Here is a 224,315-nt window from a genome sequence, read left to right as displayed (position 1 = left end):
CTCTTGTATCGGCGCAGCGCGGAGATGACCTCCATCGCCGTCTCGCCGGCCTCGAGGTCGGCCTCGTAGCCGGCCACCGTGGGCCACTCGCGGGTGTGGATGCTGTCCAGCCCCTCGGCCTCGGTCGCGTAGACCGCCTGCCAGATCTCCTCGGTGACGTGGGGTAAGTACGGCGCCCACAGCTCGAGGAACGTCCGGTGAGCCGTCCGCAGCGCGTACTGGGTCGACGGACTCTCCTCGCGGGTCTTCGCGATCTCCAGGTAGTCGTCACAGAACGTGTTCCAGAAGAACGTCCGCAGTCGGTCCCGAGCCTTCGCGAACTCGTAGGCCTCGAAGTGTTCCGTGAGGTCGGAAATCGCGTCGTCGAGTTCCGCGAGCAGCCAGCGGTCGATCGCCTCGAGGTCGTCGGGCTCGTCGGGATCGGTCGGCGCGAGGTGATCGACCAGCTTCGAGGCGTTCCAGAGTTTGCGCAGCAGTTTCTCGCCGGCGACGATGTCCTTCTCGGAGAACGGGAAGTCGTCGCCGACGGCGGCGCTCGCGGCCCAGAAGCGCACGGCGTCGACGGGGTACTCGGCGAGCACCTCGCTCGGGTGGACGACGTTGCCCCGCGACTTGGACATCTTCTCTCGGTTCTCGTCGAGGACGTGGCCGTTGATCATCGTCGCGTCGAACGGCACCTCGCCGGTGTGCTCGTAGCACTTGATGACGGTGTGGAACAGCCAGAAGGAGATGATGTCGTGGCCCTGGGGACGCAGGTCGAACGGATAGAGTTCCGGATGGTCCATCGTGAACCCGTCGTCGGGATCCCAGTCCCAGCCGGCGTTGATGAGAGGGGTAAGCGAGGAGGTCGCCCAGGTGTCGAAGACGTCCTCTTCGGGGACGAACTCGTCGTTGCCACACTCGGGACAGGTGTCCACGGGCGGGTCGTCCGAGAGGGGGTCCACGGGGAGGTCTTCTTTCTCCGCGAGGATCTCGTGGTCACACTCACTACAGTACCAGACCGGGAACGGGATGCCCGAGTCGCGCTGACGCGAGATGAGCCAGTCCCACTCGAGTCCCTCGATCCAGTGTTGGTAGCGGGTGAACATCTTCTCGGGGTACCAGTCCATCTCGCGGCCGGCCTCGAGGTACTCGTCTTTGTGATCGAGGACCTCGACGTACCACTGTTTGGAGACGCGGAACTCGACGGGGGTGTCACAGCGTTCGTGGACCTGGACGACGTGGTTGATGTCTCGGCGGTCACGCAGGGAGCCTTCCTCGTCTAAGTCCTCGACGATGGCTTCGCGGGCCTCCTCGGTCGACAGTCCCTCGTAGTCGCCGGCGAGGTCGGTCATCGTCGCGGTCTCGTCGATCGCGACGCGGAGGGGCAGGTCGTGGGCCTGGTACCACTCGATGTCGTTCTGGTCACCGAAGGTACAGCACATCACGACGCCGGTTCCCTTCTCCATGTCGACGCGCTCGTCCTCGATGATCGGAACCTCGTGACCGAAGATCGGAATCCGGGCGGTCTCGCCGACGAGATCCTGGTTGTCCTCGTCGTCGGGGTGGACGAACACCGAGACACAGGCCGGCAGCAACTCCGGCCGGGTCGTCGAGATGACGAACTCCTCGCGCGGCGGCGTCTCCCCGACCACTTCGAACGCGATGTCGTTGAAGTGCGATCCCTTCTCTAAATCCTCCATCTCGACCTGCGAGATAGCCGTCTCACACTCCGGACACCAGATCGCCGGGGCTTTCTTGCGGTACTCGCGGCCCTTCTCGTAGAGGTCGATAAAGGACAGCTGGGAGATGCGCTGCACCCGGGGCTCGATCGTCTTGTACGTCGAGTTCCAGTCGATCGAGCAGCCAAGCGACTGCATCTTCTCCGTGAACTCCGCCTCGTACTCCTGACAGACTTCGCGGCAGCGTTGCTGGAACTCCCGGCGTTCGTAGTCCTGGTGACGAATGTCGAGTTCCTTCTCGGTCAGCCGTTCGCTGGCGATCCCGTTGTCGTCGTAGCCGAATGGAAAGAGGACGTCGCCGTTTGCCATCCGCTGGAAGCGCGCGGCGAAGTCCTGCAAGGTGTGACCGTAGAGGTGGCCCATGTGCAGACTGCCCGAGACCGTCGGCGGCGGCGTATCGATCGCGTAGGTCGTGTTCGGGTCCTGTCCCGGCTCGCCCTCGTAGGCGTAGACCGCCTCGTCGACCCACCGCCCTTGCCACTTGGGCTCGATTTCCTCGGGGTCGTAGCTGCCCTCGAGGCCGCTCTCTTCTTTTTGTTCTGCATCCGTGCTCATGCTTTCACCGCCTCCGGGAGGCGCGAGCGGTGCTCTCGTCTCGGTCGCGTCGGTGATCGATCGTCCATGATGATACCTGTCGTTGTTCGGTGAATACCGGTCGGACACAATACATCCGTCGAATCGGGGTGGGTAATGCGGGGCTAAGCGGCCCCTACGAAAACGGCGTCGCTCGGGCCGGCGAACTGACGGGCCGTCGTTGCCGAACTCATCACGTGACCCGTTGTGCGGCGCCGATGTTAGGTGTTTCGTCCGTCGGTTGAAATCCGCGTCGGACAGTGATCGCCGGCGTCGATGCGCGACCGGATCCAGTACCGGAACAAATATCCATCACCTAATAGCTAGACGAATTATGGATGGTCGACCAGCCGCACGAGGCGGAACAGCCGGGCTCCTCACCGCAAAACGAGGGCTACTGACCGACGTGAGCATCGCCGCGGTGTTCGTCCTGTGCGCTGTCGCGGTACTCGTCTCCGGTCATGCGTCGGTGGTGTTGCTGTCAGCGTTCACAGTCGCGTTCGTCGCCCACCTGGCGGGGCTGATTCCCTGGCTGGCGTACGAGGGACCCAGCACCGTGGTGCTCCTGTCGTTTTTCCTCGCGATCGGCTTCGTGATCGTCGCGCTGTGAGCGCACCGATTACCCCCGAATCCGTCAGCTGCCGTCTGGCCCGCCGAACGCGATCACGGCCCGCGATTCCGTCGGTCGCTCGAGTCTACCTCCGTGATACTCTGCGAGGCGCTCGAGGAACGTCTCGTCCGTCTCGTCGGTCGTCGCGAGCACGACCCGTTCGTACGCGGTCACGTCGTGACCGCGCTCGAGGGCGAGTGAGAACAGCTCTCTGGGGGTGACGGGATCGCCCGCGGCGAGCCGGGCGGCGATCCCTTCGTGGGTCGCCTCGACGCTCGTCTCGACGTCGAAGTCGACGTCGACGGCGACTTTCGCCTCGAGCTGGTCGGCGGCGTAGGCTCCCTCGGCGCTCCGGACGGCGGGGACGAGCACCTCCTCGAAGTCGACACCTTGCTCGCGCAGTCCGAGGTAGGCGAACGCGAGCATCGCCGTCAGCCCGCCGAGCAGTTCGTCGTCGCTCCCCGCCCGGTCGAACACCTGCCGGCGGTCTTTCTTCGCGAGCAGCTGCGTGAGCAGGTCGAAGTCGATGATCGCGTGTCTGGTTCGGTTGCGAATGCGCGCCTCCGCGTTTCGCTTCGACCCTTCGTGACTCATCTCCGTCTCGCCCAGCAGGTACGCCCGGTCGGCTTCGGTGAGAAAGCCCCGGTCGCGCTCGATGTCAGTGTTCATAATCCACTTTCGATTACGCATCACCAATATCCAACCGAAGGTATATGAATATACGGTCCTGAGCCGATCACAATGACGTCGCTGCGACTGGCCGTGCCGGTGTGTGACTCGTTTTCGCCGACCGAATCGCCGTCCGTCGCCTCTCCTGCTGGGAACGACCGGGGGTGGCGCTGATCCATGGCGCGAGGGCTCGCCGAACGGTACGCAGCGGCCATCACCGAGCACAGTCGCGTCGTGATCGCGCTCTTGCTCGTGCTCACGCTCGTCGTCGCCGCCGGGGCGGCCGTCGGCGAGTCAGAGGACGCAGGAATCGGGGAGTTCGAGACCGATTCCGAGGAGACCGCGGCGCTCGAGGAGATCGAGGCGACCTACGGCACCGACGACGCCGTCGTCGCCCAGCTCGTCGTCCGCGACGAGGGCGGGGACGTCCTCACCCGTGACTCGCTACTCGAGGGACTGTACCTCCAGCGAGACGTCCACGAAAACGAGACGCTGAACGCGACCCTCGACGAGGAGGGCTTCGTCGCCCTCGAGAACGTCGTCGCCACGGGCGCGGTGTTCGAGGACCGGGCCGCCGAACTCGAGGACCGCGGAGCCGAACTCGGCGAACGAGCTGAGGAACTGAACGAGACCGCCACCCGCCTCGAGACGGCCCTCGATGCGGTCGTCGAGCTCCAGACCGAGTACACGACGGCGAGCCTCGAGTACGAGGCCGGAGCGATCGACGAGTCGACTTACGACGAGCGGACGGCCGACCTCGACGCCCAGTACGACGACGTCCTCGAGGAGGCGAGTGACGAGCTCACCGACGAGCAGCGAACGGCGTTCGAGTCGACGGCGGAGACGCTCCGGGCAGTCCAGGACGAACTCGTGAGACTCGAGGCCGACGACGACGCCCCGGATCAACAGCGCCTCGAGGAGCTCAGCGAACAACGTGGAGAGCTCTACGAGCGAGGCACGGCGGGCGTCCTCGCCGCGGAGTTCGAACGCCTCGAGGACGACCGCGAGGAACTCGAGGCAGAGGGTGAGGCCCTCGAGGAGGCGGGGATGCCACCACTCGAAGCGCAGCTCGACGCCCTCGAGTCCCGCTCAGACGAGGAGGTCGAGTCGCTGCTCGCGGACGTTCTCGACCCCGGCGCCGACCAGGGCGGCGAGGACGCCTACGAGTTCCTCCCGACCGACTACGAACCGGGCTCGACGGAAGCCGAGTCGCGGATCGCCTTTCTCTTCCAGGTCGACGACAGTGGGCCCGAGGACGAGCCGCAGGCGGCCTACGACGCCCAGGTCGCGATCGACGCGCTCGTCGAGGAGCGATTCGACGACGCGTTCGTCTTCGGCCAGGGCGTCACCGACGCGGCCTCGGCGAGCGCCGTCGGCGACAGCTTCGCGATCATCACGCCCGTCGCGCTCGTGCTCGTGCTGTTCGTCCTCGGAGTCACCTACCGCGACCTCGTCGACGTACTGCTCGGCGTCGTCGGTATCTCCCTCGTGATGGCCTGGCTCGCGGGCATCCTGGGGTGGCTCGAGATCCCGAGCAGTCAGCTGCTGATCGCCGTCCCCTTCCTCCTGATCGGCCTGAGCATCGACTACTCCTTACACGTCGTGATGCGGTATCGGGAAGCGAGAGCGGGGACGCTCGAGGAGCGCCCCGACGCGACGGCGACCGAGGCAGATGCCGGCGACGGCGCGACCGACGGCGGCCTGCCCGGTCCGCGCGGCGGTATGGGCCTCGGGCTCGCGGGCGTCGTGCTCGCGCTCGCCGCCGCGACGTTCTCGACTGGGGTTGGCTTCCTCTCGAACGTCGTCAGTCCGTTGCCGGCGATCCAGGACTTCGCAATCTTGAGCGCCGGCGGCATCCTCGCGACGTTCGTCGTCTTCGGCGCGCTCGTGCCGGCGCTGAAAGTCGAGGTCGACGAGCTACTGGAAAGACGGTTCGACCGCGACCGGGCGAAAGAGCCCTTCGGGATGGGTGCCGGCGTCGTCAACCGCGCGCTGCTGGGCGTCGTCGGCCTCGTCCGGCGGGCGCCGCTCGCGGTCGTCGTCCTCGCGCTGTTGCTCGCCGTCGGCGGCGCCTACGGTGCGACCGGCATCGACACCGAGTTCAATCAGGCCGACTTCCTGCCCCAGGACGCCCCCGAGTGGGCCAAATCGCTGCCCGGCCCGTTCGCTCCCGACACCTACACGATCGCCGACGACGCCGCGTACCTCGGCGACAACTTCCTCGAGCGCGGCGAGGGGAGCCAGGCGCAGGTGCTGATCGGCGGGACGGATTCCGGGGACGTAACCGACCCCGCTACCCTCACGGCGATCGACGACGCGAGCGACGGCGTCGAGGGCGAAACGATCGCCGTCCGGCCCGGTGGCCAGCCCGCGATCGAGGGACCGCCGTCGGTGATTCGTGAGCTGACGAGCGAGCACGAAGCCGTCGCGGCGGCGCTCGAGGCCCGCGACACGACGGGTGACGGGCTCCCGAACGAGGACGTCGCTGGCTTCTACGACGTGCTGTTCGAGGCCGACGCCGATCGGGCGGGCGACGTGCTCTATCGGACGGACGGGGGCCAGTACGAGTCAGCCCGTCTGCTCGTGGACGTCCGCGGCGACGCCGCCGCCCAGGACGTCGCCGACGACACCCGCGACCTCGCCGCCGCGATCGAGGCCAGCGCCCCTACGACCGCGATCGCAGCCGGCGGCCCCGTCACGACCGCCGTCGTCCAGGACGCCTTACTCGAGACGCTCGTCCAGGCGTTCGCGGTGACGCTCGTGGTCATCCTCGCGTTCCTGACGATACTCTACTGGGTGCGCCACCGCTCGCTCACCCTCGGGGCGGTGACGCTCGTGCCTGTCGTGGCCGCGCTCGCCTGGCTGCTCGGGACGATGGCGGTCTTCGACGTGCCGTTCAACAGCGAGACGGCGGTGATCACGAGCCTGGCGATCGGACTGGGCGTCGACTACGCCATCCACGTGAGCGAGCGGTTCGTCGCCGAGCGGGAGAAGCGAGGGTCCTCGGGACCCCCGGAATCGCGAACGGGGAACGACGTGACCCGTGAGCGGAGCGAGACGCTCGACGAGGCGCTCGTCGCCACGGTGACGGGCACCGGCGGCGCGCTGCTCGGCAGCGCGGCGACGACGGCAGCCGGCTTCGGCGTCCTCGCGCTCGCGCTCGCCCCGCCGCTCCAGCGGTTCGGGCTGGTAACGGGGCTGAGCATCGTCTTCGCGTTCGTCGCCTGCGTCACCGTCCTCCCGTGCCTGCTCGTGGTGCGCGAACGGCTGCTCACCTCGTCGTGACTGGCTGAGCGGCGGCTCGATACCTCGATCGGATTCGAGTGTCAAGAGTCACCGGGCCGAAACGTCACGTTCCGCGACTTTCGTTTCGTCGTATACGGCTGCAAATCTTTTTGCGCCTCTCCAACGAGTGGACTGAGCAGACGCAGCCGTGTGGCGCGAGCACAACCGACACGGGGCGTCGACGACAACGGAGACGATCCAGATGGCAGCACACGACATCTCACTGACGGTGAACGGAACGGAGCATCGGCTGACGGTGGAGCCGCGAACGCTGTTGCTCACGGTACTTCGAGAGGAGCTCGGGTACACAGGGGCGAATTTCGGCTGTGACACGGGGCGGTGTGGCGCGTGCACCGTCCGGCTGGACGGGGAGGCGATCAAGTCCTGCCTGCGTTTTGCCGTCCAGGCCGACGGCGCTGAAGTGGAGACCGTGGAAGGACTCGCCCCCGAGGGCGAACTCACACCGCTCCAGGAGCAGTTTCGCGAGCACCACGGACTGCAGTGTGGCTACTGCACCCCGGGGATGGTGATGACCGCGGACACGTATCTCCGCGACGCCGAAGCGCCCACGCGGGAGGAGATCAGAGAAGCGATCGAGGGGAACCTCTGTCGGTGTACGGGCTATCACAACATCGTCGACGCGATCGAGGCCACGGCGGCCAAGCGTGGAGAAGAACGATGAGCGAGACCGATGCGAGTACGGAGGACCGACCGTCAGAGGGGATGGGCGCGGCCGTCTCCCGCGACGAGGACGTCCCGCTCCTGCGCGGCGAGGGGACCTACACCGCCGACGTCTCGCTGCCCGGGACGGCCTGGCTCGGGATCTGTCGCTCGGAGCACGCCCACGCCCGGCTCGTCGACGTCGATACGAGCGAGGCCGAGGCGATGGACGACGTACTCGCCGTCTTCACCGGCGCGGACGTCGAGGACAGCGGCGTCCCGAACACGATCCCGACCGCCTGGATGCTCCCCGGGCTCGTCACGCCCCAGTACAAGATCCTCGCCGTGGACAAGGTGCGCCACGAGGGCCGCGCCGTCGCCGCGGTCGTCGCCGAGAGCGTCCACGCCGCCCGCGACGCCGTCGACCGGATCGACGTCGAGTACGAACCGCTCGAGTTCGCCACCGACCCGGTCGAGGCAGTCGAGGCCGATCTCCCGCCGGTCCACGACGACGCGGCGGACAACGTCGCCTTCGACTTCGAACTGGGCGACGCCGACGCGGTCGACGAGGCGTTCGCCGACGCCGACCGGACGGCGAGCGTCGACCTGCGCCAGCCGCGGCTGATCCCGAACGCGATGGAGCCGCGGGCGGCGCTGGCCGACTGGAACGAGACGACCGGGGGGTTGCGCCTGTGGACGACGAGCCAGAACCCCCACCTCCACCGGATGCTCCTCTCGGCGGGAACGCTCGGGCTCCCCGAGAACCGGATCCAGGTGATCGCGCCGGAGGTCGGCGGCGGCTTCGGCAGCAAGATCTACCACTACCCCGACGAGGCGATCACGGCCTGGTGTTCGATGCAACTCGGCCGGCCGGTGAAGTGGCAGGCGAGCCGGGCGGAGGGCTACCTGACCGACTGCCACGGCCGGGACCACGTCACGAGCGCCGAAATCGCCCTCGACGACGACGGCACCATCAGGGGCGTTCGGGTCGAGACCCACGCGGGACTCGGCGCCCAGCTCTCGCAGTTCGCCACGGCGACCCCGTCGTACCTCTACGCCACGATCCTCTCGGGCGAGTACGCCATCCCGGCGATCCACTGCCGGGTGGTCGGCGCGTTCACCAACACGACGCCCGTCGACGCCTACCGGGGGGCCGGCCGCGCCGAGGGCATCTACGTGATCGAACGGCTCGTGGACGTCGCCGCCCGCGAACTCGAGCTCGACCCGGCCGAACTCCGTCGGCGCAACCAGATCCCGCCAGGCGAGTTCCCCTACGAGACAGCCGCCGCGGTCGTCTACGACAGTGGCGAGTACGAGCGCGCGATGGACGTCGCCCTCGAGCACGTCGGCTACGAGGAGTTGCGCGAGCGCCAGGCCGAACTCCGCGAGGAGGGTCGGTACCTGGGAATCGGTCTCGCGAACTTCGTCGAGTCGGCCGGGCTCTCGCCGTCGGGCGTCGCCGGAGAGTTAGGGGCGGCGGCGGGCGGCTGGGAGAGCTCGATCGTCCGCTTCGACTCGACGGGGACCGTGACGGTCCTCGTCGGGACGGCCGACCAGGGCCAGGGTCACCGGACGACCTACGCCCAGGTCGTCGCCGAGGAGCTCGGCGTTTCGCTCGAGGACGTCGAGGTGGTCGAGGGCGACACCGACCGCATCCCGCAGGGAATGGGAACGTACGGCAGCCGGAGCGCGTCGGTCGGCGGCGGCGCAATCGCCCGCGGTGCCCGCGAGGTGCGCGAGAAGGCGAGAGAGATCGCCGCCCACCAGCTCGAGGCGGAGGCCGACGACCTCGAGTTCGCCGACGGCGAGTTCCGGATCGCCGGCGCACCCGACCGCTCGATGCACGTCCAGGAGATCGCTGCGGAGGCGTACCTGGGCCATAATCTGCCCGAGGGGATGGATCCCGGACTCGAGGTGACGAACTTCTACGACCCCGAGAACTTCACGTTCCCCTTCGGCACCCACGTCGCGGTCGTCGAGGTCGACCCCGAGACGGGGGAGATCGAGATCGAGCGCTACGTCGCCGTCGACGACTGCGGGGAGATCATCAACCCGATGATCGTCGAGGGGCAGGTCCACGGCGGGATCGCCCAGGGCATCGGCGCGGCACTCTACGAGGGCGGTGCGTACGACGACGACGGCCACCTCCGGACCCGGCGGATGGACGAGTACGCCGTCCCCCACGCGACGATGCTGCCGGACTTCGAGACCGACACCACGGTGACGCCCAGCCCGCACAATCCGCTCGGCGTGAAGGGCGTCGGCGAGTCGGCCACCATCGCCGCGGCGCCGACGGTCGTCTCGGCCGTCGTGGACGCGCTCGAGCCGTTCGACGTCGACCACCTCGACATGCCGATCACGCCGGAGACGGTCTGGCGGGCCACGAGGGGTGGGGAGTGATGTACGCGAGCGACTTCGAGTACCACCGAGCCGAGAGTGTGAAGGAGGCGATCGAGCTGCTCACAGAACACGACGGCGCGCAGCTGGTCGCCGGCACGCACGGCCTGCTCCCGCGGATGAAGACCGGCGAGGAGCGACCGCGGGCGCTGGTCGACGTGGCCGGCCTCGATGGCCTCTCCGACGTCGACGAGCGGGACGACGCGCTCACGATCGGCGCGCTCGTCACCCACGCACGACTCGCCAAGTCGGAGCCGGTTCGCGAGCACGCGACGGCCCTCGCGGACGCAGCCGGCGAACTCGGCGACCCGCAGGTCAGAAACGGCGGGACGATCGGCGGCAACCTCGCCCACGGCGACGCCCGGTCGGATCCGCCGGCAGCCGTCCTCGCGCTCGGTGGCTCGCTCGAGCTCCGGGGACCCGACGGCGAGCGCCGGCTGGACGCGACGACGCTCTTCGAGGGCCACTTCGAGACGGCCGTCGGCGACGACGAGGTCGTCACCGCGCTCTCGATCCCGCCCCACGACGACGCGACGAGCGCGTACGTCAAGCGACGGAACCCGCTGTCGGGCTACGCGCTGGTGGGCGTCGCCGCGTGGGTGCGCCTCGAGGACGACGAAATCGCCGAGGCGCGGGTCGCCGCGACCGGCACGCCGCCACACCCCGTCCGGCTGACGGGTGTCGAGGACGAACTCGAGGACGCGACGGCCGACGAGGAGACGATCGCCGCGGCGGCCGCCCGTGCGACCGAGGGGCTCGTGGTCGACGAACTGCGTTCGGACGTCCAGGCGTCCGCCGAGTACCGCGCCCACCTGCTCTCGGTCGACACGGAACGGGCGCTCCGGCGGGTGTGCGGGCTCGAAGACGACGAGTGAGAAGTGCGGGCGTCAGTCGGTCTCGAGGACCAGCAGGTCGTCACCGGCCTGGATCTCCTGTTCGTTCTCGGCGATAATTTCGGTGATCGTTCCGTCTGACTCGGCCGTAACGTCGTGGAAGTTCTTCATCACGCCGACGAGGCCGACGACGTCGCCCTCGGAGACTCGGTCACCTTCTTCGACGTACGGCGGTTCCTCGGGATCGGGCCGACTGTAGAAGACGCCCGGCATCGGAGACTGAATGCGTTCCGTACTCATGGGATCAGGTACCATCCACGGCTACTCGTCCCACTTATTTAGATTTTGACTATCGGCCGTTCGTCGAGACCTCCGCAAATAGAGTCGTGGAAACCGTCCACTGAACGATTAGTCCATAATGAATGAAATTTTGATAGTTCGAAACGGAACCTATAGGGTTCCGACGGTCGGATGTGTGGGTAGTATGGGAGACGTCACCATCGAACACCAGGAGCTTCCGGAACCGCGGTACGAGTACGGCGGCGACGATTACGTCTTCGTCGAACTCGACGAGAAGATGAGCTTCGACGCCAACTTCAAGGCCCAGGCGATTTGCCAGGAGATTCAGGAGAACGACCTCGAGGGGCTGCTCGAGGTCGCTCCCGCGAACGCCTCCTACCTCATCCAGTTCGATCCCGCCGTGCTCCACCCGGACGAGTTGATCGAGGAACTGAAGCGACTCGAGTCAGCGATCGACGTCTCGGAGTATCGGTGGGAGGCGCGGGTGTTCGACTTCCCCGTCCTCTACGAGGACCCGTGGACCCACGAGACGCTCATGCAGTTCCGGGAGCGCCACCAGGACCCCGACGCGACGGACCTCGAGTACTCCGCCCGGATCAACGACTTCGACTCCGTCGAGGCGTTTATCGACCACCACGCCGGCGCGCCGCACATGGTGACGATGGTCGGCTTCGTTCCCGGGCTCCCCTTTTGTTTCCAGATGGTGCCCCGCGACGAACAGATCGAGGTGCCCAAATACGAACAGCCCCGGACCGACACTCCGAGCCGGGCGATCGGCTTCGGCGGCGCGTTCACCGCCATCTACCCCGTCCAGGGCGCGGGCGGCTACCAGCTCTACGGACGGACGCCGGTTGAGGTCCTCGACGTGGACCAGGAGCTGGCCGACTTCGAGGAGTCGATGGTGCTCCCGAACCCGGGAGACATCCTGAACTTCCGACAGATCGACCGCGAGGAGTACGACGCGATCCGGGAAGAGATCGAGGCGGGGACGTACCGCTACACCCGCGAGACGGTCGAGTTCGAGCCCGAGGAGTTCTTCGCCGACCCACACGGCTACAACGAGCGGCTCGTGGAGGTGGTCTCCTGATGTCCCTGCACGTTCGCGACGGCGGCCTCGTCACGACGGTCCAGGACACTGGCCGGCACGGCCACTACCACATCGGGATGCCGCCCTCGGGCGCGATGGACGACTTCGCCCACCGCGTGGCGAACGCTCTCGTCGGCAACGACGCCGAGGCGGCCACCCTCGAGATGACCTATCAGGGTGCAGCCCTCGAGTTCGAAGCGGACGCCGTCTTCGCCGTCACCGGCGCGGACATGGAGCCGACGCTCGAGGGCGAACCGGTGCCGACGTGGACGGCCGTCGAGGCCGAGGCGGGCGACGTCCTCGAGTTCGGCTTCGCGGGTGAAGGCGTGCGCGCGTACCTCGCGGTCGCCGGCGGGATCGACGTCGAGCCCGTGATGGGCAGCCGATCGACGTACACCCTCATCGGCATCGGCGGCTACGAGGGGCGCGCGCTCGAGGCGGGCGACGTCCTGACGATCGGCGAGGCCGAGGGCGACGCCGACGACCTGGTGGGGCAGTCGGTGGCCGACGACCACCTGCCCGACTACTCGCGCACGGACATCCGTGTCGTGATGGGCCTCTGTGACTACCGGCTCACCGACGAGGGCCGCGAGGCGTTCCTCACGGCCGACTGGAAGGTCTCCGACGAGGCCGACCGCGTCGGCTACCGGTTCGAAGGACCGGACATCACGGACATGTTCGAAGAGCGCGAGCAGCCGTTCGGGGCCGGGCCGGACGTCACCAACGTCGTCGACCTCGGCTACCCCGTCGGCTCCATCCAGATGGCCGGCCAGCCCATCGTCCTGATGCGCGACGCCGTCACCGGCGGCGGCTACGCGACCGTCGGGACGGTGATCAGCACCGACCGGGACGCCCTCGCCCAGTGTCGGACCTACGACACCGTCTCGCTCGTCCCCGTCGACGTCGAGGAGGCCCTCGAGGCCCGCCGCGAGCGCGACGAGCGACTCGCCGAGATCGACGCGTCGCTCTCGAGCTGAACCCCACGCTCGAGTCCGTGGCCCTCGCCACAGCTCGGTCCCCCCCGCTGGAGGCGGAGTGCCTTTGTGCTCGAGGCGCCGAAATCACCCATGTTCGATCGCGTCCTCGTGGCGAACCGCGGTGAGATCGCCGTCCGCGTCCTGCAGGCGGCGAGCGAGCTCGGGATGGAGACCGTCGCCGTCTACAGCGACGCAGACGAGACGGCCAAACACGTCCGGCGGGCGGACGAGGCGGTCCACGTCGGCCCCTCCGTCGCCGACAAGAGCTACCTGGATCGGGAGGCCTTACTCGAGGCTGCGGCGGAGGCGGACGTCGACGCGATCCACCCCGGCTACGGCTTCCTCGCCGAGAACGAGTCGTTTGCCCGGCGGGTCGAGGAGTCGCCGTTCGCCTGGGTCGGGCCGCCGTCGGAGCTGATGGCCGACTTCGGCGAGAAGACGAAGTCCCGGACGCTCATGGATCGGGCGGGCGTGCCGATCGTCCCCGGCACTCGCGACCCGATCGACGACCCGGCGCAAGTACGCGAGTTCGCCGCAGAACACGGCTATCCCGTCGCGATCAAGGCCGACGGCGGCGGCGGCGGTCGCGGGCTGCGCGTCGTCGAGGACGAGAACGAGATCGAGTCGGCGTTCGAGCAGGCCAGGCGGGAAGGTGAAGCGTACTTCGACAACCCGGCGGTGTACGTCGAGAAGTTCCTGGACGATCCCCGCCACATTGAGGTCCAGGTCATCGCCGACGAACACGGCAACGTCCGTCACCTCTACGAGCGCGACTGTTCCGTCCAGCGCCGCCAGCAGAAGCTCATCGAGGAGACACCCTCGCCCGTCCTCGACGACGAGACGCGCGAGGAGCTCTGCGAAGCGGCCACGCGAGGCGTCGCCGAGGCCGGCTACACCAACGCCGGCACCGTCGAATTCCTCTATGAGGGCGGCGACTTCTACTTCCTCGAGGTCAACGCCCGGATCCAGGTCGAGCACACGATCACCGAGGCCGTCACGGGAATCGATCTCGTGAAAGAGCAGTTCCGGGTGGCCGCAGGCGAGGAGATTTCCTTCGAGCAAGCGGAGGTAGAGCCCCGCGGGGCCGCCATCGAGTTTCGGATCAACGCCGAGGATCCCACCCGGGAGTTCGCCCCCACCCCGGGCGAACTCGAGACCTACCAGCCGCCGACGGGCAACGGCGTCCGCGTCGACGACGGCGTGAACGAGGGCGACCGGGTGAGCCCCTTCTACGACTCGCTCGTCGCGAAGTTCGTCGTCAGTGGCCGGGACCGCGAGGAAGCCCTCTCGCGGAGCCGCCGGGCGCTCGAAGAAACGGAGATCGAAGGGATCGCGACGACGATCCCGTTCCACCTCGCCGTCCTTGCAGACGAGACGTTCCGCCAGAACGAGCACACGACGAAGTACCTCGACCGGCAGTTCGACGGGCTCGAGGACGAGTGACGGGCTACACCAGCTCGTCGAGCCGAGCGAGCTCGACGCCTTCCTCCTCGAGTCGTTCGTGGGTTCGCTCGAGTAACTCGACGGCGTTCGGGCCGTCGCCGTGGATGCAAACAGACGAGGCGGGGACGTCGATCGTTGACCCGTCGACGGCCTCGACTTCTCCTCGGGTGGCGATCGAGACGACGCGGTCGGCGACGACGTCGGGGTCTTTCGGCGCCTTTTCTTTCTCGAGGACGAGCGTCCGGTCGGGATTGTACTCGAGGTCGACGTAGCCCTCGAAGACGGCATCGAGGTCGTCGTACTCCTGGGCGACCTCGTAGATGTTCATGTCGGTCGCGAGGTAGATCAGGTCGGAGTCGACCTCGAGGACGCCCTCCATCACCGCACGGCAGTGGTCCTCGCTCTCTGAGAGCATCGCGTACATCGCGCCGTGGGGTTTGACGTGTTGAACCGTCGCGCCGTGGCGGTTGGCGAACGCCGTGAGGGCGCCGAGCTGGTAGACGACGTAGTCACGAACCTCCTCGGGCGTGGCGTCCATCTTTCGCCGGCCGAATCCCATCTTGTCCGGGAGTCCGGGGTGGACGCCGATGCCGACGTCGTGTTCGACGGCGAGTTCGACGGTCTCGCGCATCACGTGCGGGTCACCCGCGTGGAAGCCGCCCGCGACGTTGGCGGAGGTGATGTACGGCATCACCTCGTCGTCCCGGCCCATCGTCCAGTTGCCGAAGCTCTCTCCCATGTCGCAGTTGATGTCGATCGCTACCATACGAGAACGTGGGACGGAGGTGCGCTTATAGCTTGTTTCGGCGGTCCGAAACGTCCCGAACTGGCTTTCGGCCGATCTCTCGAACCGTGTCTCAGATTGGCGCCGGCCGTCAGTTCTCGAGGTGCGTCGGTTCCGTATCGGAGTGTGCCCGTACCCAGAGTTCGCCGATCCGGGAGAGTCGCGTCCGGTAGGACTTCCCGTGTTCCTCGCGTTCGACGTAGCCCTTCCCGCCGGGGCCGAGCTGGTCGACGTTGTAGATGACCTTCGAGCGGAAGCTATCGGTGTACTCTTCGCCCAGTTCGCGGGCGAGCGACTCCGCGAGTTCGGAGACCGAGGCGAACTCGCCGTCCTCGCCGAGTTTGTACAGGATGAGCTCCTCGAAGGGTTTGACGTTCGAGAACGAGGCGACGGGGAACTCGACGAGGTGGCCGCCGTTTATTTCCTTCGCGCCGATCGTCGTCCCCCGTTCGTCGAACTCCGCGAGCAGGTCGCGGGCGCTCTCGAGTCGCTCCCGGACGCGATCACGACCGAGTTCCACCGTGTCACCACCCCCTTCGAGGGCGTCCTCGAGCAGCCGGACGCCCTCGCGGAGCTCCTCGGCGAGTTCGGTCTCGAGGTACTTTTCGGGGGCGGTGTAGTACGTGTGGATCTTCTCGCGGTCGTCCTGGCGTTCGACCATCAGCGAGTGGGCGGCGTTGGCGAAGGCGAAGCTGACCGTCCGGGGCATCGCCGCGATGTTCACCCACACGTCGTTTCCGCGGTCGAGTTCGGCGGTGATCAGGTCGTAGGCGCCCTCGAAGGCGGCGTCGTAGTCGTAGACGTCCTCGAGAACGAACCGCTCGGTCTCCGCGCCGAGTAAGTTCTGAAAGTCCGTCTCGAGCTTGCGAGAGAGGCGTCGGGAGTACTCGACGTTGGCCTCGCTGCCGACCGCACCCTCGAGAAGAATCACGCGGTCGACGTCGATCTGATCGCGCACCAGGGGCGCGATCAGCCGGTCGTAATCGAAGCCGACCGGAACGATGTGCGTCTGCATATGCGGTACAGGGCGTTCGGCGGGTATAAAACCCATCAGACTCGACACGACGCCGTACGGATCATTGTATCGTGTTACCGGTGATCGCTGCCTCGTTCGAGCGATCACTGGTAACAAATAACATAGGTAGTATGCTGCTCGCTCTCACTGCTGACGGGTTCCTGGCGACCGACCCTGCACACTGCCAACACATGTAGGATACAGAATTAATGCCAGTTGGCTGGTACGGACGAACCCGGAGCGGACCGAAACCACCACCTACCGCTCGCTCCGGACATACACACATTGTGTAGTAATCGTTATCCGTGTTTGTAGTCGTGGCCGCGTTACGATTCTCAGTCCTCGTCCTCCCCGCCCGGAACCACGGTTGCCACGAACTCGAGGACCGCCTCCCGGTCCCGTTCGGGGTCGACCTCGAGGGCGGCGCCGAACCTGGGTGGATCCTCGAGCGGGAGTGTGCCGCCGGCGACGCCGTAGCTTTCGGCGGTGGGCCAGACGGCGACGTGCGTCTCGGCGTCGATCGTTCGCGTTTCGTCCTCGCCGGCCGGCTCGAGTCGGACGGCGCTCTCGAGAACGGACCGTCGTCCGACCGTCCCGTCTGCGCGTTCGAACGGACTCGATTCGCGTTCGTCGCCGGCGATCACTCCCTCGGCTTCGACGCTGTCGACGACCTTGCGGCGCACCTGGGAGGCCGCCATCCCGAGCACCGCTTTCGGGGCGATGCCCATCGCGGGAAGCGGCGGCGTCAGCCGCAACTCGATCGCGAACAGCGACCGGACGGAGCGCTCACCGGCGGTGACCGACCCGCTGAGAGCGTCGGCGGTCGGACCGTGTTCGTACAGCGTCGTCTCGGCGACGCTCGAGACGAGCGCGAACCGGCTGCGTCGCCTGCGAGTACCGACGGGCCGCCACGTCTCGCGGAAGGCCGGCGGGAGGGGCGTCGGCATCGCGCTCGAGTACGTGGCGGGAGTCCTTCGAACTGGCGGTCGGGGTCGTCTCAGTCTGCGCGCAAGCCCTCGAAGTAGATCGCCTGCTCTTCGGTCGCAGCGGGGGAGGTCAGCGCGGAGACGGCGACGGTCAAGACGAGCCCGAGTCCCATGCCGACCATGCCGGCCGTCCAGCCGGCGTAGGTGCCGGGGACGAGCGGGACGAACAGACTCGAGAGGTAGAACAGCTGGCTGCCGACGATGCCGGCGGTGATGCCCGTACGCGTGGTCTTTCGCCAGTAGAGGGCGACCATCACGGGCAGGGCGAGCTGGGCGAAGCCGGAGAAGGCCGCCTCACCGATTTCGAACAGGGTGGCGGGGGTGTAGAGGCTCGCGACGAACGTCGAGAGGGCGAAGCCGACGACGACCACGCGGGCGATCAGGTCCTCGCGTCGCGCGGAGAGCCCGCGATCGATGAACGGCCGGTAGAGGTCGCGGGTGACGTACGACGAGCCCGACAGCAGCATCGAGTCCGAGGAGGACATCATCGCGGCCATCGCGCCGGCGATGACCAGCGCTGCGAACCAGACGGGCGTGTACTCGGCGAGGATCACCGGGAGGATGTTGCCGCTGTCGCCCATCTCGAGGCCGACCCCGCGCGCCCACGCGCCGAGGATGAACGCGGGGACGAACAGGAGGACACAGAGGATCGGCCAGAGGGCGAACGAGCGCTTGAAGACGGTCTTCGAGCCCGCGGCGAAAAAGCGCTGGTTGACCTGGGGAAACATCGCGACGCCGAAGCCGATTACGATCGCCGTCGAGAGCATCCACTGGGGCGTGTAGAAGTCGCTGCCGAGCCCGAGGAACTCTTCGCCGACGTCGGAGGCGGCGAGCGCACCCGTCGCCGCGCCCGGCCCGCCGAGCGCGATCACGACCCAGGCGAAGGCGACCCAGGTCGTCGCGAGCATGAACGCCCCCTGAAGGGTGTCGGTCCAGGCGATGCCACGCATTCCGGCGACGACGACGTAGCCGATCATGAAGAGCGTGATCAGCCCGGCACCCGCGGCGTAGGGAACGGCGCCGTCAGTCAGCGCCTCCAGGGCGGTCCCCGCACCGACCTGCTGGAGCATGACGTACGGGAAGAGCCAGAGCAGGCCGATGACGGCGACGAGGCCACGGAGCCGGTTGGAACCGAAGCGGTCGCCGAGCATCTCGCCGAGGGTGACGTAGCCGTGCTGGCGGCCGAGCAGCCACTGTTTGTAGCCGATGACGTACCAGAGGATGGCGAAGATGATGCCGTCCATCAGCCCCATCACGAGGATGTACTCGGGGCCGGCCTCGTAGGCGACGTTGGGGCCGGCGAAGAAGGTGAACGCCGACAGCAGGGTCGCGAACGTCGTAAAGAGGAGGACGACCGTCCCGAACGTCCGACTCGCGAGATAGAAGTCCTCGGCGGTGCGCTCGGTCAGCCGGTAGGCGACGAGTCCGATCGCCAGCGCGATCAGCAGGTAGCCAACGATGATCCCGAGCTGAATCCCGAGGCTCATCTCGACCCCTCCGTAACTTCGGGTTCGATGCCGATTCCCCACGCGCGGTTCGCGAAGAGCCAGAAGACGAGGGCTGTCAGTACCATCCAGCCGACGTGCCACCACAGCCACAGCGGGAAGCCAGTGACGACCGTCGCGTCACCCCAGAGGAACCACGGGATCGCGAGCGTACAGAGGACGACGGCGACGATCGTCCAGCCGGCCAGTTCGACATAACGCATACGAGTCACTGATCTGCCGTAGTGTATAACTTCTTCTATCCGGTTCTAACCATCGAAGAGTTTTCTTCATCAGAACTCGTTATCGTCAGCTACGGTTTGCCCGTATTATCGAACTGTCCGAAGGTAAAATGCGAATTTGACCTATGGAAAGGGGTTATAGTCGTTGACGAATACGTGTGAGCAGAGACCGATATGGCCCGCCTGTTTCCCCTCCGATCGGAGACGCCATCGCAGGAGGGACAGCCTCGGGTCGTCGACCTGGCTGACGAGGACGCCGACGCGGTGTTCGGTGCGCTCTCGTCGACGACGGCCCGGGAGATTTACACGACGCTACACGACGAGCCCGGGACGCCCAGTGACGTCGCCGAGGCGATCGACTCTTCCATCCAGAACGTCCGGTATCACCTCGAGAAACTCGAGGACGCGGGCCTCGTGGAGGTCGTCGACACCTGGTACTCTTCGCGGGGCAACGAGATGAGCGTCTACGCGACGGCGAACGGGCCGCTGATCGTCACGAGCGATCAGTCGAAAGCCGCGCAGTTGAAGGAGGCTATCTCGCGCTTTATCGGCGGAATCGTGGCGCTGGCGGGCGGGAGTCTGCTGGTCCAGCACGCCGCGGGGCAGTTCTTCGCACCCGAAGTGCAGGAAGCGGAGGTGCCGCCGGACGGCACCGTGCCGGCCGCCGCCGACGCGTCGGCGGACGACGAGGACGATCACCTCGCCGCTGACGACGACGCGTCGGATGACGAGGTTGCCGAGGCGCCGGAGGAAGCCGACGCCGACGCGCCGGAAGAAGACGCCGGCGACGCCGGCGACGCCGGCATCTTCGACGCCGACGAAGACGAGGTCGACGAGGACGAATCGGCGGACGACGCTGCTGAGGAGTCCCCCGCGGCTGAGGAAGCTCCCGACGAGCCCGACGTGGACCAGGAGGCCGGCGAACCGACGAGCTACGAGGTGGACGTCGACGATCTCCCCACCGGCGAGCGAGACGACGCGACGGTCACCGGTTCAGACCCCGGCGAGAACGTCACGATCGTCACCGACACCTCGGCCGACGCCCTCGAGGTCGCGTCGACGCTTCCGCCGGGACTGCTGTTTTTCCTCGGTGGACTGGTCGTCCTCACCGCTGTCACGCTCTACTGGTACTGGTCCACCCCTCGCCTCGCCTAGACCCGACGATTGGCCTCGAGCGCTCGGCCGTGTCAACAACTATTTGCCACCGACCGACCAATTTTAACGTAGACGGTCTATGAACGCGTTTCGCGCGTCGCCGCGTCCCACGCTGGGACGGATCTCCCATGGAAGACACGTCGAAATATCTCATCCACGCGAACGTCATCGCCGACGGGGTGGTCGAACGGAGTGACGTCGTCGGAGCCATCTTCGGGCAAACCGAAGGGCTGCTGGGCGACGAACTCGACCTCCGCGATCTGCGCCAGTCGCAGAAAGTCGGCCGCATCGACGTCAGTATCTCGAGCACGCACGGCCAGTCACACGGCCACCTGACGATCGCCACGAGCCTCGACAAGGTCGAGACCGCGACGCTCGCAGCCTCCCTCGAGACGATCACGCGGGTCGGCCCGTGTCGAGCCGAACTCGAGGTCGCCGAGATCGAGGACGTCCGCGCGGCCAAGCGAAAGGAAGTCGTCGAGCGGGCCAAAGAGCTGCTCGAGACGGCCTTCGACGACTCCGTGATGAGCTCCGAGGAGATCCTCGCGGAGGTTCGCGAGCACGTCCGCGTCGAGGACATCACCGAGTACGAGGGACTGCCCGCGGGCCCCCGGGTGACCGACAGCGACGCCATCATCGTCGTCGAGGGTCGCGCCGACGTCCTCACCCTGCTCAAATACGGCATCAAAAACGCCATCGCAGTCGAAGGGACGAACGTCCCCGACGCCGTCGCCGAGCTGACGAACCACCGCACCGTCACCGCCTTCCTCGACGGCGATCGGGGTGGCGACCTCATCCTCGAGGAACTCTCGCAGGTCGGCGACGTCGACTACGTCGCGTTCGCTCCCGCGGGCACCTCCGTCGAGGACCTCGACCATCACCAGCTGTTCGCCTCGCTCCGGAACAAGGTCCCCTACGACGCCGTCTCCGGGCTGAACGTTCCCCGGGAGGCGATCGCAGCTACGGACGGGAGTACGACCCCCGCCCCCGTGCCGCCAGCGAGCGACGACGACCCGGACGGCTCTGAGACGCCAGCGGCCGATACAGCGCAACCGGCCGACGCAGCGCAACCGGCCGACGAGTCATCCGCAGACGACGCCGAGCCGACGGCGCCAGTGGCGGACGCCGAGGAGGACGACGACTCGGCGGCCGAGCCCGCGACCATCTACGACCACGCGACGGCGATCGTCCGCGAAAACACCGACCGGGTTCGGTTCCTCGACGCCGACGGATCGGTCCTCGAGGAGACCGACGCCGGGGAGATCGAGTCCGCGCTCGAGGAACTCGAGCCGGCTCCCTCGACGGTCGTCCTCGACGCCATTTTGAGCCAGCAGCTGCTCGATCTGGCGGCCGATCGGGGCGTCGACCGGATCGTCGCCCGCTCGCTCGGCCAGTTCACCAAACAGCCGACGAGCGTGCAGGTCCACGCGATCGACGAGATTGCCGAGCGAGCGCCCGAGGGCGAGTAATCCGTCACCGCGGACTGGATCGGTTGGTTCGGGACCGGTCGCTGGACCCGTCGTCGTCACCGCCGCGCCCGTCGTCCCGTCCGCCGGTTCGATCGCCGGGATCGTCGAGCTCGTCGTAGACGTCGACGTGGTGGACTGCGCTCGGCGAGAGGAGTCGATCTCCCTCGAGCTCGAGCCAGCCGTTCAGGTGGACGATGAGCGGCCCTTCGTAGAGCACGTCGTCCGGATCGGGGCCGTCGTAGACGACGGCGTCGCGGTAGGCCCGGGCGAAGAGTGTCCAGTCGTCGGGGAGGATCGATCGGCCGGAGACGGGTGGCGGGAACATCGTACGAACGCGTTCCTCGCCCTCCGTTATAAGTTTCGTGTCACGTTCCTCGCTCGACAGCGGATTCGCAGTCGACGACCGCGAACGGCCGGCGCCGTCACCCGAGCACGGCGAACGAGAGCACGAGCAGCGCACAGACGAGCGCGCCCGACAGGGTCGCGAGGAAGTTGACGCCCTGGTTGCCGAGCACCGATCCCTCGAGCGTCGCCCCGAGGAGGCTGTCGACGGTCATGCCGACGAAGCCGGCGGCGACAATGATCAGGGCGCCGACAGCGTCGACCTCGGGGAAGAAGCCGAAGGCGATGGCGGCGACGACGATCGCGCCGGCGATGCCGGCAACCTCGCCCTGCCAGGTGACGCCGCCGTCGGTGCCCGGCTCGACGGGCTCGAAGGTGGTGATCAGCCGGGGCGTGTCGAAGACGCCACCGATCTCGCTCGAGAGCGTGTCGCTCATGGCGGTCGCGACGGAGCCGGCGAAGGCGAACAGGAAGAGCTCGGCGTCGACGGCCAACAGGTCGGCCGTGCTCGCGGCGTAGCCGAGGACGGCCGCGAGGGCGACGGCGGCGTTGCCGAGGACGTTCGCGCTGCCGCGTGCGCCGTCGTTGTCCTCGGCGACGCCGCGGGCCCGTTTCTCCTCGTAGCGGAACTTCGTCGAGAGGCTGCCGATGGCGAAAAACGAGAGGAGAACGGCGAACCAGTCGTAGCCGCCGAAGACGATGGTCAGGAGGACGAGCAGGACGCCCGTGAGCATCCCCGCGACCGAGGCGGCGCCGAGCGCGTAGGAGACGCCGCCGACGACGATCGTGATGGACAGGGCGACGGCCATTTCGAGCGAGCCGACGGCTGGCTCGAGTTCGGCGAGCAGCCACAGCAACAGTCCAACCGAGAGCATGACGATGGGGGCGTCGTAGAGGATCAGCACGGTCCGCAGGAGGGCGGCGAGCAGTGCACCGCTGATCGCGAGAAACGCGAGGATGGGGAGCGCTGTGTGGGCCAATTCGCCGGCCAGTGTGAGCGAGACGAGCTGGCCGGCGATCGCTGCGGCAGCGCCGGTGACGCAGAACGCAGCGACCAGGACCGTCGAGTCGTCGGTTCGCAACCGGACGAGCTGTTCGGCGAGGTTGCCGTAGCCGACGAGCAGGACGGTGCCGACGAAGATGGCCACCGACATCGAGGACATGACGGCGAGCGCGCCGAGGAGGGCTGCCGCGAGAACGAACGTGATCAGCCCGTAGAGTCGCTGATCCTCGTAGTCTCCGGGATACGCCAGCAGGTCGAACAGCGGTCCGTCGGTGACGGCGAACGCTGCCAGCAAGACGACGGCGGCGACGGGGGCCGCCACCTCGGGTCCGAGCAGCGGAACGACGAGCGAGAGCGTACAGAGCGCCGCAAACGCACCTGCTCGCCGGACTGCCGATGTCACGATACGGGTTCCTTTCTGCGGGGGTCACTTTAACCCTTCCAACGGCTGGTTCACGTTCATGCCGGTCGATCGGGTCGACTCACCAGCTTCGAACCCGAAACGATTAGGCCAGCCGCTGTGAAACGGTGGGTCAGTGGGCCTGTACGAACGGTACCTCGCGCTTCGGATTCGCCGCCACGAGGGCGACCCGCCCGACCACGTCGCACTCGTCATCACCGAGCGGGACCTCTTAGAGCAAGGCGCCTACGAGACGCTCATCGACTGCTTCGAGTGGGCGTTCGAGTACGCCACGCGCGTGACTGTCTACGTGAGCGTCCTCGACGCCGCCGCGGTGCCGACGCTCCGCCGGCAACTCGAGGAGCTCGACGCCCCCCGAGAGGTCGCCGTTCGCGGGCCGGAAGACCGCGATCCGGCGGACGCCCCGATCCAGATCGGGATCGGCCTCGGCGGCAAACACGAGTTTACGAGCGCCGTCCGGACCCTCGCGGAGGGCGTCGCAGCTGGCGACCTCGCGTCCGAGGAGATCGACGACGCGGAACTCGAGCGCCACCTGATCTTCCCCGACGAGCCCGACCTCGTGATCAAGACCGGAGCCGAACGCCTCTCCGATTTCATGATCTGGCAGTCGGTGTACTCCGAGCTGTACTTCACCGACGTCAACTGGCGGGACTTTCGGAAACGAGACTTCCTGCGAGCCGTCCTCGAGTTCTGTAACCGCTCGCGTCGGTTCGGGCAGTGACGCCACGGTGTCGCGGCGTGACCGGCGGGCGAATGTCTTTGTCGGCTGTGATCGAACGACGGATATGGGAACGATCGTCGCCGTCGAGACCGACGCCGGCGTCGTGATCGCCGGCGACCGGCGCGTCACCCACGGCGGGATCGTCACCGGCGACTCCGCGACGCGCGTCTTCGACCTCGACGGGATCGGGGCCGCCGCCGTCGGCGAGGCGGGCGCCGTCGACGCGTTCCGGCGCCGACTCGAGGCCGAACTCGAGGCGGCCGAGTTCGAGCGTCGCCGCGAACTCACCGTCGAGGTGCTCGGGCGGATCGCGGCGCGGGTCGCCGAAGCCGCGGACGTCGAGGCCGTGGTCGCGACTCGCGACGACGAGGGCATCGCACGGATCCGTCAGGTAGGTGCCGACGGGAGCGTGCTGTCGAACCCGGTCGCCGCCCTCGGAAGCGGCGCGGAACCGGCTCTCGGCGTGCTCGAGGAAGCCGACCGGAATCGCGACCTCGAGTCGACGGAAGCACTGGTTCGCGACGTCCTCGAAGCCGTCGCCGAGCGCGACCCGGACACCGGCGAGAAAATCGACTCGTGGTCGCTGGCGAGCGACGAACCGACAGACTGAGTCGTCGGGTCGGATGCGATGAAAAAGGGCGCTCGAGGGCCAGCTACCGCTCCTCGACGTGACGGATCTCGCAGGCGATCCCACGAGTGCTCTCGACCATCTCGCGGCCGAACATCTCCGCGCGGCCGACGCCGAACGCTTTCGGGCCCTCGACGACGACCTCGTCGCCGACGCGGATTTCCTCGTCGGCGTCGACGACCCCCGGCGCGAGGACGCTGCCGTGGGGGACGAAGCCGTCGATCTCGACGCGCTTGGTTGGGGCGTCGCTCTCGACCCATCGCTTGGCGCCCTCGAGCGTAAACGAGAGCGTGCCGTAGCGGGCGACCATCGTCGCGAGCTGGGTGTCCGCACGATCACGGACCTGGATCTTCGGATAGCGGCTGGTCGTCTGGATGTCCTCGAAGAGCGCGTCGCCCGCGCCGTCGCCGAGCAGGTAGTCAGCGATGGCGCGAACGGTGTTGTGTTCGCGCTCGCGCTTGGAGTACTTCAGCTCACCCGAGAGCTCGGTGGCGAGGTTCGAGAGCGAGGCGTCGTCGGTGGGGTGGCCGCCCTCGGGAACGGTGTAGGTGACCTCGAGCTCGAGTTCGTCCGCGACGCGGGAGACGATGTCGCGGTAGCCCTCGTCGGGGACGTGGGCGATGATCTTCGGGTAGGCGTTGCGCTCGAGGTACCGGCCCAGCACGTCGCTCACGAACCGCTTCTCGTCTTCGGACCATCGGCCCGTGACGACGGTGTCGTAGTGCTGGGCGGGGTAGGTGGTCTCGAGTTCCTGTGGGACGACGCCGATCGGACTCGTCATCGAGACGAGGTGGGCGCGCCACTGGATCGCGTCGTGGAACTGCTTGTGGCTCTGGGAGTCGCTGTAGGGTTTGCGTGCCGAACAGGGGACGAGCACGAGCGGGTTCGAAAAGCGGTTGCGGTAGCGCGTGGTCACCCGGTCGGCGTAACGCTGAATTTCGACCCGGCGGATGGTGTCTTCGGTCGCCGCCGAAATCTCGGCCTCGCGCAAGATTGGGGTGCGTTCCTCTAAGTAGCCCCACTGGTTGTCGAGCTCGCGCATCGCGGCGGTGAGCCACTGGTCGTGGCGGGCCTGCCCCTCGACGTAGTCCCGGAGACGGCCGTCGCGGATTCGCTGGCGGACGATCGAGAGCTCGGCCTCGAGGGCGGCGACGTTGTGCTCGACGCAGTCCTCGCGGGTGAACGCCTCGGGATCGGTCTCGTCGGCGAGACAGCCCGGCAGCTCCGCTAAGTCCTCGAGGAAGTACTCGCTTTCCGTGGTGAGGTACTTCCCCTGGGTGCCCTTGACGATCGCTCGCGAGGCGTCGAAGCAGTCGACGCCGGCGTAGGCCAGCAGCGCGACGTTGCGCGGGGTGGCGACGCCGGAGAAGTAGAGCGCGGTGTCTTCAGGGATCGCTTCTCGCACCCGGACGACGGCCTCGACCAGCGCCGCGCCGTGGCCGACGATCGACTGGCCGTCCGAGACGACGTAGGCGTCGGTGCCGTGATCGTCGGCGTGCTCGCTCGAGACGACGGCGACGCTCGGATACTCGACGTCGGGGTAGTCGACGGCGAACGCCGCCTGGACCTCGGAGGCGGTGCCGCCGGGAAAGCCCCGGTGGGGAAGCACCGTCAGCTGGGCGTCGTCGCCTGCGGGGAGCTCGCGGTCGGCCGCCCAGAGCGACCCGGCGTCCTCGACGATCTCGTCGACGAGCGCTGGCGTCTGCACCGGCTCCGCGAGGCGGAGCTCGCCCAGTCGCGCGGCCGAGTCGCGCGCGTGGACTTCGAAGTAGTCGGTCATACCCGACGTGAGGCCGGGGCGTGAAAGAGGCTGTCGATAGCGACCGAGGTGCCACCGGAAACGACCGACGAGCGTCAGCGAGCGCGCGCTTCGAACGTCGCCGTCGCGGAGGTGTGGCCGCGGTTGTACGAGAGGACGGTAAAGCGGATCACGTCCCCCACTGCGAGCTCGTCGGGGGCGTCCTCGACGAAGACGACGAAGCCCTCGACCTTGCAGACGGCGTGGCGTTCGCCGGTGTGATGGCGAGAGAAGTCGACGACGCCAGCCTCGCGGACCTCGCCCAGTTCGACCGGCGGCTCGCGTTGCTGGGCTTCGCGGTGGCGTTCCCAGGACTCGTACTTGCTCGTCGACTGCCCCCGCCGTCCCCGGATGCGGCGGACGACCCACGACGCGACGACGATCAGCATGACGAGCCCGATGACGAGCGAGCCGGTCGCGATCATTACGGGGGATGATCACGCGTCGACCTTCGCTGTTCCGATTCGAGCGGCTCGTCGGTCGAACTATCGGCCACCCGGGATCGACGCCAGTTCCGGCCTCGACGTCGAGACGGTCCGGTCGAACGTCCCGGCCCTGACGAGCAAGTAGCAGACGATGACGACGGCACCGACGGTCATCGGGACGAACTCGAGTCCCCACACCCAGACCTGAATCGCGCCGTCGACCGCCCACAGCCCGTAGAAGACGAGTCCACCGACCAGTCCGACGAACTGCCGGTGCCACAACGCGGCGGCGAGAACGAAACAGCACGCGCTCACGACGAGCGCGGGGAGCGCCGCGGCGTCGGCCGGCGTCGACAACGGCGTGGCGTAGGAGATCGCTCGCGAGACGTGTCGAACGCCGACGACGGCCGCGAGGACGGCGACCAGAGCGACGCCGGCCGGTGGTTTCTCGAAACGCATTCGTCCCCGTATTCCGTCTCGGCTATCATAACTGTTCGGCCGGATCACGAACTCGGTCGAGTACCTAAATATATATATATTGAGAACATTCTCCGCAGTATGACTGTCCGCTCTCGGCGGTCCGTTCTCTTGGCCGCCGCCGGTGTCGCACTCGGGTTCATCGCCTTCGGCAGACGGCTCCGCTGGCCGGGGTTCTACGGCGGGGAACTCGAGGCCGCACCAGTTTCGGACGAGCGGGTCCCGACGGAGCGGCCCGTTCCCGCCGACGACGAGCGGATCGACGACGTCGACCCGGTCCAGGAGGCGATACGGCGGGCGGGTGTCGGGAGCGGACTGGTGACCGTCTCCCGAAGCGAGTATCGAGCGGTCGCGTCCGTCCTCGAGACGCTACCGTACGCCGAACCCGACGACGAGCGCAGGCCGGCTGGCCGACCTGGCGTCTACGTCGCCGACGACGAGTACACGTACCGGCTCGTGCTCGCGCCGTACTGTGGGCGGCTAATCGACGCACGAAGCGGGGAGTTCTCGGGGAACCGGAGTCCCTGCATCGAGCGGTGATTCCGGTCACCGATCCGCGGTCAGGTCGATCGTCTCGAGGCCGTCGGGCAGGGCCGCGAGCACCCCCTCGGGCCAGCCGCGATGCCCCAGCGTGAACTCGCTGTCTGGATTCTCCTCGACGAGGCGGGCGATGCCCTCGACGGCAGCCTCGAGCGCCGCCCGGTCCGTTCGCTCGGGTACCTCCGCCGTGAGCGGGTAGCTCTTCGAGAGCGCCCGCGGGAACGGACCGAAGGGGGGCACGACGTTCCAGGATTCGTCGTACTCGCCGCTACTCGAGGGCTCACCTTCGGTCAGAAAGACCGAGTCGGGCACCGAGAGGCGCTCGAGGCGTGCGTGGTGACGCAGGACTTCGGGCCGGCGGGCGCTCTCGTGAGAGGTGTAGAAGAACGCCCCTTTCGAGACGGGGTCGCTGTGCTCGAGAAGGTCTGCGTGGTCGAGCAGCGCGCGGTAGCCGTCGAGCATCGTCGGGTGGGCGCGGGCGCGGTGTTCGACGAGCTCGAGTAAGTTCCCGGCGCGAATGGCCTGCTTGATCCGACGGATCTCCTCGAAGGTGACGTGGAGGTTGTGGGCGGCCAGTTCCTCCTCGCGCTTGTCGTCGGGCAGAGCGCGGAGTTCGTCGGGGGTGTACTTCGTACAGACGGGACAGGAGCAGGGAAGGTACTCGAGGTCGGCAAGGTGACGAGTCCCGCGGACGGTGAGGTAGCGGTCGTCGCGGGCGTAGAGCGCGTAGGCGGCGGAGTCAAAGAGGTCACAGCCCATCGCGACCGCGAGCGCGAACATCATGGGATGGCCGGCGCCGAAGAGGTGGACGGGTGCGTCGGCGCCGAGGCCACGTTTGGCGGCGGCGATGACGTCGACCATGTCCGCGTAGCGGTAATCGTTCATCAGCGGCACGACCGCGCCGACCGGGAAGACGTCGAGACTCGTCCCGTCGGCGTGGCGGGCGGCCTCCTCGCGCAGGTCGGGGTAGGTCGAGCCCTGGACCGGGGCGTTCACTAACATGTCGCCCGTGTCGACCGTCTCGGCGAGCTCGAGTCGGTCTTTCGTCGTCTCGAGTTCCTCTGTGGCCCGCTTGCGGGAGACGTCCGGCGGGGTGGGAATGTCGACGGGGGTGCCGATGTCGGAGCCGATGTCGCGCTGGAATTCGAGAATTTCCTCGGTGGTGACCGTGATCTCGCCGTACTCGGAGAGCTGGAACGAGCCCGAGTCGGTCATGATCGCGCCCGGGAAGTCGAGCAGCTCGTGGAGCCCCTCCTCGAGCGCTCGTTCGCGGAGACTGTCCGTGCTGTGGATAATGTAGGAGTTGGTAATGAGCAGTTCAGCCCCGAACTCGTCGGCGAGTCGACGGGGGGAGATGGTCACTAAATTCGGATTAATCACGGGAAGGAGCGCCGGCGTCTCGACGGTCAGGTCGGCTCGAGGAATCTGCAACTCCCCGATTCGCCCGCCGGCGTCGAGTTCCCGGAGTTCGAAACGATCGCGCATGGCTGGCACTTGGTGAGCCTGGCGGTAAACGTTCCCGTTCGCTTCGGTGAGAGATGAGTCGGTGGCGGGTGCAAGCCAAAGGAGAATCCCCGTCGAGAATCGCCAGCTACGGTCTCGTTCGACTACTGTCACCGAGAGAGACAGGTGAAACCCTCATTAGAGACCGTTGTAGCGAACAAAACAGTGGTTGTTCCCGAAATAACGCTGTAACAGTCTGGTCGTTTTAGCCGTCGATTTCACGTAGGCGTGATCGCATGGTTTCACGACCGCAGCAGATCAGTGCCGTGTTTGTCGCCCTGCTGATCGCGCTCTCGGGTCCCGCACTCGCTGGCGCGGCAGTAGCCGACGATGGTAGTAGTAGCGGAGACACGAGCGCAACACTCGAGAACGTCCAGGTGGGGATGCTCGAGCTCGATAGCATCACGATCGAAGATGCGACGATCGACGAGCTGAACGTCGAGAATCTCGACGTTGACGAAGAAGAGATAGAAGATCTCGACGATGATGAGGAGGAGAACGACGTCGCTGACGACGAGGAGATGAACGACGAGGAGAACGATGTCGCTGACGACGAGGCAATGGACGATGAGGAGAACGACGTCGCTGACGACGAGGAGATGAACGACGAGGAGATGAACGACGAGGAGAACGACGTCAATGACGAGGAAGAAGTAACGCTCTCGAACGTCGAAATCGAGACACTCGAACTTCCTAACGTAACGATCGAAGACCTCGAACTCGACGAAGACGAGGTTGACGAGGTCGACGACGAGGAGAACGACGTCGCTGACGACGAAGCGATGGACGATGAGGAGAACGACGTCGCTGACGACGAGGAGAACGACGTCAATGATGAGGTCGACATCATCGACGAGGATGCTGACGAACTCGAGATCCAGGAGCTGACGATCGAGGAGATGAACGTCGAGACGATGACGATCAACCAGCTGACCGTCGAAGATGACGATGGTGTCCTGGACACCATCACCGGCTTCTTCGAGGGCATCTTCGACGACGATGAAGAGAACGACGTCGATGAGGAAAACGACGTCGCTGACGACGAAGAGAACGACGTCGCTGACGACGAGGAGATGAACGACGAGGAGATGAACGACGAGGAGAACGACGTCGCTGACGACGAGGAGATGGACGATGAGGAGAACGACGTCGTTGACGACGAAGAGAACGACGTCGAAACCCAGGAAATCGACCAGCTGACCATCGAGCAGTTCGACGTCGACGAGGTCACCTTCGACTCGATGACCATCGAGTCACTCGAGGAGGCTGAGGACGACGAAGAGAACGACGTCGCTGACGACGAGGAAATGGACGATGAGGAGATGAACGACGAAGAGAACGACGTCGCTGACGACGAGGAAATGGACGATGAGGAGATGAACGACGAAGAGAACGACGTCGCTGACGACGAGGAAATGGACGATGAGGAGATGAACGACGAAGAGAACGACGTCGCTGACGAGGAAGTCATCTCGATGGCATCGGCATCCGTGATGACGGCTGGTGACGTGACGGCCGAGTCCATGACCGTCGACGATCCCGAAGCGATCGAGGAAGAAATTGACGACGACGAGGTCGATGACGAAGAGGCCGACGACGAAGCGGTTGATGAAGACGACGAACTGAACGACGAGACGAACGACGACACGGCCGCCTCGCTCGGGCTGCTGGCCTGATCGGCCGGCAACCCGTTCCACGCCGAGTGATCGACTCGCGAATCGTCCGATTTTTACGCCGCGCCGTCGTCGAACAGTCGGTAGTACGCGACGCCGAGGACGGTTCGACCGTCTCGAATCTCACCCCGACCGATCGCGGCCACGAGCTCCTCGAGCGTCGTCTCCGTTACGCGGATGCTCTCGTTGTGATCGAGTTGCTGGTCGCCCGCCGGACGGCAGCCTCGAGCGACGAAAATGTGCAAGACGGCGTCGGCGATCCCGTTGGCCGGTTCGACCGTCACCAGCGGCTCGAGGGAGTCGGCCTCGTGGCCGGTCTCCTCGCGCAGTTCGCGCCGGGCCGCGGCCTCGAGGCTCTCGTCGTCGGGTTCGACGCCACCGACGGGGAGTCCGCGGCTCACCCGGGAGACGGCCTGTCGCCACTCCTCGATGACGACGAGGTCGCCGTCGGCGGTGAACGGGACGATTGCGACACTCGGTTCGTCGGAGAGGTAATCGAAGTCGGTTACCGTTTCATCAGGAAGTCGAACGGTCTCGTTAATGACGTCGAATCCCGGACAGGAGTAGGCTACCTGCCGGTCGAGCGTCCCCCACGAGAGCGGATCGGTCGGCATAGTGATGGTTACGCGGATACAACGCAAAAGTTCCACGCTCTCCAGTCGAGTTGGGTAACCGGTGCGCGATCGGCCGGTGTGGGTGACGGAACCATACGCTGAACGTTCTCTCCTGGAGTCGTGACGTACCCGCTCTATAACAAAGCCACAGATCGGTGAACGTCGGTATTCAGAGGGTGATCCATGGACCAGCTAACCGGCTTTCAACGCGACCTGTTGTACGTCATCGCGGGAATGGACCGACCGTCCGGCCAGGAGATTCTCGACCACATCAACACCTACATCGACCAGCCGGTCACCCATGGCCGGCTGTATCCGAATCTCGACGCGCTCGTCGAGCAGGAACTCGTCGAGAAGGGACAGATCGACCGCCGGACGAACTACTACGCGCTGACGCCGAAAGGGCGGCGCGAACTCGAGAAACGTCAGGAGTGGGTACAACGACACGTCGACGTCTGACCGACGGTCCGGGTGGCCGCCGACTCGCGCCATCGCGTCCAGCTCGTGGTGTCGACGCGGGTTGTGACGGACCAGGGGTCGTCGACGCTCGACGCTCGAGCGCCCGGCGGACGCCACGGCAGCCGACCTGCCGCCAGCGGACGACGAGGCCGTCCGCACGCTCGACCGGGAAGCGCTCGAGCGGCGAAAGACCATCGGCAAGTGGTAACTCACCGGATCGGCAGCACGGATCGAGCGGCTCTGGCCGAACCTCGTCGAGGACGCGGCCGAGGGGCGTATCTGGGCGGCGAAGGCGATGACTGCGACGGGGTTCGAGGAAGTACCCTACGACGAGTACATGATCGTGGTCTACACGCCGAACTACTTCGAGACGCACGACGTCGACCGCGTTCGCGAGTTTCTCCGGGAGGAGTACGACGTGACCCACGAACTGTACTACAAACCCGATCTCTACACGGCGAACGGGATCGTGGCGGAGACCGCTGCCGAGGTCGGGCTCTCGGTCCCCGCCAGGTATGTTGGATAACCGATAGCAGTGCTCGTCGAGACGGTTTCCACCCGGGCACAGCCAGTCCGGCCAGCCACGACCCCGTTGCGGAGGCTAGCCGCCGACGTTCGTGAGCCAGTATGCACTGACTTCTAACGAGCATTCGTCTTGAGTACTATTCACAGTAATACTCAGCAGCATCGTTTTTCGTCCAGATTCGACTCTTTCAAGTCGGCTACGAGGAGAAAGCAAAGTTTGCGAGGAGCACTTATTGATCGATTTGGTAATACCAGAGACCGAGCCGTGACTCCTCTCGTCTCTAATAATGTTATGCATAATCTTGTCTCTAATATTACTACTAGGTTTAACTAAAGACCAATGAGTGCTCGTATTACTCGGTATTGATCGTTCTCACGGCGCAATCTGGAACTGGACGCACAAACTCTCGGAGGCCCAAAGCGACCTGCCGACGTCCACGAGAACAAAGTTCTCGTACGGCCCATCAGAACGCCTTGCGTTCTGAGGACGGCGGAGCCGTTGCGGGTCGCGGTTGACGAGAGACAGATCGAGGTCGACGGCGAGAAACTAGGAGACGAGGTTCGGGTGTTTCAGGAGTTCGACAAACTTCCCTCAGGACGTGTCCTCCGCTCTAACAGCGTGCTGAGCACGTACCCGATCGAAGGCCCCCACAAGAATCCGATTCCGAGGACGACCATCGACTCGTAACCGAACGTCGAGAGCACGGCCGCGAGCAGCGCGAGGATGACCATCCCAAGGCCGAACAGAACTACCTTCAGGGAGGGAATATCTGATCGGCGATAGAGGAAGACGAGCGTCGATAGCGTCCCGAGTAAGATCCCCCCTGCAGCGAGCGCGATATCTGTGGTGCTGACTGGTCGTACCGCTATCGTCAACCCCAACCCAACTGTGAACACGATCGCAATAGTTGTGCTTTGGATGATTTGTTGCAGGTTCGGATGCTCGGGTCCGTTCATAGTTTGCCTCGGTCAGCTTACATTCGTTGTATTGAGCTGTTGCTACTCTACTGTTGGGTTGTCGCTACTGTGGATCGATATACAACCCAGCAAGGATAACTCCGCCCGGTCCTGCTGCGAAAGAGGCTGGATAGAACGTAATCTTCACTCCACAGCCTTGGTTGTTTTCCGTGAGGAGGTACGCTCCGACCACCAACAGCGCAGCGAACAATGCGACCAACGCAGAGGCTTTCACACCAACGATGCTACCCGCGGCTATCCCGGCCAAAGTACCGGCAGTAATTCCAGTGGCGCCCATCCTGTTGCGAATTCTCCGCGTGAGCGTATCGTCCATCCAAAGTATTTCCCTCACGCCGCCCTTCCATGTGATTTCGGTCTCGAAGTCGTTCTGCCCACACATCGTGGAGGTGTCCGACTCGTCAACGGTGTCCGAATCTTCCTCAAGGGCGTCCATCGTTTCGTCAGTTGGCTCAATGTACGCTTCGCCATCTTCCTCGTATATTTCTACCTCACCGTTGTCTGCAGCCTGGTTGAACGCTTGGACGGCCTGTTGAATCGCTGCTTCGTTAACTTCGACGTATTCCCCGTTGCCGATCGACCGTCGGTCCGCATCGGGCGATTCAGAGAGCGTCGACACTGAATCCGTGCCGGTGTAATTGAGCTGTCCATCCTCGACGACGAGATCCACTTCGTCCGACTCCCCCTCGTCCTCACCTGCTGTGCCAGTCCCACTCAAGACTGCACCGCCGGCGATCGCGAGGGTCGAACCAATGATACTTCGTCGAGTGATTGATCGTCCCTTACTACATTGTTTGGGGTTGTTAGGTCCAAGTATAGTTTTAGCATATAGTGGTAGACATAAATAAATTTCTATCGGTAAGGGGATTTGACAACAACCAAAAGGGCTTTGCGAGAGTTATTAGTAGGGGACAGGCCTTCATAGGAATCTAGTTAACCGAATCGGCTGATTTCGGCTGTCTGAAAGACAGCAGTAGCGTCCAGAGAGAGCCCTATTCTGGAACGCGCACAAACAGATTCGGGATCATCTGGCTCCCAGACCACCAAGTAGAACGCCGAACTCCTGGTGTCGAGTTCGCAGTATCGCCCAACGATGTACGCAACAGCTTCGGCCTCGACTTCGCGTTTCGACCGCTTGGTATCGTCGTCGACATCGTCGGGTTCGTACTCGAAGAACTGATCGACGAACCGCTCCAGATCGGGGTTCCGGAATTCGTTGTCGAGCATCCCGACGGGGAGGCTGAGGTTCTGATATTGCTCCTCTTGATATCCACAGTCCTCGCGAAAGCCTGGAAGAAAGCCGAGACCCAACGTATCGGCCACGAACGGAGCTCGATGAAGGAACGTCACGTGATCTGCCTGTCTGGCGACAGCGATTTCGCTAGCCGTGCTGGTGTTTGCACTCAGACCATCCGTCTATCAGCGGTCAAGGCAGAGTACCACGGGTCACCTGACCCGTGGGTGAATGCCGACAAATCACTACACTTACAACGATTCACGTCAATTTATTGACGATGCAAGATGCAGGACTGACCCAGACGCTTTCTTTTGGATTAACCATCCAAACGGGTAGTCCTGACAACTTGTACGAAGGGTGTCTCGAAGCCCGACGAGTTCGCAACGAAGTCAACCGCCTCGACCGTGAGGGATGGGACTGGGACGACATCCACGACACCGTAGTGGATAACGCCAACCTCGTGAAAAACACGACTCAACTCCTCGTCCAGAAAGCACTGGGTGAGATAGAGACGTACCACGACCACAAAGACAACGAGTGGGGCCGACCGTTTCCCTACATTGACGAGACGTATCCAATGCGGATGAATCACAACGAAGGATACGCCCTCACTGTAGATGATTCGGGAGATGTTCGCTTCAGAGTCAGTTACAAACCGTACAACCACGTCAAAGGCGTACTTCGCGGTAGTCCCAACCACCTCGAACGAGTCAAGAACGCTCTTAACTCTGACTCGTGGAGAGTGGGCGTAGCTGAACTCGTGTATAAACACGACGAATGGCGATTACACGTCACAGTCACCCACAAGACACGCACCGTAGCGTCTCCAGACTACGCAGAGACAGTAGTTGGTGTGGACATTAACGAGGACTGCGTGGCACTCACCGCGCTGAATAGAGCTACTGGTGACGTACTCGATTCAGTCGTCATCGAGTACCCCGACATCAAACGAGTTCGCCACGAGTTTTTCACCAAACGGAAGCGGATGCAGAAAGTCGGACAATCCGCGTTCGAGAACGTGGTCCAAACCGAAGAACAAGACTTCGTTCACGACCAACTCCATAAAGTATCGCGCGACGTAACACGATGGGTTTCACAATTCAACGAACCGGTAATCGTCTTTGAAGACCTCAAAGACATGCGAGACTCAATCGATTACGGCACGCGAATGAACCGGCGCTTGCACTCCTTGCCGTTCGCCGCACTCCGAGATATGGTGACGTACAAAGCCGCTTGGGGTGGAATCCCCTCAGACGATGTTGACCCGGCGTACACGAGTCAACGCTGTCCGCGAACGGAATGCTTGCACACCGAGCGAGCGAATCGGCGTTGGAAGCGGTTCAAATGTATGGAGTGCGACTTCCAAGACCACGCTGACCGGAAAGCAGCGGTTTGTGTGGCGCAAGAATGGTTCCACGAGCAGAATGAGAATGTGCCGTCTCTCGAAACCCTTCCAAGTGTTCGGAAGGTGAGACGGACGGCATCGGGCCTGTGTGAAGAGGCCGACTCTCACGGAGCAGTTTTCGCTTCGGGTGTTTACCGACACGGAAAGTCGGCGCGAGACTCGCAGAGTCAAGCGCGAGAGGAATTAAAGACCGTTGCCCCGACTACAGGGTAGACACGGACGCCACGGGTCACCCGACCCGTGGTACTTCACAGCAAAGCGAAGAATCGCATGACAGCGGCGGCTTATCTGGACAGATTTTCGAAAGGAATGAGGAGGGTTCAGCTGTGCACACAGAACCCTCCTCACGTCATATTAAACGTCGTCTCACAAACCTCCTTCCCTCTGAAGCGCTAGAAGACCACGCCGATGCTGTCGGCGTGGTCAAGCGCGAGGGGAAGCTTCAGATACCACTGCTTGTCTGGTCGTTTGCGTTCGGCTTCGCCGTGAGTGATCAGCGAAACAGCTGACCCCCTCGATCGGTGGCGATTCGATACTCGAGCGAAACACGGCTGAACGAGCCCTGAAATGGGAGCAAAACATATGCAGCCCACTCTTTCGCCAGTACTGGCCGTTCCGCTGCGAGCAGTGTGTCCCTCGTTTCAGTTGTTGCTCTAGTTTCAACTGCCGGGTACGAGTCGCTGCGTTCGCGATCCACATCGATAATTCGGCCGCTGTAGCCCATCCCTACTCGCCACAGTGGCTGACCCGTCGTTGAGCATCGCTCGAAGGTATGACTACAGTCTGGTCTGTAGCCATATATATCAAAGTGCTAATATTTGTCCGGCGCTATCGACCGTTCGTATGACATCCGACGGGCCGGTGCGAATCCTACTCGCACGTCACGGACAGACCGAACACAACAGACTGGGGATCGCACAGGGGCAAACCGACGTTCCACTCGAGCAGCAGGGACTCACACAGGCACGGGCACTCCGGAATCGACTCACAGACGAGCGGATCGACGCGATCTACTCGAGCGATCTCGCGCGGGCGTACCGGACGGCGACGACCGTTGCTGACGGTCACGAGCTGGCGGTGACTCCCGTCTCGGCGTTCAGAGAACGAAGCTTCGGCGCGTTCGAAGGCGAGCCGAAGCACGCGCTTCGGGAGGCCGCTGTGGCCGCCGGAGAACGCTACAGCGAGTGGCGACCGCCGGAGGGAGAAACCGCGGCCGACGTCGCCGGTCGCGCGTTCCCTGCGCTCGAGGCGATCGTTCGCGACGCGTCGGGTGAGACGATTCTCGTCGTCGCCCACGGGGGCGTGAACCGGGCGCTCGTCTGCTCGATTCTCGCCGGCGACTGTACGAACGCCTCGGTGCTGAGCCAGGAGAACACCTGTCTGAACGAGCTTCGCTACGACGGCGGGTGGTCGATCCGGCGACTCAACGACGTCGCCCACCTCGAGCGCATCGAATCACTCGAGTGACCGGGGCACCCGGCGGTTACCGGGTGAGCCGGTTGACCGCGGCGCCGTCGGTGTCGGCCGACTCCGACTCCGGAGCCACCGACGGCTCGTCCGGTTGCGTCGGTGGTTCTTCGCCGCGGTAGATCCGTGCTTTCGCCGCCGCGTCGAGCGCCTCGGGCGGGCCGTCGAACACCAGCCGCCCGTCTGAGAGGCCGACGATCCGGTCGGCGTACTCGAGGGCGAGGTCGACCTCGTGGATGTTGATGAGCACCGGGACGTCGTACTGCCTCGAGATCTGTGAGAGCAATGCCATCACGGCGTGGGACGTCTCGGGGTCGAGGCTACTGGTCGGTTCGTCGACCAGCAGGATCTTCGGTCGCTGCAAGATTGCCCGTGCGATACCGACGCGCTGGCGCTGCCCGCCGCTCAGCGCGTCGGCGCGTTTGTTCTCGTAGCCGGCCAGCCCGACGTGCTCGAGCGTTTCGTAGGCGTGTTCGATGTCTTCGGACGGGAATCGGCGACGGAACGCCCGCCAGTCGCTGACGTAGCCGAGCCGGCCCGAGAGCACGTTCTCCATTACGGTGAGCCGTTCGACGAGCGCGTACTCCTGGAAGACCATGCCGACGTCGCGTCGGGCCTTCCGCAGCTCCGTCCCCGACAGTCCCGTCAGTTCGGTCCCGTCGAGCCACACCTCTCCGCCCGTCGGTTCGGTGAGGCGGTTGATACACCGGATGAACGTGCTCTTTCCCGCGCCGCTCGAGCCGATCATCGCGGTGACGTCGCGTCCCTGTAGTTCGAGCGACACGCCGTCGAGGGCTCTGTCGCCGGTCGGATACACCTTTTCGAGGTCGATTACGTTCAACATAGTTGTTCAGTGTGGTTACATCGCCCGCTTTCTGAGGACCGCCGAGAGCAGTTCGCTCGCGACGACGACGCCGAGGATGGCGAGCAGGACCGTGAGCGCCGCGCTCCAGCGAAACGAGTTGACGGCGCTCATCAGTTCGACGCCGATTCCGCCCCCGCCGACGAAGCCGATCACCGTCGAGGCGCGGACGTTGATGTCCCACCGGTAGGTGGTGATGCCGACGAAGCCGGGTTTCACCTGTGGCACGATGCCGTAGACGATCGCGGCAACGGTGCCCCCGCCGGTCGCGACGATCGCCTCGACCTGGCTCATGTCGATCTCCTCGATCTCTTCGGCGAGGAGCTTCCCGATGAAGCCGACCGATCGCACGCCGAGGGCGATCACCCCTGCGATCGCGCCCGGGCCCAGCAGTACGACCAGTACGAGCACCCAGACGATGACGTTGACCGAGCGCGTGGTCGCGATGATGAACTTCCCGAGGGCGAGAAACAGCCGATTCGGGGTCGTGTTCTCCGCTGCGATGTACGCTACCGGCAGCGAGAGGACGACGGCGAGCATCGTCCCGAGAATCGAGACGTGGATCGACTGGAGCAGCGGCCCGACGATCTCGACGGACGTCCCGGCGTCCGGGGGGTACATCCGCGTGAAGAGGTCCATCATCTCCGCCCCCGCCGTTCCGACGTAGGTGAAGTTCATCTCGAGGCCGCGCCAGGAGACAGCGACGATCGCGAGGACCAGCAGCGCCGTGGCGAGGCGAACGAGGCGCTCGCGCGCGTCGAACCGGCGCCACGTCGTCGGCTCCTCGAGCCGTTCGAGTTCGGTCGTGAGCCCCCGGTTCGACCCTTCCTGGACGCGCTTTCTGACGACGGCGCTCACCAGCTCCCCGAGCAGGACGAGCGCGACGATCACGAGGATGATCGCGAGGCTGAAGTCGTAGTCGTAGCGCTGGAACGAGTTGAGCAGCGTGAGTCCGATGCCGCCCGCGCCGACGATGCCGACGATGGTGCTCGAGCGGAGGTTGACGTCCCAGCGGTAGATCGTCAGGGCGATCATGCGCGGGATCACCTGCGGGAGCACCCCGTAGAGCAGGACGAGCGGCTTGCTGGCGCCCGTCGCCTGAACGGCCTGGACCTGCGTGTGATCGATGTCCTCGAGGTCCTCGGCGAGGAGTTTCGCGTAGAAGCCGATGGTGGCGAACGAGAGCGTGATGACGCCCGCGAGCGGGCCGAAGCCGACGGCCTTCACGACGACGATCGCGACGATGAGGCTGTGAAAGGCGCGCGAGACCGAGACGATCGCCCGGCCGACGTAGTAGACCGGCCGCGGCGCCAGGTTCTCGGCGGCCATCAGTGCGATCGGGATGCTGATCAGCACGCCGACCGCCGTCGCCACGACCGCCATCGCGAGCGTCTCGATCGTGTCGGTGACGATGATCTCGCGTTTGTCGGGGCCGAAGTCCGGGGGGTACATGCTCGAGACGAGATTCACGGTGTTCTCGAGACCGGCGAACATTCGCGCCGGACTGAACCGGATCTCCCAGAGACTCCAGAGGAGAAACAGCGCGACGATTCCGTAGACGAGCCACGTCCTGGTTCGGCTGCCGAACGCCGTCGGCGGCTCCCAGGTTCGTGGCGTCGTCCGCCGCTCGGTGCCGCCGTCTGTCCGTGCGGACGGCGGCTCTGTGGGTGGAACAGACATGAAGAGTGAAGTGAGCCGGTCGGCGAGCCTACAGGTCACCGACGTCGTACTCGATCCCGTTCGCCTCGTGAATCTGGAGGACGACGTCGTGGTGGGTCGCGTAATCGAACTCGAGGAAGCCGGTGCTTCCCATCTCTTCTTCGATGAGCGTTCCGCTGTAGTCGTAGTCGAAGTGTGCGCGTTTGATCCCCTCGACGAGGTCGGGGTGGAGGTTGTGGTGGTAGGAGGTCGGGTTGGACATGAACGGCTGGCTCGCCCAGACGACCTTGAGCTCGTCCGGATCGAACGCGCCGGCTCGCACCGATCGGCCGTAGGAACTGCTCGCGATCGGCGCCGCGTCGTAGTCGCCCATCTCGACGCCGCGGGCGCTGTTCTCGTGGCTTCCGGAGAACTCCATCTCGTAGTCCTCGCCGGGCACGATCCCCTCGTTCGAGAAGAGCGCCATCGGGGCGAGGTGGCCGGAGTTCGAGGTGTCGTGTGCGTGGGCGACCGTCTTCCCCTCGAGATCCGCCAGGCTGTCGATCTCGTCGTTGTCGGGTCGGGTCGCGACCCAGAGCCGGTAGCCGTAGAGGCCGTTCTCGTGGATCATCGCGAACGGCACGCCGCCGCCGATGTTGACCATGTACGGGGTCGTCCCGGCGGTGGTGCTCCCGACGTGGAGCCGGTCAGAGCGCATGGTCTCGACCTGGGCCGCGGCGCTGTCGAGCAGGACGAACTCGACGTCCCGGCCGGTCTCTTCTTCCATGTTCTCCATGAGCGGCTCCATCGCGTCGATGTAGATCGTCTCCGCGTCCTCGCCCTGCCCGTAGCCGAACTGGATCACGTCGGGGTCGAGCCAGTCGTCCTCGTCGTCGGAGCGCTCCAGGGGAGCGTTCCCGTACCGCGGCTCGTCACGGGGCTCCATCTGCTCGAGCGCGTCCGGGCTGCCGAAGTCGAACTCGTGGTCGAAGAGCGTCGACGCCAGCTGCGGAAGCGTCCGCTCGAAATCGTTCGGATCGAACGCGTCGAAGCCGGTCGAGCCGTTGCCCCCGTCACCCGAGCTACCGCTTCCCGATCCCCCGTTCCCGCTCGAGTCGTCTTCGGTGCCGCTGAGACAGCCTGCCAGCCCGAGGCTGACGAGTGCTGCGCCGGTCGTCTGCAGTACGGTGCGCCGAGAGTGATGCGTTACCATCATCTGAGAAAGAGGACTTCAAGGTGAAGAAGGGTACTATTTCTGATATGTTCGAGTCCGTGTCGGTTTGGTGGTTACCGCCCTCCTCCGTTGGGCTATCGTCCTCACGGAACGCTATGGAGCGATCCGTAGCCCTGCCCCGTTCTCCGTGTTATGGCCCGCCGGCCCGCTCGCCGGTGGGCAGTGACCCCCGATAATATATAGGGCCTCACACCTGAATTCGCGTATGCGAGTCGCCATCCTGGGCTGTGGCTACGTCGGTCTCGAACTGGGCCGACAGCTGCTCGAGGCGGGCCACGAACCGATCGGCGTTCGCCGCTCACGGGCGGGCCTCGAGGCGATCGAGGCCAGCGGGTTCGAGGGCGTTCGCGCGGACGTCACCGAACCGTCGAGCCTCGAGGCGGTTCCTGGCGCCGACGCGGTCGTCTTCGCCGCGAGCAGCGGCGGCCGCGAGGCCGAGCGAGCCCGTGAGGTGTACGTCGACGGCCTCGAGACGGCCATCGAGGCGTTCGGAACGCGCGAGGAGCCGCCCGAGCGGCTGGTGTACACCTCTTCGACGGGCGTCTACGGCGACCACGGCGGCGACTGGGTCGACGAGGAGACGCCGCTCGAGCCGGCCACGGAAAAAGCCGAGGTGCTGGCTGAAGCCGAGCGCGTCGCCCTCGAGGCGCCGCCCGAGTACGGCTTCGAAGGGACTGTCGCCCGGTTCGCGGGGCTGTACGGCCCCGACCGGTACCGCCTCGAGCGCTACCTCGAGGGACCGGTGACGGAGGGCTACCTGAACATGGTTCACCGCGACGACGCCGCCGGGTCGGTCAGCTACCTGCTCGAGGAGGACCTCGCGCGCGGCGCCGAGGTACTGGTGGTCGACGACGAGCCGGTCTCCCGGTGGACGTTCGCCGACTGGCTGGCTGATGAGTGCGGGGTCGAACGGCCGCCGAAGGTGACGCAGGAGGAACGGCTCGCAGCGGGAGGGCTGTCGGAGGCCGCTCGCCGCCGGCTGACGACGAGCAAGCGGTGTTCGAACGCGTTTCTTCGGGAACTCGGCTACGAGTTCGCGTATCCGACCTACCGTGACGGCTATCGCGAGGCGGTCGATGCGGCCCGCCGCGAACTGGACGAATCGGGTGCCGATGGGGTCGAATGAGGGAGAAAGTTCTTAGTTACTCACTTTGAGTGTGGACTATGAGCTATCGGGAGGTCCGTGTAGCCGCCAACGGGCCGGTGATCGACGACCCGCTGATCGTCGACGGGGCGATCGAGGCGGTTCAGGGGGCCGATCCGCTCGTCCTCTCGTTGCTGGTGCTCGGTGGGATCGCCGTCTTCCTCGGGCTGTGGTGGGCCGTTCGCTGGTTTCGCCGACCGCCAGGTGTGCGGTTGCAACGCGTCCTCGAGAAGTACGATGAGGTGACGATCCTGATGCATCCGAACCCCGACCCGGACGCGATGGCGACGGCGATGGGCGTCGCCCACATCGCGAGCGAGATCGGAACCGACGCGACGCTCCAGTACGCCGGCGAGATCCGCCACCAGGAAAACCGGGCGTTCCGGACGGTGCTCGAACTCGAGGCCGAGTCGATCGAGACGACGGAGGAGCTCGCCGCCGACACGGTCGTCCTCGTCGATCACAACACGCCGCGCGGATTCACGGGCGCGCAGTCGATCGAGCCGGTCGTCGTCGTCGACCACCATCCCGGAAACGGCCAGGGAACGGCGTTCACGGACGTGCGAACCGACTACGGCGCGGCGTCGACGATCGTCGTCGAGTACCTCGAGAAACTCGGGGTGACGATGGAGGAGGAGCCCTCGGGCGAGGGACTGACGATCCCGGACGAGCTGGCGACAGGGCTGCTCTACGGCATTCTCTCCGATACGAATCACTTGACCAAGGGCTGTTCGGCGGCAGACTTCGAGGCTGCAGCGTTCCTCTTTCCGGGAATCGACGAGGATCTGCTCGACCGGATCGCGAACCCGCAGGTCTCCGACGACGTCCTCCAGATCAAAGCCGACGCGATCCAGCACAAGCGCATCGAGGGCTCGTTCGCGATCTGTGACGTCGGGGAGATCAGCAACGTCGACGCGATTCCACAGGCCGCCGACGAACTGATGCACTTAGAGGGGGTGACTGCCGTGGTCGTCTACGGCGAGAACGACGGGACGCTTCACCTCTCCGGCCGATCACGAGACGACCGAGTCCACATGGGTGAAACGCTCAGCCACGCCGTCAGTGACATCCCGATGGCGAACGCGGGCGGCCACGCGCGGATGGGCGGCGGACAGCTCTCGATCGACCACATGCGCGGGATCGGTCCCTCGGAGGGAATTAGCAAAGAGCAGTTCGAGCAGCGGCTCTTCTCGGCGCTGGCCGGCGAGCGCTAGGCCGACTCTCTTTCGTGTGCGAACGCGAGGCGGTGGTGCGGGGACTTTCTCGACGGAAGCCGTGAACTGCGGTCCGTTCGACCGCTCGAGCCTGTTACGGTACACTCGAGCCTGCGGCGGTGCGTTCGGCACTGTCGCCGTCGCGTCGCTTTCCGGGATGAGTCGTCAGCGAGTGATCAACGGATCTCTTTCCACTCTTTCCCGGTGTCGGGACAGTACCGGATCGTCGTGATCGAGTCGGGATCGTTTTTCGTCTTCAGCGGCTTTCCACTTTCGACGCAGACGAGCCTGTCGTAGGTGTCTTTCTCGAGTTCGCCTTCGCGGAGCGCCTTTCGAACTGATTTCATGTGCTCGTCTACATCACTAGAGAGCAAAAAGGTCGGGGCTCCGTGAACGTCACTCGAGCCGATAGTAGTCGGCTCGATTCTCACGGTGGGACTGCCCGAGACAACCGGACGTCTCTCAGGTCGCGTCCACCTGCTACCGGAGCTCTTTCCACTCCATGCCGCAGTCCGGACAGATCCGAAGCGTCGTGATCTCGTCCGGATCGTTCTCCGTTTTCAGCGGCTTGTCACACTCCGCACAGCAGACTCGCTGGTAGGTGTCCTTGACGAGTTCGCCCTTCCGAAGTGCCTTCCGGACTGATTTCATGATCACGTCGTACGAAGCTAGAGGAGAAAAAGGTCTGGGTTCGTTGACTGTCAGCACAGCTGAACGACTGGTGATCGGTTCGATGCGTTAAAATCGATCCCTGCCAGAGCCAGTCCATGAACCAGACGGCGGCCAGGCGGACGACCGGTCGAACCGCCGTCTTCGGGTCGCTGTGTGTGATGGTCTTTCTCGTCAACCTTGGGCGGGTGATCTACGCGCCGTTGCTCGAGCCGTTCCGGACGACGTTCGACGCGAGCGCGGGTGCGGTCGGGTTGCTCGCCACCCTCGCCTGGATCGGCAGCGCGTCGCTGCGATTTCCGACTGGTTACCTCCTGACGAAGTTTCCGCGTCACTGGATCGTCCTCACGACGGGACTCGTCCTCGCGGGCTCGTCGGCGTTCGCCGCCACCGCACAGACGCTCGAGGCGCTCTACGTCGGCGCGTTTCTCATGGGCGTCGCCAGCGGAATGTACTACGTCTCGGCGAGTCCGCTCGTCAGCGAACTGTTCCCGATGCGAGTCGGGCGGGCGATCGGCATCCACGGCACCGCGAGCCAGGTCGCGGCGGTGGTCGCGCCGCTGATGGTGGGGGCGTACTTCCTCGTGGAGTGGCCGATTTCGGCCTGGCGCGTCGTCTTCCTCACGATCTCGGTCGCAGCGTTGCTCTCGTCGGCCGCGTTGTTCCTCTCCTCGCGGCGGGCGACGATGCCGACGGCGGGGCGGGGTGATCGACAGCTGCTCGAGGCATTGCGTCGCCAGTGGCCGCTGATCGCGACAGGGGTCCTCATCGTCGGCTTCACGGGCCTCGTCTGGAACGGCCTGTTCAACTTCTACGTCACCTACCTCGTCGAGACGAAGGGGTTCAGCGAGGGGCTCGCGCGGACGGTCCTGACGGTGCTGTTCGCCGCGGGCGTCCCGGCCTTTTTCGTCGCCGGCTGGCTCGCCGATCGCGTGGCGTTCGCACCCCTCCTGTTCTCGATCCTCGGCAGCTTCGTCGCCTGCCTGCTCGTCCTGACGTACGTCGAGTCACTCGCCGCCGTCGTCGTCGTCTCGCTGCTCATCGGCTACGTCATCCACAGCCTCTTTCCGACGGTCGACACCTACCTGCTCGCGTCGTTGCCCGACGAAAACCGCGCGAGCGCCTACACCTTCTTCAGCGGGACGATGATGCCGATCCAGGCGACCGGCAGCGCGATCGTCGGCGGTCTCGTCGACGTCGGCATCGGCTTCGACGCCGTCTTCCAGGCGTTCGCCGTCGGCCTCGTCGCCATCCTCCTCGTTCTCGTGGGGCTCTCGCGGCTCGGGCGGCTTCCGGCCGGCGTGAACGGCTGATCGCGTCGGCGTTCGACCGGCGGCTGCCGACGTCGCCCGCCGGCGGACCGGTTCGCCGGAGCCGTGGTCGTTTTACCCGTCCGGCCGAAGGACCGACTGATGGAGTACGTCCAGGAGCGGCTCACGACGCTCCACGACCTGTCCGACTCGACGCCGACCGCCGAGGATGCGTCGACGAGCGACGCCGCCGTCGTCGTCCCGATGACCGACCGCGAACACGGGAGCCTCGCGGCCGAGCGCGTCCTCACCGAACTCGAGCGGGCCGACCCCGCCGACGTCTTCGTCCCCGTCCGCGCCGCGCCCGGACGGATCGAGCCGTTTCGCGAGTGGCTCGAGTCCTTCTCGCTCTCCGCCAGCGTCCTCTGGTGTAACGCCCCCGGCGTCGAGGACCTCTTGGTCGAGGCGGGACTCGCGAACGGCTTCGGGAAGGGCCACGACGTCTGGCTCGCGTTCGGGCCGGCCGCTGACGCCTGCGATCAGATCGTCGTCCACGACGCCGACGCCCGCAGCTACGCGGCCGACCACGTTGCCCGCCTGCTCGCACCGCTCGAGCAGGGATTCGCGTTCTCGAAGGGGTACTACGCCCGCGTCGAGAACGGCCGCCTCTACGGCCGGCTCTTCCGGCTGTTCTACGCCCCCCTCCTCCGCACGCTGTCGGACGCCCACGACGAGGCGATCGTCGACTACCTCGCGTCGTTCCGGTACGCGCTGGCGGGGGAGTTCGCCGCCACGGCCGACCTCGTCCGAGAGCTTCGCCCGCCTCGCTCGTGGGGGCTCGAGGTCGCTACCCTGGGCGACGCCTTCGATCACGCCGGGTTTTCGGGAACCGCACAGGTCGATCTCGGCCGCCACGAACACGACCACCGCGCGGTCGCCGGAGAGACCGGCCTCGAGGGGATGAGCCGCGAGGTGGCTGGCGCCCTGCTACGGACGCTCGAGGAACGCGGCGTCGACCCCGACTACGGGACGCTTCCCGATCGCTACCGTGAGGCGGGGCGGCGGCTCGTCGACCAGTACCGGGCCGACGCGGCGTTCAACGGCCTCGCGTACGACGCCGCGGCCGAACGCGAGCAGGTCGACCGCTACGCCGCCTCGCTCGAGCCGCCGGGCCCCGACCGACGGCTCCCGCCGTGGACGGACGCGCCGTTTTCGCCCGAGGCGGTCGTGGCGGCGGCGACGCCCTGGGTCGACGGCTGACCGACCCGTTCGACGCTCGCCTTTCAGAACAGCCGGTTTCGCATCCGCCCGGGTGCGCCGTCGACGAAGGCGTCGTAATTCTCGCAGAAGACGTCGGCGGTCCGCCGGGCCAGCATCGGTGAGGAGCCGGCGTTGTGCGGCGTGACGATGACGTTCGAGAGCTCCCACAGCGTCGAGTCGGCCGGTAACGGCTCGGTCTCGAAGACGTCGAGAGCAGCGCCCCGGATGGCGCGCTGCTGGAGCGCCTCGACCAGCGCGTCCTCGTCGACGACCGGTCCGCGGGCCACGTTGATCAGAACGGCGTCGTCGTTCATCACGCCGAGTTCCTCGCGGCCGATCAGGCCCTCGGTCTCGTCGGTCAACGGGCAGGCGAGCAGGACGTACTTCGACTCGAGGAGTACGTCCGTGAGCCCGTCCGGTCCGTACACTCGATCGACCGCGTCGAGGTCGACGTCGGGGTCTCGCTTGGTGGCGACGACGTCCATCCCAACGGCGGCGGCGATCTCCGCGACCCGGGTGCCGATCGCCCCGAGGCCGACGATCCCGAGCGTTTTCCCGGCCAGCTCGCCGCCGGTGAACCGTTCCCAGACGCCCCGCTCCTTGCGCTCGAACGCCGTATCGAGGCGACGTTCGAACGCGAGCAGGTATCCCAGCACCTGCTCGGCGATCGGCTGAGCGTGGACGCCCGCCGCGTTCGTGAGCACGATCTCGCGCTCGCGGAGCTGCTCGAGCGGCAACTGGTCGACGCCGGCGCTCAGCGCCTGCACCCACCGCAGCGAGGTCGCCCGCTCGAGCGTCGACGGCTCGAGGTACGACGTCAGCGCGATATCGGCGTCCGGGAGGAGCTCGGCCGTCTCCGTCGCCGTCCGTGAAACGACGACATCGACGTCCGGGTTCGCCTCCACGATCGCTGCTCGAAGTTCGGCTGCGCTCATCCAGTGGGTTCCGTAGGCGGAGTGGTGGACCACGGCCCGTGGCGTCTCGTCCATGTACACGTTTCGCACGACGCTCGAGGGAGACTTAAACCAGGTTGGAGCACCTCGGCTCCAGCACCTGGCCACTCCTCGAGGAGCGCTTTCGCACGTCGGTAGATCGATGTCCCGAGCCAGTCCGAGTCTCCGCCATTCGCGCGAGACGAGTCCGTGCGTCCGGCCGCTCGAGCACGTCACGCTCGAGGCGCGCCCGGCGGTCAGTGGTCAGGGCGAATGCGGGATCGAGTTCGCGCTCCACCGCAACGCGGCTCGCTTCGCCGGAAGCGATCACCGACGATCGACACTGCTCGCCCGCCACCTCGAGATCGAAGCGCTCGGCGCACAAGACTAATCTGACCGCCCTGCGTTGTCAACCGCATGAACGCGACCGCCGACGAACTCGCCGGCGTGGTCGACCTCTTCGGCGGGTTGACCCGCGACGAACTCGAGCGCGCCCTCGAGGAGGTCGCCTTTCGGGCCGACGGTGGGTCGGTCGACGAGGACCTCGAGGAAACGATCGAGGGCGCGCTCGAGTCGTTCGCGCTCGTGTGTTACGAGTTGCCGACAGCCGAGGAGAGGGCGTTGCTGGTCGTCGGCCCGACGGCGTTCCCCACGGTGCCCGAGCACGCGACGGACCTCCCGCACATCCTCGACCTCGAGCCACGGCGACTCGACCGCGAGGCCCTCGGAGAACAGGCCCACGAGCGGTTCGTCCGGGCGGTCGACGACGCGCTCGCAGACGGCGACGACGACCGGCTGGCCGACCTCCTCGACGTCAGCTACGACCTCGAGGCGTGGGCCCCGATCGACTGTACGACCGATCGCGAGCGACTCGACGGAGGACTCGAGTGAGCCGATGACGCGGATGGACCTCGATCCGGTCGCCAGCCACGACCCCAACGAGATCGACGATCAGCGCTACGACGCGGCCGTCGTCGCGCCCGTCGTCGAGCGCGACGGCGAGCACCACCTGCTGTTCACCAAGCGAGCCGACCACCTCGGTGACCACCCGGGACAGATGAGCTTCCCCGGCGGCGGCACCGAGCCGACCGACGGGACGATCCTCGACACCGCCCTGCGGGAGGCCAACGAGGAGATCGGCCTCGAGCCAGCCGAGGCGGACGTGGTCGGCCAGCTCGACGACATCCGGACGGTGACCGAGTACGCTGTCACGCCCTTCGTCGCCCGGATTCCCGACCGGGCGTACGACCCCGACGAGCGCGAGGTGGCCGAGATCGCGCTGCTCCCGTTGTCGGGCCTCCTCGACCCGGAAAATTACGAGTACGAACGCCGAGACCACCCCTACTACGGAGACATCGTCGTCCACTACTTCCACGTCGACGGCTACACCGTCTGGGGGGCGACGGGCCGAATTCTGGTACAGTTGCTCGAGCTGACGACGGGTTTCGAGCCGCCGGTTCGCGTCGACGGCTCGCGGTACTGAGTGCTTTGTCAAGCCTGATCTGCAGGGTCGAATCCGTCGCCGAAGGGTGGTTCGACCCTGCAGTCGACGCTTGACGGAGTACTGAGTGGCTTCCCAAGCCTGAATTGATGAGCGAAACCAGCTGAACACAATCGGTTTCGCTCATCAGTCGACGGTTGGGAGGGTACTGAGCGACGTCGAATCGGTCTCGAGTGGAAAATCGGTCCGACCGCGGACGTGGCACGACGGAACGCTCGAGCGATCGGACCGCCCTTCTAGGGTCAGTTGGCACGGTTACCGGCTGGATGGTGAAGTGAAGCGCCACCTCACGAACTTCCAAATCGACAGCCGGGAACTCATTCACCTGGCATTGCTTCGACGTTCCACACACCACCGGAACGTGAGTCGGTGCGACGTCCCGGTCGACCCGGGACGCAAATGAAACGACGAGAACCGAGCACATGAATTTTTCTAACCTAATCTATATTTTAGGCCTGTCTAATTCGTGCCGTACTCGCGCCCACCGAACTGACCGGATCGAGGCGCGTCGTGGTGTGCGCGTCGACGTGAACTGCTCGAGTGACGACGAACGGGGGCTCCCGAAACCGACACGGTATTAAACACCATGAGGAGATTACTAGTCAAGACTGCTCGGTGACGCGTGCCGGGAATCAACCGTGAACCGTAGGGTCCGTTCGTCTCTCGTCCGACTCGTCGTCCGTCTCCGCGAGTATCTGCTGGGCTGTTTCCGCGTCGACACGCGGTCGCTCGCCGTGTTTCGAATCTTCCTTGGCGCGCTCGTCGTCGCCGACGTGTTCCTCCGGGCTCGGAACTTCTCGTTTTACTACACCGACGGCGGTCTCGTTCCCCAGGAACTCGCCCGGGAGTACACCGCCGAGTACGCCGTCTCGGTCTACTACCTCACGAGCGATTCGACGCTCATCGCCGCGCTCATGGGACTGCAGGTGCTGTTTGCGCTGGCGCTGATCGTCGGCTACCGGACTCGAGCGATGACGGTCGTCTCGTTTCTGTTCGTCGTCTCGCTCGATCACCACAACCCGTTCGTGCTCAGTTACGCCGATACCCTCTTTCGGCTGTTGTTCTTCTGGGCCATCTTCCTCCCGCTGGGCGAACGGTGGTCGGTCGACGCGGTTCACCGCGATCGGTCTCCACGTCGGTCCGTCGTCGGGGTTGCCACAGCCCTCGCGCTCGGCCAGATGGTGTTCATGTACGTCCTCAATGGGGTTCACAAGAGCGAATCCGCGCTGTGGAAAAGTGGGGAGGCCGCGCCGCTCGTGTTCGGTATCGACGAGATGACCTTCCTGCTCGGGGACGTCCTCCGGGAGTTCCCGACGCTTTTGACCTACGGCGGGATGCTCTGGTTCTACATGCTGTTGGGAGCGTGGCTGCTCATATTCCTCCGTGGTCGGCTCCGGGTTCCGCTCCTCGTGCTTTTCGTCGGCGGCCACCTCTCGTTTGCGCTGACGGTTCGGATCGGCGCGTTCGCCTACGTCGCGATTGCCGGCCTCGCGTTGTTCATTCCAACGGCGTTCTGGCGGGACGGCCGCCGTGTCTGTCAGCGCTTCGACGTCGATCCCGACGGGGTCGTTCCCCGGGATCGCCTGCGGGGGTTCGCCCGGCCGTTGCCGGCCGTCCAGTTCGTCCCCGACCGCTACGCAGCCGTGAAAGCCGGCGTCGCGAACGCGGCGCTCGCGCTCGTCGTCGCCGGACTCGCCGTGACCGTCGCGGTCTTCGTCCTGAACGCCGGAGCGGTCGTCGCCGACGGCGGCTACGACCAGCATCGACTCAACCACGAGGTGGCGGAGGCTCCCGGGGGCGAGTACGTCCACGTGGCCGCCGACAGCCTCGGTATCGTCCAGCCGGAGTGGAGCGTTTTCGCCCCGCACCCGCGTACGACCGACCGATACTACGTCTTCGGTGCGCGGACGACCGACGGGGAACGCCTCGACGTCTTCAACGACCGGGCGTTCACCTGGGAGCGACCCGGCAACGAGCTCCAGACCCAACACGACACCTACCGCGAGCGCTTTTTCATGAACAGCATCAGGCGGTCGGGGTCGAACGACGAGTTGCCCGCGAACCTCGGGGAACACATCTGTACCACCTACGAGGACGACGGCGTAGCGCTCTCACACATCAGTATGTTCGAGGTCACCGAGAGGATCACGATGGAGACGATCAACGAGCCGGACGAGCGTGAGCGCGAGACCGAACACTTCTACAGACACACCTGCGACACGTGAGCCCGTGGCCGGTTACGCGTCCTTGAAGCCGATCAACCGCAGCCCGATCAGCGAGACGAGGACGGTCGACCCCTCGTGGCCGATCACGGCGAGCGGGAGCGGGATGCCCGCCGTGAGGATCGCCGCGACCATGATCACGATCGCGCCGAACGCGATCGAGAAGTTCGTGTAGAGGGTCCGCTGGGTCTTGCGACCGAGCGCGAGCACGTACGGCAGCCGGCCGAGGTCGTCGGACATGAGCACGACGTCTGCGGTCTCGAGCGCCACGTCGGTGCCCGCCCCGCCCATCCCGACGCTGACGGTCGCCGTCGCGAGTGCGGGTGCGTCGTTGACGCCGTCGCCGACCATCGCCACCGCCTCGTGGCGCTCCTCGAGTCGCTTCACGTGGTCGACTTTCTGCTCGGGAAGCAACTCGGCGTACACCTCGTCGATGCCGAGCTCGTCGGCGATGGAACGGGCCACCCGCTCGTTGTCGCCCGTCAGCATGACGATCTGCTCGACGCCGAGTTCGCGCAGGCGGGAAATCGTCTCCGCGGCGTCCTCCCGAATCGTGTCGGTGAACGCGAGCCAGCCCAGTACCTCGAGTCCGTCCCTCGCCTCGCGGACGACGAGCACGCTCGTCTTCCCCGCCGTCTCGAGCGAGCGGACCGCCTCTCTCCCGTCCTCGAGCCCCTCGATCGACGCCTCGGCCAGTTCGGTGTCGACGTACCGGAGGTTGCCGATGTGGATCGTTCGTCCGTCGACCGTCGCGCGGACGCCTTTGCCGACGACGGCCTCGAAGCCACTCGAGTCGGGGAGCTCGAGCGACCGTTCGTCGGCCGCCTCGACGGTCGCCTCGGCCAGGTGGTGTTCCGACCGCGACTGGACCGCGGCCGCGAGCGCGAGCAGGCGATCCTCGGTGAGCGACTCGCCAGCCACGCTCGCGCCGGTTCGAACCACGGCGTCGGTCAGCCGGGTGTTGCCCTCGGTGAGCGTGCCGGTCTTGTCGAGGGCGACGGCGTCGACCGTCGCCGCGGTCTCGATGTGTTCGCCACCTTTGAAGAGGACGCCCTGACGGGCCCCGGCGGTGATCGCCGACAGCACCGCCGCCGGCGTCGAGATGATGACCGCACACGGCGACATCGCGACCATGAGCGTCATCGCGCGATAGAACGTGGGCTCGAACGGCTGCTCGAACACCAGCGGGAGCGTAATTGCGAGCCCCGTCACCGCGAACACCCCGAGCACGTACGGCTGCTCGAGGCGGTCGATCAGCCGCTGGGTCGGCGCCCGTTCGCGCTGGGCTTTCTCGACCAGCTCGACGAGTCGAGAGATTGCGGAGTCGTGAGCCTCGCGGGTCACCCGGACCTCGAGGCTGCCGGTTTCGTTGATCGTCCCGCCGTAGACCTCCTCGCCGGGTGCTTTCGGCACCGGGACGGACTCGCCGGTCAGCGAGGACTGATCGACCGTGCTCTCGCCGGACTGCACGACGCCGTCCAGTGGGAGCCGGTCACCGGGCCGGACGACGAACACGTCGCCGATCTCGACGTCCTCGACGGGAACGGTGACGGTCCCGTCGTCCCGGAGCAGTCGGGCGGACTCCGGGCGCATCTCGACGAGCGACTCGACCGCCCGCCGCGAGCGCCCGAGGGCGTACCCCTCGAGCACGTTCGAGAGCGAGAACAGAAACAGGAGCATCGCCCCCTCGAACGGCGCGCCGATCAGGAGCGCGCCAGTCGCCGCGAGGATCATCAGCAGGTCGATCTCCACCGCCGGCTCCCTGAGCGCCGCGATGGACTCCTTGAGGCCGTACCAGCCGCCGAAGGCGTACGCCACGGCGTAAAAGCCCCAGACGACCGTCGACGGCGCCTCGAGCCAGCCGGCGATCGGCCCGCCGACCATCCCGACGAACGTGAGCGCGACGAACGCCATCTGTCGACGCAGGAGCGACGAGTCTGCGCCGACGTCTGACCCCTCCCGGTCGGCGTCCCTGCGAGGCTCCGGCCGATCCGCTGGTGTCCCGAGCACTTCGTCGGCCTGCTCGGGACTCGAGGGCTGTTGCATGTGCGTACGTGTGTTCTCATCCGGAATAAGTATTGCCAATTAGAACAAATCTTTTAGGATGGCCTAAATAGTTCTTAGGCGTTCCGAAACGACGGCGCCGGTCGTTCTCAGACGCGTCGGACGAGTTGCCCGCGAACGGCGCGCTGGCCGTCGAGACAGCACCGATAGAGTGCAGTGGCCGTCGCCAACACCGGATAGGAGACCGAGAGGTCGCTGTACAGGAACCCGACGAGTTCGTGACCGGACAGTCGACCCGTCCGTCGGTGCAGTTCCTCTTGACGGTCCTGCCAGAGCCGGCGACACCGATCACGGTGCGTTTCCAACGTCTCGTGTCGCTCTGAGAGCTCGTCGAATCCCAGCTCCAGCAGCGAGGTCCGGTCCATCGACGAAATCATCTTCGCGACCCGCTCGAGTTCGGTCGCCGCCGCCTCGAGTGACTCGCGCTCCCGGGCCAGTGCACGGTCCACGGTCTCGAGTTCCCCGCGTCGCCGTCGCGTCGCCGAGTGTATCGCCCGCTTTACAGGAGCAGTGAATCGGCCGTCAGTCGACGGGGCGAGTACGGCAGCAATCTCGTCACCGAGCTCCGCGCGGATCGTCGCCAGCAGCGGCTCGGAGCCGTCGACGTCCTCGATGCTGTAGGGGCGAACCGTGTCGGCAAAGAGCGTCCGGACCTGGTGACAGCGGTCCTCGCGCTCGGACCGTCGATGAGGGATCGTCGACACGCCACCGTCGGTCGCGTGCGCTCTCGCGGTCGGCTCCCGGACGGGCTCGAGGTCCTCGATGCCGTCTTCGAACCGCGCTATCGCGGCCAGTTTGCCCTCGACGTGGTCCTGTTCGGCTTCGACGCACTCGATAGCCGCCGGGAGCCACGACTCCACGGTCACGGTCGACCCTCCCGGGGACGACACGTCTCGCGTCGTCGGTACGGTCCCGTTTCGCTGCGTTCGGACTGCCGTCGGCGCGTCGTCGTCGGCAATCGGTCGGAACGGTCGTGAGTGGTCATTGTGGTGTTCGTGCGTGTGTCGTAGGTGGTGAGACGGCTCGAGCGCTACCAGAGCGGCTTGCCGATCACGGACCAGAGGTAGACGACGATCGCGACGATGATGATCATCGCCCCGGTCGCGACGTTCCAGTAGTACGAGAGGAAGATGCCGCCGAAGATGGCGACCTGGCCGAGCAGTACCGACAGGACGAGTCCGCGGTTGAAACTCGTGGTGAGTTGCATGGCCGCGGCGACGGGGATGACGAGCATCCCGGCGACGAGGATCGCGCCGAGGATCTGCATCGCCGCGACGACGACCAGCGCCGTCAGCACGATCAACAGCGTATCGTAGAACCAGACGTTGACCCGGGCGAGCCGTGCGGCCTCGCGGTCGAAGGTGATGAGCAGGAGCTGTTTGTGCGTGAGCGCGACGGTCCCGAGGACGAGCATCGTCAGCGCGACCATGAGCTGGACGTTCTCGAAGGGGACGAACAAAATGTCCCCGAACAGGTAGCTCTCGACGGTCGCGCTGAACACCACGCCGTAGGAGATCACGGCGATCCCGACGGCGAACCCGCCGGTGAGCATGATCGCGATCGGGACGTCGGCGTAGCCGTCGGTCTTGACAGCGATGTACTGCATTCCCAGCGCGGCGACGGCCGCGGCGACGAGGGCGAACAGGAGCGGATAGTCGAACCGCGGCACGGCCGCGCCGACGAACAGCCCGATCGCGACGCCGCCGAAGGCCGTGTGTGCGAGCGCCTCGCCGATCAGCGCCATCTGCCGGTTGACGAGGTAGGTGCCGACGATCGGCGCGGTGATCCCGATGAGGACGCCAGCGGTGAACCCCCGCTGGAGGAACCCACTACAGATCAACCACGTGTCGGTCGCCGAACACGCCGTCCCCCAGAACCGCTCGAACAGGGGTGGGAACACCCAGACGATGAAGCCAGCGAACGCGAGCAAGCCGAGCGGGATGCCGAGGGCGAGCGCGGAGAGCTGTCGTCTCGAGGTGTTCGTTCCGACGGCCATCTCAGTCCCCACCGGCGCTCGCCGCGGTTCCGACCGCTCGAGTCGCGCTGAACACCCGATCCAAGGTGTCGCCCTCGAGGAACCGTTCGGTCGCGCTGTGTTCGTACAGCTCCCCGTCGAGACAGGCGATCGTGTCGGCGTGCTCGGTGATGCGGCCGAGGTCGTGCTCGATGAGGACGATCGTGATGCCGTCGTCGTTGAGCTCCTCGAGCAACTCGTAGAACGCCTCGACCGAGTGGGCGTCGACGCCGACGGTCGGCTCGTCCAGTGCCAGCAGGTCGGCCTCGGAGGCGAGCGCCCGGGCGATGTAGGCCCGCTGTCGCTGGCCACCCGATAAGCGGTTGATCCGCCGGTCGGCGAGGTCGGCGACCCCGACTTCCTCGAGTGCGTCGTCGACGATCTCGCGGTCCTCGTCGGTCAGTCGCCGAATCCCGGCGTGAGGGTACCGGCCCATCGTCACGACCTCCCGGACGGTGACCGGCATCATCGTCTCGGCCTCGGTCGACTGCTGTGAGACGTACCCGAGCCGGGTCCCCTCCGAGAACGCCGTCGACGGCGTCCCGAACAGTTCGACGCGGCCGGTATCGGGTGTCTGCAGGCCGAGCATGATCTTGAGCAGCGTCGTCTTGCCCGAGCCGTTCGGCCCGATCAGTCCCATGAACTCCCCTTCTTCGACCGCCAGCGAGACGTCTCTCAACACCGGCTGCTCGTCGTAGGCGAAGTGGACGTTTTCGACAGTGATTGCGTGAGTCATACGAGTATTGGTTTGGTTAGAATGGTGTATTTGCCCCACTATCCAAATGTTTCGATTAGGCTAATTCTATTCCGCTCTGAGCGCCGTCTCGAGCGTGGGCAGGTTAATCTCCCGGAAGTGGTCGACGTACCCCCAGTCCGCTTCCATCTCGACGGTCGGGTCGACCTCCGGACTGCCGTCGATCTGGGTTTCGATCGGCGAGAGTGGCAGGATCTCCGCGTCAACTTCGTCCGCGAGCGACTCCGCGAGCGGTGCGGGTTCGCCGACGTCGTAGAGGACGTGTTCGATGCCGATCTCCTCGATGAGCTCCTCGATCGCCTCGACGTCACCCGGCGACGCCGCGTCGTCGGGCGAGGTGCCGACCGGCGAGTGGACGTTGATGCCGTAGCGACGGTTCCACCACTGGAAGGAGTCGTGGGTGGCGACGACGACGTCCTCGAGTTCCGCCCGGTCGACGACCTCGTGGATGTCGTCGTTGAGTGCCTCGAGTTCCTCGTTGAACGCCGCGGCGTTTGCCTCGTAATCGTCGGCGTTGTCGGGGTCGATCTCGGCGAGGCCGTCGGCAATGTTTTCGACGCCGTGCTGGCACTCGACGGGGTCCATCCACCAGTGCTCGTCGTTGTCCTCCGCCGGACTGTCGAAGAAGTCGATCCCCTCTGAGGCCTCGATTACGACGACGTCGTCGCGTTCTTCGAGCTGGTCGGCGGCGTCGTCCTGCCAGGACGCGAAGTCCCGCAGGTAGACGAAGCCGTCGCCTTCGTCGATCTCCTGGACGATCCCGGGTCTGGGCGTCCAGTCGTGGCCGTGTTCGCCGACCGGAACCAGATCGATCGCCTCCATGTGTTCGCCTGCGGTCTGTCGGACGAAATCCCAGACGGCGGGCATCGATGCGAAGACGGTGAACTCCGCGTCTCCGTCGGTGGCGTCGCCGGTTCCGTCTCCCTCGTCGTCCTGTGGGTCGTCCCCGAAACAGCCAGCGAGCCCAACGGTGAGTGCGCCCGCAGTGACCGCAGTGAAGTTCCGCCGCGAGACGAGACGTGAGCCGTTTCCGTTAGATGGGTCGGATCTCATCAGTTCCTCGTTCACGAGCACCCTACTTGAGTTTGTTGGACCTAATTTATAGTTTAGCCTAATCTAAATCCTGTCCGTCTCCTGCTGTAGCGTCGCTCGAGCGCCGATCCGTCGTGCGAGCTGCGTGGGCAGGGAGACGGGACGATCGGAGTCGGTGGGGACGACGTCGACGATCCCGACCGGCGTCACCGCCTCGAGGGACAGTTCCACCCCTAGCTCGATTCCGTTCTCGAACAGGTGTTCACGGACGTCGCGGTCGCGGTGCGGAACCCGGTCGACGACGACGCTCTCGCCGACGTCGTACTCGGTCAGCGGGGTGTACGAGCGGTCGTCCGGAACGGTCAACGCCGCGTCGGGGATCGGATCGCCGTGGGGGTCCGTCGCTGGCCCGCCGAGAAACACCTCGAGTCGCCGGGCCAACTCGTCGCTGAGGTGGTGCTCGAGTCGGTCGGCTTCCCGGTGAACGTCGGTCCAGGGAACCTCGAGACACTCCACCAGGAACGTCTCCAGCAGGCGGTGTTTCCTGACGAGGTTCAGCACGACTGCCTCACCCGCTTCGGTCAACTCGACGCCCTTGTAGGGGGTGGACGCCACGAGTCCACGCTCGTCGAGCGTTTCGACCATACTCGTCACCGACGGCGAGGTCACCCCGACGGCGTCGGCGATCTCCACGGTTCGGACCGGTCGCGAATACTGCTCCTCGAGCCGATAAATCGCTTTCAGGTAGTCCTCCGCGACTGGACTGAGGGCCATCTGGTTACTAGCTGACCCAACGGACGTAATAAATTTGCCGAGATGAATCTCTACATTAGCCCACTCTAAATTAGGCATTGGGTGACGGCGGGGGCCACTGTTGACCGAAGCCAGGCGCCCACGCTGGCCCGGTCGTCGTCCGCTCGCACCACTCGCCCTGAACGTCACCTTTTTCCCTGCGCCTCGCTCAGGTGCGTAGTACATGGTCGCACAGACGATGGATCGAGTTCCGCGTCGATTCTAGATGCTTCTTCGTTGCGCGAGGTGATCGACGATGCTGACCAGCACCTGCGCCCTCTCCCGGGCCGGACTGGACGCCATCGCCGTCAAACCCGCTGAGTGTGACGTCTCGAGTGCCGCTACCGTCCCGGTCGATACGATCGCGATCGACTACGAGGGACGCGAACACCTCCCCGACGCCCGGACGTTACGACGGCTCGCCGCCGAGTCGACGGTCCTGGTGACGACGCCCGTCCGCGCCGACGGCTTCGACCCCCTGGGCGACGACTCGTTGCTCGAGGCCCTCCCCGAGGGCGTCGGCCGGGTCCTCGTGGCCGGCCACCCCGCCTACCTCACCGAGGAAGAGCGGCGGCGGTCGGTCGCCCCACGGCTCGGGGCCGCCCTCGAGACCGACCCCGACGCGTGGGTCGGCACCGAGAGCGTCGAGCGAATCGCGATGGCGACGGGCGCCACGCAGTACGATCTCCTCTCGCGGCGAACCGCCCGAGAGCTTCGGGCGCTCCGGGCGGCCGGCTTCGACGGCGACGTCGCCGTCTACGCACCGACCGTCCTCACCGACGAGGAGGACGCCGTCCTCGACGCCGTGGGCGCGTACGTCTCCCGTCGCCGACCCGTCGCGAAGGCGCTTCCCGACGACGCGTCGACGGACGCGAGCGCGACGGGCCGCGCCCGGGAGGTCCTCCTCGCCGCCGCGAGCGACTACGCACTCGTCGGCACCGAACGCGAGGTCCGCGAGCAGGTCGAGGCGCTCAGGGACGCCGGCGCGACGACCGTCGTCGGCTACCCCGCACGGGGACTCGAGGCCGTCCTCGAGTGATCGCGACCGGACCTCGAGCCCGTCAGCCGTCGACACCATCCTCGCGCCGTCCGGCGTTCCGAATCAGCCACAGGTAAGTGCCCCCCGCTCGCACGTGCCCCCATGACGTTGCTCGCAGAACACACCACGACGACGGCCGCGGCGACCCTCGAGTCGGCCGAGGTCGCCGTCCTGCCGGTCGGCAGCACCGAACAGCACGGACCCGCCCTCCCGCTGGGGATGGACCACATGGCCGCCGAGGCGTTCGCCCACACCGCGGCCGACCGCGACGACGTGGTCGTCCTCCCGACGATCCCTGTCGGAGTGAGCGTCCACCACCGGCAGTTCGACGGCACCCTCTACGTCGGTGCAGAGACGTTCGAGCGCTTCGTCGCGGAGACGATCTCGAGTCTGGCCGAACACGACCTTCGAAAAGTCGTGGTCGTCAACGGCCACGGCGGCAACTCGGGCGCCCTGGGTCGGGTCGCCCGATCGCTCCGGGACGAACGGATCGCCTTCGCCCCGTACTGGAACTGGTGGGAGACCGTCGGCGACCGTTCTGACGAGCTATTCGACGAGGAAGGCGGCCACGCCGACGCCGCCGAGACGAGCCTCCTCTGGCACGTGCGCGAGGACCTCGTTCGCCCCGACGAACTCGAGGCCGCCGAGGCGGGCGCGAGCGCGGGCTGGGGCGAGTCGGTCCACGGCGCGTCGGTCGGCTTCGACACGATCGACTTCACGGAGAGCGGCGCGGTCGGAAAACCCACCGACGCCGAACCCGAGAAGGGCGAGCAGCTGTTCGCGGCCGCCCGCGACGAACTCCACGCCCTGCTCGACTGGCTCGCCGCCCGTCCGCTCGCCGACTGCTGGCCACACGATCACACATGATGGACGAATCCGAGCCCGAACTCGCCGTCGGCGCCGACGCCTTCCACCAGCCCGGTGCCGGCCTCGAGGTCGCCGTCGTCGGCGCGGGGGCCGTCGGCGCGACGGCGGCCTACGACCTCGCCCGGCAGGGCGCCGACGTGACGCTCTACGATCGGGGCCCCGTCGCGAGCGCCTCGAGCGGTCGGGCCGCGGGCGTCTGTTACGACGCCTACGCCGACCGGCTCGACGCCGAGCTCGCCGGCGACGCGATCGAACGCTTCCGCGCGCTGTCGGGCGACGACACGTTCCCGTTCGTCGAGTGTCCCTACGTCTGGCTCGCCCGCGAGGGCGACGACGAGCGCGCCGACGCGGTCCGCGAGGCCGTCTCGCGGATGCAGGACAACGGCGTGGTCGCCCTCGAGATGGACGCCGACGACCTCGGCGAGCGGTTTCCAGCCCTTCGGACCGACGACGTCGCGGTCGCGGGCATTGCTGGTGCGGCCGGCTACACCGACCCCGCCCGGTACACGGCGTGTCTCGCCGCCGCGGCGACGGGCGCCGGGGCGACCCTCGAGACGCACACGCCGGTCGCGGTGCGGACCGATCCGCCGCGGGTCGTCGTCGAGGGTAGCACGGACGAACGCGAGGTCGACGCCGTGCTCGTCGCCGCGGGCGCACACTCGAAACAGCTGTGTGCGGCCGCAGGCGTCCCGATCTCGATGAAACCCTACCGGGTACAGGCGCTCGTCGCCGCAGCCGCGTATCCGGAGCCGATGTGCTGGGACGCGAGCGCCGACTTCTACGTCCGACCCCACCCCGAGGGACTGCTCGCGGGCAACGGGACCGAAGAACGCGAGGTCGACCCCGACGAGTACGAACGCGAGGCGAACCCCGACTTCGCCGACGGGCTCGCCGCCCGCGTCGAACACCGGCTTCCAGGGCTCGATCTCGAGGTCGCTTCGGCGTGGGCTGGCCTCTGTACGGCGACGCCGGACGGGAACCCGTTAGTCGGCGAACTCGCTGAGGGGCTCTACGTCGCGACCGGCTTCCAGGGCCACGGCTTCATGCGCGCGCCGGCGATCGGCGACCGGATCGCTGCGCAGGTGCTCGGCGGAGACGGAATCGACACCTTCGACCCGACGCGGTTTTCCGGCGACGAGGCGTTCGAAATTCGAGAAGGAATGCGCCTCGACGAGCGGCTGTGAATTATACTGCTGGTTGGAACTGGTTACCGGTGATCGCCGTCCCGGTGGGGCGATCACCGGGAAGAGACTCCAACCATCGGTATCAGTCTTCGATCTCGATCGCGTCCGCTTCGGCCCCGGGACCGGACTCTTCTTTCGGAATCTCGACGTGCAAGGTTCCGTGCTCGGTCAACCGTGCCGTCCCGGCGTCCGGATCGACGATCGCGTCGTCCGGTAACTCGGCTTCGCCGTCGAGGGCCATCCCACGGCCCGGAAACCGCATTTCGAATCCGTCGTGATACGTTCGGAACCGATCGATCCGAATCCGCACCGAGCCGTCGAGGTATCTCACCTGGACGTCTTCTTTCTCCGCCCCCGGCGCGTCGAAGACGACGAGATACGACTCGTCGTCCTCGAGGAGGTCGACCGAGAGAGATCGAATCTCCTGCACCTGGCTGCTCGCGCGGCCGATCCCCCGGTAGAGCGTGTTTCCGAGCGCCGAGCCGAGGTCGCTGAACGTCACTGGCGCTCACCTCCAGTGGCCGATTGGGAGGGCGTAACGTGTCGCGGGATACGTAGCGTCATACTCTCAGGGCACTCTATGTGGCTCCCATTCATATTGGTTTTGGTCACGATAAAATAAACGTCAGACGATTTCCGGGTGTGGTCGCCGACTCGCAAGCACCGCCGTGGACCCCAGTCTGCTACAGTTCGACCGGTTCGAGGCAGTCGGCTCCGCCACAGTACGGACACGTGAAGTCGGCGACGGTCGTCTCCTCGGGCATGTCGTACGTGTAGTGCAGCTCGAACATATCGAGCGTGCAGTCGTCGTCGGTGCAGACGATCTCGAGCGTCGCGGGCATAGCCATCTCTACTGACGGCACGCTCATGAACGCACGGGTCGGCGATGGTTCGGCTGGTTGCCCAGAACGAGTGTGGGAGATCACCTCGGTATCAGATAGTGGCCGACCGGCACCGGAGGCAACCAGCCCGTATCACTGCTCGCGTCGGCGGACGCTCACCGACCGGTCGCCCCGAACCCCTGACGGACGTTGGCGTTCCTGTGACCGCGACCACGGCCGTTGTCCCCCGCATTACCCCGGCCCGAACGACCGTCGTCTTCGGTCTCGGCTTCGAGGTCCGCGGCGTCGAACAGGTCGAATCCGTCGGTGAAGACGTCGGTCTCGAGGATCCCCGGATCGTCGTTCAGATTCGCCGCTGGGTCGACGATTCGATCGTGGTTGAACCGGAGATCGGAGTTCAGCCCCTGAGCGAGTTCGTTCAGGTTCGCTACGTCCTCGGTCGTCGCCTCGGCGCTACCCATGAGGATCACCGCACCGCCGTCGTTGCGGAACTGCCGGAGGGCAATGACCTCGCCGATGCCGAGTTCACGCTCGGGTGCCGTGATGATCACCGCCCGCGGCGGTTCGTCCTCGGCCGCGAGGGTGTCCTCGAGGTCGTTGACCTGCCGGAGGCGGGTGCCGAGTCCCTCGAGGTATCGCAGGAAGTACTGACAGCGCTCGAGGGAGATCGAGCCGGGTGCGTTGAACTGCCCCTGGCCGCCGGCGATGAACACGTCGCCTTCGGTCGTCGACAGAGAGTCGATGAGATTCGCGAGGAACGGGAAGTTGCCGTAGTCCGTCGTGTCGACGAACCCCGCTGCTTTCTCGTACCGTTCGTGGATCATGAGCCCGCCGACGAGCGCGAGGTTCTTCCGATCGTCCACGGCGACCAGGGGAGCGTCGTCGTACGCCACGGCCCCCTCTTCGCGTACCTGCTCGGCCGTCTCCCCCGCGTAGACGGGGACGCGGTCGGCCCCGAGACGTCCGCCGCGGCGACCTCGACGGCTGTGGATGCTTCGGGCCTCGGGAACGAACAGTTTCTCGACGGGCTCGTTGCGAATTTTCTCGAGGGCGTCGAAGTCGGCTGCACTCCAGACGCCGGTGCCCGCTTCGAGGGCGGCTTCCTCGAGTTCGGCCCACTCGTCGTGTTTGGAGAAACCCGAGGAGTAGATGCGAGCGTACCCCTTTTCGATGGTTTCACGGTTGTAGTTCACCGCAAAGTCCGCCCCAGGATCGGCGTCGAAGTCGTCGGGATCGTAGTGCATGTACATCAGCAGGCGGCCGTAGTTGCCGCGCTTGGGCTCGACGGGGTCGAACGTCATCTTGACCCGCCGCCCTTCGACGTTCGGCTCGCCGGCGTCGGCTCCGGGGGCCATGACGTCGAGTGAGAAGTCAGTCGCCTTCGATCCCCAGGTGTCGAGGTGATCGAGGTCCTCGATCCCGAACCACTCCTCGGGATCGTTCGTCGCTGGCGCTGTCTCGGCCGTGTCGATACCGATGTGGCGGATCACGTCCCGGTAGTCGTACTCGCTGTCGAACTCGACCTCGAAGGTGTCTCCGTCGAACACTCGAACGACCCGACCGTAATACGCACCGCCCTGTTCGAACGGGATGGCGATAGACTGCTCGCGTTCGTCGAAGTACGCGAAGTCGTCGTTGAAATTCCCCGTCGTGATGTTGAAGTTTTCCTCGTCGTTCACCTGATCTGCGTTGAACCGGAACGCCAGCTCGAGGGCGTCGGCGATTTCGTTCAGGTTCTCCGTTTCGTCGAAGCCGACGGCCTCGTTCCCCTGGCCGCCGAAGTCCGACTGGTCGAAGATGAACAGCGCGCCGCCGTCGTCGACGAACGCCGCGAGGGCGTTCAACTCCGCGTTCGAGAACGACTGCTCGGGTGTCATCACGACCAGTCCATCGCCGTCGCTGAGCGTCGGACCGTCGACCTCCCCAAAGTACTCGAAGCCCTCGTTGAAGTTTCCGGTCGTCGGCACGTACTCCACCCCCGCATTGTTCTCGGCGTCTTCGACCTGGTCGGCGTTGAACCGGAACGGGACGTCGAGGGCCTCGGCGATGGCGTTCAGGTTGTCGGTCTCCTCGTTGGCGAACTCGGACTCGTCGAAGAGGAAGACGGCGCCGCCGTCGGCGACGAACTCCTCGAGCGCGGTGCGTTCGGCGTCGCTGAACGCTTGTGCGGGCGAGGCGGTCACGAAGACGGCCGCGTTCTCGAGGGTGTCGCCATCCCCGAAGAAGTCGAAATCGGTGTTGAACGCGCTCGTACGGGGGACGAACGGGGCGAAACCGCTGTGTTCGTCGTCGACCACCTGATCGGCGTTGAACCGGAACGCCAGCTCGAGGGCGGCGGCGATCTCGTTCAGTTCCTCTGTCCCGTCACCCTCGAAGTTCGCCTCGTCGTGCAGGAAAAGGGCCCCGCCGTCGTCGACGAACGCCGCGAGGGCTGTCAGTTCGTCCCCCGAGAACGACTCGGCGGGCGTGGTGACCATCAGGAGGTCGGCGTCTGCGAGGTCGTCCTCGAGGTCCGTGGTCGCCTCGACGTCGAAGCCGCGGCTGGTCGCCAGGGACTCGAGCTGGCTGTAGTCCTCGAGGGCGAGTTCCTGGCCGTGGCCCTCGTCGTACAGGACACTCCCGGTTCCGCCGAGTCGGTCGGCCCAGGCGTTCACGAGGAACGCCCGATTGTCGTCGACGTCACTCGCGTCCGGTGCGAGTTCGGCCCCGATCCCCACGGCGCCGCCGTCGACGGCCACCAGCGGGATGTCGACGTCGTCCGGGTAGGGAACGAAGTCGCCGCTTCCGGCTCCACCCGCCCCGACCACGGCCTCGAGGGTAACCTCGTCGTCGCCGGTGAGCGTGATCGTCGCCGTGAAGTCCTCGCTGTCGGGGTTCGTGAGCCCCTCGATGGTGACGGTGGATTCGCCGACGATGTTCGTTGTCATGGCGCCGCTCAGATCGAGCGTCGCACTTGAGCCGTCGTACGCACCCTGGTTGACGCTGATTTCCTCCGTGTCCACCCCGTCGGCGAGTTCACGGGTCAACACGACGGTCACGTCGTCGTTCGTGAGGCCGTCGAACGCTGCGCTCTCTGGGTACTCGAGCACGAGTTCGTCGATCTCTCCCTCGAAGTCGACGTCCGCACCGGCGAGCGTCCAGACGTGTTCGGCAGTCGCCCCCGCCTCCACGGAATCGACCGCCAGCGTGACTTCGTCGTCACCTCCTGACTCGCCGGCCCCGCCGGAGTCGCCCGCGTCTTCGTTCGTCGCCGTCGACTCGGCGTGAACGGCCACCAGCGACTCGTCGGTCAGCGGGGTATACTCTGCGGTGAGCAGACTCGCCGTCGAGAAGAACTCGAGTTCCTCCAGCGAGTCGGACCCCTCCAGCTCGCTGACGGCCTGGAAGTCGTAGCCGTCGTCCTCGACGGCAGCCGCGAAGTCGCTGATGGCGTCGGCGTCCCAGAACGTGTCGTGGGCTTCGTCCCAGAGCAGGGTGCCCTCGCCGTCGGTGACGTCCGCGAGCACCTCGAGGACGAACGCCTCGTTGGCCTCGGTAAAGTTGTCGAAGTTGCTGTCGGCGATGAAGCCGACGCCACCGAACCCGACGACCTGGCCCGCCTTGGCGATCAGCGGGATGTCCTCGTCGTCCCCGTAGAGATAGGCGTCGTCGTCCTCCCGATCGACGTTGGTTGCGGTTGACTCGGCCCACACCACGACGTATTCGGGGTTCGTAAGCGCCGTGCCGTCGACGTCGACGAGGCTGGCCGTCGAATCGACGGTCAGCGTCGTGATCTCGGTCTCGAGCAGCGACTCCGTCGCCTCGAGGGTGTAGCCCGCATCGGCGCAGTACTGGCGGAAGGACTCGTAGTTCTCGAGGGCGAGCCCCCCGAACTGGCCGTGGCCCTCGTCCCAGAGAATCGTCCCCTCGCCGCCGAGTTTCTCATCGAAGAGGTTGACGAGGAACTGTTCGTTGCCGAAGCGAAAGCCACCGTGATTGTCACTGACGAAGTCGACGGAGCCGAAGCCGACCACCCGGCCGTCCTCGGAGACGAGTGGGATGTCCGCATCCTCGTAGACGACCGTTTCAGGTCCGTCGGCAGTCGTTTCGAAGTTCTCGGCGGTGGGCTCGGCCCACACCACCACGTGGTCGTCGGCCGTCAGCTCGCGTTCGCCGTCGGCGGCGATCTGACTCGCACTCGAGTAGAATCCCAGCTGAGCGAGCTGGCCGTCTACGACCGGAACGCCCGTCTCGCCGCTGTCGAAGTCGTCCGCGTGAGTGGCCGATGAGCCAACCGCGAGGCCGCCCATGGTTGCACCCAGGGCGGTCAAGAAGGATCGTCGCCTCAAGCCACTATTACCATTGGAGTCGAATATCCCCATGGAAGTCAACTATCATTTTCTGATAAAAGTGTTACTACTACCTACTACTGGTGGCTCTTCTGCAGAAGCTTTGCGAGGGAAGATCGCTACTGCAGGACCTTCCGCATTTTCGTTCGGCGCGGTGTGCGCCTCACTGCAATGCGAGGGGAGGGAATCGAACCCACGAACTCCTACGAGAGCGGATCTTGAGTCCGCCGCCGTTGGCCGCTTGGCTACCCTCGCACGCAGCCGAGGCTACGCAACTGTGACGGTTAAATCGTCCGATTTTTCGCCCGCCGACCGGCGTCGGCTCCGGGACGGCCGTCTCACCGTCGGAGCTGCGTCGGGGTGTCCTCTCGGCTTCGTGACGGGCTGTCGTCGAAGTACGAGTTCGGGTGCGTCGTCCCGCAGTTCAGGCAGCTGTATTCTCCCGACAGTTGCTGGTAGAGCCGTTCACCACATCCCTCGCATCGGCCGTACGGATGACGCATCCCGCGGAAGTGAGCGGTGGCTACGAATAACCCACTTCGTTCACCCGGATTCAAGCAGGAAGCCCACGGCTTTAGCCGTGGGAGGAATGCGACACTGGGGGCGGTTTCGCAACGTTTTTGCGGACTGTCACCGTACCACAGGCTGGTCGACAACACGTCCTTCCGCCGGGAAGCTCGCCCGACAAAGGCACTCGTCGTGGACGGCACAGAATCGGCGAGAAAACCGCTTCGTGGGGCGGGTGTCCGTCCTCTCCGGGGGCGGACGCGAGGTCCAGTGTGGACCCACTGTACCGGACGGCCAAAGAGCCTTAAGCGGTTCGTCGACCTCCGCACGGAAGTGCGAGACACGGCGTCCGTCCGGGTTGGGCACCGGTCAGCGTGCCCCCGAGAAATCGGAACAAGCGATCGGGACGTGGATGGCGAACGTAGCTCCACACTCGTACCGTCGCGCTTCGGCGCGACGGTCAGAGCCGGAGTCCACGACCAATCAAAGTGGTGTGCGGTGGTCCCGCGCAGTGCCGGACCACTATACAACCCGCCTCCGACGTTCATTGAAGCGTGGGCCGAAACCCCACCCCGCGGCGCGGTGCCGTTGCGGTGCGGGGGGAAGCCCACGACTTCAGTCGTGGGCAGCTGACGACGTGCACGCGTTATTTCCGTCCGGGGGTCGGTGAGCACCAGTGTTGCCGTTCGAGCGCCAAAGAGTGGTAGTCCTCGAGCACCTACCTGCGTGCATGGACGAGCACACCCACGACCCGACCGTCGAGCCGCCCGCCGGAAATCCCACGGGCTGGCTCGAGTCGGCCGGCCGGTGGGAACACGGGACGCTCCGGCGGGCGACGATCCACGGCGTCCGGCTCTACAACTCGGGGGCGTTCCACGAGTCACACGACTGTTTCGAGGCCGAGTGGTACAACTACGGCCGGGGAACCCTCGAGAGCACGTTCTGCCACGGGATGGTCCAGACGGCGGCGGGCGCGTACAAACACTTCGACTTCGAGAACGACGACGGGATGCGCTCGCTCTTTCGAACCGCGTTGCAGTACTTTCACGGCGTTCCTCGCGATTACTACGGCGTCGACGTCCTCGCCGTTCGGACGACGCTCACGAACGCCCGCAGGGACCCCTCGGTTCTCGAGGGGTGGCAGATTCCCCTCGACGGCGAGTGTCCGACGGCCCGCGACGTCGATTACGCGTACGCCGACTCGCGGTAGTTATAGTGCTCGTTTCAACGGTTGCTAGAGCCGTCAGGCGGCTCGACGACGACGTCGCCGTGACTCGAGACGGTCACGCAACACCGTACGTACGAGAACGTCACCTCGACGGACTGCTCGTGGGACGACGTGACGAGTCTGGTGAGTGCCTCGGCGTCGACGGCCCCGTACAGCGGCGGCATCTCGGTGAGTTCGCGGTCGGTGGCGCTTGCCACCGCGCTGACGATCGTGACGACGACGGCGTCGGCGTCGACGTCCTCGTCGAAGGTGGCGTGGTACGTTCCCGTGGCGGGATCGTAGCTCCCGCCGTCGCCGAACGGCTGGATGGGTGTGGAATCGGATCGAGTCGTCTCAGTACACATAGCATGCCTTACGGTACTCCCCCGCCTAAGGGGGAACGCTGACTAGTCAGCGCGCGTCCGCACCGGACTTCTCGAACAAGTGTGTGAAGACCGTTTGCTGAGCCTTCCGCAGGTGGTGGTTGAACGTCTGTCGCGTCACGCCGAAGCGGGCCGCCAGCTCGTCGCCGGTGCTGGTTCGCGGCGTGTCGAAGTAACCCCCGAAGTAGGCGGCGTCGAGGGCGGCCAGCTGCCGGTCGGTGAGCGCGTCGACGACGATGTCGTACAGCAGGTGTGGCGAGTAGACGAGCTCCTCGGAGACCAGTTCGACCTCGGGGTGAAACCGTCTGATGCCGTCGGCCGCCAGCCGGGGATCGACGTCGCCTGGCAGCTCCCCCAGGAACCGGACCTCGTCCTGGGTGATGATGACGGAGCGAGCCCGACCGCCGAGGGACGGAAAGACCTCGGAGACTGTCGCCAGCGGCGCGTGGGCCTCGACGCGGCAGTACTCGCCGGTCGTGCTCAACAGCCGCGCCTCCTGGTAGTGGGGAACCTCCTCGACGGCTGCGACGAAGTCGCTCGCCGGGAGATCCTCCGTTCCCATGTACTGGATGGTCCCGCCATCGGGCAGCGAGACGACGGAGTCGACCTCGATTCGCGTATCGCTGCCGTCGAGTCGAAGGGACGGCGGCACCGCGGACTGGTCGGTCCGGAACTCGAGGAGCCGCACCTGATCGCTCGTCAACCGTTCCTCGCGGCGTTTGAGCGCCGTCACGTCCTCGAAGGAGACGACGACGTACTCGGGCTCACCCGCCGCGTCGAACACGGGCGAGGAGTTGCTCGAGAGCCACCGCTCTGCGCCGTCCGGCCGCTCGATCCAGTGTTCGAACCCGAACACTGGATCGCCCGTCTCGAAGACGCGGGTGACGGGGTTCTCCTCGACGGGAATAGGCGTTCCGTCGTCGTAATAGATCTTCCACTCGGAGGGACCACACGCTCGACTCGTGAGCGCCTCGCTCGTGTAACCGAGCGTCTCCGCCGCGCGCTCGTTCCCGAAGGCGATGGCACCGGTCGAATCGACGACGACCGTACTGACCGGGCTCACGTCGAAGATGCGCTGGGCGAGCTCGCCGGGCGGGGTTGACGGGCCCGGGTCCTCGAGCGAGTCGGCGGCCGCCCGTTCTGACTCGGAATCTGACGGCGACGGATCCGTCATCGCCACACCCTGCCGACGAGGTGTCGACGGGCTCTCCGGTGGGGGTCGACCCGCTCGTCGCTACCGTTGTGTTCGAACCGCTCGAGCGCCGGCTGTGGCGTGACTGCCCGACGACCGCAGTAGCTGGTCGTTCTCACGGAGTGGTGGCTCATACGGTCCCCAGGCCTCGAGCAGATAAATGTGTTCTACTGGTCACAGTCCCGAACCCGATGCGTCGAGAACCGGCCGTTTCGGTCTCGACGCGCGTTCGACGGCTCAGGTCGGATCGGACGACGCCGGAAAGATGCGCTCCGGGAGATACGCCGAGACGACCCAGTTCGGGGCGTTGACCACCTCGGAGAGCTTCAGGTCGACGGCCACCGAACACAGGATGTACGCCTGCTCGCGCGTGAGCCCGCGTTCCTCGTGAAGATGGTCGATCATCCCCCGGACCGCCTGTTTCGCCGCCGCGTACAGGTCGTCGTCGATCCCCGTGATTCCGACCATCGGCTCGTCCCGCCCGGTCGGCGTGAACGGGCCGTCGGTCCGAAACTGTGGGGACTCGAGCGTCCGATCCGAACGCAGATCGAACCGGCACGTGACCGACATCGGCGCCTCGAGTCCCGTCACGCAGACCTCACCGTCGCCCTGGGCGGCGTGGCAATCCCCGATGCTGAACAGGGCGTCGTCGACGGCGACGGGGAGCGACACCGTCGAGCCCGCCGTCAGGTGCTTGACGTCGAGGTTGCCGCCGACAGCTCGAGGTGGGTTCGTGTCGTGGTCGCCGTCCGCGGCCGGCGCGACGCCGACGATGCCGGGGAACGGGTCGAGGGGGACCTCGATCCCGTCGACGAAATGGCCGACGTCGCCCTCGAGTTCCCAGACGTGCAGCGCCGGCTCCGGGAACGCCTCGGGCAACAACCCGAGTCCGAACTCCCCGGGGAGGACCAGCGTGTAGCCCCAGCCCTGGTGCTCGAGCTCGAGCAGTTCGACCTCGAGTACGTCGCCCGGACGGGCTCCCTCGACGGCGACCGGCCCGGTCAACGGGTGGACGGGCTCGATGTCGAGCCCGGCGACGTCCGCGGCCGTCGAGTCCGGGCCTATCTGGCCGTCCGTGGCGTCCCGGCACGAGAAGCGAACCACGTCGCCGGGCTCGATCGTGCAGGCTGGCTCGAGGGCGTTGTTCCAGACGCTGTGGACGGCGCCGTCGTCGGCGTCGATCCGGTGATCGTGACCGCTCGACATTCGACCAGCGTACACTGCCTCGAAGTATAAAGGGGGCGTCCCGCTCACGTCGAGTTCGAGGGCGAAAGCCCACGATGGTCGTCGTGGGTGCCGACCCGAAAGTATACGCGGGGCGTCCGTCAACGGGACCGTGATGACGGCTCGAGATCGAACTGCTGTCCGAGCAGTGCCTGTGCTCCTTGCGCTGGCGGGGGTTGCAGCGGGCGCGTATCTTCCCTGGGTCCGTCCCAACCCGGATCGTGTCGGTGAAACCGACGCGATACCGGACATTTTACTGCCGAAAATGAACGCGGGAATAGAGGAATACAGCATCCTGTTGCTGCTCCCTGCCGTGGCAGTCCTCGTCCTACTCGTTCGCGGACGCGACGACCGTCTGCAGTCGCTCGGGATCCTGTGCAGCGGAATCGTCGCTCTCTCACTTCCACTCTATTACCTGTCCACGACCTCGTTGGCCGGGTTCGGTTCGACGTTCGTCCCGACCTACGGCTGGTACCTGTCGGTCGCAGGGGGAGTGCTCCTCACGATACTGGGACTGATCCGTCTCTCGTAGAGCGCATACCCGCGCCTGGACCGGCTTCGTCACGACCGTTCGTCAGCGTCGCGCCGGGGCCGCGAACGCGTGCCCTCGAGTCTCCATCCGGAGACCGGTACGCCGATACCGCGGGCAGACGTCTCACCGATCATAGACATGCGTTACCGACTGACGAGCGTCGACACGGTTCTGGACGAGGAATCCTGGCTGTTCACCGCCCGCGACGGTCGTGGTGAAGACGTCGAAGTCGTGCTCGTCCCTTGCGATGGCGAGCGCGACGACGTCCTCGTCGAGGCCTGGCGCAACCGCTGTACGCACGAGGCCCAGCGGCTCTACCGCGAGGGCGTCGGCGCAGTCGTTCGCGACGGTGGGATCGTCTGTCCCAAACACGGGTCGATCTTCGACAGCTGTTCGGGCCACTGCGAGAACGGCCCGGCGGCAGGATCGACGCTCCCGTCGGTCGAGATCACTATCGAGGACAGACAGGTGTATCTGACCGACGACGAACTGACGTATCTCCACGAGGGTCCTAGCGACGACGAAGACGACGAGGACGGGCCGAGTTCGACGTCACATCTCCGGTTTTGAGCACTCCCACGGACGTCCGCCACGCGACTAGCCGACCAGTGTCGCCACACCCTTCGTCTGCCGGTAGTCCGAGGCGAGGATCCCCTCGAGCGTCGTGACGATCGCCTCGCGGTCGTCGGAGCCCCACCCGGTCGGCTCCCGGATGGGGACGACGAGGAAGCCCCGACCGCGGATCTCCCGGGCGTGGAGGGTCGCCATGTCGAGCTCGAGGCGGCCCCGCTGGGTCGTGTACTCGGTCAGGACGTGGTCGGTCGCCCGCTCGCCGACCGGCAGGAGGATGTGGGCGTTGATCGCCCGGAGCTCGGCGTCGAAGTAGCGCTCGAGCTCGTCGTACTCCTCGGCGGTCGGGTCGCGCCCGTCCGGGAGCGTGCACATGTGGAGGTAGCTGGCAAAGAGGTTCTCGTAGACGGGTCGAGCCCGGGGACCGGAGGCGAACTCGAGGTCGGCGGCGAGGTCCTGGATGGCCTCGCCCGACTCGGTCTCGGTGAACGGCACCCCCGTCGTCGCGCCGCCGTGGACGCCGGGATGGTCGCCGATCAGGTGAAAGTCGGCGTTGGCGTCGCCGTAGCCGAAGACCGCTGGACGGGTTCCGGGATCGTTGCACTCGAACGGCGGGCGCATCCCGAACGGGTTGCTCGTCCTGTCGGTGACGTTCTTCACGCGACCGGATAGGCGACTCGAGCCCATAACGACCACGATACCGGCCACTCCGCCGTCAGCGGCTCCGCTCGTCACTCCTCGCTCGAGGGAGCGGTCGGCGAGCCGGCCCGCAACAGCGTCACCGACACCCGGTGAACCGCGTCGAAGTCCTTGAGCCGGTAGACGAGCTTCCTGATCCGAGCGGCGTCGCCGTGACAGAAGACTGTCTCGAGACACCACTCGCCGTGGTGGACGTGGCTCGTCGTGTCGATCTCGGCCTGGAACTCGTGCTGGAGGTCGTGTAACGCCTCGATGATCTCGTCGTGCTCGTAGTCGAAGACGACCGCCGCCGCGACGGGACCGCTGGCCTGCTCGAGGCGGTGGTGGGACTCGACGTACTCCTGGATCGCTTCTCTGAGCGCCCGCGAGCGCGACTCGAGCCCTTCGGCCTGCCACGTCCGGTCGAACTCGGCGAGCGTCTCTTCTGGGACATTGAGACTCGTTCGCATGAACGGGCGTTAGGTCGGGACCGTCAAAGGCTCCGCGCTCCGGTCGCCGCCGTCGCGAGCTACGGTGTCGCCGACCGGTTCGAGCCGGGGTTTCTGAGGTGCCGTGACAACGGCCGGTTCGTTCGGACCGCCAACTCCTGCCGGAACTAAATACTCGGGTGGAATCCGTCGCGTATGGTCGCGCGTATTCTCGTTCCGTACGACGGAAGCGATCCAGCCGAGGCCGCGTTGCGATTCGCGCTCGAGACGTTTCCGGAGGCGTCGGTCGAGGTCTTCCACGTGGTCGAACCGTTCGCCGAGCACACCGACGCGGGGGTCGAAGATTACCGGGGCAGGTGGCGCGACAGAGCGCACGAAACGGCGACGCGGGCGTTCGAAACCGCACGGGACGTCGCGGACGAGTACGATCGATCCGTCGAAACGGAGTGGCGGTACGGACGGCCGGGTCACGAGATCGTCGCCTACCTCGAGGACGGCGAGTTCGACCACGTCGTCATGGGAAGCCACGGCCGGAGCGGCATCGAGCGGCTCGTGCTCGGGAGCGTCGCGGAGATCACAGTGCGGCGATCGCCAGTCCCAGTGACGGTTATCCCCGCCCGGTGACCGGTGCCGGGTTCGGCGATCGTCCGACGCGCCCGACGCTCGATGCGGGGTGGACCGACCGTCGATCGTCCGACCGGCAACGAACTGTCCCTACGCTGACTCCGAGAGGCTCGCGTACCGTTCCTCGAATCGCGAGCGACAGACCGGACAGCAGAAGTGGTACCGTCGGCCGTCGAGCTCGAGTGAGTGACCGCCGCCGGTGACGGTGCTGCCACACTCGTCGCACTCGAGGGCGAGGTCGGCGTCGCCGACGTGGGGCGACCAGACGCGGTCTTCGAGCAGGTGGACGCGAAGCGACTCCACCCTCGAGAGGTCGATCGCGTTCGCGAGCATCGAGCGGACCCGTTCGGGCCGGACGGTCGCGACGGCGAACAGGCGGGCGTCCGCGGTCGTGAGCACGTGTTCGACGGCGTCGACGGCGGCGAGCCCCTCGGCGATCCGGTCGCCAGCGGCCGGCTCGAGCTCGAGTTCGACGAGCACCTCGGCGCCCTCGGTGAACGTCGAGCGGTCGAGGTCGACGGTGAACCGCCGGACGACGCCGATCTCGCGAAGTCGATCGATCCGGTCGGAGACGGTCGGCGCGGAGCGGTCGACGCGTTCGGCGATGTCGCTGTAGGGCCGCCGGGCGTCCTCGACGAGCAGCCGGAGGATCTCGAGGTCGGTTTCGTCCAGCGTGGTCATGGCTCGACTCTCGTCCGGCGGCCGTTTACGGTTTTCGTCGCCAGGGACCGATGAGCCGGCCGACGAGGCCACGCGACCGGCCGTTTCGTAGCAGCTATCATGCCCGGCGCACGTACGCTCGAGTCATGAGCGGAGGCAACGCGTCGACACCGGGGCTAGCAGAGCGGCTCGCCGACCTCTCGACGCCGGTCGTCGCGGGGTTCCTGTTCGCCTTCTTCGTCGTCATCTTCGTGGTCGGTGAGGTCGTGATCGCGATGGCGTTCGGCGCCCGGCAGGCGTCACTCGAGACAGCCGTCCTTCACGGGGCGGCGTTCGGTCTCCTGTTCGCGATCGTCGCCGCGCTCGCCCGTGGCGGGTCGGGTGGCTCCTGAACCGTCGTCGAGACCGTGATCGACGGGGTGGTCGGTTCCGCTAGCGACCCATGTCGTGGAACTCGGGGTTCGGACGCATGTCCGCGAGGTGGGCCATCCGGTTCGAGAGGTTGAAAAAGGACGCGACGGCGCCAATATCCCAGATCGCTCGCCGGCTGAAGCCGTGTTCCTCGAGTCGCTCGAGGTCGGCTTCCTCGACGCGTTCGGGTTCCTCGGTGAGTTTCACGGCGAGGTCGAGCATCGCCCGCTCGCGCTCGTCGAGGTCGGCACAGCGGTAGTTCGAGATCAGCTGGTCGGCGAGGTACGGGTCGTCGCCGTAGATCCGGACGAGTGCGCCGTGGGCGACGTTGCAGTAGTAGCAGTCGTTCGCCGCGGAGACGGCGACGACGATCATCTCGACCTCCCGGCGGCTCAACTCGGTGTCCTCGACGAGTGCGTCGTAGTACTCGAAAAAGGCCCGGAACTGCGAGGGGCGGTAGCCGTAGGCGAGGAAGACGTTCGGCGTGAAGCCGGCGCGGTCGGTCTCGTCCTCGATTCGTTCCTGGAGATCCTCGGGGAGGTCGTCGACGTCCGGGACTGGAAATCGGGTCATTGCTTCGTCGTCGGGCATGGGTACGACGTCACAGCCAGGGCACATAACGTTCCCGTACCCGGTGACGCCGCCTCGTCCGAGTCGACGCTGCTCGAGCAGCCAGCATCGTGGATTTCTTCTCGAAAACGACGGTGGATTTATATTTCGCTGCCCCCTCTCGGCGACCGTATGTATCGGACCGGCCACGTCGGCGCGGCGTTGCTCCTCTATACGCCACTCGGTGTCGCCGTTTCGCTCGCGGGATACGAACCCGTCGCGGTGCTCGGCGCGGTCGTGGCCGTCTCGCTCTCGACGATCCCCGACCTCGACCACCAGCTCCCGATGATCGACCACCGGGGACCGACGCACACGGTCGCGTTCGCGTTCGTCGTCGGCATCGCCCTCGCGGGGGTAGCGGCGATGGTGGTCGGCACCTCCTCGCCGGCCGTCGACGTCGGCGTTGTGACGTTCGCGTTCGTCGTCGGCACGCTCTCGATCGGCTCACACCTGCTCGCGGACGCGATCACGCCGATGGGGATCCGTCCGTTCTGGCCGGTGTCGGCGCGCCACTACACGCTGAACCTCACGCGCGCAGCGAATCCGGCCGCGAACTACCTCCTGTTGGCGCTCGGGGCCGGTACAGCGCTGGCCGGCATCGGCGTCGTCTCCGTGCTGGGCTGACCGAACCGGCGTCAGCTCACGCTCGCGTTACCGGACCAGCTCGAGGACCGTCAGCGTCTCGAACGGGAACGACTCGTCGGCGAGGGCGACGGCGCTAAAGCCCTCCTCGCCGGCGGTCTCGACCACTTCTTCGACGCCGGTGAGGCTGCTGACCAGCAACAGGACGACGCCGTCGGGCGCGAGCACGCGACCGACCGTCTCGAGGAACGGATCGATCACCTCGCGGCCGGACTCGCCCCCCGAAAGGGCGCGCTCCATCCAGTCGTCCCACTCGGCGTCGGCGTCGGTCGGCAGGTACGGCGGGTTGAAGACGACCGCGTCGAAGGAGCCATCGACGAACGGCGACACCAGGTCCGCACGCACGACCTCGACGCCGGCGTCGGCCCCGCGTTCGCGTGCCTGCCCGCAGGCGTGGGGGTTCACGTCCGAGGCGACCACGCGAGCACCCGTCTCCGTGGCGAGTCGGTCGGCGACGTAGCCCGACCCGGTGCCGACCTCGAGGACGAGGGCGTCCTCCTCGAGTCGGTCGCAGGCGGCGTCGGCGAGCAGCGCCGAGTCTTCGGCGGGCTGATAGACGTCGGTCTCGAGTCCGCGTCGGTTCGCGAGGTCCATCTACGTCCGCTCCATCGGTTGCGACGACGGTTCCCCGTTTCGATCCTCGGCGTCGGCCGTCGACTCCGCCCCGTCGGGCCCCCAGCGGTCGTCGCCTCCCCTCGCGCCGTCGGCCGAAAGCTGGACGTCGGTTCCAGACCGTCCCGAGAGCTCGCGCTGTGGATACGGGATCTTGACCCCGTGTTCGTCGAAGGCGTCTTTGATCGCGCCGATCGCGGTCGTCCGCGCTCTCGTGCACGTGCTGGCGGTCGGCTCGTCGACCCAGAACCGAACCCCGAGTAGGATCGCCGAGTCGTCGAAGGACTTCGTGACGACGCCCGGTTCGGGCACCGCCTGGGCCTCCGGGACGTCGTCGATCGCCTCGAGTGCCAGCTCCCGCGCGCGCTCGACGTCAGCCTCGTAGTCGATGCCGACCTCGATCTCGATCCGCAGTCGGCCGTGTTTCGACCGGTTCGTCACCAGACTCGAGCCGACGACGTCGTTGGGGACCACGACGTACTCGCCGTCGAACGTCTGGATGCGGGTGTTGACGATCGAGATGTCGGTGACGATCCCCTCGCGGTCGTCGATCTCGACCCAGTGGCCGACCTCGAACGGGCGAGAGAACATCAGGACGAAGCCGGCGATCATCGAGCCGAGCGTCTGGCGGGCGGCCATCCCCAGGACGATCCCTAAAAATCCGGCCCCGACGAGCAGCCCGCCGAGGTCGTCCGTCCAGACGCTGAGGATGACGACGAGTGCGGTCGTCCAGAGGACGGCCTGGGAGAGGCGGTGGGCGACTTCGTGCTGGTGTCGGGTCACCGCCGAGGAGGACTCGAACAACTCCCGGAGGAGCCGCCGGACGAACCGGACGACGATGTACGTGCTCACGAGGATGACGAACGAGACGATCACCCTGGCGACGAACTCCTCCCCGAGATCCTGGCGTTCGTACAGCTCTCGGATTGCGCCGGTCTGTCCCCAGACGCCCAGGATGGTGGCCATCGAGAGCACGAACGCCGCGACGAGGACGACCGTCGTCACGACGTCCGCGTGAAGCGGCTTGAGCCGCTCGTTGAGGTGGCGGTGAAACGCCTGTGAGGAGAGGAGGACGGCGAGGGCGACCCCGGCCGTCACGACGGTCACGACCAGTCGCTGGTTCGTCGTGGTGAACTGCTCTGATAGCCAGTCGAGGGCGGTGAGGGGCTCGAGCATCGTCTGTGAGGTGTGTCTACTGGAGGTCGTTTCGCTGGAACGCCGTGTATTCGTCGATTCGTGCCGCCGTTTCAGTTCGGCCCGGTCGCGATCGCACCGAGCCGATCGGTGCGCACTCGAGTACGATCCGGGCCGACGCCGGGTCTAGTCGTCCCTTTACACGTCGCCGCTTCACGTTCTCGCCCTCCTCGCGAGCGTGTCCGTCACGGCTGAGACGGTTCGCGGCGGTACGGAACGAGCGGGGTCACGACGTCAGGTCACGAGCCGGCTCACGACGTCACGAGGGCACTCGCAGCGTCAGGTCGCGAGCCGGCTCACCGCGTCAGGTCGCGAGCCGGCTCACCGCGTCAGGTCGCGAGCCGGCTCACCGCGTCAGGTCACGACTCGTCGTCCAGCCCGACGGCGGCGGCAAGCGTAGCGAGTTCGGCGAACTCCCGCGGCGTCACCGCTCCGGCACGCTTCTTCAGGAGGTCCTCGTCGGCCGCCTCGACGACCGCATCCGGATCGTCGAGGCCGGAGATGTGTGCCGTGTTTCGGATCGCGTTCCGCATCGTCTTGCGACGCTGGGTGAACAGCGCCTTGACGAACCGGAGGAAGAACGCCTCGTCGTCGACCTCGTAGTCGGGTTCCCGCGGGATCGTCCGAATCACCGCGCTCTCGACCGCCGGCGGCGGCGAAAACGCCTCCTTCGGGACGGGCTCGACCAGCTCGACGTCGGCGTAGTGCTGGGTCGACACCGACAGCCGACCGTACTCCGGGGTGCCCGGCTCGGCGACCATCCGCTCGGCGAACTCCTTCTGGAACATCAACACGAGCGGGCGCTTTCGTGGGAGCAACCGGAAGGTAATCTCGCTCGAGACGCCGTAGGGGAGATTCGAGACCGACGCGGTGAACGCGGGGAGGTCGACCTCGAGGGCGTCGCCCGCGACGACCTCGAGTCGGCCCACGTCGATCTCGTCGGCGAACTCCGTTTCGAGAAAGGCCGCGAGATCGCGGTCGCGTTCGATCGCCGTCACCCGGTCGGCGACCGCGAGCAGCCGGTCGGTCAACGCCCCCGTTCCGGGACCGATCTCGAGGACGTGACTCGTGTCGGCGGCTCCCTCCTCGAGGTAGGTCGGGAGCCGATCGAGCACGCGGTCGTCGACGAGAAAGTGCTGGTCGCGGTCGGGGTTCCCCCGGACGCCCGCCCGGGCGAGCAGTCCGTCTGGATCTCTCATGTGGCGCGAGTAGGCGACCGGCTCGGGTAAACGCACCGTCTCGCACCCGACCAACGGTCGGGTTCGTCCCCGCGAGTGGGCAGCCCACGCCTCCTCCGGCTACGCCTCCTCGCGACGGCCGACGAAGAGTTTGTACTTGACGTCCTCGTCGCGCAGCTCCTCGAGAATTCGATCGACGACGATTTCGTTGGGGTCGTGGAGTCCGGAAACGCGCTCTTCGAGCTCCTCGAAGCTCTCGAAGGGGCCTCGTTTCCGCTGATCGAGGATGGAATTGCGCAACTTCTCGCCAATCCCCGGCAGCAGGTTGAGCTGGTGGAGCCGCAGCGTGATCGGCTGGGCCTCGTTGTAGAAGTCGACGAACCGCGCTTCTTCCTCCTCGACGAGATCTTCGACGACGTACTCGAGTTCGGACTGGGCACCAGAAGAGAGGTCACCGTACTCGACGGTCCGACACGCCGAGACGACGTCCCGGTCTTCGGGCGGATCGACGACGACGCGGGTGCCGATCGTGAGCCGGGTGTCCTCGTCGAAGGCGACCTCGTACAGCGTGAAGTCGTCGACGGCCATCGCGTAGCCGGCCGGCGACTTCTCGTACTGGGGCCGTCCATCGTCCGACAGTCCGTGGGCGAGGTAGTCTAACACGACTGCACGGCGAACGGTCGTCCCGTCGGTCTCGGATTCACTCATTGATTCTGGGTACGTCGACCCCGTACTTAAAGAGTCGGCCACCTTCTCAGTGGACCCTGCAGCTGCCACCGGCTGGTGTCGAGGCGGATCAGACGTACCGAACGATGACGTTGAGGATCTCGTCCAGTTCGTCACCGGACAGCGAGTACCGCTCTTGGGCGTAGAGCGCGCGCAACTCGCCCCGGTCCTGTGGGAGGAGGTTGACGATCTTGTAGGCGGTCGCCTCGTCCACCTTCTCGAGCTCCTGGAGTTCGTCGACGAGCTCCTGGGCCTCCTCGACGTCGAGGAGGGCAAAGCGGTTGACGTGCTCGATCGCTCGTGCGAGTTCGTAGCGCAACTCGCGCTCCTCGTCGAGCGCGCGCTCGGTCTCGATGTCGTCGAGCAGTTCCTTCGTCTCCGAGATCGTCAGGAACTCCTCGTCGACGATCTCTTTGAAGATCGTCATTCCTGAGCGCGCATGTGGGCCGCGGTCACGATCAGCGTCTTCTCCTTGCCGCCGTCGGTGATTCGGACCTTGTACGCGTTGCCCTGCGTGCCGACGACCTCACCCGTCTGACCGTCGAATCGCGGGTGGAACCGTCCCTTCGGGACGCTCGGGTCGATCTTCAGGTGGACCTTCTGGCCCTCGTCGTACTCCTGAATCGCCCGCTGTGGCGGCGACGTCCCGCGTTCTCGAGGCTTGTTCGCGAGTTTCTTCCGGGTTCCCTGGCGTGGCCCTTTAGAGTTCGGCATAGTCGTACGACGCCCTTGTTCGGTGACGGTTATAAAACGCACGTTCCGCGACGGCTGGTGAAGATGGATGCAGATCGATTCGTCCGTTTCGCAATACCCGTGTCCCGGCGACCGTACTCGTCCTCGATATAGTCGTGCGGTACTGGCTTCTGACAACGGCGAACGGTTACGGACGCTGATCGCCGGTGGGCGGCTGAGCGACCTCCGACGCAATTGACTCCTGATTGACTGCTCACCGCTCGAGAAGGCAAACCTCACCTCCCTCCACCACGTCGCCCCAGCCATGGACGACGACCAGTACCGGATCGAGACCCGGTCGATCCACGCCGGCCAGGAACCAGACCCGGAGACGGGCGCGCTGATGACGCCCATCTACGCGAACTCCACGTACGAACAGGATGCCCCCGGCGACCACCGTGGCTACGAGTATTCTCGCACTGGGAACCCCACCCGAACCGACTTAGAGGAGAACCTCGCGAGCCTCGAGGGGGCCGAGTACGGCCGCTGTTTCGCCAGCGGGATGGGGTCGATCAACACCGTGCTCAACCTGCTCGAGTCCGGCGACCACGTCGTCACCGGCAACGACGTCTACGGCGGCACCCACCGCATCTTCACGCAGGTGTACGAGGAGTACGACCTCGAGTTTACCTTCGTCGACATGACCGACCTCGAGGCGATCGAGGGGGCGTTCCAGGCAAACACCGAGTTGCTCTGGCTCGAGACGCCCACCAACCCGCTCATGTCGATCGTGGACATCGAGGGGGCCGCGGAGATCGCCCACGAACACGACGCGATCTGTGCCATCGACAACACGTTCGCGACGCCGTACCTCCAGCGACCGCTCGAGCTCGGCGCGGACGTCGTGAGCCACTCGCTGACGAAGTACCTCGGTGGCCACTCCGACGTCGTCGGCGGCGCGCTCCTGACGAACGATCCCGAACTCGACGAGCGCTTCGGGTTCTACCAGAACGCCGTCGGCGCGACGCCGGGCCCCTTCGACTGCTTCCTCGTCCTCCGGGGAACGAAGACCCTCCCCGTCCGGATGGATCGCCACTGCGAGAACGCCGGCGCCATCGCCGCGTGGCTCGAGGACCACCCGCGCGTCTCCAAGGTCTACTATCCCGGCCTCGAGAGTCACCCAGGCCACGAGATCGCTGCCCGACAGATGGACGACTTCGGCGGCATGCTGAGCTTCGAACTCGACGCGAGTCTCGAGGAGGCGAGCGAGGTCGTCTCCACTACTGATATCTTCACCCTCGCCGAGAGCTTAGGCGGCGTCGAGAGCCTGATCGAACAGCCCGCACCGATGACCCACGCCGCGATCCCCCGCGAGGAGCGACTCGAGGCTGGCCTCACCGACGGCCTGATCCGCGTCAGCGTCGGCATCGAGCACGTCGACGACCTGATCGGCGACCTCGAGGCCGCGATCGACGCCGCCCTCGCCTGATCGCGACCCGTCTCACACCGGCCGTCGATTCTCGAGGGCGTGGGCCATCCAGTAGGCGAGCGCGTAGCCGACGATCGCAAAGCAGACCGCCAGGACCGCGTTCCCGACGAGCAGTCGGAGGACGACCTCCGCACCCGCGTCCCAGCCCAGTTCGACGGGGACGTCGTCCGGGAGCGGGCCGAGCAGCTGGATCCCGACGAGGAGGCTCAGGACGTAGACGCCACCTTTCACGACCGGATTCAGGACCACGACGGCCGCGAACAGCGCGAGCCTGTTGGCCCAGTCGAACCGGTAGCCGATCCACGCGAGCACGGGAATGCCGATGCCGAAGCTCGGAAGCGTGGTCACTACTACCCCGATCGCGAAGCTCACTGCGATGAGCCGCGGCGGGTGGTCCTCGGTGAACGCCAGCCTGAGTGCGTACCGAGTCCGGGCGAGATAGTTCGTGAGTCGGCCGATACCCCTCGAGAGTAGCTACCTGTACGAGAGGTTACCGATTCACACCCTGCTCACCTGGCCGAGAGCGTACTGAACCACGAAGGCCGGCAAAATCACTCCTGATCCGCGACGGTGGGCGACCTCCGAAACTCGCTTTCTCGGCGAAGGAGCTTGCGGTCCTCGTACTGTCGACGGTGAGTTCGAAACTCGAGGCGCGTTTGCCCTCGCGCTGAACCCCCGGACGGGGGCTTCGGATCGGGTCCTGAAGGCAGTGCGGAGAGTCCAGCAATGTGTGGCAGGTCGGGTAGACCGGACAGCTCTCCGCACCCAATTATTATCGGCAACAGTATTCGATTCTACTGGTTCAACTCTCAAAAGCTGGCCGTCGTTCAGCCCCCAACGTCGACAGTTTCTGAGCGGTGACCCTCGGCCAGTCCGCGTCGCTCACGGAGTGAGTCGCACAAGAATTATGGACTCGCCGGGATTTGAACCCGGAGGAAGACGGTCGCTCGCTTCGCTCTCGCTGCGACTTCCAGGGGTTCAAATCCGGGCTTCGACGACAATTCGCGCGGCTCACGGAGTTGTGAGCCGCGCAATAATTATGGACTCGCCGGGATTTGAACCCGGGGCCTCTCCCATGCCAAGGGAGTGATCTACCGCTGATCTACGAGCCCTCCTTCGCATTCAACAGTTCCCGGTGGGAATAGATAAACCCCTCGAATCGGCCTCGAGAGCGTGTCGTCCGTTACCGCGGCTACCGCGACGCGTATCGTCCGGTCGGCGGAACGCGGCCATACAGACGGATTTCGATACCGGGGTACCGGCGCGATCACAGCCGGTTCGCGGTTGCACCGGTACCGACTCATAACCGTCGTTGTCAGGCCTCGCCGATCACCTCGGGTTTCCCATCGGGTTGCTGGCGGTCTTCTTCGACGTACTCGTCGCTCTCTGCTTTCTCGACAAGTTCGCTGAACCGGTTCGAGCGCTCCTCGATCCACGCCATGGTCTCGCTGTCGGGGGTGTACCCGCGCTGTTCGATGAGGAAGGTCGTGATCACGACCGTCTTCACCCACGGCTTGAGGAGTCCGGTGTGGACGACTGCGACGAGCCCGGCGATGAACAGCCACGAGAAAATCTCGAGCGACGTCGGCAGCACGTCGATGACGGCCGCCACTGGTGCGAGCAGCGTCAGGAGAACGAACGCCAGCGCGTACATCCCGAAGACGATGACGATCGTCGATCCGAGGACCGGTTTCCACGTCTTCCCGTAGAGGACGACGCCGTCGCGTGCGGACCGCCAGGGGTTCGGATGCCGGTCGACGAACAGGTACGCGAGGATCGCGTTGTCGAGGTATCCCACCGCCAGCACGATCGACTTCTGGAGGAGTTTGAGCAGCGTTTGCAGCTGACCGGGGAGTGGGACCGGCAGCAGGTTCTGAACTCGCGCGACGGCACTCGTGAGCTGCTTGAGCACGGCGTCGATCACCATGTCGAGCCCCCACAGCGCGCTGGCGGATTTGAAGTACGTTTTCACCTGCGACGTCCCGTAGCTGAGCTGGTTCTCCGGAACCTCACCTTCCTCGACGATGTGAGCGATGACGGCGATGTGACCGGCTTTGACCAGGTACAGGACGTACCGCTGGACCAGCCGCCACACGAAGGCGAAACTGGCCAGGCCGATGAGCATCACGGCGCCGGCGACGAGCAGGCTCCATCCCCCGTCGCCCCAGAAGAACCTGATCGCGAGCCACGCGACGAGGCCGAGGTAGACGACGCCGACGATCGCGAAGACGACTCCGATGGCGAACTGCAGGAGGACGAACGGCAGGGTCTTCCTGAAGACGCTGGTTGCTTCTCTGAAGTGGAACCTCATCGACCGGGACTCCCTCCCAATGTGATTTAAACTCGAGGACCGACCGGGCGATGACGCAACGCTTTTAGCCGTGACGACGAACTCACTCGTGGGAAGCGCACGGCCGCAAATCCGACTGTGCCACCGATTGTGTGGCTTGGGATTGCGGAAGTGCACCCGGCAAGTGCCGGACTCACGCGAAGCGGTCAGTGCGATTCCTATCCTCGAACAATGGCACGAATGCATACCCGCCGTCGCGGAACGTCCGGTTCGGACAAACCCGCGGCAGACGAACCCCCGGAGTGGAGCGATGTCGACCCGGAGAAGGTCGAAGAACGAGTCGTCGAGCTGGCCGAGCAGGGCTACGACCCCAGTCAGATCGGCATGAAGCTGCGTGACGAGGGCGTCACCGGCACCCCCGTCCCGGACGTCAAGCTGGCGACCGGGAAGAAGGTCACCGAGATCCTCGAGGAGAACGACGCCGAGCCCGAACTCCCCGAGGACCTTCGAAACCTGATGGAGCGCGCCGTGCGCCTGCGCGAGCACGTCCAGGAGAACGGCCAGGACTTCCAGAACAAGCGCGCGCTGCAGAACACCGAGTCGAAGGTGCGTCGGCTGGTCGAATACTACCGCGGGGACGAACTCGAGCCCGACTTCACCTACTCCTACGACGTCGCGAAGAAGATCCTCGAGGAGTAAGCGGAGATGTCCACGATGGGTCGAACCGACGCGTCGCTCGCCCCTGCCCTCGAGAGTGCCGGCTTCGTCCGGCTCGTCACGAGGGGAGACGGCGACGGACTCGCCGCGGCGGGCGTCCTCGCCAGAGCACTCTCTACGCGAGGGACGCCGTTCCAGGTGACCGTCGGTCGGACGGTCGCCGAGCGAACCGGGCGCGTTTCGGACGTCGACGAGCGTGACGACGCGACGGTCGCGGTCGCCGTCGGTGCCGTCGATGCCGACGCGGATCGGCTCGACTCGAGCGAGCGACCGGCGACGCTGGCCGCGTGCGACCTCGTCCGCGAACTCGGGGAGAGCCCCGACCCCGTCCTCGCGCTCGCGGGGGCGTTCGCCGCGGGCGTCCAGCCCGGCGCGGGCGAAACCGAGCTGTTGCTCGAGGCCGCCCGCGACCGCGGACTGCTCGAGCGACGACCCGGCGTCGCCGTCCCGACCGACGACCTCGCCGACGGGCTCGCTCACTCGACGCTGTGTCGGGGCCCGTGGTCCGGCGACCGCGACGCCGTCGAGGACGCACTCGAGGGTGTCGACCTGTCCGATGAGCCGGTCGAGGACGCTCACCGGCGCGTCGGCTCGCTCGTCGCGCTCGACGTCGTCGGTCACGAGAACGCGAGCGAGCGAGCGGCCGAGGCGATCGGTCGTTTCCTGCACCCGCACGCGGCCCCCGACGGACCGTTCGCCACGGTCGGCGGCTACGCCGACGTGCTCGAGGCGACTGCGCGTGCCGAACCCGGCACGGGCGTCGCGCTCGCGATCGGCCACGGCGTCGAAACGGCGGCGCTTTCGGCCTGGCGAGCACACGCCAGACGGGCACACACAGCGCTCGATACGGCGTCGACGGGCCGGTACGACGGGCTGTTCGTCGTCGGCGTCGACGGCGCAGTCGAGACGGCTGCTCGGCTGGCGGCGACGTATCGTTCGCCGGAGCCGTGCACTCTCGCGATTGGCGAGGGTGAGGCGGGGCTGTTCGCGCTCGAGGATCGGCCCCTCGGCGGGGCGCTCGAGGCGGTGGCCCGGGAGCTCGACGGCGAGTACGACGTCGGTCGCCGGCGCGGCCTGCTGCGGTACGACCCTGACGTGGACGACGCGACGATCATCGCGGCCGTGAGGGAGACCCTATGAGCAGGAGACGGGCGACGATCAGGACGGAACACGACGAGCCCGACCTCGTGGCGCGGGCGATCCAGCCCGACAACACCGACGAGATGGCCACCGAGGTCGAAGGCGACGCCGTCGTCACGCGGATCGAACGCGGGACGACCGGTGGCCTCCACGCGACGGTCGACGACTACGTGGTCAACCTCGACGTCGCGAACACAGTGGTACAGTGCGAACCGCGGATGGACGCCCGAGAAGACGCGTCCGAGAACACAGACACCAACCATGAGTGAACGATCAGTTTCACGTGCGAAACAGGAAAAGCGGTGGTACACCGTCCTCGCCCCGGAGCAGTTCGACCGGGCCGAACTCGGTGAGACTCCCGCTGACGAACCGGAACAGGTACTCGACCGAACGATCGAGACGACGCTCGGCGAGCTCACGAACAACGCGAGCGAGAACAACACGAAGCTCACCTTCAAGGTGACCGACGTCGGCAGCGACGCCGCCTACACGGAGTTCAAGGCACACTCGCTGACCCGCGACTACCTGCGCTCGCTGGTCCGACGCGGGGCCTCGAAGGTCGAGGCGTACGTTACCGTCGTCACGACCGACGACTACCGCGTGCAGGTCCAGCCCGTCGCGTTCACGACGAAAAAGGCCGACGCGAGCCAGGAGAAGGCCATCCGCGAGACGATGGTCGAGATGGTCGAGTCGGCCGCCGAAGACCGGACGCTCGAGGAACTCGTCGACAGCATCGTCGAGGGTCGACTCTCCTCGGCGATCTACGGCGAGGCGAAGACGATCTACCCGCTGCGCCGCGTCGAGATCCAGAAGACGACCCTCGAGGCGAGTCCCGAAGAGCTCGCCGAAGAGGAGGCGACCGCCGTCAGCGTCAGCGAGGAAGACGTCGCCGTCGAGGACTGAACGCGAACCCGACGACTTTTATGACGACCGTGGCACGCCCGAGGAGGCGGTGGCTCGGTCGCTGCAGCGCGCCGTACGACGGGGCTTGCAACTTCTTGTCCTGTAAGCACTCAGAATTGTCCCGCGATCACTCGGTGACGACGACGGTGCCGACCATCCCACCCGCCTCGTGGGGAATGCAGACGTAGCCGTAGGTTCCGGGGACCTCGAAGGTGTGTTCGTACGTCTCGCGGGTGTCAAAGCCGCCTCCGGTATCGTCCGCCCACCCCTGTCGGGCGGCTTCCTCGTTGTCGAAGCCACCGCTGGCGAAATACTCGGCGTCGTCGGGGATGGCCTTTTCGTAGGCGGTGACGGTGTGTATCGATCCACTGGTATTCTTCCAGACGACCGTCTCGCCGACGGTGGCCTCGTACTCTCGTGGGAGAAACTCGTTTCGGGTCATCCCGATGTCGTAGTCGTCGTCCTCCCCCGGGGCGATGCCGATTCGCCCCAGCGTGGTACACCCCGCGAGTCCGGCGAGCCCGCCGCTTCCGAGGGCGGCGAGGTAGGCGCGCCGTTTCATGCTCGACGCTTGGGAGAGACGCGATATAACGGCCCCGGTTCGGTCCTCGAACGGGCGATCGGAACGCACTCGAGCGCCCGATGACGAAACGAAAACACGTAAGACTCCCGCCCGCAGACTCCGCGAGTATGCTGCCTCGGTTCGTCGGACGACTCGGCGTCGCCGACGCGGTGACGATCGCCAACGCCGCACTCGGCTTCGTCGCGGTCGTCGCCACGTTCGTCGACGTTCGGCTCGCCGCCCGACTCGTCCTGCTCGCGGCGATCGCCGACGGGCTCGACGGCATCCTCGCGCGGCGGTACGGCGGCACCCCCGCCGGCCCCTACCTCGACTCGCTGGCCGACGTCTCTTCGTTCGCGATCGCCCCTGCCGTCCTCGCGTTCGTCGTCGTGACAGAAGGGTTCGGCGTCGGCTTCGAGACGTTGACCCTCGAGTTGCTCCTCACGGGCGTCGTCTGCGCGCTGTTCGTCGCGATGGCCGTCGCCAGGCTCGGGATGTACACGGCCTACGACACGGCCGCGAACTACACCGAGGGCGTCCAGACGACGCTCGCCGCCACGATCATCGGCGCGGCGATCCTCGCCGGCGTCGCGGATCCGTTGCTCGTGCTCGCGATCACGGCGGCGTTCAGCTACCTGATGGTCTCGCGCATCCGCTATCCCGACCTGCTCGCCCGCGACGCGCTCATCATGGGCGTCGTCCACGCTCTTGCGATCTTGATCCCCGACTTCGCGGGTCGGACGTTCCCGTACGCGCTCCTGACGCTCGGGCTCGCCTACATGCTCCTCGCCCCATGGCTGTACTGGGCGGGCAGTAGTGGTTCGACCGAGGCGGTCGCTGACTGATCGGGTATGGAAACGCTTAGGGGATTCCTGGGCACAGGTTCCGGTATGAACACGGTCACGAGTCCCACGGCGGCGACCCGCCGGGTGAGGCTATGAGCGACGAGGAGGCGGCCGACGAGGTCGACCCCGAGGCGGTCGCCGAGTCGGTCCGGGATCGGCTCGAGTCGATCCGCGCGGATCTCGAGCCCGTTCGTGACGACATAGCGCCCGTCAGAGAGGCGCTCGACCCCGTCCAGGACCTGCTCGAGGCAGCCGAGACCGAAGCCGACCTCGACGCAGTCGAGACCGAACTCGAGCCGGTCGAAGCCGACCTGGAGGCGGTTCGTGAGGACTTCGACCCGATCGAGGCCGACCTCGAGGCGGCCCGCGAAGACCTCGAGACCATCGCGCCCGAGGACGAGGACGAAGACGAAGACGAAGAGAGCGAGGCCCCCGAGCCGTACACCACACTCGAGGCCGAGGTCGACGACGTCGAAGCCGAGGTCGAAGCAGTCGAAGACGAAATCGACGAGCTCGAGGGTGACGTCGACGACGTCGAGTCCGGCGTCGAAGAGCAGCGCGGCCCTTACGCCGAAGACGTCGTCGACGAGGTCGACGGGGCGAAAGGCGACATCGAGACCACCCGCTGGACCGAAGAGGGTCGCGCCGAACTCCGTGACGTCGTCGAGGACGCCCTCGAGGAGATCAACGCGGCGCTCGGGACCTCGCTCACGCTGGCCGACGACGAGGACCTGCTCGACCGGTTGGTCGCGACGCTCGAGGACGTCGAGACCGAGATCGAAGCCGCCGACCTCGATCCCGACGAGGACGCCGAGACGATCGCGTCGCTGCTCGAGACGACCGACGAGCTCCAGGACGGCGTCGACGACGCGACCGCGTGGGACGACCTCACCGTGCGCGAACAGCTCAGGCGGGAGGGCTTCTACGACGTCCTCGACCACGTCAAGGACTTCCCGCCGGAGTGGCACGCGCTGAAGGTCCACGAGAAGCGCGGAAACGTCGAGATGATCTTGCTCGCGCTCGACTCGCTCGATTCGGGCTACATGGAAGAACACTGCCTCGAGGCGCTCGCGCGGATGGGGCCCGAGGAGGCGATCGACCCGATGCTCCAGCGGGCCCAACGGCGCGACGAGCAGGCGATCGCGATCCTCGGGAAGATCGGCGTCGAGGACGACCGGGTCGTGAACAAACTCCTCGACTACGTCGACTCGAGCCCGCCGCTCCAGAAGGCCAGCTTCCGGGCACTCGGCGAGATCGGTGCCGAGGACGCAGTCCAGCCCATCGCGAACCAGTTCGTGGCCGACGACCCTGACATCCGCAGCCGGGCCGCCCGCGCCCTCGGCCTGATCGGCGACACGCGGGCAATCGACCCCCTCGCAGAACGACTCGAGGACGAGGACGAGGACGTCGTCCGCGCCAGCGCCGCCTGGGCGCTCAACCAAGTCGGGACAGCGGAGGCGCTCGAAGCGCTCACCGAGTACGCAGACGACCGGTCGTACCTCGTCCAGGCCGAGGCCGAGAAGGCAGTCTAACGTTCTCCACGTCGCTCGGCCCGCGATCGGTTACAGCCGACCCGATTTCGATCACGTACCCGGGACGCCCGCGGCGTCGAACGTCGTAATCCCCGCGAGGGCGAGGAGTGACAACACCACGACCACGGCGATCCACGCGACGAGCGTGATGCCGACCGCGTCGATCCAGCCGCCGGGATACCGCCGCTTGATGATCGCCAGATACGCGAGCAGAACGATCGCTGGGCCGAGAAGCGGAATCCACCCGAAGAAGAGGCCGACGACGCTCCAGACGATCGCCCCGATCAACGCGGTGACCACCGCGTACGTGTAGTCGCTCACGCCGACGATGACGCTGGCACCGAGATGGATCCCCAGCGCGCCGATCAGCAGGCTGACGACGAACACCACGAGACTGTTGATCATCGCTTACAGTCACGGCTTCGAGAAGGAGTAGTTGTCGACGGGGTCGCTCGAGACCGACCCGTTACGCGCCGGTCGAAGTGTACTGATCGTTGCCAGGCAGGGTTCACGTACGGACCGGGTCGATGGCCTCGTCCAGCCGTTTATATACGATCGGGCGGCCAGAGCCCGCAATGCGTCTCGGGCTGGTCGCCGTGCTCCTCTGTGCGCTCCTCACGGGTGGAGCCGTCGCTGGATCGGCTCCTGGCGTTCCATCGGCCGATGGAGCGACCGTCACCGGCGAAACGGACGCGGTTCCTCCGGGAGCGACTGTTGTCGCCAACCGCTGTCCCGGCGGCCCGACCGACTCGAGTCGCACGACGCTGGCCGAACTCGAGCGGGGTGAGGATCCGGCGTTCGTCGAAGTGCACCCGAACCCGACGACCCACGGCAACGTCGGCGAGTTCTTCGTCCTCGTCTTCCCCGAGGAAACGCGCCTCGCAAACTGGACCGTGACCGACGGCCACACGACCGCCTCGCTCCCCAACGAGACCGTCTCTGGCCGGGTCGCGTTCAGCATGGACCCCGACGAGACGCGTTCGATGACAGCCGATCGCGTGCTCGAACTCGAGGGCTACCTCCGGCTGGCGGCCGACGGCGACGAGCTCGAGCTGCACGACGACGACCGCGTCGTCGATTCTATCTCGTACGGTCGGGCCTCGACCGGCGAGCGGTGGTACCGAACCGGGGACGGAGGCGTCTGGTGGCCGAAGGGGGCGACCTGTCTGCCGTCGACGACCGTCGAGGGCGAGGAGGTGACGGTATTCGTGCTGCCAGACTCGCCCGAGGTGCCGCTCCAGACGCTCGCTGAAGCCGAGGATCGAATTCTGCTCGCGGGCTACACCTACACCTCCGAGGCGGTGACCGAGGAACTTCGCGCGGCCGCCGAGCGCGGCGTCGAGGTCGCGGTCGTCCTCGAGTCCGGGCCCGTCGGTGGGATGCCCGAGGAGACCAGCGCCGTCCTCGACGAACTCGACGAAGCCGGCGCGACGGTCCGCGTCCTCGGTGGCGGCGACTCTCGCTACCGCTTTCACCATCCCAAGTACGCCGTCGTCGACGACCGGGCGATGGTGCTCACCGAGAACTGGAAGCCCTCGGGCGTCGGCGGCACCGCGAGTCGCGGCTGGGGCGTCGTCGTCGACGATCCCGAGGTGTCGAACGTGCTCGCGGACGTGTTCGAAGCGGACTTCGAGGGGTGGGACACGGTTTCGTGGGAGCGACACCGCGAGGAGGCGACGTTCATCGCAGACGACGACGGTAGACGGGACGGCAGCTTCGAGACGACGTTCGATCCCGAACCCGTCTCCGTCGACGCCGTCGAGGTGCTCCTCGCGCCCGACAACGCCGAAGAACGAACGCTCGAGCTACTCGGTTCGGCCGAGGAGTCGATCCGAATCAAGCAGGTCCGGATCGGCGACGCCGATTTCCCACTGCTCGAGGAGAGCCTCGAGGCCGCCAGACGCGGCGTCGAGGTCACGATCCTCCTCGACGCGACGTGGTACGTCGAGGACGAGAACCGCGAGCTCGCCAACCACCTCGAACGGACGGCCGAGGAGGAAGGGCTCCCACTCGAGGTCCGCCTCGTCGAACCCGACGGCCGATTCGAGAAGATCCACGCGAAGGGCGTGGTGATCGACGAGGCAGTCGTGATCGTCGGGAGTCCCAACTGGAACGACGTGGCGTTCCGCGAGAATCGCGAGGTCGCGCTCGTCCTTCACGGCGAGGAGGCGGGCTCGTATTACGCCGCCGTCTTCGACGCCGACTGGGAGGAACGCTCGTGGCCGTTGCCGGTCGACCTCGTCGGCGTCGTCGCGCTGGGGCTCGTCGCCGCGGGGCTCGTCGGTCGAAGGTACGTTCGACTCGAAGCACCAGCGGAGGAAATTCGGCCCGAGGAGCTGTCAGCTGGGTCACGGACGGGTGTGAACGGTGGATCGGGCCCTCGAGTGGGTGACTCTCGGCCGGCCGATGCTCGAGCAGCCGAATCTCGAGATGATGCCGGGGAAGGGGTGGATCGATCGGGGGTCTCTCGAGCGGACTCGACGTCGAACGACGGTGCACCGCCCGCAGACGGCGAACCGTGCACGGATAAAATCGACACAGGGACAGGTGAACGGCTACGTGACCGGTGACGCAACGACGACCTACCAGCACATGCAACTCGATCAACAGTCACCAGAGCGCGATCGGACGACCGTGACCGACTCGAGCCGTCTCGCCCCGACGGCGTTCGACGTGCGAGTCGTCGCGCTCGTCGTCGTCCTCGCTGCCATTGCCGCCTCGGTGAACGTTCCCTACGGTGGCCTCGAGTTCGCTGCGGTCGCGTTCGTCCTCCTCGGCGCCGGTGGCATCGGCGCACACGTTCTCGGCGAGCGTCGGCTCCGGCGGCTCACCGACGACCTCGTCGGTCGCTGGATCGACGCCGGCGGTCAGGTCGAAGACGTCACGCGTTCGACGAGCGGTCGCCGAACGGAGTGGACCGTCCACACACCGGAAGGGCCGATCACCGTCGGCGGGCTGGCGTTTGCCCCGATTTCGAACGTCTCACTCGAGCACCGCGGCGTCGGCGACACCGTCTCGGTGGCCGACGCGACGCGCGATCTGGACCGGCTCGCGGAGGAGTGGTACCTGGAAGTCTTCACACGGTAGGCGAATCCGTCCGTCGGACTCTTTCGAACCGATTTTCCCTGCTGGTCCTCGCTCGAGCAGCGCCTTTTGGCTCCCAAAATCGAAGTCGTGCGTCGAACGGAATCGGTTCAGACGGATTGCTGTGCCGAGTTACCGGCACAACCGCCGCACGGTTGCGCTTGCGACGAAACTGACGTACAGCGGCCCGTATCATACGGATCGTTATCCCGTGTTACCGGTGATCGCTGCCCCGTTCGAGCGATCACCGGTACCGAATTACAACAGACCGTATCAGTCGTCGATCGGCGGCGCGCTCGAGAGCGCCTCGTCGATGTCGGCGGCGGCCATCTTCTCGACGAGGGCGTCGATGACCGCCTCGCGCTTGCCCTTCACGAACTTGATCGAGCCGACGACGAGGTGGCCGCCGCCGGAGACGCCCGCGCCGGGGATCTCGGCCTCGAGTTCCGACACCATGTTCGGGATGTCGAGTCGGACGCCGTCGCTTCGCAGGACGGCGAAGTCGGGACCGTAGCCGACCGTGATGACGGGATCGCCGGCCTCCTCGATCTTGCGGTCGTGGATCTCGCCCGTCGTCTTTCCGGGGGCGGGATACGTGAAGCGGTGGGCATAGTTCTCGACGTCGATCCGGTAGAGATGGACGTCGTTTTCGAGGACTTCGTGTTCGACGTGGGTCATCGCGGCGTCGAGCTGGTCGTCGACTTCTTCACGGGCCCGCTCGGCGAAAAAGGAGACGAGTTCGCGGTGGCGCTCTTCGTCGGCGTCGACCTCGAGGAGGTCCTTGATGAGTCGGTCGCCGGAGTTGTAGCGCAGCCAGAAGGCGGCGTAGTCGAGCGCTTCGCTGACGTCTTTGAGTCGGGCCTCGTCGTAGCCCTCTGCAGCGGCGAGCTCGAGGTAGTCGCTCATGGCGTCGGCTTTCGAGCGGTCGGCGAGGCCGGCGACGGCGGGGATGTGGCGGAGTTCCTCGGTGAGGTCGGGGTAGATCATCCGGGCGAGTTCAACGCAGAGCATCCCCGTCGTGATGCGGTAGTCCTCGTCGTGGAGGTAGGGGTTGACGTGGGCGTTCAGCAAATCCTCGACCGCCTCGGGGTCGGGGTGGTGGTGATCGATCGCGACGATCGGGATGTCGTAGTGGGCCAGCGTTTCGTAGGCCGGGACGTCCTCGGCCGTCGAGCCGTTGTCGAGCATGAGCAAGAGCGGGAGCTGCTGGCCGTGTTTCTCCCGGTCCTCGAGTGCGTAGTTGAGGTCGCGCGTGGCGTCTTCCATCTCGTAGAACGGCGCCTTCGCGGGGAGTCGCTTGACCAGATGTCGGGAGGCCTCCTCGTCCTCGTGGACCTCGGCGATGAATCGCTCGAGGGCGAGCTGGACGGGGACGGCGGCGCACATGCCGTCGCCGTCGGCGTGGTGACGGACGCGGATCGGCCGCCCTTCGAGGACGGTTCGCCGGAGGAGACGGGCGACGGCCTCGAGGTCGGGGCGGAGCTTCTCGAACGCCGGCCAGTCGATCAACGGATCGACGTCGTGGGGCTCGGCGCGCGCCTCGAGTGCCGACTCGAGGCGTTCGCGTGCCTCCTCGGCGATCTCGCCGTCGAGCGTCGAGAGGCCGTCGACCTCGATCTGGACGGCTCCCTCGCGTCGCTCGGGGACGCCGGTGACGCGGACGAGGTCGCCGACCTCGACGGACGGATAGGCCCGGACGCCCGCCTCCTCAAATGCGGCACAGGGGACGACGCCGTGTTCGTCGGCGACGTGGAAGATCGTCGGGCCGCCGGTCTGTTTGACCTGGACGACCTCGCCCTCGAGGTGGATCTGCTCGCCGACGCTGGCCTCCAGCCGGTCGGTACCGGTCAGCGCGTAGTCGTGGGGAACCACTTCGACGTCGTACTCCTCGTCGACGTCGACGGGTTCGAACGCGACGTCGCCGTTCTCGCGGACGTTCTCGAGTGAAACGACGAGTTCCTGTCCGACGCGGAACGTCCCCTCGAGGACGGATTCGTGGACGAGACCCGAGATCGAATCAGAGAGGTCCACGAAGACGCCGTACTCGACGATTCCGTTGATCTCCGCGAGGTAGGGAGTGTTTTCTTCCAGGTCCGCTACCGTACAGTCGGCAGCGAGATCGTAGACGACGGACGGTCCGTCATCGACGGCCCGGCCAGCAGAATCACGTGTCATCGTTGGCTGACGTTTGTGACGGTCGCGTATAACCCTTGCCAAGACGTACGAACGAGCGCCCGTTGGGCCGCCTGTGGCTGCTGCAGTCGGGGCGAGAGCACCTGGATCGAGAGTCGCGTTCGGTCAGCCGTACAGACGCTGATGATCGACCAGCATACAGCGGTCCCGAACGACGGTCATCCCGTCTCGTTCGGCGCGCTCGAGCGCCTCGTCGTCGACGATGCCGAGTTGCGTCCAGATCACGCGCACGTCGGCTCGCTCGAGTGCCTCGTCGACGATTCCTGCGACCTCGTCGCTCGGTCGAAACACGCAGACGACGTCGATCTCCACGTCGACCGCGCTGAGTGTATCGTACGCCCGTCGCCCGAAGACCTCCGCCGCGTTCGGATTGACTGGGATCACCTCGTATCCACGCGATCGGAGGTAGTCTGGAACGTCGTGGGCTGCCTTCCCCGGCGTTCGCGAGCAGCCGACGACGGCGACGGTCTCGAACCCGAGAATCTCTCGGAGCGCTGCGTCGTTCTCGACTGGCATACTCGTGCTATCGAAGCCAGACGGTAAAACGTCTCGTGAGAGAAGCGGCATCGCTCGAGTGGCAACGGTGAACAGGTGTGAGGATTCACGAGACCGACCGATCAGGCCAGGCCAGCGGTCCGAATCTCCGGCCCCGACCCCTCTTCTTGTCTGACCTCTATGACGCCATCGAACAACTGTTTGAGCGTGTTCATCGTCTGGTCTTCGTGTGCCGTCGAGTCGATGACGTAGACGCCTAACGCGTTCGCGCTCTGGATCCGTCCGGTGAAGACGTGGAGAAACCGAAACACCGTCTGGAGGTTCGAGTACATGAGCAGCGTCGACACGGAGTGAAGCAGGATCCGGTTCTGGGAGAGTCCGCGTACCTCGTAGAACTCCTGGAGGAACTCAGAGAGCTTGATCCCGATGCCGGTCATATCGACCGGCGAGGAGGCGTATTTGATCCGCGGATCGTCCTCGGCCGTCCCGAGTCCACGCTGTTTCGTCACGCAGTCGACGACCCCGACGTTGGCGTCATCGAGACTGCTCGTCTCCCCGACACTGGATTCGAACCTCGAGAGAACCCGCTCGGCGCTGTCTTTCGTCGTGACGACGATCGACCCCTCTCCCTGTTCGACACCGCTTGCGAGGATGTCGGACGCGAGTTGCCGTTTGCCGGTCAGCGGTGGGCCTGTGATGAGGACGTTCGTCCCGGGGTCGATTTCGGTGTCCGAGTGGACAGTTGCGAGGTCGTACATGGGTGATGCTCACATCCATCGAAAGCCGCGAGACGACGGATCCGGTATCGCCTTCTCCCCCGGCGTATGCTCCGAAAATATCGAACACAGCTTATATTCCTTTTGATTACACGCCTACTGTTCAGAAACCATTACTCTCCTCCGTTGGTTATAGCACTCGTTGAAACGATTTACCCCCGGTCACAGCCGAGCGGGCAGCCTCGGCCTCGTTGGCGAGGCTGCCCGCCAACGGTCGTGCCCGGGGGTGCAATGACTTTCAACGGTTACTATAGTGCCGATACAGAGGCGGCTCGATGCGTGGTCTCTGCTGGGTCACGCGTGGTGCTGGTGGACGCCACGAGTGGGGGCGTCACGTTCAGAATCGCTGGTGAACGCGGACGTGGAGTCGATCGGTCACAGCACCACCGCCGGCGCGTCGACCGCTGCACGGCCGACGATGAACGCGAACGCCGCGAGGAACGTTCCGAACTTGAGGTGTTTCTGTCCTGCACTCGGGTCGTCGAAGCTCCGCCACATCGCGTACAGCATGAGGAGGACGGCCGGAACGACGGCGAGCAGGTAGACGACGTCGAACTGTCCGAGCAGGAACGGCAGTGGACTCGCGAGCACGCCGACGAGCAACACCCCGGCGCCGACGAACAGCGCCCGACGTTCACCGATGGCAATCGGAAGCGTGTTCAGCCCTTCCTCGCGGTCGCCCTCGAGGTCCTCGACGTCTTTCACCACCTCGCGGGCGAACGTCGCCAGCGCGGCGAGTGCGAACAGGACGACCGTGGCTTCGATCCCGCCGACTGCTGCCCCGCCGAACAGGAACGTACTGCCGCCGAGGTAGGCCACGAGGGCGTTCCCGACCCCCGGCAGCCCTTTGAAGTACTCGGTGTAGGTGATCAGCGCGAGCAGGTTCACCGCCGCGATACCGATCGCCAGCCACGGCAGCGTCAACGCCAGCCCAACGGCGGCCAGAAACAGGACCACGCTGAAGACGAGCGCCCCGCGCGGACTGACGGCGCCGCGAGGAATCGCCCGGTCGGGCCGGTTGATCCGGTCGATGTCGCGGTCGAAGTAGTCGTTGACCGCGTTTCCAGCACCGACGGCGAACACGGTCGCGCCCACAGCGGCGCCCGTCTCGAGCGGTGACGTCGTCACACCGCCCGCGACGTACGCCCCGATAAACGTCAGTACACCGGCCACGATCGCGTTTCCCGGCCGCGTCAACTCGAGCAACCCGCGTATCGTCTCCCCCGGTGCCATTGCACGGAGGTGTAAAGCGCCGGGCTATAAACGGTCCGATACGCGCCCGGTCACCGCCACTGCTCGAGATCGCAGAGCCCGTCACGCTCGATGGAGATCCACCGGGTCAACCGATCGTCCCCGCTCGCGTCGACCGGAACGAGCGTCCACCACCCGTCGTCGGTGAGCCACTCGAGCGATTCGTCTGGGGGCGACTCCACATCGTCCTGATCGACTGGCACGTCGTTCACGGTCATGGCTCGATCTACCGTTCACACCGATACCAAAAGACCCCCGATCACGATTTTCACGAAACGAGAACGGTCTCCTTCGATCGACGTCGGACACTCCCTCGTCGCAACCGGCCCGTCCTCGCCTACTTGTATAGTTACATTGTCATAACTATCTTGGTCACGTGCCGTCTGTGGAACGTCATGGTCACGATTCTCAGCGAGGCCGACGTCACACAGCTGCTGACCGTCGAGTCACTCCTCTCGCCGGTGGAGGACGCACTGATCAAACAGGGCGCCGGCGAGGTCGAGCGGCCCGACCGCCCACACTTCCCGATCGGCGCCGGACTCGAGTCAGCCGACCCGCTCGGGATGGGGCTCACGATGCCCGCCTACATTCACGGCGAACCGTACGCCGTGACGAAACTCGTTAGCGTCCACGAGGGAAACGAGGCGCGTGGGCTCCCGACCGTCCAGGCCCAGATCGCGTTGACGGACGCCCGAACCGGCCGTCCAGTGGCCTACATGGCCGGCACCACGATCACGAACGCCCGAACCGGCTGCATCGGCGGCCTGGCCGCAAACTACCTGGCGTCCGATCCGATCCGGCTGGCCGTCATCGGTGCGGGCGCACAGGCACGCTGGCAGACCCGCGCGATCGCCGCGACGAGCACGCTCGAGGCCGTCCGCATCTACTCGCCGAGCGACTCGAAACACGACTGTGCGAGCGACCTCCGCGAGGAAGGACTCCCGGTGACGGCCGCCGAGACGGCAGCCGACGCGGTCGAGGGTGCGACGGTCGTCGTGACGGCAACGACGAGCACCGAGCCGGTGTTCCCCGCCGCGGCGCTGACCGACGCCGAACTCGTCGTCGCCGTCGGTGCGTTCGACGAATCGATGCAAGAGCTCGAGCCCGCCGTCGTCGACGGCGCCACGGCGCTGTTCGCAGACGTCCCCGAGGAGGCGGCGGCCACGGGAGATATTTTGCCGACGGCGTACTCCGCCTCGGACCTGCACCCACTCTCTGACGTCTTCACCGGTTCCACCTCGCGCCCGGCAGCCGACGGCTTCGTCCTCGTCGAGAGCGTCGGAAGCGCCGTCCTGGACCTGGCCGCGGCGACGACGGTGTACCAGCTGGCCGAAGCCGAGGGAGTCGGGACCACCGTCTCGCTTTGACATCCTCCCCGCGCTTTAGCGCGGGGATTCCTCTCGTGGGAGTCTCAGTCGTTTGAGCCCCCGAGAGCGATATTCCCGCTCGTAGCGGTACTTTGGTTTGTGTATTCCTCGTTGGCTGTTGTCTCCGCGATGGAGGGCGGGTTGTGGTGTTCCCGCCAGTCGTGATTGTTCCACTTGAGGTACACGGGCCGTGCCATCGGCCCGACTTCTGTCTGCTGTCTCAGGAACGATTCCGACGCCACGAGATCGGCGTGTCCTTCGAACCCACACGGACACGCCAGCGAATCCTCGTGGCGAATCGTCTCTTCGCGCTCGCCACACTCCGGGCACTCCTGACTCGTCCACGCCTCGGACTCCTCCTCAACCGCGATGCCGTTCTCTTCACAGACGTTTTCGAGGCGGGTGATGAACCGGAGGTACGCCCAGAAGTTGTGCGTCTTCGCGTTCACGCGCGCCGACCAGTGCGTCGAGAGAACGCCTTTGATGTCACCAACGTACACCTTCGAGACGCCCTCGTCGTAGAGTCGTTCCACGAGGTCGCGGATGAGTGCATCTTGGGCGTGGTCGCGTCGGTTCGTGCGCTTGCGATACAGGCGGTCGATGCGCTTGCTGGATTTGCGCTGGTCTTTGAGGAGCGACTGGTAGTGCGCGATCTGCTCGGTGGTTTCGCGGAACCGCTCGAACAATTCGCGTCCGTCGTACAGGAGTTGTGAGCCGGTCGTCGTCGTGCAAGCGACGAGGTTGTTCGCACCAACGTCCAGAGCGGCTTCGTGGGAAGCCAGTGGTGAGTCCAGTCGAGAATCGTCGATGGTGACTGGTTGGAAAGCCCTGAACGTGTCTGCGAGTTCGTCGTACACGAGTTCGAGTCGGCCCTGCACGCCGTGCCACTTCGGGTCGCCCGCGACTTCGACGCGAAGGCGTTGGTTCCGACTCAACCCAAGCTCATCTTTGAGTTCGGACCCAATCGGGACTTCGAGTCGGGAACGTTCCCCGTACTCGATGGTGTACTGATCGTTGCGAACGTAGGTTCGGAGGGCTCGCCCGTCCTCTTCGTTGCCCCAGTACCCCGGTGGAGACGGTTTCTCGTCGAGTTCCCCGGCGTGATACTTCTCGTTGCTGGAGAAGAACGACCGCCACGCTTCGGAGTTCTTGCGGATGATTTGCTGGGCGACACTACTGCTGAGGACGCCTTTGTATTTGCCTTCGAGTGTACCCGTGTCGGCGTCCCAGACGCTTTCGTCGTTGTTGGAGAGGAAGTTTTGGCGGCGAGCGTAGTTGGTCTCATTCCAGAGACTCGCAGAAGCGTCCAACCAGCGCTTGAACACCTCGCGCTCTTTCGCAGAGCGAGGGCGAACGTCGAACTGGTTGGTTCGCTTCATCAATCCACCCTACAAAATGTTTATTTGTAAAGGTATGGATTAGCGTAGGAGACTCGGCCTTGCTATCGAATATGGATCGTTCCAGAGTTGTCGGATTCATCCCCGCCGTGAACGACGGGGCTTTCTCCTTGCTTCTCCGTAACACTCGAGCGACCGTCTCCGAACCCGAACCCGCCGACCAGCAAACCCGACTCGAGGCCGGCCGACGGAACCGTGGCGAGTGTACGCCGGTGTCACGATCTTCGACCAAAACCAACGAGTTTAAACGACCCCTCACCAGAGTAACTACCACAGGGCGCTTAGCTCAGTCTGGACAGAGTGCTTGGCTTCGGACCAAGTTGTCGCGGGTTCAAATCCTGCAGCGCCCATCCTTCTTTCGCATGATGTGGATCCAACACCCGGCAGCGACCCGTATTTAACAGATCGCCAGTGGTTGGGATAGAGTTCGTGCGTATTTCTCAGGGGGTCCGATCTGTCGTGCGAATCCCTCGAGAGTCAACTCCAACGCGTGAGTCCTTAGCTCTTCAGGAGGCCGGTTTCTAATCAGGTATCTCTAAGTATCAGATAGCTGTTGATCGTAGCTCATTGAGCCAAATCTTACAGTCAATGTCCGACGGTGGCTCGTGTAATGAGAGCTATACAACACTCACGGTAATTGTGGCAAACGAATTAGTGGATTGTCTGCGTGTGAACAAATGCCATGGACCGACGGCACTATCTCATGGCCGCAGGGGGAGTTGTATCAGCGACATTTAGTGGGGTGGTAACGGCTGAGGAACACGATGAGGACAACACTCCGTACGAGACCGAGTTGCAGTTCGGCGACCACCAACTGGTAGTCGATCACGGCGGCGTTTCGCCGACGGCCTACGCTGTCGTCGAAGTCGAAAACGTGGGTACGGTGGCGAGTGGCGAAGTATCCGTTACTGCAGGGTGGTTAGACGAAGCTGAGAGCCGCGTCGGCGATGACAGAGCCAGGCTTCCATCATTGAGACCGGACGAAACGTGGCTTGCCCACGTCCGGTCCCGGAGCGGTCCAGAGGAGATTGAAGATTTTGAGGTCACGGGCGAGTACGAGACTGGACATCCACGTTCACCACACGGGGTCGGTGTAGCCGAGAGTGACTACCGGGTAGAGGACGAGCAGCTCATCGGACGGATCAAGAACACTCGGGATGAGGATCTTGAACGACTGGAGGCACAGGGCAAGATCTACGATGCGGACGGCACCGTCCTCGGTGGAGGCACCGATTCGGAACGGGATCTTCCAGCAGGAAGAGACTGGACGTTCGAGATCTGGCTCCCGCGATTACCCGAAGTGGTCGAAGATACCCCAAACTACGAGGTTCCGGAGCCCACTGACCACGACGTGCTCTTGGATTCGCGTACGCACCGGATAGCAGACTCGAGTTGACAGTTTTGGGTCAGACAGTCAGTGTATTTCCGTTTATCCGCAACCATGAGCGTCGGTCATCATAGTCTGGGATCAGCGAACCGACGACATTCCAGAAGGAATCAGAACGCTCGTCGTGAATGGAGTGTCCCAGCTCGTGAACGAGGACATAGTCCTGAATCCGAACAGGAGCGAGGATAAGCCGCCAGTTCAGTCGAACGATCCCGTTCTCGTACTCTCCCCATCGGCGATCGATCTCCCCGACCTCAATCGGGACATCTTCGAGGCCTAGCTTCGACTCGTAACGTGGGCTCCGTTCCGGGGTTTCCTCCTCGGCACGAATCTACGGCGGCTTCCTCGCGGTCGCCGCAGTTGGGCTCGGGGTGATGTGGCTGTTCGAAATCGTCCCCGCGATGCTGGCTAACGAACTGCCGCCGGCAATCGTTCAGCTGGGTCCGGAAGCAGCCCACACGTACGTGATCGACCTGGGACTGCTCGTCCCAAGCCTCGCCATCGCTGCCGTCTGGATTCTGCAACGGCGACCGTGGGGGTACGTGTTCACGGGCGTCTTGCTCGTGTTCGCGGCACTCATCGCTCCCACACTAACGGCGATCACGGCGGTTGACCTCGCAGAAGGGATCGAGATTTCACTCCCAGTCTTGATCGGTACCATCGTCCCGCCACTGATCGGGCTCGTCTTCGCTGGGACCTACCTGCTACGTGTTCCTGCCAGGTCGGACTGATCGATTCGAACGATGCAATCCAACTTATGACGCACTCTTAAGATAGCCGACGCAAAGGTGGAGATATGGATTCTCGGACGACTCCTGACCGGAAAACGAGTGAGTCCGGCATACGAACTCGAAAAGTAGGGCTCTTTCTCGCGCTCGCGTTCGGTATCGCCTGGACCGGTGCCATCGTCCTCTACCTCGTTGGGATCGAACTCGGGACGCTCGCCGGACTCGTATTCGTAGTCGTGGTGGTCATGTGGGCACCGGCGTTCGCGGCGATCGGAACCCAACTCCGATACGGTGAGTCTATTCGGGAGGGATGTGGACTCGCTCTGGGTCGGCTTCGATGGGTTGGACTCGCGTGGGTAACGCCGGTTGCCCTCGTTGCTGGTACGATCGGTATCGGAACCGCCCTCCCGGGCGTGTCGTTTACGACCGATTACGCGGTGTTCCTACTCGAGTTGGGGCTGAGTCAGGATGAAGCCGCTGAAGCGATCGCGCAACTGGAAGGGATGCCAGTCCCACCTGCTGTTCTCTTCGTCGTTTCGGGTCTCGTCGCGGGACTAACGATCAACGCCCTCGCTGCGCTCGGCGAGGAACTCGGGTGGCGCGGGGTACTACTCACGGAACTCGCTCCGCTCGGATTCTGGAAACTCTCGATCTTCACTGGTGCAGTCTGGGGCATTTGGCACGCGCCGATTATCCTTCAGGGCCACAACTTTCCCGATGCGCCACTCGTGGGTGTGTTCGTAATGACCGCTGCAACGATTGCGATGGCACCGATCTACACGTACCTGACCGTCCGCGCTCGATCCGTACTCGCTGCAACCGTCCTTCACGGATCGTTCAACGGACTGGGAGCACTGTCGCTGGTCTACCTCACGGGAGCCAGAAATCTCGTGACCGCGCCCGTCGGCGTCGCCGGAATCGGTGCCGCAGTGCTTGTCACCGCGCTCTGTGTCGTCCACGACAGACTCATTGCAGACGAACAGATTACGACTGGAGGTGCGCTGTCCCCGTGGACGTGAGAGACGAAACGGTGTCTGGATCTCACTCACGAGATTCTGAGATCGATTGCTGGATGTGGCTCCGCAATGCGTCAGTTGCGAGTGTTTTCGAGCGGTCAGCTGGCTCGTTTCGATCCACTGAGTACTCAGGCGATTCGTCGGTCGTGCGCTCAAATCTAGGCGGGAGTTTCATATTCGGTGTATAACTCGTCATGGGCAACCGTAAGTAGATGAGTCAATTCTACGGCTCCAAATCAATTCGTTTCATTGCTTCGACATTGACGCTGGGTGAGCAACGATGAGACAAGCAAGACACGGGACGACCAGCACGCGCCACTTCAGAAAAACATCCAGTTTTTGACCGGGAAGATGGCTCGTCCAGGTGTTGATCAGTCAGTGATTCCAGAAACGAGGACAGGGTTTCGTTGAACGCCGTCGGATTATCGTGGTTCGCAATGTGTCCCGCATCTGGCACCGCCGCGTATACGCTGTTGGGGAGTCGGTCGTTCCACTCCTTTGCTTTCTTCCGGAGCGGGAAGTACTCGTGTTCTCCGACCACGACCAATTGCGGGAGCTCGGTCATCTCGGGGATTCCCTCGTCAAGGTCTTTGAGATACTCCCGTTCGAGAGAGACCATGTTCTCCTTCCCAGTACGTGCAGTTGCCCGTCTCGCGTACTCTTGGGCGTCGGGCGTGTGAGCAAACAATCGACCGCACGCGTCGTACAGCAGTTGTTCGGGTATGGCCTTCAGAATCGTCGGGTGCCACCGCATCAGTTTGATCATGCGCTCGGAGAACCCCTCGTGCAGTGGAAAGCCTCCGACGTGAACCAGGACTCGCACGCGGTCTGGGTGATGGTACGCAATGTATTGGCTCAACAGGCTTCCCATCGACTGGCCGACCAGGACGGCCTGGTCGATACCTTCTTCGTCCAGTACATCGAGCAATTTGCGAGCCGAGACGTCGAATCGGACAGGGACACTCGACCCGGCGGAGTCGCCACATCCAGGGACGTCCCACGTGAGAACCCGATACGACTCCGACAGCGTCGCGGTCTGCTCCCGCCACGTCTCGCGGTCGAGGGCGAAGCCGTGCGTGAACACCACCGCTGTCGCGTCTTCGGGGCCGCTCACCTCGTAATAGACGCCACCAGATTCACGTTCGGCCGCGGAATCGGCGCTCGCTCTCGAGCGCAAACGCCGAAGAACGAGCGCGAGTGCTCCAGCACCGATTGTGGGGGCAACGAGCCCGCCCCACTGCATGGATAGGTCTCGTTTGCCTTCGGGATACGGAGGTGTCTCTGAATCGTAATACGGAGCCAGCTGGTCGATGGCGTCCGTTTCCACGTCCGTCTCGTCCAGTATCGAACGCAACCCGTCGAACAGATATCGCATTTCGTCTCGGCCATCACGGGCGTGCCCTTCCACCGAGATCTTCGCGTACTCCTTTCGCATGAGCCACCCGATGGCCCAGACGCAGATCGGCTCTGGGACGTACTCGAAGGCCCTGACGACTGGCGGACTGGGTGCATACCCTGCGTTACGTAATCCCCGCAACGCCTCCTTCGTCGCACGGACCGACAGCACCAGCAGGTCTCTGGTTTCGCCCAGCCGTTTCATACTGGTATCTGCGGCATACAGCGCGGGGACGAGGCCAGACATGAGCAACGTGACGTGGTACGTCAACAACTCGTCCATGTCCGTCCGGATCTCGACGTCGTACCCTCGCATGTCCTCGAGCACGGCGGCTACCTGTCGAGTTCTGGGTTGAATCGTTCCATCAACCTCTCCGACCGGGATTGTGTATTTGTTGTCCTCGTCGATCGGGAGCACGCGCATGACGTGGCCGTCTCGTTTCCCGCCAGGGTACGGAAAGCCCAGCATCACACGCTCTTTGCCGAGCGCCTGAACCATCTCGTCAGACCCGTTGACGTTGTTCCCCATGAAGAGAAACGTCGGGACGTGCTCGTTTTCCGCCAACGTATCAAGGATCTGTACCGCTTGATGCTCTCCCATGACGACCAGAACGAGGTCGTAGTACTCGTCGGGCTCCAGGGAGTCCACTACATCGACGTGAGCGACTTCCTCCTCGTCAGTGTCGTCTTCCTGAATAACGATTCCGTGTTCTCTTAGATCCGCCAGCCGTTGCCCCCTAGCGAGCAGAAAGACGTCGTGTCCCGCCTCGTGGAGTCGTGCTGCTTTCAGACTCCCTAGCGGCCCTGCACCGAATACCAGAATCTTCATTTCGATCGACCCCAACCGTCGCAGTTCCGTCGATCGTCGTAGGCTATGTGGGATTTTCGTTGGCGAACTCGACGAGCTTGGAGTTCGGTTGTGGAGCCCATGGTACAAGTAGCGTATCCCGTTTGAAATATAGCAAGAATTAGAAATAATTACTCACTTCTGGTATAGAGAGCTGGCCAAGCGCTGTATCAATCGCCGTTGTGAGATCGTCGAGTGACTCAAAGAAGCGGTTGCTGAGAGCAGCTTGGAGTTGTCTCCAGCACTCCTCGACAGGATTGAGCTCTGGCGAGTACGCCGGTAACGTGACGAAGGCGAGGTCGTCACGGGCCGCCAGGTCCGTGACCGCCGACGCCTGAAAATACGACGCTCCATCCAACACGACGAGCAGTTTATCTTCGAACTCTTAGCATAATGCGAGAATGAAATGTTTTGCGTGTTCGGCCGTGACGTACTCTTCGAATCGAGCAAAAAAGCGATCACCGTTCTCGGTGATCGCGCCCAACAGACACGTCCAGTCGCGTTGGCCAGTCAATTCGACGGACGGCCGCGTGCCGCGGGGAAACCACGCGGCACGCGGCTCGACTTGCACGGATTTCTTGGTTTGATCGATACAAACTACTGTGGCGTCCATCTCCCGCCGCTTTTTTTAAACTCTTCGCGGAACGTTTCTTGCTCGTTAGCATCGGATTCGGCGGCTGTACGGCGTGGTTTTTGATAGCTCAATCCCGCTTCTTTGAGCAACCGCCGACAACTCGGGATTGAGTACTCGACATCGTAGGTTTCGTCAAGATACTGCTGGACGAGCGCCGGTGTCCACGCCGGCGCGTTGAGCCCAACTTCCTCGGGAGATCCGTGGACAGTTGCTTCGAACTGCTCTTGCTCTTTTTACGAGAGCTTTCGTTTTCTCCCAGACCGATGAGCATCAGTGACGGCCTGCTCAAGCGGCTCATCAGTATCGAGTCGCTTGAGCCAGCTATAGATCGTCCGTCGCTGCACGCCGTACCACTCGGCTAGTTCAGTTTGTGTGACGCCGTTTTTGTACGCGATTGCGGCTAAGAGCCGTTGTATCGGCTTCTTTCCGTCCACGTTGTCGAGAGCATCTTGCAACTCTTCGACTGAGATTTCGTCGAGGTGATCCACTGTCTGTTGCAACAGCCTACGAGCAAATAATTCTAACGGTTACTATAGGAGCAGGTCGGCTCTCCAGGCACGGGAGGCGAGTACCAAGTGAGGAGTTGGTCTCTCGATCAGACGTTCTGGCGGGGCAGTTCGGCCAGTGCTCGTCGCTGGTTGAGACGTTTCAGATGCACAATTGTAACCGTGATCGGTCGAATCAGCCGTTGGATAGACGGTATCTGCCGAGGGAATGCTGAACTAGGCGGTGTCTCTCGCCCGATGTTTTACGGTTGCAGACCTGGTTTAGCTATACAGCAGGCAGTTATAGCCGTGAAAACAGGTATTACAGTTCAAAAGTTGTGAATCCTGATGTGGAAATACCTCACATACGCCACAGCAATTGCACTTACAATCCACGGTGTCATTCACTTTCTCGGGATTGGAGTCTACTTCGAGCTAATCGAGATGGCTGACCTCCCGTACAAAACCACCTTGCTCGGCGGTGCCGTTGACGTAGGCGATGCCGGGATACGGGTCTTTGCCGTGTTGACCGCCATGGCCGGCGTTGGGTTCGTCGCTTCGGCTGTCGCGCTGGTAACTGGCTGGCGCTACTGGCGAGCAATGCTGCTCGCAGTTACCGTGTTTTCACTGATCCTCACCACGCTCGATTGGACTGTCGCCTCCGCGGGCGCTCTGGCGAATCTGGCGATTCTGGCTGGCCTTCTCGTGATGCCACGGTTGTGAACAACTGTTTCGAACGGGAGCGAGTGATAACCCAGGCACGTCAGTTGATCCTGTACTCTAGCGGTTTGTTGCAATCTACATCCCAAAGCTGGATGAGAATCGTAGTATTTCTTCCCACAACTGGGGGTTTATTGATTTACTCGTCGATTCTGTAACTGTGCCAACCATTGCGCTAACGATACTGGCGAGGACACGCGCCAAGATCGGTAGCTGCGGACGTGCATGCGCGTCTCCTTGCGCGGGAGTGGCCGGAGCTGCCACTGTAACAGGCCGCAGTCTCGGGGGGTGGCTTCTCACGGTGGCCACTCGAGTAAGAGAAGATGTCGTCGCACTGGCCACGGGCAACGTGAGAGTCGTTCCGGAGAAACATCCATGAAAGCGGATTTCCAAGCGTTTACTCGCTCACACCAGGTTGCGCTCTTTTTCGTCCTCACTATCGCGGTCTCGTGGACGATTTACGGTGTCGAATTCGTCGTTGGTCCCCCACCGATCGCGCTCGGTGTGTTCGGTCCGGTACTCGCTGCGGCATTCCTTACGTGGGTCACCGGCGGAAACCTTCGTCAGTGGGTCGGACAGCTATTCATCTGGCGGGTCAACGGCCGCTGGTACCTGTTCGTACTGGTTGGATTTCCTATTATCTTCATCGGCGGATCGACGGCCATATACGTCGCTCTGACCGGCGACACCATTGCTCCAGGAGTCCTCCCGGAGCGAGTTTGGATCGCTCTTTTCTTCCTTGCATTTCAGATCTTGACTGCGGGCCTCGGGGAAGAACTCGGCTGGCGTGGATTTGCCCTCCCCCGGCTTCAAGACCAGTACAACGCGTTGACAGCCAGCCTCGTCATCGGCTTTTTCTGGGCACTCTGGCACCTCCCGCTCTTCTTTCAGCCCGACTCGTATCAAGCGCAGATGGGACCGGTAATTTATCTGATAGAGGGGTTTACGCTCTCGGTACTGTTCACCTGGGTCTACAACAGTACCGGAGGGAGCGTGCTGATCGCGGCGCTGTTACACGGCGTCTTTAACACGACACTGGTGCTCTACCCGCACGAGGGGGAACTTGATATTGCCGAATTCCCGTACCTCATGGGTGTTTCGAGATCCGTCCTGATGCTGGTCATCGCAGTGCTCATCGTGGCCGTCTATGGCCGAAAGCTGACGACTCGAGAATCGATTCCCGACACGGAGCATGCAGGGGGTGTCCCGGCAAACCAGTCCAGTAGGTCCGAGGTGGAAACCGATGGACGTCAGTGACCGACTCGCTGCGATCGCACCGAATCCGACGAACCCCTACGTTTTCGTCATCATCTATCTCGGCTGGGCGTGGTTCTTCTGGGGACTCATCGTCCTGTCCGGGGAGAGCGTCTGGACGTTCCCGAACGTGCTGTTGTTCTACATCGGAGGAGTCAGCCCAACGCTGGGCGGCATCGCACTGACCCACCGGCTGGGAGGATGGTCGGGACTTCGAAATCTCTGGGACCGAACCGTCAACAGTCGTCGAATCAGTCCCAGATGGTACCTGATCTGCATTTTCCTCCAACCCGCGATCACGGTCGTTGCAGCCGGTCTCGTAGTACTCGCCGGTGCGTCGGAGCAGCCGTTGAATCCCTCGATAGCTCTGGAATCACTGGCGCTGTTCCTGACGTTCACGGTACTTGCAGGGGTGGTCGAAGAGATCGGATTGACCGGCTACTTCGTTCATCGATTGCTCGAGTTCCGGGGCGTCGTCGCGGTCGGCGTGATTACCGGAGCCGTGTGGGCGGCCTGGCACGTTCCCCTGTGGCTGATGGAGGGATACTTCGGCGCGGCCACGATCGATCCGGATCCGTTCTACTTCTTCGGTGGAACGGTGTTCGTGCAGATACTCTACGCGTGGATCTACGACAACACAGCCAAAAGCGTTCTCGCAGCGATCATCTTCCACACGATGGTGAACGCGACTGGAGAGATCCTTGGACCCGCAGACGTGGTACAACGATACATCTTCTACATCACGATCGTTCTCTGTTTGCTGATACTGATAGACGAGCGGTGGATCACTGTATCGGATATCCGGGATACGATCCGTCACAGGGGCTAGCCTCCCGTAACTCTCGAACGAGAGTGGGCACTGTATCGATGTCGTCAGCGGTCTGGTTCCAAATCGTATCTTAATGGACTATCCGGTTATTTCACAAGAAGGTGAAATATGAGGGGACCGAAAGAGGAGTATGGCCATCCTCGAGCGATCTCCCGCCGTACTTTCTCTATCGGACCCCCAGTCGACGAACTTGCAACTCACTGGAGGAGAGGGTGCGAATCTCACCAAACTCCTCTCGGCCGGGCTTCCCGTTCCGGACGGCTTCTGTGTGACGACGGCTGTCTACGACGAACTCGTCGACGACGAGGAGATCGTCGCGATGATCGACGACCTCGAGGCCACAGGTACAACCGATACTGAGACGTTGGGAGAGCGGGCGGCTGCTCTCCGGGACGCCGTTCGGGCCACAGAGCTCCCAACGGACGTCGAGTCGTCGATCGAGAGTCAGCTGGAACCGGACGTCTCGTACGTCGCCAGGTCGAGTGCGACGGCCGAGGACCTCCCGACGGCCTCCTTTGCGGGACAGCATAGCACGGTGCTCGAGGTGATTCCGCCCCGTCGGAGAGCATGAGGGCTCACAGAGGGGGGTACTCCGAAGCGCCGTCGTAGTCAGCTGCTGAACACTCCTCGATATCGCGCCCGTGCGGGCACTCTCTCGTCGGCACACGTGGTCGAGTGTACCGATAGCAGTCACCGCGAAGGGTGGTCGTGTGAGCTCGTCCTTCCAGTGTTGTCACGAGAGGCTCTCGGCCGTGCTCGTCGGTGACTGGCGGTCGTTGCTGCTCGATCCAATCGTCCAGTACCTTACAGACGTCTTCTGAGAGTGCGATGAATCGCTGGCCTGTCTCACCATTTTTACGCCACTGCAGATGGGAGGCTGTCTGGCCGAGAAATTCCGATTCGCCAATACGTATATGATCGTCCGCAAGAATGCAGAGACATGACTGATCTCTCAGATTTGCCGTCACTCACGGTCCTCTACGTGACGAGTGATACGGCACACGCACGGGAGATCACCCGGGAGCTACACGCGATTGCCGGATTCGACGTGCACACCGTCGCAACTGCTGCCGACGCACTCGAGTGCCTCGCTACGGGTGCCGACGTCGACTGTGTACTGAGCGACGCGGCGTTGCCAGACCGTGATGGAATCGCCCTCCTCGGGGCGGTTCGAGCGATCGACGGACACCTCCCGTTCGTTCTGTATCCCAGAGAGCGTTCTATCCCGCACCTGAGGCGGGTGCTGTCGGCGTCTGCGACGGCGTATCTGCAACGCGAGGCTGATCCGACACACGTCACCGAACTCGCGATACGGATCCAGAATCTCGTCAGGAGTCACCGGACTGAACGGCTGCTCAACGAACGGGTGAAAGAACTCGAGACGATTCATCGCCTGATGAAACTCCTGACTGGGGCCAACTGGCCCGACGAGGAGGTCCTGGCCGACGTAGTAGCCCTCATCTCGGATGCGTTCCAGTACCCCGAGCAGACGGCGGTCCGGCTCGTCGTCGGGGAGACGACCGTCTGCACCGATGGCTTCGAGGTGACCACCGACACGCTCAAAAGCGACGGTGAGACGGCTACCGGGATTGGGATCGAACTCGAGGTGGGCTACCTCGAGGAGCGACCTCCCGAAGACGAGGGCCCGTTTCTCACCGAAGAGCGCGAGTTGCTCGAGATGACGGTCCTGCTCTTGACCGGGTGTCTCGACCGGCGGTCGTACATCGACGGGTTGGCAGAGAGCGAGCGACAGTTCCATCGGCTGGCGGAAAACGTTCGCGAGATCGTCTGGATCTGCGGTCCCGAGAAGGAGGAACTGTACTACGTCAATCGCGCTTACGAGGCCGTCTGGGGGCGATCGATCGAGTCGCTGTATCAGCAGCCGTCGTCGTTTTTCACGGCGGTCCATCCGGAAGATCGAGCGCGAGTTGAACGTGCGATCGCCGATCAGGCTACTGGTGCCTACGACGAGGAGTATCGGATCGTCCGGCCGGACGGCGAGGTTCGGTGGGTGCACGACCGTGCCGTCCCAGTTCGAGACGACGATGGGAAGGTGTACCGGATCGTCGGTCTCACTGCGGACGTCACCGAGCGAAAGGAACGCGAACAGCAGCTTGCGATTTTCGACCGCGTGTTGCGTCACAATCTTCGCAACGAACTGAACGTGATTCTCGGCAACGCAGAACAGATCGTCGCCGAAGCTGATGGTCAGCTCGCCACCGCCGGCGATGCGATCGTCACAGCCAGTGAACGGCTGTTAGAGCTGGCCACCAAACAGCGGTTCGTCGCCAGGGTGATTGCGAAGCCTCGTGCTTCACAACCGCAAGACCTCGAGGAGGTGCTCGCCCGGGTCGTCACCGAGTTTCAAGAGCGCTATCCGGACTCGATGATCGAGCTGGACGTTGGGCCAACCGAGCCCGTGACGACGACGCCGCATCTGGAGGTCGCGGTCAGGGAGCTGGTCGACAATGCGCTCCGGCACAGCGACCGCGAGGAACCACTGGCCAGGGTCGAGGCGACTGCTGCTGCGGATGGGCTCGAGATCCGGGTGATAGACGACGGGCCTGGAATTCCGGTGGACGAACGCGAGTTCTTGACCACGGGTCAGGCGGAGAACGCGTTACTCCACGGGAGCGGGATGGGACTGTGGCTCGTCCACTGGATCGTGACCTACGCCGGTGGGCGGCTCTCGTTCGGCGAAAACGAGCCGCGCGGGAGCATCGTGACGATTTCACTGCCACAGAAGGAAGTCGAACGAACGCACGCAGCCTCTCGCGACGCCGGCTGATCGCTCACAGCCGAGCGACAGTAGTCGTGGCGCTCACCCGCACACGATTCCCGCGACGGGAGAATCAACGGGACCATTATAATCTATCGTGACATATATTTTTATGTGCAATGTTCGGTGGAATGATTCCTGCCTCGTTCATCGTACTCGGCGTGTTGATCGTGCTGGCGCTCCGGTACGAGTTCGAGCTACCACTGACGCTCACGGTCGTGCTGACCGTTCCTGCCCTGGCTCTCGGTGGGGTGGTGGCCTCTCTGCTCAGCGTGCTCTTTGCGGTTCCAGTGTGGTACGCCCTCGTCGTGATGGCCGTCGTCTGGCTGCTGTTGGCTGCCTGGTCGGAAGTGCGAACCCCCTCGCGCGCACCCTCGGTCTAACGAACCCGGGTGCCTCGACCCGGCCTGAAATCCCTCGCCGAGCAATTGTTGTGTTGACCGACCAACGTGCGACGGCGCCACAGCAGTCGCGGTCGATCGGCGGCAACTGACAAACGGCCCCTAGAACCGGAGGCTCCGAGGCGCCGGCCACGATCGTACCCAGCCGCCTCGACGATCCGGTCGTTGATCGCTCGTTCGAGAAGCTAACTGTGGGCTGGCGAGTTCACCGTCACCCCGGAAACTCGAAGTTGGCTGCCGGTGACGGAAGCGTTTTGTTGGCGACTCCTCGAAATAAAGTATGGAACTCGACGACACCGATCGGGAGATCCTCCGGATTCTCCAGGAGAACGCCCGGACGCCGTTCAGCGAGATCGCTCGACAGATCGAGATGTCGAGTGCGACCGCTCACGATCGCGTCCGTCGACTCGAGGAAGCCGGCGTGATCGAGGGCTACCACGCGTCGGTCGAGCCACGGGCGGTCGGCTACGGTATCTCGGCGTTCGTCGGCCTCCGCGTCGAGCAGGGTCGATCCGAGGACGCCCTCGAGCGACTCGGTGAACTCGACGGCGTCCAGGAGGTCCACATGACGACGGGCGAGTGGGACGTCATGATGCGCGTCTACGCCGAGGATGCCGACGCCCTGCGCGAACTCATGTTCGAGCACGTCGCTAACGTCGACGGCTTCTCTCGCTCACAGACGATGGTGATCCTGGGAACGAGCTACGAGAGTCGACAGCTCTCGATCTGAGAAGGGACGGCCGCAGAGAGTCGTCTGCTGGCGGTTACAGACGTCCGAAATCGGAAACGGTAAGCGGCCCCCCGCGCTGGGTATCGATTATGGACGAGTTCATCGACCGGGTCGGGCCGGTTCGGCTCTGGGTCGCGGTCGTCGTGCTCCTCGTGGCTGCGCTCTTCCTCGGCGTGTTGCTGGACCCACAGCGGGTGTACGTCGAGTTTATCTGGCAGTACTACTGGGGCCCCGTCGTCGCCGACGCCAACGGCTGGGGCTGCGTCGCCTGGGCCGACGGCGCGCAGGTCAACTGTGCGGACGCGCCGGCCGACGCCGGGCCGACCGCCTCGCCGGGCTACACGTTCGTCTCCTACGCCGGCTACATCCCCACGCTGTTGTTGCTCCTGGTGGGGATCTACTTCGTCATCCAGTGGCTCGACATCGACCGCTACCGCGCGGGCTTTTACGGACTGTTCCCGTTCATGCTGTTCGGCGGCGCGCTCCGAACCGTCGAGGACGCCAACGTCGCGGCGTTCCGGGAGACCGGCGAGATGGCGATCACCTTGCCGTGGTCTGCACTGCTGATCAGCCCATTCATCTACGTCACCGTCGCCCTGTTCACCCTGCTCGCGCTGGTCGTCGCCGTCTGGCTCGAGCGACGCGACTACGTCCCCGGCTACGAGTATCCGCTGGCTGGTATCGGGACGGTCGCGCTCCTGGCGACGATCGCGCTGCTTGCCTCGCTCTCGAGCGTCGGGAGCCTCGGCTTTTTCCCCCTGATCTCGGTCGCTACCCTCGGCGGGGCGACGGTCGTCACTGCGGTGACGTGGGTACTGCTCGAGCGCTTCTCTCCGAAGACCAACCGCGGCACCAGATATATGGGGATCGTGGTGATCTGGGCACACACCGTCGACGGGATCGCGAACCTCATCGGCCTCGACTACGCGACGGCCTTTGGCTGGCCGTACAACCTCTCGCCGAAACACCCGATCAACGCGGCGATCGTCGACACCTTCGGCACGGCGTGGCCGTTCGTCTTTCTCAAGATCGTCGCCGCCGTCGTCATCATCCGGCTCTTCGACGAGGAGTTCTTCGATGAGAGTCCGCGGTTCGCCATCCTGCTCATGATCACCGTCGTCGCCGTCGGCCTCGGCCCCGGCACCCGGGACATGCTCCGGGCGACGTTCGGCGTCTGATCGGTTCGCGACCACCGCCCGTTTTCACCGCGTTTCGAACGATCGGCCGGTAACGTCGATGTTAGCGGCCTCCTTTATCGCTGGCGCTCCTCGAGCGATACATGAACATGCTCGTCGACGGCGAGTGGCGAACCGACGCCTACGAGGCCACGACCGAGGAGGGGGCGTTCGAGCGCGGGGAGACGCCGTTCCGCGACTGGGTTCGAGACGCTCCGGACGCGCGATTTCGACCCGAGGCCGACCGGTACCACCTCTACGTCTCCGACGCCTGCCCGTGGGCGCACCGCACGCTGATCGTCCGGTCGCTGCTCGGCCTCGAGGACGCTATCTCGGTCTCGGTCGTCGACCCGTACCGCGGCGAGGGCGGCTGGCAGTTCACCCCGGAGAAGGACGGCTGTACGCGCGATCACGTTCACGACGCCGACTTCCTGCGCGAGCTGTACGTCCGCGCCGATCCCGATGCGACCTGCCGAGTGACTGTGCCCGTCCTCTGGGACAGGAACACGGACACGATCGTCAACAACGAGTCCCGCGAGATCATGCGGCTGTTCACCACGGCGTTCGAGGGGATCGCCACACGGGACGTCGACCTCTCCCCCGAGGACGACCGCGAGGAGATCGATCGGATCCTCGAGGAAATCTACGAACCGATCAACAACGGCGTCTACCGGGCTGGTTTCGCCACCGAACAGGAGCCCTACGACGAGGCGGTCGACGACCTCTTCGACGCCCTGGACCACTGGAACGAGGTGCTCGCCGATCGGCGCTACCTCGCGGGCGACCGCCTCACCGAGGCCGACGTAGCGATGTTCACCACCCTCGTCCGATTCGACACCGTCTACCACACCCACTTCATGTGTAACGTCCAGTACGTCAGGGAGTACGACCACCTCTGGCCGTACCTCCGCGACCTCTACCAGACGCCCGGCGTCGCCGAGACGATGCGCATGGACCACATCAAAGAACACTACTACACCACCCACCCGAGCGTCAACCCCCACCGGATCGTCGCCCGCGGCCCCGACCTCGCGTTCGACGCCCCCCACGACCGCGACGAACTTCCCGGAGAGCCGCCGCGTGCGCTGCTCGAGGCGGCGTGAGAGACGCTACGATTCGTCGCTCGAGTCGGTCAGCTTGAAGTAGAGCCAGAGCAGGACGATAAACGGCAACAGTGGCAACAGCACGATCGCGACGCCGATCGCGACGATGTAGCCGAGGATCGACATCTGGAGGTTCGGCCCGTACCCCGTCGGAGTGCTCACGGTTCTGGTCATACGTGACCCTCGGGTCCGTCCGATATTTTATCTTTCGACGCGGGCGAGGCGAAACCGGCCGATCACGGCGAGTCGAGTCCTGTTCGCCCGCCCCTCGCGTCGTCGAGCACCGCGCTCGAGTCGTCCTGTGGGCGGTAATCGAGAGCGAGGGTCGTTTCGGTCAGCGAGAGGAATCGGTCGGCGTTGCGCGAGATGCCGTGGGCGGTCACGATGGGACCGTCGAGCGTTGCCGTCGCTGCGGCGTGGATGACCCGCCGACAGTCCTCGGGGCTCAGCCACATCGCGCGGGCGAACCGTTCGCCGGCGCCGTCGCGTTCGTCACAGACCCATCGCAGGTCGTCGCGGGTGAGCAGCCAGCCGATGCGCAGGTTCACCACCTCGAGGCCGTGGCGCTTCGCGTAGTAGTAGCCCATCGCCTCGCCGAAGACCTTGGTGACGCCGTAGTAGGTGTCCGGCTTCGGCGGATCGTCGGGTCTGACGACGGCCGGCTGTCCCTCGGTCGTCTCCGGGCGGACCGGCGAGGTGACGTTGCCCATGTTGACCGCGTGGTTCGAACTCGCGAAGACGACCCGCTCGAGGTCGTTCCGGTGGGCGGCCTCGAACGCGTTGTAGACGCCCTCGATATTCGGTTCGGAGACGTCGTCCCACGCGGCGTCCGGCGAGGGGTTCGCCGCGAGGTGGATCAGGACGTCCTCGTCCGAGAGCGCGTCGACGAACTCCTCGCGGTTTCTGATGTCGAGGAGCGTCGTCTCGAGGTCGTCGTACTCGCTGCGCGAGAAGAGCGTCAGCTCGTGGTCGGGAAACGCCTCGATCGCCTCCCGTCCGACGTTTCCGGTCGCACCGGTGATCGCGATGTCGGGCATGGGAATCATCACACCGGGCGGGCGGAAATAGCTCCGGGGGGCGCCTGCCGGTGAACGCTTCCGACACTCCCTGCCGGCGACGGCCGCGGAAGGGGGCGGTTAACAAAGCCGCGAGTCGGCCCATCGATCACCGAATGGAGGTCCTCACGCTCACGGCGAACGCCGACGCGCCGTTTATGACTCAGCAGCTGGCCGCCCTCGAGCGACGCGGCGTCTCGTTCTCGACGCTTTCGGTCCCCGGAGAGATCGACGAGACGACCTCGCGCGACCCTGCCGACTACCTCCGCTTTTTCCCCCAGGTGCTCGGCGAGTCCCGCAACGGCTACGACCTGGTCCACGCCCACTACGGCACGACCGCCCCGATGGCGCTGGCCCAGCTTCGGCTCCCGGTGGTCCTCTCGCTGTGGGGCTCTGACCTCCACGGCCCCGTCTCACCCGTCAGCCGCGCCTGTGCCCGCGTTTGCGACGAGGTCGTCGTCATGTCGCCGGAGATGCGCGACGTCCTCGGCCGGGCGTGTACGGTGATTCCAGACGGGGTCGACCTCGAGCGGTTCGCGCCGACCTCGCAGTCGGCGGCGCGAGCGGCCGTCGGCTGGGCGGCCGACGAGTACCACGTTCTGTTTCCCTACTCGCCCGAACGCGAGCTGAAAAACTACCCGCGGGCGAGACGCGTGGTCGACGCCGTCGACGGGATGCTCGAGCGTCCCGTGCGCTTACAGACCGTCTACGGCGTCGACCACGACGCCGTCTCGGACTACATGAACGCCGCCGACGCGCTCTTGTTGACCTCACACAGCGAGGGATCGCCAAACTCCGTGAAGGAAGCGCTCGCGTGCAACCTCCCCGTCGTCGCCGTCGACGTCGGTGACGTGCGCGAACGCCTCGCCGGCGTCTCGCCCTCGCGGGTCGCCACGTCGAACCGGGAGCTGGTGACGGGGCTCGCCGAGGTGCTCGAGTCGGGCGAGCGATCGAACGGCCGGGAGGCTGTCCGGGAGGTGAGCCTCGACCGAACCACGGGTCGGCTGCTCGAGGTGTACGAACGGGTCGCCTGACCGCGGTATGGAGACCCTACGACGCTCTTTCGATCGACGGGAGTGCTCACTCGGCGAGGGACGGCCGACCTGGGGCGGCCACGTTAGGATCCGTCCTCGCGTTCGATCGCACTCGGCGGGCGACGTCGCCCATCGTCTCGACGGTCAGGTCGGTCTCGCGCCGCTGCCGGGCGACGTGTTCGAGGATCGCTCGCAGCCGCTCGTCGTCGCGCTCGTCGACGAGGTTGTTCGGGTGGAGCCAGACGTGGAAGACGCCCTCGTTCGCCGCGGCCTGGTCGATCCCACGGCGGGCCATCGCGACCATCGGGTCCTCCCAGACGGACTCGACGGCCGTCCGTAACGGTCCCTCGAAGCCGAACAGGAACGTCGAGGAGGGAACGTTCACCAGCCCGTGCTCGTCGACGGACGGTTCGACGAGCAGCGATCGGCCGCTGACGACCGTCTCGAGGACGCCACGGGGACCGTCCGGCGTCGGGGTGACCCCTCGATAGGCCGAAAAACCCGCCTCGGCGAGGACGTCGCGGTGACCGACGTCGTTCCGGGGGTAGACGAACGACTCGAGGTCGAGCTCCCACTCGGCGGCGAGTTCGTGACAGCGCTCGAGTTCGGCCCGGGCGAGCTCGTCTGTGGTATCGGGGTGGCCAAAGAGGACGTGTGAGAACGAGTGACTGCCGAGCTCGTGGTCGACGTCTGACTCGAGGATCGCCCGGACGAGATCGGGGCCAAAGCGGAGGTCTTCGCGGTCGCGCCACTCCGTCCGTTCGCGGTCGAACCAGCCGTCGGGAGCCGGGTGGTCGGCGTGTTCGCCGTCACACGACTCGAGCATGAGGTGGCCGACGACGGCCCACGTTGCGCGGACGTCGAACGCCTCGAGGAGCTCGAGACACGTCGTCCAGCCGCGGCGGCCGCTCTCGACGCGATCGGTCGGCGGCTCGGCGAAGTCGTGAAAGCCCCAGCCGAGTTCGGCGTCGAGCGAGATGACTACGCTACCCACGATACCCCCCACGCATCGCCGTTTGTCATGCCGCGACGTATTTCCAGTGCGGGTATTGTTATGGCCTCCTTTTGGCCCCTGGCGGACGGTCGAGCGGGCCGATCGCGTCAGCTCGAGCGGCCGGGTCGATCGGTCGGTCCGTGTCACTGTCTGCTGTCAGTGAGGATTGTTGGCGTGCACACGATCCATAACAAAGCGGGAATCGCTCCACTGCCTCGACAGCGGGCGTCGCCGACGCCTCGAACGTGACCTGTAATCATGAGCGGATCTATCCCCCAGTCCGGGCGAGCGTTCGTGCTCGGACTCGACGGCGTGCCGTGGAGTCGTATCGAGCGATGGAGCGACGCGGGCGAGTTGCCCAACTTCGCGCGGCTGCGCGAGGAGGGGGCGTCCGGACCGCTCGATAGCACCCGGCCGCCGACGACGCCGCTGGCCTGGCCCTCGATCGCCACCGGCGTCTGGCCCGACAAGCACGGGATCTACAGTTTCCAGAAGCTCTCCTCGTCGTACTCCCATCGAATGTACACCAGCCGGGACTGCAAACAGTCGCCCCTCTGGGAGCAGCTCTCGCCGTCGGTCGTCGGAAACGTACCGTTGACCTACCCACCGACGGAAATCGACGGCGAACTGGTCTCGGGAATGATGACTCCCTCGACGAGCGAGGACTTTACGCACCCGACGGAACTCGCCGACGAGATCGAGGCCGAGATTCCAGAGTACGAGATCAGCCTCGACTACCCGGAGTACGCCGGCCGGCTCGAGGAGTTCGAACTCGCCGTCGACGAGATGCTCGAGAACCGTCGCGCACTCATGCAGTTGCTGATGGAGCGAACCGACGACTGGCAGCTCTTTTTCTTCGTCTTCACCGAACCCGATCGCTTCCAGCACCTGCTCTGGGAGGACGGGCCGATGCTCACACACTACCGGAAACTCGACGAGATCGTGGGTGAAGTCATCGAGTACACGGAGGCACACGACGCGGATCTCTACGTCGTCTCCGACCACGGCTTCGGCCCGATCGATCGACTGGTCTACACCAATCACTTCCTCGAGCAGGAAGGCTACCTGGTCCGCCGGGATGACGAGGGGACCCGCGGGGCGCTGGCGAGCCTCGGCATCTCGCGGGACTCGATCGTGAACGCGTTGGACGCGGTGGGCGTCTCCGAGGAACTGCTCGTCTCGAAGCTCCCGCGGTCGGTGATCGACTCTGTCGCCTCCCAGATCCCGGGCGACCACGAGCTGTACGACGTCGACTACGAGCGCACGATCGCGTTCGTCCACGGTGCGGGCGGCCTCTACGTCAACGACAGCGACCGTTTCGAGAAGGGGGCCGTTCCGCCGGAGAAGGTCCCCGAAATCAAGGCCGAACTCGTCGACCTCCTCGAGTCCGTCACCGAACCCGGATCGAACGAACCGGCCCTCACGGTGTACGACGGCGACGACCTGTTTCCGACGGACGACGGCTCGCCCGACCTCGTGGTCAACGGCTGTGGCACCTACGAGACCCGAAGTGCCATCAGCGACGACCCGTTCGGCGACACCGGTACGTACCAGGCGAGCCACCGACCGGAAGGAGTCCTGCTCTGTCGTGGCCCCTCGATCAACCCCGGCGCCGAACTCCGGAGTGCCCGCGTCGTCGACGTCGCCCCCACGCTCTTACACGGCATCGGCGAGCCCGTTCCCGCGAACGCTGATGGACGCGTCCTCTTCGACGCCTTCCGAAGCGACTCGAGGCCGGCAACCTCGAAAGTCGAGCGCGTCGACGTCTCCCGCGCTGGCGAGGACGAAGCGGTCGACGACGATTTCTCCGACGTCGAGGATCGGCTGAAGGGGCTGGGCTACATGGAGTGATCGGTCACCGAATCCGTCGATAGCCCGTCTTCGCCGCGTTCCAGACGGGGTAGAACGTCGTGTAGACGCCGTTCGGGGCGTTTCGCGCCCCCGCCCGGAGGAGCCGGTGGTGGATCGGCGACTCGCCGGCCGCCACGAGTTCCTCGAGGTCGACGGCCTCGAGCCAGTCGAAGAACTCGGCCTCGAGTTCGGAACACGGCTCCGTCTCCCGGACGCGATCCCGGATGTCCGCCCACATGTACCGCTCGTCGTGGCCGAGGATCCACTCGCCGCGCTCGAACGAGCGGCGGACCTCGGGGTAGTCCTCGTCGCTGAACTGGTAGCCGTGGTCGTTCGGGTCGAGCCCGGAGAGGCGGAGGCCGATCGCCGTCCGGTAGCACTTCTCACAGCGGCTGCAGTTGCCGTCCATCCGGGCGTTACAGGTCTGGAGCGCCAGGTCGGGCGACTCGGTTTCGACGTAGTCGGCGATGAGGTCGAGCCGTTCCTGGCGCGTGAGGTCGTAGACGTCGTGGTGACAGCGCGTTCCCGTCCATCTGACGTAGTCGTCGATGTCGGGGCGCGAGCCCCACTCGAGGTCGACGCCCTTCCAGTGGGTGGCGGCGACGTACAGGTCGTCCATCCCGCGGGCGTGGGCCAGCGGCGCACAGAGACCGAGCAGTCCCAGCCCGTGGCCGACGGAGCTGTACCAGCCGCCGTCGACCAGGTGACCGAAGTGGGCGAGCACCATGGGGTGGTCGAGGGCGGAGAGCATGTTCGACTCCAGAAACGCCGTCTCGAGGCCGCGCTCGTCGGCAAATCCCGAGACGCGCGAGCGGAGATCGGCCCACTTCCCGTCGTCGCTCGCGTCGGGCGTGATCGTCCACCCGCGGACGCTGATCAGCGTCGGTTCTTCCTCGCGGCGGCGAACGTACGACGACGTCGAGTCGACCCCGCCGGTAAAGAGCAGGCCACTCTCGCCGCCACCCTCGGGCGCGACCTCGACGGTCCGGCAGGCCTTCAGCTGGCCGCCCTCGAGAAAGTGCGGGTACATCGAGAGCAGCGTCGCCTTCACGTCCTCGAGTGCGCGGGCGAACGTCGCGTCGACCTCCTCGACGTAGACGTCCGCCCCCTGCGTCCAGGCGAGGGGACAGATGTGGGCGAGGACGGGGATCGCGAGGACGCCCTCGGGGACGTCCTCGATCGGGACGTCGTAGCTCGTCCGGAACGGCTCACCGGTGAAGAACCGTCGCAGGTCGGGCGACGGGCGAATTTTACACTCGAGGGTGGTTCCGGTCGCGTCGATGCTGGTGACGTGGATCGATGGGGAAGCTGACATTCGTGATCGAAGGCGCGTCGGCTCGGCTGGCCGTCCGCGACCGACCACGGAATCGTATAAAAAAGGCGGTAATCGTTGACGAACTGACCGTCAGGGTAGGGACCACGAACGATCGTCGCCGAACCGAGTTCCGATCCGTAGCCCGTGACTACCGATCGATCCGTCCGGGCAGCTCCGGGAACGGCAGCCGCTGTCGGCGACCTCGCCCGTTGCTTTACACCCCGTTTCACTTCCTGCGGGCGACGTTCGCACCGACCGCGAGAGTAAAGTCGACTTGTGCTAGTCACACGAACGTGGCAGTCACGTTCGACCTCTTCGGAACGCTCGTGGACGTCGACCAGCCAGCTGATCCCGCCGTCGCCGTCGCGACCGAACTCGAGTCCCGCGGCGTCGCGGTCCCCGACGACTGGCCGGTCGCCTACCGCCAGGTACACGTCGACGCGCCCGCGGGAGCCGAGGTACCGCTTCCCGCCCACGTCGCCGCCGCGCTCTCGAGTCGCGACGTCGCGTTCGTCCACGGCGACGTCAGGCGGGCAGTGATCGCGGCGTTCGACCCCGAGGTTCGGACGAGGGCGGGCGCACTCGAGGCGCTCGAGGCCGCCCGCGAGCGCGGCCCCGTCGGCCTCTGCTCGAACTGTAGCGTCCCCGAACTCGTCGGCCGAACGCTCGTCCGGTCGGCCCTCGAGCGCGCCGACTTCGACGCGGTCGTGACGAGCGCGGGCTGTGGCTGGCGAAAGCCCGCCCCCGAGATTTTCGAAATTACGGCGGCCCACCTCGACGTCGAGCCGAACGACCTCGTCCACGTCGGCGACGACCCGCGAACCGACGGCGGCGTCGAAGGCGTGGGCGGAACGTTCGTCTCGCTCGAGGAGACGCCGCTGTCCGCGGTTCCGGACCGGCTGGTGGTGATCGATCGATGAGCCGACCGCGGGAGGCGATGCGGTGACGACCACGGCGCTCGCGGTCGTCGCCATCGCGTTCGGCCTCGACCGGCTGGTGGGCGAGCCGCCGAACCGGTTCCACCCGGTGGCGTGGTTCGGCTCGCTCGTCGGGGCCGCAGATCGGGAGTGGACCGAGAGCGAGCGCGGCCAGCGCCTGGTCGGCGTCGCCATCGCTGCCTCCCTTCCCCTGGTGGCCGCGGCGGTCGCCGGTCTCGTCGTCCTCGCCGCGGGCGCGGTCCACCCGTTCGCCGGCGCACTCGCCGCGGCGCTCGTCCTTTTCACCTCGATCAGTCTCCGAATGCTGCTCGAGACCACCCGAACGGTGGTCGAGGCGACCGAGGCCGCCCTCGAGACGGCACGCGAGGCGTTGCTCGCGCTCGCCGGTCGGGACGCGAGCGAGCTCTCGGCGGCCGAGGTTCGAAGCGCCGCCGTCGAGAGCGCGGGGGAGAACCTCGCCGACGGCCTGGTCGCGGCGCTACTCCCGTTCGCGATCCTCGCGCCGATCTCGCTGCCCGCCGCGGCGGCCGTCGCCGCGTGGGTGAAAGCCGTCAACACGCTCGACTCGATGCTCGGCTACCGCTCGAAGCCGATCGGGACCGCGAGCGCCCGGCTCGACGATATCGTCATGTGGCTCCCAGCCCGCATCGCCGCCCTCCTGATCGCCCTCGCCGCGGCCGACTCGCGGGCGCTCGAGCGCGCCCGGGAGTGGGCACGCGTCCCCGCCTCGCCGAACTCCGGCTGGCCGATGGCGACGCTCGCGTGCGCGCTCGGCGTTCGACTCGAGAAACGAGGGGCGTACGTCCTGAACGCGGGTGCCGAATTTCCGACGGTCGCCGACGGGGAGCGAGCGGTGGGCATCGTCGGGCGGGCGGGCTGGCTCGCCGTTGCGCTCGCGGCGGTCCTCGTCGCCGGCCAGGAGGTGGTTCCGTGAGCCCAACAGGGGATGGCCCCGTGAGCCGACCAGTGGCCGCGCTCCGGGGGGCGTTCGCCTTCCTCACGCGCCTGCCGACGCGGAGCCGGGATGGCGACTGGGAGGCGTTTCGGTCGTCGCCGTGGGCGTTCCCCGTCGTCGGTCTCGTCGCGGGGGCGCTCGCGGCGGTCTCTCTGCTCGCGATCGGGACGCTCCCTGCGCCGACGGTCGCGCTGGGCTACCTCCTCGCCGTCTACCTCGTGACGGGGATCCACCACCTCGACGGCGTGGCCGACCTCGGCGACGCGCTCGTCGTCCACGGCGACGCGGAGCGACGGCGGGAGGTACTGAAGGACACGACGACGGGCGTCGGCGCGCTGCTCGCCGTCTCGCTCGTCGTGGTCGGCCTGGCCCTCGGCGGCCTCGGGCTGGCGGGGCTGCCCGTCCTCGTCGCCGTCGGCGTCGCCGTCGCGGCCGAGGTCGGCGCGAAGCTCGGCATGGCCGTCCTGGCGTGTGTCGGCACCGCCGTCCACGAGGGCATGGGCTCGAGCGTCACGAGCGCGGTCGGCCCGTCGGCCGTCGTCCTCCCAGTTATCCTCACACTCCCTGCGGTCGCCCTCACCTGGCCGCACCCGGCCGCGGCGGCCGCCCTCGCCGGTGCGGTCCTCGGGGGAGCGCTCCCCTGGGCCTGGGCACGAGTCCATCTCGGCGGCGTCACCGGCGACGTCTTCGGGGCCGCGAACGAACTCGGGCGCCTCCTCGGCGTCCACATGGGGGTGATCGCGTGGACGTGCTGGTGATGTGTGGCGGTCAGGGTACCCGCCTCGAGGCCGATCGCGAAAAGCCCCTCGTCCGGATCGGCGGGACGCCGATGGTCGACCGGGTGCTCGAGGCGCTCCGTGCGAGCCGCGTCGGGACGATCTACGCGGCCGTCTCGCCGAACGCGCCGGAGACGCGCGAGCACCTCGTCGCCGGCCCACGGGTGACGACCGTCGAGACGCCCGGCGAGGGCTACGTGAACGACCTGCTGGTCGCGCTCGACGGTCCGCTCGAGCCGCCCGTCCTGACGGTGGCGGCCGACCTGCCGTTGCTCTCGGGAGCGGCCGTCGATCGCGTGCTCGAGCGCACGCGGGCGCAACGTGAAGCCGGATCTGAATCGGCGACGGTCTGCGTGCCCGTCGCGCTGAAACGACGCCTCGGGGCGAGCGTCGAAACCGCTTTCTCGCCTCACCTTACGCCGACGGGGGTCAACGTCGTCGGCGATTCTGTGACAGACATGACGTACGTGAGCTACGATCCACGACTGGCGATCAACGTGAACCGACGTGAAGACGCACGAATTGCGGAGGAACTATGCGAGTGATCCTCGCCGCCGGAACGACCGAAACGGCGCTGATCGATGGCCTCAGCGCTGCGGGGGCCGCCCCCGACCTGATGGCCCACACCCCCTCGGCTGACGCCGAGATCGTCGCCTACGGCGAGCCGACTGGCGCGCCCGTAACGCCCGTCAGCCCGACGGGCTGTCCGACGCCCGCGGCGATCACCTGTGCCGTCCGCGAGGTCGTCGGCTTCGACTTCGTGACCCTCGACGCCGGCCTCTCGAAGCCGACGGCCGCCCCCACGGTCGACCTCGGCGCCAGCGGCGGCGCGGACGTCCGCGAGGTGGAGGCGGTGGCCGACGCCGCGGCGATCTTCGACCGCGCCCACGGCTTCGGCGCGAGCCTCCCCGACGACGAGGTGCTGATCGGCGAGACCGTTCCCGGCGGGACGACCACCGCACTGGGCGTGCTCACTGCCCTCGGCGAGCCCCTCGGCGTCTCCTCGTCGCTCCCCGAGAATCCCCTCGAGCGAAAGCGCGCGGTCGTCGACGAGGCGCTCGCCGCGAGCGATCTCGAGCCGGGCGACTGCGCCGGCGAGCCGCTCGAGGCCGTCCGGCGAGTCGGGGACCCGGTCCAGGCTGTCGTGGCGGGCGTCGCCGCGGGCGCGCTCGAATCGGGGACGTCGGTGACGCTCGCCGGTGGGACCCAGCTGGTGACCGTCGGCGCGATGCTGCGCCACGCCGGGGTCGACGCCCCGCTCACGCTGGCGACCACCTCGTTCGTCGCGGACGATCCGTCGGCCGACCTCGAGACGGCGGCCGACCGGTTCGACCTCGAGGTCGTCGCCACCGACCCCGGCTTCGACGAGGGCGAGCACGTCGCGATGGAACGCTACTGCGCCGGCGAGGCGAAAGAGGGCGTCGCGATGGGTGGGGCGCTCTCGCTGGTTCCCGACGGGGCGATGAGGGCGGTTCGAGACCGACTCGAGGTCGTCTGCGACCGGCTTGGGATCGATCCCGACGGTGGGCTCGACGTCGGAACGGTGGAAGACGACCATGGAACCTGAGGCCATCCGCGCGGGTGGGCGGGTCCCTCACGGCGGCGAATCAGATCCGTCGGTGCTCGACTTCAGCGCCAATATCAATCCCCGGATACCGGACGGCGTCGAGGCGGTCTACGCCGACGCGCTCGAGGCTTCGCGACGCTACCCCGACGACGACTATCCGGACTACCGCGCGGCCGCCGCCGAGTACGTCGGCTGCGATGCGGCGGACGTGATCCCCACCCCCGGTGGACTCGCCGCGATCCGACTCGCGCTCGAGGCGACCCTCGAGCCCGGCGACGAGGTCCTGCTCCCGTATCCGAGCTTCGGCGAGTACGCCCGCGAGGTGCGGCTACAGGGAGCGACGCCGCGTTTTTTTAGACACGACGAGCTACTCGACACCGATCCAGCTCGCTACCGACTCGCGGTCGTCTGCACGCCCAACAACCCGACGGGCGAAGCGGCCGATCCAGATCGGCTCGTAGCGTTCGCCGACCGCTGTCTCGAGGCCGGGACGACGCTGCTCGTCGACGAGGCGTTCCTCGGGTTTACCGACCAGCCGTCGATGGCCGGCCGCGAGGGCGTCGTCGTCGCCCGCTCGCTCACGAAGCTGTTCGGCCTGCCCGGCCTGCGGGCGGGCTTCGCCGTCGCAACCGGCGACCTGGGGAGAGCGCTCGCGATCGCTCGTCCGGCCTGGAACCTCGGGACGCCCGCCGCACGCGTCGGCGCCTACTGCATGCGCCAGCCGGCGTTCGTCCGCGAGACGCGCGAGCGCGTCGCTCGAGAGCGCGCCCGACTGTCAGAGGCGCTCGAGGCCGACCCCTCGTTCGAGGTCTCCCCCTCGGACGCGCCGTACCTCCTGCTCGCGGTCGACGGCGACGTCGACGAGTTGCTCGAGCGCTCGCGGGCGGCGGGAATCGCCCTCCGGGACGCCCGGACCTTCCGCGGACTCGACTCACACGTTCGGATCGCTGTCAACGATCGCGAGGCGAACGACCGGCTGCTCGAGGTGCTGTGCGATGGGCGGTGACGGGTTCGCGGCGAGGCGCGTCGACGGCGTCCTCAGCGTTCGCCGGCCGGGAACCGAGTGGCTCTCGACGGGCTGGAACGGCGGCCGCTGGACGGCCGACTGCGCGTACAACGTCTCCGTCCCCGAGGGCTGGGAGTGTGCCGACCTCGACGCGTACGTTCCCGCCCGCCTCGAGCGCGCAGGCTTCGACGAGCCCGGGCCGACGCTCCTGACGGGGGTCGACCTCGAGCACGCTCGCGGGGCCCGCTGTGGCCCGGTGACGGTCTACGCGACGGCCGGCGTCTCGAACCCCGCGGCGCTCCCGATGGACCCGACAGGCGGCGAACTACCCGACGGGCGAACCGTAGAACAGAGCGACGCCGACGGACCTGTCGGGACCGTGAACCTCGTCGTCGGGACGAGTCGATCGCTCGAGGCTGGCGCGCTGGCGAACCTGATCGCCGTCACCGCGGAGGCGAAGGCGACGACCCTGCTCGAGACGACGGGCTTCCCCGGAACGACGACCGACGCGATCGTCGTCGGCCACGATCCCGACGGCCCTCGCGAGACGTACTCCGGCAGTGCGACGCCCGTCGGCGCGGCGACTCGAGCCTGCGTCCGGGAGGCCCTGCAGGCGGCACTGGATTCCCGGTACGATGAGACAGAGGCGACGATTCCCGACACCGTCGCGGACGCGGCCTACGGCGTCTCCACGGACGCCCGCGCCGAGGTGTTTCGGCCGCGACTCGACGGCGACGCTCGACGGTGACTGCCCGTTCCTCCGAAACGACTCCCCGACGCGTCCCGCACGCTGACCGACTCGCGACCGCGTTCGATTTCTCCCTGAATATCACCACACTTCGCCCATGCCGAACGATTCGAGTGTGGTAATCGCCACGAACGGAGGCCTTGGGTAACGACCACCGGCCACAATCATTTATACGTCCCTGGAAAAACGTTAGCCTGCTTCCGAATACGGAAGCGAGTATGTGGGCTGGTGGTAGGTGGTGATCCCCACATACTCTACACCTTTCGGTGCAGGCTGAGTTTGTTCTCGAGGCGTCTTCAACGTTGGCCTGACTGTCTCTCACACTGAAGCGACGGACGGACGGATTCGAGACCGTGGAAGCTGTCGAAGCACAACGTACTCGTCTCGAGCCCCCAAAGGCTCGACCGTGACCGACGACCAGTCCGGACGCCACGTCGTTGTCGGTGGCTTCCTCACGATCGTTGCCGTGGCCGGCCTCTCCGGGGCCGCGCTTGGCTACGCGCTTTCGGACCGAACGGGACTCGAGGAGGTGACGGTGCTGTCGATCACGTTCACCGTCACACCGACGTCACTCGCGCTGTACGGCGTCGTGGCCGTGGGGACGTTCCTCGCGACGCTTTTACTCGTCCTGACGGCCGTCTCGAGGTTCGACGACGGGACGATCTGAGTAGCGACCGGCTGAACGTCAGTTCCGGTGTGCCCGCGACGTCCCGTGGCCGAACTAGAAACGGGGTTCGATGGGTGTCGTCAGTCGTCCTGGACCTGCTGCTGGATGTCCTCGACGACGTCGGGGTTGCGAAGCGTCGAGGTGTTACCGAGTTCGTTCCCTGATGCAATGTCCTCGAGCAGGCGACGCATGATCTTGCCCGAGCGCGTCTTCGGTAGTTCGGGCGTGAAGATCACGTCCTCGGGTTTGGCGATCGGGCCGATGCCCTCGACCACGTTGTCGACGATGCGCTCGCGCATCGCGTCGGTCGGCTCCTGGCCGTCCTCGAGGATGACGTAGGCGTAGACGGCCTCGCCCTTGAGTTCGTGGTCGCCGCCGACGACGGCGGCCTCGGCGACGCCCGCGGTGGCGACGATGGCACTCTCGAGTTCCATCGTCCCCAGGCGGTGGCCGGAGACGTTGATCACGTCGTCGACCCGACCCAGCACGGTGATGTAGCCGTCCTCGTCGATCTTCGCGCCGTCCTCGGGGAAGTAGACCCACTCGTCGGCGTCGGGGTCGGAGTACTCCTGCCAGTACTCGGAGACGAACCGCTCGTCGTTCTGATAGAGGGTGCGAAGCATTCCGGGCCAGGGGTTGTTGACCGTGAGGTAGCCGGCGTGTCCGGCGTCGACTTCCTCGCCGGTGCCGTCGACGACGCGGACGTCGAGTCCGGGGAGTCCGGGACCGGCCGAGCCTGGTTTCATCTCGCCGATGCCGGGAAGGGTGGTGATCATGTGGCCGCCGGTTTCGGTCTGCCACCAGGTGTCGACGATCGGGCACTCCTCGCCACCGATGTGCTTGTAGTACCACTTCCAGGCGCGCGGATTGATCGGCTCGCCGACCGTTCCCAGCAGGCGCAGCGAGGAGAGGTCGTGGGCCTCGGGGTACTCTGCACCCCACTTCATGAACGCGCGGATCGCCGTCGGCGCCGTGTAGAAGGTGTCCACGCGGTACTTCTCGACGAGTTCCCAGAAACGGTCCTTCTCGGGATAGTCCGGGGTGCCCTCGTACATCAGCGTCGTTGTCCCGAGCGCGAGCGGCCCGTAGACGATGTAGGAGTGACCGGTGATCCAGCCGATGTCGGCCGAACACCAGTAAGTGTCCTCCGGCTTGATGTCGAGCACCGCCTGTCCCGTCCAGGCCGTGTAGGCGAGATAGCCCGCGGTGGTGTGTTTCACACCCTTGGGCTGGCCCGTGGTGCCGGAGGTGTACATCAGGAACAGCATGTCCTCGGCGTCCCGTGAGACGGGCTCGACCGACGCGCCCTCGTGTTCTGCGACCAGTTCGTCGTAGTCGTGGGCGTGTTTTCCGAGGAAGTGTTTCAACTCGTCGCCGAGCCGATCGACGACGACCGTCGTGACGTCGTGATCGACCTGTCTGAGTCCCTTGTCCGACTTCTCCTTGTGGTTCAGGGCGTCCCCGCGGCGGTAGTAGCCGTCACAGGTGATCAGGTACTCGCTGTCGGATGCGTTCATCCGGGTCGCGAGTGCTTCCGCGGAGAAGCCCGCGAACACCACCGAGTGAGGGGCACCGATGCGCGCACACGCGAGCATCGCGATCGGCAACTCGGGAATCATCGGCATGTACATCGTCACGACGTCGTCTTCCTCGACGCCGAGTTCCCGGAGTCCCGCGGCGAACGCCTCGACCTCGTTCAACAGTTCGCCGTAAGTGTACGTGCGCGTCTCGCCGAGTTCACCCTCCCACTGGATCGCCGCGCGGTTCTTCGCACCGTTCTCGACGTGGCGATCGAGACAGTTGTACGAGGCGTTCAGTTTGCCGCCCGTGAACCACCGGTAAAACGGGGCGTCCTCGTCCTCGAGCACGTTCTCGTAGGGTTCGTCCCACTCGAGGAGGTCGGCCGCCGCCTCCCAGCACTCCGGCCACGCTTCCTCGAACTCCTCGTAGATGCCCTCGTCGGTCACGTTCGCCTGCTCGACGAACGACTCGGGTGGCTCGAACGTCTCCTGTTCTGCGAGCCGTGCCTCGAGTTCGACCTCGGGCTCCTCGGATTGGTCTGTCATAGTCATCGGAGACAAGGCCCATGCGAAAGTTAAACGTTCCCATCACGGTCACTTCGTCTGTCGGTTTCGCTTCGAGTCCCAACTCGAGTCGGGACGACGAGCGTGACTTACCGGGCGCGGTACCGCGACGGTCGAGCAAAACGAGTCGGTGTCACATCGGGACAGTCTGTACTCGCCTAGGCGAGGCCGATCTGTTCGGTGTAGGCGCCGTAGACGTCCTCGAAGACGGCCATGATCTCGCCCATCGTCGCGTACGTCTTGACGGCGTCGACGATGTACGGCATCGTGTTCTCCCCGCGGTCGATCGCCTCGCGAAGCGCCTCGAGCGACTCCTCGACGGCGTCGTCGTCGCGTTCGGCTTTGACCGCCTCGAGCCGGTCGAGCTGTCGTTTCGTCGTCGCCTCCTCGTCGACGTGGAGGATCTCGGGGCTGGTGTCCTCCTCGATCGTGTACTCGTTGACGCCGACGACGACCTCCTCTCCGCGCTCGACGCGTTCCTGGTATTCGTAGGAAGCCTCCTGGATCTCACGGAGGAAGTAGCCCTCGTCGATGCCGGTGAGGACGCCATCTCGGACCGAGCCATCACCCATCTCACGGATCTGCTCGAGGTACCGCATCGTGCGCGTTTCGGTCTCGTCGGTGAGCGCCTCGACGGCGAAGCTGCCGCCGAGCGGGTCGACGATGTCGGCCGCGCCGGACTCCTCGGCGATGAGCTGCTGGGTGCGCAGGGCGACGCGGACGGCCTTCTCACTGGGTAACGCGAGCGCCTCGTCGAAGCTGTTCGTGTGCAGGCTCTGGGTGCCACCGAGGACGCCGGCGAGCGCCTGGATCGTCACCCGGGCGACGTTGTTGATCGGCTGCTGGGCCGTCAGCGACTGGCCCGCCGTCTGGGTGTGGAACTTCAGGCGCTTGGACTCGGCCAGCTCGGCGTCGTACCACTCGTCCATCACGTGGGCGTAGATGCGGCGGGCGGCCCGGAACTTCGCGATCTCCTCGAAAAAGGAGTTGTGGCAGTTGAAGAAAAAGGAGAGTCGGGGCGCGAACTCGTCGACGTCCAGCCCGCGCTCGATCGCGTCCTCGACGTAGCCGAAGCCGTCGGCGAGGGTAAAGGCGAGCTCCTGGATCGCCGTCGAGCCGGCCTCACGGATGTGATAGCCCGAGATCGAGATCGGGTGGAACTTCGGCGTCTCCTCGGTGCTGAACTCGACGACGTCGGTGACGAGATCGAGCGAGGGCTCCGGGGGAATCACCCACTCTTTCTGCGCGATAAACTCCTTGAACATATCGTTCTGGAGGGTGCCCCGGACCGCTTCACGGGGGACGCCCTGCTGGTCGGCCAGCGCGACGTACATCGCGTAGATGACCGGTGCGGAGGGGTTGATCGTAAAGGAGGTCGAGACCTCCCCGACGTCGATCCCGTCGAAGAGGATCTCCATGTCCCGCAGCGTGTCGACTGCGACGCCTTCCTTGCCGACCTCGCCGATGCTCATCGGGTCGTCGGAGTCGAGCCCCATCAACGTCGGCATGTCGAACGCCGTCGACAGCCCCGTCTGGCCCTGCTCGATCAGGTAGTGAAAGCGGTCGTTGGTCTCTTCTGCGGTGCCAAAACCCGCGAACTGGCGCATCGTCCACGTCCGGCCGCGGTACATCGTCGGATACGGGCCGCGCGTGTACGGCTCTTCCCCCGGGAAGCCGAGGTCCTCGAGGTAGTCGAGGTCTGCCACGTCCTCGGGCGTGTAGAGGCGGTCGACCTCGAGGTTCGAAATCGTCGCGAAGCGGTCCTGTCGTTCGCCGAAGCGGTCGAGCACGGGTTCGAGCGTCTCCGTCTCCCACTCGGCTGTCGCCTCGCGAATCTCCGCCAGGTCCTCGTCGTCGTACATGACCCGAAATTTGCCGGACTCCCCATTAAGAATTCCGGGGGTGACCGTCTCGACAGGTGGGATCCGATCGGTGCCGAGACACTCTCGACCGGATCGCACTCGCGTCAGTTGCAATCGTTGCACTCACGGCGGCAATCGTTGCAAGTGCAACGGCAGGGGACACGACGTTCGGGGACTCACGGGCCCTATGAGCGGCTCGAGTCGGGGCGTGCGACGGCGCGACGTGTTGCGATCCGTCGGGAGCGTCGGCGTCGCCGGCGGAATTGGCGGCTGCCTGTTCGACCAGGACGGTCGGTCGGCCGATCCGGAAGGGAAGGGGAGTCTGAGCGGTGCGGACGGAATCCCGTGCGAGTGGGGCCGGACTGACGACGATCGCCTCCCGTGGTCGACGGACGGCGAGTACGGCGGGTGGGGCGGACACGAGCACTGGGACACCGAGCCGGGATCGGCGCACGTCCCCGTCGTCTTCGTCCACGGCAACGGGCGGGACGCCTGCGACTGGACGGGGCACGTCGAAGATCTCACAGAACGCGGCTACCGGGGGGACGACTGCTGGGCGATCACCTTCGGCGCCGAGACGAGCACTCACGAGGCGATGCGCGAGGAACTCGAGTCGTTCGTCGCCGAGGTACTCGCGTACACGGACGCGGACGAGATCGATGTCGTGGCCCACTCGCTTGGTGTCACCGGCGCGCGCTACTGGATGGACGCCGAGAATCGGTTCGACCGGGTGCGAACCTTCGTCGGGCTGGCCGGGCCGTTCCACGGCAACTGCTGGTGTGCGTGCTGCTGTGACCAGGGCGGGGCCGGGACGCCGTGTCAGTTCGTCGCCGCGCAGTGCTATCGGCAAGGGGAGCCGCTCTACGAACTCCTCGATCCCGAGGAGGCACCCGACGGGACGAACTGGTACACCGGCTACGGCACCGCCGACGAGGTGTTCGTCGGCTGTGGACTCGTGCGAAGTCCGACCCTGTCGGGAGCCGAGGAGAACCGACGGTACCACGCCGACCACGACGGCGTGCGAACCGGATCACGGGGTGACGTGTACGACTGGCTGACCGCACACGAGTAGGGAAACTGGACGACTGACCGATCACGGCTCGAGTCGCCCGCGCTCGGTCTCGATTCCGAGCCGGTCGTAGTTCCAGTCGACCGCCACGACGTTCCGCGGTGGACCGCGGAGGCCGTCCCGGCTGACGACTTCGAGCGTTCGATTCCGCGCTTCGGGGGTGAACGGGGCCGCGGCCATCACCCGTGCGACGTCGGCCCGCGGGATCGAGCCCGAGAGCGTATCGCCGCCTTCACCCACGAGCACCTCGCCGCTCGGCGGATCGTTGGTCAGTTTTCCAGGGCGGACGATCGTGTATCCGAGTCCCGATCGACGCAGCGCCGTTTCGGCGTCCTGCTTCGCGTTGAGCGTGGCGCGAACGAGCAGCCGGCCGGGGAGCGCCATCCGTCCGCTCGAGTTCCCGACGCCGATGGCGCTCTCGAAGACGAAGTGATCGACGTCTGCACCCACCGCGGCCGTCACGAGATTGATCACACCCGTTCGATCGACGAGTTTGCCGCCGACGAGGTGGCGCGGTCCGGGCGGCGTACCGAGTGCACACAGGACGAACGCACACCCTTCGACGGCCCGAACTGCGTCCGCCGACTCGAAGAGGTTGACGACGACGATCTCGTCGGCGCCGAGCCGTTCCAGTTCGTCGACGTCGGCGTGTGACCGCGTCGTCGCGCGGACGGTCAGATCGCTCGATCGGAGAACCGCGAGTACCTCTCGCCCGGTATCGCCGCTCGCACCTGCAACCAGTACGCGTTCGTCGGTCGAAGCCATGGGGCCGTCGTACCCCACGGAGACGCATAACCCTCCCTAACGTCAGCGTTCGTGACACCTCGAAACGGGTCCGGCGGAAGGGACCAGCAGCACCGCCACCGGCCTGATACACCCTGCCTCCGATGGGAGTCGTCCGTGGGGTGGCGATCCGAGACGACTGTCGGATGGCGATCTGAGACACTCGTTCCTCTCGTGGCGATTTTCAAAAGTCTTCGTCAGACGGGCGGCTGACGCGCTCTCACGGCAGGACAACGGAAACGGGTGTGGACGAGGAGAGGGGGACGGGTGGTGAGCGTGCGGATCCGCGCTCGAGACGGGTGCGACGGGCCAGTGACGTGGTTCGCCGGTGTGCGACGTGAAAAGCGCCGTCTACCGGCAGATTTCCCTTCGGTCTCGATGGTTAAAAGGTCAGCGAGTCCGGAACGGATGGCCGCAACTCACTGCCGGCGGTCGCGGAGGGCCGGAAACTCCTCACGAACCGTCTCGACCGTCGCGGGGTCGAGGTCGGCCGTCACGAGCGCCGGCCCGTCGCCGCTCGAGGCCAGCGCGACGCCCCAGGGATCGTAGACGGTCGATCGGCCGAGCAGCGTCGCGTCCTCGAACGTCGCCGAACCGTTGATCGTCGCCACGTAACACTGGTTCTCGATCGCCCGCGCCCGCGAGAGCGTCTCCCAGTGCTCGATCCGCGGATACGGCCACGCGCTCGGGACGAGCACGAGGTCGACGCCCCGGTCGGCCAGCTCGCGGTAGAGTTCGGGAAACCGGAGGTCGTAACACGTCGTCACGCCAACGGTGAAGCCGCCGATCTCGGCCGTCTCGAGGCGCTCGCCGGGGACCAGGAGCTCGTTCTCGACCGAGTCGTAGCCGAACAGGTGGTGTTTGCGGTAGACGAGCTGGCGTTCGCCGCTCGAGTCGAACAGCGCGGCCGTGTTCGCGAACCCCTCGTCGGCCGGCGTCTCCGCCCGCGTCTCGGCGAGGTCTTCGACGAGGCTCCCCGCGAGGACGGCGACGTCGTGGTCGGCCGCCGCCTCGGACAGTCGGGTGAACGTCTCACCGTCGAGCGATTCGGCGTACCGGTCGTAGAGGTCGAACGCGAAGTACCCAACGTTGAACAGTTCCGGGAGGCAGACGAGGTCGGCCCCGCGCGCTGCGGCTCGGGAGACGGCCGCGAGCGCGCGATCGACGTTGCCCTCGACGTCGCCCGCTTCGATCTCGAGCTGTGCAAGTGCGATGGTGGTCTCTGTCGTCATGGTGGATTAGCGCCGCGCCGCGGCCTCGAGGTCGCGGCGCAGGTTCTCGAGTTCGCCGTCGAGGTTCCGCTTGAAGAACGTTTCGACCCCCGGGAGCTTCCCCTCGACGGTGAACCGGTTCTCGAGTGAACTCCCGTTTTCGGTCGGCGTGATCTCGTGTTCGCCGGTGACGTCCAGCACTTTCGATCGCCCGACGAACCTGACGTACGTCGGCGGCCGCCGGCTGACGTCCTCGGTCTCGACGGTGATCGTTCGCCGAACCATCGGAATCGGTAACTTCACCTGCCAGGTCACGTGGGTGGCGTCGGCGTCGTTGACGGTGTAGTCGGTGACGACGCTGATCGCTCCGGCTCGATTTCCGGGATCGGCGATGAACTCCCAGACGCGGTCGGGAGGAATCGCGAGATCGAACGTGCGCTCGGTCCGGACGGTCATGCCGGTACGTCCGGTCCTCTCGCGTAAAAAGACGGTGGAAGGGAATCCCTAGCTGAGCGTCACTTTCCACGTCGTCGAGCGGGCGCGGCCCCACTTCTCGATGTCTACGTCGTCCGATTTCTCGGCGAGGTGAGGGAGCCTTGCCCCGACTTGCTTCGAAGAGAGTCCGATCGCGTCCGCGATGTTCTTCGCCCGGAAGTACTGCTCGCCCCGGGCGGCACTCTCGCGGAGGTACGAGAGAATCCGCTGCTCGTCGTCGGAGTAATCGGTCATCGTGGTCGCACGGATCTAGGTCGTCCGTCGTCTTAACTGTTGGTAGGCCATCTCGACTGACTGTTCCGGTGCGCTGACTGTCGAATCGGGCGGCGACCTCGAGCAGTCGCGTCGTCGACTGCTCGAACGAGGTAATCAGCCGATATAGCGCAGGTCGTCGTCGCTCGGGACGTCCATCGACCCCTGGCGTTCCATCTCCTGGATCTTGCTGACGACGTCTTCCATCTCGTCGGCGCGCTCGTCGAGCGAGTCGTAGTCGACGTCGAACCCGAGTAACTCCTCGAGCACTTCGAGCACCGCCCGGGCGCTCTTCGGATCGACGAGATAGCCGCTCGTCTCACCCATCAGACACGCTGCCTCGACGCCACGTCGTTTTCCGAGCCCCAGAAGGAGGCCGCTGACGCCGACGATGCCGCCTGCGGGTTCGTCCCCGCGGAACTCGACGCCGGCGTCCTCGAGCGGTTCGATCAGGTGCTCGTCGCTTACGGCACCGAGGACGGCGTACTCCTCGATGAGTTCGCCCGTCGGCACGCCCCCGAGCGCGTACACCTCGCTGGCGCCGAACGTTTCGGCGACGTCGAGGAAGGCGTCGGTGAGCACGTAGTGGCCGGCGTTCGTCTGTGCCTGGTGGTCACCGGTCAGGACGAGCAGATCGCGTCCCTCGGGCACCTCGATGGCGTGGACCTGTGCGCACGTCAACTCTGCAACGCCGTCTTCGATCGAAACCTGTGGTGGGAACTCGTGGGAGTAGAGGCGTCGAACGAGCGTGCTCTCTGCGTCGAGTTCCTCAAGTAAGTGTTCTGCGGCGAGCGTTCCGACGTGACCGACCCCCGGCAACCCCTCGACGAGTACGGGGTCGTCGAGGTCGACGTCGGCGACCACGTCGATGTCGAGTTCGTCCATATCGGATCAGCGAGTGCGATCGTTAAGAGCACGTCGGTACTCGCCGTAGGGGTCGGCTGGATCGAACGGTGCGGGCGCACTGTTGACGGCGTCGGCTCCACAGTCGGGACAGGACGCCGCGAGCGTGTAGACCGGCCGGTCGTGGGCCGATCGCCACGCCGAACAGACCCGAATGTCCGACTTCATCGAGTCTTACTCGTCGTCGGTGCGTCGCTCGCGGTGGAATTCGCCGTCGCCGCCGTGCTCGCCGATGGCCGCGACCGCCCGCCGTGCGCTCTCTTCGAGGGCGGACTCGGCGGCCTTGTAGTTCGGCGCACGCACTTTGATCCGGTACTCGGGCGCGCCGACGTAAGTCACCTCGAGCTCGATCTCCTCGGGCACATCGCCGTTCCCTTCGGCGGCTTTCAGCGCCTCGCGGACGCCGTCGACGCCGCTGGGATCGGGGTTCTCGAGGTCGACGTAGCCGGTGACGTTGACGTACGGCACCGAGACGTTCTCGCGAGCCGTCTCGACGATCGCGTCGACTTCGTCGTCGGCGAGGTCGGTGTTCTCGAGGGCCTCGTGGCCGTGGATGGCGGCCTGTTTGAAGCCGTCGTAGAGGCTGCCGTGGGCGCCGAGGAGTTCGTTCGCGATCGAGATGTACTGTTCGCTCCCGATGTCCTCGCCGAAGGCCAGCTCCATCCAGTTGTCGGCCTTCTGCTCGTTTTTCCAGTCCTGGATCTTATCGGAGCGCTGGTGGTCGTTGACGTCCTTCAGCGAGAGGTCGATCTGTTCGTGGCTCTCGTCGACGTCGAGCACCTTGCAGACGACGATCTGGCCCTCGCGGACGTGATCGCGGACGTTCTTGATCCAGCCACTCGCGACTTCGGAGATGTGGATCAGGCCGCGTTTGTCCTCGTACTCCTCTAAGTCGACGAAGACGCCGAAGTCCTCGATCTCGTCGATCTTGCCGACGACGAGCTCGCCGGTGTCGGGCCAGCCGCTGTATTTCATCGTGACTCGACTGTTTCGACGATCTCGTGGTCGATCTCGGCGTTGCCACCCGTCGGAGTCGCGAGCGTCGTCCCGCAGACAGCGCAGGCGACCTCCGTGGAGGCCTTGCCGAAGACGATCTGTTCGTTCTCACAGTCGCTACAGCGGACGGTGTAGAAGTTTCCTGCCATGATAATCACTCCTGGAACTCGAGTCGGCCGGCGCGCCATCCCTCGCGGAGGTGGGCTTTGCCACACTCGCTGCAGCGGTATTTGAGGTCGGTCTTCTTCGTCGGCTTGTCACCGCTCGGTACCTTCGAGAACTTACCGCTGTTCCCGATCCCCTCAGAGCGCTTGCGCTGGCGGTCGATCCACTTCATCCCCGTCTGTCGGCCCGTTCGGACCTTCTCGACTTCGTGTTCGTGGTGTGCGTCACAGTGCGGACAGTAGGTGTTGAATCGGCGTGGCATCTGCATGGTTAGCTCACTTGGAGTGGGCTAGGACAGCCCCGTTTAAAACGGATTTGGTTCGCCGGCGATCCGTATGGGTGACTGGCACACGGTTGTGCGTCCCTCCTGTGGTGTGATTCCGATGCTCGAGATCGAGCGTGGACGACCCGAACCGGCCCGGAACCGAACGCTCCGTTCGCCCCCGGCTCTTCCGTCGTCCCCTTCGAAGCCCTTACTATCCCGTCGCGCGAACCGACGGCTATGAAGCGGCTCATCATCCACGGGGACCCCGGCATCCGGAAGGGGGCCGTCATCGAGTACGACGGGGAGGAACTGGTCTGTTTCGGGATCAGCAGAAACGGGGAGTGGCACGGTCCCGACCGCGTCCAGCTCTGGTGCACCGTCGGTGACGAGAGCGAAGTCGAAGAGTACGAGCTGCGAAACTACCTCCCGCACTTCCTCGAGGTCGAGCGCGCCGACGCGGAGGAGGTCACCGTCCTCGAGCCGAAGGGAGAACTCGTCGTCTGATCGGCACGTACGGACTCATTTCTCGCGAGTAACGTTCGATAACCGGGACGGGACGCACAGCGGGCCATCGCGCTCACGTCCCCCGATCGTGGCGTGACTGTCGGCTCGCGCTCTCAACAGGCGACCCATAACTAATCACGGCTCGTCCGACGGCTCGAGCGTATGTGGCCGTGGGAACACGCCGTCGTCGGCTACCTCGCGTACTCGCTGTGCTGTCACGCGTACTACCGGGACTCGCCGAACGGCCTCGAGACGATCGTCGTCGTCTTCGCGTCGGTCCTCCCTGACCTCATCGACAAGCCACTCGCGTGGGAGTTCGGCGTCTTCGAGAGCGGGTACGCGCTCGGTCACTCGATCTTCTTCGCGATCCCGCTGGCGATAACCGTCGGTGTACTCACCCGGCTGCTCGGACGACCACGGGTCGGGGTCGCGTTCGGACTCGGCTACTTGCTGCACCTCCCTGCGGACGTCCTCCCGCTGTACGTCCAGCGAGGCGAGTTCCCAATCGAGCGCATCCTCTGGCCGGTCGCGCCGACCGAGCCCGGCGGCCACCACCACGGCTTCTGGGAGACGTTCACCCGAATGGTCGGCGAGTACTGGGACGGCCTCCTCGCGGGTGAGCTCTCGACGTACATGTGGTTTCAGCTCGGACTCATGGCGTTCGTGTTCGTCCTCTGGCTCTCCGACGGCGCACCGGTCTTCCGGGAACTCGTCGCCGGCAGTAAACGGGTACTCCTCGAGTGGGCTGGGCGGGTAACCGACTGAAATCGTTTCGACGGCTACGAGAGATGACACGCAGCGTCGACGTCCAGAATGCGTGACTCGCTGTTCGAGGCGGTTCGACGCCGTCTCAGGGCCCTGTACTCTGCGAAGCGGTTCGGTCAGTTTGCCTCCGCCGGGCTCGTCGGTGCGCTCGTCGACAATGGTCTTCTCTTCGCACTGGTCGAGTTCGCCGCGGTCAGCTTCGTCCCCGCCAAGGTCGTCGCCTGGGTCGCTGCGATCGGGACGATCTTCGTCATCAACGAGCGCCTGACGTTCGCGTCGTACGGCTCGAGCAGGGCTCGAGCGGTCGGCTGGCGGCTGGTCCGATCGTATCAGGTGCGATTCGCGGGCTTTCTCGTGACGCTCACAGTGTTCATCGCGCTCGTGCACGTCGGCATCTGGTACATCGCGGCGAACGTGATCGGGATCGGCGTCGGCTGCTTCGTGAACTACACCCTCGAGAGCCTCCACACGTGGCAGGTCCACCGGAGCGAACGGTAGAAAGTCGCATACGGTGGCCGAATCACAACCCTTAACTACTGCTCCGAGTTAGAAGGAAGTAGCGGGATGGGATAGCCAGGAGATTCCGGCGGGCTCATAACCCGCAGATCGGTAGTTCAAATCTACCTCCCGCTACTTTTCGACGCGAACAACAGCGAGGAACGGAGTGACGAGCGCCGTGAGCGTCGAACGTACGACGAGTAGATTTGAAGTAGACCACGAGCGACCGCAGGGAGCGAAGTGGGCGTAGTTCAAATCTACCTCCCGCTATATTTTGGCGCGAACAACTCGCCGAGCGTAGCGAGGCGGACGTGAGTGCCAAAGATATAGTAACCGTTGAAAGTCATTGCACACCTGGTCACGACCGTTGGCGGTCAGCCTCGCCAACGAGGCCGAGGCTGCCCGCTCGGCTGTGACCGGGTGTAACTCGTTTCAACGAGTACTATAGCACGTCTCGGCGTCGTTCAAATCTCCCTCCCACTACTTTTCGACGTGAAAAGACGGTGAGTTTTGAACCATATAGTAGCCGCTGGGCGTTATTGCACACTTGCTCGCGACTCAGCAACCAGCACTGTCCCGGGCGAGCAGTGTGTAACCCGTATCAGTTGTTACTACAGCCTCGACAGAACATAGCTGTCTCTCGACAAACGTTGTCACGCGGTAATTCTGACGAATATTGTCGTTGGGCTGCGCAAGGGTGCTAATATGGTTCGAATCTATTGGAATCATGGCTCAATTTTGCTATTGTGCGAGGCGACAATAAGTCATAATCAATGTATGTCCGATAAGTTTATATAGTCTTGATTGACAGGTGTTATCATCCATGCCAGGTGATGGAAGGCGATTCATTACGTCTCGATCGCGACGAGAAATGCTCGGACTCATTGGCGCTGGTGCAACAGTGGGCCTCGCCGGCTGTACCGGTGGCGATCCCAGCGACGATGGAGGCGACGATGGCGGAGACGACGACGGCGGGTTCGGGGACAGCGACGGAGGCGTCGACCACGACGCCGAGGAACTGCCAGAGGTGGGCGGCAGGTTCACCAACATGCACCACGCGACGTTCACGACGCTGAACCCGCTGTACAACACGGAAGCTGGAGCCGGGTCAGCGATCGGATACGCGCTGGACCAGGGGTACACCTTCGACGCCGATCAAGAACTCTTCCCGCTGCTGTACGACCTGTGGACCGAGGATGGGGGGAACGTGTGGGTATTCGAGATCCGTGACGGCCTCGAGTTCAGCGACCCGTACGGACAGGTCGACGCCGAGTCGTTCGTCTACCAGATCGAAGAACTCCACCAGAGCGACTGGGCGAACACCGCCAGTTCGAGCGATTGGGCCGGGATCAACGTCGAGCAAACCGGGGACCTCGAGTTCCAGGCGGAACTGGAGGACGCGGAATTGTTGTGGCCCGAGACCTACACCCCGCTCGAGTATCCGATCCCGAAGGATCTCGTGGAACCGTACGTCGATGAGGAGGACGACGATGGGCTCCGTCAGAACGAAGAACTCATCGAACTCCAGTTCACTGGCAACCTGGGGCCGTACGTGCTCGAGGAGTGGGAGCGGGGTGCGGGAACCCGGTACGTCCGTAACGACGACTACTACCTGCAGGAGGCCGACGGCGTCCCCCACCTCTTCAGTAACGCGCCATACTTCGAGGAGCTGCGGGTAGACATCGTCGAAGAGGAAGCGACCCGTGTGGGCGCGCTCGAGGCCGGTGAGGCGGATACGGCTGACATCCCGCCGGACCGTTTCGCGGAGTTCCAGGAGAACCCCGACGTCGATACGTACACCATCCCACAGCCGTACAACAACATCCTCTCGGTCAACATGCGAGACAACGGCTGGAACGCGGGGCCGGGGAACCTCTTCCAGATCAAAGAGTTCCGACAGGCGCTGGCCTGTGCGATCAACAAAGAGGAGTTCATCGCAGGGGTTTACCGCGGGAACGCCGAACCTCACTTCACGTGGCAGCCACAGTTTTCGAACTTTTACCCCGGTGAAGACGACATCCCGATGTTCGGGGTCGGCGATCTCTACGGATCGGAGGTCGCACGGGATCTTGCGCAGGATGCCTTCGACCAGTCGGAGTACGATTACCACTTCGACGGGGACGACATGGTGACCCCCGACGGAGACCAGGTGGTGCTCGACATCCTGTACTTCCCGGGTTCGGCCACCGGCCAGCTCAGAGCGGAGTACACCGCGCAAGAACTGGGGGACAATCTCGGGATCGAGGTGGAGCCCGAAGCGATCGGGGGAGATCGGTTTAACAACGAGTACTGGACCGCAGATCCGGAAGGTGGCGAGGACCCCGATGCCGGTTTGACGTGGGATGAACCGTCTCCCTGGAACCCAGGTCCGCGTTCGGTGACGTCGAACGAATCCTGGGACATGTCGGTCGTGTTCGGGTTGAACACGTATCCGCGGAATCCACAGGCGAACGATGTCTTCTTCGACGGGGCCACCACGATGTACAACCCCGTCGGGTACTACCCCGAGTTCGACGCCGAGGGTCTCTTCGCCGACGCGCGCAGTGCGGAGAGCCAGGAAGAAATTCAAGCTATCTTCGAGGAGTTATTCGTGAACCTCGCAGAAGAGCAACCGTACATTATGCTGGCGTTCCCTGACGACCTGGTTGGCTACACTGCGGGGCTACGCGGTCCGATCGAGAACTTCTCAAACGGGTGGGACTTCCCTACCTGGCACTATTAAAAGCGCCACGGTTGCACCCCGTTTTGGGTGGCTGAATCGACGTTCCTCAAACGAGTATGAATACCAACATGAAAGAATTTGACATATGGGTCTAGCGAGGTACATCGCGTTACGAGTAGCGTGGGCTGTCGTGGTGTCGTTCATCATCGTGACGCTCACGTTCGTGTTGCTAGCGGCAGCACCGAATCCAAGCGTTCAGGAGGCCGCCACACAGGCGGCACTGCAGGGTGGCGACCCACAGGAGGCTGCAGAACGTGAGCGAGAACTACGCGGCCTCAACGAGCCGATTCACGTGAGATACGTCGACTACGTCGTCAGCGTTTACACGCTCGATTGGGGCTGGTCCGAGCATCGCAGCCAGCCGGTGACGGACGCGTTATGGCAGGGCCTCTATTACACCGCACAGTACTCGATTCCCTGGACGATACTGACGCTGCTACTCGGCCCGCTCGTGGGACTGTATTCGGCGGCGAACATGTACAGCTGGAAGGACCACGCAGCGACGGGATTCGCGTTCTTCGGATACGCGATCCCGAACTTCTTCTTCGCGATCGTCCTGCTGTTGATCTTCGGGGTCTGGATCAACTGGGTGCCGACGTACTACCAGACGGATGCCCCGGTGTTCAGCCTCGACAACGCGATACAGCTGGCACTTCCGGTATTCGTCCTCGTCACGGGATCGATCGGCGCCATCATGCGCGTCTCCCGGAACGAGTCCGCAGAGTTCATGAACGCGGACTTCATGAAGACGGCGAAAGCCAAGGGTGTCTCGACGTTCCGGGCGTACGCGTATCACGTCCTCAGACCGACGATGGTTCCGCTCTCGACGACGGTCGTCGGGCAGTTGCTCGCCATCTTCTGGGGTTCCTCGCTGCTGGTTGAGGTCGTCTTCGGAATCCCCGGACTCGGACGAGTAACGTACGATGCGCTCATCGCACAGGACACGAACCTCGTACTCGGGGCGACGCTGTTTTTCACGTTCATCGCCGTGGTCGGTAACCTGATCGAGGACCTGGTGTTCACCATAATGGACCCGCGGATCAGTTACGACGATAGATAAGTATGTCAACGAAAATACCAAATCGGTTCGACGACGTCGACTGGGACGAGATCACCGACTCGAGTGGATTCGTCCTCTCGATCAACACGAAACTGATGCTGGTGACGTCTATTCCGCTGCTCGCGCTGGCGCTCTACGACTGGCGTCTCGTGGGAGAGCGCGAAGCAACGTTCGAGCGGCTGGGTGAGGACCTGGGCGTGTCGGGACTCTTCGAGACGGTTGGGCTCAACCACGACCCGTCGGGACTCGACTACCTGTTCATCTTCACGATCCTGTTGTTCCTGTTTTACCTCCTGTTACCGCTCTACCAGAATCCACGGATGACGAAGTACTACTGGAAGGAGTTCAAGCGTAACCGTCCAGCCGTCGTCAGTCTGGGCTGGTTGGCCATCGTCTTCGTCGGTGGGCTCCTCGGGCCGCTCGTCATGAACCCACCGGAGACGGACATTCTGATCGGGTACCAGCCGCCCGTGTACATGTCGACCGAGATGGTGCACGTGCCGACGTGTGCCGGGGAGATACAGGACGGCAGGTGCTACGGAACGTGGGAGTATCCGTTAGGAACGAGCCACGACGGACAGAGCGTCTTTACGATCATCGTCTACGGGATGACGATCAGCATGCAGATCGCCTTCATCGTGACGACGATCGTCGCAGCGATCGGGATCACCTTCGGAACCGTGAGCGCCTACGCCGGCGGCTGGGTCGACGAGATCATGATGCGCTTCGTCGACATCGTGCTCTCGCTCCCGACGCTCCTGATCTACATCCTGATCCTCTACATCTACGGCGCGAGTCTGGCCATGTTCATCCTCGTGTTCGCGGTTATCGGCTGGGGTGGAACTGCACGATACGTTCGGAGCAAGGCACTGTCCGTTTCCGAAGAGGAGTTCGTCAAGGCCACCAGAATCAGCGGCGCGAGCACGTTCAGAACCGTTCGTCGACACGTCGTCCCGAACACGGCCAGCAGCATCATCACCCAACTCACGCTGCTCATCCCGATCTTCCTCCTGGCCGAGGCACAACTGGCTTTCCTCGGGCTCGGTGACTCGAGCATCCGATCGTGGGGACAGTTGATCTCGATGGGACGAAGTTCGCTCTCGTATGCACCGTGGATCGTCCTCGCACCAGGGATCGTCCTCTTCCTGACGATCCTCGCGTTCAACTTCCTCGGTGACGCACTGCTCGACGCACTTAACCCCGAAGCGGAGGCGGAGGCAGACAAATGACCAACGACACCATACTCGAAGTCGAAAACCTCACGACTACGTTCGAGACAGCTGCCGGAACCCTCGTTGCGGTCGACGACGTCGAGTTCAGCGTCCACGAGGGCGAGACGGTGTGTATCGTCGGCGAGTCCGGCTCCGGCAAAACGGTCGCGACCGAATCGGTCACCCGACTCGTGAAAGAGCCACCCGGAGCCGTCGAGGGGGCGGTTCGCTACCGGGGTGAGGACCTGATGGCGATGACCGAAGAAGAGCTCCGGTCGGTCCGGGGCAACAACATCGCGCACATCTTCCAGAACCCCCAGGAGGCGATGAACCACTGTTACACCGTCGGGTGGCAGATCGTCGAGTCGATCCGGGTCCACGAAGACGTGCCGAAAGAGGAAGCGAGAGCGCGAGCGATCGACCTGCTCGACAGAGTCGGCATCCCGAACGCGAGCGCCCGGTTCGACGACTACCCCCACGAGTTCTCCGGCGGCCAGAAACAGCGGGTGATGATCGCGATGGCGCTCGTCGGAAACCCGGACCTCCTCATCGCAGACGAGCCGACGACGGCGCTCGACGTGACCGTTCAGGCACAGATCCTGGATCTCCTCAACGAACTCCAGGAAGAGTACGGAATGGGGATCCTGTTCGTCACGCACGACCTCGGCGTCGTCGCCGAGATCGCTGATCGGGTCGTGGTAATGTACTCCGGGAAAGTGATGGAACGTGCGGACGTGCTTGACATCTTCGACCAGCCGTCACACCCGTACACGAAAGCGCTCTTGCGGTGTGTTCCGGGAAGTGGAGGTAACCTCGGCGGGATTCCCGGCACGCTGCCGGATCCCACCGACCCACCGGACGGCTGCCGATTCGCACCGCGGTGTCCATACGCCCTCGAGGACTGTCGCGTTGGCGACCAACCGGAGGAGATCGAAATCGGCCCGAACCACCGCGTCTCTTGTCTCTATCACGGACCAGGATACGACAGTTCCGTCGTTCTCGACGACGACCAGGAACGAGCGCGAGATCCGCACGTGGGATCGGAGACGTCCATCGACGGAGGTGAGCTCGCCGATGACTGACGAGGAACCGATTCTGTCGGTTCGGAACCTGAAGAAACACTACCCCATCAAGAAAGGGATCATCCCCCGACAGGTCGGCGCTGCCAGGGCCGTCGATGGGATCAGCTTCGACATCCGTCGGGGAGAGACGCTCGGTCTGGTCGGTGAGTCGGGCTGTGGGAAGTCCACAGCCGCGACGTCGATCGTCCACCTCGAGGAGCCGACGGCGGGGGAGGTAATCTTCAACGGCGGCGGCCGCGGCGGAAAGAGCCGCCGTTCCGACACTAGCCATCCAAACGACGTCACCCGGTTCGATGCCAACGAGCTGAAGGCGTTCCGCCGGGACGTCCAGATGATCTTCCAGGATCCGTCCTCGAGTTTCAATCCACGGATGACCGTCGGCAATTCGGTCGCCGAGTTGCTGATGGTTCACGGAATGACCGATCGGAAGCGCCGGCGTGCCATCGTCGAGGATCTGCTCGAGCGCGTCGGTCTCTCGCCGAGCGACTACGATCGGTACCCACACGAGTTCTCCGGTGGCCAGAAACAGCGCATCGCGCTGGCACGGGCACTCGTGCTCAATCCCGATCTCATCGTCGCCGACGAGCCGGTGTCGGCGCTCGACGTCTCGATACAGGCGGAGATTCTCTCGCTGATCGACGAACTGCAGACGGAGTTCGGGCTCTCGATGCTGTTCATCAGTCACAACATGTCAGTAGTTAGAGAGATATGTGATCGCGTCGCGGTCATGTATCTCGGCGAGATCGTCGAGATCGGCGAAACCGAGGAGCTCTTCTCGAACCCGAAACACCCCTACACCGAGGCGCTCCTGTCCTCGGTCCCGACGCCGGATCCGCGAGCCGAACGGGAAGAGATCACGCTCACGGGTACCGTTCCGAGTCCGACGGATCCCCCAAGTGGCTGCCGGTTCCACACCCGCTGTCCCAAGGTCGTCCAGCCCGACGAGTTCGACCTCGAGCAGATCCAGTGGCGACGGCTGTTGAACCTACGCGACCGGCTGCTCGCGGGCGAGATCGACGTCGAGAAGCTCCGGGAGAACGCCCTCGCGGACGAGGCGACAGCCGACATCGAGATCCCTTCCGACGCGATCAGAGCCCAGATCAGGGCCGAGTTCGACCTTCCGGAGCAACTTTCGGACGTGGACGCCGATCGTACGCTCGAGCAGGCGCTCGACGAGTTCGTCGCTGGCGACGCCGAGAGAGCCGCAGAACGGATGGCGACAGCGTTCGTGACGCCGTGTGAGGAGACGACACCAGTGTTCACCGATCATGGGAACGGTCACGAATCGGCGTGCATTCGACACCGTGAGGAGCCACACTCGGAAGCGCTGGCCGCAACCGACGACTGAGGCAGATCCCGCCTTGCCCGCCGAGTGCCGTTGCACTCGCCGATTCGACACCGGGTGAACTACTCCGGTCTCGGCGTCAGGTAGGTGGTATGGGGCTCGAGAACGGGTCTTTTCGCTGCGGACGACTTCGCGACGCTCGACCATCGGACCGGCCACAACCGCTCGTCGAAAATCAGGAGAGAACGGCCCCGCCATCCCGTCCCCGTGTCGACGCGGGGATCGAGCAGGCGACACGAGAAGGTCCGACAGGATGTTTCCGACGACGCGGAACCGTTTCGTCTCTCGTGACTGCGTGCCCGCGTACTCTCCCCGACGAAACGCTCCTGCGTCGATGAGCTTCACCCGACAGGAGGGATTCTCGAGCGACGTCTCGTTCTCGAGACCCGGCGCGTCGGACGCCTCTGCCGGGACGCCGCCTCGAGCCACACGAGTTTTTACCCCGCTACACCAACCCGTGGGCATGACGGATCAGGCTGTGACGTTCCTCGACCGCGTCCGGAAGCCGGAATACACGGGCGAGAACCGGTGTGTGCCGTGTACCCTCGTCAACGTCGTGATCGCTCTCGTCGGGAGCGCGTTCGTGGGGCTGGTTTCGCCCGTCCTCGGGGTCGTCGCGTTCGCCGGCTCGATCGCGCTCATCTATCTGCGGGGCTACCTCGTGCCCGGAACGCCCGAATTCACGAAACGGTACGTTCCCGATCGGGTGCTCGCCCGCTTCGACACCCACCCCGTGCCCGAGAGCACCGAGGACGACGAGGACGGAACGCAGTGGGAAACGCTCGAGCGCCTCGAGGAACAGCGACGGAACGCCGTCGATCCGGAGCAGTTCCTCCTCGAGGAGGGAATCGTCGAACCGTGTGGTGAGGACCTCTGTTTCACCGACGAGTTCGCGGCCCTCCTCGACGCCCACGTTGAGCGGTATCGGGACGAGCCAGTGGCTCGAGAGACGGTCGCCGACATGTTCGACCTCGAGCCGGAGGACGTGTCGTTCGAGGATCGCGAGTACCCCGCGATCAAGGTCTCGCGTCGAATTCGAAAGTGGCCCGGAGACGCGGCGCTCGTCGCGGATGCCGCCACGCACGAGGCGCTGTGTGAGCGGACCGAACGCTGGATGGACGTTCCGTTCGAGCAGCGAGTCGGCATGCTCGAGTCGCTCCGATCGTTCCACGTGCGCTGTCCACTCTGTTCGGGTGACGTGGCCCTCGGGTCGGACACCGTCGAGTCGTGCTGTCGATCGTACGAGGTTCGCGCGCTCGCCTGTGCCGACTGTGCGGAGCCGCTCCTGGAATTCGATCCGGAGGGAGTCGAAACGAGAGAGACCGACAAGGGATTCATTCCTTAGAAAATCGAACGCCGTTTTCGCGTTCAGGGAACTGTTGAGAAGGTGGATCGAGTGCTGATACTACTGGACAACAGTCAGTAACCACTCGATCGCGCTGTGACCGGCCGTTGGACTCGCTGACGGTCGGTCGCGTGCGATCGATGCGTGAACCGTTTTGTCCGGCAGTATGAGGACGTATCCTATCACCATCAGTATCCGATCGGCCCACCGATACGACGACGGGTGAAGTCGACGAAAATCGCGCCGAGATAGCCCAGTATCGCCAGGGAGAACGTGACTGTGAACCACGCTGCAGAGAGGACGAGGGTAAAGAACAGCACGTCGCCGGTGCTTTGAATGCCGAACATCCAGGTGACGCGGGTGTACGCCAGCCCCGGGATCAACACTGCGGTGCCGACAATCACCCCGAGCGCCCCGTTGTTCGCCGAGGGTTCGTAGTAGCCGCTCAGTGCTGCGGCGACGCCACCGCTGAGCAGCGCCAGGGGCAGCAACCACCCTGGCCGGTTCAGCCCGAAGTTCACGACGAGGCCACCCACAACCATCACCACGGCAGCCCAGAGAACCGGCCAGCGGTTGTATTCGAACGACGCGTTGACTGGTGTTCTCATTGTATACAAATGACTCTGCGTTGTCAAATAATTTTGGGGAGATCGAGGCTGCGAAAACAGGTGGCAAGCGAGCGCAACTCACCGACGACCGGTGTCCACCCGGGGATCCAGGTACGAGTACGACAGGTCCTGAACGATGCTGCCGACCACGCCGAGCACGATAACGACGATCGTCCCGCCGAGGACGATCGGGAAGTCGCGGTGCATCACCGCTTGCAGGAACAACAACCCGAATCCGTCGATCGCGAAGAGCATCTCGATGACGAACACCGCCAGGACGAGCAACGCGAGCACCTCGGTGAACAGCATCGAGAAGAGCGGAATCGCCGCGTTTCGGACGATGTGCCGGGTGACGAGCAGTGGACTTGCCCCCTTGGCTTTGACGAGTGCGACGAAGTCGGTCGAAGTGTACTCCAACGCGTGTGCCCGCGTATAGCTCACGTACCCGCCGAGGAGCGTCATCGTGATGAACAGGATCGGTAATCCGTGGTCGAACAGTAGGTCGGGTCGATCGATCACCCCGCCTCTGACGAGTGCGACGCAGAACCCACCGAGCCAGAAGCTCGGCAACGCGAACAGAAGGTACGCGGTTCCACGCCCGAGGTTCGCAACCCGGCTTTTCGGGGCGACCGCTGCGTAGAGTCCGACGAGTATGCCGATGCACACACCGAGTACGAGTGCAGGAACGACGTACATTCCCGTTCGGACGACGCCGTCGACGACGAGGGCCGTCACGGGTTCCCCGGAGACGAGCGAGTCGCCCCACTCGAGCGTGAGCATGTTCCCCATCCAGTCGACGTACTGTTCGTACAGCGGGCGATCGTACCCGCGATCGGCCATATACGCGTTGAGCGCCTGTTCGATCTCTTCTTCGCTCGCGTTCCCGAATCGGAGCATTCCTTCGATGCTTTGAGCGACCCAGTCGTCGGTCATCGTCATCGCCGCGAAGACGGTGGTCAACACTACCCATGCCGAGAAGAGGCCGACTGCGATCCGCTTTGCAAAGAGCCCGAGAACGCTCATCGGTTCACCCGTGACCGATGCCAGTCGCCCGACGGTGACGTGGGGTATGCGAACCGGCGTGAACGGTGTGAATCGCGCCGAAACTGGTGGCCGCGGGTGACCGCGTTGGTGCGTCGTTGGGACCAGTCAACGTGTCCTCCCCGGCGGGACCGATATGGTCCAACGTCGATACCGCTACGAGACGTGGCGGAGGGCATACTGTGCTGTACTCGCATACATTTATAAAAGCGCACTGGTTGATCCACTGATGTAAACACGATACGAAGGTAATGTTTATCATACTTACGCTCATCACGTCGGACGTCCTCCATGAGTAGAGGCGATGAAGACGCGCGATTTGAGCGCGTCAACTGGTCTGAGATCGACCGTTCGAGAGGGGTGGTAACGGCCGAACGGGTGGCGCTTCTCGTCGGAATCCTGGCAGTCACTGCGCTGTATCTGTACGATCGACACGTCGCCCACGTCTACCTCGTCGGTACGTGGCGAACCGAGCCTATCGACTGGATTTTTATGCTTTCGACCGTGGTGCTGGTCGCATACGGCGTCGTGCCGCTGTGCAAGCGGCGTGACTCGGTTCGACGCGTTCTCGGCCGATTGCGCTCGCGGCCGATCACCGTGGGGGCGCTCGGCTACCTCATCGTCTTCGTCGTCGTCGGGTTTGTCGGACCGATGCTGGTTTCAAACCCTGGATTGCGGTTTCACCACGCGTTCCATCCACCCGTCGGATTTACGAGCGAAATCGTCCGGATCGAGTGCGTCGGCGAAGTCACCGGACCGCCGTTCGAACGGCAGTGTCACGGCTCGTGGACGTATCCACTCGGGACGAACGAACGAGGGCATCCGATGGGATTCCTGCTGGTTCAGGGCACCCGGACGGCGCTCTACGTCACGTTCATCACTGCCGCGTTCGTGGTGCCGCTGGCGACCGCCGTCGGTGTCGTCGCCGGGCTTCGTGGCGGCGTCGTCGACAGCCTGCTGATGTCCTACGTCGACGTCCAGTTATCTATCCCTGCCATCCTGGTCTACTTCGTCGGATACACGTACTGGAATCCGTCACTGCTGCTTTTGATCGGTGCATTTGGCTTACTGAGCTGGGGTGGAATTGCCCGACTGGTTCGAAGCGAGGTGCTCCAGCGTCGCGAAAACGGACACGTTCGGGTCGCCCGAAGTCTCGGTGCATCCGACCGGTACGTCGCCAGCCGTCACATCGTTCCGAATATTACGAACACGCTGGTTCCAGCCGTCTTCCAGCTACTCGCGCTCCTCGTCCTGTTCGAAGCCGGCATCGCGTTCCTTGGTTTTCACCATATCGAACTGTACTCGTGGGGAAGTATTATCAGCGAGTCGGTGAACGCCGAAGTCGCCGGGCAGATGCAGAACAGAGCCGAGCACCCGGCCTACCAGCTCTGGTGGGTTTCGACCCTTCCTGCCATCGCGCTCACGGCGACGATGCTCTCGTTCAAACTCGTCGGAGACGGCCTCAGGGACGCCCTCGACCCGCGAGGTGGCCGATGACTCACCAGACAGAACGCGCGGAGACGCCGCTGCTCACCGTCGAGAACCTCCGGACGCACATTCACACCGACCGTGGAACGGTTCACGCCGTCGACGGGGTGAGCTTCAGCATCGACCGCGGTGAAATCGTCTGCCTCGTCGGTGAATCCGGCAGCGGAAAGAGCGTCACCTGTCAGTCGCTCACCGGTCTGATCCCCCAGCCACCAGCGGAGGTCGTCTCGGGCTCAGTCGTGTTCGACGGACACTCAGTGCTCGAGGCCGACGAGTCCGTCCGGCGGTCGATTCGGGGGAACCGCATCGCGCACCTCTTTCAGAACCCACAACAGGCGCTCGACCCGGTGTACACCGTCTGTGATCAGCTCGTCGAGGCGATAACCATCCACGAAGCTGTGGGCAAACGGGCCGCCAGAGAACGCGGCATCGAACTCCTCAGACGCGTCGGTATCCCGCGAGCCGAAACACGCATCGACGACTATCCCCACGAGTTTTCGGGAGGAATGGCCCAGCGAGTCGCACTCGCAATTGCACTGGCGGCAGGGCCCGACCTGCTGATCGCCGACGAACCGACGACGGCCGTCGACGTGACCGTCCAGGCCCGGCTCATCGAGCTGTTGCGCGAACTCACTCGAGACGGCATGTCGATGTTGCTCGTCACGCACGACCTCCGCGTCGTCGCCGCGCTCGCCGACCGCCTGCTCGTGATGTACGGGGGGACGATCCTCGAGCGCGGCCCGGTCGAGCAGGTGTTCGAACAGCCGTCTCATCCCTACACGCAGACGTTATTCGAGAGTTACGACGGGATCGACCGCCGTGACGACCGCACCGCACGTGGGGAGATCCCGACGACAGGCTGTCGATTCCGTGAGGAGTGCTCGTACGCCGTCGACGCGTGTTCGAGCGACCGGCAACCACCGTTCTATCCCGCTTCTAACGACGACGAGCACGCGGTCTCGTGTATCCACTACGACGGGGATCGTCGAGCGGAGCCGATTCTCGACGCCGTCGACGCTAGCCCTCGCACACACCGGGGTGAAACCGATGACTGATCATACGACTGATGCCAGAACGGTCGAAGATGCTGACGAAACGGACGACGCAGGAGGGGAAGAACCGTTACTCTCGGTCGAAAACCTCGAGACCCACTATCCGATCACGAAGGGGTGGCTCCGCCGGGAAATGGGGCGGATCCGCGCCGTCGATGGCGTGACTTTCTCCGTCGGGCGCGGCGAGGCCGTTGGACTCGTCGGGGAGTCCGGCAGCGGGAAATCCACAACTGCGGAGTCGATCCTCCGACTCGTAGAGCCCACCAGCGGCGAGATCTACTTCGACGGCGAGCGAGTGACAGCGCTCGAGGGTCGTGACCTTCGCGCGTTCCGTAGACGGGCACAGCTCGTCGTCCAGGACCCGAACGAGGCGTTCAGTCCGCGGATGACGGTCGGCGAGGCCGTCGCCGAACCGCTCCGGCTTCACGGGATGGGCGACGGGAGCCGTCGACGGCGAATCGTCGAGGACCTACTCAAGCGCGTCGGCCTCTCGGCTGGTGACGCCGACCGGTACCCCCACGAGTTCTCCGGCGGGGAGAAACAGCGCATCGCCATCGCTCGAGCCCTCGTCCTCAATCCCGATCTCATCGTGGCAGACGAGCCGACGAGCGCGCTCGACACCCGGGTCGAATCCGACGTCCTCGCGTTACTCGACGACGTCCGTCGGGAGTACGATATTTCGATCCTCTTCATTAGCCACGACATCGACGTGGTTCGCCGATTTTGCGACCGCGTCGTCGTGATGTACCTCGGGAAAACGGTCGAGCGAGGACCGGTCGAATCGGTCCTCGGATCTCCCGCCCATCCCTACACGCAGGTGCTTCTCGAGTCGGTCCCCAGTCTCGATCCGACCGACCGCACGCTCGCACGGCCGTTGACCGACGTGGTTCCTGACCCGGCGGACCCGCCAGCAGGGTGTCGATTCCACACCCGCTGCCCGGCGATTATTCCACCAGCTGAGGTCGACGTCGACGACGGGTGGAAGCGAGTCGCCGCGTTTCGATTCACGCTCGAGGCTGGCGAACTGCCTGGAACACTCACGTGTGAGGGAGCGACTGACGCGTCGTCGGTCCGCGATGCGTTCGATCTGCCCGAGACGTTCCCCGACGAAACCGTCGACGAGGCCGTCACGGAAGCGGTAGCCGCGCTGGCCGACGGCGACCGAAAACGGGCGACCGACGGCCTCTCCGACGCGTTCCGGACGATCTGTGAACGCCGAGAACCCGAAGAACGAACCGTCGACGGGCAGCAGGTTCGCTGTCACCGGTACAACCCGGATGCTCCTTGCGGCCCGGTTTCACCGTCGACCGATCGGTAGCCGGTCGACACCGAGTCACGCCATCTGAACTGCCCCCAGCGCCGACCGCGCGCCGCTCGGGGTCGATCCGAGAGACCGTTCTCCGACTTCCACGGCCGGCCGATTCAGAAGTAGATCAATTCGTCGAGGACGTCGGTAGTTCCCAGCCGTGGCCTGTTCTACGCCGGCGGGTCACTCGGGAACGAGTCTGACCGTCGTTTCGTCGTACAGCCCTTTCTTCACAGCGCCTTCGATATTGATTCCGGCACCGATCGTATACTCTCCCGGGGGAGCCGGCTCCCACTCGGACTCGGAGACGCGGAACATACCCTGCCACCGGCGGCGGTACTGCTTTCGTTCGCCGCGGGAGAACCGAAATCCGCGCGTTTCTTCCGGCGGATCACGGGGATCGACGTGTGCGGCCTGGGTCAGGCCGTCGACCTCCCAGTCCCAGGCGATGAGCGACCGGACGGGGATCGTAATCGGAAACGGCATCGCGTTCTTCATGGTGACGGCGAAGGGCACGGACTCTCCAACGGTGTACTCCGTTTTTGGAGTTGAAACGTCGACGGAAATAGACCAGTACCGAACTCGGTGCGGGACGAGTAGGCGACTGAGATACGTCGACGGTACCGAACGCATCGCCTGCGGTTCGCGCGAACTGTCTCGCTCGTTCGGACTGAACGGGTCGGTGTCGTCGCGCCTGAGGGCGTTCGACTCGTAAATCCGCTTCATTGGCACACGTACGCGGCTCGGACGCTAAAACGTTCGGTGCTCGGTGTGCACGAGGCGGCGAGCGTAGATGCGTGTCGTCCGCCTCACTATAGTAGCCACTGAAAGTCATTGCACACCTGCTCGCGATCCAGCGGCCAGTGCTGGCGATATTCCGCCAGTACTGGCCGTCTCGCTGCGAGCAGTGTGTAACCCGTTTCACTTGCTACTATCGGCTCGAGGCACGGTCGCTCGTGCGCTTTTCGACGGGCGAATACAACGAGTTGGAGACGACCCCTTCAGTCGTCGGCGACGGCGTCGCCCAGCTCCGAGACGGCGCTGCTCCCCGAGTCGTCGTAGAGCAGACAGGAAATTTCGTGCGATGGATTGACCGGTATCGATTTCGGGTCGATCTGCTCACACGGGGAGCTGAAGGCTTCCTCGAGTTTCGTCGCCGCAGCCTCGAGGCCGTCTCCGCCCGAGATGATCTCGATTAGCTCCCCGAACTGCCGCTCTGCGTGCGGGTCTCCTAACCGACTCGGCAGGTCGAACTCCGTGCGGATGAGTCGATCGAGTTCGTCAGCGTCGAGCGTTTCGGGGTCGACGTCCACGTTCTCTTCGGGATCCGATTGCAGCGCCAGGATCGCGCTGATCGAATCCGCACTGCGTGCTCGTTGTTTGAGCGTCAATAGCGCCCGCCAGACGTCTTGATCGAGTTCGTACTCGGTCGGTTGAATCACCCGCGGACAGCGGGTGTGGAACCGACAGCCCGACGGCGGGTTGATCGGCGACGGCACCGTGCCGGGGAGGAAGATCTGCTCTCCCTCCCAGAACGGGTCGGGTTCGGGAATCGCCGACAGGAGCGCCTCCGTGTAGGGGTGGTACGGCGGGGCGTACACCTCCTCGGTCGGTCCGACTTCCGCGAACTTCCCGAGGTACATCACCCCGACGCGATCGGAGATGTGTTCGACGACGCTCAGGTCGTGAGCGACGAAGATGTACGAGAGGTCGAATCGCTCCTGGAGGTCCTCCAGGAGATTGAGAATCTGTGCCTGGACCGAGACGTCGAGCGCGCTCACGGGCTCGTCACAGATGATGACATCCGGGTCGACGGCGAGCGCCCGGGCGATGCCGATGCGCTGTTTCTGTCCGCCGGAGAACTCGTGGGGGTAGCGGCTCGCGTGACTCGCGTTCAACCCGACTTCCTCGAGTAGTTCGGCGATCCGTGCGCCGTGATCGTCACCGGTTCCGATCCCGTGGATCTTCAGCGGCTCGCGGATGATGTCGCCGACGGTCATCCGCGGGTTCAGACTCGAGTACGGATCCTGGAAGATGTACTGGATGTCCTTTCGCATCTCCCGGAGTTCGGATCTGGAGTACGTCGTGATGTCCTCTCCCCGGAAGATGATCTCACCTTCGTCCGGTTCGATCAGTCGGACGAGCGACTTGCCGAGCGTCGACTTCCCACAGCCGCTCTCGCCGACGACGCCGAGGGTCTCACCCGGGTACAGCTCGAAGCTGACGTCGTCGACGGCTTTGACCTTCTGTGATCCCCCGAGGAGGCTATCGATGAACCCGCTACTCGTGTCGTAGTACTTTTTCAGGTTGTTCACCTCGAGCAGCGGCTCGCCAGCGTTACTCATGTTCTCCCTCCATCGGTTTGGCAACCTCTTCTGGTTCCGGATCGGAGACGACGACCTCGTAGCCGAGTTCGTTCTCCAGCTCGCCGGAGTGTGCGAGACACGCTGCACTCCGCTCGTTCGAATCGGTGACCGGCAGTCCAGTCTCCGGATTCAACGGTTGGGGCTCTTTCCGGGCACAGGCCTCCTCGGCGTACGGACACCGCGGGTGGAAGCTACAACCCGAGGGGAGTTCGACCAGGTCAGGCATCGTCCCGGGAATGGTTTGCAACCGTTCGCGTTGATCGCCGATTCGCGGGATCGAACTCATCAATCCGACCGTGTAGGGGTGTTTCGGATCGTAGTACAGCTCTTCGACGGTCGACTTCTCGACCGGCTTGCCAGCGTACATCACCATCACGCGGTCACACAGCTCGGCGACGACGCCGAGGTCGTGGGTGATGAACTGAACCGCCGTGTCGAACTCGTCGGCGAGCTCTCTGATCAGGTCGAGGATCTTCGTCTCGATCGTCACGTCGAGCGCGGTCGTCGGCTCGTCACAGATGAGCAAGTCAGGATCACACGACAGCGCCATCGCGATGACGGCTCGCTGTTGCATTCCGCCGGAGAACTCGTGGGGATAGTCGGAGTACCGCATTTCCGCTTCGGGAATGCCGACCTGATCGAGCAGCTGGATGGTCCGCTCTCGAGCTTCCTCCTTTCCGTAGCCGAGGTGGTGTCGGATGGTCTCTGCGATCTGCTCGCCGACGGTGTAGACGGGATTGAGGGCGGTCTGAGCGTCCTGGAAGATCATCGCGACCTCGTTCCCGCGGATGTTTCGAACCTCCTCTTCTGACATGTCGAGGACGTTCTCGCCTTTGAATCGAATCGTCCCGCTCTCGATCTGCCCCGGTTCGTCGATGAGTCTCATCAGCGCGAGCGCGGTGACGCTTTTGCCGGCACCGCTCTCGCCGACCACGCCGAACTTCTCCCCGCGGTCGATGCTGAACGAGAGGTTGTCGACCGCGGTAACGACGCCGTCACCGGTGTAGAACCGGACGGTCAGGTCCTCTACCTCGAGCAGCGCCATTACTGGGCACCTCCCTGGGAGACGCCGCTCTCCTGTGCGTCGAGGGCGTCGTTGATCCCGTCACCGATCATGTTCATCGACATCACGAACAGGAAGATGGCTCCGCCGGGGAAGATCGTCGCGTGCCAGGGGATCTGCCCGCCCGGCCCCTGGATCAGGGTCTCACGGGTCTGATCGAGCATCGTCCCCCACTCGGCCGAGCCCGGCGGCATACCCAGGCCCAGGAAGCCGAGCGCGGCGACGCCGATCACGACGGTCCCGATGTTGAGCGTCGCGACGACGATCACCGCGGACATCGCGTTTGGCGTCACGTGGCGGAGTACGATCGATCGGTCCCGTGCGCCGAGCGCTCTCGCCGCCTGGACGTACTCCATCTCCTTGATCTTCAACACCTCACCGCGCATGATACGCGCGTATCCGATCCAGCCCGCCAGCGAAAACGCAGCGACGAGTTGCCAGTAGCCACCGCCAAAGAGCGTGACGATGATCGCCGCCAGGACGAGTCCGGGGAACGCGTACAGCGTGTCGACGATGCGCATCATGACCTCGTCGACCAGGCCACCGTAGTACCCGGAGATGCTGCCGTAGATCATTCCGAACACCATCGTGAGCGCAACGACGACGAACCCGATCGAGATGCTGTACCGCCCGCCGTAGATCACGCGCGAGAACATGTCGCGACCGTTGCCGTCGACGCCGAACCAGTAGTCACTCGAGGGCGGATCGTAGGCGCGTACCGACGGATCCACGGAGAGGTACAGCGTGGTCCCAGCCTCGTACGGTGCGAGCGCGAACGGCTGGACGGGGATTCCGAAGAGGACGATCGGCCGGGCGAAGATCGCCAGCAGGCTGAGCAGCCCGACGATGGCGACGCCGACGAGTGCCGACCGGTTACGGGTGAACCGGTGGAATGCGCGCATCCATCGACTCTCGGTTTCCGCCCCCGTGTCGGGAGCCCAGTCGGAGAGTGGATCTCGTCGTTCGACTACGTCGGGGTCAAACCCGGTGATCTGAATTCGCCCTCGCTGCGTGTGAGTCTGTCTAGTCATATCGAATCCTTGGATCGAGAACCGCGTAGGCGATGTCGGCGATCAGGTTCGCGATGATGATCGCCGTACCGGTGATAAGCGTAATCGCCATGATCATGTCTATTTCGTGTGCAGTCAACGCCTCGATGAACTCACGGCCCAGACCCGGCCAGTTGAAGACGTACTCGACGACGACCGAGCCGCTGATGATGCTCGCAGTCAGGAGCGCGGCGATCGTGACGACCGAGATCAGCGAGTTCCGGAGGACGTGTTTGAGGACGATGGTCCGCTCGGGTAGTCCCTTGGCCCTGGCTGCCATCACGTACTCTTTGTTCATCTCTTCTGCCATCGACGTCCGCATGACTCGCATCAGCGCCGCCGCCGATGCCGTCCCGATCGTGATCCCGGGTAAGATGAGGTAGTACAACATTGCAGGGCTGTACAGCGGTTCCCGTGACGGCGCCGTCACGGAAAACCACTCCAGATAGAGCCCGAACACCAGGATCAGGATCAGCCCGAGCCAGAAGTTCGGAATCGAGATACCGGACAGGGCGAGGAATCGGCTGACGGAGTCGCCCAGCTCGTCCTTGTGCACTGCTGCGTAGATCCCGGACGGAATCGCGATGGCGAGGGCGAACGCCCAGCCGAAGATCCCGAGCGCGATCGTCTCGGGCAGCCGCCACCACACGATAGTGCCGACGTCACGTCCGGAGCTGTACATCTCTCCGAAGTCCCCCGTCAGGATGTTGCCCATCCAGGTCAGATACTGCTCGTACATTGGGTCGTTCAGACCGTACCGGTCGTAGAGCGCCTGCTCTTCGGCGGGTGTCATGTCCGGATTCAGCCCGACCATCTGCTGGACCGGGTCGCCGGGGGTCCAGTGAACGAGCGCGAACGTAATCACTGAGACACCGAACAGTATCGGGAAGACTAGCAGCAACCGCTTCAGGATAAATCGTCGAAGACTCATACGTTTGAAAGCGACCTGTGAATCAGGTTAGCGAGTGATTATTCGTCGATCCAGGCGATGCGCTCGTCCTGCGGGGAGTAGAGCGCGTACGAGAGGTATCCCTCGTGGAACGGCCACTGCGCCCAGTTTCTCACCCGCGTGCTGAGCACAGACTCCTGGGTGCCGAAGATCGCGATGGCGCTGCCGGCGTACTCCTCGAGCTCGCGGAAGACTTCGTCGTAGCGCTCACGACGCAGGTCGGGATCTTCGGCGACGTCTGCCCCGTACCGTGCGCTCTCGAGCAGCTCGTCGATCCAGTCCTCGCTGATGCCGGCCAGGTTACAACACTGGCCGACGTTGGTGCTGTGGTGGAGCGCGTCGGCGAAACTGTGAGGGTTGAACGTTCCCGAGAGACCGACGCAGCTGATGTGGCCGCGGTCGCCGTACTCGGGATCCATGATGCGGCCGACGTAGGTCGTCCACTCGTAGGTTTCGACGCTCGTCTCGAAGTAGCCCGTATCCTCCATGGCCTCGGCGACGAGTTCGACCATATTGACGCGGTCGTCGTTGTCGACGTTGACCTCGAGCTGGACCTCGAGCGGGGCCTCGATCCCGTAGTCGTCGAAGACTTCCTCGATCAGCTCACCGGCGCGCTCGGGGTCGAACTCGTTGAGGTGTCGGACGTCGTCCTCGAGGGCCTGGGCGTCGGTCGTACCCAGCCCCTGTGCGAGGCCGGGGATCATGATGTACGCTGGGGTGGACCAGCCGTCGAAGATCTGGTCGGCGATGAGTTCGCGTGGCACGAGGTTGTTGAACGCCTGCCGGAGGCGCTGGTCGTCCCACGGTTCGACGTTGACCGGGGGCTGGAAGTAGGTGTAGCCGCCGGTCTCGACGAACGTGACGGAGAAGTCCTCGGAGTCGTCGAAGTCGTTCAGGGTCGACGAGGACAGCCCGGTCGTAATGTCGATCTCGTCGGCCTGAAGCGCGGCCGAACGGGTCGCGTTGTCCGGGATGATCTCGAACGTCACCTCTTCGACCACGGGGCCGTCGGGGTACTCTGCTGGACCGTCGAACCAGTCGATGGAGTCGACGCCCATCTGCTCGACCCAGTAGTCGTCGTTCTTCTCGTAGTCGACCCACTGCTCGTCTTCCATCTCGACGAACACGTACGGGCCGGTGCCGATGGGGTCGTTGCCCTGGCGCGGGTCGAGATCGCCGGCGGGTAGCTGTGCCTGTTCGACGGTGAACACGCCGATTGGCGGCAGTTCGCGCTCGGCCTCGGCGTCCGGAATCTGCGCGAAGATGTCGACCGTGTACTCGTCGACTTCCTCGTAGTAGAGCGTCGAGTCGAAGTACTGGGCGCTGACGTCGGAGAGCTTGATGCGGTCGTAAGAGGCGATGACGTTCTCGGCGGTCAGCTCCTCGCCGTTGTGGAACGTGACGCCTTCACGGATGTGGTACCGAATCTGCACCCCGAAGACGCCGTCGGCGACGGCGTCGGCCGCGTCGTCGAACAGGAGCACGCGGACCTCGTCGCCCTCTTCGGGCACCATGTCCTCGGGATGCCGGATGATCTCCTGCTCGCCGTGGTCGAGGGCACCCTCTTCGCCGGCCGTGAACGTCGACATGTACGGTTCGTAGTCGGTCAGTTCGACGCTGTTCGTGTCGAGAACGTCCCAGCTCTCGGCGAGCCAGGGATAGAGGTTCCCTTCAGCGTCGCTCGTCGTGAGCGACTCGAAGATGAGTGACTGGGACAGCGACGAGGTCGTGTCCGAGCTGTTTGGCGGGTCGAACGAATCGACGTTCGAGCCGACGCCCACGCGGAGCGTCCCGCCCTCGACCAGCTCCTCGAGCGGCGCGTCGTCGGTCGGTGAATCAGCCGTCCCGTCGTCACCGTTCGAGCCGTCGTCATCGCCAGAAGGATCGTCGTCTCCACCGAAACAACCCGCGAGGCCAACTGCACCTGCAACCCCGACCCCCTGAAGAAGTCGTCGGCGGTTTACTATCGGACTTACCTGCTTATCGTCCTGAGGCATGACCAACAATTACAAACCCCAGTATAAAGAGATATTGCTTTACTTCTAAGCGATTGTTATCTTATTTTGGATCTGGGGAATCTCTTGAGGAATGTTATTAATACAGTCTTAATCCACCAGGTTCCAACAGCAGACAACAGAAATGGTGTTCATACCCAAGTTATGTGGCCCGGAAGCAGACGCCAAATGAGCGATAGAAACGGCTGAGTTGAGTCAGAGTAACCGATGCTTGCTCCGTCAGCTGGTCAATCGTCGCCCTCGTCGTCGACGACGACAACCTCTCCACCGACGACGTCGACGTTGATGAGTGTCTTCACGTGGTGGCCTGCGTCCTCGACTTTGTTCTCGCCGCCGACTTTCTTGATGACGGCGACGGCGTCGACGACCTCCGCACCGATCTCGTCGAGCGCCTCGAGCACGGACGCGAGCGTTCCGCCGGTCGAGAGGACGTCGTCGATGACGAGGACGCGTTCACCCTCGTAGACGTCGTTGATGTACATCTCGTTCTCCGAGTAGCCCGTCTGCTGGGCGATGGCGACCTCGCCTTCGAGGTCGTACTGACGCTTTCGGATCACCGTCATCGGGATATCCGTTATCAGCGAGACGGCCGTCGAGATGTGGATCCCCATCGCCGCCGGGGTGACGATCTTGTCGACGCGCTCGAGTTCTGCCTTTCGGATGATGCGGATGACGATCTCGCGCAACAGCCCGGGGTCGAGCTGGGGGACGCCGTCGCTGATCGGGTGGACGAAGTAGTGATAGCCGTTCTTCTCGATGATAGGGGCCTCGAGCAGAGACGCTTTCAGCTGGTCCATGTCGTGGCTGCGCCCGAAGACGAGTAAAAACTGACGATACCGTTCACGGTCCTTGGTCCCGACGCCGTCAGACGCATCGCCATCTGTCGGTCACCGCAGACAGTATCAGTCGTCCGCGCCGTAGCTCAACTCCGGCGGCTGCTCGCCCTGTCCCAGCCGCATGTGGCGTTCGTGGTAGATGTGTGCCGTCGCCGTGACGGTGAACGTCGCGGCGATGATCGCCATCCAGGTGAGCGTCGAGAGTGTCGTCAGCGGATAGACGTCGAGCCAGAGTGTGGCGACGAGCGCACAGCTAATCGCACCGAGTGAGAGGTACAACTCTCGCCAGGCGAACTCGCGTCCGGGAACGATCTCGAGGTAGATGGCGACATCGGCCGTCAGCCCCGTCACTTCGATGCGTCCCTCGTCCGAATCGAACGTGACGATCCCCGCCTCGTCCATCTTCGGCAGGTGCGTCTGCTGGAGCGTCGTGTACACGCGCTTTCGCTGCTCGGGCGTCACCTCCTCGAGCGTCGTCTCGTACTCCCAGGCGGCGACCTGCTGTGCGAGATCACCGAGTTCGACGGGCCGGTCGTCCTGTTTCAGATAGTGGAGGACGTACCGACGGCGCTGATTGCGGAGAACCTCGAAGATCTCTCCTTTCGAGAGCCGATCTTTCGTGATGTGACCGCTCATCACCGTTGCTCACCTCACCTCGTTCCAACGAGCCATCGCGGTCCGTTCGCTGCCCATTAACTCGAGGAAGGCAACGCATACTATATAATTCTCGTGACTATCTCTGACGAACGATAATCCGAACCGACAGAACGAATCCACACGTTGTGCGATCGGCTAGCCACTCCAGTCTCATCCGAGGACGACCGCGAGCGAACCGGCAACCTCACTCGCGAGTCCCGCTTTCGAACCCTGATACTCGACTGCGTCCCCGGCGTGGACGAGCAACGCGCGCGTCACGTCCTTTCCCATCACGCTCGCGTCGTTGGCCACGACGAACGCGAGGTCGACGCGCTCGAGCGTCTCGCGAGCGGCGTCGACCATCGCCTCGTCTTCCCCCGAGGTCTCCGTCTTGAAGCCCACGATCGGCAGCCCCGGGCGGCGGTCGCGAATCTCGTCGATGAGCTTCGGCGCCACCTCGAGCTCGAGCGTGAGCTCCTGGCCCGAACGGATCTTCTCCGGACTCGCCTCGACCGTGTAGTCGCTGATCGCGGCGACCGAGACCAGCGCGTCCGCGGTCTCGCAGGCGTCGATCGTCTCCTCGAGCATCTCCGCAGCCGTCTCGATCTGGCGAACGTCGGCGTAGGGGACGTCGTCGCCGTCGTGGATCAACGTCACGTCGGCCCCACGGACGTAACAGGCCCTCGCGACGGCCCGCCCCATCTTCCCCGACGCGCGGTTCGTTAGCACCCGCACGGGGTCGATCGGCTCGGTCGTCGCCCCCGAGGTGACGACCACGTGCTCGCCCTCGAGTGGGCGATTCCCGACCGCCCGCGCGAGCTCGCAAACGATCGCCTCCTCGGTCGCGAGCTTGGCCTTCCCCTCCTCGAGTCGCGGCTCGACGAACGAGACGCCCCAGGACTCGACGCGCTCGATGGCCTCGAGCACGCCCGGATGGTCGTACATCGGCTCGTGCATCGCCGGGGCGATGACGACCGGCGTCCCCGACCCGAGCGCCGTCGTCGCCGTCGTGGTGACGGGCGTGTCGTCGACTGCACCCGCGATCTTCCCCACCGTGTTCGCCGTCGCCGGCGCGATCAAGAAGACGTCCGCCCAGCCCTCGTAGCCACAGAGGTCGACGTGTTCGACCCCACCCGTGATCTCCGTGATGACCTCGCGATCGGTGGCGAACTCGAGCGACCAGGGATGAATAATTCCCCGCGCACTGTCGCTCATCACGGTCCGGACGGTCGCCCCGTGGCGGCGCAGTTCGTGGGCGAGTTCGACCGTCTTCACGGCCGCGATCGATCCCGTCACCCCGAGTGCGACGTTGACTCCCTCGAGCATTCGCCCCCACGTTGGGGCGGTGGGGGTAAAAAGGGGTCAGGTAGGCGAGCGAGCGCTACACCCGATCGACGCTCGGATGCATCGTCGGCTTCTGCTCGAGCGGCTCGGCGAGCTGTTCGAGCATCGTCTCGCGCGCCCGCTCGTCGCGACGTCGTCGCTCCTCGTCGTCGATCTCCTCGCAGGCGGGTGGCACCTCCCGGCCGCGACCGGTGAAGTAGCCTTCCGGGGCGACCCAGTCGTGGTAGAAGGGCGTCTCAGAATCCTGGATCGCAGCGAGCCCGACTTTGGCGCCGTGACCCGCTGCGACGATCGCCTGGTGGGGTTCGCCCGCGATTCGGCCGGCGGCGTAGACGCCGGAAACGGCCGTCCGGCCCGCCTCGTCCACGCTCACGACGTACTTGCTCCCGCGCTGTTCGCGCCCGACGTCCAGCGGCGTGAGGTACTCGCTGTCGGGCCAGGAGGCGGCGATCAGCCGGCGGGCCTCGAGCGGCTCACCACCCTCGGTCGAGACGACGAAGCCCGCCTCGACGTTCCCTTCCTCGACGGGTTCGACCCGCGTGACGCGGCCGAGTTCGAACGTGGCCCCGGCGGTGGTCGCCTGCTCGCGAGCCAGCAGCAGGTATCGCCGGGCGTCGATGCCGTCGGGAAAGCCGGGATAGTTCTCGAGGCTGGCGTTGCGCGCGAGGATCGACTCGCCCCCGTCGCCGGACTGCGTCCGGCTGCTCGGGGGACTCCGTCCCCCGCTGTCGACGACGAGGGTGTCGAGTCCGGCGCGGGCGGTGAAGATCGAGGCGGCGAGGCCGGCGACGCCGCCGCCGACGATGAGCACGTCTCTCATGGGCGGTCGTTGTGATGGGGAGGTATAGAAGTGTGACGGGTTCTATCCGACACTCGCCGCGGCAGGATTTTCCGGTCACATCGACGACCAGACAGCTCACCGATCACAACCACCATACGTTCGGCCCCCGAGGAGAAACGGTATGCGACGCGCGCTCCCGACGCTCCTCGTCGTCCTGTTGGTCGTCCTCGCCGGCTGTACCGGCGGGCTGACCGGCGACGACGGCGGCGACCCGACGGTCGAACTCGACGAGAACGACGACGCGGTCGAGGAAACCGACGACGCGGTCGAGGAAACCGACGACGGCGGCGATCCGACGGTCGAACTCGACGAGAACGACGACGCGGTCGAGGAAACCGACGACGCGGTCGAGGAAACCGACGAACCGGCCGAGGAAACCGACGACGCGGTCGACGGCGAACTCGAGGTTCACCACCTCGACGTCGGGCAGGCCGACGCGACGCTCCTGATCGCGCCGTCGGGCGAGACGATGCTGATCGACACGGGCGACTGGCGCCAGGACGGCCAGGCGGTCATCGAGTACCTCGAAGCTCACGGAATCGACCGGATCGACCACCTCGTGGCGACTCACGCCCACGCGGACCACATCGGCGGCCACGAGGCCGTAATCGACCACTTCGAAGAACACGGCGACGGGGTCGGCGCCGCCTACGACTCCGGGGTCGCCCACACCTCACAGACCTACGAGCGGTACCTCGACGCGATCGAACGCCACGACGTGACGCTGTTCGAGGTCCGTGAGGGCGACGAGATTCCCTTCGAGGGCGTCGACGCCCTCGTCCTGAACCCGCCCGAGGGCGATAGCGGCAGCGACCTCCACTACAACAGCGTGAGCCTCGCGATCGAGTTCGGCGACGTTCGGTACCTGACGACCGGCGACGCCGAGGCCGACGCCGAAGCGCGCATGGTCGAGGACTGGGCCGACGAACTCGAGGCCGACGTCTATCAGGCGGGCCACCACGGCTCCTCGACGAGTTCGACCGAGCCGTTCCTCGAGGGGGTCTCACCCGAGGTGGCCGTCATCTCGAGCGCACTCGAGAGCCAGTACGGCCACCCACACGACGAGGTGCTCGAGGCGTTCGCCGAGCGCGGAATCGAGACGTACTGGACCGGCGTCCACGGCGACATCGTGGTGACGACCGACGGCGAGACGGTCACGGTCGAGCCCGAACGCGAGGGGTCGACGGACGCGGCCGAACTGCTCGAGGCAAAGCCCGACGACGAGTCGGTCGGACTCGTCGATCCGTCGTCGGGGCTCGCTTCGCCGGGAGGTGCCGTGACCCCGATTGATGTGGCTGGCGCGCCTACGCTCGGCGCATGACCGACACGTACACGGCCGTCCTCGACCGCATCGTCGACGGCGAGACGGCAGTGTTCCTGCTCGAAGCGGAGGATCGCGTCGTCGACGAACTGACCGTCGACGTCGAACGCGTCCCCGAGGACGGCCGCCGCGACGGCGCGGTGTTCGACGTCGTCGTCGTGGACGGGGAGCTCCTCGAGGCGACCTACCAACCCGAAGAGACGGACGCCCGTCGCGAGGCGGCTCAGGAGCGATTCGACCGCCTCTCCAGGCGACTGGGCGACGACGAGGGGTGATCGGCCGTCCCCGCGCTCGCGCCTCGGCGGCGACCGGCGCGCCGACGACCGATCGATGAACAAGGCTCATTTACATCGGCGAACAACGCCCAGCATGGAGCAAAGCCAGTATCTGGGGGCGTTCTACCTCTTTGGCATCGCCCTCAACCTGGTCGCCCTGGTCTATGCGATCCAGACCGGGCAGACTGCATTCGCCGTTGCGTTCGTCCTGGTGGTGCTGTATCTCTCGTTTCGGTACCGGACCCGGGAGCAGTTCGTCGGCGGGCCTGACGACGAGTAGCACGGGGTCGCCGCGAGCGTCGAATCGGACAGCTATTAATCGCCGTCGTGCGAACGGCGGGGTATGACGCTCTCGAGCGCTCCCGGGAAAGTGTACCTGTTCGGGGAGCACGCCGTGGTCTACGGCGAGCCGGCGGTGCCGTGTGCCATCGAGCGACGGGCTCGCGTGGGGGTGACTCGACGCGACGACGGCAAGCTGCGCGTCCAGGCGGACGACCTCAGCCTCGACGGCTTCACCGTCGAGTACGGTGGGCAGACGGGAACCCGACCGGACGTCGACGTCTCTGAAAACCTGATCGCGGCCGCGATGGGTTACGTGGACGGGGCGATCGAGCAGGTTCGCGACGTCACAGGCGAGGCCGACGCCGGCTTCGACGTCACCATCGAAAGCGACATTCCGCTCGGCGCGGGGCTCGGCTCGTCGGCGGCAGTCGTCGTCGCCGCCATCGACGCCGCGACGCGTGAGCTCGGCGTCACACTCGAGCCCGACGAACTCGCCGAACGGGCCTTCCAGACCGAGTACGAGGTGCAAGACGGGCAGGCCTCCCGGGCGGACACGTTCTGCTCGGCCACCGGTGGGGCGGTCCGCGTCGAGGGCGACGACTGTCGATCGATCGAGGCGCCGGACCTCCCGATCGTCGTCGGGTTCGACGGCGGCGCGGGCGACACGGGCGAACTCGTCGCCGGCGTGCGGTCGCTACGCGAGGAGTACGGCTTCGCCGCGGACACGGTCGAAACCATCGGCGACCTGGTGCGCACCGGCGAGGACGTCCTCGCCGACGGCGACCTCGAGGAGCTCGGCCGGCTGATGGACGTCAACCACGGATTGCTGTCGGCGCTCGGCGTCTCCTCGAGATCGCTCGACGCGATGGTGTGGGCGGCCCGGAACGCGGGCGCCTACGGGGCGAAGCTGACGGGTGCCGGCGGCGGCGGCTGCATCGTCGCACTCGACCCCACCGACGAGACCGAGACAGCTCTCTCGTACACGCCCGGCTGCGAGGACGCCTTCCGCGCCGAGCTCGCAGAAGAGGGGGTGAAGCGGCTCGAATGATCGTCCTGAAACTCGGGGGAAGCGTCGTCACGGACAAGGAGTGCCCCGAGACGGTTGACGAGGCGGCGCTCGAGCGGGCGGCCGACGCCGTCGCGGGGTCGCTCGAGGCCGGCCACGTCGACGACCTCGTGCTCGTCCACGGCGGGGGGAGCTTCGGGCACGTCCACGCGAGCGAACACGGCGTGAGTACGACCGACGGGACCCACGACGCCGCGGCCGTCGACGCCATCCACGGCGCGATGAAGGCGCTCGACGAGGCCGTCCTCGAGGCGCTGCTCGCCCGCGGTGTGCCCGCCGTACCGGTTCACCCGTTCTCGACCGCACACCGCGACGCCGACGGCGCGCTTCACCTCCCGACGGGCCAGGTTCGAACGATGCTCGACGAAGGGTTCGTCCCCGTGCTCCACGGCGACCTCGTCGCTCATGCGGGTGAGGGGGCGACGGTCGTCAGCGGCGACGAACTCGTGGCCGACCTCGCGACGGCCCTCGAGGCCGACCGGATCGGCCTCTGCTCGACGGTCCCCGGCGTCCTCGACGACGAGGGCCGGGTGATCGCCCGGATCACCTCGTTCGCCGACGTCGAGTCGGTCCTCGGCGGCAGCGACGCCACGGACGTCACCGGCGGGATGGCCGCCAAGGTCCGGGCGCTGCTCGAGCTGGAAGCCGAGGCGTCGATCTTCGGCCCCGCTGACCTCGAGGCGTTCCTCGCGGGCAAGGAGTCGGGGACGACCCTCGATTGAGAACGGGCGACGGCCGAGTTCGGCGGTCGAGGGCGACGACGCTCGAGGTGTCACTTCACCCGACGTTCAGCGAGCGAGAGGGACACAAACCGTTAGGGGCGAGAACGTGGGAGGGGGCGTATGGCCCTCGAGGACGTGTTCGCCGACCTCCCGAATCCGGGCACCCACAGCTTCCCGGACTACTCGCTGCCGAAGGGGGAGCCGGTGCTGCCGATCGCGCTCACGCGTGAGGAGCTGTCGACGCTTCTCGAGTTGTACGAGACGTTCGCCGACGTCGACCCGACCGGGATCGACTCGAACCCGTTTCTGAAGGCCACGACCGAGTTCATGCAGCGGACGTTCGCCACACCGATCCAGCGGCCCGACGAGCGGTTGACCGACGACGTCGCCTCGCTGCTCACCGACTTCTCGGACGACCTCGGCGGGCGGGAGATCGGCGTCGTCGACGCGACGCCGAAACACCACCGGACGCTCTATTTCTTCCTGACAAGCTGTCGGAGCTACCACCTGGCACCCTACCTCCGATTTTCCCCCGACGAGGCGGCGGTCGAAACGCTGTACCGGGTGTACGAGCGGGTCGTCGAACAGGACGTCTACCTCAAGCGCCCGGAGACGATCTTCGACTGATCGCCACCACAAAATGTATGTGGGTTGAACGTACTCGGAGAGTATGGAGCGTCCGTCGATTGCCGTCTGGTTTATCGCCGTCGGTATCGCTGTCCTCGTCTACTCGCTCTCCCCTCCGCTCTTGCTCGTCGCTGGATTCCTCGCGGCCGTGGGATGGGGCGCTCACGTTCTCGTCTGGGATCTCCGATACTCCTCGAGGCCGTGACACCTCGGGTGGAGCGAGCAGAGCCGAGCCCGCCGCCCGTCGGAGGTCCGAGCCGTCAGTCGGGATCGCCGACCGTCCCTCGCTCGAGCACCGCGGACGTCTCGAGGTGGCGCGTCGAGAGTTCGACGTACCGATCGGCCGCCGAGTGCCAGTAGGATTCCTCGAGTTCCTTGACGACCTCGGCGGGGGTGCCGACGGCGAGACACGAGTCCGGGATGGTCGTGTTCTCCGTGACGAGGCTGTTCGCGCCGACTAAGCTCTCGTCGCCGATCTCTGAGCCGTCGAGGACGACCGCGCCCATGCCGACCATGCAGCGCCGGCCGACGGTCGCGTTGTGGACGATGGCGTTGTGGCCGACGGTGGTGTACGGGCCGATCTCGGCGCCCTCGTGGACCGTGGCGTTGTCCTGGACGTTCGCCCCTTCCTCGAGGACGATCGGGCCACGGTCGCCGCGGAGGACGGCGCCGGGCCAGACGCTCGCGTCGGGGCCGACGGTGACGTCCCCGATGACGACCGCGCGCTCGTCGACGTACGCCGAATCGGCGAGCGCCGGTTCGTGCCCGTCGAAGGATCGGATCATGGGCGAACCACTGGCGCGGAACGACTTAAGGGTAAGAGGATTGCGCGAGCGAGCGTGGCCGGCGCCTAATCGAACAGCACGCGCTCGAGGATCGGCCGGAGGAACGATCCCCGGCGGCTCTTCTTCGAGTGGACGAGCAGGACGGGGCCGTCGATCGCGGCCGCCAGTCGGTCCGAGCGCTGTTCGACGAGCAGGTCCGGAATCCGTCGGTGGGTCATCGTGCTCAGCATGACGACGTCGGCGTCCTCGAGTTCGCTCGAGAGGCCCGCGACGGCGTCGTTCGCCTGGACGATCGTCGACTCGACGGGGACGGTACAGAGGTCGTCGAGGTCGGCGTGGTACGCCTCGATGGTCTCGAGCAGTTCCTCGGCCCCGTTTTCGGGGACGGCGTAGACGAACCGCAGCCGGGCACCGAGCACGTCCGCCACCGCGTCGGCGAGTTCGACCTTGAGGGGGTCGTTGAACGGGCTGCGGTCGGTGACGATCACGATCTCGTCGACGGTGACGGGACGCTCTTGCTGGACGAAGACGACGTCACAGGGGGCGTGCTCTATGATCCAGTCCTCGTCGCGGCCGAACAGCGTCCCGAGTCGGCTGGTCGCCTCGTGGCGCGCGAGGATGAGGTCAGCGCCCGACCGTTCGGCGAAGTTGACGACGGCGTGGCGGCTGTCGTGGCTGACGATCTCGCCGACCTCGACGGGAATCTCGAAGTACTGGACGAGTTCGTCGGTTCGCGCTTCGAACTCGACGTCGTCCTCGGAGAGCGTCTCGGCGGCGGTGTCGAGGGGGACCTGGTCGGGCACCTCATCGAACCGGACGATCCGGATTCGACCACCCTGCCGGTGGACGATCGGCGCGGCGAGCTGGAGTAAGGCGTCTTCCTGCTCGCGGCTGACGTCCCGACGAAGCGGGATGAGCACCTCGTAGCGGTCCTCACGCTCGAGCTGGTCTTCGGTGTCGCGGACGAACTTCCGGCCGGCTTCCTGGCGGGCGAGTCCCTTCGCGGCGCCTTCGCGTTCGATCCGGTCTGCCGCGTACCATTTGAACCAGAGCAGCCCGAAGAGCACGATGCCGATCGAGCCGAGGATCTCCGCGGCGTCCATCTGGGTGATGATGAAGACGCCCGAGACGATGCCAAAGAGCTGCACCCAGGGGTAGCCCGGCGTGTAGAAGTCGGGATCGTACCACTCGAGGTCGCGCTCGCGGAACGCGATCAGTGCGCCACAGACGAGGATGTAGACGAGGATCTGGAACGCCCCGGCCATCTTCGCGATCCGGTCGACGTCCTGGGTGGCGACGATGAAGACGATGATCGCCCCGGTGGTGAGGATCGCGACGAACGGCGTCGAGAATCGCGGGTGGATGTACTCGAACCGTTTCAGGAAGAGCCCGTCACGGCTGAGCGCGAGCGGGTAGCGCGACGCCGTCAGGATGCCCGCGTTGGCGGTGCTGATCAGTGCGAGCAGGGCCGCGAGGACGATCGCACCGACCGTGAGCGGCCCGATTGCGAACTCGCCGATCATCGGGAGCGGAACGATCGTTCCCCCGAACAGGAGATCAGTCGCCAGCGCCATCGGCTCCTCGGAGTCGGCCAGCTGGTCGCCCTCGACGACACCGACGAGCACGAACACGAGCAGCGCGTAGAGAAACGCCGTCACGAGCAGCGAGACGAGCAGGCCGAGCGGGAGATTTCGACCGGGATTTTCGATCTCCTCGGCGACGGCGGCGACTTTCGTCACCCCGGCATACGAGACGAGCACGAGCGCCGTCGCGGTGAGGATCCCGTCGAGTCCTTCGGCGAAGAAGCCGTCGTAGTTGACCCCCTCGACCTGGACGATCGAGCCGGCGACGAACGCCGAGAGGATCACGAGCATGACGATCACCATCACGAGCTGGAGGCCACCGGTCTGTTTGACCCCGACCAGGTTGACCGCGATGAGGGCGAGCGCGAACGTGATCCCGAGCGCTCGGACGCCGGGGATCGGGAGCGTCGCGCCCAGCCCCGGAACCGCGAGCTCCCAGGTCGGGAGCGTGTAAATGAAGTTGATGTAGAACATGCCGCCGTAGAGCGCGAGCGATCCCTTGAGCATGAGCATGAGCCAGGTGCCGAGCCCGGCGATCGTCCCGAAGGAGGGGCCGAGCCCGCGCTCGATGAAGACGTAGTCACCGCCGGCTTCGGGCATCGCCGTTCCGAGTTCGGCGATGCTGAGCGCCGCGGGAACCACGAGGATCGCGGCGATCACGAACGCGAGGATGACTGCCGGCCCCGCCTCGGCCATCGCGATCCCCGGCAGGATGAAGATGCCGCTCCCGATCATCGCACCCATGCTGATCGCGATCACGGCGAACAACCCGAGGTCGCGCTCGAGATCTTTTGCCATCGCCAGGAGCTTTCGAACGGAAGGTTAGATATGTTTGCATAGCGGAGTCGATCGTGTCATATTCACACTGAATAATAATTTTGATGGACTAAAATGGGAGGGGAATTTGACAAAGACACAGTATTCGGTTCGGTCGGCGACGTTGCTCGCACACGATGCCGATGAGGTACTCGAGTGGGCACGTCTGCGCCGATCGAGCGGACTCGACGACGCTCTCGGATCAGCTCCAGGCAGGACTACCGCCAACCCACGGAGTTTTTAACGACGGGGGGAGTAGAGGATCGTAGCGAAACCCGCGGGCAAGTACACTCGAGGTCACGGGGTTCCCGTGAATCGACAGGAGGTGATCTCCTCCGGGTGTATAGCGGGATGGCCGACGCGTCGAGACGCAGGGGCCGAGCGAAACCGGGAGTCCGCGGACCGTTTCGATGAGAGTCCACACGCGGCTTTCAGTGCTACAAACCATGGAAATCGAAATTGCAACGGTAGGCGGTTACGAGGAAGTCGGGCGGCAGATGACTGCTGTCCGCGCCGGTGACGACGTCGTCATCTTCGACATGGGTCTGAACCTCTCACAGGTCCTGATCCACGACAACGTCGAGACCGAGCGGATGCACAGCTTAGACCTGATCGACATGGGCGCGATCCCCGACGACCGGGTCATGTCCGACTTAGAGGGCGACGTCCAGGCGATCGTCCCGACCCACGGTCACTTAGACCACATCGGCGCCATCTCGAAGCTGGCCCACCGGTACAACGCGCCGGTCGTCGCGACGCCGTTTACGATCGAGCTCGTCAAACAGCAGATCGAGGGCGAACAGAAGTTCGGCGTCGAGAACGACCTGATCAAGATGGACCCCGGCGAGTCGATGACGATCGGCAATCACGGGGTCGAACTCGAGTTCGTCAACGTGACCCACTCGATCATCGACGCGATCAACCCCGTCCTCCACACGCCCGAGGGCGCGATCGTCTACGGGCTGGACAAGCGCATGGACCACACGCCCGTCATCGGTGACCCGATCGACATGAAGCGCTTCCGTGAGATCGGCCGCGAGGGCCAGGGCGTGCTCTGTTACATCGAGGACTGTACCAACGCGAACAAGGGAGGACGCACCCCCTCCGAGCGCGTCGCCCGGGAGCACCTCCGGGACGTCCTCTACAGCATGGAAGACTACGACGGCGGCATCGTCGCGACGACGTTCTCGAGTCACATCGCCCGTGTGAAGTCGCTCGTGGAGTTCGCCGACGACATCGGCCGACAGCCCGTCCTGCTCGGTCGCTCGATGGAAAAGTACTCCGGAACGGCAGAGCGACTCGACTTCGTCGACTTCCCCTCCGACCTCGGGATGTTCGGTCACCGCAAGTCCGTCGACCGCACGTTCAAACGCATCATGAACGAGGGCAAGGAGAATTTCTTACCTGTCGTCACCGGCCACCAGGGCGAACCCCGCGCGATGTTGACCCGCATGGCTCGCGGCGAGACGCCGTACGAACTCGACGACGGCGACAAGGTCGTCTTCTCCGCCCGAGTCATCCCCGAACCGACCAACGAGGGTCAGCGCTATCAGTCCGAGAAACTGCTCGGCATGCAGGGTGCACGCGTCTACTCCGACATCCACGTCTCCGGCCACCTCAACCAGGAAGGCCACTACGCGATGCTCGACGCGCTCCAGCCCCAGCACATCATCCCCGCCCACCAGGACCTCAAGGGACTGTCGGGCTACGTGAATCTCTGCGAGAGCGAAGGCTACGCCATGGGTCGTGACGTCCACGTCTCGCGAAACGGCAACCTGATCCAGATCGTCGACTGATATGACGACCCCCGAGGCACGCGAAAAGGCGGTACTCGAGGCGGTGCACGAGCGCCGAGTGCTGGTCAACGAGGCGATCCCCGAGGAGCTCCCGGTAGAACGACCCGAACGGCTCTACGAGGCCTCACGGTACCTGCTCGACGCGGGCGGCAAACGGCTGCGGCCGTCCGTCCTGCTCACGGCCGCGGAGGCGCTCGCGGACGTCGAGCCGTTGAGCGAAGCGTACCGATCGTTTCCCACGCTCGATGGCGGCGCCCCGATCGACGTGATGGCCGCCGCCGTCAGCGTCGAGGTCATCCAGTCGTTCACGCTCATTCACGACGACATCATGGACGACGACGACCTCCGACGCGGGGTCCCGGCCGTTCACAGGGAGTACGACCTCGAGACGGCCATCCTGGCCGGCGACACCCTCTACTCGAAGGCGTTCGAGATCATGCTCGAGACCGGTGCACGGCCAGAGCGAACCGTGAGGGCGTTCGACATCCTCGCGAACACCTGTACCCAGATCTGTGAGGGCCAGCAACTCGACGTCGCCTTCGAACAGCGAACGGACGTCACCCCCGAGGAGTACCTCGAGATGGTCGAGCAGAAGACCGCAGTGCTGTACGCTGCGTCGGCTTGCTTACCGGCGGTGCTGATGGGGGCCGGCGAGGAGACGATCGACGCACTCTACGGCTACGGACTCGATGTCGGCCGGGCGTTCCAGATCCAGGACGACGTCCTCGATCTGACCGTCCCGAGTGAGAAACTCGGCAAGCAACGCGGCAGCGACCTGGTCGAGAACAAGCAGACGTTGATCACCGTCCACGCCCGCGAACAGGGCGTCGACGTCGATGCGCTGGTCGACACGAACAGCGTCGACGACGTCACGGAAGCCGAGATCGACGACGCGGTGGCCACCCTCGAGGACGCCGGCTCGATCGCCTACGCCAACGAGATGGCTCGCGACCTCGTCAGTCGCGGCAAAGACCGACTCACGGTGTTGCCGGATAACGAGGCCCACGACCTGCTACTCGAACTCGCCGACTACCTGATCGAACGCGGCTACTGACGGCCGCGTCGACGCCTCCACCGATCCTCGACTGCTCGAGCGAGTAGCAAGGCGTTCTCGAGTGTCGTCGCTCATCGCGTTCGAGCCGCGAAGAGACGTGCCCGCGGGAAGGTGGTCGGTGGTGGATTGAACGGGTTCTCCCCCGGGCACCCGAAGGGTGGGGACGCCTCCGTGATAAATCTGCGCACGATCTGGCGAGCACGTGACCGGACGTCGGCGGCGATCGATCACTCGCGCTGCCAGTCGGCACCGACCCAGTGACCGCCGCCGTACACCACCACGACCTCGCTGACGTCCTCGGCGTCGAATGCGACGACGTCTCCCTCCTCGAACGTGTCACCAACCTCCGGTTCGAGGTCGATCGTCTCTCGGCTCCGCCCGCTCCGAAGCTCCGCCTCGAGCTTCGGCGTCGGGAGTTCGTCGCCACCGACGTGTTCGAACTCGCCTTCGTCGGCTCGGAGTTCGAGGTCGATCTCGGGCGCGACTCGGCCGCCGCCGACGCGACCTCCGGTCTCGCTCCAGACGACGTTCACGTACGAGCCGAGTTCGACGTCCTCGAGCTCGAGCGTCGCGCCGTCGGTGACGGTGTCGTACTCGTCGGCCCACTGAGTGTCGGCGGGCTCACGGCCGAGCTCCAGTTCGTACTTCTCGGCTGCGCGTTCGACCTCGTTCTCGAGTTCGAGCGTCACGGTCGTCGTCTCGGTTTCGTAGTCGTACTCGACGGTCGCGGTTCCTGGCGGTCTGACGTGGTACCAGTCGATGTGGTCCTCGGTGTCGCTCCAGACGAGGGTCACGTACGAGCCGAGTTCGACGTCTGTGACCTCGAGGGTCGCGCCGTCGGTGACGGTGTCGTGGTCGTCGGCCCACCCAGCAACGGGCTCGTGGTTGACCCACAGCTCGTACTTTTCGGCCGCGCGTTCGACGTCGTCCTCGAGTTCGAGCGTCGCCGACAGCGTCTTCGAGTCGTAGTCGTACTCGAACGTGGCACCTCCGGGTGGGGCGATCCGGTATCCACCCACTCGGGCGTCGGTCTCGCTCCAGACGACTTCCAGTCGCGAGCCGACCTCGACGTCCTCGAGCTCGAGCGTCGCGCCGTCGGTGACGGTGTCTGCCTCGTCGGCCCACTGGGTGTCAGCTGGTTCGTCGTCCACGCGCAGTTCGTACTTCTCGGCTGGGCGTTCGTCCTCGAGTTCGAGCGTCGCCGTGACCGTCCGCGAGTCGTAGTCGTACTCGAACCTGGCGGTGCCGGGCGGGGAGACGCGATGTCGCGCGATGGAGTCACGGCGAGTGTCGCCATCCCAGCCGACGATGACCTCGTCGCCGGGGAGCACGCCGTCGAGCGTGGCGTCGTCGCCGGCCGACAGCTCGCCGTCCCACGGCTGACGGGTCGCCCGCGGTTCGGGTTCCTCCGCGTCGGGACCGCGAGGGCCGTACATCGAATCCCGGTCGTGAGCGGCGAGCCACAGTCGGTCGCCGTCGAGGGGGAACTCGTCGTCGTACTCGACCGCGACCGTCTCCGCATCGTAGTCGTACTCGAATCGGAAGCGGAAGTGATTGAGGATCGTCGTCCCGCTTCCGCTCGAGCCCAGTTCGTGCTCGTGGCGGAGCCTGACCTGCAGGTTCGGCTCGACGTCGTCCATGTCGAGTCGGATCGTGTCGCCTTCCTCGAGTTTCTTCGCGTCGCCGGCCCAGATCTCGCGGTCGTACGCCTCATCGCCGACCTCGAAGGTGAGGTCCTCGACGGGCGTCGGATCACCGCGGCCGAGTTCGATCTCGAGGTAGTCGTCCTCGAGGTCGATGTCGCGATCGTTTACGCGGAGAAAGCCGGGACTGTCGTGCTCTCTGACGGCGCGTTCGGCGGCGAGGTCGCGGACGATCGTGACGGTGACGAGCGTGCCGTCGACCTCGGCCTCCGGCTCGTCTCGCGTGGGCATGTAGGCGAACTCGGTCTCGATCGCCTCGAGTACCTCGTCGGTGATCGCGGCTTCGTCCTCGAAGTCGACGCCGAGGTCGACGCGTATCGTGTCGGGGTCGATGACGGTCGACGCGTATGCAGCGAAGTTGACGTCGCCGTCGTCGAGGTCGAACGGCAGGTGGAGCTCCTCTTCGACGCTGACGTGTCGACTGTCGGCGTACTCGTACGCCTCGATTCCTGCCGCGAGCCGTGGCGCTGCATCGAGGAGCCGGTCGGTGTCGTCGGCGCTCGCCGCGAACGCGTCGTCGATCGTCGCCTTCTCCGTCGTGACGATCGCGACGTCGTCCGTGACGGCGGCGTAGGTGGTCTCTCCTCGTCGAGCGCCGTGCTCGTACAGGTCGTACGTGACTCCGTCGTCGGTCTCGTTCGACTCCGGCTCGCCGTCGAACTCCACGTCGCCTTCGACGACCGTGATCGGTGTCGAGTAGCCCTCGTCCGTCGCCACGACCGAGGCGACCTTCGAGACGTCCTCGGGGTCGGTCCTGACCGGACCGATCGGGACGTGTGGGCCGTAAGGTTCGTCGGCCTCGAGCAGCCGTTCGACGTCGGCCACCGTGAGCTGCATGGAGTCCGTGGCGACCGACGCCGGGAGAAACTCGAGAAGCGACGAGAAGTCGGGACCGTCTGCGGGTACTTCTACGGCGTCCGGGCTCTGCTCACGGTCGCCGTCGGCGGCGACGGCGTGGCCAGCGAGGGCGGCGGTGATCGTGGCTCCGATTCCACCGAGGAGGGTGCGGCGGGGATACTCCTGCATACCGCGAACTTGTGTCCGACGTAATAAGTAGACTATCCGTACATTCTGGCTCAGAAAATACCCCTAGAGAGTGTCACACTTACTGATCGAGGGCGATCGTGACGCGAGAGCGAGTCTCGGGGGCGGTTCAATCGTCTCCGGGAGTCGTTCCGGGTCGGTACGTCCGGCTGATCGCCTTCCACCGCCCCGTCGAGAACCGATAGTAGTTGATCGTCGCCGGCACCGCGGTCTCGGCGAGGAACGCGAGGTAGAGCCCCCACAGGCCGAGGGCGGGAATCGTCCCCAGCCCCGGAACCGTCAGGCTGGTCGTCCCGAGATAGGCGAGCGGGATCGCCGCGCCGAACATCCCGAGCGCCTGGCTGTAAAAGGGCCATCGGGTGTCGCCGCTGGCGTTGAGCGGGCCGGCGGCGGAACTCGAGACGCCCTGCAGGATCACCGCGAGACACGCCGCGTGGACGAGCGTCACCGCGATCGGGACTGCTGGATCGGCGGGATCGTCGGTGAACGCGAGCGTGATCGGTTCGGCGAAGGCGAAGACGATCCCGGCCGAGACGAGGTAGACGGCGACTGCAAAGCGAACGATCTCCCGGCCGTACTCTTCGGCGGTCGTCTCGTCGCCGGTCCCGAGTTCCTGGCCAACGAGACTCGAGGAGGCGAGGCCAAAGCCCCAGCCGGGGGTGTTCATCAGCCCCCAGATCCGTCTGGCGATGACGTACGCGGCGACGGTGCCCTGGCCGAAGCCGCCGACGATCCAGAGCATGGGGAACTCGGCAAACGTCCAGACGAGGTTCGTCCCCATCACGGGGAGGCCGATGGTGACGAGATCCCGGATCGTGCCGCCGTCGAAGTAGGACCCGAAGGGATCGATCCGCACCGGGAGCGTTCCAACGCCGGGCAGCCAGCCCGTAACCAGGGCGAGGGCGAACGTCGCCGTCACCGCGACGTTGGCCAGCACCGTTCCGAGCGCCGCTCCGGTGACGCCCAGTTCGAAGCCGAAGATCAGGACGGCGTTGAGGCCGATGTTCGCGACCGCGCCACCCGCCCGGACGACCATCGGCGTCCAGGCGTCGTCCATCCCGACGAACGTCCGACTCCCGATCAGGTTGAGCCCGGCGAACGGGATGGCGAAGGCGACCACTCCCAGGTACGCCGCGCCGTGGACGATGGCCTCGGGATCGTCAGTGATCAGCGAGACGAATTCTTCGGGGTAGAGCCAGAACACCACCGTGAACGGTAGCGAGAGGACGACCACGAGGACGACACTCGAGCGTATCGCCTGTCCGAGTTCGTCGAACGCCTCCGCGCCGAATCGCTGGGAGACGAGCGCGATCGTGCCACCAGCGACGCCGCCGCCGATCACGAACGCGAGCCCCCAGAACGGCGTCGCGAAGCCGACGCCAGCGATCGCCGCCGTGCCGACGGCGACGCCGACCATCGCGACGTCGACGGCGCTCTTTGACATCCGGGCCAGGCCCGTGACGACCCGCGGCCAGGCGAGGTCCGTCGTCCGGCGCGCCCGCTCGCGCTCGATCAGCCCTAGGCGGGCGAGTGCGAGCCCGATCCAGAGGATCGGCAGGCGAACCGGATTAGGGAGACGGCGGACCACGAGAATCGACCGGAGCTAGCCAACCCCGACAAAAAGCCCTTCTCGAGCCGGCAGCGACGACCGGTTTCGATTCGATACCATGTATCAGGGAACTGTTGACACGCGAAAAGGTCGCGGGTTCGTGAAGGTTACAACTGAAAACTTGTTCCTCGTTCCATAGAGTTATGGCGCGTGCGACCATTTACCAGGCATGGAACTGCTCGACGACGCCATCGTTCCCGAACACGCTCACGACGTGAAAGCCGAGGCCCGCGAGTTCGCCCAGGAACAGATCGAACCGAACGCGGAGGCGTACTTCCGATCGGGGGAGTACCCGCGGGAGGTCCTCGAGGCGGGCCAGGACGCGGGACTCGTCGCCCAAGACATCCCCGAGGAGTGGGGTGGACGGGGACTCGACCTCGCCCAGTTGCTCGCGGCAACCGAGGAGTTCTATCGCGCGGACGCGGGGATCGCGCTGACGCTCCAGCTCGCGAGCTTCGGCTGTGAGATTACCTACGAGTACGGGACCGACGAGCAGTGCGAGCAGTACGTTCGGCCGGTCGCCGAGGGCGAGCAGCTCTCCGGGCTCGCGGTCTCGGAACCGGAGACGGGCAGCGACCTCGCGGGGATGGAGACGCGCGCCGAGAAAGCGGGAGACGCGTACGTCCTAAACGGCGAGAAGTACTGGATCGGCAACGGCGTCGAGGCCGACTGGGTGACGGTCTACGCGCGGACGGGCGACGGGGACGACCGGTACGGAAATCACTCGCTGTTCATCGTCCCGACCGGCACGGACGGCTACGAGGCCGAGCACATCCCCGAGAAGATGGCGATGCGGGCGTCGAAGCAGGCCCACATCACCCTCGAGGACTGCCGAATCTCCGAGGAGAACCTGATCGGTCACGAGGGCGCCGGCTTCATGTTGCTCGCGGACTTTTTCAACCACGGCCGCGTGATCGTCGCGGGACACGGCCTCGGCCTCGCCGCGGCCGCCATCGAGGAAGCCTGGGCGTTCGTCCACGAGCGCGAGGAGTTCGGCCGCACGGTCAACGAGTTCCAGTCGGTTCAGCACGACCTGGCCGATATGCTCGTCGCGTTCGAGAGCGCTCGCGCGCTCACCTGGCGCGCCTGCGAGCACGTCGACGAGCGAGAAAACGCCGGCTACTGGGCCGCGATGGCCAAGACGAAGGCGACCGAGACGGCCGTCGACGTCGCCGAACGAGGGATGCGCCTCCACGGCGGCCGATCGGTGCTCGAGGACCGGCGCATCGCCCGCGTCTACCGCGACGCACGCATCCCCGTGATCTACGAGGGCGTCAACGAAGTCCAGCGGAACCTGATCTACCGACAGGCCCCGTAGCACGACGGACGGCCTTCGACTCAGGCGACCGTCGTGTCGTCGAACTTCCGCGGCACTCGGGCCGTCGGTTCGTCCGTCGGTATAACTCAGGTAGTAGATACAAGATGAGAACTTACAGATAAACTCCACTATTGAGCACCTCCAAAGGCTGTCACCAAACCGACTATCGGACAGTCGTGCCACCAGCCGGCTGTTATCTCGCTTCCAGCGGATGAAGGCCGCCAGCTCTCGTCTGCAGACCACAAGAACGTCGATAGCGATCTCGATGTCTTCGTCGAGCATGGGTACACTCGCCATCGGCCACGGTTCGCTGTCCGATTCGTGTACTTTGCCGTACCTGGGTGGGCTATTACCCCCGAATACGGGGCTGTTCTGCTTACTTCGGCTCGCCGACAGCGAGTATCGACACTCTCGAGACTGCCCCACACCTCTGCCGAGATACTTATCTTTACATATGTATATTGGAATATGGTAGTTTGGGTTGCAAGGGCTCAGCTGTAGCTCTCTTCGGGACTCGCCGGGCCGCTGAACACCGAGTAGAGGACGGTGAAGTAGATCGCGATCACCGGGAGGAACGTGACGGCAAAGATCGATGCCAGGTTCAGCGGGAGCGGAGAAACGACCGCGTCGGCGATCGAGAGGCCGACCGCCGGATCGACCGACGGGTAGAGCAGGTACGCGACGTAGGCGACGAAGGCGGCGGCGATCCCTCCGGCGCCGCCGACGGCGAGGCGGTACCGCGCTCGAGCGCTCGCGTAGACGAAGGCGGTGGCGGATGCGGCCGTGACCGCGACGACGAGCAGCGTCGGCGTCGCGACGATCTTCGGGCGCAACTCGGGGTGGAAGCCGTACAGGACGGCGACCGTGGCCAGGAGGACGACGGTGTAGACGCCCGTGGCCATCCGTCCGCGGCGGGCGACGGTCTCGCGCAGCAAGCCCTCGGTTTTCAGGCCCAGGAAGGCGGCTCCGAGGACGACACAGAGGGCGACGACCGTCAGACCGACGGCGACGGGCCCGGGTGCGAACGCGGAGGGGGTACCGAGCACCCAGCTCGCGACGAACGCCCCGAGAAGGAACGGTGAGAACGTGCTCCCGACGACGAAACAGGCGTCCCAGAAGCGAACCCATCGTTCGTCGTCGCCCTCCCCGCGGAGCTTCGAGCCGAGGCCCCTGAGCGAGAGCGCCAGCAGGATGGCGAACACGAGCAGGTAGTGGCGGCTCAGCAGGTTGGCGTACACCACCGGGAAGGCCGCGAACAGCACCGTCCCGAACAGCACGAGCCACACCTCGTTGGCCTTCCAGACGGGGCCGAACGCGGCGAGCATCGTCTGTCGCTCTTTCTCGTTGGCGTCCGCGTAGAGGATCCCGAGGCCGAAATCGAAGCCGTCGAGCAGGAGGTAGCCGCCCAGCGCGACGACGACGAGTCCGAACCAGAGCTCGGGCAACGAGTCGACCAGGTACTCGGTGTGAGAGAGCAGCTCAGTCATCCGCGATCACCCCGGGCGATTCCGGCGTCTCGCGGTCTTCAGTTCCCGTCCCCTGTCGTTCGGCCTCTTCCACGAGGATGCGCCTGAAGACGTAGAGGAAGACGCCGAACAGGAGGACGTAGCCGACGACGAAGCCGACGAGCGTCAGCGTCGCCTCGGTCGAGCCGAGGTTGGTCGAGACGCCCTCGGCGGTCGTGAGTACGTCCTGGATGATCCAGGGCTGGCGGCCGATCTCGGCGACGTACCAGCCGGTGATCGTCGCGACGAAGCCAAGTGGTGCAGAGAGCATGAGCGCCTGTAGGTAGCGGTCGTCCTCGTAGAGGCCACCCCGCCAGAGCCTGTAGGCGCCCCACAGGCCGAGGAAGACGAACCAGAAGCCCAGGCCGACCATGACCCGGAACGACCAGAACACCCAGGCGACCGGCGGTGACTCGTACTCGAAGTCGTTGAGCCCCGTCACCTCGGCTGTGAAGTCACCCTCCGCGAGGAACGAGGCGAGATACGGGATGCTTATCGTGTAGAGGTTGTCCGCCCGCGGGTCGGTGATCGCCTCGAGTTCGGTCGGAATTGCGACGATGTGTAAGTCAGCCGCCCCGGTCTCGTAGTGGGCTTCCATCGCGGCGAACTTGTGTGGCTGCGTCTCGGCGACGTGGCGGCCGTACATGTCGCCGTGGATCACCTGGAAGATCGACGTCACGAGCAGGACGACGATGGCGACTTTGAGCGCCGTCTGCCAGACCTGGCTGTCGCGGTTCTTCCAGATGAAGTAGGCGGCGATCCCGGCGACCAGCAGCGTCACGGAGATCACCGCCGCGTTCTGCATGTGGACGTACATCCACGGGAAACGGGGGTTGAAAAACGCCGCCATCGGGTCGGTCAGCTGGGCGATCGGCACCCCTTCTTTCATCACGAGCTCGTAGCCCTGGGGCGTCTGCATCCAGGAGTTGACGACGAGGATCCAGAACGCGGACATCCACGCGCCGAGGGCGACGAGAAACGCCGAGAGCGCGTACATCCGGTCCGAGACGCGCTCACGACCGAACAACAGGATGCCAAGTGCGAACGCCTCGAGGAAAAAGGCCATCTTGGCCTCGAACGAGAGCGGGCCGCCGATCAGTTCGCCGGAGACCTCGGAGAACGTGGCGAAGTTGGTCCCGAACATGAATCCCATGGGGATCCCCGTGACGGTTCCCATGACGAAACCGACGGCGAAGATTTTCGTCCAGAACTTCCGGAGGCGGGCGTATCGCTCCTCGCCCGTCCTGACCTCCTGGACGACGAAGTAGACGAGAAACGGTGCCAGCCCGACCGACAGGGCGGCGAAGATGATGTGGATCGTGATCGCCCAGCCGAACTGTATCCGGCTCGCGAGTTCGGGCGTGAGAAACGCGAGCAGCAGTGCGACCGTCTGTGCCGACTCGGCGAACACCGAACCGGCGATCGTCGTTACGTACATCGGACTCACCATTCGTTCGAACGAACGGGTTGGAGAACGCTAAATTAGATCTTGGATCTCGCCAACTTTCGATTCCCGAACCCGAACACTATTTACGTTGACTAGTGAGATAGACTAGATAGCGAACCGACCCGTTTTCCATCGAGAACGCGAGAGACCGTGCCAGGTCCAGTAGAGCGGGGAGTTACTCGCCGTCGTCGCCGAACCGCTCGAGGTAGCGTTTGACGAGCGTCGCTTCGGCCATCCGGAGGCGGTAGGAGAGCGTCGACCGTGGGACGTCGAGCTCCTCGGCGAGGGCTTCGACCGTGATCTCTCGCGGTCGCTCGTAGTAGCCGCTCGCGGCAGCTTCCTGGATCGCCTGAAGCTGTGCGCCCGGCAGCTCGACGTCGACGATGCCGCCGCTGGGCCAGTCGACGGCCTCGCCTAAGTGGCCGACCTCGAACCGGAGGCCGTCCCGGAGGCCGGCCGCGAGCCGGTCGTACACGAGTCCGACGTTCTCGTCGGAGCGCATCAACAGCCGCCACGACTCGACGCCCTCCCGCTGGTGGACCTCACAGACTGTCCCCGTGCTCAGGTGCGAACAGACGACGCCCTGGACCGACTCACACGCCCGGATCTCCTCGACGTAGGAGTAGATCAATCGCCGACGCGTCGTACACTCGAGCGAGAACGACGTCCCGGTTCCGCGACACGGCCGGTCGCCGACCGCCCGCGGGAGGTGGTCGCGCTCGTCGAGTTCGGCCTCGAGTCGGTCGGTCGCCGCACGCGGCCCCTGAAACCGGTGGAGTCGAACGTACGACCGGTCGCCGGTACAGATGTCGATGGCCGACGCGGTCAGCTCCGGGTGGTCGTGAAAGACGTCCATGACCGGGTCTGTCCCGCGGTCGTAGTGGATACTGAAGGTAAACTCCCGAAGTCGGGCTGGTGTCTCGGTCGTCATCGGTTGAATCAGTGGTGCAGTGGTGACGCGACGGAGTCCGCAACGCTACAGCGTCGCTCGATACGGCTGTGACAGTCGACGACGGCAGCCATACGAGTGCGCCCCACGTCCGGTGGCCGGTGGTCGCCGTTACTCGTGCTAGCGGTCCAGCGCGGATAAGCGAGTCGAACGGGCAGATATTCGTCACAGCTCCGGCCCGGGAAAACGTTTCGGCAATTATCGCAACAACTGAAACGGGGTGTACACTGCTCACAGTGGAGCGGCCAGGACTGGAACATTGAGCCCGTTCTGGTCCTGGACGCCCCATCGGACGTCGAACCCCGCCTGACGCGCCAGCCGATCGCTGGCCGTCGTCACGCTCTAGGTGAATGAACCACCAGCGATATTACTCGCGCGTTCCGAACGACGGCTATGAAAGCCGTGTATGCGACAGATCTGTCTGCGGCCAGCGAGGCCGCCATCGAGACCGAAACCTGCCTCGAGTGCCTCTCCCGCATCGGGGTCGAACAACTCCACCTCGTCACGGTCGTTCCCGCGAACGTCCACGCCGGCACCCCCGGGATCGATCACCAGAAGCGTCGTCGACGGGCGCTCGCTCGGTACCGGGACGTCATCGAGGATGCCGGACTCGACGTCGAGACGCACGCCGTCCGCGGGACGCCCCACCGACGGATCAACGGCGTCGCCGAGGCGGTCGGCGCCGACCTGTCGATCGTCGGATCGCGCGGGAAGCAGCCACTCGAGAACCGCCTCATCGGCTCGACGACGCGAAACCTCGCGCGGACGACGGTCGTGCCGCTGCTCGTCAACCGCATCGAGCGCGAGGTCGACGAACCGGAACTCGTCGAGAAACAACTCTTCCGACGGCTGCTGTACGCGACCGACTTCTCGACGAACGCCGATCGTGCCTTCGAGGCGTTCTCCTACCTTCGCCACGCCACCCGGGAGGCCACGCTGGTCCACGTCGAGAGCCCGAACAGCCCCGGCCCCGACGGCGACGTCACGGCCGAGGACCGTCTCTCGGAGCTGGCCGACCGCCTCGAGGAATGGGACATCGACGCGACGATCGACGTCCGCGAGGGCGCTCCCGCCGACGAGCTCCTCGAGGCGGAGGCGACCCACGAGCCGACGACGACGCTGCTCGGCACGCGCGGGCACAGTCGCTTGCGGCGGCTGTTACTCGGAAGCGTCTCGGAGACAGTCGTCGCGAACGCACGCGGGAACGTGCTGCTCGTCCCGCCGAAGTGAGCTGCCCGACCGTCCGCTATAGTAACCGTTGAAAGTCATTGCACACCCGGTCACGACCGTTGGCGGCCAGCCTCGCCAACGAGGCCGAGGCTGGCCGCTCGGCTGTGACCGGGTGTAAATCGTTTCAACGAGCACTATAGTGCTCGGTACAGGACCGATCGATAATTCGCCCGACAGGCGACCGGGAGTCGCGACGTCGTTCAGTCGTGCGGATGGAACCGCTTGACGGCGCGGTCTACCGCGTCCGTCCGCCCGAGGAACGTGACGCGGTCCCCGTCCCGGAGCTCGTGGTCGCCGGTCGGCACCTCCGTGGTCCCATCGGCGTGCGTGAGCAAGCCGACGAGACAGCCGTGTGGAATCTCGGCGTTGAGTTCGGCGATCGTCTTGCCGACGAGGTCCGACGCCGTCACTTCGATCTCCTGAACGTCCCCGGTCCGGCCGAGTTCGTTCATCCATGCCGACAGCGACGGCCGCTCTAAGACGTTCTCGAGCGACCAGGCGGTCGCCATCGAGAGGTCGATCGCCCGCACGCCGAGCGCCTCGAAGGCGTCGACGTTCTCGGGCTGGTTGACCCGCGAGGCGACCGTCTCGACGCCGAAGCTCGTCTTCGCGAGCTGACAGACGAGCAGGTTGACGTCGTCGTCCGGCGTGGCAGCGGTGATCGTCTTCGCCTCGGTCACGCCAGCGCGCTCGAGCACGTCGGCGTCGGTGCCGTCTCCCTCGAGCGCACGGAGGCCGCGTTCACGGGCCTTCTCGACCGCATCGGGGTCCTGGTCGACGAGCAGTACGTTCTCTCCGTCGGCTTCGAGCCGTTCGGCGAGTGACAGGCCGACCCGTCCCCCGCCGACGATGATGGTGCGCATTGGTGAAACCTCGAGTACGTCCGCGATCTGTCGTGCCAGGCCGGCCTGGAGGATGACCGTCGCGAAGATGAGCAGGAAGACGGTCCCCGCCAGGAGTTGCGCTTCCTGTGGCCGGCCGAGCGCCTGCAGTTCGACGGCGAACAGCGTCGCGACGCTGGCGGGGATGATCCCGCGCGGGCCGACGGCGCTGAGGAACAGTCGTTCGTTGCGAGTGAACCGTTCGTTGGTCGTCGCCAGATAGATGACCGTCGGCCGGATGACCATCGTGATCGCGACGACGATGGCGAGCCCGGCCAGTTCGAGCGTGAGGATGTCCTCGAAGTCGATCAGCGCCGCCAGCGCGACGAAGATGAACGAGAGGACGACCACCGAAAGGTCGTCGAGGAAGTCGATCACCTCCTCGTGGTGGGGCAGGTCGACGTTCCCGAGTGCGAATCCCGCCATGGCTGCAGCGGCGATCCCGGTCTCGCCCGCGATCAGTTCGGCGCCGCCGTAGGCGACGACGACGCCGGCGAGGACGATCAGTCGAGCGTGGAGCGGGCCGGTGCCGGGCGCGAGGTTCCCGCGGCTGAGTACCAGCCAGACGATCGCCGCGACGAGCGCGCCGAACGCCAGCCCGACGAACAGCCGCCGGAGGAACTCCCCGACGAATAGCATCGTGCCGCCGGTGCCGACGATGAGCACCTCGAAGACGACGACGACCAAGATTGCGGCCGTCACGTCGTTGATCACGCCCTCGCCCTCGAGGACGGCAGCGACGTGCTCACGGACGGTGACGACCTGGAGGATCGGGCCGATCACCGTCGGACCCGTAGCGATCAACAGCGCGCCGACGAGCAGACCCACCTCGAGACTGGTGTCGAGGAAGACGACGACGGCGGCCGCCGTCCCGAGCCAGGTGATCAGTGCACCGACGGTGGTGATCCGGAACAGTGCCGTTTTACTCTCCCGGAGTTTGCGACGGTGCAGGTGGTAGCCGCCCTCGAAGAGGATGATGGCGACGCTGACGCCGACCATCGCGGAGAGCCCGCCGCCGAACGTCGCTTCGGAGACGAGCCCGACTCCTTCGGGACCGATCGCGATCCCAGCCAGGATCAGGAACAGGACGCTCGGGATCTGCAGTCGATCCGCGAGCACGCGGGAGGCGACGCCAAGGGCGAGGATAACGGCGACGACGGCGACGAGCATCACGATCGATTACGCTCGCGGGGCGGGTGAACGCCGGACGGTCTCCCACGGCACTGGCGTCTCGTCGACATGGTCAATCGTCGCTGTCGGGCGTTGGCTGGGCGTTCGCACTCGGTTCGGTGGCCGACGTGGCGACCTTGTAGAGGATGATCAGGGCGACGAAGAACGACGAGCCGACGAGCAGGACGACGCTGACGATGTCGAGCGCGCCGACGTCGAGCCAGCCGGCGAGCTGTTGCAGCGCGATGCCGACGCTGGCGAGCACCATCATGATGCCGAAGTAGACGATGACGTCGTCCTCCTCGACGACGGTCGTCGCCGCCGAGCCGATTCGCGCGCCCAGGGCACTACCCACCAGGAGTGTACCGACGACCGCGAGGTCGACGCTGCCGGCACGTCCGTACGTGAACGTCCCGAAGGCGCCGGAGAACAGCCCCGCGAAGAGGCTGGTCCCGACGGCGACCGTCAGCGGCGTCCCGATGAGGTAGTAGATCGCTGGCATCCGCATGAACCCGCCGCCGACGCCGATCAGTCCAGAGACGAGGCCGACGCCGCCGCCAGCGCCCGAGATCGTCCACAGCGACGCCCGCCCGCCGGAGACGAGCGAGATCATCGGTGGGATGGTGTACGACTGGATCTTCTGGCCAATTTCCGGAATCGCCTCGTCGTCTTCGTCCGCGTCGTCCTCCTCGTCCCGATCCTCGAGTGCGTACGCTCGGCGGAGGAAGATCGCGCCGATCCCCCCGAGCAGGACCACGTACGCGACGCCGGTGACGAGTTCGGCGATCCCTAGCACCTCGAGGGCGAAGACGAGTCGGCTGCCGAGTTCGATGCCGATCGAGAGCACGACGAACAGGATGGCGCCGAGTTTGTAGTCGACCTGGCCGATGTCGTAGTGTTTCATCACGGCGATGACCGACGTGCCGAAGTAAAACGCCAGGCCGCAGCCGATGGCGACCGAGGCGGGATAGCCCAGGATCAACAGGGTGGGCGTGATCAGGAACGACCCGCCCATCCCGAAGAAACCGAACAGCACGCCCACCATGAAGCCGAAGCTCACGAACAACACCAGCAACGACAGACTCAATCCGAGTAGCTCCATTCGATTAGTTCACCTGCTGATAGCGCGCGTACGCTCGCTCGACGATCGACTCGAGCCAGCCGTACCCGACGTAGAGGACGACCGCCTGGATCGTGATGAGCCCAACGAGCGCGAACCCACCGAGTACTCCGCCTTCTATTCCAATCATATTCGTAACGATAGCGACCCTCGAATCAGTCGTCCGCGACGGCGCTGTCTGCTGTCGCCGCGCATCGGTTCGGCCCGAGCTCGAGCTCGTTCATCTCGTCCTCGCCTTCGGGCTCGTACTCGCCGACGTTGGTGGCGATCACCGTCTCGTAGTTCGGCGGCTTCGACGGGAGGTTATCGAACATGTGCTCGACGAACTCGTCTTCCTCGAGCTGGAGGATCTCGTTGCGCTGGCGGATCGTTCCGACCGTCGAGAGCATCGGCAGGCCGGGCGTGACGTCGATGTACTCGCCGTCGTCGGTGACCGAGAAGTGCCCGGGGAGGATCTTCACGTGGTCGGGCATCGTCATGATCTTGTGGTGGAGCGTCTCGTACTGGACGCGAGCGCCACCTTTGGCGTCCTCGCCGGCGAACTGGAGTTCGGTGCGGCCGATCGACTCGACGAACAGCGTGTCGCCAGTCAGCAGCGCTTCACCGTCGACGAGGTAGCTCGTCATGCCCGTGGTGTGTCCCGGCGTGGGGACGGCCTTGACGGGGATCTCGCCGACCATCACGACCTCGTTGGCCTCCAGACCGTCGAAGTCGAACTGCGGGTCGCGCGTCTCGGCGGCCTGCCCGAGGTGGTACGGGACGCCGTGTTCGGCGGCGAGCTCGCGCCCGGCCGAAATGTGGTCGGCGTGGATGTGGGTGTCGAAGACGCGGGCGATCTCGTAGCCGTACTCGGCGGCCGCGCGCTCGAAGGCGTCGGTCGCGCGGGTGACGTCGACGAGCGCCGCCTCACCGGTGCGTTTCGAGCCGATCAGGTAGCCCAGACAGCCCTTCGATCGGCGCTGCAGCTGCAGGAGCTCGAGGTCGTCGCGATCGGTCGCGATCGGCACGACGTCGTACACCATACTCCAGGCTTCCATCCCGCCGTCGACCCAGGAGACGTCCTCGAAGCCCTCCTCCTCGAGGTACTCGGCGAACGCCTCCGCGGAGTTGCCGGTGGCGCAGGTGACGACGATCTCCTCGTCGTCGTCGTAGGCGTCGGGGTCGAACTCGCCGACCAGCTCGTCGTTCGCACAGGAGTACTCGACGTTCTCGGCGCCGGCGATGTGCCAGCCGTCGAAGTCCTCGGGGTTCCTGGTGTCGAACAGCACGAACTCATCGCGGTCGATCCTGTCCCGTAGCTCGGCCGCTGAAATGGACGTTACCATACGAATCGACGTTAGCAGCGCCGAGGCTTAAGGATTCGAGCAGCTACCAAAATGTCACGCTCGTTCGGGCGTCGTCGGCGGCCGGCGGCGAAACGAACAGTTGTTGCCGCAACCATCGCTCGCGTCCGCTCGAGCCGACGGGACGGCGCCGAGAGACTCATAACCGGTGGGGACCGTACGCGACATCGAGATGGGAATCGACGAAACGGAGACGCTCGTCTCCGCCGAGTGGGTCGCGCAACGACTGCCCGCGTTCGAACGGGACGATCCCGAACTCGTCCTGGTCGAGGTCGACGTCGTCCCCGACACGTACGCCGAGGCACACCTCCCCGGCGCGGTCGGGGTCGACTGGCGGACCGACCTGCAGGATACGACGGTCTTCGACGTCCCGTCGAAAGCGGCGTTCGAGAAGCTCCTCGGCGGACTCGGCATCACGGAGACGTCGACGATCGTCTGCTACGGCGACGTCGACAACTGGTTCGCGGCCTACGCCTACTGGATCCTGACGTACTACGGACACGACGACGTCCGGCTGCTCGACGGCGGCCGGGAGTACTGGCTCGAGCAGAACCTGCCGATGACCGACACCGTCCCCTCCGTCACGGAACGGGCCTACGATCTCGACGGGATCGACGAATCCATTCGGGTCGATCGTGAGGGGGTCCTCGAGGCAATGGAGGCCGGGACGCAACTCGTCGACGTCCGGGCACCGGCGGAGTACCGCGGCGAGATTCTCTCGCCACCGGGATGGAATGAGGGGGTGCAGCGAGGCGGGCACATCCCGGGCGCGATCAACGTGCCGTGGAGCCGCGTCGTCCGGGCCGACGGCCGGTTCAAACCCCCGTCGGAGATTCGGGCGGTCTACGAGGACGCCGGCATCGTCGACGACGACACGATCGTCTACTGCCGGATCGGTGAACGGTCGGCGCTCACCTGGGTCGCGCTCACCGAACTGCTCGGCTTTGACGCCGTCCGACACTACTACGGCTCGTGGGTCGAGTGGGGGAACACCGTCGGTGCGCCCGTCGAGCGTGGTCGACCCGCGGACCGCTCGAGGAACGACTGATACCGACGGCTGTGAGTCTGTGAGCCGTCGGTTCGACGGAGCCCGGGATGATCACGTCTCCTTGCGGACTTCCGACCACAGCCCTGCCAGCTGAACGTCGGCCGATTCGGCCGGCCGATCGATCTGCGCCCCGAGCGATCGCTCGTCGTCGAGCGACAGCGTCACCGCCTCGAAGTTGAGCTCGTACTTGCTCGTGTGTCGTCCGTCGCGTCGGACCTCGAGTGACTCCTCGAGGAGCGTCGCCTCCGTCAGGAGGTCGAGTTTGCGGTAGAGCGTCGACTTCGGAATGTCACAACGCTCCCGGAGTTCGGGGGTGGTCAGCGGCGCCTCGAGCGTCCGGATAATCTCCCGACAGTCGGGATCGACGAGGACGGCACAGATACAGTCGGCCGAGGGTGTCGACTCCGGGGTACGCTCTCGAACCATTCGTCAGTCCCTATCCACCGGTCAGATTTAGCTACATCGGTGATCGATGCTCCCGCCGATGCGTCACAGACGATCCTATATAAATCACTAAATATTGCACCATCATTCTCGGAGCATTACACGCATATGTCTGTAATAGCCAGTAACAATATCGCGTTCGAGAACGCAGGTGGCCCACGACGGGACGAGGATCGGTTCTCGAGCAGTGTGAACCAGAGTGGATTCCGCGGGAAACGGAACCCGACGGCCGATCAGCGGCCTTCGATGGCTCCGAGCAACGGCGGGGCGACGACGCGCTCGAGGACGCCGTAGCCGGCGTAGAGCACGACCGCCTCGAGCAGCACCACGCTGACGAGGACGAGCGCCTGGATGGGTGGTGAGAGTGTGGCGAACTCGATCATCGTTCCGTCAGTCGTCGGCGACGACGCTGTCGGTCGTGGCCGCACACCGGTTCGGTCCGAGCTCGAGCTCGCGTTCTTCTTCCTCGTTGTCGGGCTCGTACTCGCCGACGTTGGTGGCGATCACCGTCTCGTAGTTCGGCGGCTTCGACGGGAGGTTCTCGAACATGTGCTCGACGAACGCCTCCTCGCCGAGTTGTAAGATCTCGTTGTGCTGGCGGAGCTCGCCGACGGTCGAGTGCATCGGCAGGCCGGGCGTGACGTCGACGTACTGCCCGCAGTCGGTGACCGAGAAGTGTCCGGGGAGGATCTTCACGTCGTCGGGCATGGTCATGAGCTTGTGGTGGAGCGTCTCGTACTGGACGCGCGCGCCACCTTTGGCGTCCTCGCCGGCGAACTGGAGTTCGGTGCGGCCGATCGACTCGACGAACAGCGTGTCGCCGGTCAACAGCGCCTCGTTCTCGACGAGGTAGCTCGTCATGCCCGTGGTGTGTCCGGGCGTGTGGACGGCCTTGATCGTGATCCGGCCCACGGGAACCGTCTCGTTGGGTTCGAGGCCGTCGAACGAAAACTTCGGGTCGCGCGTCTCGGCGGGCTGGCCGAGGTGGTAGGGGACGTCGAGTTCGGCTGCGAGCTGGCGGCCGCGGGAGATGTGGTCGGCGTGGATGTGCGTATCGAGGACGCGGACGATCTCGAAGCCGTAGTCGCTCGCGGCCTGGCGGAAGACGTCCGTCGCACGGGTGACGTCGACCAGCGCCGCTTCGCCGGTGCGCTTCGAGCCGATGAGGTAGCCCAGACAGCCCTTCGCCCGCCGCTGCAGCTGTAAGATGACGAGGTCGTCGTTCCGGGTCGCGATCGGGACGACGTCGTAGGCCAGACTCCAGGCCTGCATCCCGCCGTCGACGTTCGTGACGTTCTCGAAGCCTTCTTCCTCGAGGTACTCGCCGAACAGCCCCGCAGAGCGGCCCGTCCGACAGATCGCCACGATCTCGTCGTCGGGGGCGAGTTCACCGCGGTAGGCGTCGAAGTCGCCGATCAGCTCGTCGTCCGAGCCGGAGTACTCGACGTTCACTGCCCTGTCGATTCGCCACTCCTCGAAGCTGTCCGGTGACCGCGTGTCGAAGAGCGTGAAGTCGTCGTTGCGATCGAGCTTCACTCGAAGCTCGTCGGTGGAGATCGTCTCGACCATTACGACCGACGGTACCGGAGGTTGACGCATAAGAATTCTCGCAGTGAATATTATTGCCCATACCCCTCGCTGAAGGGGTGTTCACCCACCGGATACGGCCGAAGTTGGCACAATTATGGTCTCTATATTCGCCTCGACGGGAACGAACGTCGCGCCGTCGACACAGTCTGAGGCGAGGGTCGTAAAAGATGTATAGGTAGAGTTGCAAGAGACACTCAAGAATGGACCGGGACGAACTCGAGGAGACACTCGGCGACTTGCCACCCAGCTCGAAGTTTATTTACAAGACGCTGGCTCACTCGGGCCCGATGACGCTCAAGGCCCTGACCGAGGAGACGATGCTGTCCTCACGGACGGCCCGGTACGGCCTCGACCAGCTCGAGGACGCTTCACTCGTCGATTCGTCTCCGGCGTTACACGACGGTCGCCAGACCTGTTATCGCCTCGCGAGCGACGCCAGCGGCTCGGGCGACGGCCGGGGCGGTCGGCAGTCGCTGGTGACGGTCGAGTGGGTCAGAGAGCGGCTCACAGAGGCCGAACGGGACGATCCTGGCCTTCGGATCGTCGAGGCCGACGACGAGTACGACCGCGGCCACGTCCCGGGAGCCGTTCAGATCGACATCATGAACGATCTCGTCGACGTCGAGGGCTGTGGCCTGGCCAGCCGGGAGACGTTCGAGGCGTACGTCGGCGAGCGAGGGATCACCGAGGAGTCCACCGTCGTGATCTACAGCACCGAGCAGAACCAGTTCGCGGCGTACCTCTACTGGCTGTTCAAGTACTATCGACACACGGACGTGCGCCTGCTCGACGGCGGAAAGAACGCGTGGGTCCAGGCGGGTTGCCCGCTGACGACCGAGGAGCCGACCGTCTCCCGCCAGGAGTACGTCGCCCAGCCGGCGGACGAACGGATCCGGGCCTACCGGCGAGACATCGAGGCGGCGCTGTCCCGGAACGTCACCATCGTCGACGTCCGTTCGCCGGAGGAGTACGAGGGCAAACGGGCGCGTCCATCCAACGACCTCCCGGAAGCACGGACGGCCGGGCACATCCCCGGGACGATTCACCTCCTCTGGTCCGAGGTCGTCGACGACGACGCTCGTTTCAAGGACGTGACCGAACTCGAGCAGCTGTTCGCAGCCCGCGACGTGACTCCCGACACGGAGACGATCGTCTACTGTCACGTCGGCGAACGATCCGCGCTCGTCTGGTTCGTCCTCTCGGAGCTGCTCGACCACCGTGACGTCGCGAACTACGACGGCTCGTGGATCGAGTGGGGGAACCTGATCGGCGCCCCGGTCGAAACCGACGCAGAAGACGAGTGAGCGTCTCGAGGTCCGATACGATAGTGGTCGTTGAAACGAGTTCCAGCCGACCGCAGCCGAGCGACCAGCCTCGACCTCGTCGCCGAGGCTGGTCGTCGACGTCCGTGACCGGGTGTGCGCTGACGTTCGACGGGTGCCGACGCGCGATGTCGAACACTACTCTGACGGTCGGCAGCCGATACTGCAGGGACGGCCGCCGCCCAATCGAGGCAATGATTGTGCAATAATTGCGCCACTCACTCGAGTAGGTGGTGGGTATCATACATTATTGTTCGAAGGAAGATATTGAGGTTCCCGGGGTGGCTATCAAGGGCTGTACAATGAAGCACGTAGTCGTACTCGGTGCCGGCTCCGGCGGTGCCATGACTGCCAACATCCTCCGGCGAAAACTCGACCGATCCGAGGCCACGGTAACGGTCGTCGACAAGAGTACCGATCACTTCTACCAGCCGTCGTTCTATCTCGTCCCGTTCGGCTACCTCGATCCCGACCAGTCGAGACACGTCGACGAGCTCCTGAAACCGGACGTCGAGTTCGTCCACGACGCCGTCACGGGCGTCGATCCCAACGCACAGACCGTCTCCCTCGAAGCCGGCGACGACCTCGAGTACGATTACCTCGTGGTCGCGACCGGCCACCGACTCGACCCGACGGCGACGCCCGGGCTGCTCGAGGCCTGGCAGGAGACCGACGACGTCTACCCGTTCTACCACTACGAGGCCGCCCTCGAGATGCGTGACGCACTCGAGAACTTCGACGGTGGGACGTTCCTCGTCACCCAGCCCGACACGCCGATCAAGTGTCCCGGCGCGCCGCTGAAGCTGACGATGCTCGCTGAGGACTACTTCCGCCGGCGCGGTATCCGCGACGACGTCGAGGTCATCATGACCCGCAACGCCGAGCACCACTTCGGCGTCCAGCCCTACCGTGACAAGCTGTACGAGATCTGGAACGATCGGGACATCGAGTTCAAGGAGAACTTCTCGGTTGCGGAGATCGACCCCGACGCGAACGTCGTTCGGTCCGCCGACGGCGAGGAGATCGAGTACGACCTCTACGCCCCGGTCACCCCCCAGTTCGGGCAGAAAGCGATCACCGAGGGCTCGCCGCTGGCCGACGACTCCGAGGACGGCGAATACGTCACCATCGACCAGCACAGCTGCCAGCACGACGAGTACGAGAACGTCTTCGCGCTGGGTGACTGTGAGAACGCCCCGCACTCGAAGACCGCCGCCGCCGCCCGCAAGCAGGCTCACGTCGTCGGGAAGAACCTGACCGCCCTGCTCCGGGACGAGCCCATGCGCGCCGAGTACGACGGCTACGCGGCCTGCCCGCTGCTCACGAAGAAGGGGAAGGCGCTGATCGCCGAGTTCGACTACGAGGGGCCGATCTCCGCCCCCGTCGAGAGCAAGCTGAACTGGATCATGGACGTCAACGTCCTCCCATCCGTCTACTGGGACGCCTGGATGCGAGGCTACGACCCACTCCCGTAACGATGGCACAGGACAATCGATCGACGGACGACGCCTTCGCCGGGACCGAGTTCGAGCCGCCGGCCGACAGCCAACTCGCCCGTGCGATCGACGAGAACGACGAGGAGCTCGCCGAGCTGCTCGAACTCCTGGTCGTCGTCCAGGAGCTCTCGGCGGACCTCGCTCCCGAACTGCGCGAGGCGGCCCACGACTCCCGGGAACCGATCGCAGAACTGCGCATGGCCTTAGAGCGCGAGGAGACGCTCGTACTCGTCCAGCGCGTCGGGGATAATGCCGACACGCTCGTCGAACTCCTCGACACGCTCGAGGTCGTCGACGACCTCGCACACGACCTGGCGCCGGAGTTCCAGACGATCGTTCGTGAGAACCGTGAGACGATCGAGCAGCTGCGGTTCGCCTTAGAGCGTGAGGAGACGCTCGTCTTGCTCGAGCGACTCGGCGAGAACGTCGACACCCTCGTCGAACTGTTCGACCTGCTCGAGGTCGTCACCGACCTCGCCGAGGACCTGATCCCGGAGGCCGTCGACGTCGCCCGCGAGAACAGAGCGCCGATCGCGGAGCTCCGGATGATGGTCGCCGGACTCAGTAGCGCGTACGTCGAGGCGGACATCGATCCCCACCAGCTCGGGCAGAACCTCGGCAACATGCTCGTCCTGGGCTATCGACTCGGCGACGAGGAGCTCATCGACGCCGTCGAGGCGGGTCTCGGCGCATTCACGGAAGAGGAACCACCGAAGAAAGTCGGTCTGTTCGGGATGCTCGGCGCGCTTCGTGACGACGACGTCCGCCAGGGGCTCGGCATCCTGATCGAGTTTCTCCGACGGATGGGTGCGACGAAGTCGAATTGATCGCGACCGTTCCGATTTTTGTTCCGATTTTTGCGATCGTCGCCGACCGCGACCGATGTGTGAGCTACTGCCGTGCTTCTCTCTCAAACTAGCCGAAAATATTTCCGGGGGCTCTCTCTGGACCGAGAAACGGGAAATGACTTCTTGCTCAAGAGGAACTATAGTTTCCGATGCCGTAGAATTAGTTGCGATGTCCCAAGACGTAGCTGATACTGACGAATCGCCCGGCATGCCGCTGCTGAACGACCCGTTCCCCGAACTCGAGGTGGAGACGACCCACGGGACGAAAGTCCTCCCCGACGACTACGAGGGGTCGTGGTTCGTGCTGTTTAGCCACCCCGGTGACTTCACGCCCGTCTGCACCACCGAGTTCGTCGCGTTCCAGCAGCGCTACGACGAGTTCAAGGAACTCGACACCGAACTGATCGGGCTCTCGGTCGACCGCGTCCACTCTCACATCAAGTGGACCGAGTGGATCGACGAGGAGCTCGACGAGCAGATCGAGTTCCCGATCATCGCCGACGAACAGGGCAAAGTCGCCACCGAACTCGGCATGCTCCATCCCGGAGCGGGCTCCGCGACGGTCCGGTCCGTCTTCGTCGTCGACCCCGAGGGTGAACTGCGCCTGATCCTCTACTACCCGATGGAGATCGGTCGCAACATCGACGAGATCCTGCGGTCGATCCGCGCGTTCCAGACCCACGAGGCGGAGGGTGTCGCCCTGCCCGCCGACTGGCCCGAGAACGAGAGCTTCGGCGATAAGGCGCTGCTCTCGCCGCCGAGCACGGACGCCGACGCCACGGCCCGACTCGAGGAAGCCGACGCGGACGACGACCTCGAGGCCTACGACTGGTGGTTCACGCTGAAAGATATCTAACGACCCCCACGACTCGTTCGCTCCCGGCGGGATCGTTCGCGTCGCCGCTATCGACGGTTCGGTAGTCGGGACGGTTCGATCGTCGTCGATTCTCGCACCTCGAGCCCGCTCGAGCGACGGCCCCACACCGCCGGCGACCGGATGGACCGGCCCAGCCGACGAACACGTACACGTTTTTACTTTCCCGACCGTTCGTGTCTACACACGAATGCACGAACACGACGGGTTCGACTACGACGTTGCGGTCGTCGGCGGCGGGCCGGCGGGGCTGACCAGCGCGCTCTACACCACGCGATTGGGCCACGAGACGCTGGTCGTCGACCGCGGTGGCGGCCGCGCGGCGATGATGCGCGACACGCACAACGTCATCGGCATCACCGAGGAGGTCTCGGGCAACGAGTTCTTACAGACCGGCAGGGAGCAGGTACGCAGCTACGGCGCCGAGTTCCGACGGGCGTTCGTCGAGGACCTCGAGGCGCTCGGCGAGTCGGCCGACGACGGCTTTCGCGTCTCCCTGGGCGACGAAGCGGTCAGGGTCCGTCGCGTCGTCCTCGCGACCGGCTTCGCCGACCAGCGCCCCGACCCACCGCTCCCGCCGACCGGCCGGGGACTGCACTACTGCGTCCACTGTGACGCGTACATGTTCGTCGACGAACCCGTCTTCGTGATGGGGACGAGCGACGCTGCCGCCTACGTCGCCATGATCATGCTGAACTACACCGACGACGTCGACCTGCTGACCCGCGGCAACGAGCCCGAGTGGAGCGAGGAGACCGCCGAACTACTCGAGGGCCATCCCGTCGACGTCGTGGAGGCGGAGATCACGGCGATGAACAAGGGCGAGGACGGCTGGCTCGAGTCCTTCGAGTTCGAGGACGGCACCGTGCGCGACTACCAGGGCGGCTTCCCGATGTACGGCTCGAACTACCACGCGGACCTCGCCGACGCGATAGAACTCGAGCGTAACGACGACGGCACCGTCGTCGTCGACGACCACGGCCGAACCTCGGTCGACGGCGTCTACGCCGTCGGCGACCTCACGCCGGGACACAACCAGATCCCCGTCGCGATGGGTCAGGGGGCGAACGCCGGAATCGCCATCCACAAGGAGTTGCGGGCGTTCCCGCGGTCGCTCGAGGACCTCGACGCACACGGTCCCGTCACGGACGAGGAGGTCCCTGCCATCTCGCCTGCGCTCCTCGAGACGGCCGTTGCTCACGAAGGACACGCGGGCGGCCCGCGCGACGATATAACTGGAGAAGGCGACGCTGCCGTCGACGACTGATTCTGTCTGTTGTGGCCGTTCTTCGATGCAACCGCGAACCGTCTTGCGGTTGCATCGGTAACGCCTCACGACAGCCGTTATGAGCGCCGGCTCGACGCCAGCGTGCGGTTCGAACGCAGTGGGGACGGACCACACCTCCAGTCGGCGAGCGTCCCGGGACCCGAACGATCCACAGAATCAACTCCGTGACCGGCGATAGCACGGTTTCAGATACATACCCCGCCGTGATTCTCACGAACTGGGAATCAGATACAGCCATTAGGATTCGCCGATTATTCTGGTCGAACACACGTACCACCGAGACGTATGACACCACGGGATCGAGATCGGACCCTGCCACACGTGAACGCGGATGGGGGTCTCCGATGACGACGGCACGAGCGATTGAAGAACAGATCCGTGAAACGCTGTCCGAGCACGGCGAACTGCACGTCCTCGAGCTGGCTGACCGACTCGAGGAACATCCCCTCACCGTCGAGAACGCGTGCACCCGCCTCCACCAGAACGAGGATATCGTTCCTACCGGTCGAGGCGTCTTCTCGCCGAACTATCGAACCGGCTGAACGGGAATACGGTTTTTGAAACGATTCGAACCGGCGATGGGCCACCGGCTCTGACGGTTGATCGGAGCAGCTGTGTACTGGCGGTCGGTAACGGCGAGACAGTAGTCGGTGAACGTCAGTGGCTACTGTAGAGGACTTGGCTTCCGTATTCTCACGCCGGTCCTCGAGCGATCGGTCCGCCTCACGCGGCGGTGACGTCCCGGCGTCGCTCGAGGGGGAACGTTTAAGTCATATCGTGGCAACTGGTGTCAATAGTCATCTGATCGGTCGGCGGGGCCCACGGATCCATACCATCAGATATGGTTCATTTCTGAGATCATCTTTGAATTTCGATACTACGTGGCGGACGCCCAGTTGGTCGGTCGAACACCGACCGCCGGCTGTGGCACACTCACCACCGACGATCGGCGCTCCGGGGACGGAGAGTGGTTCAAACCCGGGTTCATGTCGCAACTGACACGGACCGTGTCGCGACTATTGGACGAATTCGGTCGATAGTGTACGACGCCACCGGCGTGTTACCGATCGATTCTTCCGAGGTAGATCCGGCGTGACGCGCTGAACGAGCCGCCGTCGTCGACGCCGTTCGAAGGCCGCCGAGCGGTCGAACTGAAGCCGGACGAGGGGTGTCATAATATATCTTCTGATATATGTTATGGGAGATGGCTAATTGATGGCAACCCGTCGAATTGACCGATCGAATCGTCGAACCGAGCTGACCGATCGGGTGCAGGTTTCTTGACCGTCGTGATCTCGGGTGTCGGCATCGAAACGGGCGGTCGGCGATGCGTTCGGAGATCGAGGAGAGTCACACGAGTCGACCAATCGCGCCAGTTACGACTCGAGAAGCAGAGATGGCAGCAGTTATTGCCTCCTAAACGGGAACCAACGCCCAGACCCGGCCGAGCCGTGTCGAGTACTAACACACAACACATACGTTCAGTTCGGGCCACTGTGGCGGCCAGGAAAGCTTCACCAAAGAAGGAACGCTTAAGTTCCGTTGACAGCGAGAACCAACTAGCGGTAAGCGGAGGACATGGAGTCAGATGAACTTCACGCCCGCGCGTAACTCTGCGGCCAACCGTACCCACATCAGGTAACATAGAGGCAAAAGAAAACATGAGCACCGACGATTCGTTCCACCCGCTCGGCGAGGAGTGGGAAGCGGAACTAGAAGAAAAGCTCGACGAGACCGAGTACGACACCGATCTCGGACTCGAGATGGCAAAAGACGCCCAGCGTCTCGTCGCAGGCGAGATCAGCGAGGCGGAGTTCCACGGAAAGTACCACGACGCCGTCGTCGAGGAGTTCGGCGTGGACGACCGTCCGACTGTCGAAGCCTGGGAGGAAGCACAGGAAGCAGAAGGAGGCGGTCTCCTCGACAAGCTCGCCGAGCTGGAAGGCGACGGCGACATGGACCGCCGTGAAGTGATGAAGAAGATGGGCGCCGGCGCGGCGTTCCTCGGCCTGGCCGGCTGGGCGACACACGACAACGTCGCCGGTCCGGACGACCAGGCATCGATCGCCGCCGCCCAGGAGGACGACGACGGCGACGGCGTCCAGCTCGGGATGGTCATCGACCTCGAGAACTGTGACGGCTGTCTCACCTGCGTCGCCGCGTGCGCCGAGGAGAACGACCTCGACGCCGGGGCGAACTGGATGTACGTCTTCCACTACGAGGACGAGACCCAGGAAGACGCGAAGCTGCTCGTCCGAAACTGCCAGCACTGTTCTGACGCGCCGTGTGAGAAGGTCTGTCCGACGACGGCCCGCCACACCCGCTCGAAAGACGGGCTCGTGCTGACCGATTACGACGTCTGTATCGGCTGCCGCTACTGTCAGGTGGCCTGTCCGTACGGCGTCAACTACTTCCAGTGGGCCGAACCCGACGTCCCGCAGGAGGAGATCGACGAGAACCACGTCTACGACGAGCGCGGTCAGTGGGTCGACAGCCGCCCACCCCGCGGCGTCATGGGCAAGTGTACGATGTGTCCGACCCGCCAGGACGGCTATATGGGCGAGACCTTCGAGGGGACGACCGCCTGTCAGGTTCACTGTCCGCCAGGCATCATCAAGTTCGGCGACATGAACGACCCCGACAGCGATCCCCGCGAGTTCTTGCGCGAGGTCCAGCGCCGGGAGATCGACGACATCGACGACGACGAACTCCGCGAGCGTCTCGAGGAGGAACTCGAGGACGAGGACGGCAACCCCGGCCGGCTGATCGATCAGCTGACCGAATCTACCAACTCGACGTTCCGGCTGCTCGAGGACATCGGGACCAACCCGAACGTCGTCTTCGTCGGCAACGAGCCCGGCCCGAACGCCGAGCAGATCAGCGCCGAGGAGGCTCGCGAGCGGGGCATTCCGACGGCAGTCTCCTACGAGGAACTCGACGCGGCCCGCGACGACCTGAACATCGTCGACGAGCGCAAGGAAGTGCTCGACGAGGGTACCCTCGGGGGTGACCTGCTGTGAGTACGAAGACGCCCAGTGAGGAGGACATCCTCCGTCCGATGAAACACACCTCGAAGAAGTTCTTCGTGGCCTTCGCCCTCGCGGCGCTGGCGTTCGGGGTCTTCCTCATGATGTGGTCCTACCAGCTCTCCGAAGGACTGATCGTCACCGGCCTCGCGGACTGGGGCAGCGGTGGCGGTGTGACCTGGGGGCTGTACATCGGCGCGTTCATCTGGTGGGTCGGCATCGCTCACGGGGGGATCATCCTCTCGGCGGCGGTTCGACTACTCGGGATGGACCGGTACATGCCGGTCGCCCGACTCGCCGAGCTGTTGACGATCGCCGGCCTGTCGGCGGCGGGCTTTTACATCATCGTCCACATGGGCCGTCCGGACCGGATGGTCACCTCCATCCTCGGTTACTACCACGTGACGGTCAACAACTCGCCGCTGGTCTGGGACGTGACCGTCATCACGATGTACTTCGTGATGACCGCGACCTACCTGCTGCTGACGCTCCGATACGACGTCAGCCGGCTGCGTGACGACCTGCCGAGCCACTTCGAACCGATCTATAAGCTGCTGACGATCGGCTACTCCGAGAAGGAAGATCCGGTCGTCGAGCGGATGGTCTGGTGGCTCGCGCTGGCGATCATCATCATGGCGCCGCTGCTGCTCCACGGTGGGGTGATCCCGTGGCTGTTCGCGCTGATTCCGACGATGCCCGGCTGGTTCGGCGCCATCCAGGGACCACAGTTCCTCACCATCGCACTCACCTCGGCGATCGCCGGTGTGATCATCATCTCGTTCGCGTTCCGGAACGCTTACGACTGGGATCACATCATCACCGACGACGTCTTCCGCGGCCTGACGCTCTGGCTCGGCTTCTTCTCCCTGCTGTTCCTGTGGCTGCAGCTCCAGCAGATCACCAGCGGCGTCTTCGCCGCACCGACCGACCAGACGTACGCGACTGCCGCGAAACTCTCCCACCCGGCCTACGTCGGCTCGATCGCGCTGGTGTTCGGTGCGCTCGGCTACATCTTCGCCCAGACGATCCGGCCGTCGCTGTTCACCAAGCCACGCGCCGTCGCTACGGGTGTGGTCGTACTCATCGCGACGCTCGTCGAGAAGGCGTTCTTCGTCGCCGAAGGGCTGATGTACCCGACGTTCGGTCTCTACGACGCCGTCCCAGGAAGCTACTTCCCGAGTATCATCGAGATCTTCTCGGTCATCGGCACGATCGGCATGGTCGTGCTCTTCTTCCTCGTCGTGGCCAAGATCGTTCCCGTGGTCGAACTCCACGCCATCGAACACCTGCGTGGTGACCACGGTCACGGTCACGAACCGAAAAGCGAAAGTGCCCAGGAAGCGGAGGTTGAAGCATGATCCCTGGCGTCTACGCAGCGACGACGTGGCTCGCCACGAACCTGCTGTTCCTCTTCCAGGACTACCACGGCGACGGCTCTGTCGCCGGCTTCCCGGGCCCGGGGACGTGGCTCGTCTTCGGCGTCATCCTGGTGCCGGTGTACGTCATGTTGCTGGCGTGGTTCCTCGGCAACCCGCGTGACGTCCGGACGGCCCTGCTCGGAACGGGCATCTTCTTCGGACTGATCGTCCTGCTCTGGACCGCGATGCTTATCCAGACGCTGCTGATCGGCGTCATCTTCTACTGACCGGTCACCCCGGTTTTCGTCTCGGCCACGCCTCGCCCAGGTCCACCCCCCGTCAAAATACCTGATTCGTGAGCGTAGTGGCCATCCCGACGCGAAACACCCAAGGCGCCACGAGCCCGCATATCGAGCATGAGCGACACCGAGGAGACCGTTACCGAAGCGGAACTTTTGGCCCGACTCGAGACGGTCGAGGACCCCCTGAACGACGACGACATCGTCTCGCTCGGACTCGTAAACGACCTCTCGATCGAAGACGGGACGGCGTCTATCTCGCTGGCGTTTAACTCGCCGTACGCGCCGACCGAGATGGAGCTGGGCGATGCGATCCGCGAGATCGTCTCGGAAGCCGGCCTCGAGCCCGACCTGCGCGCCCACGTCGGCGCCGAGCACGGCTTCGACGACGACGTGTTACCGACCGTCCGGAACGTCGTCGCCGTCTCCTCCGGAAAAGGTGGCGTCGGCAAGACGACCGTCGCCACGAACCTCGCCGCCGGGCTCGACCAACTGGGCGCGCGCGTCGGCGTCCTCGACGCCGACATCCACGGCCCGAACGTCCCCCGAATCCTCCCGCTCGAGGGCGAGCCGGCCGTCACGGCCGAAGATCAGCTGGTTCCGCCGGTCTCCGACGGCGTCCGCGTGATGAGCATGGGCTTTCTCACCGAGGAGAGCGACGACCCGGCCATGCTTCGGGGGCCGATGGTCAACAAGTTCATGATGAAGTTCCTCGAGGGCGTCGAGTGGGGCTACCTCGATTACCTGATCGTCGACCTGCCGCCGGGGACGGGTGACGCACAGCTCAACCTGCTGCAGACGATGCCGCTCGCTGGCGCCGTCGTCGTGACGACGCCCCAGGAGATGTCCGTCGACGACACCCGAAAGGCCGTCCGGATGTTCCAGGAACACCACACGCCCGTCCTGGGCGTCGTCGAGAACATGAGCACGTTCCACTGTCCAAGCTGTGGCGACAGACACGACCTGTTCGGCCACGACGGCGCCACCGCGATCAGCGAGGACTACGACGTCCCGCTGCTCGAGAAGCTCCCGGTCCACACGGACTTCGGTGCCGACGGCATCGAGGGGACGGTCGCCAAGGACGACGACAGTCCGGTCGTCGAAGACGTTCGGACGCTCGTTTCCCAGATCGTCGACCGAATCGGTGAGGAAAACCGCAAGCGAGTTGCCAACAACCCCGACGCACCGGGCGTCGAACCGTTCCCGGCCGATTCCGAGTAGCCGGTCACTCGAACGGGCTGACGTCACACGATCGGTGGTACGGCCGCGCCGTCGTGCTGTTCGGCCCGAGTACCGATCGAGTGGAACCGACTACCGAACCGAAGGGGGCGCCTCCCGGCCCCCCGACCGAAAACGTTCTCGAGTACGTCGAGATTAGCGCGACGTGTACCGGCCGGTTACCGATCCGCCCGAGCCACGGCACGACGAGCGCTCGTTTTCGTGACCGCCGAACCGTACTTGCGCGGACTGTACCGAGCAGTTGCAGGCGAGAGACACGTTCGTACAGGTTTCGTCGGTCGCCTCCCTGAGACCGCTCGAAACCGCAGATAGCTGTAGTTCTGGGCTACGTTCGTACAGGCCGGGAATAACAATTACGCGAGGGACGGACAGGCCGAGGTAGATGAGCGAGAACGCGATACGGCCGTCGACGACGCAGTCGTGGGACGCTCGGACGCGCGCCGTTGCCGACGATACGTGGTGACCACCATGTACGAGGGACACACCGTCGCCGTGGTAATACCGGCGTATAACGAGGAGGGGTTCGTCGGCGAGGTGATCGACACCGTACCCGGGTACGTCGATCGGATCTACGCGATCGACGACTGCTCGACCGACGACACGTGGGACGAGATCCGCCGACACGCACGCCGCCGGAACGAGGCACGTGTGGCCGTCGACGACGACGCTCGACAGGCGTCCGCAGCTAAACCTGACCCGGTGGAAGACACCGTCTCAACTGCTGACGGGCGCGACGATCCCGAAGCGCTCGAGCCGGACGACGACGCCGTCGCCGAGGATCCGGACGAAGCCGTGGCCGACGGCGGGCTCGACGCACGAACCGTCATGCCGATCCAGAACGAGCGAAACCGCGGCGTCGGCGGGACGATCACGGTCGGCTACCAGCACGCCCTCGAGGACGGGATCGACGTCACCGCCGTCATGGCCGGCGACGGGCAGATGGACCCCGACTACCTCGATCGCCTGCTCGATCCCCTCGTCGAGGGTCGAGCCGAGTACGCGAAGGGAAACCGCCTCTACGGGCGTGACCGGTCGGCGATGTCCTCCTGGCGGCTGTTCGGCAACCTGCTGCTCTCGTACCTGACGAAGATCTCGAGTGGCTACTGGCGGATGATGGATCCCCAGAACGGCTACACGGCCATCTCGCTCGAGGCACTCGAGCGAATCGACCTCGAGGGCCTCTACACCGACTACGGCTTCTCGAACGACCTGCTGGTGGCGCTCAACACGCAGGGGTTCCGGGTCGCCGACGTTTCGATGCCGGCGGTCTACGGCGACGAGCGGAGTCACATCCAGTACCGCTCGTTCGTCCCCAATCTCTCGTGGCTATTGCTTCGTCGATTCGTCCACCGACTGTACGTGCGGTACCTCCTGCTCGACTTCCATCCGCTGGCGCTCATGTACGCCCTCGGCGTCGGCGGCGGCGCGCTGGCGCTGGCGGGACTCGGTGCCGCCCTCGACGAAGAGTCGAGCCAGCCCGTAACGGGCGTCCTGCTGGCACTCGTCTTGCTGGTGCTCTCGTCGATTACGCTGTTGCTCGCGATGACGTTCGACCGGCTGGCCAACGACGACCTGGTGGTGAGCGTCCAATGAGGGTTGTCGTCACCATCCAGCACCCGGCACACGTCCACTTCTACCGCCACGCGATCTCCCTGCTCGAGCAACGAGGCCACGAGGTGTTCGTCTTCGCGCGTGAGAACGACCTCGCGGTGCCGTTGCTCGAGGAGTACGACATCGACCACGAGGTGCTGGCGGGGCCCCAGGACTCGCTGTTCGGGCTGGCGCGAGTGCAGTTGACCTACGAACTCCGCCTGTTGCGCCGCGCGCGGGCGATCGACCCGGACGTGATGACGGCCATCGGTGGCGTCGCCGTCTCGCACGTCGCCCCGCTCGTCGGCGCGCGCAGCGTCGTCTTCATCGACAACGAGGGAATCCAATCCCACCGGATCACGACGCCGTTCTCGCATCTGATCTGTACGCCGAGTGGCTACGAGGAGACCTACGGCGAAAAGCACGTCCGCTACGACGGCTACCAGGAACTCGCCTACCTCCACCCCGACCGGTTCGACCCTTCGCCCAACCGGCTGCGCAACCACGGCGTCGAGCCGGACGAGCGCTACTCCGTGGTGCGATTTCGTAAATGGGACGCCCTTCACGACGTCGGCCAGGCTGGCCTCTCCCCCGAGGGCAAAGAACGACTCGTCTCCATCCTGGCCGACCACGGCGAGGTGTACATCACGAGCACGCAGGAGCTCCCCCCGGCACTCGAGCCCCACCGCCTGCCGGTGCCGGCCCACCTGATCCACGATCTGATGTACTACGCCGACTGTTTCGCCGGCGACTCGGGGACGATGTCGACCGAGGCCGCCGTCCTCGGCACGCCCGCGCTTCGAATCCAGTCGTTCGCCGGCGACGCTGACATGAGCAACTTCGTCGAACTCGAGGAGGCGTACGGTCTCCTCCGGTCGACGCCCGACGAGGAGGAAGGCCTCGAGATCGTCAGCGAATGGGTTTCCGACCCGGACCTGGCCGAGACCTGGCGCGACCGCCGGAATCGGATGCTCGCGGAGAAGATCGACGTGACGGCGTTCATCGCGGACGTGCTGACCACGCAGGGAGAGGGGAGCGCGCCGCCCCGTCCACAGCCGGCCCGGGTCTCACAGTGACCGTTCGGAGCGGCTCGGCGCGGACGATAGCTGTCCTGCGCTCGCCACGGACGACCACGCGGACCGAGCCGGCAACTCGAACGTGCGCCGTCGGGCTGCCGGACAGCCGATCGACGAGGCGACCTCGAGGATCGGCTCGTCGTCCATCGGGCTCGTGACTTCGTAGCTCAGTTCCCCGCAGGTCCAGAAGACGCTCTCGAGGCTGCCGTCGCGGACGTAGGCCTCGTGGCCGTCGAGGTCGACCTCTTCGAGGACGTCCTCGTTGAACCGCTGTTCTTCCTCCACGGCCACGTACAGCTCCCGTTCGGTGAACTCGGGGTCGACGTACCAGCTCGTTGCGATAGTGTGTTCACCCCGTTCGATCACGGTCACCCGGTCGAGTTCGTACGGCTCCGGGACGTCCGGCTCCGGGAGGTCGTACGGGACGACGGTGGCGGCCTCCTCGAGGGAATCGTAAATGCCCACCGGCTCGATACCGCGCTCGACGAGTTCGACGCCGTCGGGCGGCTGGTAGGTGAACGCGTCGTCGTCGACCCCCTCGTCGATGGCGAGTTCGTCAAGCGCGAACGTGATCCCGTGGAGCAGGTCGTCGTCGACGCTGACCACGTTTCGCTCCTTGACGGGGTAGCGGTGTTCGTCGTCGATCCAGAACGTTCGCGTCACGGTCGCCTCTTCGAAGTCCACGTCCTCGTCGGTCGCGAGGGGGAGGACGTACTGCGTGTCGCCGACGAGCACGCTGATCGACCGGCTCATCTCTTCGTCCGCGGTCGGCGTCGCGTGGAGGACGTGGGCCGTCCGGTCGCCGACGGTGTCGGTGTCTTCGTACTCGAGGTCGTACTCCTCGAGCAGGGACTCGAGGACGATTCGCGTCCGGTCGGCAATGAACCGGTTCGGGTGACTGACGTTCGTTACCCGGCCCCTGGCGGGCTCGAACTCCCACATCTCCGTTCGGCTCCTGACCGAGACGGTACCCATCGGGACTGCCGGGTCGGTCGACTGAATCACCTCGAGCCGTCGTTCCGCTGGCGGGCGCTGGAGGATCCGTTCGGTCCGTTCGACGGTCGCTGATGGCTCTTCGACCGTCACCGTTCGCAGCCCTTGCAGGTCGGTCAACCCGATACGCGTCTCGAGGGCGTCCCGTACCAGTTCCTCGCTCGAGGGCGGTGCCTCGCGGGGGAGCTGGACGCAGCCGGCGAACGCGGCCGTCACCCCCGCCGCGAGGAACGATCGACGACGCATGCTCTTGCCATTCGATCGTCGGATGATAAACGGTACGGGTTACGGACTGGTCGTCGTCCGTTCAGTCGTCCCGCGTGTCGCCGGTTTCGGAGTCGGCCGACCCGTCGTTTCGAGCCGGCGCGTCCTGGTCGGTCATGGCGATCGACCGCTCGAGGAAGTCCTCCCGCGGCGGGGCTCGCGGACTCGTCGCGGCCGTCCTCCTGTCCTGGTCGAGCGCTCGCCGTGCGCCGCGTGGTTTGAGGTAGTCCCCGTCGATGTCGACGCCGGCGTCTGCACAGAGCCGTCGCAGGATCGATCGCGCTCCCTCGGTCGTGATCGCCGGGGGCGCGATCGCTCGCTCGCGAGCGAGGTCGGTCGCCGTGTCTTCCTCGAGCAGCCGTTCGATCGCCGCCTCCTCGAGCCCGCGCGTTCGCAGGACCGATCGGACGCGACTCGCGATCGACGGCGCGTGGTGGGTGGGAAACAGTGGCCACTCCGGCGCGGGCGGATCGAGGGCGATCCAGTACCGGCGCAGCGGCGTTCGGGCGGCCGCCGGCAGCGGGACGTCCTCGAGTCGACCCGACGTCCCGAGGACGCGGATCGTCCCCCGGTAGAAGTCCACGTCGGCCCAGGTCGCCCCGTCGCGTCGCTCGTCCTCGGGGACGCGAAACAGCTCCGCGCCGCGCACGCCGGCGTGAGCGAGGGTCGCGACCAGCGCGTACTCGCGCAGCCGGCGGACCCGCTCGCGGCGGTCGGCGTCGGCGGCCGCGAGCGAGCGCTCGCGAACGTAGCCCTCGAGTGCTCGGCGCTCTTCGGCGGTCCAGAACTGGCTCCCGGCGTCGTCGTTTTCGGCCGGGAGTCCCGCCTCGGCGTCCCCGGTCGTAGCCGGGTTCGCCTCGAGGATGCCCCCACGAACGCACCAGGAGAGAAACGCCCGGACGACGGCGAAGTAGGTTCTCGCGGTCGACGGCGCGTACTCGCCACGGGCCGTTCGCTCCCCGAGCGCCTCCGCGTACGTCCGCATGTGCTCGCCCTCGAGGGCGTACAGCGAGCTGACGCCGTGTTCGGCCTCGAGCCAGGTCGCCCACCGGCGGAGGATCGACTCGGCGTTGGCGGCGTACGCTCCGGCGCCGGGGCCGTCGGGGTCGCCGACGGCCTTGCGCTCGAGGTAGACGTCGATCGCGTCTCCGACGCAGATCCCGGTCACGGGTCGACCACCTCGCCACCGTCGGCGGGTGTCGACCGGCGCCTCGTGGGGTTGGCAGACGCGCCGATCGCGATCCAGGAGCGGTTCCGTCCGGATCGGCCGTCGTCTCTCATCGACCGTGTGGGAGGAGTTCCAGCCTCGTAAAACTGCCTTTCGACCGATCGCCGGTCGACGTCGATGCCGTCCGAAACGACGTCGATCCGGCGATCAGACGAGCAGCCAGAGCACGACCGTCAGGACGAGCGTGATCAGGAGCACGGTGAGCCCGATGGTCGCGCGTAGGTGCAGCGTCGACGGCCGGCCGCCGTTGGCGGCGCGGCGGTTCTGGTTGGGACCGAATCCACCAGGGACCTTGCTGGCGACGCGGTCGACCGCGAGCGCCGGGTTGTTCCCGACCCAGTAGCAGGTCCGGACGAAGCCGACCGCGGCCGCGTCGACGGCGCGGTAGGTCTCGGTAACCGCGAGCATCGTCCCGCGTCCGAGAGAGAACGACGCCGGGTTGACGATCGTCGTCGGATCGCCGAGGTCGAGTTTCGACAGCGGCTTGCGGATGAGTTTGAAGCCGACGACGGAGACGACGATCAAGATCACGGCGTCGGTCAGGTGGCCGGCGCTGTAGGGGGTCAGCCCGCTCTCGTCGCCGGGCGCGTGAGTGACGGTGACGCCGTCGACGAACGGCAGCAGGTCGGTGAACACCGGCCAGCCGATCGCCGGCAGCCCGAGGAGGACACAGGCGCCGCCGATCGAGAACATGGCGACGTTCTGGCCCGTCTTCGCGTCCCTGACCTCGTACTCCGACGGCCCGTGTAAGAACACGTAGTAGCCGAGCTTGATGAACGAGAGGAAGGTGCCGATCGCGCCGATAAAGAGCAGCCAGTACAGCGCCTGGTACTCGGGGCCGCCGTAGTAGTCGGGGTTGGCCGCGTCGAGCACCATCCCCTTGCTGATGAAGCCGTTGAAGCCGGGGACGGCGGTAATCGACAGCGCCCCGAGGGCGAACGCGATCGCCGTCAGCGGCATCACCCGCCAGAGCCCGCCGAGCTTGTAGAGGTCGTTCTCGCCGGTTCGGTAGATGACGACCCCGACGGCCATGAACAGCAGGCTCTTGTACAGCACGTTGTTGAACAGGTGGCCCATCGCGCCGGCGATCCCGATCGCCGAGCCGATGCCGATGCCGGCGACCATGTAGCCAAGCTGGGCCTGGATGTGATAGGAGAGCAGCGCCCGCATGTCGTGCTGGAGCAGCGCGAAGCCAGCCCCCCAGATCGACATGAGTCCACCCATGTACGCCAGGTAGAGGTGTCCCTCGGGGAACGCCCGGAAGAGGATCAGGGCGCTGGTCTTGGTCGTCGTCGCCGCCAGGAACACCGAGGCGGCGATGTGGGGCGTCGGGTAGGTGTCGGGCAGCCAGGTGTGCAGCCCGATGAACGCGACGTTGACGCCGATGCCGAGCGCCGCGAGGACGGCGGGCAGGCCCGTCGCGATGCCGTCCGCGCCGACGCCGTAGAGGAACGAGTCGGTCTGGACGTAGTGGGTGACGACCGCCAACAGCATCAGGCTCCCGCCGATGCCGTGGGCCAGCGCGTAGCGGTAGCCCGCCCGGACGGCGTCGCCGCCGTGGTGCCAGACCAAAAGCGTCGAGGTGATCGCCATCACTTCCCAGGCGAACACCATCGTGAGCCAGTCGCCGGCGAAGATTACGGCGAGCGCACTGGCGACGTAGGAGAGCGCGAACGCCGTCATCACCCGGCTCCCGTCGCTCGAGTAGGCGTAGACTACGGCGAGCGCGCCGAGGAAGCCCAGTCCGAGCGCCACGAGGACGCTGAAGTCGTCGACGACGTACGCCTGGACCTCGAAACCGAGGAAGGTGCCGCCGCCGTACTCGCCCTGCGGGGTGAGCACGGCCAGCGCCATCACGGCGACCAGGCTCAGGGTTCCGAGGGTAAAGCCAACGAGTCGGGGCAGGACGACGACGAGCAGCGCCGCCGCGAGGACGATCAGCGGCGGGTACGCCATCGTGAGCGCCTCGAGTTCGCTCATGCGATCACCCCCGTGCCGGTGACGACTTCGACGATGTAGTCGGCGAGTTCGAGGAAGACGGCGTAGTCGGGGACGACCCCGAGCACGACCGCCCCGGTGGCGATCACCGAGATGGGCATGAGCATGAGCCACGTGCTCTCGGTCAGCGGTGAGCGACGGTCCCAGCCGCCCATCGGCGCGCCGCCGTGGTGGTGATCGTGACCGTCGTGGTGGTCGTCGTGCCCGTGGTCACTCTCGACGGGCGCGCCGAACGGGACGTCGGCGTCGCTCGGATGCTCGTCGACGGCCAGTCCATCCTCCGGCTCGTCGTCGGCCGCTCCCGATTCGTTCCCCCCGTCCGTTGCGACCTCGCCCTCGAGCACGCCGTAGGACTCTCGCTTTCCGCCCGGCGGGAACTCGAGTAGAGGTTTCGCGTCGTGGCGGTCCTCGCTCTCGAAGAAGGCGGTGTAGACGACCGGCCAGAGGTAGGCGATGTTGAGGACGCCGGAGACGACGAGCGCGAGCGCGAAGATCGTGTAGTCGGCGCTCATCGCGCCGATCATGATGTAGAACTTGCTGACGAAGCCGGCGGCCAGCGGGATGCCGGCCATCCCGGCCGAACCGATCGCAAAGGCGCTCATGACCAGTGGCATCCGCTTGCCGATGCCGGCCATCTCGCTGACGTAGTCGGTGTGGGTCTCGACGTGGACCGCTCCCGCACAGAAAAAGAGGGTGAGCTTGCCGAAGGCGTGGGCGGGGATGTGCAACAGGCCGCCGAGGATGGCGACCGGGTGCAGCATCGACAGCGCCAGCACGATGTAGCTCAGTTGCGCGGTCGTCGAGTACGCCAGCCGGCGCTTGAGGTGGTCCTTGCGGAGCGCGATGACGCTCGCGGCCACGAGGGTGAACGCCGCCAGCGCCGCCACGGGGACGTTCAGGCCGACCTCGCCGACCCCGGGCACCGACAGCGGGAGATCCTGGATGAGGTCGGGGCCGAAGACGTCGAGGATGACTCGAGCGACGCCGAACGCTCCGGACTTGACGACGGCCACCGCGTGGAGCAGTCCCGAAACCGGCGTCGGCGCCACCATCGCGTCCGCCAGCCAGGAGTGAAGCGGCATCACCGCGGCTTTCACCCCGAAGCCGGCGATGAGCAGGAAAAAGGCGGCCTGGGCGATGGCGGGATCGGCCCCCGCGGCCTCGGCCAGCGCGTCCATGCCGCCGGCCTGGAACTCGAGGGTCGCCTGGCCGACGCCGGCCGTGAGCCAGTAGGTCAGCACCGTACCCGCGAGCAGGAAGACCCCGCCGCCGAAGAAGGTGTAAAAGAGGTACTTCCGGCCGGCGATGCGGGCCTCGTCGTCCTCGTTGTGGGCGACCAGCGGGTAGGTCACGAGCGAGAGCAGCTCGTAGAAGATGAAGATCGTCAGCAGGTTCTCGGCGAACGCGATGCCGAGGGCGGTCGAGAGGCTGGCCGCGAACGACGCGAAGAATCGCGTCTGGGCGTGCTCGTCGAGCCCGCGCATGTAGCCCGCGGCGTAGAAGGACGTGAAGATCCACAGGAAGCTCGCGAGCAGCGCAAAGAGCATCCCGAGCGGGTCCGCCCGGAGCGCGAAGTCGACGCCGTCGACGAACTCGAGGCCGGTCGCCTGCTCGAGGCTCCAGACGTAGACGGTGCCGTCCATCACGCCGGGCAGCATGCTCGCGACGATTCCGAACTTCGCGAGCGCGGCGAGGACGGACCATCCCTCGCGGACGTTCGGGTGGCGATACGACGCGACGATCAGGAAGACCGCGACCGCAGACACCAGGACGGCGGCGAGCGGGCGCGGGTCGAATACGATTTCAGACATCGGTGAACACCTCCTCGACGAACGGCTCGAGCAACTCGAAGAACAGGTCGCCCGCGAAGCCGAGGGCGACGGCGATCAGTGCGGCGGCGACGACCAGGACGAGCATCCCGATCGTGACGCGAGACAGTCCGTTCCCGTCCGTCGCGACGCCGGCCGCATGCGGCGCCTCGGCGGGCGCCGCTGGCGTGAAGTACATCTTCTCGAGCAGCCGCGCGGAGTACGCGAGCGTCAGCATCGTCGAGAGGAAGATCACCGCGGCGACGGGCCAGACCTGGGCCTCGACGGCGCCGACGGCGATGTACCACTTGCCGACGAAGCCGACCGACGGCGGAATGCCGATCAGTGCGATGAGCAAGAGGGCCGTCGACGCGGCGACGACTGGCCGGTGCTGGGCGAGGCCGGCGTACTCGTCGACCGTCCGGGCGCCGTAGCCGAGGGCGACGATCCCGGCGGCGACGAACAGCCCCGCCTTCATCAGGCCGTGGCCGACGAGGTGGACGATCGCACCGATCAACGCGGTCTCGTTGACCAGCCCGTAGGCGGCGACGATCAGCCCGAACTGGGCGACAGAGGAGTAGGCGAACATCCGTTTGACGTCCTGCTGGATGACCGCCAGCGTGCTCCCGGCGAGCACGCTCACCGCGCCGACGGTGACGACCACCTCGGCCGCGTACGGCGTAACCTGGAGGAACTCGGGCGTGAAGACGGTGTACATGAGCCGCGCGAGGGCGTACGCCGACACCGTCGAGACGAGCGCCGCGATCAGCGGCGTCACACCGTCAGGGGCGTGCTGGTAGGCGTCGGGCTGCCACGTGTGCAGCGGCCACTGGGCCACCTTGATTGCGAAGCCGACGAAGATGAACGCGAACGCGGCGCGCACGAGCGTGTGGTCGTAGCCCGCCGTCTCGGGGATGGCCGTCGAGAGCTCGATCATGTTGAGCGTCCCCGTCGCCATGAACAGGAAGCCCACGCCGATCAGGTAGATCGACGCGCCGACGGTCCCGAGGATGAGATACTTCAGCGCCGCGACCGCGGACTCGGGGCCGTCACCGCTCGAGATCAGGGCGTACGTGCCAAGCCCGACGATCTCGAGGAAGACGAACATGTTGAACACGTCGCCGGTCATCGAGAGGCCGAGTAAGCCGCCGGTCAGCAACAGCCAGCCGCTGTAGAACGTGTTCCCGCGCGGGCCGCCCACGCGCGTGAACGCGAGGACGCCCGCCGACGTGGCGGCGACGAGCAGGACGATCATCGCCGACAGCTCGTCGGCGACGAGTTCGATCCCGTACTGGCGGTCGTAGCCGCCGAGCGAGTGGACGACGCGGCCGCCGTCGCCGAGGTAGCCGTAGACGACCGCGGCGAGGTAGGCCGCGCCCGCGAACAGTGCCGTGCAGGTGATCGCGGCCACCGACCAGCCGTTGCGGTCGACTTTGAGCCCGAGAGCGATCGGCACCGCTGCCGCGAGGATCGGAACGACGACCAACAGGGCAGGGAGGAGTTCGACGTTACTCATCGGAACGCACCTCCCTGAGAGTGTCCTCGCGAAGCGTGCCGTACTCGCTGTAGATGCGGACGACGAGCGCGAGGCCGACAGCCGTCAGCGCGACCCCGACGACGATGGCGGTCAGCACGATGACGTGCGGGAGCGGGCTGGCGACCAGCTGTGCACCCGCGTCGGGGTCCGCCTCGACGATCGGGGCGGAGCCCCCTTCGACGTACGCCACGGCGACGAAGAAGAGGAAGATCGCCGTCTGGAATAAGTTGACGCCGATCAGCTTCTTCACGAGGTTCTCGTTGGCGATCATCATGTACAGTCCGATTGCGAGCAGGGCGAACATCAGCGCGTACGCGTAGCGACTGGCGAGGATCTCGATCATTCGTCGTCACCTCCGCGTCCGGAGCCGTCGGTTCGCGTCGGCGTGAAGCCCGCCGCCGTCGCGAAAAAGAGCGTGATGACCACGCCCGAGACGATCAGCGCGATGCCGCCGACTTCGATCGCTTCCATACCCCACTTCTGTCTGAGACCGAAGAGTTCGTAGAACACGTCGTACTCGAGGAAGTTCCCGCCGAGCGCCATCGCGGCGAAGCCGACGCCGACGAAGATGGCGACGCCGCCGGTGACGAGCGTCACGAGGACCGTGTTGCTGAGCCACTGGCGGGTGGGCTCGATGCCGAAGGCAAAGGCGAGCATCAGGACCGTGACGCCGATGATCGCGCCGCCCTGGAAGCTCCCGCCAGGGGTGTCCGCGCCGTGGAAGGCCATGAACAGCCCGTAGGTGAGCGTAAAGGGGGCGATGATCTGTACGGCGGTCAGGATCACCTGACTCTCGGAGTAGGTGTCTCCCCGTCCGTCTGCCATCAGGCGAACACCTCCCGTTTGAGCACGAGCAAGACGGCGATCCCGGCCGCGAAGACGACGACCGCCTCGCCGAAGGTGTCGAAGCCACGGTAGGCCGCCAGCACGGCGCTGACGGCGTTCTGGACGCCGGTGTCCGCGTAGGTGTTCTCGATGTAGTACTGGGTGACCTCGGGGTTCGCCCACGCGATCGCCTCGGGGTCGCCGACGGCCTCCATCGCCGGCAGCACCTGGGTCAGCAGTACGACGAAGAACGCGCCGACGACGAGCACGGCGGGGACGTTGATCCGCTCGAAGATCCGGTCGGTCGACGGCCGGGACGTCCGGGCGAGCGTCAACAGCAACAGGATCGTCGTCACGCCCGCGCTGATCGCCGCCTCGGTCATCGCGACGTCGGGGGCGAGCAAGTAGGTGTACAGAATCGCCATCCCCAGGCTGTAGGCGCCGAAGACGACGATCGCCGACAGCACGTCGCGGAACAGTGCCGTCGCCACCGCCGTCAGTAAGATGAAGGTCACGAGCGTGTAGGCGACTGCACTCATCGTCGCTCACCCTCCTCTAAGTCGTCGCTCGTCAACGGTTCGATGCCCGACTCGGCGGCCGAACGCGCGATGGCGTGGGCCGCCGTCGGGTTCGTGATGAACACGAAGAACAACAATAACACAGTGTAGATCGTCGCGTGCTGCCAGCCGAGCGCCAGCGCGACGGCGCCGAGGGCGAGTCCCGCCCCGAGCGTGTCCGTCTGGGAGGCCGTGTGCGCCCGGGCATAGACGTCCGGCAGGCGGATGACGCCCACCGCCGAGACGAACGTAAAGAACAGTCCGAAGGCGACGAGCACGACGATCGCCCAGAACCGAACCTGCTCGATCACAGCACCCCACCTCGCTCGACCGTGAACTTCGAGACGGCCACGGCCACCAGGAAGTTGAGCAGGGCGTAGATCAACGCGATGTCAAGGAACCAGGGCTGATCGAGCCCCGCCGCCAGCAGCGCCAGGATGACGACGGTGTTCGTCCCGAGGACGTTCACCGCCAGTAGTCGATCCTGCGTGGTCGGACCCTTCACCGCGCGGTAGAACATCAAGATTGCGAGGACGACGAACAGCGCCGCCGCTCCGATGAAGATCTCGTTGATCAGGTCGGCGGTCACGACTCCTCACCCCCGATGATCTCGGTGTCACCGCGCTCGCGCGGCGTCGCCGTCGCCGCGGCCTCGCGGCCGTAGAAGACGAATCGGATCGCCCGCTCTAAGCTCCCCTCGAAGAGATCCTCTCGAGCGGACGCAATGAGCGTGTGGACGACCAGCCGCTGGTCGTTGGCCCGAACCGTCAGCGTCCCGGGCGTCAGCGTGATGCTGTTCGCGAGCGCGAGCAGCGGCAGCCCGCTCCGAACCCGGGCGTTCACCCGCGTCATCTTCGGGTCGATCGGCATCCGTGGATGGAGGATGACGAGCGAAATCGCGAGATTGGCCTTCACGATCTCGAAGACGAGGTAGGGGACGTACAGCGAGAACCTGATGACCCGAAGCGGCGACTGGAGCTTCTGTGGTGGAACCGTAAACGTCACCTGTGCGAGCGTCAGCGACACGATCGTCGCGACGATCACACCGGTGACGAGATCGAACCAGTAGGTCGGATCGCCGAGGATCAGATAGAAGACCAACGAGATACCGAACGTCGCGACGTACCGATCGACGCTTCCGGTCCCGACCAGCCGTTCATGTCTCGCCGGCCGTTCGACCCGCGCCTCCTCGTACTCGAGGGAGACGGCCTCGAGTTCGCGCTCGAGTGGCTGAAGCATCGGGGCCGTTACGCCGGGCTGGAACTCCGGGTCGAGGATCACGCGGTCGACGTCGTAGTCCTCGGCGTAGGCGGCGAACGCCTGGGCGTAGTCACGGGGGCCGAACAATAACTCGTCTCTCCCGAGCATCGCGGTCTCGATCGGAGGACAGGAGCCGTCTGCGTCCTCGTTCGCCCACGCGAGGGCTCGTTCGAGCAGTCGACGGCCGCCTTCGACGTCCCGTTGTCCTCCCGGGACGTCTCCGTCGTACGGCACGGCGACGACGAAGTGGAGTTCGGCCGACTCCGACATCGCCGTCCGGACCGCGTAGCCGACGGTCTGGCGAACCGTCACCGACTCCGACAGCGGCACGAGCAGTCGCTTATCCGCCACGGGTGTCACCTCCTGGTGACCGGTGTTTGATGGACATAACTCTGGCTCTGTTAGTCGAGTCAAGCGGTACCCACAGGAAAACTATTTCGTTATCCACCGGTCTGGACGCCGGTTCGAACGAAAATTTCGTGAACTTTCGCCACCTCTGGTCGTCGTCAACGTCCAGTTTTCGAACGACCGTCGAATCGATCGCCGTAGATTGTTGACAAACGTCCTGTTCTGGCTCAAGTGGTATCCGTCAGCGGGCCATCGACTTGCCACGGCGAGCATCGGCCGACATCCGAACGTTTACAACCCAGCTTTCAGTACCTCAATGAGGATTTATGACGGGCCACGCCCACACCGACGCCTCCGGCACCGCTACCGACCGGACCGAGCACCACCGCGAACGCCTCGACGCACACGTGTTCGTCTGTACGACCGACCGCGATTCGGCGCACGCCTGCTGTGGCGCTGCCGGCGGTGAAGAAACCGTCGACGCGGTGAAAGCGTGGCTGCGCGAGCGCGATGCGTTCTGGACGGCGGTCTCCGTGAGCACCACGTCGTGTCTCGGCCTCTGTAGCGAGGACGGGGCGGCCATGTCGATCCAGCCCCGGAATCGGTGGTACAACGGCGTCCGTCCCGAGGACGTCCCGGCACTGCTCGAGCGGGAGTTCGGACCCGACGCAGGTCGCGTGACCGACGACTGATCCGCCCTCCTCGTCCGACGACCCACTCCCGAGCCTTTTAGGTATCGCCGCCACCGACTGCCGGGCAATGACGCTCTACTCGAGGATTCGGCCCCTCGCCTTCAAGCTACCCGCGGAAACGGCCCACAACGTGGGCAAGCGGGCGCTTCGGACGGCGGGGTCGACACGGCCGACGCGGGCTGCACTCCGGTACGCCTACCGGTACGACCATCCCGCACTGGCGGTCGACCGCTTCGGCACCCGCTTTCCGAACCCGGTCGGAGTCGCCGCGGGCTTCGACAAGAACGCCGAGGTGACCCACGGGCTCGCCGCGCTCGGCTTCGGCTTCGTCGAGGTCGGTACCGTCACTCCCTATCCTCAGGCTGGTAACGAAAAGCCGCGGCTCTTCCGGCTCCGGGAAGACGAGGCGATGGTCAACCGGATGGGCTTCAATGGCCAGGGGATGGAACGCGTCAAAGCCCGACTCGAGGCAGAAGGCACGCCAGACGTTCCGATCGGCGTCAACGTCGGCAAGATGAACACCTCGAACGAGCAGGAGGCGCTCGAAGACTACCGTCGGGTGTTCGACCGACTTTCGCCGTTCGCCGACTACGTCGTCGTCAACGTCTCCTGTCCGAACACGCCCGACGAGTTCGAGGAGGACTCGCCCGAGCACCTCGCCGCGATCTTCGAGACGCTCGAGGCCGAGAACGACGCGGGCGTCCCGATGCTCGTGAAGGTCGGTCCGGACTCGCCCACCCAGTCGCTGCAGGACCTCGTCGACATCGTCGAAGCGTTCGACCTCGATGGCATCGTCGCGACCAACACGACGACGACCCGTGAAGGGCTTCGCTCGCCAAACCGGAAGGAGTGGGGCGGCCTGAGCGGCAAACCGCTCGAGGATCGCTCGACTGAGGTCGTCCGGGCGCTCGCTTCCTACACCGACCTGCCGATTATCGGCGTCGGCGGGGTCGACTCCGCCGAAAGTGCCTACGAGAAGATCCGCGCGGGAGCCTCGCTCGTCCAGCTTTACACCGGCTTCGTCTACAACGGTCCGTCGACGGCCCGGGAGCTCAACCGGGGACTCCTCACCCTGCTCCGGCGTGACGGCTTCGCCTCGATCGAGGAGGCCGTCGGCGCGGACCTCGAGTAGGATCCGTTCGCAGAACCCGGGCCGTCACTCGAGCCGCAGGAACTGCCGATCGTACTCGGGTTCGCCCTGGCGTGGGTGGATCATGATGAACGACTCGGGCGGGAGTTCGGCGAGCCGAGCGGGGAGCGTCGCGAGGTCGTCGTGCCAGCCGACGTCGCCTCGGCGGGGTGAGACGACGACGACGAGGTCGTCCGCTTCGGTTCGCGACTCGAGCGTCGGAACGAGGGCGTTCCACCTGTCGACCTCGTCGAACTCCTTCGAAACCTCTTCCTCGACGAGTCCGAAGAGCCGTTCGTACTGGTGGGCGCTCCCCTCGACGACGAGCACGGTGACGGGGACGCCGAGGCTCGCGGCGAGTCGCTTGACCGTGTGGACGGCCTCGTAAAACCCCTCGTGGTGGTCGGCGCCAAACGGCACGACCACGAAGAGGCGTCGGGTGGTGTTGATCGGGTGGCCGAGCCGGGAGATCAACACCGGCAGCGGGGTGCGTTTGAGCACCTGGTCGATGATGCTGCCGAAGATGCGGTGGCGAAACGAGCCGCTGGCGTCCCAGCCCATGAGGATCTGGTTGGCCTGCACCTCGAGCGCCCCCTGGACGATGCCGGAGGCGACGTTGTGGTTGACGCGGGCTTCGGTCTCGACCGGTACCTCGGCGGCACCGCCGAACGCGGCGATCTCCTCGAGTTCCTGGCGGACGGCTGCCACCTGCGTTTCGGTCTCCTCGTCGCGTTCGGGCTGGACGACGGTGAGGACGTGAACGGGCTCGTCGCCGCGGTCACCTTTGAGGACGAACGCGAGGTCGAGCAGTCGCTCCTGTAACTCGGCGTGGTGTGAGAGCGGGACCAGGATGTTCGGGTCTCTGGCCCCCTCGCCGGGTTCGACTTCGCGCTCGAGGGCGAGGCTGGTCGCCGCCCGTTCGGTCAGCCACGGGCTCACGACGGCCGTCACCAGCAACAGGAGGACGACGGCGTTGAGGACGTGCTCGCCGAAGACGCCGGCCTCGAAGCCGATGAGCGTGATCGCGAGGGCAGCGGCGGCCTGGCCGGTCGAGAGACCGAAGATGACGCCGAACTCCGTGCGGCTGTAGCCCTGGATGCGGGCGACGAGCCAGGCGGCGACTGCCTTCCCGGCGAGCATGACGAGGACGATGACGGCGGTCACCTGGAGCGTTCGGGGCCCGTCGAGGATGACGCCCGGATCGACGAGCATCCCGACGTGGAGCAAGAAGAAGGGGATGAAGAAGGCGTTGCCGACGAACTCGATTCGGTTCATCAGCGTCCCGCCCTGGGGGACGAGCCGGTTCAGGGCGAGTCCAGCGACGAAGGCTCCGAGGATGCCCGCGAGACCGAGAACCTCAGCCAGGCTCGCGGCCGCGAAGAAGGCGACCATTACGAAGAGAAACTCGAAGTAACTCTCCTCGCTGAGACTCTGGAAGAACCACCGGGAAACAGGCGGGACGAGGAACGCAGTGGCACCGAAGAGAACGACGAGCGCGAGGAACACCTCGACGAAGAGCCAGACGCCGAACTCGCCACCGATCGCGCCAGTGACGATCGCCAGCACGATCAACGCGAGCGTGTCGGTGAAGAGGATGCCGCCGAAGACGGCCGTCACCGCCCGATTCTTCGTGACCCCCAGGCGGTTGACGATCGGATACGCCAGCAGCGTGTGGGAGGCGAACACCGCGGCGAGCAGCATCGCCGCCCAGACGTCGAACCCGAGGGTGACCATCACGACCAGGGTGCCGCCGACGAACGGGATGAAGAAACTCGCGAGCCCGAACAGCGCGGCGTTCTCGGGTGCGTCCTTGAATCGCTGGAGGTCGACTTCCAGTCCGACCGTAAAGAGGAGGTAAATTAACCCGACCTCGCCCAGCAACACGATGGCGTCGGTGTGCTCGACGAGCTCGAGCGCGCCGGGGCCGATCGCCACGCCGAAGAGGACGATGCCAACGATTCCGGGCTGTCCGAACTTCTTGACGAGCAGTGGCCCGACGAGAAAGATCGTCAGCGCGACCGTGAAGATCAACACCGGCTCCTCGAGCGGGAGCGTCGGCACGGTGACGAGCGGTGA

At 65.2% G+C, this 224,315-nt stretch carries 217 protein-coding genes, 4 tRNA genes and 5 pseudogenes (2 of these 226 cut by a window edge); 110 read left to right on the top strand and 116 right to left on the bottom strand.

Annotated features, from left to right (window positions below):
- A protein-coding gene (locus NMQ09_RS17245) for a valine--tRNA ligase (protein WP_255191816.1) crosses the window boundary here: on the bottom strand, positions 1-2,276 show its 5' portion. 376 nt of this gene lie to the left of the window's left edge; only the first 2,276 of its 2,652 coding nucleotides appear in the window; it begins with the start codon at positions 2,274-2,276; the stop codon falls past the left edge of the window.
- Between the two features lie 352 nt (positions 2,277-2,628).
- Here NMQ09_RS17245 and NMQ09_RS17240 point away from each other — a divergent pair, with 352 nt between their 5' ends.
- Complete coding sequence (locus NMQ09_RS17240; RefSeq protein WP_255191815.1) at positions 2,629-2,904, top strand: hypothetical protein; 276 nt, start codon at positions 2,629-2,631, stop codon at positions 2,902-2,904.
- Positions 2,905-2,928: 24 nt separating this feature from the next.
- Here the strand turns inward: NMQ09_RS17240 and NMQ09_RS17235 are convergent, their stop codons facing one another.
- Entirely contained in the window at positions 2,929-3,573 is a 645-nt protein-coding gene (locus tag NMQ09_RS17235; RefSeq protein WP_255191814.1) for a DUF8102 family protein, read from the bottom strand.
- 177 nt (positions 3,574-3,750) lie between these two features.
- Here NMQ09_RS17235 and NMQ09_RS17230 point away from each other — a divergent pair, with 177 nt between their 5' ends.
- The 4 genes from NMQ09_RS17230 (at position 3,751) to NMQ09_RS17215 (ending at position 10,790) form a co-directional block, all read left to right on the top strand.
- Complete coding sequence (locus NMQ09_RS17230; RefSeq protein ID WP_255191813.1) at positions 3,751-6,858, top strand: efflux RND transporter permease subunit; 3,108 nt, start codon at positions 3,751-3,753, stop codon at positions 6,856-6,858.
- A gap of 202 nt (positions 6,859-7,060) precedes the next feature.
- On the top strand, positions 7,061-7,540 hold the full coding sequence (locus NMQ09_RS17225; RefSeq protein WP_255191812.1) for a (2Fe-2S)-binding protein: 480 nt from the start codon (positions 7,061-7,063) through the stop codon (positions 7,538-7,540).
- Positions 7,537-9,918, top strand: a complete 2,382-nt coding sequence (locus tag NMQ09_RS17220) for a xanthine dehydrogenase family protein molybdopterin-binding subunit (protein ID WP_255191811.1) — start codon at positions 7,537-7,539, stop codon at positions 9,916-9,918. Before NMQ09_RS17225 ends, NMQ09_RS17220 begins: the two co-directional genes overlap by 4 nt.
- Complete coding sequence (locus tag NMQ09_RS17215) at positions 9,918-10,790, top strand: FAD binding domain-containing protein (protein ID WP_255191810.1); 873 nt, start codon at positions 9,918-9,920, stop codon at positions 10,788-10,790. The genes NMQ09_RS17220 and NMQ09_RS17215 overlap by 1 nt, the downstream gene beginning before the upstream one ends.
- A gap of 12 nt (positions 10,791-10,802) precedes the next feature.
- Here NMQ09_RS17215 and NMQ09_RS17210 read toward each other — a convergent pair whose 3' ends face one another.
- A complete protein-coding gene (locus NMQ09_RS17210; protein ID WP_255191809.1) occupies positions 10,803-11,048 on the bottom strand; it encodes an acetyl-CoA carboxylase in 246 nt (81 codons plus the stop codon).
- Positions 11,049-11,232: 184 nt separating this feature from the next.
- Here NMQ09_RS17210 and NMQ09_RS17205 point away from each other — a divergent pair, with 184 nt between their 5' ends.
- The 3 genes from NMQ09_RS17205 (at position 11,233) to NMQ09_RS17195 (ending at position 14,555) form a co-directional block, all read left to right on the top strand.
- Positions 11,233-12,135, top strand: coding sequence for a 5-oxoprolinase subunit B family protein (locus tag NMQ09_RS17205; protein WP_255191808.1), 903 nt, complete (start codon positions 11,233-11,235; stop codon positions 12,133-12,135).
- Complete coding sequence (locus NMQ09_RS17200) at positions 12,135-13,112, top strand: 5-oxoprolinase subunit C family protein (protein WP_255191807.1); 978 nt, start codon at positions 12,135-12,137, stop codon at positions 13,110-13,112. Before NMQ09_RS17205 ends, NMQ09_RS17200 begins: the two co-directional genes overlap by 1 nt.
- Positions 13,113-13,202: 90 nt before the next feature.
- Positions 13,203-14,555 carry an acetyl-CoA carboxylase biotin carboxylase subunit gene (locus NMQ09_RS17195; RefSeq protein ID WP_255191806.1) on the top strand — a complete coding sequence of 451 codons (1,353 nt, stop codon included), beginning with the start codon at positions 13,203-13,205 and terminating at the stop codon, positions 14,553-14,555.
- 4 nt (positions 14,556-14,559) lie between these two features.
- Here the strand turns inward: NMQ09_RS17195 and NMQ09_RS17190 are convergent, their stop codons facing one another.
- The 5 genes from NMQ09_RS17190 to NMQ09_RS17170 all read right to left on the bottom strand — a co-directional run bounded on the left by NMQ09_RS17190 (position 14,560) and on the right by NMQ09_RS17170 (position 19,048).
- Entirely contained in the window at positions 14,560-15,321 is a 762-nt protein-coding gene (locus NMQ09_RS17190; RefSeq protein WP_255191805.1) for a LamB/YcsF family protein, read from the bottom strand.
- A 109-nt stretch (positions 15,322-15,430) separates the two neighbouring features.
- Positions 15,431-16,354 (bottom strand): HFX_2341 family transcriptional regulator, encoded by a 924-nt coding sequence (locus NMQ09_RS17185; protein WP_255191804.1) that lies wholly within the window; start codon positions 16,352-16,354, stop codon positions 15,431-15,433.
- 335 nt (positions 16,355-16,689) lie between these two features.
- Positions 16,690-17,301 carry a DUF6517 family protein gene (locus NMQ09_RS17180; protein ID WP_255191803.1) on the bottom strand — a complete coding sequence of 204 codons (612 nt, stop codon included), beginning with the start codon at positions 17,299-17,301 and terminating at the stop codon, positions 16,690-16,692.
- A gap of 50 nt (positions 17,302-17,351) precedes the next feature.
- On the bottom strand, positions 17,352-18,827 hold the full coding sequence (locus NMQ09_RS17175; protein ID WP_255191802.1) for a sodium:solute symporter family protein: 1,476 nt from the start codon (positions 18,825-18,827) through the stop codon (positions 17,352-17,354).
- Positions 18,824-19,048: a DUF3311 domain-containing protein gene (locus tag NMQ09_RS17170; protein ID WP_255191801.1), complete on the bottom strand. Its 225-nt coding sequence runs from the start codon at positions 19,046-19,048 to the stop codon at positions 18,824-18,826. Before NMQ09_RS17170 ends, NMQ09_RS17175 begins: the two co-directional genes overlap by 4 nt.
- Before the next feature lie 192 nt (positions 19,049-19,240).
- Between NMQ09_RS17170 and NMQ09_RS17165 the strand changes: the two genes are divergently transcribed.
- Together NMQ09_RS17165 and dnaG are read left to right on the top strand one after the other, a co-directional pair.
- The gene (locus NMQ09_RS17165; protein WP_255191800.1) at positions 19,241-20,221 is read left to right on the top strand and encodes an ArsR/SmtB family transcription factor; all 981 of its coding nucleotides are present in this window, start codon (positions 19,241-19,243) and stop codon (positions 20,219-20,221) included.
- Between the two features lie 128 nt (positions 20,222-20,349).
- A complete protein-coding gene (gene dnaG, locus NMQ09_RS17160) occupies positions 20,350-21,690 on the top strand; it encodes a DNA primase DnaG (protein WP_255191799.1) in 1,341 nt (446 codons plus the stop codon).
- A gap of 4 nt (positions 21,691-21,694) precedes the next feature.
- On the opposite strand, the gene NMQ09_RS17155 is transcribed toward dnaG, so the two are convergent.
- Positions 21,695-22,015 (bottom strand): hypothetical protein, encoded by a 321-nt coding sequence (locus NMQ09_RS17155; RefSeq protein ID WP_255191798.1) that lies wholly within the window; start codon positions 22,013-22,015, stop codon positions 21,695-21,697.
- Between the two features lie 97 nt (positions 22,016-22,112).
- Entirely contained in the window at positions 22,113-23,438 is a 1,326-nt protein-coding gene (locus tag NMQ09_RS17150; protein WP_255191797.1) for a DUF92 domain-containing protein, read from the bottom strand.
- A gap of 133 nt (positions 23,439-23,571) precedes the next feature.
- On the opposite strand from NMQ09_RS17150, the gene NMQ09_RS17145 reads away from it, so the two are divergent.
- Together NMQ09_RS17145 and NMQ09_RS17140 are read left to right on the top strand one after the other, a co-directional pair.
- Entirely contained in the window at positions 23,572-24,177 is a 606-nt protein-coding gene (locus tag NMQ09_RS17145; RefSeq protein ID WP_255191796.1) for an undecaprenyl diphosphate synthase family protein, read from the top strand.
- 64 nt (positions 24,178-24,241) lie between these two features.
- Complete coding sequence (locus NMQ09_RS17140) at positions 24,242-24,787, top strand: Ntn hydrolase family protein (RefSeq protein WP_255191795.1); 546 nt, start codon at positions 24,242-24,244, stop codon at positions 24,785-24,787.
- A gap of 43 nt (positions 24,788-24,830) precedes the next feature.
- Here the strand turns inward: NMQ09_RS17140 and arcS are convergent, their stop codons facing one another.
- From arcS to NMQ09_RS17125, 3 genes are all read right to left on the bottom strand, one after another.
- The gene (gene arcS, locus NMQ09_RS17135) at positions 24,831-26,585 is read right to left on the bottom strand and encodes an archaeosine synthase subunit alpha (RefSeq protein WP_255191794.1); all 1,755 of its coding nucleotides are present in this window, start codon (positions 26,583-26,585) and stop codon (positions 24,831-24,833) included.
- A gap of 74 nt (positions 26,586-26,659) precedes the next feature.
- Entirely contained in the window at positions 26,660-27,028 is a 369-nt protein-coding gene (locus NMQ09_RS17130) for a TRAM domain-containing protein (protein WP_255191793.1), read from the bottom strand.
- A gap of 60 nt (positions 27,029-27,088) precedes the next feature.
- Positions 27,089-27,487 (bottom strand): hypothetical protein, encoded by a 399-nt coding sequence (locus tag NMQ09_RS17125; RefSeq protein WP_255191792.1) that lies wholly within the window; start codon positions 27,485-27,487, stop codon positions 27,089-27,091.
- 99 nt (positions 27,488-27,586) lie between these two features.
- Between NMQ09_RS17125 and NMQ09_RS17120 the strand changes: the two genes are divergently transcribed.
- The gene (locus tag NMQ09_RS17120; RefSeq protein WP_255191791.1) at positions 27,587-28,045 is read left to right on the top strand and encodes a hypothetical protein; all 459 of its coding nucleotides are present in this window, start codon (positions 27,587-27,589) and stop codon (positions 28,043-28,045) included.
- Between the two features lie 6 nt (positions 28,046-28,051).
- On the opposite strand, the gene tgtA is transcribed toward NMQ09_RS17120, so the two are convergent.
- Positions 28,052-29,530 (bottom strand): tRNA guanosine(15) transglycosylase TgtA, encoded by a 1,479-nt coding sequence (gene tgtA, locus NMQ09_RS17115; protein WP_255191790.1) that lies wholly within the window; start codon positions 29,528-29,530, stop codon positions 28,052-28,054.
- A 254-nt stretch (positions 29,531-29,784) separates the two neighbouring features.
- On the opposite strand from tgtA, the gene NMQ09_RS17110 reads away from it, so the two are divergent.
- Positions 29,785-31,224, top strand: coding sequence for a DNA polymerase V family protein (locus NMQ09_RS17110; RefSeq protein ID WP_255191789.1), 1,440 nt, complete (start codon positions 29,785-29,787; stop codon positions 31,222-31,224).
- 53 nt (positions 31,225-31,277) lie between these two features.
- Here NMQ09_RS17110 and NMQ09_RS17105 read toward each other — a convergent pair whose 3' ends face one another.
- Complete coding sequence (locus NMQ09_RS17105; protein WP_255191788.1) at positions 31,278-31,835, bottom strand: NUDIX hydrolase; 558 nt, start codon at positions 31,833-31,835, stop codon at positions 31,278-31,280.
- 183 nt (positions 31,836-32,018) lie between these two features.
- On the opposite strand from NMQ09_RS17105, the gene NMQ09_RS17100 reads away from it, so the two are divergent.
- The 3 genes and pseudogenes from NMQ09_RS17100 to NMQ09_RS17090 form a co-directional block, all read left to right on the top strand.
- The gene (locus NMQ09_RS17100; RefSeq protein WP_255191787.1) at positions 32,019-32,294 is read left to right on the top strand and encodes a PadR family transcriptional regulator; all 276 of its coding nucleotides are present in this window, start codon (positions 32,019-32,021) and stop codon (positions 32,292-32,294) included.
- Positions 32,295-32,412: 118 nt separating this feature from the next.
- Positions 32,413-32,820 (top strand): annotated as a pseudogene (locus NMQ09_RS17095) (putative phosphothreonine lyase domain-containing protein); the annotation flags it as partial.
- 343 nt (positions 32,821-33,163) lie between these two features.
- Positions 33,164-33,366 (top strand): annotated as a pseudogene (locus tag NMQ09_RS17090) (hypothetical protein); the annotation flags it as partial.
- A gap of 23 nt (positions 33,367-33,389) precedes the next feature.
- On the opposite strand, the gene NMQ09_RS17085 reads toward NMQ09_RS17090, so the two are convergent.
- The 3 genes from NMQ09_RS17085 to NMQ09_RS21090 all read right to left on the bottom strand — a co-directional run bounded on the left by NMQ09_RS17085 (position 33,390) and on the right by NMQ09_RS21090 (position 35,201).
- Positions 33,390-33,776 carry a hypothetical protein gene (locus NMQ09_RS17085; RefSeq protein ID WP_255194627.1) on the bottom strand — a complete coding sequence of 129 codons (387 nt, stop codon included), beginning with the start codon at positions 33,774-33,776 and terminating at the stop codon, positions 33,390-33,392.
- A 64-nt stretch (positions 33,777-33,840) separates the two neighbouring features.
- Positions 33,841-34,512: a hypothetical protein gene (locus tag NMQ09_RS17080; RefSeq protein ID WP_255191786.1), complete on the bottom strand. Its 672-nt coding sequence runs from the start codon at positions 34,510-34,512 to the stop codon at positions 33,841-33,843.
- Positions 34,513-34,727: 215 nt separating this feature from the next.
- Positions 34,728-35,201 carry a DUF6610 family protein gene (locus tag NMQ09_RS21090; RefSeq protein ID WP_345781302.1) on the bottom strand — a complete coding sequence of 158 codons (474 nt, stop codon included), beginning with the start codon at positions 35,199-35,201 and terminating at the stop codon, positions 34,728-34,730.
- Between the two features lie 107 nt (positions 35,202-35,308).
- On the opposite strand from NMQ09_RS21090, the gene NMQ09_RS17065 reads away from it, so the two are divergent.
- From NMQ09_RS17065 to NMQ09_RS17055, 3 genes and pseudogenes are all read left to right on the top strand, one after another.
- Complete coding sequence (locus NMQ09_RS17065) at positions 35,309-36,649, top strand: RNA-guided endonuclease TnpB family protein (RefSeq protein ID WP_255191785.1); 1,341 nt, start codon at positions 35,309-35,311, stop codon at positions 36,647-36,649.
- Between the two features lie 113 nt (positions 36,650-36,762).
- Positions 36,763-36,936, top strand: a pseudogene (locus NMQ09_RS17060) (IS4 family transposase); the annotation flags it as partial.
- A gap of 343 nt (positions 36,937-37,279) precedes the next feature.
- The gene (locus NMQ09_RS17055; RefSeq protein WP_255191784.1) at positions 37,280-37,903 is read left to right on the top strand and encodes a histidine phosphatase family protein; all 624 of its coding nucleotides are present in this window, start codon (positions 37,280-37,282) and stop codon (positions 37,901-37,903) included.
- A gap of 16 nt (positions 37,904-37,919) precedes the next feature.
- On the opposite strand, the gene phnC is transcribed toward NMQ09_RS17055, so the two are convergent.
- From phnC to phnD, 4 genes and pseudogenes are all read right to left on the bottom strand, one after another.
- Entirely contained in the window at positions 37,920-38,747 is an 828-nt protein-coding gene (phnC, locus tag NMQ09_RS17050; protein WP_255191783.1) for a phosphonate ABC transporter ATP-binding protein, read from the bottom strand.
- A gap of 15 nt (positions 38,748-38,762) precedes the next feature.
- Positions 38,763-39,623 carry a phosphonate ABC transporter, permease protein PhnE gene (gene phnE / locus NMQ09_RS21085; protein WP_425607271.1) on the bottom strand — a complete coding sequence of 287 codons (861 nt, stop codon included), beginning with the start codon at positions 39,621-39,623 and terminating at the stop codon, positions 38,763-38,765.
- Positions 39,609-40,445: pseudogene (gene phnE, locus NMQ09_RS21080) on the bottom strand (phosphonate ABC transporter, permease protein PhnE); the annotation flags it as partial. The gene phnE (NMQ09_RS21085) and the pseudogene phnE (NMQ09_RS21080), both read right to left, overlap by 15 nt.
- A 28-nt stretch (positions 40,446-40,473) precedes the next feature.
- Positions 40,474-41,616, bottom strand: coding sequence for a phosphate/phosphite/phosphonate ABC transporter substrate-binding protein (gene phnD, locus NMQ09_RS17040; RefSeq protein WP_255191781.1), 1,143 nt, complete (start codon positions 41,614-41,616; stop codon positions 40,474-40,476).
- A gap of 226 nt (positions 41,617-41,842) precedes the next feature.
- On the opposite strand from phnD, the gene NMQ09_RS17035 reads away from it, so the two are divergent.
- The gene (locus tag NMQ09_RS17035) at positions 41,843-42,763 is read left to right on the top strand and encodes an SDR family oxidoreductase (RefSeq protein WP_255191780.1); all 921 of its coding nucleotides are present in this window, start codon (positions 41,843-41,845) and stop codon (positions 42,761-42,763) included.
- Positions 42,764-42,801: 38 nt separating this feature from the next.
- Complete coding sequence (locus NMQ09_RS17030; protein ID WP_255191779.1) at positions 42,802-43,995, top strand: DHH family phosphoesterase; 1,194 nt, start codon at positions 42,802-42,804, stop codon at positions 43,993-43,995.
- Between the two features lie 176 nt (positions 43,996-44,171).
- Here the strand turns inward: NMQ09_RS17030 and NMQ09_RS17025 are convergent, their stop codons facing one another.
- Entirely contained in the window at positions 44,172-44,342 is a 171-nt protein-coding gene (locus tag NMQ09_RS17025; RefSeq protein ID WP_255191778.1) for an HVO_0758 family zinc finger protein, read from the bottom strand.
- 133 nt (positions 44,343-44,475) lie between these two features.
- Positions 44,476-44,646: an HVO_0758 family zinc finger protein gene (locus tag NMQ09_RS17020; RefSeq protein ID WP_255191777.1), complete on the bottom strand. Its 171-nt coding sequence runs from the start codon at positions 44,644-44,646 to the stop codon at positions 44,476-44,478.
- A 116-nt stretch (positions 44,647-44,762) separates the two neighbouring features.
- On the opposite strand from NMQ09_RS17020, the gene NMQ09_RS17015 reads away from it, so the two are divergent.
- On the top strand, positions 44,763-45,977 hold the full coding sequence (locus NMQ09_RS17015; RefSeq protein ID WP_255191776.1) for an MFS transporter: 1,215 nt from the start codon (positions 44,763-44,765) through the stop codon (positions 45,975-45,977).
- Between the two features lie 99 nt (positions 45,978-46,076).
- Complete coding sequence (locus NMQ09_RS17010; protein ID WP_255191775.1) at positions 46,077-47,174, top strand: glycosyltransferase family protein; 1,098 nt, start codon at positions 46,077-46,079, stop codon at positions 47,172-47,174.
- A 23-nt stretch (positions 47,175-47,197) separates the two neighbouring features.
- Here NMQ09_RS17010 and NMQ09_RS17005 read toward each other — a convergent pair whose 3' ends face one another.
- Positions 47,198-48,163, bottom strand: a complete 966-nt coding sequence (locus NMQ09_RS17005) for a D-2-hydroxyacid dehydrogenase (RefSeq protein WP_255191774.1) — start codon at positions 48,161-48,163, stop codon at positions 47,198-47,200.
- A gap of 106 nt (positions 48,164-48,269) precedes the next feature.
- Here NMQ09_RS17005 and NMQ09_RS17000 point away from each other — a divergent pair, with 106 nt between their 5' ends.
- From NMQ09_RS17000 to NMQ09_RS16985, 4 genes are all read left to right on the top strand, one after another.
- On the top strand, positions 48,270-48,497 hold the full coding sequence (locus NMQ09_RS17000) for a hypothetical protein (protein WP_255191773.1): 228 nt from the start codon (positions 48,270-48,272) through the stop codon (positions 48,495-48,497).
- Between the two features lie 26 nt (positions 48,498-48,523).
- Positions 48,524-48,997, top strand: a complete 474-nt coding sequence (locus NMQ09_RS16995) for a DUF7109 family protein (RefSeq protein ID WP_255191772.1) — start codon at positions 48,524-48,526, stop codon at positions 48,995-48,997.
- 4 nt (positions 48,998-49,001) lie between these two features.
- The gene (locus NMQ09_RS16990) at positions 49,002-49,589 is read left to right on the top strand and encodes an NUDIX hydrolase (RefSeq protein WP_255191771.1); all 588 of its coding nucleotides are present in this window, start codon (positions 49,002-49,004) and stop codon (positions 49,587-49,589) included.
- A gap of 656 nt (positions 49,590-50,245) precedes the next feature.
- Positions 50,246-51,832, top strand: a complete 1,587-nt coding sequence (locus tag NMQ09_RS16985) for an HTTM domain-containing protein (protein ID WP_255191770.1) — start codon at positions 50,246-50,248, stop codon at positions 51,830-51,832.
- Between the two features lie 12 nt (positions 51,833-51,844).
- Here the strand turns inward: NMQ09_RS16985 and NMQ09_RS16980 are convergent, their stop codons facing one another.
- From NMQ09_RS16980 to NMQ09_RS16955, 6 genes are all read right to left on the bottom strand, one after another.
- Positions 51,845-53,875 (bottom strand): heavy metal translocating P-type ATPase, encoded by a 2,031-nt coding sequence (locus NMQ09_RS16980; protein WP_255191769.1) that lies wholly within the window; start codon positions 53,873-53,875, stop codon positions 51,845-51,847.
- A 107-nt stretch (positions 53,876-53,982) separates the two neighbouring features.
- Complete coding sequence (locus tag NMQ09_RS16975) at positions 53,983-54,759, bottom strand: DUF7260 family protein (protein ID WP_255191768.1); 777 nt, start codon at positions 54,757-54,759, stop codon at positions 53,983-53,985.
- A gap of 164 nt (positions 54,760-54,923) precedes the next feature.
- Positions 54,924-55,889, bottom strand: coding sequence for a metal ABC transporter permease (locus tag NMQ09_RS16970; protein ID WP_255191767.1), 966 nt, complete (start codon positions 55,887-55,889; stop codon positions 54,924-54,926).
- 1 nt (position 55,890) lies between these two features.
- Positions 55,891-56,643 carry a metal ABC transporter ATP-binding protein gene (locus tag NMQ09_RS16965; protein WP_255191766.1) on the bottom strand — a complete coding sequence of 251 codons (753 nt, stop codon included), beginning with the start codon at positions 56,641-56,643 and terminating at the stop codon, positions 55,891-55,893.
- Positions 56,644-56,709: 66 nt separating this feature from the next.
- Positions 56,710-57,714, bottom strand: coding sequence for a metal ABC transporter substrate-binding protein (locus NMQ09_RS16960; RefSeq protein ID WP_255191765.1), 1,005 nt, complete (start codon positions 57,712-57,714; stop codon positions 56,710-56,712).
- A gap of 63 nt (positions 57,715-57,777) precedes the next feature.
- Positions 57,778-58,467 (bottom strand): metal-dependent transcriptional regulator, encoded by a 690-nt coding sequence (locus tag NMQ09_RS16955; RefSeq protein WP_255191764.1) that lies wholly within the window; start codon positions 58,465-58,467, stop codon positions 57,778-57,780.
- A 274-nt stretch (positions 58,468-58,741) separates the two neighbouring features.
- Here NMQ09_RS16955 and NMQ09_RS16950 point away from each other — a divergent pair, with 274 nt between their 5' ends.
- From NMQ09_RS16950 to NMQ09_RS16940, 3 genes are all read left to right on the top strand, one after another.
- A complete protein-coding gene (locus tag NMQ09_RS16950) occupies positions 58,742-59,524 on the top strand; it encodes a DUF7388 family protein (protein WP_255191763.1) in 783 nt (260 codons plus the stop codon).
- Positions 59,525-59,626: 102 nt separating this feature from the next.
- Positions 59,627-60,391, top strand: coding sequence for a creatininase family protein (locus NMQ09_RS16945; RefSeq protein ID WP_255191762.1), 765 nt, complete (start codon positions 59,627-59,629; stop codon positions 60,389-60,391).
- Entirely contained in the window at positions 60,391-61,575 is a 1,185-nt protein-coding gene (locus NMQ09_RS16940; RefSeq protein ID WP_425607270.1) for an NAD(P)/FAD-dependent oxidoreductase, read from the top strand. Before NMQ09_RS16945 ends, NMQ09_RS16940 begins: the two co-directional genes overlap by 1 nt.
- Positions 61,576-61,657: 82 nt before the next feature.
- Here NMQ09_RS16940 and NMQ09_RS16935 read toward each other — a convergent pair whose 3' ends face one another.
- From NMQ09_RS16935 to NMQ09_RS16920, 4 genes are all read right to left on the bottom strand, one after another.
- Complete coding sequence (locus tag NMQ09_RS16935; RefSeq protein WP_255191760.1) at positions 61,658-62,077, bottom strand: Hsp20/alpha crystallin family protein; 420 nt, start codon at positions 62,075-62,077, stop codon at positions 61,658-61,660.
- Between the two features lie 181 nt (positions 62,078-62,258).
- Complete coding sequence (locus NMQ09_RS16930; protein ID WP_255191759.1) at positions 62,259-62,417, bottom strand: DUF7559 family protein; 159 nt, start codon at positions 62,415-62,417, stop codon at positions 62,259-62,261.
- Positions 62,418-62,572: 155 nt separating this feature from the next.
- Entirely contained in the window at positions 62,573-66,706 is a 4,134-nt protein-coding gene (locus tag NMQ09_RS16925; RefSeq protein ID WP_255191758.1) for a thermonuclease family protein, read from the bottom strand.
- A 211-nt stretch (positions 66,707-66,917) separates the two neighbouring features.
- Positions 66,918-67,000, bottom strand: a tRNA-Leu gene (locus NMQ09_RS16920).
- Between the two features lie 982 nt (positions 67,001-67,982).
- Here NMQ09_RS16920 and NMQ09_RS16915 point away from each other — a divergent pair.
- Positions 67,983-68,462: a DUF309 domain-containing protein gene (locus NMQ09_RS16915; protein WP_255191757.1), complete on the top strand. Its 480-nt coding sequence runs from the start codon at positions 67,983-67,985 to the stop codon at positions 68,460-68,462.
- A gap of 14 nt (positions 68,463-68,476) precedes the next feature.
- On the opposite strand, the gene NMQ09_RS16910 is transcribed toward NMQ09_RS16915, so the two are convergent.
- The 4 genes from NMQ09_RS16910 to NMQ09_RS16895 form a co-directional block, all read right to left on the bottom strand.
- On the bottom strand, positions 68,477-68,824 hold the full coding sequence (locus NMQ09_RS16910; RefSeq protein WP_255191756.1) for a HalOD1 output domain-containing protein: 348 nt from the start codon (positions 68,822-68,824) through the stop codon (positions 68,477-68,479).
- A 46-nt stretch (positions 68,825-68,870) separates the two neighbouring features.
- Complete coding sequence (locus tag NMQ09_RS16905) at positions 68,871-70,016, bottom strand: bacterio-opsin activator domain-containing protein (RefSeq protein ID WP_255191755.1); 1,146 nt, start codon at positions 70,014-70,016, stop codon at positions 68,871-68,873.
- Positions 70,013-70,168 (bottom strand): hypothetical protein, encoded by a 156-nt coding sequence (locus NMQ09_RS16900; RefSeq protein ID WP_255191754.1) that lies wholly within the window; start codon positions 70,166-70,168, stop codon positions 70,013-70,015. The genes NMQ09_RS16905 and NMQ09_RS16900 overlap by 4 nt, the downstream gene beginning before the upstream one ends.
- A gap of 103 nt (positions 70,169-70,271) precedes the next feature.
- Positions 70,272-71,240 (bottom strand): acetamidase/formamidase family protein, encoded by a 969-nt coding sequence (locus NMQ09_RS16895; RefSeq protein WP_255191753.1) that lies wholly within the window; start codon positions 71,238-71,240, stop codon positions 70,272-70,274.
- A 172-nt stretch (positions 71,241-71,412) separates the two neighbouring features.
- Between NMQ09_RS16895 and NMQ09_RS16890 the strand changes: the two genes are divergently transcribed.
- Both NMQ09_RS16890 and NMQ09_RS16885 read left to right on the top strand, forming a co-directional pair.
- Complete coding sequence (locus NMQ09_RS16890) at positions 71,413-71,790, top strand: hypothetical protein (RefSeq protein WP_255191752.1); 378 nt, start codon at positions 71,413-71,415, stop codon at positions 71,788-71,790.
- Between the two features lie 132 nt (positions 71,791-71,922).
- Positions 71,923-72,360 carry a Rieske (2Fe-2S) protein gene (locus tag NMQ09_RS16885; protein ID WP_255194610.1) on the top strand — a complete coding sequence of 146 codons (438 nt, stop codon included), beginning with the start codon at positions 71,923-71,925 and terminating at the stop codon, positions 72,358-72,360.
- Between the two features lie 27 nt (positions 72,361-72,387).
- Here NMQ09_RS16885 and NMQ09_RS16880 read toward each other — a convergent pair whose 3' ends face one another.
- Positions 72,388-73,020 (bottom strand): uracil-DNA glycosylase family protein, encoded by a 633-nt coding sequence (locus NMQ09_RS16880; RefSeq protein ID WP_255191751.1) that lies wholly within the window; start codon positions 73,018-73,020, stop codon positions 72,388-72,390.
- A gap of 71 nt (positions 73,021-73,091) precedes the next feature.
- Positions 73,092-73,508, bottom strand: coding sequence for a CopG family ribbon-helix-helix protein (locus NMQ09_RS16875; protein WP_255191750.1), 417 nt, complete (start codon positions 73,506-73,508; stop codon positions 73,092-73,094).
- A 174-nt stretch (positions 73,509-73,682) separates the two neighbouring features.
- On the opposite strand from NMQ09_RS16875, the gene NMQ09_RS16870 reads away from it, so the two are divergent.
- Positions 73,683-74,111, top strand: a complete 429-nt coding sequence (locus tag NMQ09_RS16870; protein WP_255191749.1) for a universal stress protein — start codon at positions 73,683-73,685, stop codon at positions 74,109-74,111.
- Positions 74,112-74,201: 90 nt separating this feature from the next.
- On the opposite strand, the gene NMQ09_RS16865 is transcribed toward NMQ09_RS16870, so the two are convergent.
- Positions 74,202-74,792, bottom strand: a complete 591-nt coding sequence (locus NMQ09_RS16865; protein ID WP_255191748.1) for a winged helix-turn-helix transcriptional regulator — start codon at positions 74,790-74,792, stop codon at positions 74,202-74,204.
- 125 nt (positions 74,793-74,917) lie between these two features.
- Here NMQ09_RS16865 and NMQ09_RS16860 point away from each other — a divergent pair, with 125 nt between their 5' ends.
- Positions 74,918-75,163, top strand: a complete 246-nt coding sequence (locus tag NMQ09_RS16860; RefSeq protein WP_255191747.1) for a hypothetical protein — start codon at positions 74,918-74,920, stop codon at positions 75,161-75,163.
- Positions 75,164-75,203: 40 nt separating this feature from the next.
- Here NMQ09_RS16860 and NMQ09_RS16855 read toward each other — a convergent pair whose 3' ends face one another.
- Complete coding sequence (locus NMQ09_RS16855) at positions 75,204-75,773, bottom strand: peroxidase-related enzyme (protein ID WP_255191746.1); 570 nt, start codon at positions 75,771-75,773, stop codon at positions 75,204-75,206.
- Between the two features lie 150 nt (positions 75,774-75,923).
- On the opposite strand from NMQ09_RS16855, the gene NMQ09_RS16850 reads away from it, so the two are divergent.
- Positions 75,924-76,415, top strand: a complete 492-nt coding sequence (locus NMQ09_RS16850; protein ID WP_255191745.1) for a metal-dependent hydrolase — start codon at positions 75,924-75,926, stop codon at positions 76,413-76,415.
- Positions 76,416-76,442: 27 nt separating this feature from the next.
- Here NMQ09_RS16850 and NMQ09_RS16845 read toward each other — a convergent pair whose 3' ends face one another.
- The 6 genes from NMQ09_RS16845 to NMQ09_RS16820 form a co-directional block, all read right to left on the bottom strand.
- Positions 76,443-77,027 (bottom strand): HemK2/MTQ2 family protein methyltransferase, encoded by a 585-nt coding sequence (locus tag NMQ09_RS16845; protein WP_255191744.1) that lies wholly within the window; start codon positions 77,025-77,027, stop codon positions 76,443-76,445.
- Positions 77,028-78,221 (bottom strand): mechanosensitive ion channel family protein, encoded by a 1,194-nt coding sequence (locus NMQ09_RS16840; RefSeq protein WP_255191743.1) that lies wholly within the window; start codon positions 78,219-78,221, stop codon positions 77,028-77,030.
- 377 nt (positions 78,222-78,598) lie between these two features.
- A complete protein-coding gene (locus NMQ09_RS16835; RefSeq protein WP_255191742.1) occupies positions 78,599-79,438 on the bottom strand; it encodes a 16S ribosomal RNA methyltransferase A in 840 nt (279 codons plus the stop codon).
- Between the two features lie 99 nt (positions 79,439-79,537).
- Positions 79,538-80,125: a DUF655 domain-containing protein gene (locus NMQ09_RS16830; RefSeq protein ID WP_255191741.1), complete on the bottom strand. Its 588-nt coding sequence runs from the start codon at positions 80,123-80,125 to the stop codon at positions 79,538-79,540.
- 88 nt (positions 80,126-80,213) lie between these two features.
- Positions 80,214-80,570, bottom strand: coding sequence for an RNA polymerase Rpb4 family protein (locus tag NMQ09_RS16825; RefSeq protein WP_255191740.1), 357 nt, complete (start codon positions 80,568-80,570; stop codon positions 80,214-80,216).
- Positions 80,567-80,857 carry a 50S ribosomal protein L21e gene (locus NMQ09_RS16820; RefSeq protein WP_255191739.1) on the bottom strand — a complete coding sequence of 97 codons (291 nt, stop codon included), beginning with the start codon at positions 80,855-80,857 and terminating at the stop codon, positions 80,567-80,569. Before NMQ09_RS16820 ends, NMQ09_RS16825 begins: the two co-directional genes overlap by 4 nt.
- Before the next feature lie 283 nt (positions 80,858-81,140).
- On the opposite strand from NMQ09_RS16820, the gene NMQ09_RS16815 reads away from it, so the two are divergent.
- A complete protein-coding gene (locus NMQ09_RS16815; RefSeq protein ID WP_255191738.1) occupies positions 81,141-82,304 on the top strand; it encodes a cystathionine gamma-synthase in 1,164 nt (387 codons plus the stop codon).
- 12 nt (positions 82,305-82,316) lie between these two features.
- On the opposite strand, the gene NMQ09_RS16810 is transcribed toward NMQ09_RS16815, so the two are convergent.
- The 3 genes from NMQ09_RS16810 to NMQ09_RS16800 form a co-directional block, all read right to left on the bottom strand.
- A complete protein-coding gene (locus NMQ09_RS16810) occupies positions 82,317-82,715 on the bottom strand; it encodes a DUF2062 domain-containing protein (RefSeq protein ID WP_255194609.1) in 399 nt (132 codons plus the stop codon).
- Positions 82,716-83,344: 629 nt separating this feature from the next.
- A tRNA-Ala gene (locus NMQ09_RS16805) sits at positions 83,345-83,416 on the bottom strand.
- Between the two features lie 203 nt (positions 83,417-83,619).
- Positions 83,620-84,615 (bottom strand): hypothetical protein, encoded by a 996-nt coding sequence (locus NMQ09_RS16800; protein WP_255191737.1) that lies wholly within the window; start codon positions 84,613-84,615, stop codon positions 83,620-83,622.
- A gap of 210 nt (positions 84,616-84,825) precedes the next feature.
- Here NMQ09_RS16800 and NMQ09_RS16795 point away from each other — a divergent pair, with 210 nt between their 5' ends.
- Genes NMQ09_RS16795 through NMQ09_RS16780 form a run of 4 tightly spaced genes read left to right on the top strand, consistent with a single transcriptional unit; the run spans position 84,826 to position 87,354 of the window.
- Entirely contained in the window at positions 84,826-85,293 is a 468-nt protein-coding gene (locus NMQ09_RS16795) for a 30S ribosomal protein S15 (protein ID WP_255191736.1), read from the top strand.
- 6 nt (positions 85,294-85,299) lie between these two features.
- Entirely contained in the window at positions 85,300-86,451 is a 1,152-nt protein-coding gene (locus tag NMQ09_RS16790) for an exonuclease (protein WP_255191735.1), read from the top strand.
- Positions 86,448-86,720: a KEOPS complex subunit Pcc1 gene (locus NMQ09_RS16785; protein ID WP_255191734.1), complete on the top strand. Its 273-nt coding sequence runs from the start codon at positions 86,448-86,450 to the stop codon at positions 86,718-86,720. The genes NMQ09_RS16790 and NMQ09_RS16785 overlap by 4 nt, the downstream gene beginning before the upstream one ends.
- Positions 86,713-87,354, top strand: a complete 642-nt coding sequence (locus tag NMQ09_RS16780; protein ID WP_255191733.1) for a 30S ribosomal protein S3ae — start codon at positions 86,713-86,715, stop codon at positions 87,352-87,354. The genes NMQ09_RS16785 and NMQ09_RS16780 overlap by 8 nt, the downstream gene beginning before the upstream one ends.
- 127 nt (positions 87,355-87,481) lie before the next feature.
- Here the strand turns inward: NMQ09_RS16780 and NMQ09_RS16775 are convergent, their stop codons facing one another.
- Positions 87,482-87,916 carry a plastocyanin/azurin family copper-binding protein gene (locus NMQ09_RS16775; RefSeq protein WP_255191732.1) on the bottom strand — a complete coding sequence of 145 codons (435 nt, stop codon included), beginning with the start codon at positions 87,914-87,916 and terminating at the stop codon, positions 87,482-87,484.
- Between the two features lie 128 nt (positions 87,917-88,044).
- Between NMQ09_RS16775 and NMQ09_RS16770 the strand changes: the two genes are divergently transcribed.
- A complete protein-coding gene (locus NMQ09_RS16770; protein WP_255191731.1) occupies positions 88,045-88,761 on the top strand; it encodes a protein sorting system archaetidylserine synthase in 717 nt (238 codons plus the stop codon).
- Between the two features lie 92 nt (positions 88,762-88,853).
- Positions 88,854-90,293, top strand: coding sequence for a HEAT repeat domain-containing protein (locus NMQ09_RS16765; protein WP_255191730.1), 1,440 nt, complete (start codon positions 88,854-88,856; stop codon positions 90,291-90,293).
- Between the two features lie 51 nt (positions 90,294-90,344).
- Here NMQ09_RS16765 and NMQ09_RS16760 read toward each other — a convergent pair whose 3' ends face one another.
- Positions 90,345-90,698 (bottom strand): hypothetical protein, encoded by a 354-nt coding sequence (locus NMQ09_RS16760; protein WP_255191729.1) that lies wholly within the window; start codon positions 90,696-90,698, stop codon positions 90,345-90,347.
- 170 nt (positions 90,699-90,868) lie between these two features.
- Between NMQ09_RS16760 and NMQ09_RS16755 the strand changes: the two genes are divergently transcribed.
- Both NMQ09_RS16755 and NMQ09_RS16750 read left to right on the top strand, forming a co-directional pair.
- Positions 90,869-92,863, top strand: a complete 1,995-nt coding sequence (locus tag NMQ09_RS16755; RefSeq protein WP_255191728.1) for a phospholipase D-like domain-containing protein — start codon at positions 90,869-90,871, stop codon at positions 92,861-92,863.
- A 22-nt stretch (positions 92,864-92,885) separates the two neighbouring features.
- Complete coding sequence (locus NMQ09_RS16750; protein ID WP_255194608.1) at positions 92,886-93,380, top strand: hypothetical protein; 495 nt, start codon at positions 92,886-92,888, stop codon at positions 93,378-93,380.
- Between the two features lie 270 nt (positions 93,381-93,650).
- Here the strand turns inward: NMQ09_RS16750 and han are convergent, their stop codons facing one another.
- The 5 genes from han to NMQ09_RS16725 all read right to left on the bottom strand — a co-directional run bounded on the left by han (position 93,651) and on the right by NMQ09_RS16725 (position 98,310).
- A complete protein-coding gene (gene han / locus NMQ09_RS16745) occupies positions 93,651-95,552 on the bottom strand; it encodes a Hef-associated nuclease (RefSeq protein ID WP_255191727.1) in 1,902 nt (633 codons plus the stop codon).
- Positions 95,553-95,675: 123 nt separating this feature from the next.
- Positions 95,676-96,086 carry a CoA-binding protein gene (locus tag NMQ09_RS16740; RefSeq protein WP_255191726.1) on the bottom strand — a complete coding sequence of 137 codons (411 nt, stop codon included), beginning with the start codon at positions 96,084-96,086 and terminating at the stop codon, positions 95,676-95,678.
- 101 nt (positions 96,087-96,187) lie between these two features.
- Entirely contained in the window at positions 96,188-96,823 is a 636-nt protein-coding gene (locus NMQ09_RS16735) for an RAD55 family ATPase (RefSeq protein ID WP_255191725.1), read from the bottom strand.
- A 393-nt stretch (positions 96,824-97,216) separates the two neighbouring features.
- On the bottom strand, positions 97,217-98,074 hold the full coding sequence (locus NMQ09_RS16730; protein ID WP_255191724.1) for a geranylgeranylglycerol-phosphate geranylgeranyltransferase: 858 nt from the start codon (positions 98,072-98,074) through the stop codon (positions 97,217-97,219).
- A gap of 50 nt (positions 98,075-98,124) precedes the next feature.
- Positions 98,125-98,310 carry a DUF7511 domain-containing protein gene (locus NMQ09_RS16725; RefSeq protein WP_255191723.1) on the bottom strand — a complete coding sequence of 62 codons (186 nt, stop codon included), beginning with the start codon at positions 98,308-98,310 and terminating at the stop codon, positions 98,125-98,127.
- 177 nt (positions 98,311-98,487) lie between these two features.
- On the opposite strand from NMQ09_RS16725, the gene NMQ09_RS16720 reads away from it, so the two are divergent.
- Entirely contained in the window at positions 98,488-99,459 is a 972-nt protein-coding gene (locus NMQ09_RS16720; protein ID WP_255191722.1) for an ornithine cyclodeaminase family protein, read from the top strand.
- A 44-nt stretch (positions 99,460-99,503) separates the two neighbouring features.
- Here the strand turns inward: NMQ09_RS16720 and NMQ09_RS16715 are convergent, their stop codons facing one another.
- Entirely contained in the window at positions 99,504-100,838 is a 1,335-nt protein-coding gene (locus tag NMQ09_RS16715; protein WP_255191721.1) for an RNA-guided endonuclease InsQ/TnpB family protein, read from the bottom strand.
- Between the two features lie 293 nt (positions 100,839-101,131).
- On the opposite strand from NMQ09_RS16715, the gene NMQ09_RS16710 reads away from it, so the two are divergent.
- Together NMQ09_RS16710 and NMQ09_RS16705 are read left to right on the top strand one after the other, a co-directional pair.
- Positions 101,132-101,206: transfer RNA gene (locus NMQ09_RS16710), tRNA-Arg, on the top strand.
- Between the two features lie 332 nt (positions 101,207-101,538).
- Positions 101,539-102,252 carry an FxLYD domain-containing protein gene (locus NMQ09_RS16705; RefSeq protein ID WP_255191720.1) on the top strand — a complete coding sequence of 238 codons (714 nt, stop codon included), beginning with the start codon at positions 101,539-101,541 and terminating at the stop codon, positions 102,250-102,252.
- Positions 102,253-102,262: 10 nt separating this feature from the next.
- Here the strand turns inward: NMQ09_RS16705 and NMQ09_RS16700 are convergent, their stop codons facing one another.
- On the bottom strand, positions 102,263-102,574 hold the full coding sequence (locus tag NMQ09_RS16700; protein ID WP_255194607.1) for a M48 metallopeptidase family protein: 312 nt from the start codon (positions 102,572-102,574) through the stop codon (positions 102,263-102,265).
- A 43-nt stretch (positions 102,575-102,617) separates the two neighbouring features.
- Here NMQ09_RS16700 and NMQ09_RS16695 point away from each other — a divergent pair, with 43 nt between their 5' ends.
- Complete coding sequence (locus NMQ09_RS16695) at positions 102,618-102,974, top strand: hypothetical protein (RefSeq protein WP_255191719.1); 357 nt, start codon at positions 102,618-102,620, stop codon at positions 102,972-102,974.
- A gap of 65 nt (positions 102,975-103,039) precedes the next feature.
- The gene (locus tag NMQ09_RS16690) at positions 103,040-103,990 is read left to right on the top strand and encodes a CPBP family intramembrane glutamic endopeptidase (protein WP_255191718.1); all 951 of its coding nucleotides are present in this window, start codon (positions 103,040-103,042) and stop codon (positions 103,988-103,990) included.
- A gap of 220 nt (positions 103,991-104,210) precedes the next feature.
- Here NMQ09_RS16690 and NMQ09_RS16685 read toward each other — a convergent pair whose 3' ends face one another.
- The gene (locus NMQ09_RS16685; RefSeq protein WP_255191717.1) at positions 104,211-106,211 is read right to left on the bottom strand and encodes an alpha/beta fold hydrolase; all 2,001 of its coding nucleotides are present in this window, start codon (positions 106,209-106,211) and stop codon (positions 104,211-104,213) included.
- A gap of 139 nt (positions 106,212-106,350) precedes the next feature.
- A pseudogene (locus tag NMQ09_RS16680) lies at positions 106,351-107,351 on the bottom strand (IS630 family transposase).
- Positions 107,352-107,696: 345 nt separating this feature from the next.
- On the opposite strand from NMQ09_RS16680, the gene NMQ09_RS16675 reads away from it, so the two are divergent.
- The 9 genes from NMQ09_RS16675 (at position 107,697) to NMQ09_RS16635 (ending at position 116,339) form a co-directional block, all read left to right on the top strand.
- Positions 107,697-108,071: an ABC transporter permease gene (locus NMQ09_RS16675; protein WP_255191716.1), complete on the top strand. Its 375-nt coding sequence runs from the start codon at positions 107,697-107,699 to the stop codon at positions 108,069-108,071.
- A gap of 372 nt (positions 108,072-108,443) precedes the next feature.
- Positions 108,444-109,325: a type II CAAX endopeptidase family protein gene (locus NMQ09_RS16670; RefSeq protein WP_255191715.1), complete on the top strand. Its 882-nt coding sequence runs from the start codon at positions 108,444-108,446 to the stop codon at positions 109,323-109,325.
- Positions 109,312-110,151, top strand: a complete 840-nt coding sequence (locus NMQ09_RS16665; protein ID WP_255191714.1) for a CPBP family intramembrane glutamic endopeptidase — start codon at positions 109,312-109,314, stop codon at positions 110,149-110,151. The genes NMQ09_RS16670 and NMQ09_RS16665 overlap by 14 nt, the downstream gene beginning before the upstream one ends.
- 190 nt (positions 110,152-110,341) lie before the next feature.
- Positions 110,342-110,722, top strand: a complete 381-nt coding sequence (locus NMQ09_RS16660; RefSeq protein ID WP_255191713.1) for a PEP/pyruvate-binding domain-containing protein — start codon at positions 110,342-110,344, stop codon at positions 110,720-110,722.
- A 369-nt stretch (positions 110,723-111,091) separates the two neighbouring features.
- Positions 111,092-112,939: a PAS domain-containing protein gene (locus NMQ09_RS16655; RefSeq protein WP_255191712.1), complete on the top strand. Its 1,848-nt coding sequence runs from the start codon at positions 111,092-111,094 to the stop codon at positions 112,937-112,939.
- A 110-nt stretch (positions 112,940-113,049) separates the two neighbouring features.
- A complete protein-coding gene (locus NMQ09_RS16650) occupies positions 113,050-113,313 on the top strand; it encodes a hypothetical protein (RefSeq protein WP_255191711.1) in 264 nt (87 codons plus the stop codon).
- A 298-nt stretch (positions 113,314-113,611) separates the two neighbouring features.
- Positions 113,612-114,061 carry an Lrp/AsnC family transcriptional regulator gene (locus tag NMQ09_RS16645; protein WP_255191710.1) on the top strand — a complete coding sequence of 150 codons (450 nt, stop codon included), beginning with the start codon at positions 113,612-113,614 and terminating at the stop codon, positions 114,059-114,061.
- Positions 114,062-114,150: 89 nt separating this feature from the next.
- Complete coding sequence (locus NMQ09_RS16640; RefSeq protein ID WP_255191709.1) at positions 114,151-115,239, top strand: DUF63 family protein; 1,089 nt, start codon at positions 114,151-114,153, stop codon at positions 115,237-115,239.
- 101 nt (positions 115,240-115,340) lie between these two features.
- Positions 115,341-116,339 (top strand): glutathione S-transferase family protein, encoded by a 999-nt coding sequence (locus tag NMQ09_RS16635; protein WP_255191708.1) that lies wholly within the window; start codon positions 115,341-115,343, stop codon positions 116,337-116,339.
- A gap of 6 nt (positions 116,340-116,345) precedes the next feature.
- Here NMQ09_RS16635 and NMQ09_RS16630 read toward each other — a convergent pair whose 3' ends face one another.
- Both NMQ09_RS16630 and NMQ09_RS16625 read right to left on the bottom strand, forming a co-directional pair.
- Positions 116,346-116,513, bottom strand: a complete 168-nt coding sequence (locus NMQ09_RS16630) for a DUF7535 family protein (protein ID WP_255191707.1) — start codon at positions 116,511-116,513, stop codon at positions 116,346-116,348.
- 62 nt (positions 116,514-116,575) lie between these two features.
- On the bottom strand, positions 116,576-117,376 hold the full coding sequence (locus NMQ09_RS16625; protein ID WP_255191706.1) for an NAD-dependent epimerase/dehydratase family protein: 801 nt from the start codon (positions 117,374-117,376) through the stop codon (positions 116,576-116,578).
- Positions 117,377-117,510: 134 nt separating this feature from the next.
- Between NMQ09_RS16625 and NMQ09_RS16620 the strand changes: the two genes are divergently transcribed.
- Positions 117,511-118,428 (top strand): glycosyltransferase, encoded by a 918-nt coding sequence (locus NMQ09_RS16620; RefSeq protein WP_255191705.1) that lies wholly within the window; start codon positions 117,511-117,513, stop codon positions 118,426-118,428.
- A gap of 46 nt (positions 118,429-118,474) precedes the next feature.
- Here the strand turns inward: NMQ09_RS16620 and NMQ09_RS16615 are convergent, their stop codons facing one another.
- Complete coding sequence (locus NMQ09_RS16615; RefSeq protein ID WP_255191704.1) at positions 118,475-119,422, bottom strand: polysaccharide deacetylase family protein; 948 nt, start codon at positions 119,420-119,422, stop codon at positions 118,475-118,477.
- Between the two features lie 258 nt (positions 119,423-119,680).
- Here NMQ09_RS16615 and NMQ09_RS16610 point away from each other — a divergent pair, with 258 nt between their 5' ends.
- Positions 119,681-121,273 carry an alkaline phosphatase family protein gene (locus NMQ09_RS16610; RefSeq protein WP_255191703.1) on the top strand — a complete coding sequence of 531 codons (1,593 nt, stop codon included), beginning with the start codon at positions 119,681-119,683 and terminating at the stop codon, positions 121,271-121,273.
- 4 nt (positions 121,274-121,277) lie between these two features.
- Here NMQ09_RS16610 and NMQ09_RS16605 read toward each other — a convergent pair whose 3' ends face one another.
- Positions 121,278-122,588, bottom strand: a complete 1,311-nt coding sequence (locus tag NMQ09_RS16605; protein WP_255191702.1) for a hypothetical protein — start codon at positions 122,586-122,588, stop codon at positions 121,278-121,280.
- Between the two features lie 293 nt (positions 122,589-122,881).
- On the opposite strand from NMQ09_RS16605, the gene NMQ09_RS16600 reads away from it, so the two are divergent.
- The 8 genes from NMQ09_RS16600 (at position 122,882) to NMQ09_RS16565 (ending at position 129,245) form a co-directional block, all read left to right on the top strand.
- Positions 122,882-123,508 carry an HAD family hydrolase gene (locus NMQ09_RS16600; RefSeq protein ID WP_255191701.1) on the top strand — a complete coding sequence of 209 codons (627 nt, stop codon included), beginning with the start codon at positions 122,882-122,884 and terminating at the stop codon, positions 123,506-123,508.
- Positions 123,509-123,530: 22 nt separating this feature from the next.
- Positions 123,531-124,460, top strand: a complete 930-nt coding sequence (gene cbiB, locus NMQ09_RS16595) for an adenosylcobinamide-phosphate synthase CbiB (protein WP_255191700.1) — start codon at positions 123,531-123,533, stop codon at positions 124,458-124,460.
- A complete protein-coding gene (gene cobS / locus NMQ09_RS16590) occupies positions 124,457-125,239 on the top strand; it encodes an adenosylcobinamide-GDP ribazoletransferase (protein ID WP_255191699.1) in 783 nt (260 codons plus the stop codon). Before cbiB ends, cobS begins: the two co-directional genes overlap by 4 nt.
- Positions 125,239-125,802 carry an NTP transferase domain-containing protein gene (locus NMQ09_RS16585; protein WP_255194606.1) on the top strand — a complete coding sequence of 188 codons (564 nt, stop codon included), beginning with the start codon at positions 125,239-125,241 and terminating at the stop codon, positions 125,800-125,802. The genes cobS and NMQ09_RS16585 overlap by 1 nt, the downstream gene beginning before the upstream one ends.
- Positions 125,793-126,824, top strand: a complete 1,032-nt coding sequence (gene cobT, locus NMQ09_RS16580) for a nicotinate mononucleotide-dependent phosphoribosyltransferase CobT (protein ID WP_255191698.1) — start codon at positions 125,793-125,795, stop codon at positions 126,822-126,824. The genes NMQ09_RS16585 and cobT overlap by 10 nt, the downstream gene beginning before the upstream one ends.
- Positions 126,814-127,830, top strand: coding sequence for a threonine-phosphate decarboxylase CobD (cobD, locus tag NMQ09_RS16575; protein WP_255191697.1), 1,017 nt, complete (start codon positions 126,814-126,816; stop codon positions 127,828-127,830). The genes cobT and cobD overlap by 11 nt, the downstream gene beginning before the upstream one ends.
- Positions 127,820-128,578 carry an adenosylcobinamide amidohydrolase gene (locus tag NMQ09_RS16570; RefSeq protein ID WP_255191696.1) on the top strand — a complete coding sequence of 253 codons (759 nt, stop codon included), beginning with the start codon at positions 127,820-127,822 and terminating at the stop codon, positions 128,576-128,578. The genes cobD and NMQ09_RS16570 overlap by 11 nt, the downstream gene beginning before the upstream one ends.
- A gap of 406 nt (positions 128,579-128,984) precedes the next feature.
- Positions 128,985-129,245: a DUF7520 family protein gene (locus NMQ09_RS16565; RefSeq protein WP_255191695.1), complete on the top strand. Its 261-nt coding sequence runs from the start codon at positions 128,985-128,987 to the stop codon at positions 129,243-129,245.
- Positions 129,246-129,325: 80 nt separating this feature from the next.
- Here the strand turns inward: NMQ09_RS16565 and acs are convergent, their stop codons facing one another.
- Both acs and NMQ09_RS16555 read right to left on the bottom strand, forming a co-directional pair.
- Entirely contained in the window at positions 129,326-131,311 is a 1,986-nt protein-coding gene (gene acs, locus NMQ09_RS16560; protein WP_255191694.1) for an acetate--CoA ligase, read from the bottom strand.
- A 176-nt stretch (positions 131,312-131,487) separates the two neighbouring features.
- Complete coding sequence (locus tag NMQ09_RS16555) at positions 131,488-133,191, bottom strand: methylmalonyl-CoA mutase family protein (RefSeq protein WP_255191693.1); 1,704 nt, start codon at positions 133,189-133,191, stop codon at positions 131,488-131,490.
- A gap of 187 nt (positions 133,192-133,378) precedes the next feature.
- Between NMQ09_RS16555 and NMQ09_RS16550 the strand changes: the two genes are divergently transcribed.
- Complete coding sequence (locus tag NMQ09_RS16550) at positions 133,379-134,263, top strand: esterase/lipase family protein (protein ID WP_255191692.1); 885 nt, start codon at positions 133,379-133,381, stop codon at positions 134,261-134,263.
- A 21-nt stretch (positions 134,264-134,284) separates the two neighbouring features.
- On the opposite strand, the gene NMQ09_RS16545 is transcribed toward NMQ09_RS16550, so the two are convergent.
- The 9 genes from NMQ09_RS16545 to NMQ09_RS16505 form a co-directional block, all read right to left on the bottom strand.
- Positions 134,285-135,025, bottom strand: a complete 741-nt coding sequence (locus NMQ09_RS16545; protein ID WP_255191691.1) for an SDR family oxidoreductase — start codon at positions 135,023-135,025, stop codon at positions 134,285-134,287.
- A 437-nt stretch (positions 135,026-135,462) separates the two neighbouring features.
- Positions 135,463-136,275, bottom strand: coding sequence for a carbon-nitrogen family hydrolase (locus NMQ09_RS16540; protein WP_255191690.1), 813 nt, complete (start codon positions 136,273-136,275; stop codon positions 135,463-135,465).
- Between the two features lie 6 nt (positions 136,276-136,281).
- Positions 136,282-136,710, bottom strand: a complete 429-nt coding sequence (locus NMQ09_RS16535; protein ID WP_255191689.1) for an SRPBCC family protein — start codon at positions 136,708-136,710, stop codon at positions 136,282-136,284.
- A 48-nt stretch (positions 136,711-136,758) separates the two neighbouring features.
- The gene (locus NMQ09_RS16530; RefSeq protein ID WP_255191688.1) at positions 136,759-136,983 is read right to left on the bottom strand and encodes a DUF7123 family protein; all 225 of its coding nucleotides are present in this window, start codon (positions 136,981-136,983) and stop codon (positions 136,759-136,761) included.
- A 135-nt stretch (positions 136,984-137,118) separates the two neighbouring features.
- Positions 137,119-137,886, bottom strand: coding sequence for a proteasome assembly chaperone family protein (locus NMQ09_RS16525; RefSeq protein ID WP_255191687.1), 768 nt, complete (start codon positions 137,884-137,886; stop codon positions 137,119-137,121).
- 6 nt (positions 137,887-137,892) lie between these two features.
- Positions 137,893-138,072 (bottom strand): RNA-protein complex protein Nop10, encoded by a 180-nt coding sequence (locus NMQ09_RS16520; RefSeq protein ID WP_255191686.1) that lies wholly within the window; start codon positions 138,070-138,072, stop codon positions 137,893-137,895.
- Positions 138,073-138,078: 6 nt separating this feature from the next.
- Complete coding sequence (locus NMQ09_RS16515; RefSeq protein WP_255191685.1) at positions 138,079-138,879, bottom strand: translation initiation factor IF-2 subunit alpha; 801 nt, start codon at positions 138,877-138,879, stop codon at positions 138,079-138,081.
- Entirely contained in the window at positions 138,876-139,049 is a 174-nt protein-coding gene (locus tag NMQ09_RS16510; protein ID WP_255191684.1) for a 30S ribosomal protein S27e, read from the bottom strand. The genes NMQ09_RS16515 and NMQ09_RS16510 overlap by 4 nt, the downstream gene beginning before the upstream one ends.
- Positions 139,050-139,054: 5 nt before the next feature.
- A complete protein-coding gene (locus tag NMQ09_RS16505; protein WP_255191683.1) occupies positions 139,055-139,333 on the bottom strand; it encodes a 50S ribosomal protein L44e in 279 nt (92 codons plus the stop codon).
- Between the two features lie 234 nt (positions 139,334-139,567).
- Between NMQ09_RS16505 and NMQ09_RS16500 the strand changes: the two genes are divergently transcribed.
- The 10 genes from NMQ09_RS16500 to NMQ09_RS16455 all read left to right on the top strand — a co-directional run bounded on the left by NMQ09_RS16500 (position 139,568) and on the right by NMQ09_RS16455 (position 149,862).
- On the top strand, positions 139,568-139,834 hold the full coding sequence (locus NMQ09_RS16500; protein WP_255191682.1) for an HAH_0734 family protein: 267 nt from the start codon (positions 139,568-139,570) through the stop codon (positions 139,832-139,834).
- Positions 139,835-139,996: 162 nt separating this feature from the next.
- Entirely contained in the window at positions 139,997-140,599 is a 603-nt protein-coding gene (locus tag NMQ09_RS16495; protein WP_255191681.1) for a metal-dependent hydrolase, read from the top strand.
- 48 nt (positions 140,600-140,647) lie between these two features.
- A complete protein-coding gene (locus tag NMQ09_RS16490; RefSeq protein ID WP_255191680.1) occupies positions 140,648-141,097 on the top strand; it encodes a GtrA family protein in 450 nt (149 codons plus the stop codon).
- A 60-nt stretch (positions 141,098-141,157) separates the two neighbouring features.
- Positions 141,158-141,232 (top strand) — tRNA-Met (locus NMQ09_RS16485).
- Between the two features lie 736 nt (positions 141,233-141,968).
- Complete coding sequence (locus tag NMQ09_RS16480; RefSeq protein WP_255191679.1) at positions 141,969-143,819, top strand: ABC transporter substrate-binding protein; 1,851 nt, start codon at positions 141,969-141,971, stop codon at positions 143,817-143,819.
- Positions 143,820-143,904: 85 nt separating this feature from the next.
- Entirely contained in the window at positions 143,905-144,879 is a 975-nt protein-coding gene (locus tag NMQ09_RS16475) for an ABC transporter permease (protein WP_255191678.1), read from the top strand.
- A gap of 2 nt (positions 144,880-144,881) precedes the next feature.
- Positions 144,882-146,108, top strand: a complete 1,227-nt coding sequence (locus tag NMQ09_RS16470; RefSeq protein WP_255191677.1) for an ABC transporter permease — start codon at positions 144,882-144,884, stop codon at positions 146,106-146,108.
- Positions 146,105-147,172 (top strand): ABC transporter ATP-binding protein, encoded by a 1,068-nt coding sequence (locus NMQ09_RS16465; protein ID WP_255191676.1) that lies wholly within the window; start codon positions 146,105-146,107, stop codon positions 147,170-147,172. Before NMQ09_RS16470 ends, NMQ09_RS16465 begins: the two co-directional genes overlap by 4 nt.
- On the top strand, positions 147,165-148,520 hold the full coding sequence (locus tag NMQ09_RS16460; protein WP_255191675.1) for an ABC transporter ATP-binding protein: 1,356 nt from the start codon (positions 147,165-147,167) through the stop codon (positions 148,518-148,520). The genes NMQ09_RS16465 and NMQ09_RS16460 overlap by 8 nt, the downstream gene beginning before the upstream one ends.
- Before the next feature lie 460 nt (positions 148,521-148,980).
- Complete coding sequence (locus tag NMQ09_RS16455) at positions 148,981-149,862, top strand: DUF8054 domain-containing protein (protein ID WP_255191674.1); 882 nt, start codon at positions 148,981-148,983, stop codon at positions 149,860-149,862.
- A gap of 188 nt (positions 149,863-150,050) precedes the next feature.
- Here the strand turns inward: NMQ09_RS16455 and NMQ09_RS16450 are convergent, their stop codons facing one another.
- A complete protein-coding gene (locus tag NMQ09_RS16450; protein WP_255191673.1) occupies positions 150,051-150,470 on the bottom strand; it encodes a hypothetical protein in 420 nt (139 codons plus the stop codon).
- Positions 150,471-150,548: 78 nt separating this feature from the next.
- Entirely contained in the window at positions 150,549-151,493 is a 945-nt protein-coding gene (locus NMQ09_RS16445) for an ABC transporter permease (RefSeq protein ID WP_255191672.1), read from the bottom strand.
- Between the two features lie 309 nt (positions 151,494-151,802).
- Between NMQ09_RS16445 and NMQ09_RS16440 the strand changes: the two genes are divergently transcribed.
- Genes NMQ09_RS16440 through NMQ09_RS16430 form a run of 3 tightly spaced genes read left to right on the top strand, consistent with a single transcriptional unit; the run spans position 151,803 to position 155,369 of the window.
- On the top strand, positions 151,803-153,008 hold the full coding sequence (locus tag NMQ09_RS16440) for an ABC transporter permease (protein ID WP_255191671.1): 1,206 nt from the start codon (positions 151,803-151,805) through the stop codon (positions 153,006-153,008).
- Positions 153,005-154,054, top strand: a complete 1,050-nt coding sequence (locus tag NMQ09_RS16435; RefSeq protein WP_255191670.1) for an ABC transporter ATP-binding protein — start codon at positions 153,005-153,007, stop codon at positions 154,052-154,054. Before NMQ09_RS16440 ends, NMQ09_RS16435 begins: the two co-directional genes overlap by 4 nt.
- Positions 154,047-155,369, top strand: coding sequence for an ABC transporter ATP-binding protein (locus NMQ09_RS16430; protein WP_255191669.1), 1,323 nt, complete (start codon positions 154,047-154,049; stop codon positions 155,367-155,369). Before NMQ09_RS16435 ends, NMQ09_RS16430 begins: the two co-directional genes overlap by 8 nt.
- Before the next feature lie 171 nt (positions 155,370-155,540).
- Here the strand turns inward: NMQ09_RS16430 and NMQ09_RS16425 are convergent, their stop codons facing one another.
- The 10 genes from NMQ09_RS16425 to NMQ09_RS16380 form a co-directional block, all read right to left on the bottom strand.
- Positions 155,541-156,083: a DUF7974 family protein gene (locus NMQ09_RS16425; RefSeq protein WP_255191668.1), complete on the bottom strand. Its 543-nt coding sequence runs from the start codon at positions 156,081-156,083 to the stop codon at positions 155,541-155,543.
- 275 nt (positions 156,084-156,358) lie between these two features.
- On the bottom strand, positions 156,359-157,702 hold the full coding sequence (locus NMQ09_RS16420; RefSeq protein WP_255191667.1) for an ABC transporter ATP-binding protein: 1,344 nt from the start codon (positions 157,700-157,702) through the stop codon (positions 156,359-156,361).
- Positions 157,695-158,768: an ABC transporter ATP-binding protein gene (locus NMQ09_RS16415; RefSeq protein WP_255191666.1), complete on the bottom strand. Its 1,074-nt coding sequence runs from the start codon at positions 158,766-158,768 to the stop codon at positions 157,695-157,697. The genes NMQ09_RS16420 and NMQ09_RS16415 overlap by 8 nt, the downstream gene beginning before the upstream one ends.
- Positions 158,768-159,817 (bottom strand): ABC transporter permease, encoded by a 1,050-nt coding sequence (locus NMQ09_RS16410; protein WP_255191665.1) that lies wholly within the window; start codon positions 159,815-159,817, stop codon positions 158,768-158,770. Before NMQ09_RS16410 ends, NMQ09_RS16415 begins: the two co-directional genes overlap by 1 nt.
- Positions 159,810-160,766, bottom strand: a complete 957-nt coding sequence (locus NMQ09_RS16405; protein WP_255191664.1) for an ABC transporter permease — start codon at positions 160,764-160,766, stop codon at positions 159,810-159,812. Before NMQ09_RS16405 ends, NMQ09_RS16410 begins: the two co-directional genes overlap by 8 nt.
- 38 nt (positions 160,767-160,804) lie before the next feature.
- Positions 160,805-162,781 (bottom strand): ABC transporter substrate-binding protein, encoded by a 1,977-nt coding sequence (locus tag NMQ09_RS16400; protein ID WP_255191663.1) that lies wholly within the window; start codon positions 162,779-162,781, stop codon positions 160,805-160,807.
- A 245-nt stretch (positions 162,782-163,026) separates the two neighbouring features.
- Positions 163,027-163,596, bottom strand: coding sequence for a hypoxanthine/guanine phosphoribosyltransferase (gene hpt / locus NMQ09_RS16395; RefSeq protein ID WP_255191662.1), 570 nt, complete (start codon positions 163,594-163,596; stop codon positions 163,027-163,029).
- A gap of 105 nt (positions 163,597-163,701) precedes the next feature.
- Positions 163,702-164,271: a DUF7344 domain-containing protein gene (locus tag NMQ09_RS16390; protein ID WP_255191661.1), complete on the bottom strand. Its 570-nt coding sequence runs from the start codon at positions 164,269-164,271 to the stop codon at positions 163,702-163,704.
- A gap of 171 nt (positions 164,272-164,442) precedes the next feature.
- Complete coding sequence (coaBC, locus tag NMQ09_RS16385; RefSeq protein ID WP_255191660.1) at positions 164,443-165,597, bottom strand: bifunctional phosphopantothenoylcysteine decarboxylase/phosphopantothenate--cysteine ligase CoaBC; 1,155 nt, start codon at positions 165,595-165,597, stop codon at positions 164,443-164,445.
- Positions 165,598-165,652: 55 nt separating this feature from the next.
- The gene (locus NMQ09_RS16380) at positions 165,653-166,435 is read right to left on the bottom strand and encodes an NAD(P)/FAD-dependent oxidoreductase (RefSeq protein WP_255191659.1); all 783 of its coding nucleotides are present in this window, start codon (positions 166,433-166,435) and stop codon (positions 165,653-165,655) included.
- Positions 166,436-166,577: 142 nt separating this feature from the next.
- Between NMQ09_RS16380 and NMQ09_RS16375 the strand changes: the two genes are divergently transcribed.
- From NMQ09_RS16375 to NMQ09_RS16345, 7 genes are all read left to right on the top strand, one after another.
- The gene (locus NMQ09_RS16375; RefSeq protein WP_255191658.1) at positions 166,578-167,777 is read left to right on the top strand and encodes a ComEC/Rec2 family competence protein; all 1,200 of its coding nucleotides are present in this window, start codon (positions 166,578-166,580) and stop codon (positions 167,775-167,777) included.
- Positions 167,774-168,052, top strand: a complete 279-nt coding sequence (locus NMQ09_RS16370; protein ID WP_255191657.1) for a DUF3006 domain-containing protein — start codon at positions 167,774-167,776, stop codon at positions 168,050-168,052. Before NMQ09_RS16375 ends, NMQ09_RS16370 begins: the two co-directional genes overlap by 4 nt.
- Positions 168,053-168,146: 94 nt before the next feature.
- A complete protein-coding gene (locus NMQ09_RS16365; protein WP_255191656.1) occupies positions 168,147-168,332 on the top strand; it encodes a hypothetical protein in 186 nt (61 codons plus the stop codon).
- A gap of 63 nt (positions 168,333-168,395) precedes the next feature.
- Positions 168,396-169,382, top strand: coding sequence for a mevalonate kinase (mvk, locus tag NMQ09_RS16360; RefSeq protein ID WP_255191655.1), 987 nt, complete (start codon positions 168,396-168,398; stop codon positions 169,380-169,382).
- A complete protein-coding gene (locus NMQ09_RS16355; RefSeq protein ID WP_255191654.1) occupies positions 169,379-170,122 on the top strand; it encodes an isopentenyl phosphate kinase in 744 nt (247 codons plus the stop codon). The genes mvk and NMQ09_RS16355 overlap by 4 nt, the downstream gene beginning before the upstream one ends.
- A gap of 120 nt (positions 170,123-170,242) precedes the next feature.
- On the top strand, positions 170,243-170,749 hold the full coding sequence (locus tag NMQ09_RS16350) for a hypothetical protein (RefSeq protein WP_255191653.1): 507 nt from the start codon (positions 170,243-170,245) through the stop codon (positions 170,747-170,749).
- 43 nt (positions 170,750-170,792) lie between these two features.
- Positions 170,793-170,954 carry a hypothetical protein gene (locus NMQ09_RS16345; RefSeq protein WP_255191652.1) on the top strand — a complete coding sequence of 54 codons (162 nt, stop codon included), beginning with the start codon at positions 170,793-170,795 and terminating at the stop codon, positions 170,952-170,954.
- A gap of 55 nt (positions 170,955-171,009) precedes the next feature.
- On the opposite strand, the gene NMQ09_RS16340 is transcribed toward NMQ09_RS16345, so the two are convergent.
- Positions 171,010-171,534 carry a gamma carbonic anhydrase family protein gene (locus tag NMQ09_RS16340; RefSeq protein ID WP_255191651.1) on the bottom strand — a complete coding sequence of 175 codons (525 nt, stop codon included), beginning with the start codon at positions 171,532-171,534 and terminating at the stop codon, positions 171,010-171,012.
- Between the two features lie 65 nt (positions 171,535-171,599).
- Complete coding sequence (locus NMQ09_RS16335) at positions 171,600-173,915, bottom strand: amino acid permease (protein ID WP_255191650.1); 2,316 nt, start codon at positions 173,913-173,915, stop codon at positions 171,600-171,602.
- Positions 173,916-174,379: 464 nt separating this feature from the next.
- Here NMQ09_RS16335 and NMQ09_RS16330 point away from each other — a divergent pair, with 464 nt between their 5' ends.
- Positions 174,380-175,729, top strand: coding sequence for a ribonuclease J (locus tag NMQ09_RS16330; protein ID WP_255191649.1), 1,350 nt, complete (start codon positions 174,380-174,382; stop codon positions 175,727-175,729).
- Position 175,730: 1 nt separating this feature from the next.
- Complete coding sequence (gene idsA3, locus NMQ09_RS16325; protein WP_255191648.1) at positions 175,731-176,783, top strand: geranylfarnesyl diphosphate synthase; 1,053 nt, start codon at positions 175,731-175,733, stop codon at positions 176,781-176,783.
- A gap of 227 nt (positions 176,784-177,010) precedes the next feature.
- Here the strand turns inward: idsA3 and NMQ09_RS16320 are convergent, their stop codons facing one another.
- Entirely contained in the window at positions 177,011-179,512 is a 2,502-nt protein-coding gene (locus tag NMQ09_RS16320; protein ID WP_255191647.1) for a hypothetical protein, read from the bottom strand.
- Between the two features lie 127 nt (positions 179,513-179,639).
- Complete coding sequence (locus NMQ09_RS16315) at positions 179,640-181,118, bottom strand: MATE family efflux transporter (RefSeq protein WP_255191646.1); 1,479 nt, start codon at positions 181,116-181,118, stop codon at positions 179,640-179,642.
- A 190-nt stretch (positions 181,119-181,308) separates the two neighbouring features.
- Between NMQ09_RS16315 and NMQ09_RS16310 the strand changes: the two genes are divergently transcribed.
- Positions 181,309-182,457, top strand: a complete 1,149-nt coding sequence (locus NMQ09_RS16310) for an acyl-CoA dehydrogenase family protein (protein WP_255191645.1) — start codon at positions 181,309-181,311, stop codon at positions 182,455-182,457.
- A 491-nt stretch (positions 182,458-182,948) separates the two neighbouring features.
- Here NMQ09_RS16310 and NMQ09_RS16305 read toward each other — a convergent pair whose 3' ends face one another.
- The 3 genes from NMQ09_RS16305 to NMQ09_RS16295 form a co-directional block, all read right to left on the bottom strand.
- The gene (locus NMQ09_RS16305) at positions 182,949-183,944 is read right to left on the bottom strand and encodes a cytochrome d ubiquinol oxidase subunit II (protein ID WP_255191644.1); all 996 of its coding nucleotides are present in this window, start codon (positions 183,942-183,944) and stop codon (positions 182,949-182,951) included.
- On the bottom strand, positions 183,937-185,400 hold the full coding sequence (locus NMQ09_RS16300; protein WP_255191643.1) for a cytochrome ubiquinol oxidase subunit I: 1,464 nt from the start codon (positions 185,398-185,400) through the stop codon (positions 183,937-183,939). Before NMQ09_RS16300 ends, NMQ09_RS16305 begins: the two co-directional genes overlap by 8 nt.
- A 184-nt stretch (positions 185,401-185,584) precedes the next feature.
- Positions 185,585-186,340 (bottom strand): helix-turn-helix domain-containing protein, encoded by a 756-nt coding sequence (locus NMQ09_RS16295; RefSeq protein ID WP_255191642.1) that lies wholly within the window; start codon positions 186,338-186,340, stop codon positions 185,585-185,587.
- 411 nt (positions 186,341-186,751) lie between these two features.
- On the opposite strand from NMQ09_RS16295, the gene NMQ09_RS16290 reads away from it, so the two are divergent.
- Positions 186,752-187,588, top strand: coding sequence for a universal stress protein (locus NMQ09_RS16290; RefSeq protein WP_255191641.1), 837 nt, complete (start codon positions 186,752-186,754; stop codon positions 187,586-187,588).
- Positions 187,589-187,788: 200 nt separating this feature from the next.
- On the opposite strand, the gene NMQ09_RS16285 is transcribed toward NMQ09_RS16290, so the two are convergent.
- The 4 genes from NMQ09_RS16285 to NMQ09_RS16270 form a co-directional block, all read right to left on the bottom strand.
- Positions 187,789-189,639 carry a cation:proton antiporter domain-containing protein gene (locus NMQ09_RS16285; protein ID WP_255191640.1) on the bottom strand — a complete coding sequence of 617 codons (1,851 nt, stop codon included), beginning with the start codon at positions 189,637-189,639 and terminating at the stop codon, positions 187,789-187,791.
- A 73-nt stretch (positions 189,640-189,712) separates the two neighbouring features.
- Positions 189,713-190,741: a sulfite exporter TauE/SafE family protein gene (locus tag NMQ09_RS16280; protein WP_255191639.1), complete on the bottom strand. Its 1,029-nt coding sequence runs from the start codon at positions 190,739-190,741 to the stop codon at positions 189,713-189,715.
- A 4-nt stretch (positions 190,742-190,745) separates the two neighbouring features.
- Positions 190,746-190,889, bottom strand: a complete 144-nt coding sequence (locus NMQ09_RS16275) for a DUF7512 family protein (protein WP_255191638.1) — start codon at positions 190,887-190,889, stop codon at positions 190,746-190,748.
- Positions 190,890-190,914: 25 nt separating this feature from the next.
- Positions 190,915-192,084 carry an MBL fold metallo-hydrolase gene (locus NMQ09_RS16270; protein WP_255191637.1) on the bottom strand — a complete coding sequence of 390 codons (1,170 nt, stop codon included), beginning with the start codon at positions 192,082-192,084 and terminating at the stop codon, positions 190,915-190,917.
- A gap of 190 nt (positions 192,085-192,274) precedes the next feature.
- Here NMQ09_RS16270 and NMQ09_RS16265 point away from each other — a divergent pair, with 190 nt between their 5' ends.
- Positions 192,275-193,150 (top strand): sulfurtransferase, encoded by an 876-nt coding sequence (locus NMQ09_RS16265; protein WP_255191636.1) that lies wholly within the window; start codon positions 192,275-192,277, stop codon positions 193,148-193,150.
- A gap of 51 nt (positions 193,151-193,201) precedes the next feature.
- On the opposite strand, the gene NMQ09_RS16260 is transcribed toward NMQ09_RS16265, so the two are convergent.
- From NMQ09_RS16260 to NMQ09_RS16250, 3 genes are all read right to left on the bottom strand, one after another.
- On the bottom strand, positions 193,202-193,576 hold the full coding sequence (locus NMQ09_RS16260) for a winged helix-turn-helix domain-containing protein (RefSeq protein ID WP_255191635.1): 375 nt from the start codon (positions 193,574-193,576) through the stop codon (positions 193,202-193,204).
- Between the two features lie 251 nt (positions 193,577-193,827).
- Complete coding sequence (locus tag NMQ09_RS16255) at positions 193,828-193,977, bottom strand: DUF7512 family protein (protein WP_255191634.1); 150 nt, start codon at positions 193,975-193,977, stop codon at positions 193,828-193,830.
- Positions 193,978-193,984: 7 nt separating this feature from the next.
- Positions 193,985-195,163 carry an MBL fold metallo-hydrolase gene (locus NMQ09_RS16250; RefSeq protein ID WP_255191633.1) on the bottom strand — a complete coding sequence of 393 codons (1,179 nt, stop codon included), beginning with the start codon at positions 195,161-195,163 and terminating at the stop codon, positions 193,985-193,987.
- 221 nt (positions 195,164-195,384) lie between these two features.
- Between NMQ09_RS16250 and NMQ09_RS16245 the strand changes: the two genes are divergently transcribed.
- From NMQ09_RS16245 to NMQ09_RS16190, 12 genes are all read left to right on the top strand, one after another.
- Positions 195,385-196,488, top strand: coding sequence for a rhodanese-like domain-containing protein (locus NMQ09_RS16245; RefSeq protein ID WP_255191632.1), 1,104 nt, complete (start codon positions 195,385-195,387; stop codon positions 196,486-196,488).
- A 320-nt stretch (positions 196,489-196,808) separates the two neighbouring features.
- A complete protein-coding gene (locus NMQ09_RS16240) occupies positions 196,809-197,981 on the top strand; it encodes an NAD(P)/FAD-dependent oxidoreductase (protein ID WP_255191631.1) in 1,173 nt (390 codons plus the stop codon).
- 2 nt (positions 197,982-197,983) lie between these two features.
- Complete coding sequence (locus tag NMQ09_RS16235) at positions 197,984-198,829, top strand: helical membrane plugin domain-containing protein (protein WP_255191630.1); 846 nt, start codon at positions 197,984-197,986, stop codon at positions 198,827-198,829.
- A 190-nt stretch (positions 198,830-199,019) separates the two neighbouring features.
- Positions 199,020-199,706 (top strand): peroxiredoxin, encoded by a 687-nt coding sequence (locus tag NMQ09_RS16230; RefSeq protein ID WP_255191629.1) that lies wholly within the window; start codon positions 199,020-199,022, stop codon positions 199,704-199,706.
- Between the two features lie 208 nt (positions 199,707-199,914).
- Entirely contained in the window at positions 199,915-200,991 is a 1,077-nt protein-coding gene (locus tag NMQ09_RS16225; RefSeq protein WP_255191628.1) for an NAD(P)/FAD-dependent oxidoreductase, read from the top strand.
- Positions 200,992-201,356: 365 nt separating this feature from the next.
- Positions 201,357-201,554 carry a hypothetical protein gene (locus NMQ09_RS16220; RefSeq protein ID WP_255191627.1) on the top strand — a complete coding sequence of 66 codons (198 nt, stop codon included), beginning with the start codon at positions 201,357-201,359 and terminating at the stop codon, positions 201,552-201,554.
- A 1,119-nt stretch (positions 201,555-202,673) separates the two neighbouring features.
- On the top strand, positions 202,674-204,032 hold the full coding sequence (locus NMQ09_RS16215; RefSeq protein ID WP_255191626.1) for a 4Fe-4S ferredoxin N-terminal domain-containing protein: 1,359 nt from the start codon (positions 202,674-202,676) through the stop codon (positions 204,030-204,032).
- Positions 204,029-205,396: an NrfD/PsrC family molybdoenzyme membrane anchor subunit gene (gene nrfD / locus NMQ09_RS16210; RefSeq protein ID WP_255191625.1), complete on the top strand. Its 1,368-nt coding sequence runs from the start codon at positions 204,029-204,031 to the stop codon at positions 205,394-205,396. Before NMQ09_RS16215 ends, nrfD begins: the two co-directional genes overlap by 4 nt.
- Positions 205,393-205,683 carry a hypothetical protein gene (locus NMQ09_RS16205; protein WP_255191624.1) on the top strand — a complete coding sequence of 97 codons (291 nt, stop codon included), beginning with the start codon at positions 205,393-205,395 and terminating at the stop codon, positions 205,681-205,683. Before nrfD ends, NMQ09_RS16205 begins: the two co-directional genes overlap by 4 nt.
- 129 nt (positions 205,684-205,812) lie before the next feature.
- Complete coding sequence (locus NMQ09_RS16200; protein ID WP_255191623.1) at positions 205,813-206,916, top strand: Mrp/NBP35 family ATP-binding protein; 1,104 nt, start codon at positions 205,813-205,815, stop codon at positions 206,914-206,916.
- Between the two features lie 486 nt (positions 206,917-207,402).
- On the top strand, positions 207,403-208,527 hold the full coding sequence (locus tag NMQ09_RS16195) for a glycosyltransferase (protein WP_255191622.1): 1,125 nt from the start codon (positions 207,403-207,405) through the stop codon (positions 208,525-208,527).
- The gene (locus tag NMQ09_RS16190; RefSeq protein ID WP_255191621.1) at positions 208,524-209,600 is read left to right on the top strand and encodes a DUF354 domain-containing protein; all 1,077 of its coding nucleotides are present in this window, start codon (positions 208,524-208,526) and stop codon (positions 209,598-209,600) included. The genes NMQ09_RS16195 and NMQ09_RS16190 overlap by 4 nt, the downstream gene beginning before the upstream one ends.
- On the opposite strand, the gene NMQ09_RS16185 is transcribed toward NMQ09_RS16190, so the two are convergent.
- The 11 genes from NMQ09_RS16185 to NMQ09_RS16135 all read right to left on the bottom strand — a co-directional run bounded on the left by NMQ09_RS16185 (position 209,592) and on the right by NMQ09_RS16135 (position 220,421).
- A complete protein-coding gene (locus tag NMQ09_RS16185; protein ID WP_255191620.1) occupies positions 209,592-210,839 on the bottom strand; it encodes an outer membrane lipoprotein-sorting protein in 1,248 nt (415 codons plus the stop codon). The two genes, NMQ09_RS16190 and NMQ09_RS16185, sit on opposite strands and share 9 nt — an antisense overlap.
- Positions 210,840-210,900: 61 nt before the next feature.
- Positions 210,901-212,025: a tyrosine-type recombinase/integrase gene (locus NMQ09_RS16180; RefSeq protein ID WP_255191619.1), complete on the bottom strand. Its 1,125-nt coding sequence runs from the start codon at positions 212,023-212,025 to the stop codon at positions 210,901-210,903.
- 207 nt (positions 212,026-212,232) lie between these two features.
- The gene (locus tag NMQ09_RS16175; protein ID WP_255191618.1) at positions 212,233-214,065 is read right to left on the bottom strand and encodes a Na(+)/H(+) antiporter subunit D; all 1,833 of its coding nucleotides are present in this window, start codon (positions 214,063-214,065) and stop codon (positions 212,233-212,235) included.
- Positions 214,062-215,894 (bottom strand): proton-conducting transporter transmembrane domain-containing protein, encoded by a 1,833-nt coding sequence (locus tag NMQ09_RS16170; RefSeq protein WP_255191617.1) that lies wholly within the window; start codon positions 215,892-215,894, stop codon positions 214,062-214,064. Before NMQ09_RS16170 ends, NMQ09_RS16175 begins: the two co-directional genes overlap by 4 nt.
- The gene (locus tag NMQ09_RS16165) at positions 215,887-217,407 is read right to left on the bottom strand and encodes a proton-conducting transporter transmembrane domain-containing protein (protein ID WP_255191616.1); all 1,521 of its coding nucleotides are present in this window, start codon (positions 217,405-217,407) and stop codon (positions 215,887-215,889) included. Before NMQ09_RS16165 ends, NMQ09_RS16170 begins: the two co-directional genes overlap by 8 nt.
- On the bottom strand, positions 217,400-217,771 hold the full coding sequence (locus NMQ09_RS16160) for a cation:proton antiporter subunit C (protein WP_255191615.1): 372 nt from the start codon (positions 217,769-217,771) through the stop codon (positions 217,400-217,402). The genes NMQ09_RS16165 and NMQ09_RS16160 overlap by 8 nt, the downstream gene beginning before the upstream one ends.
- The gene (locus NMQ09_RS16155) at positions 217,768-218,253 is read right to left on the bottom strand and encodes an MnhB domain-containing protein (protein ID WP_255191614.1); all 486 of its coding nucleotides are present in this window, start codon (positions 218,251-218,253) and stop codon (positions 217,768-217,770) included. Before NMQ09_RS16155 ends, NMQ09_RS16160 begins: the two co-directional genes overlap by 4 nt.
- On the bottom strand, positions 218,253-218,792 hold the full coding sequence (locus tag NMQ09_RS16150) for a DUF4040 domain-containing protein (RefSeq protein WP_255191613.1): 540 nt from the start codon (positions 218,790-218,792) through the stop codon (positions 218,253-218,255). Before NMQ09_RS16150 ends, NMQ09_RS16155 begins: the two co-directional genes overlap by 1 nt.
- Entirely contained in the window at positions 218,789-219,121 is a 333-nt protein-coding gene (mnhG, locus tag NMQ09_RS16145) for a monovalent cation/H(+) antiporter subunit G (RefSeq protein ID WP_255191612.1), read from the bottom strand. Before mnhG ends, NMQ09_RS16150 begins: the two co-directional genes overlap by 4 nt.
- Positions 219,118-219,399, bottom strand: coding sequence for a cation:proton antiporter (locus tag NMQ09_RS16140; RefSeq protein ID WP_255191611.1), 282 nt, complete (start codon positions 219,397-219,399; stop codon positions 219,118-219,120). Before NMQ09_RS16140 ends, mnhG begins: the two co-directional genes overlap by 4 nt.
- Positions 219,396-220,421 carry a monovalent cation/H+ antiporter subunit E gene (locus NMQ09_RS16135; protein WP_255191610.1) on the bottom strand — a complete coding sequence of 342 codons (1,026 nt, stop codon included), beginning with the start codon at positions 220,419-220,421 and terminating at the stop codon, positions 219,396-219,398. The genes NMQ09_RS16140 and NMQ09_RS16135 overlap by 4 nt, the downstream gene beginning before the upstream one ends.
- A gap of 323 nt (positions 220,422-220,744) precedes the next feature.
- Here NMQ09_RS16135 and NMQ09_RS16130 point away from each other — a divergent pair, with 323 nt between their 5' ends.
- A complete protein-coding gene (locus NMQ09_RS16130) occupies positions 220,745-221,110 on the top strand; it encodes a (2Fe-2S) ferredoxin domain-containing protein (RefSeq protein ID WP_255191609.1) in 366 nt (121 codons plus the stop codon).
- A gap of 67 nt (positions 221,111-221,177) precedes the next feature.
- Positions 221,178-222,242 (top strand): quinone-dependent dihydroorotate dehydrogenase, encoded by a 1,065-nt coding sequence (locus NMQ09_RS16125; protein ID WP_255191608.1) that lies wholly within the window; start codon positions 221,178-221,180, stop codon positions 222,240-222,242.
- Between the two features lie 24 nt (positions 222,243-222,266).
- Here the strand turns inward: NMQ09_RS16125 and NMQ09_RS16120 are convergent, their stop codons facing one another.
- Positions 222,267-224,315, bottom strand: partial view of a cation:proton antiporter gene (locus NMQ09_RS16120; protein ID WP_255191607.1) — the 3' portion only. It continues 12 nt past the right edge of the window; the window shows 2,049 of its 2,061 coding nt (coding positions 13-2,061); its start codon lies off the right edge, out of view — the gene reads right to left on this strand; its stop codon occupies positions 222,267-222,269.

It is taken from the genome of Natronobeatus ordinarius, from assembly GCF_024362485.1.
Classification (GTDB): Archaea; Halobacteriota; Halobacteria; order Halobacteriales; family Natrialbaceae; genus Natronobeatus; species Natronobeatus ordinarius.
This window is presented reverse-complemented; position numbering and strand designations above follow the sequence as displayed.

Excerpts from the sequence above, each read along its gene's own strand:
- NMQ09_RS17140 (WP_255191795.1), top strand. The coding sequence starts at position 24,242 with ATGGGAACGATCGTCGCCGTCGAGACCGACGCCGGCGTCGTGATCGCC.
- NMQ09_RS16830 (WP_255191741.1), bottom strand. The coding sequence starts at position 80,125 with ATGAGTGAATCCGAGACCGACGGGACGACCGTTCGCCGTGCAGTCGTG.
- NMQ09_RS16625 (WP_255191706.1), bottom strand. The coding sequence starts at position 117,376 with ATGCCCGACATCGCGATCACCGGTGCGACCGGAAACGTCGGACGGGAG.
- NMQ09_RS16340 (WP_255191651.1), bottom strand. The coding sequence starts at position 171,534 with ATGATCCGATCCTTCGACGGGCACGAACCGGCGCTCGCCGATTCGGCG.
- NMQ09_RS16820 (WP_255191739.1), bottom strand. The coding sequence starts at position 80,857 with ATGCCGAACTCTAAAGGGCCACGCCAGGGAACCCGGAAGAAACTCGCG.
- NMQ09_RS16270 (WP_255191637.1), bottom strand. The coding sequence starts at position 192,084 with ATGGTAACGTCCATTTCAGCGGCCGAGCTACGGGACAGGATCGACCGC.
- phnC (WP_255191783.1), bottom strand. The coding sequence starts at position 38,747 with ATGTTGAACGTAATCGACCTCGAAAAGGTGTATCCGACCGGCGACAGA.
- NMQ09_RS16630 (WP_255191707.1), bottom strand. The coding sequence starts at position 116,513 with ATGACCAGAACCGTGAGCACTCCGACGGGGTACGGGCCGAACCTCCAG.
- NMQ09_RS16465 (WP_255191676.1), top strand. The coding sequence starts at position 146,105 with ATGACCAACGACACCATACTCGAAGTCGAAAACCTCACGACTACGTTC.
- NMQ09_RS16125 (WP_255191608.1), top strand. The coding sequence starts at position 221,178 with ATGACGCTCTACTCGAGGATTCGGCCCCTCGCCTTCAAGCTACCCGCG.
- NMQ09_RS16865 (WP_255191748.1), bottom strand. The coding sequence starts at position 74,792 with ATGACCACGCTGGACGAAACCGACCTCGAGATCCTCCGGCTGCTCGTC.
- NMQ09_RS16970 (WP_255191767.1), bottom strand. The coding sequence starts at position 55,889 with ATGGCCGTCGGAACGAACACCTCGAGACGACAGCTCTCCGCGCTCGCC.
- NMQ09_RS17180 (WP_255191803.1), bottom strand. The coding sequence starts at position 17,301 with ATGCCGACGCCCCTCCCGCCGGCCTTCCGCGAGACGTGGCGGCCCGTC.
- NMQ09_RS16165 (WP_255191616.1), bottom strand. The coding sequence starts at position 217,407 with ATGAGTAACGTCGAACTCCTCCCTGCCCTGTTGGTCGTCGTTCCGATC.
- NMQ09_RS16715 (WP_255191721.1), bottom strand. The coding sequence starts at position 100,838 with ATGAAGCGAACCAACCAGTTCGACGTTCGCCCTCGCTCTGCGAAAGAG.
- NMQ09_RS16405 (WP_255191664.1), bottom strand. The coding sequence starts at position 160,766 with ATGAGTCTTCGACGATTTATCCTGAAGCGGTTGCTGCTAGTCTTCCCG.
- NMQ09_RS16900 (WP_255191754.1), bottom strand. The coding sequence starts at position 70,168 with ATGAGCCACCACTCCGTGAGAACGACCAGCTACTGCGGTCGTCGGGCA.
- NMQ09_RS16755 (WP_255191728.1), top strand. The coding sequence starts at position 90,869 with ATGCGTCTCGGGCTGGTCGCCGTGCTCCTCTGTGCGCTCCTCACGGGT.
- NMQ09_RS17100 (WP_255191787.1), top strand. The coding sequence starts at position 32,019 with ATGGACCAGCTAACCGGCTTTCAACGCGACCTGTTGTACGTCATCGCG.
- NMQ09_RS16520 (WP_255191686.1), bottom strand. The coding sequence starts at position 138,072 with ATGAAGTCGGACATTCGGGTCTGTTCGGCGTGGCGATCGGCCCACGAC.
- NMQ09_RS16310 (WP_255191645.1), top strand. The coding sequence starts at position 181,309 with ATGGAACTGCTCGACGACGCCATCGTTCCCGAACACGCTCACGACGTG.
- NMQ09_RS16225 (WP_255191628.1), top strand. The coding sequence starts at position 199,915 with ATGCACGAACACGACGGGTTCGACTACGACGTTGCGGTCGTCGGCGGC.
- NMQ09_RS16695 (WP_255191719.1), top strand. The coding sequence starts at position 102,618 with ATGTGGCTGTTCGAAATCGTCCCCGCGATGCTGGCTAACGAACTGCCG.
- NMQ09_RS17170 (WP_255191801.1), bottom strand. The coding sequence starts at position 19,048 with ATGCGTTATGTCGAACTGGCCGGCTGGACGATCGTCGCCGTCGTCCTC.
- NMQ09_RS16290 (WP_255191641.1), top strand. The coding sequence starts at position 186,752 with ATGAAAGCCGTGTATGCGACAGATCTGTCTGCGGCCAGCGAGGCCGCC.
- NMQ09_RS16585 (WP_255194606.1), top strand. The coding sequence starts at position 125,239 with ATGTGTGGCGGTCAGGGTACCCGCCTCGAGGCCGATCGCGAAAAGCCC.
- NMQ09_RS16795 (WP_255191736.1), top strand. The coding sequence starts at position 84,826 with ATGGCACGAATGCATACCCGCCGTCGCGGAACGTCCGGTTCGGACAAA.
- NMQ09_RS17055 (WP_255191784.1), top strand. The coding sequence starts at position 37,280 with ATGACATCCGACGGGCCGGTGCGAATCCTACTCGCACGTCACGGACAG.
- NMQ09_RS16335 (WP_255191650.1), bottom strand. The coding sequence starts at position 173,915 with ATGGCAAAAGATCTCGAGCGCGACCTCGGGTTGTTCGCCGTGATCGCG.
- NMQ09_RS16200 (WP_255191623.1), top strand. The coding sequence starts at position 205,813 with ATGAGCGACACCGAGGAGACCGTTACCGAAGCGGAACTTTTGGCCCGA.
- NMQ09_RS16845 (WP_255191744.1), bottom strand. The coding sequence starts at position 77,027 with ATGGACCTCGCGAACCGACGCGGACTCGAGACCGACGTCTATCAGCCC.
- NMQ09_RS17195 (WP_255191806.1), top strand. The coding sequence starts at position 13,203 with ATGTTCGATCGCGTCCTCGTGGCGAACCGCGGTGAGATCGCCGTCCGC.
- NMQ09_RS16175 (WP_255191618.1), bottom strand. The coding sequence starts at position 214,065 with ATGAGCGAACTCGAGGCGCTCACGATGGCGTACCCGCCGCTGATCGTC.
- NMQ09_RS16495 (WP_255191681.1), top strand. The coding sequence starts at position 139,997 with ATGTGGCCGTGGGAACACGCCGTCGTCGGCTACCTCGCGTACTCGCTG.
- NMQ09_RS16195 (WP_255191622.1), top strand. The coding sequence starts at position 207,403 with ATGTACGAGGGACACACCGTCGCCGTGGTAATACCGGCGTATAACGAG.
- NMQ09_RS16330 (WP_255191649.1), top strand. The coding sequence starts at position 174,380 with ATGGAAATCGAAATTGCAACGGTAGGCGGTTACGAGGAAGTCGGGCGG.
- NMQ09_RS16275 (WP_255191638.1), bottom strand. The coding sequence starts at position 190,889 with ATGATTGGAATAGAAGGCGGAGTACTCGGTGGGTTCGCGCTCGTTGGG.
- NMQ09_RS16455 (WP_255191674.1), top strand. The coding sequence starts at position 148,981 with ATGACGGATCAGGCTGTGACGTTCCTCGACCGCGTCCGGAAGCCGGAA.
- NMQ09_RS16955 (WP_255191764.1), bottom strand. The coding sequence starts at position 58,467 with ATGGCCCTCAGTCCAGTCGCGGAGGACTACCTGAAAGCGATTTATCGG.
- NMQ09_RS16720 (WP_255191722.1), top strand. The coding sequence starts at position 98,488 with ATGGTCACGATTCTCAGCGAGGCCGACGTCACACAGCTGCTGACCGTC.
- NMQ09_RS16705 (WP_255191720.1), top strand. The coding sequence starts at position 101,539 with ATGGACCGACGGCACTATCTCATGGCCGCAGGGGGAGTTGTATCAGCG.
- NMQ09_RS16420 (WP_255191667.1), bottom strand. The coding sequence starts at position 157,702 with ATGAGTAACGCTGGCGAGCCGCTGCTCGAGGTGAACAACCTGAAAAAG.
- NMQ09_RS16650 (WP_255191711.1), top strand. The coding sequence starts at position 113,050 with ATGTTCGGTGGAATGATTCCTGCCTCGTTCATCGTACTCGGCGTGTTG.
- NMQ09_RS16765 (WP_255191730.1), top strand. The coding sequence starts at position 88,854 with ATGAGCGACGAGGAGGCGGCCGACGAGGTCGACCCCGAGGCGGTCGCC.
- NMQ09_RS16790 (WP_255191735.1), top strand. The coding sequence starts at position 85,300 with ATGTCCACGATGGGTCGAACCGACGCGTCGCTCGCCCCTGCCCTCGAG.
- NMQ09_RS16155 (WP_255191614.1), bottom strand. The coding sequence starts at position 218,253 with ATGGCAGACGGACGGGGAGACACCTACTCCGAGAGTCAGGTGATCCTG.
- NMQ09_RS17200 (WP_255191807.1), top strand. The coding sequence starts at position 12,135 with ATGTCCCTGCACGTTCGCGACGGCGGCCTCGTCACGACGGTCCAGGAC.
- NMQ09_RS16640 (WP_255191709.1), top strand. The coding sequence starts at position 114,151 with ATGGACGAGTTCATCGACCGGGTCGGGCCGGTTCGGCTCTGGGTCGCG.
- cobT (WP_255191698.1), top strand. The coding sequence starts at position 125,793 with ATGCGAGTGATCCTCGCCGCCGGAACGACCGAAACGGCGCTGATCGAT.
- NMQ09_RS16215 (WP_255191626.1), top strand. The coding sequence starts at position 202,674 with ATGAGCACCGACGATTCGTTCCACCCGCTCGGCGAGGAGTGGGAAGCG.
- NMQ09_RS16895 (WP_255191753.1), bottom strand. The coding sequence starts at position 71,240 with ATGTCGAGCGGTCACGATCACCGGATCGACGCCGACGACGGCGCCGTC.
- NMQ09_RS17065 (WP_255191785.1), top strand. The coding sequence starts at position 35,309 with ATGCAAGATGCAGGACTGACCCAGACGCTTTCTTTTGGATTAACCATC.
- NMQ09_RS16775 (WP_255191732.1), bottom strand. The coding sequence starts at position 87,916 with ATGAAACGGCGCGCCTACCTCGCCGCCCTCGGAAGCGGCGGGCTCGCC.
- NMQ09_RS16735 (WP_255191725.1), bottom strand. The coding sequence starts at position 96,823 with ATGTACGACCTCGCAACTGTCCACTCGGACACCGAAATCGACCCCGGG.
- NMQ09_RS16530 (WP_255191688.1), bottom strand. The coding sequence starts at position 136,983 with ATGACCGATTACTCCGACGACGAGCAGCGGATTCTCTCGTACCTCCGC.
- NMQ09_RS17010 (WP_255191775.1), top strand. The coding sequence starts at position 46,077 with ATGGAGTACGTCCAGGAGCGGCTCACGACGCTCCACGACCTGTCCGAC.
- NMQ09_RS16910 (WP_255191756.1), bottom strand. The coding sequence starts at position 68,824 with ATGTGTACTGAGACGACTCGATCCGATTCCACACCCATCCAGCCGTTC.
- NMQ09_RS16905 (WP_255191755.1), bottom strand. The coding sequence starts at position 70,016 with ATGACGGATCCGTCGCCGTCAGATTCCGAGTCAGAACGGGCGGCCGCC.
- acs (WP_255191694.1), bottom strand. The coding sequence starts at position 131,311 with ATGACAGACCAATCCGAGGAGCCCGAGGTCGAACTCGAGGCACGGCTC.
- NMQ09_RS17220 (WP_255191811.1), top strand. The coding sequence starts at position 7,537 with ATGAGCGAGACCGATGCGAGTACGGAGGACCGACCGTCAGAGGGGATG.
- NMQ09_RS16245 (WP_255191632.1), top strand. The coding sequence starts at position 195,385 with ATGGACCGGGACGAACTCGAGGAGACACTCGGCGACTTGCCACCCAGC.
- NMQ09_RS16500 (WP_255191682.1), top strand. The coding sequence starts at position 139,568 with ATGAAGCGGCTCATCATCCACGGGGACCCCGGCATCCGGAAGGGGGCC.
- NMQ09_RS16205 (WP_255191624.1), top strand. The coding sequence starts at position 205,393 with ATGATCCCTGGCGTCTACGCAGCGACGACGTGGCTCGCCACGAACCTG.
- NMQ09_RS16965 (WP_255191766.1), bottom strand. The coding sequence starts at position 56,643 with ATGACTCACGCAATCACTGTCGAAAACGTCCACTTCGCCTACGACGAG.
- NMQ09_RS16280 (WP_255191639.1), bottom strand. The coding sequence starts at position 190,741 with ATGGAGCTACTCGGATTGAGTCTGTCGTTGCTGGTGTTGTTCGTGAGC.
- NMQ09_RS16610 (WP_255191703.1), top strand. The coding sequence starts at position 119,681 with ATGAGCGGATCTATCCCCCAGTCCGGGCGAGCGTTCGTGCTCGGACTC.
- NMQ09_RS16380 (WP_255191659.1), bottom strand. The coding sequence starts at position 166,435 with ATGAGAGACGTGCTCATCGTCGGCGGCGGCGTCGCCGGCCTCGCCGCC.
- NMQ09_RS16510 (WP_255191684.1), bottom strand. The coding sequence starts at position 139,049 with ATGGCAGGAAACTTCTACACCGTCCGCTGTAGCGACTGTGAGAACGAA.
- NMQ09_RS16570 (WP_255191696.1), top strand. The coding sequence starts at position 127,820 with ATGGGCGGTGACGGGTTCGCGGCGAGGCGCGTCGACGGCGTCCTCAGC.
- NMQ09_RS16255 (WP_255191634.1), bottom strand. The coding sequence starts at position 193,977 with ATGATCGAGTTCGCCACACTCTCACCACCCATCCAGGCGCTCGTCCTC.
- phnD (WP_255191781.1), bottom strand. The coding sequence starts at position 41,616 with ATGGTAACGCATCACTCTCGGCGCACCGTACTGCAGACGACCGGCGCA.
- NMQ09_RS17230 (WP_255191813.1), top strand. The coding sequence starts at position 3,751 with ATGGCGCGAGGGCTCGCCGAACGGTACGCAGCGGCCATCACCGAGCAC.
- NMQ09_RS17110 (WP_255191789.1), top strand. The coding sequence starts at position 29,785 with ATGGTTTCACGACCGCAGCAGATCAGTGCCGTGTTTGTCGCCCTGCTG.
- NMQ09_RS17130 (WP_255191793.1), bottom strand. The coding sequence starts at position 27,028 with ATGATCGCGACCGGCTCGCTCGTCATCGGGCTCGTCATGCTGATCGTC.
- NMQ09_RS16685 (WP_255191717.1), bottom strand. The coding sequence starts at position 106,211 with ATGAAGATTCTGGTATTCGGTGCAGGGCCGCTAGGGAGTCTGAAAGCA.
- NMQ09_RS16665 (WP_255191714.1), top strand. The coding sequence starts at position 109,312 with ATGGACGTCAGTGACCGACTCGCTGCGATCGCACCGAATCCGACGAAC.
- NMQ09_RS16945 (WP_255191762.1), top strand. The coding sequence starts at position 59,627 with ATGACGTTGCTCGCAGAACACACCACGACGACGGCCGCGGCGACCCTC.
- cobD (WP_255191697.1), top strand. The coding sequence starts at position 126,814 with ATGGAACCTGAGGCCATCCGCGCGGGTGGGCGGGTCCCTCACGGCGGC.
- NMQ09_RS16990 (WP_255191771.1), top strand. The coding sequence starts at position 49,002 with ATGACGCGGATGGACCTCGATCCGGTCGCCAGCCACGACCCCAACGAG.
- NMQ09_RS16410 (WP_255191665.1), bottom strand. The coding sequence starts at position 159,817 with ATGACTAGACAGACTCACACGCAGCGAGGGCGAATTCAGATCACCGGG.
- NMQ09_RS16835 (WP_255191742.1), bottom strand. The coding sequence starts at position 79,438 with ATGAGAGATCCAGACGGACTGCTCGCCCGGGCGGGCGTCCGGGGGAAC.
- NMQ09_RS16870 (WP_255191749.1), top strand. The coding sequence starts at position 73,683 with ATGGTCGCGCGTATTCTCGTTCCGTACGACGGAAGCGATCCAGCCGAG.
- NMQ09_RS16540 (WP_255191690.1), bottom strand. The coding sequence starts at position 136,275 with ATGACGACAGAGACCACCATCGCACTTGCACAGCTCGAGATCGAAGCG.
- NMQ09_RS16305 (WP_255191644.1), bottom strand. The coding sequence starts at position 183,944 with ATGACTGAGCTGCTCTCTCACACCGAGTACCTGGTCGACTCGTTGCCC.
- NMQ09_RS16185 (WP_255191620.1), bottom strand. The coding sequence starts at position 210,839 with ATGCGTCGTCGATCGTTCCTCGCGGCGGGGGTGACGGCCGCGTTCGCC.
- NMQ09_RS16285 (WP_255191640.1), bottom strand. The coding sequence starts at position 189,639 with ATGCTCGTCGCCGTCGTCGCCGTTATCCTCGCCCTTGGCGTCGCCTCC.
- NMQ09_RS16260 (WP_255191635.1), bottom strand. The coding sequence starts at position 193,576 with ATGGTTCGAGAGCGTACCCCGGAGTCGACACCCTCGGCCGACTGTATC.
- NMQ09_RS16230 (WP_255191629.1), top strand. The coding sequence starts at position 199,020 with ATGTCCCAAGACGTAGCTGATACTGACGAATCGCCCGGCATGCCGCTG.
- NMQ09_RS16350 (WP_255191653.1), top strand. The coding sequence starts at position 170,243 with ATGGCCCTCGAGGACGTGTTCGCCGACCTCCCGAATCCGGGCACCCAC.
- NMQ09_RS17235 (WP_255191814.1), bottom strand. The coding sequence starts at position 3,573 with ATGAACACTGACATCGAGCGCGACCGGGGCTTTCTCACCGAAGCCGAC.
- NMQ09_RS16425 (WP_255191668.1), bottom strand. The coding sequence starts at position 156,083 with ATGAAGCGGATTTACGAGTCGAACGCCCTCAGGCGCGACGACACCGAC.
- NMQ09_RS16730 (WP_255191724.1), bottom strand. The coding sequence starts at position 98,074 with ATGGCACCGGGGGAGACGATACGCGGGTTGCTCGAGTTGACGCGGCCG.
- NMQ09_RS16240 (WP_255191631.1), top strand. The coding sequence starts at position 196,809 with ATGAAGCACGTAGTCGTACTCGGTGCCGGCTCCGGCGGTGCCATGACT.
- NMQ09_RS16150 (WP_255191613.1), bottom strand. The coding sequence starts at position 218,792 with ATGAGTGCAGTCGCCTACACGCTCGTGACCTTCATCTTACTGACGGCG.
- NMQ09_RS16760 (WP_255191729.1), bottom strand. The coding sequence starts at position 90,698 with ATGATCAACAGTCTCGTGGTGTTCGTCGTCAGCCTGCTGATCGGCGCG.
- NMQ09_RS17025 (WP_255191778.1), bottom strand. The coding sequence starts at position 44,342 with ATGAAATCAGTTCGAAAGGCGCTCCGCGAAGGCGAACTCGAGAAAGAC.
- NMQ09_RS16605 (WP_255191702.1), bottom strand. The coding sequence starts at position 122,588 with ATGTCAGCTTCCCCATCGATCCACGTCACCAGCATCGACGCGACCGGA.
- NMQ09_RS16620 (WP_255191705.1), top strand. The coding sequence starts at position 117,511 with ATGGAGGTCCTCACGCTCACGGCGAACGCCGACGCGCCGTTTATGACT.
- NMQ09_RS16950 (WP_255191763.1), top strand. The coding sequence starts at position 58,742 with ATGCTGACCAGCACCTGCGCCCTCTCCCGGGCCGGACTGGACGCCATC.
- NMQ09_RS16960 (WP_255191765.1), bottom strand. The coding sequence starts at position 57,714 with ATGAGATCCGACCCATCTAACGGAAACGGCTCACGTCTCGTCTCGCGG.
- NMQ09_RS17205 (WP_255191808.1), top strand. The coding sequence starts at position 11,233 with ATGGGAGACGTCACCATCGAACACCAGGAGCTTCCGGAACCGCGGTAC.
- NMQ09_RS16430 (WP_255191669.1), top strand. The coding sequence starts at position 154,047 with ATGACTGATCATACGACTGATGCCAGAACGGTCGAAGATGCTGACGAA.
- NMQ09_RS17005 (WP_255191774.1), bottom strand. The coding sequence starts at position 48,163 with ATGGACGAGACGCCACGGGCCGTGGTCCACCACTCCGCCTACGGAACC.
- NMQ09_RS16515 (WP_255191685.1), bottom strand. The coding sequence starts at position 138,879 with ATGAAATACAGCGGCTGGCCCGACACCGGCGAGCTCGTCGTCGGCAAG.
- NMQ09_RS17175 (WP_255191802.1), bottom strand. The coding sequence starts at position 18,827 with ATGAGCCTCGGGATTCAGCTCGGGATCATCGTTGGCTACCTGCTGATC.
- hpt (WP_255191662.1), bottom strand. The coding sequence starts at position 163,596 with ATGGACCAGCTGAAAGCGTCTCTGCTCGAGGCCCCTATCATCGAGAAG.
- NMQ09_RS16770 (WP_255191731.1), top strand. The coding sequence starts at position 88,045 with ATGCTGCCTCGGTTCGTCGGACGACTCGGCGTCGCCGACGCGGTGACG.
- NMQ09_RS16480 (WP_255191679.1), top strand. The coding sequence starts at position 141,969 with ATGCTCGGACTCATTGGCGCTGGTGCAACAGTGGGCCTCGCCGGCTGT.
- NMQ09_RS16675 (WP_255191716.1), top strand. The coding sequence starts at position 107,697 with ATGTGGAAATACCTCACATACGCCACAGCAATTGCACTTACAATCCAC.
- NMQ09_RS16220 (WP_255191627.1), top strand. The coding sequence starts at position 201,357 with ATGACGACGGCACGAGCGATTGAAGAACAGATCCGTGAAACGCTGTCC.
- NMQ09_RS16300 (WP_255191643.1), bottom strand. The coding sequence starts at position 185,400 with ATGTACGTAACGACGATCGCCGGTTCGGTGTTCGCCGAGTCGGCACAG.
- NMQ09_RS16545 (WP_255191691.1), bottom strand. The coding sequence starts at position 135,025 with ATGGCTTCGACCGACGAACGCGTACTGGTTGCAGGTGCGAGCGGCGAT.
- NMQ09_RS16250 (WP_255191633.1), bottom strand. The coding sequence starts at position 195,163 with ATGGTCGAGACGATCTCCACCGACGAGCTTCGAGTGAAGCTCGATCGC.
- NMQ09_RS16415 (WP_255191666.1), bottom strand. The coding sequence starts at position 158,768 with ATGGCGCTGCTCGAGGTAGAGGACCTGACCGTCCGGTTCTACACCGGT.
- NMQ09_RS16370 (WP_255191657.1), top strand. The coding sequence starts at position 167,774 with ATGACCGACACGTACACGGCCGTCCTCGACCGCATCGTCGACGGCGAG.
- NMQ09_RS16635 (WP_255191708.1), top strand. The coding sequence starts at position 115,341 with ATGAACATGCTCGTCGACGGCGAGTGGCGAACCGACGCCTACGAGGCC.
- NMQ09_RS16525 (WP_255191687.1), bottom strand. The coding sequence starts at position 137,886 with ATGGACGAACTCGACATCGACGTGGTCGCCGACGTCGACCTCGACGAC.
- NMQ09_RS16725 (WP_255191723.1), bottom strand. The coding sequence starts at position 98,310 with ATGACCGTGAACGACGTGCCAGTCGATCAGGACGATGTGGAGTCGCCC.
- NMQ09_RS16815 (WP_255191738.1), top strand. The coding sequence starts at position 81,141 with ATGGACGACGACCAGTACCGGATCGAGACCCGGTCGATCCACGCCGGC.
- NMQ09_RS17020 (WP_255191777.1), bottom strand. The coding sequence starts at position 44,646 with ATGAAATCAGTCCGGAAGGCACTTCGGAAGGGCGAACTCGTCAAGGAC.
- tgtA (WP_255191790.1), bottom strand. The coding sequence starts at position 29,530 with ATGCGCGATCGTTTCGAACTCCGGGAACTCGACGCCGGCGGGCGAATC.
- NMQ09_RS16670 (WP_255191715.1), top strand. The coding sequence starts at position 108,444 with ATGAAAGCGGATTTCCAAGCGTTTACTCGCTCACACCAGGTTGCGCTC.
- NMQ09_RS16170 (WP_255191617.1), bottom strand. The coding sequence starts at position 215,894 with ATGTCTGAAATCGTATTCGACCCGCGCCCGCTCGCCGCCGTCCTGGTG.
- NMQ09_RS16320 (WP_255191647.1), bottom strand. The coding sequence starts at position 179,512 with ATGCAGGAGTATCCCCGCCGCACCCTCCTCGGTGGAATCGGAGCCACG.
- NMQ09_RS17215 (WP_255191810.1), top strand. The coding sequence starts at position 9,918 with ATGTACGCGAGCGACTTCGAGTACCACCGAGCCGAGAGTGTGAAGGAG.
- NMQ09_RS16375 (WP_255191658.1), top strand. The coding sequence starts at position 166,578 with ATGCGACGCGCGCTCCCGACGCTCCTCGTCGTCCTGTTGGTCGTCCTC.
- NMQ09_RS16345 (WP_255191652.1), top strand. The coding sequence starts at position 170,793 with ATGGAGCGTCCGTCGATTGCCGTCTGGTTTATCGCCGTCGGTATCGCT.
- NMQ09_RS16655 (WP_255191712.1), top strand. The coding sequence starts at position 111,092 with ATGACTGATCTCTCAGATTTGCCGTCACTCACGGTCCTCTACGTGACG.
- NMQ09_RS16860 (WP_255191747.1), top strand. The coding sequence starts at position 74,918 with ATGAGCGGAGGCAACGCGTCGACACCGGGGCTAGCAGAGCGGCTCGCC.
- NMQ09_RS17240 (WP_255191815.1), top strand. The coding sequence starts at position 2,629 with ATGGATGGTCGACCAGCCGCACGAGGCGGAACAGCCGGGCTCCTCACC.
- NMQ09_RS16645 (WP_255191710.1), top strand. The coding sequence starts at position 113,612 with ATGGAACTCGACGACACCGATCGGGAGATCCTCCGGATTCTCCAGGAG.
- NMQ09_RS16555 (WP_255191693.1), bottom strand. The coding sequence starts at position 133,191 with ATGTACGACGACGAGGACCTGGCGGAGATTCGCGAGGCGACAGCCGAG.
- NMQ09_RS16190 (WP_255191621.1), top strand. The coding sequence starts at position 208,524 with ATGAGGGTTGTCGTCACCATCCAGCACCCGGCACACGTCCACTTCTAC.
- NMQ09_RS16295 (WP_255191642.1), bottom strand. The coding sequence starts at position 186,340 with ATGACGACCGAGACACCAGCCCGACTTCGGGAGTTTACCTTCAGTATC.
- NMQ09_RS16505 (WP_255191683.1), bottom strand. The coding sequence starts at position 139,333 with ATGCAGATGCCACGCCGATTCAACACCTACTGTCCGCACTGTGACGCA.
- NMQ09_RS16535 (WP_255191689.1), bottom strand. The coding sequence starts at position 136,710 with ATGACCGTCCGGACCGAGCGCACGTTCGATCTCGCGATTCCTCCCGAC.
- NMQ09_RS16780 (WP_255191733.1), top strand. The coding sequence starts at position 86,713 with ATGAGTGAACGATCAGTTTCACGTGCGAAACAGGAAAAGCGGTGGTAC.
- han (WP_255191727.1), bottom strand. The coding sequence starts at position 95,552 with ATGACACGTGATTCTGCTGGCCGGGCCGTCGATGACGGACCGTCCGTC.
- NMQ09_RS17210 (WP_255191809.1), bottom strand. The coding sequence starts at position 11,048 with ATGAGTACGGAACGCATTCAGTCTCCGATGCCGGGCGTCTTCTACAGT.
- NMQ09_RS16740 (WP_255191726.1), bottom strand. The coding sequence starts at position 96,086 with ATGCCAGTCGAGAACGACGCAGCGCTCCGAGAGATTCTCGGGTTCGAG.
- NMQ09_RS16940 (WP_425607270.1), top strand. The coding sequence starts at position 60,391 with ATGGACGAATCCGAGCCCGAACTCGCCGTCGGCGCCGACGCCTTCCAC.
- NMQ09_RS16450 (WP_255191673.1), bottom strand. The coding sequence starts at position 150,470 with ATGAGAACACCAGTCAACGCGTCGTTCGAATACAACCGCTGGCCGGTT.
- arcS (WP_255191794.1), bottom strand. The coding sequence starts at position 26,585 with ATGACCGACTACTTCGAAGTCCACGCGCGCGACTCGGCCGCGCGACTG.
- mvk (WP_255191655.1), top strand. The coding sequence starts at position 168,396 with ATGACGCTCTCGAGCGCTCCCGGGAAAGTGTACCTGTTCGGGGAGCAC.
- NMQ09_RS16460 (WP_255191675.1), top strand. The coding sequence starts at position 147,165 with ATGACTGACGAGGAACCGATTCTGTCGGTTCGGAACCTGAAGAAACAC.
- NMQ09_RS16475 (WP_255191678.1), top strand. The coding sequence starts at position 143,905 with ATGGGTCTAGCGAGGTACATCGCGTTACGAGTAGCGTGGGCTGTCGTG.
- NMQ09_RS16550 (WP_255191692.1), top strand. The coding sequence starts at position 133,379 with ATGAGCGGCTCGAGTCGGGGCGTGCGACGGCGCGACGTGTTGCGATCC.
- NMQ09_RS16470 (WP_255191677.1), top strand. The coding sequence starts at position 144,882 with ATGTCAACGAAAATACCAAATCGGTTCGACGACGTCGACTGGGACGAG.
- NMQ09_RS16365 (WP_255191656.1), top strand. The coding sequence starts at position 168,147 with ATGGAGCAAAGCCAGTATCTGGGGGCGTTCTACCTCTTTGGCATCGCC.
- NMQ09_RS16355 (WP_255191654.1), top strand. The coding sequence starts at position 169,379 with ATGATCGTCCTGAAACTCGGGGGAAGCGTCGTCACGGACAAGGAGTGC.
- NMQ09_RS17105 (WP_255191788.1), bottom strand. The coding sequence starts at position 31,835 with ATGCCGACCGATCCGCTCTCGTGGGGGACGCTCGACCGGCAGGTAGCC.
- NMQ09_RS16130 (WP_255191609.1), top strand. The coding sequence starts at position 220,745 with ATGACGGGCCACGCCCACACCGACGCCTCCGGCACCGCTACCGACCGG.
- NMQ09_RS17120 (WP_255191791.1), top strand. The coding sequence starts at position 27,587 with ATGACTGTCCGCTCTCGGCGGTCCGTTCTCTTGGCCGCCGCCGGTGTC.
- NMQ09_RS16400 (WP_255191663.1), bottom strand. The coding sequence starts at position 162,781 with ATGCCTCAGGACGATAAGCAGGTAAGTCCGATAGTAAACCGCCGACGA.
- NMQ09_RS16980 (WP_255191769.1), bottom strand. The coding sequence starts at position 53,875 with ATGCAACAGCCCTCGAGTCCCGAGCAGGCCGACGAAGTGCTCGGGACA.
- NMQ09_RS16265 (WP_255191636.1), top strand. The coding sequence starts at position 192,275 with ATGGGAATCGACGAAACGGAGACGCTCGTCTCCGCCGAGTGGGTCGCG.
- NMQ09_RS16690 (WP_255191718.1), top strand. The coding sequence starts at position 103,040 with ATGGATTCTCGGACGACTCCTGACCGGAAAACGAGTGAGTCCGGCATA.
- NMQ09_RS17165 (WP_255191800.1), top strand. The coding sequence starts at position 19,241 with ATGGCCCGCCTGTTTCCCCTCCGATCGGAGACGCCATCGCAGGAGGGA.
- NMQ09_RS16490 (WP_255191680.1), top strand. The coding sequence starts at position 140,648 with ATGCGTGACTCGCTGTTCGAGGCGGTTCGACGCCGTCTCAGGGCCCTG.
- NMQ09_RS16435 (WP_255191670.1), top strand. The coding sequence starts at position 153,005 with ATGACTCACCAGACAGAACGCGCGGAGACGCCGCTGCTCACCGTCGAG.
- NMQ09_RS17035 (WP_255191780.1), top strand. The coding sequence starts at position 41,843 with ATGCGAGTCGCCATCCTGGGCTGTGGCTACGTCGGTCTCGAACTGGGC.
- NMQ09_RS16915 (WP_255191757.1), top strand. The coding sequence starts at position 67,983 with ATGGACGAGCACACCCACGACCCGACCGTCGAGCCGCCCGCCGGAAAT.
- NMQ09_RS16995 (WP_255191772.1), top strand. The coding sequence starts at position 48,524 with ATGAACGCGACCGCCGACGAACTCGCCGGCGTGGTCGACCTCTTCGGC.
- NMQ09_RS16785 (WP_255191734.1), top strand. The coding sequence starts at position 86,448 with ATGAGCAGGAGACGGGCGACGATCAGGACGGAACACGACGAGCCCGAC.
- NMQ09_RS17085 (WP_255194627.1), bottom strand. The coding sequence starts at position 33,776 with ATGAACGGACCCGAGCATCCGAACCTGCAACAAATCATCCAAAGCACA.
- NMQ09_RS17155 (WP_255191798.1), bottom strand. The coding sequence starts at position 22,015 with ATGTTCCCGCCACCCGTCTCCGGCCGATCGATCCTCCCCGACGACTGG.
- NMQ09_RS16825 (WP_255191740.1), bottom strand. The coding sequence starts at position 80,570 with ATGACGATCTTCAAAGAGATCGTCGACGAGGAGTTCCTGACGATCTCG.
- NMQ09_RS16750 (WP_255194608.1), top strand. The coding sequence starts at position 92,886 with ATGCAACTCGATCAACAGTCACCAGAGCGCGATCGGACGACCGTGACC.
- idsA3 (WP_255191648.1), top strand. The coding sequence starts at position 175,731 with ATGACGACCCCCGAGGCACGCGAAAAGGCGGTACTCGAGGCGGTGCAC.
- NMQ09_RS16445 (WP_255191672.1), bottom strand. The coding sequence starts at position 151,493 with ATGAGCGTTCTCGGGCTCTTTGCAAAGCGGATCGCAGTCGGCCTCTTC.
- NMQ09_RS16930 (WP_255191759.1), bottom strand. The coding sequence starts at position 62,417 with ATGCCCGCGACGCTCGAGATCGTCTGCACCGACGACGACTGCACGCTC.
- NMQ09_RS16160 (WP_255191615.1), bottom strand. The coding sequence starts at position 217,771 with ATGATCGAGATCCTCGCCAGTCGCTACGCGTACGCGCTGATGTTCGCC.
- NMQ09_RS16925 (WP_255191758.1), bottom strand. The coding sequence starts at position 66,706 with ATGGGCGGCCTCGCGGTTGGCTCATCGGCCACTCACGCGGACGACTTC.
- NMQ09_RS16875 (WP_255191750.1), bottom strand. The coding sequence starts at position 73,508 with ATGCGAACGAGTCTCAATGTCCCAGAAGAGACGCTCGCCGAGTTCGAC.
- NMQ09_RS16440 (WP_255191671.1), top strand. The coding sequence starts at position 151,803 with ATGAGTAGAGGCGATGAAGACGCGCGATTTGAGCGCGTCAACTGGTCT.
- NMQ09_RS16800 (WP_255191737.1), bottom strand. The coding sequence starts at position 84,615 with ATGAGGTTCCACTTCAGAGAAGCAACCAGCGTCTTCAGGAAGACCCTG.
- NMQ09_RS16855 (WP_255191746.1), bottom strand. The coding sequence starts at position 75,773 with ATGCCCGACGACGAAGCAATGACCCGATTTCCAGTCCCGGACGTCGAC.
- NMQ09_RS17125 (WP_255191792.1), bottom strand. The coding sequence starts at position 27,487 with ATGCGTTTCGAGAAACCACCGGCCGGCGTCGCTCTGGTCGCCGTCCTC.
- dnaG (WP_255191799.1), top strand. The coding sequence starts at position 20,350 with ATGGAAGACACGTCGAAATATCTCATCCACGCGAACGTCATCGCCGAC.
- coaBC (WP_255191660.1), bottom strand. The coding sequence starts at position 165,597 with ATGCTCGAGGGAGTCAACGTCGCACTCGGGGTGACGGGATCGATCGCG.
- NMQ09_RS17030 (WP_255191779.1), top strand. The coding sequence starts at position 42,802 with ATGAGCTATCGGGAGGTCCGTGTAGCCGCCAACGGGCCGGTGATCGAC.
- NMQ09_RS16850 (WP_255191745.1), top strand. The coding sequence starts at position 75,924 with ATGTATCGGACCGGCCACGTCGGCGCGGCGTTGCTCCTCTATACGCCA.
- NMQ09_RS17190 (WP_255191805.1), bottom strand. The coding sequence starts at position 15,321 with ATGGTAGCGATCGACATCAACTGCGACATGGGAGAGAGCTTCGGCAAC.
- NMQ09_RS17185 (WP_255191804.1), bottom strand. The coding sequence starts at position 16,354 with ATGCAGACGCACATCGTTCCGGTCGGCTTCGATTACGACCGGCTGATC.
- NMQ09_RS16840 (WP_255191743.1), bottom strand. The coding sequence starts at position 78,221 with ATGCTCGAGCCCCTCACCGCCCTCGACTGGCTATCAGAGCAGTTCACC.
- NMQ09_RS16390 (WP_255191661.1), bottom strand. The coding sequence starts at position 164,271 with ATGAGCGGTCACATCACGAAAGATCGGCTCTCGAAAGGAGAGATCTTC.
- NMQ09_RS16235 (WP_255191630.1), top strand. The coding sequence starts at position 197,984 with ATGGCACAGGACAATCGATCGACGGACGACGCCTTCGCCGGGACCGAG.
- NMQ09_RS17225 (WP_255191812.1), top strand. The coding sequence starts at position 7,061 with ATGGCAGCACACGACATCTCACTGACGGTGAACGGAACGGAGCATCGG.
- NMQ09_RS17015 (WP_255191776.1), top strand. The coding sequence starts at position 44,763 with ATGAACCAGACGGCGGCCAGGCGGACGACCGGTCGAACCGCCGTCTTC.
- NMQ09_RS17000 (WP_255191773.1), top strand. The coding sequence starts at position 48,270 with ATGTCCCGAGCCAGTCCGAGTCTCCGCCATTCGCGCGAGACGAGTCCG.